Source organism: Soonwooa buanensis (assembly GCF_900167905.1).
In the GTDB taxonomy this organism is placed as follows: Bacteria; Bacteroidota; Bacteroidia; order Flavobacteriales; family Weeksellaceae; genus Soonwooa; species Soonwooa buanensis.
The window spans coordinates 173,015-395,474 of the sequence record NZ_FUYZ01000003.1 but is presented as its reverse complement, the minus strand read 5'-3'; the positions used below and the strand labels follow the sequence as shown (position 1 = coordinate 395,474).

General features: G+C 35.6%; 192 protein-coding genes, 3 tRNA genes and 2 riboswitches (1 of these 197 only partly in view). Of the genes, 86 read left to right on the top strand and 109 right to left on the bottom strand.

What is annotated here, in order from left to right:
• A partial coding sequence (locus B5X62_RS07090) for a transposase (RefSeq protein WP_144038321.1) occupies nucleotides 1-320 on the top strand: 320 nt, incomplete at its 5' end.
• Between the two features lie 27 nt (nucleotides 321-347).
• Here B5X62_RS07090 and B5X62_RS07085 read toward each other — a convergent pair.
• The 13 genes from B5X62_RS07085 to B5X62_RS07025 all read right to left on the bottom strand — a co-directional run bounded on the left by B5X62_RS07085 (nucleotide 348) and on the right by B5X62_RS07025 (nucleotide 17,140).
• A complete protein-coding gene (locus B5X62_RS07085) occupies nucleotides 348-2,432 on the bottom strand; it encodes a M3 family metallopeptidase (protein WP_079666705.1) in 2,085 nt (694 codons plus the stop codon).
• Between the two features lie 394 nt (nucleotides 2,433-2,826).
• A complete protein-coding gene (locus B5X62_RS07080) occupies nucleotides 2,827-3,582 on the bottom strand; it encodes an enoyl-CoA hydratase/isomerase family protein (RefSeq protein WP_079666704.1) in 756 nt (251 codons plus the stop codon).
• 153 nt (nucleotides 3,583-3,735) lie between these two features.
• Nucleotides 3,736-5,784, bottom strand: a complete 2,049-nt coding sequence (gene paaZ, locus B5X62_RS07075) for a phenylacetic acid degradation bifunctional protein PaaZ (RefSeq protein WP_079666703.1) — start codon at nucleotides 5,782-5,784, stop codon at nucleotides 3,736-3,738.
• 79 nt (nucleotides 5,785-5,863) lie between these two features.
• Nucleotides 5,864-7,069, bottom strand: a complete 1,206-nt coding sequence (gene pcaF, locus B5X62_RS07070; RefSeq protein ID WP_079666702.1) for a 3-oxoadipyl-CoA thiolase — start codon at nucleotides 7,067-7,069, stop codon at nucleotides 5,864-5,866.
• Nucleotides 7,070-7,112: 43 nt separating this feature from the next.
• Nucleotides 7,113-8,267 (bottom strand): 3-hydroxyacyl-CoA dehydrogenase NAD-binding domain-containing protein, encoded by a 1,155-nt coding sequence (locus B5X62_RS07065; RefSeq protein WP_079666701.1) that lies wholly within the window; start codon nucleotides 8,265-8,267, stop codon nucleotides 7,113-7,115.
• A gap of 30 nt (nucleotides 8,268-8,297) precedes the next feature.
• Entirely contained in the window at nucleotides 8,298-8,786 is a 489-nt protein-coding gene (gene paaD, locus B5X62_RS07060; RefSeq protein ID WP_079666700.1) for a 1,2-phenylacetyl-CoA epoxidase subunit PaaD, read from the bottom strand.
• Between the two features lie 294 nt (nucleotides 8,787-9,080).
• Entirely contained in the window at nucleotides 9,081-9,845 is a 765-nt protein-coding gene (gene paaC, locus B5X62_RS07055) for a 1,2-phenylacetyl-CoA epoxidase subunit PaaC (RefSeq protein ID WP_079666699.1), read from the bottom strand.
• 495 nt (nucleotides 9,846-10,340) lie between these two features.
• Complete coding sequence (gene paaB, locus B5X62_RS07050; protein ID WP_079666698.1) at nucleotides 10,341-10,628, bottom strand: 1,2-phenylacetyl-CoA epoxidase subunit PaaB; 288 nt, start codon at nucleotides 10,626-10,628, stop codon at nucleotides 10,341-10,343.
• 1 nt (nucleotide 10,629) lies between these two features.
• Nucleotides 10,630-11,586 carry a 1,2-phenylacetyl-CoA epoxidase subunit PaaA gene (gene paaA / locus B5X62_RS07045; RefSeq protein WP_079666697.1) on the bottom strand — a complete coding sequence of 319 codons (957 nt, stop codon included), beginning with the start codon at nucleotides 11,584-11,586 and terminating at the stop codon, nucleotides 10,630-10,632.
• 430 nt (nucleotides 11,587-12,016) lie between these two features.
• Nucleotides 12,017-13,099, bottom strand: coding sequence for a 1,2-phenylacetyl-CoA epoxidase subunit PaaE (gene paaE / locus B5X62_RS07040; RefSeq protein ID WP_079666696.1), 1,083 nt, complete (start codon nucleotides 13,097-13,099; stop codon nucleotides 12,017-12,019).
• Nucleotides 13,100-13,105: 6 nt separating this feature from the next.
• A complete protein-coding gene (locus B5X62_RS07035; protein WP_079666695.1) occupies nucleotides 13,106-13,690 on the bottom strand; it encodes a TetR/AcrR family transcriptional regulator in 585 nt (194 codons plus the stop codon).
• 1 nt (nucleotide 13,691) lies between these two features.
• Nucleotides 13,692-15,773 (bottom strand): alpha-ketoacid dehydrogenase subunit alpha/beta, encoded by a 2,082-nt coding sequence (locus B5X62_RS07030; protein WP_079666694.1) that lies wholly within the window; start codon nucleotides 15,771-15,773, stop codon nucleotides 13,692-13,694.
• Nucleotides 15,774-15,799: 26 nt separating this feature from the next.
• Nucleotides 15,800-17,140 carry a phenylacetate--CoA ligase family protein gene (locus B5X62_RS07025; protein WP_144038320.1) on the bottom strand — a complete coding sequence of 447 codons (1,341 nt, stop codon included), beginning with the start codon at nucleotides 17,138-17,140 and terminating at the stop codon, nucleotides 15,800-15,802.
• A gap of 163 nt (nucleotides 17,141-17,303) precedes the next feature.
• On the opposite strand from B5X62_RS07025, the gene B5X62_RS07020 reads away from it, so the two are divergent.
• The 5 genes from B5X62_RS07020 to B5X62_RS07000 all read left to right on the top strand — a co-directional run bounded on the left by B5X62_RS07020 (nucleotide 17,304) and on the right by B5X62_RS07000 (nucleotide 22,890).
• Entirely contained in the window at nucleotides 17,304-18,698 is a 1,395-nt protein-coding gene (locus B5X62_RS07020) for a hypothetical protein (protein ID WP_079666693.1), read from the top strand.
• Nucleotides 18,699-18,715: 17 nt separating this feature from the next.
• The gene (locus tag B5X62_RS07015; RefSeq protein ID WP_079666692.1) at nucleotides 18,716-19,042 is read left to right on the top strand and encodes a nucleotide pyrophosphohydrolase; all 327 of its coding nucleotides are present in this window, start codon (nucleotides 18,716-18,718) and stop codon (nucleotides 19,040-19,042) included.
• Between the two features lie 7 nt (nucleotides 19,043-19,049).
• A complete protein-coding gene (locus B5X62_RS07010; RefSeq protein WP_079666691.1) occupies nucleotides 19,050-20,270 on the top strand; it encodes a 3-phosphoshikimate 1-carboxyvinyltransferase in 1,221 nt (406 codons plus the stop codon).
• Between the two features lie 187 nt (nucleotides 20,271-20,457).
• Complete coding sequence (locus B5X62_RS07005; RefSeq protein ID WP_079666690.1) at nucleotides 20,458-21,252, top strand: SDR family oxidoreductase; 795 nt, start codon at nucleotides 20,458-20,460, stop codon at nucleotides 21,250-21,252.
• A 30-nt stretch (nucleotides 21,253-21,282) separates the two neighbouring features.
• A complete protein-coding gene (locus tag B5X62_RS07000) occupies nucleotides 21,283-22,890 on the top strand; it encodes a BamA/TamA family outer membrane protein (RefSeq protein WP_079666689.1) in 1,608 nt (535 codons plus the stop codon).
• A gap of 70 nt (nucleotides 22,891-22,960) precedes the next feature.
• On the opposite strand, the gene B5X62_RS06995 is transcribed toward B5X62_RS07000, so the two are convergent.
• Both B5X62_RS06995 and B5X62_RS06990 read right to left on the bottom strand, forming a co-directional pair.
• On the bottom strand, nucleotides 22,961-24,640 hold the full coding sequence (locus tag B5X62_RS06995) for a T9SS type A sorting domain-containing protein (protein WP_079666688.1): 1,680 nt from the start codon (nucleotides 24,638-24,640) through the stop codon (nucleotides 22,961-22,963).
• 13 nt (nucleotides 24,641-24,653) lie between these two features.
• Nucleotides 24,654-25,508 (bottom strand): hypothetical protein, encoded by an 855-nt coding sequence (locus B5X62_RS06990; protein WP_144038319.1) that lies wholly within the window; start codon nucleotides 25,506-25,508, stop codon nucleotides 24,654-24,656.
• Nucleotides 25,509-26,267: 759 nt separating this feature from the next.
• Between B5X62_RS06990 and B5X62_RS06985 the strand changes: the two genes are divergently transcribed.
• The 4 genes from B5X62_RS06985 to B5X62_RS06970 all read left to right on the top strand — a co-directional run bounded on the left by B5X62_RS06985 (nucleotide 26,268) and on the right by B5X62_RS06970 (nucleotide 30,881).
• Nucleotides 26,268-27,452, top strand: coding sequence for a response regulator transcription factor (locus B5X62_RS06985; protein WP_159447635.1), 1,185 nt, complete (start codon nucleotides 26,268-26,270; stop codon nucleotides 27,450-27,452).
• Nucleotides 27,453-27,466: 14 nt separating this feature from the next.
• Nucleotides 27,467-28,675, top strand: coding sequence for a response regulator transcription factor (locus B5X62_RS06980; RefSeq protein ID WP_079666685.1), 1,209 nt, complete (start codon nucleotides 27,467-27,469; stop codon nucleotides 28,673-28,675).
• Nucleotides 28,676-28,791: 116 nt separating this feature from the next.
• Nucleotides 28,792-30,252 (top strand): IMP dehydrogenase, encoded by a 1,461-nt coding sequence (gene guaB, locus B5X62_RS06975; protein ID WP_079666684.1) that lies wholly within the window; start codon nucleotides 28,792-28,794, stop codon nucleotides 30,250-30,252.
• A 179-nt stretch (nucleotides 30,253-30,431) separates the two neighbouring features.
• Nucleotides 30,432-30,881: a DUF6759 domain-containing protein gene (locus B5X62_RS06970; RefSeq protein ID WP_144038318.1), complete on the top strand. Its 450-nt coding sequence runs from the start codon at nucleotides 30,432-30,434 to the stop codon at nucleotides 30,879-30,881.
• A gap of 187 nt (nucleotides 30,882-31,068) precedes the next feature.
• On the opposite strand, the gene B5X62_RS06965 is transcribed toward B5X62_RS06970, so the two are convergent.
• From B5X62_RS06965 to B5X62_RS06935, 7 genes are all read right to left on the bottom strand, one after another.
• Entirely contained in the window at nucleotides 31,069-31,758 is a 690-nt protein-coding gene (locus B5X62_RS06965) for a T9SS type A sorting domain-containing protein (protein WP_079666727.1), read from the bottom strand.
• A 13-nt stretch (nucleotides 31,759-31,771) separates the two neighbouring features.
• Entirely contained in the window at nucleotides 31,772-32,371 is a 600-nt protein-coding gene (locus B5X62_RS06960; RefSeq protein WP_079666682.1) for a phage tail protein, read from the bottom strand.
• Between the two features lie 17 nt (nucleotides 32,372-32,388).
• Complete coding sequence (locus B5X62_RS06955; protein WP_221405219.1) at nucleotides 32,389-32,868, bottom strand: phage tail protein; 480 nt, start codon at nucleotides 32,866-32,868, stop codon at nucleotides 32,389-32,391.
• Nucleotides 32,869-32,969: 101 nt separating this feature from the next.
• Nucleotides 32,970-33,560, bottom strand: coding sequence for a phage tail protein (locus B5X62_RS06950; protein WP_079666681.1), 591 nt, complete (start codon nucleotides 33,558-33,560; stop codon nucleotides 32,970-32,972).
• A gap of 141 nt (nucleotides 33,561-33,701) precedes the next feature.
• On the bottom strand, nucleotides 33,702-34,736 hold the full coding sequence (locus B5X62_RS06945; protein WP_079666680.1) for a DUF4407 domain-containing protein: 1,035 nt from the start codon (nucleotides 34,734-34,736) through the stop codon (nucleotides 33,702-33,704).
• A 192-nt stretch (nucleotides 34,737-34,928) separates the two neighbouring features.
• Complete coding sequence (locus B5X62_RS06940; RefSeq protein WP_079666679.1) at nucleotides 34,929-35,873, bottom strand: YihY/virulence factor BrkB family protein; 945 nt, start codon at nucleotides 35,871-35,873, stop codon at nucleotides 34,929-34,931.
• A gap of 3 nt (nucleotides 35,874-35,876) precedes the next feature.
• Nucleotides 35,877-36,392, bottom strand: a complete 516-nt coding sequence (locus B5X62_RS06935; protein ID WP_079666678.1) for a gamma carbonic anhydrase family protein — start codon at nucleotides 36,390-36,392, stop codon at nucleotides 35,877-35,879.
• A gap of 264 nt (nucleotides 36,393-36,656) precedes the next feature.
• Here B5X62_RS06935 and B5X62_RS06930 point away from each other — a divergent pair, with 264 nt between their 5' ends.
• From B5X62_RS06930 to B5X62_RS06915, 4 genes are all read left to right on the top strand, one after another.
• The gene (locus tag B5X62_RS06930) at nucleotides 36,657-37,535 is read left to right on the top strand and encodes a NifU family protein (RefSeq protein WP_079666677.1); all 879 of its coding nucleotides are present in this window, start codon (nucleotides 36,657-36,659) and stop codon (nucleotides 37,533-37,535) included.
• Nucleotides 37,536-37,573: 38 nt separating this feature from the next.
• Nucleotides 37,574-38,638 (top strand): ferrochelatase, encoded by a 1,065-nt coding sequence (gene hemH / locus B5X62_RS06925; RefSeq protein WP_245797165.1) that lies wholly within the window; start codon nucleotides 37,574-37,576, stop codon nucleotides 38,636-38,638.
• 4 nt (nucleotides 38,639-38,642) lie between these two features.
• Nucleotides 38,643-39,017 (top strand): VOC family protein, encoded by a 375-nt coding sequence (locus B5X62_RS06920; protein ID WP_079666676.1) that lies wholly within the window; start codon nucleotides 38,643-38,645, stop codon nucleotides 39,015-39,017.
• A 91-nt stretch (nucleotides 39,018-39,108) separates the two neighbouring features.
• Nucleotides 39,109-40,032: a hypothetical protein gene (locus tag B5X62_RS06915; protein WP_079666675.1), complete on the top strand. Its 924-nt coding sequence runs from the start codon at nucleotides 39,109-39,111 to the stop codon at nucleotides 40,030-40,032.
• Between the two features lie 111 nt (nucleotides 40,033-40,143).
• Here the strand turns inward: B5X62_RS06915 and B5X62_RS06910 are convergent, their stop codons facing one another.
• Nucleotides 40,144-40,428, bottom strand: a complete 285-nt coding sequence (locus B5X62_RS06910) for a hypothetical protein (protein WP_079666674.1) — start codon at nucleotides 40,426-40,428, stop codon at nucleotides 40,144-40,146.
• A gap of 64 nt (nucleotides 40,429-40,492) precedes the next feature.
• Entirely contained in the window at nucleotides 40,493-43,234 is a 2,742-nt protein-coding gene (locus tag B5X62_RS06905) for a M16 family metallopeptidase (protein ID WP_079666724.1), read from the bottom strand.
• A 102-nt stretch (nucleotides 43,235-43,336) separates the two neighbouring features.
• Here B5X62_RS06905 and ruvC point away from each other — a divergent pair, with 102 nt between their 5' ends.
• From ruvC to B5X62_RS06890, 3 genes are read left to right on the top strand one after another with little or no spacing between them, the layout of a single operon-like run.
• Nucleotides 43,337-43,891: a crossover junction endodeoxyribonuclease RuvC gene (gene ruvC, locus B5X62_RS06900; RefSeq protein ID WP_079666673.1), complete on the top strand. Its 555-nt coding sequence runs from the start codon at nucleotides 43,337-43,339 to the stop codon at nucleotides 43,889-43,891.
• A gap of 12 nt (nucleotides 43,892-43,903) precedes the next feature.
• The gene (locus tag B5X62_RS06895; RefSeq protein ID WP_079666672.1) at nucleotides 43,904-46,036 is read left to right on the top strand and encodes a helix-turn-helix domain-containing protein; all 2,133 of its coding nucleotides are present in this window, start codon (nucleotides 43,904-43,906) and stop codon (nucleotides 46,034-46,036) included.
• An 8-nt stretch (nucleotides 46,037-46,044) separates the two neighbouring features.
• Nucleotides 46,045-46,488, top strand: a complete 444-nt coding sequence (locus B5X62_RS06890; RefSeq protein ID WP_079666671.1) for a hypothetical protein — start codon at nucleotides 46,045-46,047, stop codon at nucleotides 46,486-46,488.
• A gap of 127 nt (nucleotides 46,489-46,615) precedes the next feature.
• On the opposite strand, the gene B5X62_RS06885 is transcribed toward B5X62_RS06890, so the two are convergent.
• The 21 genes from B5X62_RS06885 to B5X62_RS15750 form a co-directional block, all read right to left on the bottom strand.
• On the bottom strand, nucleotides 46,616-47,293 hold the full coding sequence (locus B5X62_RS06885) for a hypothetical protein (protein ID WP_079666670.1): 678 nt from the start codon (nucleotides 47,291-47,293) through the stop codon (nucleotides 46,616-46,618).
• A 30-nt stretch (nucleotides 47,294-47,323) separates the two neighbouring features.
• Nucleotides 47,324-48,190, bottom strand: coding sequence for a dTDP-4-dehydrorhamnose reductase (rfbD, locus tag B5X62_RS06880; protein WP_079666669.1), 867 nt, complete (start codon nucleotides 48,188-48,190; stop codon nucleotides 47,324-47,326).
• Between the two features lie 4 nt (nucleotides 48,191-48,194).
• On the bottom strand, nucleotides 48,195-48,680 hold the full coding sequence (locus B5X62_RS06875; protein ID WP_079666668.1) for an acyl-CoA thioesterase: 486 nt from the start codon (nucleotides 48,678-48,680) through the stop codon (nucleotides 48,195-48,197).
• Between the two features lie 60 nt (nucleotides 48,681-48,740).
• Nucleotides 48,741-49,238 (bottom strand): OmpH/Skp family outer membrane protein, encoded by a 498-nt coding sequence (locus B5X62_RS06870; protein WP_079666667.1) that lies wholly within the window; start codon nucleotides 49,236-49,238, stop codon nucleotides 48,741-48,743.
• A gap of 25 nt (nucleotides 49,239-49,263) precedes the next feature.
• Nucleotides 49,264-49,935: an OmpH/Skp family outer membrane protein gene (locus tag B5X62_RS06865; protein WP_079666666.1), complete on the bottom strand. Its 672-nt coding sequence runs from the start codon at nucleotides 49,933-49,935 to the stop codon at nucleotides 49,264-49,266.
• Nucleotides 49,936-49,953: 18 nt separating this feature from the next.
• Nucleotides 49,954-52,494 carry a BamA/OMP85 family outer membrane protein gene (locus tag B5X62_RS06860; RefSeq protein ID WP_079666665.1) on the bottom strand — a complete coding sequence of 847 codons (2,541 nt, stop codon included), beginning with the start codon at nucleotides 52,492-52,494 and terminating at the stop codon, nucleotides 49,954-49,956.
• Between the two features lie 39 nt (nucleotides 52,495-52,533).
• Nucleotides 52,534-53,277, bottom strand: coding sequence for an isoprenyl transferase (locus tag B5X62_RS06855; protein WP_079666664.1), 744 nt, complete (start codon nucleotides 53,275-53,277; stop codon nucleotides 52,534-52,536).
• Nucleotides 53,278-53,281: 4 nt separating this feature from the next.
• Complete coding sequence (gene porG, locus B5X62_RS06850; RefSeq protein ID WP_079666663.1) at nucleotides 53,282-54,043, bottom strand: type IX secretion system protein PorG; 762 nt, start codon at nucleotides 54,041-54,043, stop codon at nucleotides 53,282-53,284.
• 187 nt (nucleotides 54,044-54,230) lie between these two features.
• Nucleotides 54,231-56,735 carry a polysaccharide biosynthesis tyrosine autokinase gene (locus B5X62_RS06845; protein WP_079666662.1) on the bottom strand — a complete coding sequence of 835 codons (2,505 nt, stop codon included), beginning with the start codon at nucleotides 56,733-56,735 and terminating at the stop codon, nucleotides 54,231-54,233.
• Between the two features lies 1 nt (nucleotide 56,736).
• On the bottom strand, nucleotides 56,737-57,603 hold the full coding sequence (locus tag B5X62_RS06840; protein ID WP_079666723.1) for a polysaccharide biosynthesis/export family protein: 867 nt from the start codon (nucleotides 57,601-57,603) through the stop codon (nucleotides 56,737-56,739).
• Nucleotides 57,604-57,628: 25 nt separating this feature from the next.
• Nucleotides 57,629-58,741 (bottom strand): glycosyltransferase family 4 protein, encoded by a 1,113-nt coding sequence (locus tag B5X62_RS06835; RefSeq protein WP_079666661.1) that lies wholly within the window; start codon nucleotides 58,739-58,741, stop codon nucleotides 57,629-57,631.
• 203 nt (nucleotides 58,742-58,944) lie between these two features.
• Complete coding sequence (locus B5X62_RS06830; RefSeq protein WP_079666660.1) at nucleotides 58,945-59,952, bottom strand: glycosyltransferase family 2 protein; 1,008 nt, start codon at nucleotides 59,950-59,952, stop codon at nucleotides 58,945-58,947.
• A gap of 5 nt (nucleotides 59,953-59,957) precedes the next feature.
• A complete protein-coding gene (locus B5X62_RS06825; RefSeq protein ID WP_079666659.1) occupies nucleotides 59,958-61,028 on the bottom strand; it encodes a formimidoylglutamase in 1,071 nt (356 codons plus the stop codon).
• A gap of 40 nt (nucleotides 61,029-61,068) precedes the next feature.
• Nucleotides 61,069-61,530 carry a heme-binding domain-containing protein gene (locus tag B5X62_RS06820; RefSeq protein WP_185116712.1) on the bottom strand — a complete coding sequence of 154 codons (462 nt, stop codon included), beginning with the start codon at nucleotides 61,528-61,530 and terminating at the stop codon, nucleotides 61,069-61,071.
• Nucleotides 61,527-63,182 (bottom strand): Ig-like domain-containing domain, encoded by a 1,656-nt coding sequence (locus tag B5X62_RS06815; RefSeq protein ID WP_079666658.1) that lies wholly within the window; start codon nucleotides 63,180-63,182, stop codon nucleotides 61,527-61,529. Before B5X62_RS06815 ends, B5X62_RS06820 begins: the two co-directional genes overlap by 4 nt.
• A 262-nt stretch (nucleotides 63,183-63,444) precedes the next feature.
• Nucleotides 63,445-64,722, bottom strand: coding sequence for a serine hydrolase domain-containing protein (locus tag B5X62_RS06810; RefSeq protein ID WP_079666657.1), 1,278 nt, complete (start codon nucleotides 64,720-64,722; stop codon nucleotides 63,445-63,447).
• Between the two features lie 163 nt (nucleotides 64,723-64,885).
• Nucleotides 64,886-65,824: a 2-hydroxyacid dehydrogenase gene (locus B5X62_RS06805; RefSeq protein ID WP_079666656.1), complete on the bottom strand. Its 939-nt coding sequence runs from the start codon at nucleotides 65,822-65,824 to the stop codon at nucleotides 64,886-64,888.
• A 51-nt stretch (nucleotides 65,825-65,875) separates the two neighbouring features.
• Nucleotides 65,876-66,397, bottom strand: coding sequence for an acyl-CoA thioesterase (locus B5X62_RS06800; RefSeq protein ID WP_079666655.1), 522 nt, complete (start codon nucleotides 66,395-66,397; stop codon nucleotides 65,876-65,878).
• A 3-nt stretch (nucleotides 66,398-66,400) separates the two neighbouring features.
• Nucleotides 66,401-67,039, bottom strand: coding sequence for a hypothetical protein (locus tag B5X62_RS06795; RefSeq protein ID WP_079666654.1), 639 nt, complete (start codon nucleotides 67,037-67,039; stop codon nucleotides 66,401-66,403).
• A gap of 114 nt (nucleotides 67,040-67,153) precedes the next feature.
• On the bottom strand, nucleotides 67,154-69,268 hold the full coding sequence (locus tag B5X62_RS06790; protein WP_079666653.1) for a TonB-dependent receptor: 2,115 nt from the start codon (nucleotides 69,266-69,268) through the stop codon (nucleotides 67,154-67,156).
• 208 nt (nucleotides 69,269-69,476) lie between these two features.
• The gene (locus B5X62_RS15750; protein WP_079666652.1) at nucleotides 69,477-69,869 is read right to left on the bottom strand and encodes a DUF2752 domain-containing protein; all 393 of its coding nucleotides are present in this window, start codon (nucleotides 69,867-69,869) and stop codon (nucleotides 69,477-69,479) included.
• A 273-nt stretch (nucleotides 69,870-70,142) separates the two neighbouring features.
• Between B5X62_RS15750 and B5X62_RS06780 the strand changes: the two genes are divergently transcribed.
• Together B5X62_RS06780 and B5X62_RS06775 are read left to right on the top strand one after the other, a co-directional pair.
• Nucleotides 70,143-72,905 (top strand): bifunctional aconitate hydratase 2/2-methylisocitrate dehydratase, encoded by a 2,763-nt coding sequence (locus B5X62_RS06780; protein ID WP_079666651.1) that lies wholly within the window; start codon nucleotides 70,143-70,145, stop codon nucleotides 72,903-72,905.
• 305 nt (nucleotides 72,906-73,210) lie between these two features.
• Nucleotides 73,211-75,481, top strand: coding sequence for an aconitate hydratase (locus B5X62_RS06775; RefSeq protein ID WP_079666650.1), 2,271 nt, complete (start codon nucleotides 73,211-73,213; stop codon nucleotides 75,479-75,481).
• Nucleotides 75,482-75,615: 134 nt separating this feature from the next.
• Here the strand turns inward: B5X62_RS06775 and B5X62_RS06770 are convergent, their stop codons facing one another.
• The 6 genes from B5X62_RS06770 to B5X62_RS06745 all read right to left on the bottom strand — a co-directional run bounded on the left by B5X62_RS06770 (nucleotide 75,616) and on the right by B5X62_RS06745 (nucleotide 79,293).
• Entirely contained in the window at nucleotides 75,616-76,074 is a 459-nt protein-coding gene (locus tag B5X62_RS06770; RefSeq protein WP_079666649.1) for an Hsp20/alpha crystallin family protein, read from the bottom strand.
• A gap of 26 nt (nucleotides 76,075-76,100) precedes the next feature.
• Nucleotides 76,101-76,394, bottom strand: coding sequence for a hypothetical protein (locus B5X62_RS06765; RefSeq protein ID WP_079666648.1), 294 nt, complete (start codon nucleotides 76,392-76,394; stop codon nucleotides 76,101-76,103).
• A 353-nt stretch (nucleotides 76,395-76,747) separates the two neighbouring features.
• Entirely contained in the window at nucleotides 76,748-77,083 is a 336-nt protein-coding gene (locus B5X62_RS06760; protein WP_079666647.1) for a hypothetical protein, read from the bottom strand.
• Between the two features lies 1 nt (nucleotide 77,084).
• A complete protein-coding gene (locus B5X62_RS06755) occupies nucleotides 77,085-77,660 on the bottom strand; it encodes an RNA polymerase sigma factor (protein WP_079666646.1) in 576 nt (191 codons plus the stop codon).
• Between the two features lie 27 nt (nucleotides 77,661-77,687).
• Nucleotides 77,688-78,371, bottom strand: a complete 684-nt coding sequence (locus tag B5X62_RS06750) for a LytR/AlgR family response regulator transcription factor (RefSeq protein WP_079666645.1) — start codon at nucleotides 78,369-78,371, stop codon at nucleotides 77,688-77,690.
• A gap of 190 nt (nucleotides 78,372-78,561) precedes the next feature.
• Nucleotides 78,562-79,293 carry a sensor histidine kinase gene (locus tag B5X62_RS06745; RefSeq protein ID WP_245797164.1) on the bottom strand — a complete coding sequence of 244 codons (732 nt, stop codon included), beginning with the start codon at nucleotides 79,291-79,293 and terminating at the stop codon, nucleotides 78,562-78,564.
• Nucleotides 79,294-79,724: 431 nt separating this feature from the next.
• Between B5X62_RS06745 and B5X62_RS06740 the strand changes: the two genes are divergently transcribed.
• Complete coding sequence (locus tag B5X62_RS06740; protein ID WP_079666643.1) at nucleotides 79,725-81,845, top strand: outer membrane beta-barrel family protein; 2,121 nt, start codon at nucleotides 79,725-79,727, stop codon at nucleotides 81,843-81,845.
• A gap of 2 nt (nucleotides 81,846-81,847) precedes the next feature.
• Here B5X62_RS06740 and B5X62_RS06735 read toward each other — a convergent pair whose 3' ends face one another.
• Nucleotides 81,848-83,350, bottom strand: coding sequence for a helix-turn-helix domain-containing protein (locus tag B5X62_RS06735; protein WP_221405217.1), 1,503 nt, complete (start codon nucleotides 83,348-83,350; stop codon nucleotides 81,848-81,850).
• Nucleotides 83,351-83,794: 444 nt separating this feature from the next.
• Between B5X62_RS06735 and B5X62_RS06730 the strand changes: the two genes are divergently transcribed.
• Complete coding sequence (locus B5X62_RS06730) at nucleotides 83,795-85,990, top strand: outer membrane beta-barrel protein (protein WP_079666641.1); 2,196 nt, start codon at nucleotides 83,795-83,797, stop codon at nucleotides 85,988-85,990.
• A 185-nt stretch (nucleotides 85,991-86,175) separates the two neighbouring features.
• On the opposite strand, the gene B5X62_RS06725 is transcribed toward B5X62_RS06730, so the two are convergent.
• From B5X62_RS06725 to B5X62_RS06705, 5 genes are read right to left on the bottom strand one after another with little or no spacing between them, the layout of a single operon-like run.
• A complete protein-coding gene (locus B5X62_RS06725) occupies nucleotides 86,176-86,703 on the bottom strand; it encodes a hypothetical protein (protein WP_079666640.1) in 528 nt (175 codons plus the stop codon).
• A gap of 42 nt (nucleotides 86,704-86,745) precedes the next feature.
• Nucleotides 86,746-87,444 carry an RluA family pseudouridine synthase gene (locus B5X62_RS06720; RefSeq protein WP_079666639.1) on the bottom strand — a complete coding sequence of 233 codons (699 nt, stop codon included), beginning with the start codon at nucleotides 87,442-87,444 and terminating at the stop codon, nucleotides 86,746-86,748.
• Complete coding sequence (locus B5X62_RS06715; RefSeq protein WP_079666638.1) at nucleotides 87,444-87,770, bottom strand: hypothetical protein; 327 nt, start codon at nucleotides 87,768-87,770, stop codon at nucleotides 87,444-87,446. The genes B5X62_RS06720 and B5X62_RS06715 overlap by 1 nt, the downstream gene beginning before the upstream one ends.
• Nucleotides 87,771-87,779: 9 nt before the next feature.
• Nucleotides 87,780-88,595, bottom strand: a complete 816-nt coding sequence (gene panB / locus B5X62_RS06710; RefSeq protein WP_079666637.1) for a 3-methyl-2-oxobutanoate hydroxymethyltransferase — start codon at nucleotides 88,593-88,595, stop codon at nucleotides 87,780-87,782.
• Between the two features lie 47 nt (nucleotides 88,596-88,642).
• Nucleotides 88,643-89,356 carry a Crp/Fnr family transcriptional regulator gene (locus B5X62_RS06705; protein ID WP_079666636.1) on the bottom strand — a complete coding sequence of 238 codons (714 nt, stop codon included), beginning with the start codon at nucleotides 89,354-89,356 and terminating at the stop codon, nucleotides 88,643-88,645.
• A gap of 92 nt (nucleotides 89,357-89,448) precedes the next feature.
• Between B5X62_RS06705 and B5X62_RS06700 the strand changes: the two genes are divergently transcribed.
• The 8 genes from B5X62_RS06700 (at nucleotide 89,449) to B5X62_RS06665 (ending at nucleotide 98,302) form a co-directional block, all read left to right on the top strand.
• Nucleotides 89,449-91,827: a heavy metal translocating P-type ATPase gene (locus tag B5X62_RS06700; protein ID WP_079666635.1), complete on the top strand. Its 2,379-nt coding sequence runs from the start codon at nucleotides 89,449-89,451 to the stop codon at nucleotides 91,825-91,827.
• A 110-nt stretch (nucleotides 91,828-91,937) separates the two neighbouring features.
• The gene (gene ccoS, locus B5X62_RS06695) at nucleotides 91,938-92,135 is read left to right on the top strand and encodes a cbb3-type cytochrome oxidase assembly protein CcoS (RefSeq protein WP_079666634.1); all 198 of its coding nucleotides are present in this window, start codon (nucleotides 91,938-91,940) and stop codon (nucleotides 92,133-92,135) included.
• Nucleotides 92,136-92,137: 2 nt separating this feature from the next.
• Nucleotides 92,138-94,408: a cytochrome-c oxidase, cbb3-type subunit I gene (gene ccoN / locus B5X62_RS06690; RefSeq protein ID WP_079666633.1), complete on the top strand. Its 2,271-nt coding sequence runs from the start codon at nucleotides 92,138-92,140 to the stop codon at nucleotides 94,406-94,408.
• A gap of 12 nt (nucleotides 94,409-94,420) precedes the next feature.
• Nucleotides 94,421-94,630 carry a CcoQ/FixQ family Cbb3-type cytochrome c oxidase assembly chaperone gene (locus B5X62_RS06685; protein WP_079666632.1) on the top strand — a complete coding sequence of 70 codons (210 nt, stop codon included), beginning with the start codon at nucleotides 94,421-94,423 and terminating at the stop codon, nucleotides 94,628-94,630.
• A gap of 15 nt (nucleotides 94,631-94,645) precedes the next feature.
• Nucleotides 94,646-95,524, top strand: a complete 879-nt coding sequence (locus B5X62_RS06680) for a cbb3-type cytochrome c oxidase N-terminal domain-containing protein (RefSeq protein ID WP_079666631.1) — start codon at nucleotides 94,646-94,648, stop codon at nucleotides 95,522-95,524.
• 130 nt (nucleotides 95,525-95,654) lie between these two features.
• A complete protein-coding gene (ccoG, locus tag B5X62_RS06675) occupies nucleotides 95,655-97,106 on the top strand; it encodes a cytochrome c oxidase accessory protein CcoG (RefSeq protein ID WP_079666721.1) in 1,452 nt (483 codons plus the stop codon).
• Between the two features lie 9 nt (nucleotides 97,107-97,115).
• Nucleotides 97,116-97,571, top strand: coding sequence for a FixH family protein (locus B5X62_RS06670; protein ID WP_079666630.1), 456 nt, complete (start codon nucleotides 97,116-97,118; stop codon nucleotides 97,569-97,571).
• Complete coding sequence (locus B5X62_RS06665; protein WP_079666629.1) at nucleotides 97,562-98,302, top strand: sulfite exporter TauE/SafE family protein; 741 nt, start codon at nucleotides 97,562-97,564, stop codon at nucleotides 98,300-98,302. The genes B5X62_RS06670 and B5X62_RS06665 overlap by 10 nt, the downstream gene beginning before the upstream one ends.
• 54 nt (nucleotides 98,303-98,356) lie before the next feature.
• On the opposite strand, the gene B5X62_RS06660 is transcribed toward B5X62_RS06665, so the two are convergent.
• From B5X62_RS06660 to B5X62_RS06645, 4 genes are read right to left on the bottom strand one after another with little or no spacing between them, the layout of a single operon-like run.
• Nucleotides 98,357-98,827, bottom strand: a complete 471-nt coding sequence (locus B5X62_RS06660; RefSeq protein ID WP_079666628.1) for a DUF6702 family protein — start codon at nucleotides 98,825-98,827, stop codon at nucleotides 98,357-98,359.
• Between the two features lie 49 nt (nucleotides 98,828-98,876).
• Nucleotides 98,877-99,593 carry an LOG family protein gene (locus tag B5X62_RS06655; protein ID WP_079666627.1) on the bottom strand — a complete coding sequence of 239 codons (717 nt, stop codon included), beginning with the start codon at nucleotides 99,591-99,593 and terminating at the stop codon, nucleotides 98,877-98,879.
• On the bottom strand, nucleotides 99,590-100,303 hold the full coding sequence (locus B5X62_RS06650) for a nucleotidyltransferase family protein (RefSeq protein WP_079666626.1): 714 nt from the start codon (nucleotides 100,301-100,303) through the stop codon (nucleotides 99,590-99,592). Before B5X62_RS06650 ends, B5X62_RS06655 begins: the two co-directional genes overlap by 4 nt.
• Nucleotides 100,304-100,311: 8 nt before the next feature.
• Nucleotides 100,312-100,728 carry a RapZ C-terminal domain-containing protein gene (locus B5X62_RS06645; RefSeq protein ID WP_079666625.1) on the bottom strand — a complete coding sequence of 139 codons (417 nt, stop codon included), beginning with the start codon at nucleotides 100,726-100,728 and terminating at the stop codon, nucleotides 100,312-100,314.
• A 159-nt stretch (nucleotides 100,729-100,887) separates the two neighbouring features.
• Here B5X62_RS06645 and B5X62_RS06640 point away from each other — a divergent pair, with 159 nt between their 5' ends.
• The 5 genes from B5X62_RS06640 (at nucleotide 100,888) to ypfJ (ending at nucleotide 104,968) form a co-directional block, all read left to right on the top strand.
• The gene (locus tag B5X62_RS06640; protein WP_079666624.1) at nucleotides 100,888-102,096 is read left to right on the top strand and encodes a hypothetical protein; all 1,209 of its coding nucleotides are present in this window, start codon (nucleotides 100,888-100,890) and stop codon (nucleotides 102,094-102,096) included.
• A 4-nt stretch (nucleotides 102,097-102,100) separates the two neighbouring features.
• On the top strand, nucleotides 102,101-102,637 hold the full coding sequence (locus B5X62_RS06635) for an adenine phosphoribosyltransferase (protein ID WP_079666623.1): 537 nt from the start codon (nucleotides 102,101-102,103) through the stop codon (nucleotides 102,635-102,637).
• A 70-nt stretch (nucleotides 102,638-102,707) separates the two neighbouring features.
• Nucleotides 102,708-103,409 (top strand): YfgM family protein, encoded by a 702-nt coding sequence (locus tag B5X62_RS06630; RefSeq protein WP_079666622.1) that lies wholly within the window; start codon nucleotides 102,708-102,710, stop codon nucleotides 103,407-103,409.
• Between the two features lie 3 nt (nucleotides 103,410-103,412).
• Complete coding sequence (gene ribH, locus B5X62_RS06625) at nucleotides 103,413-103,895, top strand: 6,7-dimethyl-8-ribityllumazine synthase (protein ID WP_079666621.1); 483 nt, start codon at nucleotides 103,413-103,415, stop codon at nucleotides 103,893-103,895.
• Between the two features lie 215 nt (nucleotides 103,896-104,110).
• Nucleotides 104,111-104,968 carry a KPN_02809 family neutral zinc metallopeptidase gene (gene ypfJ / locus B5X62_RS06620; RefSeq protein ID WP_079666620.1) on the top strand — a complete coding sequence of 286 codons (858 nt, stop codon included), beginning with the start codon at nucleotides 104,111-104,113 and terminating at the stop codon, nucleotides 104,966-104,968.
• 86 nt (nucleotides 104,969-105,054) lie between these two features.
• On the opposite strand, the gene B5X62_RS06615 is transcribed toward ypfJ, so the two are convergent.
• The gene (locus B5X62_RS06615; protein ID WP_144038316.1) at nucleotides 105,055-105,927 is read right to left on the bottom strand and encodes a sensor histidine kinase family protein; all 873 of its coding nucleotides are present in this window, start codon (nucleotides 105,925-105,927) and stop codon (nucleotides 105,055-105,057) included.
• Nucleotides 105,928-106,242: 315 nt separating this feature from the next.
• On the opposite strand from B5X62_RS06615, the gene B5X62_RS06610 reads away from it, so the two are divergent.
• Entirely contained in the window at nucleotides 106,243-106,419 is a 177-nt protein-coding gene (locus B5X62_RS06610) for a histone H1 (RefSeq protein WP_079666618.1), read from the top strand.
• A 207-nt stretch (nucleotides 106,420-106,626) separates the two neighbouring features.
• On the opposite strand, the gene B5X62_RS06605 is transcribed toward B5X62_RS06610, so the two are convergent.
• From B5X62_RS06605 to B5X62_RS06595, 3 genes are all read right to left on the bottom strand, one after another.
• A tRNA-Leu gene (locus B5X62_RS06605) sits at nucleotides 106,627-106,710 on the bottom strand.
• Nucleotides 106,711-106,716: 6 nt separating this feature from the next.
• Nucleotides 106,717-106,792, bottom strand: a tRNA-Gly gene (locus tag B5X62_RS06600).
• Nucleotides 106,793-106,796: 4 nt separating this feature from the next.
• Nucleotides 106,797-106,878: transfer RNA gene (locus B5X62_RS06595), tRNA-Leu, on the bottom strand.
• Between the two features lie 178 nt (nucleotides 106,879-107,056).
• On the opposite strand from B5X62_RS06595, the gene B5X62_RS06590 reads away from it, so the two are divergent.
• From B5X62_RS06590 to B5X62_RS06580, 3 genes are read left to right on the top strand one after another with little or no spacing between them, the layout of a single operon-like run.
• The gene (locus B5X62_RS06590) at nucleotides 107,057-107,431 is read left to right on the top strand and encodes a DUF3127 domain-containing protein (RefSeq protein ID WP_079666617.1); all 375 of its coding nucleotides are present in this window, start codon (nucleotides 107,057-107,059) and stop codon (nucleotides 107,429-107,431) included.
• 56 nt (nucleotides 107,432-107,487) lie between these two features.
• Nucleotides 107,488-108,141, top strand: coding sequence for a leucyl/phenylalanyl-tRNA--protein transferase (aat, locus tag B5X62_RS06585; protein WP_079666616.1), 654 nt, complete (start codon nucleotides 107,488-107,490; stop codon nucleotides 108,139-108,141).
• On the top strand, nucleotides 108,131-109,027 hold the full coding sequence (locus B5X62_RS06580) for a DMT family transporter (protein WP_079666615.1): 897 nt from the start codon (nucleotides 108,131-108,133) through the stop codon (nucleotides 109,025-109,027). Before aat ends, B5X62_RS06580 begins: the two co-directional genes overlap by 11 nt.
• A 14-nt stretch (nucleotides 109,028-109,041) precedes the next feature.
• Here the strand turns inward: B5X62_RS06580 and B5X62_RS06575 are convergent, their stop codons facing one another.
• The 7 genes from B5X62_RS06575 to B5X62_RS06550 form a co-directional block, all read right to left on the bottom strand.
• The gene (locus tag B5X62_RS06575) at nucleotides 109,042-110,412 is read right to left on the bottom strand and encodes a tetratricopeptide repeat protein (RefSeq protein ID WP_079666614.1); all 1,371 of its coding nucleotides are present in this window, start codon (nucleotides 110,410-110,412) and stop codon (nucleotides 109,042-109,044) included.
• Nucleotides 110,413-110,526: 114 nt separating this feature from the next.
• Complete coding sequence (glmM, locus tag B5X62_RS06570) at nucleotides 110,527-111,909, bottom strand: phosphoglucosamine mutase (protein ID WP_079666613.1); 1,383 nt, start codon at nucleotides 111,907-111,909, stop codon at nucleotides 110,527-110,529.
• A gap of 62 nt (nucleotides 111,910-111,971) precedes the next feature.
• Entirely contained in the window at nucleotides 111,972-112,112 is a 141-nt protein-coding gene (locus tag B5X62_RS15445) for a FeoB-associated Cys-rich membrane protein (RefSeq protein ID WP_144038315.1), read from the bottom strand.
• A 20-nt stretch (nucleotides 112,113-112,132) separates the two neighbouring features.
• Nucleotides 112,133-114,172 carry a ferrous iron transport protein B gene (feoB, locus tag B5X62_RS06565; RefSeq protein ID WP_079666612.1) on the bottom strand — a complete coding sequence of 680 codons (2,040 nt, stop codon included), beginning with the start codon at nucleotides 114,170-114,172 and terminating at the stop codon, nucleotides 112,133-112,135.
• A 2-nt stretch (nucleotides 114,173-114,174) separates the two neighbouring features.
• On the bottom strand, nucleotides 114,175-114,423 hold the full coding sequence (locus B5X62_RS06560; RefSeq protein WP_079666611.1) for a FeoA family protein: 249 nt from the start codon (nucleotides 114,421-114,423) through the stop codon (nucleotides 114,175-114,177).
• A 114-nt stretch (nucleotides 114,424-114,537) separates the two neighbouring features.
• Nucleotides 114,538-115,434 carry a GLPGLI family protein gene (locus B5X62_RS06555; protein WP_144038314.1) on the bottom strand — a complete coding sequence of 299 codons (897 nt, stop codon included), beginning with the start codon at nucleotides 115,432-115,434 and terminating at the stop codon, nucleotides 114,538-114,540.
• A gap of 64 nt (nucleotides 115,435-115,498) precedes the next feature.
• Complete coding sequence (locus B5X62_RS06550) at nucleotides 115,499-116,269, bottom strand: Rossmann-like and DUF2520 domain-containing protein (RefSeq protein ID WP_394333304.1); 771 nt, start codon at nucleotides 116,267-116,269, stop codon at nucleotides 115,499-115,501.
• Between the two features lie 112 nt (nucleotides 116,270-116,381).
• On the opposite strand from B5X62_RS06550, the gene B5X62_RS06545 reads away from it, so the two are divergent.
• From B5X62_RS06545 to serS, 13 genes are all read left to right on the top strand, one after another.
• Nucleotides 116,382-116,939 carry an RNA polymerase sigma factor gene (locus tag B5X62_RS06545; protein WP_079666609.1) on the top strand — a complete coding sequence of 186 codons (558 nt, stop codon included), beginning with the start codon at nucleotides 116,382-116,384 and terminating at the stop codon, nucleotides 116,937-116,939.
• 12 nt (nucleotides 116,940-116,951) lie between these two features.
• A complete protein-coding gene (locus B5X62_RS06540) occupies nucleotides 116,952-117,530 on the top strand; it encodes a hypothetical protein (RefSeq protein WP_144038313.1) in 579 nt (192 codons plus the stop codon).
• Between the two features lie 16 nt (nucleotides 117,531-117,546).
• Entirely contained in the window at nucleotides 117,547-118,170 is a 624-nt protein-coding gene (locus tag B5X62_RS06535; RefSeq protein WP_079666607.1) for a hypothetical protein, read from the top strand.
• Between the two features lie 155 nt (nucleotides 118,171-118,325).
• Entirely contained in the window at nucleotides 118,326-120,476 is a 2,151-nt protein-coding gene (locus tag B5X62_RS06530) for a peptidylprolyl isomerase (protein WP_079666606.1), read from the top strand.
• A 120-nt stretch (nucleotides 120,477-120,596) separates the two neighbouring features.
• Entirely contained in the window at nucleotides 120,597-121,538 is a 942-nt protein-coding gene (locus tag B5X62_RS06525) for an MlaD family protein (protein ID WP_079666605.1), read from the top strand.
• Between the two features lie 12 nt (nucleotides 121,539-121,550).
• The gene (locus B5X62_RS06520; protein WP_079666604.1) at nucleotides 121,551-122,885 is read left to right on the top strand and encodes a 4Fe-4S dicluster domain-containing protein; all 1,335 of its coding nucleotides are present in this window, start codon (nucleotides 121,551-121,553) and stop codon (nucleotides 122,883-122,885) included.
• 95 nt (nucleotides 122,886-122,980) lie between these two features.
• Nucleotides 122,981-123,766, top strand: a complete 786-nt coding sequence (locus B5X62_RS06515) for a (Fe-S)-binding protein (RefSeq protein WP_079666603.1) — start codon at nucleotides 122,981-122,983, stop codon at nucleotides 123,764-123,766.
• Nucleotides 123,767-123,885: 119 nt separating this feature from the next.
• A complete protein-coding gene (locus B5X62_RS06510) occupies nucleotides 123,886-124,371 on the top strand; it encodes a hypothetical protein (RefSeq protein ID WP_079666602.1) in 486 nt (161 codons plus the stop codon).
• Between the two features lie 6 nt (nucleotides 124,372-124,377).
• Nucleotides 124,378-125,505: a glycosyltransferase gene (locus tag B5X62_RS06505; RefSeq protein WP_079666601.1), complete on the top strand. Its 1,128-nt coding sequence runs from the start codon at nucleotides 124,378-124,380 to the stop codon at nucleotides 125,503-125,505.
• Nucleotides 125,502-126,737, top strand: a complete 1,236-nt coding sequence (locus tag B5X62_RS06500; RefSeq protein WP_079666600.1) for a lipopolysaccharide biosynthesis protein — start codon at nucleotides 125,502-125,504, stop codon at nucleotides 126,735-126,737. The genes B5X62_RS06505 and B5X62_RS06500 overlap by 4 nt, the downstream gene beginning before the upstream one ends.
• Nucleotides 126,737-128,641, top strand: coding sequence for an asparagine synthase (glutamine-hydrolyzing) (gene asnB / locus B5X62_RS06495; RefSeq protein ID WP_079666599.1), 1,905 nt, complete (start codon nucleotides 126,737-126,739; stop codon nucleotides 128,639-128,641). Before B5X62_RS06500 ends, asnB begins: the two co-directional genes overlap by 1 nt.
• Before the next feature lie 33 nt (nucleotides 128,642-128,674).
• Nucleotides 128,675-129,178: a hypothetical protein gene (locus B5X62_RS06490; protein ID WP_079666598.1), complete on the top strand. Its 504-nt coding sequence runs from the start codon at nucleotides 128,675-128,677 to the stop codon at nucleotides 129,176-129,178.
• Between the two features lie 99 nt (nucleotides 129,179-129,277).
• Nucleotides 129,278-130,546, top strand: coding sequence for a serine--tRNA ligase (serS, locus tag B5X62_RS06485; protein WP_079666597.1), 1,269 nt, complete (start codon nucleotides 129,278-129,280; stop codon nucleotides 130,544-130,546).
• Between the two features lie 152 nt (nucleotides 130,547-130,698).
• Here serS and B5X62_RS06480 read toward each other — a convergent pair whose 3' ends face one another.
• The 3 genes from B5X62_RS06480 to B5X62_RS06470 form a co-directional block, all read right to left on the bottom strand.
• On the bottom strand, nucleotides 130,699-131,937 hold the full coding sequence (locus B5X62_RS06480) for an MFS transporter (RefSeq protein ID WP_079666596.1): 1,239 nt from the start codon (nucleotides 131,935-131,937) through the stop codon (nucleotides 130,699-130,701).
• Nucleotides 131,938-131,998: 61 nt separating this feature from the next.
• Nucleotides 131,999-132,370, bottom strand: a complete 372-nt coding sequence (locus B5X62_RS06475) for a hypothetical protein (RefSeq protein WP_079666595.1) — start codon at nucleotides 132,368-132,370, stop codon at nucleotides 131,999-132,001.
• A 4-nt stretch (nucleotides 132,371-132,374) separates the two neighbouring features.
• Entirely contained in the window at nucleotides 132,375-133,868 is a 1,494-nt protein-coding gene (locus B5X62_RS06470; protein ID WP_079666594.1) for a GH3 auxin-responsive promoter family protein, read from the bottom strand.
• 400 nt (nucleotides 133,869-134,268) lie between these two features.
• On the opposite strand from B5X62_RS06470, the gene rplU reads away from it, so the two are divergent.
• From rplU to B5X62_RS06455, 3 genes are all read left to right on the top strand, one after another.
• The gene (gene rplU / locus B5X62_RS06465; protein ID WP_079666593.1) at nucleotides 134,269-134,862 is read left to right on the top strand and encodes a 50S ribosomal protein L21; all 594 of its coding nucleotides are present in this window, start codon (nucleotides 134,269-134,271) and stop codon (nucleotides 134,860-134,862) included.
• 12 nt (nucleotides 134,863-134,874) lie between these two features.
• Nucleotides 134,875-135,132: a 50S ribosomal protein L27 gene (gene rpmA / locus B5X62_RS06460; RefSeq protein ID WP_079666592.1), complete on the top strand. Its 258-nt coding sequence runs from the start codon at nucleotides 134,875-134,877 to the stop codon at nucleotides 135,130-135,132.
• A gap of 148 nt (nucleotides 135,133-135,280) precedes the next feature.
• The gene (locus tag B5X62_RS06455; protein ID WP_079666591.1) at nucleotides 135,281-136,483 is read left to right on the top strand and encodes a T9SS type A sorting domain-containing protein; all 1,203 of its coding nucleotides are present in this window, start codon (nucleotides 135,281-135,283) and stop codon (nucleotides 136,481-136,483) included.
• 34 nt (nucleotides 136,484-136,517) lie between these two features.
• Here B5X62_RS06455 and metF read toward each other — a convergent pair whose 3' ends face one another.
• The 6 genes from metF to B5X62_RS06425 all read right to left on the bottom strand — a co-directional run bounded on the left by metF (nucleotide 136,518) and on the right by B5X62_RS06425 (nucleotide 145,498).
• Nucleotides 136,518-137,474, bottom strand: coding sequence for a methylenetetrahydrofolate reductase [NAD(P)H] (gene metF, locus B5X62_RS06450; RefSeq protein ID WP_079666590.1), 957 nt, complete (start codon nucleotides 137,472-137,474; stop codon nucleotides 136,518-136,520).
• A gap of 271 nt (nucleotides 137,475-137,745) precedes the next feature.
• Nucleotides 137,746-140,412 (bottom strand): methionine synthase, encoded by a 2,667-nt coding sequence (gene metH / locus B5X62_RS06445; RefSeq protein ID WP_079666589.1) that lies wholly within the window; start codon nucleotides 140,410-140,412, stop codon nucleotides 137,746-137,748.
• A gap of 72 nt (nucleotides 140,413-140,484) precedes the next feature.
• Nucleotides 140,485-141,525: a homocysteine S-methyltransferase family protein gene (locus tag B5X62_RS06440; RefSeq protein WP_079666588.1), complete on the bottom strand. Its 1,041-nt coding sequence runs from the start codon at nucleotides 141,523-141,525 to the stop codon at nucleotides 140,485-140,487.
• 178 nt (nucleotides 141,526-141,703) lie between these two features.
• On the bottom strand, nucleotides 141,704-142,903 hold the full coding sequence (locus tag B5X62_RS06435; protein WP_079666587.1) for an O-succinylhomoserine sulfhydrylase: 1,200 nt from the start codon (nucleotides 142,901-142,903) through the stop codon (nucleotides 141,704-141,706).
• A gap of 111 nt (nucleotides 142,904-143,014) precedes the next feature.
• On the bottom strand, nucleotides 143,015-144,553 hold the full coding sequence (locus tag B5X62_RS06430) for an ACT domain-containing protein (protein WP_079666586.1): 1,539 nt from the start codon (nucleotides 144,551-144,553) through the stop codon (nucleotides 143,015-143,017).
• 6 nt (nucleotides 144,554-144,559) lie between these two features.
• Nucleotides 144,560-145,498 carry an alpha/beta fold hydrolase gene (locus B5X62_RS06425; protein ID WP_079666719.1) on the bottom strand — a complete coding sequence of 313 codons (939 nt, stop codon included), beginning with the start codon at nucleotides 145,496-145,498 and terminating at the stop codon, nucleotides 144,560-144,562.
• Between the two features lie 59 nt (nucleotides 145,499-145,557).
• Nucleotides 145,558-145,663: riboswitch (SAM riboswitch) on the bottom strand.
• Nucleotides 145,664-145,936: 273 nt separating this feature from the next.
• On the opposite strand from B5X62_RS06425, the gene B5X62_RS06420 reads away from it, so the two are divergent.
• The 3 genes from B5X62_RS06420 to B5X62_RS06405 all read left to right on the top strand — a co-directional run bounded on the left by B5X62_RS06420 (nucleotide 145,937) and on the right by B5X62_RS06405 (nucleotide 150,627).
• Nucleotides 145,937-146,743, top strand: coding sequence for a glucose 1-dehydrogenase (locus B5X62_RS06420; RefSeq protein ID WP_079666585.1), 807 nt, complete (start codon nucleotides 145,937-145,939; stop codon nucleotides 146,741-146,743).
• 209 nt (nucleotides 146,744-146,952) lie between these two features.
• Nucleotides 146,953-149,556, top strand: a complete 2,604-nt coding sequence (locus tag B5X62_RS06415) for an MGH1-like glycoside hydrolase domain-containing protein (protein ID WP_079666584.1) — start codon at nucleotides 146,953-146,955, stop codon at nucleotides 149,554-149,556.
• Nucleotides 149,557-149,805: 249 nt separating this feature from the next.
• Nucleotides 149,806-150,627, top strand: coding sequence for a flavin reductase family protein (locus B5X62_RS06405; RefSeq protein WP_079666582.1), 822 nt, complete (start codon nucleotides 149,806-149,808; stop codon nucleotides 150,625-150,627).
• 29 nt (nucleotides 150,628-150,656) lie between these two features.
• Here B5X62_RS06405 and B5X62_RS06400 read toward each other — a convergent pair whose 3' ends face one another.
• The 6 genes from B5X62_RS06400 to B5X62_RS06375 all read right to left on the bottom strand — a co-directional run bounded on the left by B5X62_RS06400 (nucleotide 150,657) and on the right by B5X62_RS06375 (nucleotide 156,488).
• Entirely contained in the window at nucleotides 150,657-151,760 is a 1,104-nt protein-coding gene (locus tag B5X62_RS06400) for an RES domain-containing protein (protein WP_079666581.1), read from the bottom strand.
• A 42-nt stretch (nucleotides 151,761-151,802) separates the two neighbouring features.
• Nucleotides 151,803-152,600 (bottom strand): IclR family transcriptional regulator, encoded by a 798-nt coding sequence (locus B5X62_RS06395; RefSeq protein WP_079666580.1) that lies wholly within the window; start codon nucleotides 152,598-152,600, stop codon nucleotides 151,803-151,805.
• Nucleotides 152,601-152,696: 96 nt separating this feature from the next.
• Nucleotides 152,697-153,455: a maleate cis-trans isomerase family protein gene (locus B5X62_RS06390; RefSeq protein WP_079666579.1), complete on the bottom strand. Its 759-nt coding sequence runs from the start codon at nucleotides 153,453-153,455 to the stop codon at nucleotides 152,697-152,699.
• Nucleotides 153,456-153,461: 6 nt separating this feature from the next.
• The gene (locus B5X62_RS06385; RefSeq protein WP_079666578.1) at nucleotides 153,462-154,373 is read right to left on the bottom strand and encodes a fumarylacetoacetate hydrolase family protein; all 912 of its coding nucleotides are present in this window, start codon (nucleotides 154,371-154,373) and stop codon (nucleotides 153,462-153,464) included.
• Between the two features lie 11 nt (nucleotides 154,374-154,384).
• Nucleotides 154,385-155,497, bottom strand: a complete 1,113-nt coding sequence (locus tag B5X62_RS06380; protein ID WP_079666577.1) for a cupin domain-containing protein — start codon at nucleotides 155,495-155,497, stop codon at nucleotides 154,385-154,387.
• On the bottom strand, nucleotides 155,487-156,488 hold the full coding sequence (locus tag B5X62_RS06375) for a carbon-nitrogen hydrolase family protein (protein WP_079666576.1): 1,002 nt from the start codon (nucleotides 156,486-156,488) through the stop codon (nucleotides 155,487-155,489). The genes B5X62_RS06380 and B5X62_RS06375 overlap by 11 nt, the downstream gene beginning before the upstream one ends.
• A 242-nt stretch (nucleotides 156,489-156,730) precedes the next feature.
• Between B5X62_RS06375 and B5X62_RS06370 the strand changes: the two genes are divergently transcribed.
• The 16 genes from B5X62_RS06370 (at nucleotide 156,731) to B5X62_RS06295 (ending at nucleotide 177,967) form a co-directional block, all read left to right on the top strand.
• On the top strand, nucleotides 156,731-157,522 hold the full coding sequence (locus B5X62_RS06370) for an SDR family oxidoreductase (protein WP_079666575.1): 792 nt from the start codon (nucleotides 156,731-156,733) through the stop codon (nucleotides 157,520-157,522).
• A gap of 14 nt (nucleotides 157,523-157,536) precedes the next feature.
• A complete protein-coding gene (locus B5X62_RS06365; RefSeq protein ID WP_079666574.1) occupies nucleotides 157,537-158,766 on the top strand; it encodes a styrene monooxygenase/indole monooxygenase family protein in 1,230 nt (409 codons plus the stop codon).
• A gap of 10 nt (nucleotides 158,767-158,776) precedes the next feature.
• On the top strand, nucleotides 158,777-159,256 hold the full coding sequence (locus tag B5X62_RS06360; protein WP_079666573.1) for a flavin reductase family protein: 480 nt from the start codon (nucleotides 158,777-158,779) through the stop codon (nucleotides 159,254-159,256).
• A gap of 33 nt (nucleotides 159,257-159,289) precedes the next feature.
• Nucleotides 159,290-160,375 (top strand): LLM class flavin-dependent oxidoreductase, encoded by a 1,086-nt coding sequence (locus tag B5X62_RS06355; protein WP_079666572.1) that lies wholly within the window; start codon nucleotides 159,290-159,292, stop codon nucleotides 160,373-160,375.
• Between the two features lie 35 nt (nucleotides 160,376-160,410).
• Nucleotides 160,411-162,723, top strand: a complete 2,313-nt coding sequence (locus B5X62_RS06350) for an oxidoreductase (protein WP_079666571.1) — start codon at nucleotides 160,411-160,413, stop codon at nucleotides 162,721-162,723.
• Nucleotides 162,724-162,733: 10 nt separating this feature from the next.
• Nucleotides 162,734-163,489: a cyclase family protein gene (locus tag B5X62_RS06345; protein WP_079666570.1), complete on the top strand. Its 756-nt coding sequence runs from the start codon at nucleotides 162,734-162,736 to the stop codon at nucleotides 163,487-163,489.
• A gap of 119 nt (nucleotides 163,490-163,608) precedes the next feature.
• Nucleotides 163,609-165,765, top strand: coding sequence for an indolepyruvate ferredoxin oxidoreductase subunit alpha (locus B5X62_RS06340; protein ID WP_079666569.1), 2,157 nt, complete (start codon nucleotides 163,609-163,611; stop codon nucleotides 165,763-165,765).
• Nucleotides 165,762-167,285, top strand: coding sequence for an indolepyruvate oxidoreductase subunit beta family protein (locus B5X62_RS06335; protein ID WP_079666568.1), 1,524 nt, complete (start codon nucleotides 165,762-165,764; stop codon nucleotides 167,283-167,285). The genes B5X62_RS06340 and B5X62_RS06335 overlap by 4 nt, the downstream gene beginning before the upstream one ends.
• A gap of 30 nt (nucleotides 167,286-167,315) precedes the next feature.
• A complete protein-coding gene (locus B5X62_RS06330) occupies nucleotides 167,316-168,890 on the top strand; it encodes a phytoene desaturase family protein (protein WP_079666567.1) in 1,575 nt (524 codons plus the stop codon).
• 9 nt (nucleotides 168,891-168,899) lie between these two features.
• Nucleotides 168,900-169,307 (top strand): acyl-CoA thioesterase, encoded by a 408-nt coding sequence (locus B5X62_RS06325; RefSeq protein WP_079666566.1) that lies wholly within the window; start codon nucleotides 168,900-168,902, stop codon nucleotides 169,305-169,307.
• Nucleotides 169,308-169,606: 299 nt separating this feature from the next.
• Nucleotides 169,607-171,316, top strand: coding sequence for a single-stranded-DNA-specific exonuclease RecJ (gene recJ, locus B5X62_RS06320; protein WP_079666565.1), 1,710 nt, complete (start codon nucleotides 169,607-169,609; stop codon nucleotides 171,314-171,316).
• 9 nt (nucleotides 171,317-171,325) lie between these two features.
• On the top strand, nucleotides 171,326-171,913 hold the full coding sequence (gene nadD, locus B5X62_RS06315; protein WP_079666564.1) for a nicotinate (nicotinamide) nucleotide adenylyltransferase: 588 nt from the start codon (nucleotides 171,326-171,328) through the stop codon (nucleotides 171,911-171,913).
• 29 nt (nucleotides 171,914-171,942) lie between these two features.
• Nucleotides 171,943-172,863 carry an alpha/beta fold hydrolase gene (locus B5X62_RS06310; RefSeq protein ID WP_079666563.1) on the top strand — a complete coding sequence of 307 codons (921 nt, stop codon included), beginning with the start codon at nucleotides 171,943-171,945 and terminating at the stop codon, nucleotides 172,861-172,863.
• Between the two features lie 42 nt (nucleotides 172,864-172,905).
• On the top strand, nucleotides 172,906-173,247 hold the full coding sequence (locus tag B5X62_RS06305; protein ID WP_079666562.1) for a DUF3817 domain-containing protein: 342 nt from the start codon (nucleotides 172,906-172,908) through the stop codon (nucleotides 173,245-173,247).
• Between the two features lie 427 nt (nucleotides 173,248-173,674).
• The gene (locus B5X62_RS06300; protein ID WP_079666561.1) at nucleotides 173,675-175,930 is read left to right on the top strand and encodes an outer membrane beta-barrel family protein; all 2,256 of its coding nucleotides are present in this window, start codon (nucleotides 173,675-173,677) and stop codon (nucleotides 175,928-175,930) included.
• A 273-nt stretch (nucleotides 175,931-176,203) separates the two neighbouring features.
• On the top strand, nucleotides 176,204-177,967 hold the full coding sequence (locus B5X62_RS06295) for an outer membrane beta-barrel family protein (protein ID WP_079666560.1): 1,764 nt from the start codon (nucleotides 176,204-176,206) through the stop codon (nucleotides 177,965-177,967).
• On the opposite strand, the gene B5X62_RS06290 is transcribed toward B5X62_RS06295, so the two are convergent.
• The 5 genes from B5X62_RS06290 to B5X62_RS06270 all read right to left on the bottom strand — a co-directional run bounded on the left by B5X62_RS06290 (nucleotide 177,957) and on the right by B5X62_RS06270 (nucleotide 182,479).
• Complete coding sequence (locus tag B5X62_RS06290) at nucleotides 177,957-178,442, bottom strand: DUF4178 domain-containing protein (RefSeq protein WP_079666559.1); 486 nt, start codon at nucleotides 178,440-178,442, stop codon at nucleotides 177,957-177,959. The genes B5X62_RS06295 and B5X62_RS06290 overlap by 11 nt on opposite strands.
• 3 nt (nucleotides 178,443-178,445) lie before the next feature.
• Entirely contained in the window at nucleotides 178,446-178,796 is a 351-nt protein-coding gene (locus tag B5X62_RS06285; RefSeq protein ID WP_079666558.1) for an S-adenosylmethionine decarboxylase family protein, read from the bottom strand.
• 169 nt (nucleotides 178,797-178,965) lie between these two features.
• Entirely contained in the window at nucleotides 178,966-179,889 is a 924-nt protein-coding gene (gene ctlX, locus B5X62_RS06280) for a citrulline utilization hydrolase CtlX (RefSeq protein ID WP_079666557.1), read from the bottom strand.
• 84 nt (nucleotides 179,890-179,973) lie between these two features.
• Nucleotides 179,974-181,260, bottom strand: coding sequence for an O-acetylhomoserine aminocarboxypropyltransferase/cysteine synthase family protein (locus tag B5X62_RS06275; RefSeq protein ID WP_079666556.1), 1,287 nt, complete (start codon nucleotides 181,258-181,260; stop codon nucleotides 179,974-179,976).
• A gap of 138 nt (nucleotides 181,261-181,398) precedes the next feature.
• A riboswitch (SAM riboswitch) is annotated at nucleotides 181,399-181,499 on the bottom strand.
• A gap of 65 nt (nucleotides 181,500-181,564) precedes the next feature.
• Nucleotides 181,565-182,479, bottom strand: coding sequence for a dimethylarginine dimethylaminohydrolase family protein (locus tag B5X62_RS06270; RefSeq protein WP_079666555.1), 915 nt, complete (start codon nucleotides 182,477-182,479; stop codon nucleotides 181,565-181,567).
• Between the two features lie 259 nt (nucleotides 182,480-182,738).
• Here B5X62_RS06270 and B5X62_RS06265 point away from each other — a divergent pair, with 259 nt between their 5' ends.
• Nucleotides 182,739-183,611 (top strand): DMT family transporter, encoded by an 873-nt coding sequence (locus B5X62_RS06265; RefSeq protein ID WP_079666554.1) that lies wholly within the window; start codon nucleotides 182,739-182,741, stop codon nucleotides 183,609-183,611.
• A gap of 113 nt (nucleotides 183,612-183,724) precedes the next feature.
• Here B5X62_RS06265 and B5X62_RS06260 read toward each other — a convergent pair whose 3' ends face one another.
• A complete protein-coding gene (locus B5X62_RS06260) occupies nucleotides 183,725-185,011 on the bottom strand; it encodes a citrate synthase (RefSeq protein WP_079666553.1) in 1,287 nt (428 codons plus the stop codon).
• Nucleotides 185,012-185,092: 81 nt separating this feature from the next.
• Entirely contained in the window at nucleotides 185,093-186,385 is a 1,293-nt protein-coding gene (gene eno, locus B5X62_RS06255) for a phosphopyruvate hydratase (protein ID WP_079666552.1), read from the bottom strand.
• Nucleotides 186,386-186,675: 290 nt separating this feature from the next.
• On the opposite strand from eno, the gene B5X62_RS06250 reads away from it, so the two are divergent.
• From B5X62_RS06250 to B5X62_RS06235, 4 genes are read left to right on the top strand one after another with little or no spacing between them, the layout of a single operon-like run.
• The gene (locus B5X62_RS06250) at nucleotides 186,676-187,446 is read left to right on the top strand and encodes an enoyl-CoA hydratase/isomerase family protein (protein ID WP_079666551.1); all 771 of its coding nucleotides are present in this window, start codon (nucleotides 186,676-186,678) and stop codon (nucleotides 187,444-187,446) included.
• 1 nt (nucleotide 187,447) lies between these two features.
• Nucleotides 187,448-187,882: a deoxycytidylate deaminase gene (locus tag B5X62_RS06245; protein WP_079666550.1), complete on the top strand. Its 435-nt coding sequence runs from the start codon at nucleotides 187,448-187,450 to the stop codon at nucleotides 187,880-187,882.
• Nucleotides 187,883-187,921: 39 nt separating this feature from the next.
• Nucleotides 187,922-188,827, top strand: coding sequence for a site-specific tyrosine recombinase XerD (gene xerD, locus B5X62_RS06240; protein ID WP_079666549.1), 906 nt, complete (start codon nucleotides 187,922-187,924; stop codon nucleotides 188,825-188,827).
• 6 nt (nucleotides 188,828-188,833) lie between these two features.
• The gene (locus tag B5X62_RS06235) at nucleotides 188,834-189,337 is read left to right on the top strand and encodes an NUDIX hydrolase (RefSeq protein ID WP_079666548.1); all 504 of its coding nucleotides are present in this window, start codon (nucleotides 188,834-188,836) and stop codon (nucleotides 189,335-189,337) included.
• A 62-nt stretch (nucleotides 189,338-189,399) separates the two neighbouring features.
• Here the strand turns inward: B5X62_RS06235 and pckA are convergent, their stop codons facing one another.
• The 15 genes from pckA to rimP form a co-directional block, all read right to left on the bottom strand.
• Nucleotides 189,400-190,995 carry a phosphoenolpyruvate carboxykinase (ATP) gene (gene pckA / locus B5X62_RS06230; RefSeq protein WP_079666547.1) on the bottom strand — a complete coding sequence of 532 codons (1,596 nt, stop codon included), beginning with the start codon at nucleotides 190,993-190,995 and terminating at the stop codon, nucleotides 189,400-189,402.
• Nucleotides 190,996-191,102: 107 nt separating this feature from the next.
• Nucleotides 191,103-192,011 (bottom strand): GYDIA family GHMP kinase, encoded by a 909-nt coding sequence (locus B5X62_RS06225; RefSeq protein ID WP_079666546.1) that lies wholly within the window; start codon nucleotides 192,009-192,011, stop codon nucleotides 191,103-191,105.
• 9 nt (nucleotides 192,012-192,020) lie between these two features.
• On the bottom strand, nucleotides 192,021-192,896 hold the full coding sequence (gene fabD, locus B5X62_RS06220; protein ID WP_079666545.1) for an ACP S-malonyltransferase: 876 nt from the start codon (nucleotides 192,894-192,896) through the stop codon (nucleotides 192,021-192,023).
• Between the two features lie 28 nt (nucleotides 192,897-192,924).
• Nucleotides 192,925-194,877, bottom strand: a complete 1,953-nt coding sequence (locus B5X62_RS06215; RefSeq protein ID WP_079666544.1) for a LysM peptidoglycan-binding domain-containing protein — start codon at nucleotides 194,875-194,877, stop codon at nucleotides 192,925-192,927.
• A gap of 31 nt (nucleotides 194,878-194,908) precedes the next feature.
• Nucleotides 194,909-196,486, bottom strand: coding sequence for a bacillithiol biosynthesis cysteine-adding enzyme BshC (bshC, locus tag B5X62_RS06210; RefSeq protein WP_079666718.1), 1,578 nt, complete (start codon nucleotides 196,484-196,486; stop codon nucleotides 194,909-194,911).
• A 10-nt stretch (nucleotides 196,487-196,496) separates the two neighbouring features.
• Nucleotides 196,497-198,413: a putative porin gene (locus tag B5X62_RS06205; RefSeq protein ID WP_079666543.1), complete on the bottom strand. Its 1,917-nt coding sequence runs from the start codon at nucleotides 198,411-198,413 to the stop codon at nucleotides 196,497-196,499.
• A gap of 40 nt (nucleotides 198,414-198,453) precedes the next feature.
• On the bottom strand, nucleotides 198,454-199,131 hold the full coding sequence (locus B5X62_RS06200; protein ID WP_079666542.1) for a hypothetical protein: 678 nt from the start codon (nucleotides 199,129-199,131) through the stop codon (nucleotides 198,454-198,456).
• A gap of 85 nt (nucleotides 199,132-199,216) precedes the next feature.
• Nucleotides 199,217-200,704 (bottom strand): RagB/SusD family nutrient uptake outer membrane protein, encoded by a 1,488-nt coding sequence (locus B5X62_RS06195; RefSeq protein ID WP_079666541.1) that lies wholly within the window; start codon nucleotides 200,702-200,704, stop codon nucleotides 199,217-199,219.
• Between the two features lie 10 nt (nucleotides 200,705-200,714).
• The gene (locus B5X62_RS06190; RefSeq protein ID WP_079666540.1) at nucleotides 200,715-203,561 is read right to left on the bottom strand and encodes a SusC/RagA family TonB-linked outer membrane protein; all 2,847 of its coding nucleotides are present in this window, start codon (nucleotides 203,559-203,561) and stop codon (nucleotides 200,715-200,717) included.
• A 136-nt stretch (nucleotides 203,562-203,697) separates the two neighbouring features.
• A complete protein-coding gene (locus B5X62_RS06185) occupies nucleotides 203,698-205,035 on the bottom strand; it encodes a T9SS type A sorting domain-containing protein (protein ID WP_144038312.1) in 1,338 nt (445 codons plus the stop codon).
• 118 nt (nucleotides 205,036-205,153) lie between these two features.
• The gene (locus B5X62_RS06180; protein ID WP_159447633.1) at nucleotides 205,154-206,563 is read right to left on the bottom strand and encodes a RagB/SusD family nutrient uptake outer membrane protein; all 1,410 of its coding nucleotides are present in this window, start codon (nucleotides 206,561-206,563) and stop codon (nucleotides 205,154-205,156) included.
• Nucleotides 206,564-206,616: 53 nt separating this feature from the next.
• Nucleotides 206,617-209,475 carry a SusC/RagA family TonB-linked outer membrane protein gene (locus B5X62_RS06175; RefSeq protein WP_079666537.1) on the bottom strand — a complete coding sequence of 953 codons (2,859 nt, stop codon included), beginning with the start codon at nucleotides 209,473-209,475 and terminating at the stop codon, nucleotides 206,617-206,619.
• A gap of 223 nt (nucleotides 209,476-209,698) precedes the next feature.
• Nucleotides 209,699-212,632: a translation initiation factor IF-2 gene (gene infB, locus B5X62_RS06170; RefSeq protein WP_079666536.1), complete on the bottom strand. Its 2,934-nt coding sequence runs from the start codon at nucleotides 212,630-212,632 to the stop codon at nucleotides 209,699-209,701.
• A gap of 77 nt (nucleotides 212,633-212,709) precedes the next feature.
• A complete protein-coding gene (nusA, locus tag B5X62_RS06165; protein ID WP_079666535.1) occupies nucleotides 212,710-213,945 on the bottom strand; it encodes a transcription termination factor NusA in 1,236 nt (411 codons plus the stop codon).
• 17 nt (nucleotides 213,946-213,962) lie between these two features.
• Nucleotides 213,963-214,430 carry a ribosome assembly cofactor RimP gene (rimP, locus tag B5X62_RS06160; protein ID WP_079666534.1) on the bottom strand — a complete coding sequence of 156 codons (468 nt, stop codon included), beginning with the start codon at nucleotides 214,428-214,430 and terminating at the stop codon, nucleotides 213,963-213,965.
• Between the two features lie 274 nt (nucleotides 214,431-214,704).
• On the opposite strand from rimP, the gene B5X62_RS06155 reads away from it, so the two are divergent.
• The 8 genes in view from B5X62_RS06155 to B5X62_RS06120 are tightly spaced (at most 21 nt apart) and all read left to right on the top strand, a layout consistent with a single transcriptional unit that may run on beyond the window.
• Complete coding sequence (locus B5X62_RS06155; RefSeq protein ID WP_079666533.1) at nucleotides 214,705-216,015, top strand: UDP-glucose dehydrogenase family protein; 1,311 nt, start codon at nucleotides 214,705-214,707, stop codon at nucleotides 216,013-216,015.
• A gap of 8 nt (nucleotides 216,016-216,023) precedes the next feature.
• Nucleotides 216,024-217,103: a dTDP-glucose 4,6-dehydratase gene (rfbB, locus tag B5X62_RS06150; protein WP_079666532.1), complete on the top strand. Its 1,080-nt coding sequence runs from the start codon at nucleotides 216,024-216,026 to the stop codon at nucleotides 217,101-217,103.
• Between the two features lie 4 nt (nucleotides 217,104-217,107).
• A complete protein-coding gene (locus B5X62_RS06145; RefSeq protein ID WP_079666531.1) occupies nucleotides 217,108-217,557 on the top strand; it encodes a DUF2059 domain-containing protein in 450 nt (149 codons plus the stop codon).
• Nucleotides 217,554-218,414: a glucose-1-phosphate thymidylyltransferase RfbA gene (gene rfbA, locus B5X62_RS06140; RefSeq protein WP_079666530.1), complete on the top strand. Its 861-nt coding sequence runs from the start codon at nucleotides 217,554-217,556 to the stop codon at nucleotides 218,412-218,414. Before B5X62_RS06145 ends, rfbA begins: the two co-directional genes overlap by 4 nt.
• On the top strand, nucleotides 218,415-219,275 hold the full coding sequence (locus B5X62_RS06135) for an ABC transporter permease (protein WP_079666529.1): 861 nt from the start codon (nucleotides 218,415-218,417) through the stop codon (nucleotides 219,273-219,275). It begins immediately after the preceding gene.
• A gap of 21 nt (nucleotides 219,276-219,296) precedes the next feature.
• Nucleotides 219,297-220,583: an ABC transporter ATP-binding protein gene (locus tag B5X62_RS06130; RefSeq protein WP_079666528.1), complete on the top strand. Its 1,287-nt coding sequence runs from the start codon at nucleotides 219,297-219,299 to the stop codon at nucleotides 220,581-220,583.
• A gap of 17 nt (nucleotides 220,584-220,600) precedes the next feature.
• Nucleotides 220,601-221,842, top strand: coding sequence for a hypothetical protein (locus B5X62_RS06125; protein ID WP_079666527.1), 1,242 nt, complete (start codon nucleotides 220,601-220,603; stop codon nucleotides 221,840-221,842).
• Between the two features lie 2 nt (nucleotides 221,843-221,844).
• Nucleotides 221,845-222,460, top strand: the 5' portion of a protein-coding gene (locus B5X62_RS06120; RefSeq protein ID WP_079666526.1) for a glycosyltransferase family 2 protein. 275 nt of this gene lie beyond the right edge of the window; only the first 616 of its 891 coding nucleotides appear in the window; its start codon is at nucleotides 221,845-221,847; its stop codon lies beyond the right edge, outside the window.

The window sequence follows — 222,460 nt, the reverse complement described above, 5'->3', positions numbered from 1 at the left end:
GATTTTCAGATATACAATCTGCCCGAAAAATGGCTTGTTACGCAGGAGTTGCACCATTTGAATACAGTTCGGGTAGTTCTATTTATCGAAAACCGAGGGTTTCTACAATGGCGGATAAAGAGCTGAAAAAAGTATTGCATTTAGCGGCGCTCAGCTCGATAAGATTAAAAAATGACCTTGCAATTTACTTCCAAAGAAAGGTTGCGGAAGGAAAAAACAAGATGTCTATACTCAACGCAATTAGAAATAAAATTATACACAGAATATATGCTTTAATAAAAAACGAATCTGTGTATAATTTTAATTTGCATATGTCATAGAAATCGAAGTGACGTGAGATTATAAGTTTATCCAAAAGCTCTTTTCAAAAGGCTTTCTACTTTTGGTTCGCTGCCACGGAAGTTTTTGTACAATTCCATTGGGTCTTTCGTTCCGCCAGATGATAGCAAAATTTTATATTTTGCGGCCGTTTCTGGATTGAAAATTCCAGTTTCTTTAAAGTAAGCAAAAGCATCAGCATCCAAAACTTCCGCCCATTTGTATGAATAATATCCAGCCGAATATCCACCTTGGAAAATATGCGAAAAAGTCGGACTCATCGCCGTTTCTGGATTTACTGGATATAATGAGGTTTTCGAAGTTTGAGCGTCTTCAAAAGCTTTTATGTCATTTACATCTTCGGGATGCGTGTGATACGCCATATCTAACAAGCCAAAACCTAATTGACGCAACGTTTGATAACCTTCCATAAAGTTTTTGGATTGCTCTATTTTTTCAATTTTTTCGTTGGGTAAAACTTCACCTGTTTTATAGTGTTTTGCAAATGTTTTTAGGAATTCTGGTTCGTAGCAGAAGTTTTCCAAAAACTGAGATGGTAATTCTACAAAATCCCACTTCACAGAAGTTCCCGAAAGATTTGGATATTGCGTATTCGCTAACATTCCGTGGATTGCGTGTCCAAATTCGTGAAAAAGCGTGGTCACTTCTTGGAAAGTCAACAAACTTGGCGTGTCTTTCGTCGGTTTGCTGAAGTTACAAACAATAGAAATGTGTGGACGAGAATTCTCGCCATCTTTTGTGAATTGATTTTTATAACTCGTCATCCAAGCGCCAGCACGTTTTCCTTTTCGAGGGAAATAATCGGTGTAAAGGATAGCTTTAAGTTGTCGGTTGTTGGTTGTTGATTGTTGGTTGTGAGTGTGAGCGGAGTCGAAGACTTGATTCTCGGCTTTTGGTTCTTGAATCTCATAAACTTCGTAGGTTTGAACATCCGCATGATATTTTTGAATGGTATTAACTTCTTTAAATTCCAATCCGAAAAGTTGATTTGCTAGTCCGAAAACTGCATCTTGAACTTGACTTAAAGGGAAATACGGTTTTAATTCTTCATCGTTGAAATCATATTTTGCTTTGCGTAATTTTTCAGCGTAAAAAGAATGATCATAACCTTGCATATCTTCGATTCCGTCGGCTTTTGCTAAAGCTTTTAGTTCTTCAATTTCTTTTTCGGCGTAAGGTTTTGCTTTCACTAAAAGTTCATTTAAGAAATCTAAAACTTTAGTTGGAGATTTCGCCATTCGCTCTTCTAGAACGTAATCTGCGTAATTTTTATAACCTAAAAGTTCGGCTTTTTGCTGTTTTAATGAAATAATTTCTTTGATAAGATTTTGATTATCAAATTCGCCACGATCAAAAGATTTTTTACCATTTGCTAACGCTAATTCTTTTCTTAATTCGCGATTTTCAGCATAGGTCATAAGCGGAACATAGCTTGGATACTGCAATGTCACAACATAACCATCCAAATAGCGTTCTTTGGCTTCTTCGGCATATTGCTCCAAAATTGCATCAGGAATTCCCGCCAAATCTTCTTTGTTGGTGATATGTTTAAAGTACGCATTGGTTGCCGCAAGCGCATTTTGTCCGAATTGAAGTGATTTCACCGATAAATCCATATTGATTTGCTTCAATTTTTCTTTATCCGAATCGTTGAGTAATGCGCCGCTTCTCACAAAACCTTTATAAGTTTCATCTAAAAGCATTTGTTGCTCTTCGTTGAGATTGTATTTTGACTTTTCATCATACACTTTTTTAATTCTATTGAAAAGTGCTTCGTTTTGTGAAATTTTAGACGAATACTCCGTTAAAAGTGGAGAAACTTCTTGTGCGATTTGTTGAAGTTCGTCGCTGGTTTCTGCAGAATTTAGGTTGAAGAAAATATTAGAAACAATATCCAATTTCTCTCCTGAATAAGCCAAAGCTTCGATTGTATTTTCGAAAGTTGGCTCTTCTGAATTGTTGACAATTTCATCAATTTCTTTCTCCGATTCTGAAATTAATTCTTTGAAAGCAGGAAGATAATCTTCGTTTTTAATGTTTTCAAAAGGTGGCGTATGATAAGCTGTGTTGAAGTTTTGGGTAAGTATGTTCATAATTGTTGTATTTATGTATGATGTACAAAGTACAATGTATTTATTTAAGTTTTGAGTTTAACGTTTCAAGTTTTAAATAAGATATCTTGAATCTCGGTTCTTATATCTCTTTCTCAAAGATAAAGCCAAATCTTGAAATTGTGACAAAATTGCGTCCCTGATGGAACGGTATGTTGGAGCTCTTTTGAAAAAAGTTCGAGAAGATTTGAAATGGTGACTATCAAGCGTGATGTAAAAAAGCAATTGGCTCTTTCTAAAAAACTAAATGCTTGCTAAACCCCATCAAAATTATAAAATTTCGACTCCGTTCAGCAAGCATTGATAATTACGTTATATGTTTAACCCGTTGTTACAAATGCATTCTATTGTCAATAGTGGATTTTCTTCTTTACAACTATTTCGCTTTAAACTTATTAATAGCGTTAACCGTAAACTCCGACAACACCAATTGTCCACTAACTGCAGCACGCTCTGTTAAAAGAGAATCCCAGTTTTCTGTACCTTTCCAAAATATTTCTTTCAGTTGGAACATCGCTTCAGGATTTGATTTCGCAAGTTTCTCGGCAAGAATTTCGATTTCAGCGTCCATTTCTTCTGTTGTCTCGTATACATCTTGGAACATATTTTTCTCACGTGCCCACTCCGCCGAATAAAATTCAGTAGCATTGATAGCCAGCTGTGCAAAAGCTGCTGTTCCGATTTTCTTTTCTACCACTGGACCGATAACAAAAGGACCAATACCAACCGCCAATTCGCTCAACTTAACCGCAGCATTTTCTGTCGCAAAAGTATAATCTGCCGCGCAAGCGATACCAACACCACCACCAACAGCTTTACCATGAATTCTTGCAATAATCAACTTTGGTGATTTGCGCATCGCGTTGATAACATTGGCGAAACCAGAGAAAAATACTTTCCCAGTTTCGAAATCTTTAATCGAGATTAACTCATCGAAAGAAGCGCCAGCACAAAAGGCTTTTTCACCTGCACTTTTTAGGACGATAACTTTTACGTCGTTATTTTTTCCAAGTTCATCGATTTCGTTAGCCAAGTTCTTTAATTGGCTTCCTGGCATCGAGTTACTTTGCGGATGGAAAAACTCAATTGTTCCAATGCCGTTTTCTATATTTGATTTTACGTATGCTTCCATTATTTTTTTAAATTGAATTTTTATTAAATTCGGTTTTTGTCTTGTTCTAATTATCCGCAATCCGCAGCCCGACTTGAACGGAGCTCTTTTTGCCGAAACAAAGTGTAGGCAAAAAAGCGGGAGTGGAAGGCGGAAATAGCTGCCCAAAAAATTTTAGTCCTGATTTAACATTTTCACCATCGTCAAAATCGTCGCAATGGCAACCGTCTCGCCAGTTTCGTCATAGACATCCACCAACCAACGCACGATACCTTTTGCCACATCATCGGCATCTTTCTTCTCCTGCGAAATTTTTTCTTTACAAGTAAAGCGAACGCCCATCGTCGAGCCTGGATAAACTGGCTTCACAAAACGACACTCGTCCAAACCGTAGTTCAGTAAAACTGGACCTTTTTTGGCTTGAACAAAAAGCCCTGCCGCCTTCGACAACAAGTAATAACCGTGCACCACATTGCGTTCGAAAATTGTTCCTTCCAACGATGTCGCATCCACGTGTGCGTAGAAATTATCGCCCGACAAAGCTGCAAACGCGTTGATGTCCGACTGTTGAATGGTATGCTTTGCCGTGATTAGGGTATCACCGACTTTTATCTCTTCAAAATATTTCGCAAATGGATGTTTGTCATCTTCGATATAATCTGCGCCGTATTGATATTGCTGCGTAATCGACGTCAACTTGTTAGGCGAACCTTGCACCGCTGTACGTTGCATGTAATGAAGAACGCCACGTTTTCCGCCCATTTCTTCACCACCACCAGCACGACCTGGACCACCGTGAACCAACAATGGCAACGGCGAACCGTGACCTGTAGATTCTTTGATACAATCGGCATCCAACACAACGATACGACCATGAAGCGAACCTGCATTAAGAACAAATTCGGTTGCGATATCGTTATCAGCAGTCACAATAGAACAAACCAACGAGCCTTTCCCCATACGCACTAACTCGATTGCTTCGGCGGTATTGTTGTAAGGAATAATCGTCGATACAGGTCCAAAAGCTTCGATATTGTGAACATCCGTTTTGTTGAACGGATCATTATTCAAAAACAAAATTGGTGAAATAAATGAGCCTTTATTTTTGTCTGCGCCAGTTACTTCGAAATTGTCTAAATCTCCGAAAACGATTTCTTGAGATTTGGCAAGTTCTTCAACTTTTTCGCGAACTTCTTTAACTTGAGCTGCACCAGCCAAAGCGCCCATTCTGACACCTTCAACATTAGGGTCACCGATTTTTGTCGTTGACAAACGTTGACCTAGAGCAATCTGAACATCTTCAACTAAATTAGCCGGTACAATCGCACGACGAACAGCTGTACACTTCTGTCCAGCTTTGGTTGTCATCTCGCGCGTTACTTCTTTAATGAAAATATCAAATTCTACAGAACCGGGCTTAACATCTTCTCCAAGAACACAAGCGTTAAGCGAATCTGCTTCTAAGTTAAACGGAACACCTTCCGCAGTAATTCTTGGATGCGCTTTCAACATTTGTCCTGTTGATGCCGAACCTGTAAATGTCACAACATCTTCTGACTCTACGAAATCTAAAATTCCGTTAGCTGAACCTGTAATTAATTGCAATGCGCCTTCTGGAAGAATATTAGATTCGATGATGGCACGAACAACTGCTTCTGTTAAAAATGAAGTGATGGTTGCTGGTTTTACAATCGCTGGAACGCCAGCTAAAAGGTTAACAGCAATCTTCTCCAACATTCCCCAAACTGGAAAGTTGAATGCATTGATATGAATTGCAACACCACGTTTTGGTGTCATAATATGCGTCCCAATGAAAGTTCCGTTTTTTGATAATTTGTGCGTATCACCTTCTACATAAAAAGGCTGATCCCCAAACTGACGACGCAATGACGCGTTGGCAAATAAGTTACCGATACCACCTTCTATGTCGACCCAAGAGTCAGCTCTTGTAGCACCCGTCGCCCAAGAAACTGTATAGAATTCTTCTTTGCGTTCCATAAGGTACAAGGCTAATTTCTTTAGCATCAAACCTCTTTCTTGGAAAGTCATTTTGCGAAGTTTTGGACCACCAACTGTACGGGCATAATCCATCATCGCACCAAAGTCTAAACCTGCAGACGATGCCGTTGCAATTTCGGCACCTGTAATTGCGTTATATAACATTTGGCCTTCGGTAGAACCTTTGGTCCATTTTCCTAAAGCGAAATTTTCTAATTGATTCATTTGTAATAGGTATTATGTAAAATGTACAAAGTCTTTAAAATATGTAAAGAACATCTAAAATTTTAGTGCGAACAAATAATTAAACTTTTTCAATAATTACAGCGAAGCCTTGTCCAAGGCCAACACACATTGTTGCTAAAGCGTATCTTTTGTTTTGATTTTGTAGTTCGTACATCGCCGAATTAAGGATTCTTGCGCCGCTCATTCCTAGTGGATGACCTAATGCGATTGCACCTCCGTTTGGATTGATTCTCGAATCGTCATCCGCCAAGCCCCAAGCTCTGATACACGCTAAACTTTGCGCTGCAAAAGCTTCATTTAATTCAATAATATCGATGTCTTTAAAAGTAAGACCCGCTTTTTGCAAAGCTAATTCTGCAGCTTTAACAGGACCGATTCCCATGATTCTTGGCTCTACACCAACAACAGCACTAGAGACGATTCTCGCTTTTGGTGTTAATCCAAATTCTTTAATCGCTTGTTCTGACGCGAGAAGATTAGCTGCCGCACCATCATTTAATCCTGAAGCGTTACCAGCAGTTACAGTTCCATCTTTTTTGAAAGCCGTTCTCAGTTTCCCTAAACCTTCTAAAGTTGTATCGTTTTTAGCAAATTCGTCACGGTCAAAGATAATATCATCGCCTTTTCTTTGCGGAATATTGACCGCTACAATTTCTTGTGCCAATCTGCCGTTTTCTTGTGCCGCTTTTGTTTTCATCTGAGAATTAAAAGCAAATTGATCTTGGTCGTCACGCGAAATATTATCACGCTCAGCAAGATTCTCTGCCGTTTCGCCCATCGCATCAACGCCGTACATTTCTTTCATTTTTGGGTTGATAAAACGCCATCCGAAAGTTGTATCGTAGATTTTTGAATCGCCACCAAAAGGCGTTTCCGATTTTGAAATCACCAATGGACCACGCGTCATATTTTCGACACCTCCAGAAATCATCAAATCGGCATCACCAACCTGAATAGCTCTTGCTGCATTAATCGCCGCAGATAATCCCGAAGCACAAAGTCTGTTAACTGTCTCGCCAGGAACATGATAGTCCAAACCTGAAAGCAAACCCGCCATACGAGCGACATTTCGGTTGTCTTCACCTGCTTGGTTGGCACAACCTAACACGACATCATAAATTCTTTTTTGGTCGATATTTGTGTTACGCTCCAAAAGTTTTTTAATAACAAAAGCTGCCATATCATCTGGACGCATGCCAGATAAGCTTCCTTTTAGTTTTCCGATTGGTGTACGAACACCGTCTACTATATATACTTGGTTCATTTTTTTTGATATTAGATTTTACACTTAATATGTTTTTCTATCGTTAATAAAAAGTTTTGTTTTCTTTGGCTAAACGACGGATAATTGGACTACAACGGTAACGATCTTCATGATAGAAGTTATAAAGTTCATCCAATTCTTTTTCTAAATTTTGAAGTCCAAATTCGTCTGCCCAAGCTAAAAGTCCTTTTGGATAATTAACGCCTTTAGTCATTGCAACATCGATATCTTCAACTGAGCCGATGTTTAAGAAATAAGCATCTGCTGCTTCATTCATCAACATTATTAAAACTCTTTTAAAGATTTTTTCTAAAAGCTCTGGATTTGTATTTGGTTCTGGCTGAATTGCGTTTTCGGAATAGTCATAAAAACCTCTACCCGATTTTCTTCCATAAAATCCAGCTTCGAATAATCGTTTCTGAGTAAACGAGGGTTTAAATTTTGGATCGTAAAAAAACTCTTTAAACACACTTTCAGTAACTCGATAGTTAACGTCATGACCGATAAAATCCATTAATTGGAAAGGTCCCATTCTGAAGCCTCCCAAACTTGTCATCGCATAATCAATCGTCGCACAATCTGCAACGCCTTCTTCTAAAATTCGGATTGCTTCTCCATAGAAAGGTCTGGCTACACGATTCACGATAAATCCGGGCGTATCTTTCGCAATAGCAGGAAGTTTTTTCCAGCTTTCAACTAAAGATTTCGTTTGTGAAACTAAAGCAGGATCAGTTTGTACAGCAGGAATAATTTCAACCAAAGCCATCAAAGGTGCTGGATTAAAAAAGTGAATTCCGATAACACGATTTGGCTTTTGACAAGACGCTGCAATAGAAGCCATTGACAACGAAGATGTATTACTTGCCAGAATACAATCTTCAGAAACCAAATTTTCTAATTTTTGAAACAAATCTTTTTTGATATCTAAATCTTCGATAATTGCTTCTATAATTAATTCCGAATGCGAAAGTTCATCCAATTTGTTAACCAATCGGATTTTATTAAAATAAAGTTCAGAATCTTCCAAAGAAATTTTTCCTTTGTCAGCCAGTTTTTGAAAGGTCGCTTCTAGATTAGCGCCAGCTTTCTCTAACGCAATCGGATTGCTATCGTACAGACAAACATCATTGCCCGCCATTGCGACAACTTGAGCAATTCCGCTTCCCATTGCGCCACTTCCTACAATTCCTATTTTCATTTACTTTTTAATATTAGATTTTCATTTTTATTAATGACATTTAAAATAGTCAAAAGGTTCTCGACAGTCTTCGCATTGATATAATGCTTTGCAAGCCGTTGATCCAAATTGACTTACCAATTTTGTATGACCTGATCCGCAATGTGGACAAGGCACCTCATCGGGTTTTGCAAACAAATCGTCTTGATTGGTTTTAGAATAAACTGGTGGCGCAATGCCATAAGCTTTTAGTTTTTCTTTTGCCCCCGCTGTCATCCAATCAGTCGTCCAAGCTGGACTTAAGCGATTGGTTAATTTTACATTCTTAATGCCTTTTTCGATAAGTTTTAATCGAATCGACATATTGATCATTGATGTTGCTGGACAACCTGAATACGTCGGCGTCACAACAACTTCTACTTCATCATTTTTGATAAGAACTTCTCTGACAATGCCAAGCTCCAAAATATTAAGCACAGGAACTTCAGGATCCTGTACTTCACTTAAAAACTGCCAAATTTGTTCTTCTGTAAACTGCATTTCTTATTGCTGCTGACGGGTTGCACCCGCCGTTATTAATTTTACCCATCGGGTTGAAACCCGATGCTATGATAATTCGCCTCCTCTTTTTCATTGGGTTAAAACCCAACCAAACGTAAAATCTCTCCCTTTTTCATCTGGTTAAAACCCGATGCTAGGCTAATTCATCTCCTCTTTTTCGTTGGGTTAAAACCCAACGCTATGATAATTCGTCCCTTCGGGACTCTACAAGTTGAAGCATATTTTCAAATGTAGAGATTAGTATGAGGAGAACTACGAAGTGGATCAACTAATTTACCATTCCATATTAGGGTAAGTGCGTTGCATATATTGCATTTCTGCAAGAATGTATCCTAAAGCCTCGGTATGTTTACCGTCTTTACCACCAATTAATTTTCTTGATTTTGAAAAATCAACTGTCAACGTCGCTTCTTCTAAAACCTGATTAACACGAGTTGTCCATTTATCTTTCAAAGTTGTGATGTCTGGCATTTCACCTGAAGCGATTAAAGCTTTTTCCCAATTAGTTGGAATAAACATTTCGTCGGTATAATCAACAAAATCAAGAATTGATTTTTGAATTTTATCATGACTTTCTTCGGTACCATCACCTAAACGGATTACCCATTCTGAGCTCCATTTTGCATGGTAAGTTGCTTCTTTTAGAGATTTTTCCGCGATTGCTGCAGTCTCAGAATTTGAAGATTTCTTTAGTTCGTTTAACAACAAAACATGATAGATATCGAAGTAAAACTGTCTTGCAATGGTATCTCCGAAATGTCCGTTTGGACGTTCGGTGATTAAAAGATTTTTAAAATCTCTTTCGTTGCGTAAAAATGCTAAATCGTCCTCAGTTTTGCCTTCGCCTTGTAGGTTAGCCGCCAACTCATAATAATGAGATGCTTCTCCTAAAAGATCTAAAGCGATATTAGACAGTGCAATATCTTGTTCTAGAACAGGTCCTTTCCCACACCATTCTGACAAACGTTGTCCGAGAATCATGCTGGTATCTGCCAAATGAAGAAGATAGTTAAGCTGGTTGTTTTCTGTATTTTCCATTTTTATCAAATAGACTTTCGTCCCATTCTATTTTAAGTTGTCCAAATGGACTGGCTTCTGTTGATTAATAAAGGATTACATCCTATTATTTATTTAATGTTAATAGGACTTCGTCCTATTCTAGATTATGTCATCCCTTCGGGACTTTAATTATTATCTAATGTAAATAGAACATTATTCTGTTCTAGGTTAAATTCTCCCTTTGGGGTTTTTAAATGCTGCTCAATATTAATAGGACTTTGTCCTATTCTAGATTATGTCATCCCTTCGGGACTCTTAAACATTGCTCAATATTAAAAGGATTCTGTCCTATTCTAGTTTAAATCGTCCCTTCGGGACTAACCTAATGTTTTAGCTCATTTTTAGTAAAATACCCCAAAATAACTAATTTTTTTACGCTAGCATGTCGCAGCCCGGCCTGAGTGGAGCTCTTTTTGTGTAGCGTAGCGAAACAAAAAAGCGGGAACGGAGGACGGAAAAGCTGCCCAAATTGTTTTACATATTTTTGATTTCTTCAGGAACGTGGTAGAAGGTCGGATGTCTGTATACCTTGTCCTCTGAAGGCTCGTAAAATGCACCTGCATCGTCGGGACTAGAAGCGGTGATGAATTTGGACTCAACAACCCAAATACTAACGCCCTCCAAACGTCTGGTGTAAACATCTCTGGCATTTTGAATTGCCATTTCTGCATCGGCAGCGTGAAGGCTTCCAACGTGTTTGTGATCTAGTCCTTGGCGGCTTCTGATGAAGACTTCCCAAAGTGGCCATTCGTTATTTTGCATCTTAACTTATTTTTTTCTGTTGTTCTTTTTGTTTTCTTTTTTCGTGGTAAGCTGTTGCAGCGTCTCGTACCCAAGCGCCTTCATCGAAAGCTGTGCGACGTACGTCGATTCTTTCTTTGTTGCACATTCCGTTGCCTTTAACGACATTCCAGAATTCTTCCCAATCGATTTCTCCGAATTCGTAATGTCCAGTTTCTTCGTTGAATTTTAGTTCTGGATCTGGAATTGTCAATCCTAAATATTCGGCTTGTGGCACCGTCATATCTACAAAACGTTGTCTTAACTCATCGTTTGAGAAACGTTTGATTCTCCAATTCATAGAAGCTTCGGTGTTTCCTGATTCTGCATCACGAGGTCCAAACATCATCAAAGTTGGCCACCACCAACGGTTGAATGCGTCTTGTGCCATTTCTTTTTGTTCCGGTGAGCCTTGTGCTAACTTCATCATCAACTCGTAACCTTGACGTTGGTGGAAACTTTCTTCTTTACAAATCCTAACCATCGCTCTTGCATAAGGTCCATAAGATGCTCTACACAACGGCACCTGGTTAAGAATTGCCGCACCGTCTACCAACCAACCAACTGCGCCCATATCTGCCCAAGTTAATGTTGGATAATTGAAGATACTTGAATATTTTGCTTTCCCTGAATGTAGGTCACGAAGTGTTTCGTCGCGGGTTACGCCTAAAGTTTCAGCTGCACAATAAAGGTATAAACCATGTCCGCCTTCATCTTGAACTTTTGCTAAAAGGATTTTTTTACGTTTCAGGCTTGGTGCTCTCGTAATCCAATTGGCTTCTGGCAACATCCCAACAATCTCGGAATGTGCGTGTTGAGAAATCTGACGAATAAGTGTCTTTCTATAAGCTTCCGGCATCCAATCTTTTGGTTCGATGCGGATTTCGTTATCGATTTTGTTTTGGAAGTGTTGTTCCAAGTTGATTTCTGTTGTTTCCATAATTTTTATTTTTTAATGGAATTAAATTTTTTAAAATCATTTATAAAATAGGTTTTGTCCTATTTTATATTGATTAATAATCTTTCTTTAATAGGCTTTCAGCCTATTCTATTTTAAGTCGCCCCGTTGGGGCTTAACATTCTTCCTCTATCTTGATAGGATTGCATCCTATCCTTGGTTAAATCGCTCCGTTGGGGGTTTTTGTTTTCCCTCAATTTTGATAGGATTGCATCCTATCCTTGATTAAATCGCCCCGTTGGGGCTCATTATTTTTATTTTCTTAGTTTGCCCCGAAGGGGCAAAACATTTCTGCGTTATGTTGTCGCAGCCCGACTTGAGCGGAGCTCATTTTTTTTTGCGTCGGATTAAGCCTTGGCAAAAAATAGCGGGAGCGGAAGGCGGAAATGCTGCCCAAATAATTAATCTATAATTACTTAATGTCAAAGTTAACAATAACTTCCTCAGAACGCGGATGCGCCTGACAAGACAGGATAAATCCTGCATCCAACTCATCTTGCTCCAAAGAGTAATTGATGTCCATTTCGACTTCGCCTTTCTCCAATTTACACTTACAAGTCGCACAAACACCGCCTTTACAAGCGTATGGCAAATCTGCGCCATTCTGCAAAGCGGCATCCAAAATGGTCTGCCCATGATAAGCCAAATCCATATTAAGCGCCGATGCGTCCAACTTAACAGTTACTTTACTGTATTTATCGTCTGCTCTGTTAACCGCTTGCGCATGTTCTTTTTTCTTCTCCTCAGCTGTCGCGCTGTAAAACAATTCAAAATGAATCTTTTTTGGCTCTAAACCTGCGTCTTGCAAGGTATCGCGAACGCCAAGAATCATATCTTCTGGACCGCAAAGGAAAACCTCATCAATCGTGTCAACAGGGACAATGTGCTCTAAAAACAACTTGGCTTTTTCTCCTGTGATACGTCCTGCCAACAAATCGGCGTCAGCAATCTCGCGGCTCAAAATATGATAAACACTAAGTCTATCCATAAAGATATTCTTAAGTGCTTCGATGTCTTCTTTAAAGATAATGTGCGCTTTGTTTCGGTTACCGTAGATTAAAATAAAGTTGCTGTTAGGTTCGTTTTTTAAGACAGATTTTACAATCGACATCACTGGCGTAATACCGCTTCCTGCGGCAAATGCAACGTAAGTCTTTTTGTTGTCTGGTTTTAGTTCTGTAAAGAAAGTTCCTTGTGGCGTCATCACTTCTACCACGTCGCCTTCTTTTGCAACATCGTTGATATAGCTCGAAAATACGCCATCCGTGATCTTCTTCACCGCAACTTTTAGTTCATCTTCGCATGGACTTGCACAAATTGAGTACGAACGTCTAATCTCTTCGCCGTCGTTAATTTGTTTGAATGTTAAATATTGTCCTTGCGTAAATTTGAATTGCTCTTTTAAGTCCTCTGGCACGTCAAAACTTACCGAAACACATTCTGGCGTTTCGCGTTTGATTTGTTTTATTTTGAGAGGATGAAAAGTTGTTGACATTATTTATTAAATATTTATTCCGTTAAGTAAAATTGTTGAAAGCTCTTCTTCTAATTCTTCCGCCGAAATATCTCGGCTTGGCTTATACCAAAGTTCGATCCAGCGCAAAGATGACAAGATTGTGAACAAAGCTACTGAGACATTCATGGTTTTGAATTCTCCAGATTTCATACCTTCTTCAAGAACAAAAGCAAAACTTCTTTCGTAAGATTTTCTGATGCTTTTGTATTCTTCCTTCTTCTCGTCACGAAGATACTTCCAATCGTTATTTGCAACCGAAACCGCGGCTGCGTCGTGAATCATCAAGTCGATGTGGACTTTGATAATTTGTTTTAATTTATCTTGAAAACTAGCTTCTGTATTTGCAATTTCTGAAAGTTGTGTTGTGTAAGCGTCCGCAATTTTAAAACATATCAATTCTAAAATTTCGTCTTTAGATTTGATATGATTGTACATCGACGCAGCTTCCATACCGACTTTCTCAGCAATGTCGCGCATGCCTGTTCCTCCAAATCCACGATCTTTAAAAAGCTTCGAAGCTTCGGTAAGGATAAGTTCTCTTTTATTTACTTTAGTTCTTAATGGCACCATTTTAATATTTTAAAAGCTGGTCGATTTGTATTTTTAATTTCTCAGCATTTGGAAGCATCGTTTCTTCTAAAACTGAGTTAAGTGGAATGGCTGGCATATTCTCAGCGCCAACCACTTTAACTGGTGCATCCAAATCACGGAAACATGTATCCGAAATTCTCGCTGCAATGCTTTGCGCAAAGCTATTCTGTACAGGTTCTTCCGTTAAAACGATACAACGATTATGTTTTCTTACACTTTCAAAAATACGGTTTTCGTCAAGTGGTGCCAAAGTTCTTAAATCGATAATTTCTACACGACCTTCAAAATCTTTAGCAGCATTACTCGCCCAATAAACGCCCATTCCGTAAGTGATAATCGTCAATGTTGATTGCTCTTTTTGAGAATCCACCAGCAAAACTTCTCTAGCTTTCCCAAATGGAATGATGTAATCTTCGTCTGGCTCAATTGTTTTTGCTTCTTCAGTTCCTGCAATTTTTGACCAATAAAGTCCTTTATGTTCCAACATCACTACTGGATTTGGATCGTAATAAGCCGACTTCATCAAACCTTTAAGATCTGCTCCTGTCGATGGATAAGCGATTTTAATTCCTTTAATATTCGTTAAAACACTTTCCACAGAACTTGAATGGTAAGGGCCACCACTACCATAAGCGCCAATCGGAACTCTCAAAATCATGGATACTGGCCATTTTCCGTTTGATAAATAACAACTTCTTGCGACTTCGGTAAATAACTGGTTAAGACCCGGCCAAATATAGTCAGCAAACTGAACCTCAACAATTGGTTTTAGCCCAACGGCACTCATACCAACAGTTGATCCAATAATAAATGCTTCTTGGATTGGTGTATTGAAAACTCTCTTGTCTCCAAATTGTCCCGCCAAAGTTATCGCTTCACGGAAAACGCCGCCCAAACGCGCACCAACATCTTGTCCGTACAACAAAGATTCTGGATGTTTGTCCATAATTTCGCGAATGGCGAACAAAGCGCAATCCACCATTACGGTTGGCACTTTGCCTTCTGGCACACGAATTCCTTTTTCTTCGGTAATTGGTGTTGGCACAAAATCGTGGGTGAACAAATCTTCTGGTCGAGGATCTTCCGCTTGCAAAGCTCTTTGATAATCGGCTTTAACAAGGTTTAAAACCTCATTTTCTATTGTTGAAACTTCAGAATCTTCGATTCCGAATTCTGATAATTTTTCTCTAAGTTTTGGAAGCGGATCTCTTGTAGCTGCTTCTTCCAAATCGTCGCGGTACCACTCTTTTCTAACACCAGACGTGTGGTGATTTAACAATGGAACTTTTGCATGAATCATCATAGGACGACGTTCTTCACGAATAATGCGGATGCATTCTTTAACTGTTTCGTAAGATTTAATAAAATCTGTTCCGTCAATTGTTCTCGCCTCTATACCTTCAAAACCTTGAATGTATTTTGACATATCTTGCGCTCGAATTTCTGAAGCATGCGCAGAAATATCCCACTCGTTATCTTGAACCAAATATAAAATCGGAAGTTGCTTCAGAGCTGCCATTTGGAAAGCTTCTGCTACTTCGCCTTCAGTACAACTTGCGTCTCCAAGAGAACAAACTGCAATTGGTTTATCATCGAAATCTTCTGCAAGACCTAATTCTTCTTTATATTTTAAACCCATTGCAACACCAGTTGTCGGGATCGCTTGCATACCTGTCGCACTACTCTGATGCGGAATTTTTGGCATGTCATTGCGTCTCAAACTCGGATGCGAATAATAAGTTCGGCCACCAGAAAAAGGATCATCTCGTTTAGCTAAAAGTTGAAGCATCAACTCGTAAGGCGTAATTCCGATGCCTAAAAGGATGCTGTCATCACGATAATAAGCACTCAAAAAATCTTGTGGTAAAAGTTGTAAGCCTACTGCTAATTGTATCGCTTCGTGACCACGAGACGTCGCATGCACATATTTAGAAGCCACACGTTTTTCTTCCTCATACAATTCGGTAAGACTTTTAGCAGTAAACATCAATCGATAAGCATTCTTCAGAAAATCTTCCAAATTGCTTTCGTTAATATTTTTTTTAGGTTGGGTTAATTCCATTTTTACTTTTTACTAAACTTATTAAATTAGATATTTCGGTTGTCGATAATTCGGTTAAGTTTTCCTCCTTCGCTTCTTGGCAAATCACCAATATTGCAAAGACAAACTTCCATTGACAATCCGATGCAATCTTTAATTTTCTTCTCAAGCGTTTTTCTAACTTGTAAAAGTTGTTCGCTTGAAGATTTATTTTCATCTGAAATTTTAGAAATATCGCAACTTTTCAAAAAAGCATCTTCAATTTCTACAGAGACTTTCACGATATCCATTGCTGATTTTCGCGTTAATTCGATTTGATAATTAGCAGAAGCAAAATCATAAGCTTCCAAAACATCAGCAATCTGAGTATGGAAAAAATTAACACCTCTAATAATCATCATATCATCGGCACGACCAACGATTGGCCCCATTTTCACTAAAGTTCGAGACTTAGAATGTTCATAAGTGAGATTCGTAATGTCGCCCGTCCAATATCTGATAATCGGCATCGCCTCTTTGGTTAAAGTTGTTAAAACCAAAACACCATATTCGCCTTCAGCAACTGGTTCTCCAGTTTTTTCATCAACAATTTCTGGATAGAAAAGATCTTCCCAGATATAACTTCCTGTTCCGCGTTCGTCCACGGATTCTTGCGCCACACCAGGACCAATAATTTCGCTTAAACCGTAAATGTTGGTAGCTTTAACATTAAGACCCGTTTCGATTCTTTTTCTTAAACTTTCCGACCAAGGCTCAGAACCTAGAATAGCATATTTAAGATTAAGCGTGTTGATGTCGATATTTCGTCTTTCGATTTCTTCAATAATACTTAGAAGATAAGACGGCGTTGCAGCAATGGCTTCTGGTTGAAAGTCTTGCAACAACATAATTTGACGTTCGGTTCCGCCACCAGAAATCGGAATAACATTCATTCCTAATTTTTCGGCACCGTAATGAAGACCAAGACCTCCTGTGAAAAGTCCATAACCGTAAGCGTTTTGCAACTTCATACCAGCTTTGCAACCTGCAGCCGCCAAAGATCTTGCGACAACTTCAGAAAACAATTCGATGTCATTTTTGGTATAACCAACAACGGTAGGTTTCCCGGTCGTTCCGCTAGAACAATGCAATCTTGCTACTTTTTCTTGAGGCACGGCAAACAATCCGAATGGATAATTGTCGCGTAAATCGTGTTTTTTGGTGAAAGGAAGTTTTTGTAAATCTTCCAAAGATTTAATCCCCGAAATGTCAATCCCTAATGCGTCATACTTACTTTTATAAAACTCAACATTGCTATAAACATATTGAATAATATTTTGCAAAGATTCCGTCTGAAGTGCTCTCAGCTTATCTTTTGCTAAAGTTTCTGCATTGGGATTAAAAATCATTTTCGAGATTAATATTTTGTGATTGGTCGTTTACAAATATAAAAAAATAATCGACACTAACAAACGTTAGTTAGTGATTTTAATCAATATTTAGGATTAAGTTCAATTTAGATTGATTGAAAAAAAAAATTATTGTAGTTTTGAAACACTTTAAAAAAAATTGATGAAACTACGAGTACTTTTAGGATTAGCTTTTTGGTGTGCTTTATTTTTATTCTCTTGTAAAAATGACGATATCGTTTTTGATACGCCAGCACAATCGTTGAAATTTTCGACAGACACAGTGTTTTGCGACACCGTTTACAACCAAATGCGTTCCGAAACTTATGCTGTAAAAGTCTATAATAACGACAACAAAGATGTGCAAATCCCGAGAATTTCTCTAGAAGGAGGCAATGCTTCCCTTTACCGTATTAATGTTGATGGCAAAGCTGGAACAGACTTTAGAAATGTTCCTTTAAGAAAAAATGACAGCCTTTTTGTTTTTGTAGAAATTGCGCCGACAGCTAATGCTCCAGAAGCGATTGCAGAGGACAAGGTGGTTTTTGAAACTTCTGCTGGACAACAAAAAGTAACGCTTTTCTCGGTGGTACAAGATGCTGAGTATTTTATTCAATCGGATAAAAATCCAAACATCTTAACAGAAGATACAACTTGGAAAAACGATAAAGCGAAAATTATTTTTGGTGATTTAACACTTGCTGAAGGCAAAAGACTTACGGTTGAAAAAGGAACTAAAGTCTATTTCCATAAAAAAAGTGGACTTAACATTTCTAAAAACGCCATGCTTGATGTACAAGGTGAATATCAAAACGAAGTGACCTTCCGTGGTGATAGAAACGATACACGATACGACACGCTGCCTGCTAACTGGAACGGAATACGTATGGAAGCTGCCTCTACACTTAATATGAACTACGCCAAAGTCTACGGCGGAACGGTTGGTCTGCAACTAAAAGATAATATTGCAACAATTAACAATAGCATTATCCACACTTTCCAAAGTTTCGGAATCTATGCGATTGGCGCAAATTTAAAAACCAACAATTTGGTGATGAATAACTGCGGCGAAGCAGATTTAGCAATCTTTAAAGGTGGCTCTTACAATTTGACATACAGCACTTTTGCAAATTATTGGGACTTAAACGGAAGTCTTTCCGGCTTGAGCATCTACGCAACCAATTCTTGGAAAGACGGCGATAACGAGTATAAAGAACCTCTTGTTTTCAACATGACTAACTCGATTGCTTATAACAATTTGTCAAATGCAGTTCTTTTTGCACCAACAACTGGACAAGTCTTTAATTATAACATTAAAAACTCTTTGTTAAAATATGATGATAAAGCAGGTTTCGCTTTTGAAAACAATAACAATATCCAAAATTCTATTAAAAACGTGGAACCAAAATTCGCTAACTATTATATTCACAAAATGAATTTAAGAGTTAAAGAAGGTTCTGGCGCTATCGGAAAAGGCATACGACTTGTGGCTGGTGAAAAAGATATTACCGGCACAGAAAGAAAGAATCCATCAACAATTGGAGCTTACGAATTTTAATAGATTCTTTTTTAAAAATGGAAATCACAAAACTTCAACAAGAAGTCGATGCTTGGATAAAAACGGTTGGCGTTAGATATTTTAACGAGTTGACCAATATGGCGATGTTGACCGAAGAAGTTGGCGAAGTGGCGAGAATTATCGCGCGTCGTTATGGTGAACAAAGTGAAAAAGAATCTGACAAATCCAAAGATTTGGGTGAAGAATTGGCCGATGTTCTTTTCGTAACTTTATGTCTTGCCAACCAAACTGGCGTGGACTTGCAATCTGCTTTCGATAAAAAAATGAAACTAAAAACCGAACGTGACGCAGAAAGGCATGCTCAAAATGAAAAACTAAAATAAAGCTTTTATGCTATTAAAAAAGTCCCAACTGATAGACGGACAACAGATACAAATTACCGGTTCGAAAAGTATTTCGAACCGTCTTTTGATTTTGGCCGGACTGTATAATCATATCGACATTCTCAATTTATCAAATTCGCAGGACACGCAACTTCTAGAGGCTGCGCTTAACCAAACTGGTGATATTATCGACATCCATCATGCGGGAACAGCGATGCGATTTTTAACGTCTTATCTGGCGATACAAGAAGGTAGAACGGTGACTTTGACTGGTTCGGACAGAATGAAGCAACGCCCGATTAAAGATTTGGTTTCGGCTTTAAAATCTTTAGGTGCTGATATTGAATATTTGGAAAATGATGGTTTTCCGCCTTTAAAAATTGTTGGTAAAAAACTTTCTAAAAACGAAGTTGAAATTCCTGCTAATATTTCGAGTCAGTTTATTACCTCTTTAATGTTGATCGGTGCTAAACTAGAAAATGGTCTTAACATCAATCTGGTTGGCGAAATCACCTCTCGTCCTTATCTGGAAATGACTTTACATATTCTGCATAATCTTGGTATCGACGCTAAGCTTGATGGTCAACAAATAAAAATCGAAGCACACACGGGAAGTCTGAGAACGCAATATTACGAAGTGGAAAGCGATTGGTCATCTGCGTCTTATTATTATTCTTTGGCGGCGATTGGTCGCAAAGTTATTAATCTGAAAAGTTTTAAAACTTTGTCTTTGCAAGGCGACAGCGTTATAAAAGAATTGTATTGGAAATTTTTCGGGATTGATACTTTATCGGATTTTGCAGAAAATAGCATTGCATTAATGCCCGATCCGCATCATGAGCTTATCGAATTTATTAGTTTGGATATGAATGATTGTCCTGACATTGCTCAAACTTTGTGTGTGACAGCGACGCTTCTTAAAATTCCGTTTTCGATAACTGGTTTGCAAACTTTGAAGGTTAAAGAAACGGACCGATTGGTTGCACTTCAAAACGAATTAAAAAAACTGGGTGCCACAACCATCATCACCAACGATAGGATTGAGTCTGTCAACTTTGGTGAAGCTGACGAACACATCCAAATTGAAACTTACAACGATCATCGTATGGCAATGGCTTTTGCACCTGTGGCTTTGCTTTACGATCTTGAAATATTGGACGATCAAGTGGTTGAAAAATCCTACCCTGAATTTTGGACAGATTTTGAAAAAGTGACCGAACAATTATAATCAAACAAAAGTAAAATAGTTATCGCTAGCCCCGATGGAAGCGGCATCCTTTTGTGTGGGAGTGAGGCGGCGGAGCGCAGCGGAGCCGACCGAGCGACCAACAAAAGATATAGCGAACAGCGGGACCAAATTGTCATAGAACGACAAAATGTTCTTGCTCCTAAGAACTTGTTTAAAATTTAAAAAAATGTCAAAAGTATACATCATCACGGGAAGTTCGACTGGAATTGGTTTTGCACTTGCTGAATATTTTGGTAAAAAAGGGAATAAAGTCTACGGTCTTAGCCGAAAAATGACCGACAGTCCGCATTTTACGTGTCTGCCGACCGATGTTACCAATAATGATGACGTTAAAAATGCGGTGGCGACAATTCTTGAAAAAGAAAGCAAAATTGATGTTCTTATCAACAATGCCGGAATGGGAATGGTGGGCGCAGTGGAAGATTCTAGCCAAGATGAGATTCTAAAACTTTTTAATCTGAACCTTGTTGGAACGGTGCAAATGATTGGCGCCGTGATGCCAACAATGCGCGCTCAGAAATCGGGTCAAATTATTAATATTTCCAGCATTGGTAGCGAAATGGGCTTGCCTTTCCGAGGATTTTATTCGGCGTCCAAAGCGGCGGTCGACAAAGTTACGGAAGCGATGCGCTACGAAGTGGAACAATGGAACGTGAATGTCTGCTCGCTTCACCTTGGTGACATTAAAACCAATATCGCTGACAACCGCATCAAAACCAATGTTTCGGCACCTTATCAAGGGATTTTTGAAAAAGTCTACACGTTGATGAACGCACATGTCGACAAAGGAAATGAACCATTGGAAGTTGCCACCTACATCGATCAACTTCTACAAAAATCAAGTTGGAAAGCGCATTATTATTTTGGTGCTTTTGGACAAAAAATCGGTGTTCCGTTGAAATGGATTTTGCCACAAAATCTCTACGAACATCTGATGAAGAAATACAATAATCTAAAGTAATTTCTGTTAAACTAATGTTGGTCCTTGTTAATGCCGAAATCTCTACTCTATATCATTGCGATTTTTTGGACTGTGTTTTTGCAAGCACAGCAACGGGATTTTTGGTTAATTGACAAAGACACGCAAACGAAAAACATCGTCAAAGATTCGGCGGCGGCGGTCAAATTTCTGGATAGTCTCGCACAAACGTCTTACTTTTTTGCGAAATTACATTCGGTAGAAAACAAAGACCAACACACCGAAATCTATTACGACAAAGGTCCCAACTTTAACCAAGCGCAAGTTAAATTTTCGGATAGTTTGCAAAAAGAATTCAATTATCCAAAAGAGATTTATGTGAAAAATTTGGATTCTTTAAAGCTAAAAATTAATCAAAAATATAGAGACAAAGGTTTTGCGTTTAATCGTGTTAAGACAAAATTTGTTGAGATTAAAAACGATAAACCAACGATAGAAATTTCGGTGGTACCTGCGCAACAGCGACGCATCAATTCTTTTGTTGTTCGCGGTTACGAGCGCGTCCCAAAACGTTTTGTTAAAAATCTAGAAAAAGCCTATCTCGGGAAAGTCTACGATGACAAAAACCTTGTCGCCATTAACAAAGATCTGCAAGGTCACACTTTTGTAAGTTTGGAAAAGCCACCACAAACTTTGTTCACGAAAGATTCTACGCAAATTTATCTTTTTCTTCAAAAAAAACGTGTCAACAATTTTGACGGAATGTTAGGTTTTGGAAACGATAAAACTGAGAAATTCACTTTTAACGGAACGATTAATATTGCGCTTCGTAATATGTTCAACGGTTTTGAAAGCATTAGTCTTTACTGGCAACGCAATCCTGACAAAGGTCAAACTTTTGATTTGCAAACCGATATTCCGTACACTTTTAAATCGAATGTCGGCGTTAATGTTGGCGTTAATATCTATCGACAAGATTCGACTTTTGCAACGGTGAAATTCCGTCCTGCATTGTATTTACATTTATCACAGAATCAAAAAATTGGACTTCGAGGGACTTTTGAATCGTCAGCCGTTCTAGATTCGTTGTACACACAGGCGCAAGATTTCACGAAAAAAGGTGTTGGTATTTGGTATCAATATCAATCTGGAAGCGAGATTCCGTTGTTTATTTACAATACAAATATCCGAGCAGAAGTTGATTTTATTAAAAGTAATTACGATAAAACCAATCTCTCGGTTAACCAATTGCGTTACTTTGTTTCAGGCGAACATAATTTTCATCTAAAAGGAAATCATTATCTGAATCTTCGCGGTGAATCGGCTTTGTTATCGGCAAAAAACGATTTGTCCGTCAACGAACTTTTTAGATTCGGTGGTTGGAATTCGATGCGAGGTTTTAACGAATTAAGTTTGGTCAGCGACTTCTATGCCTTTGGTGGCGCCGAATATCGTTATCTCGTCAACGATCAAGCTTTCTTTGATGTTTTCGCACAATATGGTACAATGTCCAACAAAAGTCTGAATGCCAGTCCAAGTCTTTACAGTTTGGGATTGGGTTTTAATTTCTTTCTGCCCGTTGGTTTGATGAGTTTCCAAATCTCAAATGGAAATCAATTCGGGAATCCTTTTAAATTTTCTGAAACCAAAATCCATTGGGGAATTGTGAGTCGATTTTAGAATTTAATTATAATAAAAAAGCCAATCCTTACAATGAAGGACTGGCTTAATGGTTATTAGTTTTTGTTTTTTAGTTTTTAATAATCTTACTTTTCTGGATGACTTTTCCGTTGTTATCTAATAACATGATGTAGTAAACTCCACTATTAAGATTGGACACATCTACTGATGACGTGTTTTTCTCAGACTTCACCAACTGTCCAACAGTATTGTAGATAAGAACTGTCGCTGCTTTAGAAATATTTAAAACACTTGAAACAGGATTCGGGTAAAGCATAATTTTTTCTTTATTAACTGCATTGGTAGCCAAAGTTGCAAAACAAGTTGTGCTAAAAAGATCTTCAGGATTATCTATTGATTCAAAATACCAATCTTCTTGCTCTACTTTCTGTTTAGCATCCTCTACGTTATCTACTTGTATACACTTTAATTTAGGATTCGCGGACATCCATAAGTAGGTTGTTTCACCTTTACTTGCAAAATTCCCCAAATTAACATATTCCAAATTAGGATTTGTTTCAATAGCAATTTCAAATAACTTAGTATTCTTGCTAAGATCGATTTGCTCTATTTTATCATTTCTAAAAAGGGAAAAATAACTAATTTCTAGGTTACCCGAGAGGTTGATGTCTTTAATATTGACTTCTCCAAAAGATATGCCCCTAACATTCTTAAAAGCTGGAAGCCAACTTGTCTCGGTCATTATATCTTGTGCAGAAAAATATAAACCATAATCATAAGCTTCTGCTTCGCTTATCTGGATTTCATTGTCTTTATTTAAGTTTATTTCGTCGTTTTGCAAAAAACTTTTCTTAAGCGGTTTATCTATGAAATTAACAACATCTTCTGACGGCGGTATATTTGCACAATCTGTTGTATATACATTCCAATCCTCCTTGTACCAATAGTTCATATTATTGGCTAGATCAACATCGTCAACCAAAATACAAGTCAAAAAGTAATTTTTTACTAGATTAACATAAGGAATCTTGTTATAATCCAAAGCTTTAAGATTAATTGTTTTAATATCTGAGTCAATAATATCAATAAACTGAGCACCATTAGGTAAATTCGACAAATTGAGATGTTCACCGTTCAATTGATTTAGATATAGGCTTTCCAACACATTCAGGTTTGAAAAATCCAAAGCATCTGCAGAAGCTTGCCATAATGCTAAAGATTGTATGACATTATCACTAGTAACCTGGAAGGGCGCATGGATATTAACCGTCGACAGTTTTGTATTGGTCCTAAAATCAAAATTCTCTATGTTCGTCAAATTAACTTCAATTTCTTCTAATTCGGTATTTTTAGAGAGATCGATGCTAGGTAATTTTATATCCTCAACAATTAAATGTTTCAAGTTGGTTAGCGCAGAAATATCAAGATTTTTAAGCTGTAAACTTACTAATCCAAGGAAATTAAGATCTGGATTTGGATTGAATATTATAGATTCTATTGGGCTTTTAGAAATATCGATATGTTTTAACTTTCCAATGTGTTGCCCCGCTGGTCCAAAATCAATATTCTTTAAATTGAAATTACTATAAAATGATAAACTTTCTAATTTTTTTTGCTGGGACAAATCTAAATTTTCAACCAATGTCTGATTAATCGTCAGATTAATAAGCTTGGAGTCTGTCGGTAATATAATCTCTTCAAAACTGTTAGCATCAGCTATAGTAAGACGCTCGCCTATTGTTACTTGCGAAAGGTCTAATACATTTTGGTGTCGTAGTCCTGTTCTCAAATATTTTACTTTTTTAAAAATGATTGATCCAGCTCAAATCATTGTTGGCGACTTTACCAAAGTCATAAAAATCACGCAGATACAATTCTTCATTATTATAGTTTTCGGCTTCGCTCACTTGTATTTCAGCATCGCCATTTGTATTAAGTTGCGTATTGGTTAACATCAAATGTTTTGTACCAAGATTCGGAATATCAAGCACCGCTCCAACATCTGGCATTTGACTGCAGTCCAAAGAAAACTTTGTATAAATTTCTTTTTTTGAAGCCAGAGGATAAGCACTAGCAATATCATCAACTTGGATACAATACAAATTAGGGTTTAACATAAACCACGCACTATATATTTTTGAAATATCTATACCTTTTAGGTTAATTGTTTTTAGACGAGCATTGTTATCTACCATAATTGATCTTAATGATGCAAAACCACTAAGGTCAAGATTCTCAATTTCAGTTTTGTGAAGAGTAATCCTTTCAAAGTAATCATTGTTTGGTAACTTGATAGAGGATAGGTTAGACTCTTGGATCGACACAGACATCAAATAACGAAAATTGCTAAAGTCCAAATGCGGATTTGTCAATTGCAAGCTTCCTGAAACAACCAAGAATGTAAAGTTTTCAAAAGCTTCCAATCCCGTAAGATCTTTTATTACAGGGGCATCATAAATGCTTATACTTCCCTTATAAGCAAGCGCTTCTTCCAATTGAATTTCGGAATCGTTATTGGTATTAATTGAATAATTATTTAGTAAATAATTTTTAAATACTGGATCCGGAATATGGACATTTTGTGCCGAGACAACACTCGACAGCATTAAACATAATAAAAATATCCCTCGGGATAAAAAACATAATCTTTTCTTCATGTAAGTTATTTTTTAATTCAGAATTTCTTTGTCGCCATTATTACAATCGCAACATTTTTGCAAAGATTAAGATTTTAGAAAGTTATCGGAAGTTTTGATAGAGTAGTTCTAGAGTAGTTCTAGAAAAGCAATTAAAAAATAAATAAAGAACTGATAATCAAATATCATAATTTGTAAAACTACCCACTAGCCTACCCATAAGAATAGTCTCGAATAGCAACATTATTGGAATTTTGGGACAGGAACTAAAAAAATAAAAATATCTTTTCTTTATTCAAAACTGTTGTTAATAATAACAAAAATCCTACAAATTAACCCGAACGCTACAAAGGTAATATTCAATTAAAACCATTAATAAAAATAACACAAAGAATCAACCGAATGTTTAAAAATTTAATTACTATCAAAACAAATTGCATCTTTTTCTGAAATCATATAACATCAACAATAATATCATTACACTTTAGTGCCATTTTCTTTCATCAATTCAGTTGATGAGTTTCCAAATCTCGAACGGAAATCAATTCGGGAATCCTTTTAAATTTTCTAAAACCAAAATCCATTGGGGAATTGTGAGTCGATTTTAGAATTCATAATTCATTAATTCGGATTATTACAGTTTTAAAAATATTTTATTATTTTAGCGAATAATTTCATAATTCTGAAATTATCCCTGTGTTCAAAAACTAAACTAATCCGAGAACTTACTAAATGAATAAATTTCTATTCGTTTTAATATTTTTTTGTCTCTATATAAACATGAAAGCGCAACAGATAAATTCTGAAGCGCTTAATACGGAGATTTCACAACTTAACGACGCCTACAAATACGAGGAATCCATCATTAAACTCGAAGAAATCCTTCACAATAAAAAATCTCAAAATTACGATCGTTACAATGCTTACCTTCAAAAAGCTTTAACTTTTAAAAGACTTTACAATTATCCTGAAGTTTTAGAAAACCTAGATTTAGCTTTTGAGGAAGCGAAAGATACAGACTTTGTGGAAGAAGCAGAAGTTCGTGTTTTAACAGAAAAGATGTTTGTTGAGTTCGACTTACGAAATTTCGATAAAGCCGAAAAACTCATCAAAGATTTATCCAAAAAAAATATTGATTTGCTAGATGCCGAGACGCAAGCCTTCTACCTAAGTGCCGTCGCTGTCCTACAAATCATCAATAAAAATTACAATGCCGCACAGTTGACTTTGGAGGATGCAATTGGCATTTTGGAGCGGAAAAGCCCAAAACATCTTCCGCTTATTTACACCAAAATCATTGGACTTTCAGAACATCTTAAAGACAAAAACCTAGCGCAAAACGCCTTTGATAAAGGAATCCATTATGCTGAAAAATACAATATGGATATCTACAAAATATCTTTGTATTACACGATGAGCCATTTTTTTCTGACTTTCGAGGATTATAAAAATGCCTATCTCTACGAGAATCAGGGTGTCGAAATCTCAGCGAGATACAACGCTGCATTTCAAAATGGAAAATTATCTGTTCTCGAAAGAAACCTTTTGAACAAAAGAAAAAATGTAGAACTCGATTACCAGAAAAAAATTAAATACATCCTCGCTTTTGCATCCGCTATTTTGCTAGCTTTTTTAGTGGTTGTTGTTAAGTTATATCAATCTAACAGAGAGAAAAACAAGCTTATCCTTCGCGAAAATAACCGTATGCGCGCCGAGCTCGAAAAACTTACAAGTGAAGTGAATGAGCAAGGAGAAGACAAAATAAATCTTGCCAATTACAACCTTACAGATCGACAAATAGACATTGTGAACCTTGTAAAACTAGGAAAAACCAATAAAGAAATTGGCGAAAAACTTTACATTTCTGAAAATACAGTTAAATATCACCTCAAAATTATATACAGCAATCTCGGTATCGAAAACCGCTGGAATCTACGTGAAAGTTTACAAGAGAGCCTTTCATAATTTTTTTTAATTAAATGAAAACTTTATATATCCTTATTCTATTAGTCTTTAGTTGTTTTATTTCTGCCCAAAATGGGAATCTGAAAAAATTCAATGACGAAATATATGTCCTTAATAGTAAGCATCAGTACGAACAAAGCATTATCAAAATCTATGAAGTTCTTTACAATCCAAAGTCTTCACATTACGAAAAATACAATGCTTATCTGCAAAAATCTTTGACATATAAAAGGATATACAACTTTAACGAAGCTTATGGCAACCTCAACTACGCGTTAGAAGAAGGCTTAAAAACCGATAAAGTAAAAGAAGTAAATTCTAAGATCGCTATTGAAAAATTCTTTATCATTTTCGACTTACAACGATTTGAGAAAATTCGGGAAATGATAAACGATAACAAAAATATCGACTTATCATTAATCGATGAAGAAACAAAAGGTCTTTATCTTTCTGCCTTGGCTATTATTGAAATTATCGATGGTAACTACGATGATGCCAATGACAAAATTAATAATGCAATTAGTATTTACGAAAAAGTAAGTCCTAAAGATTTACCCAATATTTATGGTAAGAAAATGTTTCTGTACCAAAAACTCAATCAACCAGAAAAAGTTGAAGAAGCCTTCCGAAAAGCTATGTATTATGCAGAAAAATATAAAACAGACTTATATATAAAGAATCTAGCTATTAATATGTGGGAATTTTATACCCATCAAAACAACCTCGAAAAAGCAAAATATTATCGCGAAATTGCGGATAATCTCAAAGAAGACGACAATACTTTAATCAATATTAATAGCCTAAAACTTATCGAACTCGAAAAGAAACTAACTTCCGACTACCTAAGAAAAGAATACGAAGCACAACAAAAGAAACAACTATTAATAATTGTTGGATTTGTAATTGTTCTCGGCATTTTAGGCTATTTAGGATTTACTTTATTTAAAAATAGAAAGAAACGTCTTGCAGTTGAATCTGAGAATTTAGAAATCAGAAAAAAACTAGATGAGATTTTATTTAATTCAAAAAATGAAACCGAAGATTCTGACTTTAAAAACACGAATCTCACCGATAGACAACTTGAAATTATCGAACTCGTAAAAGTCGGCAAAACCAATAAAGAAATCGGTGCTGAGCTCTACATTTCGGAAAATACGGTTAAATATCACCTCAAGATAATCTACAATACTTTGGGCATCGAGAACCGTTGGGATTTGCGTTAAAAGAATTAACACATTGATTTTCAAGCAATAGAAAAGACAAAAATTAAATTTAGTTAATATCAATTTCCTGATTTTCAGAATTCATTAAAAAGCTTTAATTTTGCAAGAAAGTAAAAATGTCTATTCATAACAAAATTGTTGAACAAGCCATCACTTTTGATGATGTTCTTCTCATCCCTTCTTACTCAGAAGTTTTACCGAATCAGGTATCTTTAAAATCTAGACTTACAGACAAAATCACGCTTAATGCGCCAATCGTTTCTGCAGCGATGGATACAGTTACAGAAGCAGATTTAGCAATTGCTTTGGCAAGAGTTGGTGGTTTAGGATTTATTCACAAAAACATGACAATTGCTGAACAAGCTGCACAAGTTAATCGTGTAAAACGTTCAGAAAACGGCATGATTTCCGATCCTGTAACTTTGTCAAAAGACCATACTTTGGGACAAGCCAAAGACTTGATGTCTAAATACAAAATCTCTGGACTTCCAGTTGTTGACGCAGACGGAATCTTGGTTGGTATTATCACAAACCGCGATGTTAAATATCAGGAAAACCTTGATATGAAAGTCGCTGAGATTATGACAAGCGAAAATCTTATCACCTCTGACAAAGACACTAACTTAGAAAAAGCGAAAGAGATTCTTCTTAAAAATCGTGTTGAAAAACTACCGATTGTTGACAAGAAAAATAAATTGGTTGGATTGATTACTATTAAAGATATCGACAACCAAATGGAATATCCTAATGCTAACAAAGACGAAAACGGGCGCCTTATTGTTGGTGCTGGCGTTGGCGTTGGCGAAGACACGATGGATCGCGTTAAAGCACTTGTTGCTGCGGGCGTTGACATTGTTGCGATTGACTCTGCACATGGACATTCTAAAGGTGTTCTTGATAAAATATCAGAAATTAAAAAAGCTTATCCTAACCTAGACATCGTTGGTGGAAACATCGTAACTGCCGAAGCTGCAAAAGATTTAATAAAAGCTGGCGCTAACGTTCTTAAAGTTGGTGTTGGTCCAGGATCGATTTGTACAACACGTGTTGTAGCAGGTGTTGGCGTACCTCAACTTTCTGCAATCTACAACGTGTACGAATATGCTAAAAAGAAAAATGTTGCGGTTATCGCTGATGGCGGTATCAAACTTTCTGGTGACATCGTAAAAGCGATTGCTAGTGGTGCAAGCGCTGTAATGTTGGGTTCACTTTTGGCTGGTACCGAAGAAGCACCAGGCGAAGAAATCATCTTCCAAGGTAGAACTTTCAAATCTTATCAAGGTATGGGAAGTCTTTCTGCGATGAAGCGTGGTGGTAAAGAACGTTACTTCCAAAGTGAAGCTAAAAAATTCGTACCAGAAGGCATCGAAGGACGTGTACCTTACAAAGGAAAATTGGAGGATGTTATTTTCCAATTGACTGGTGGTCTACGTGCTGGTATGGGTTATTGCGGTGCTAAAGATATTGAAACACTTCAAAAAGATTCTAAAATGGTGATGATTACAGGAAGCGGTCTTAAAGAATCGCATCCACACGATGTTATCATCACACAAGAAGCACCTAACTATTCTTTGTAAAACTAAAGATTTAGATAAAACAATTAAGCTGTCCTTTGTGGCAGCTTTTTTTTAGGATTAAACTTTTTTAAATGAAATTTGATTTAAAATAAAACTTATTTCTGTAATTTTAAGTTTCATAACATTTTTAGAGAATTTACTTTTAAAAACTCTAGAAATTAATATTATTTTTAAAATTCATGTTTAAAATAAAAAACTATTTTCTTGTAGTATTACTGCTGTCATTAGTCGGATGTGACGTGATTCCGTCAGGTTCTGTCTATCGTCCAAATTCGGGTACAACTTCCTCAACCAACGAAAGTCGCGAGTTTGCTGATCTTATCGCGAAAGATCAAATCAATAAAAATGACGAAACTGCGAAAGTCCTCACCTACCTACTCAACGACGCCGATCCAAAAGAAAAGCAAACTGCCGCTGTCATTACCAACACTTCGAATTGCAATATTATTGTCCGCCTAACTCAATCTGGAGGAAACAAAATTTACAATCTTCCAGTTTCTAAAAACAGTAAAAACCAATTTATCATCGATAAAGGAAATTACACTTTGAGATCAAATGTTTGTTCAGCTAAATATTATTCGCAGAAAAGTGTAACAGACGCACTTATTTTGACTTTAGGCACCAACTAAATTTTTACTTTTTTTGGAATTAAATATTAACTTTCGAGATAAAATATTCAGATATAGGATGTATATTCATAGCGTCAATTTGGGTGAAAATCAGGAAGATTTTGTATCGAGAATTTAGAAAACTTAGGAAAACAAAAATCCGACTCAGCTAACTAAGTCGGATTTACTTTTTTAAAAATAGAAGTTTCTATTCTTTAATAAATTTAATTTCGTGATTTTTAGAATCTTTTGTTTCAATTTTTATGATGTACAAACCTTTTGAAAGTTTTGAAACATTAATGTTTAATTTAGACTTTTCCGAAACGACTAATCTTCCAGCATTATCATAAATCGATATTGAATTTAATTGTTCATCAGCAATAATATTCAAGACGTCTTTAACTGGATTTGGGTAAATCTTAAATTTATTCTTATTAAAATCTGATAAAGCCAATGTTGAAGTATGGACATCTCCGGTCATTGTAGAATTAGCGCCAGACATGCTTCCGCCACATTCACCTTGGGTTATCGCAGTATTCTCTAACCATTCTCCCGTAGTATTGCTTGGTGGATTAACAGCTGAAGAGCTTCCGGTAGCGTTATAAAAAACAACATAAGGATCAACAAAATCACCATCACCTTGGTCAGCCAGAAATTCCCATCTTGTATTGGTATTATTCCATTGGATTTTGAATTCGCAAATCCCAAGTCCTCCACAAGGTTGATCGCCTGTAACAGGCGTTGTAATATAGATGCCTTTACCGTAAGTATCCGTGCCGGTTTTAGTCAAAACAAAATCTTGGTTATTAAATAGATTGTAACAACCTTTATAATTAATTGTTTGTGCCTTAGATAATCCAAATCCCAAGCACAAAGACAGTAGTATTTTAGTTTTCATAATCATAGTGTTTTTAGTTTTGTGATGGATAAATACCTTGTAGTGCGATAATACACTTAAAAGTAATATAGGGCTGGATGTTATCATGTGGTTGACTACCTCCCGCAGTTTTAACAGAAAGATTATTCATTGGTGCTAAGGTCCCGCTTGTCGCATACTTTTTATCCAAAACTTGACTATCAGACGGCAAAGCATTAGTAGGAAGATTTTGACTACCTACACCACTAACAGCAGTAATTTGATGATTATGCATAGGCATTTGATTTATTGTTAAAGTTTCCTTTTCTGTGCCAGCAGATTGTCCTAATACATAATTACCACCACTGGTAGTTGAAGTACCATCACCAACCAACACGCGACTTTGTACATTAGGCAATGCAAAGGTCGTCACACCATCGCCACCATAAGTTGTTCCTATCAAACTATATAAAGCAGAGTTTTCATTTATAGACATTAGTTGACCGTTACAGTCTGCCCAACCTTGCGGTGCAAAAGTAAATGCGACATATAGCATTTGTCCCAGATAAGCATCACCTCCGCCTTGTGCTTTTAGTTTAGTATTACCTGCTATAAAAGCAAGCAAAATACCTAGTATTAAAAATTTATTTTTCATGGTTTAGTTATTTGAAATTAATTACGTGACGGATAAATACCTTGTAGTGCGATAATACATTTTAATGTCGTATAAGGCTGCATATTGTTATGTGGTTGAGAAGCTCCTGAACCTGACAACATATTATTTGACATTGTAGTATCTGCAGCCGCATCCGAGTATTCTGGATCGCCTGCTAAAGTATCTGCCATACGATTTCCTACAGGAGTAGAAGAGTCACCTTTTACTTTGACAGCAGTAAGATTATGGTTATGCGTTGGTAATTCATTGGGAGTTAAGGTCACCCAAGGAACCCCAACTTGTGTACCAACTACATAGTTAGGACCATCTCCCATTATAGTACGTCCTCTCATATCGGGTAAAGCAAAATTTGTCGTACCATTGCCACCAAATTGTGTACCTAGCAAACTAAATAAAGCAGTATTTTGGCTAATGTTCAACAATCTTCCATCACAAGGCGCCCAGTTTTTTGGAACAACATTATATGGCACCCACATGATTTGGCCAATCAGGGGCACGTTTTGCGAAAAGCCTTTGACACCTATCATTAACAACGCAATGATAGTTAGTTTTTTAAATTTATTCATGGTAAAAGTTTTTATGGTCTTGCTGGAAAAACACCTTGCATAGCAATAATGCATTTTAAAGCCAAAGAAGGCATACGATTCTCGTGTGCTTGATTGCCTCCAACGGCACTAACAGCAGTAGATTTCATAATAACCTCATCTGCAGCAAGTGTAGATGTTGAATATTCTTTGTCAAGCGTCTTTGTCTTTGCAGGATAAGCAGCATTTGGTTTATTCTGATTAGCCACTTCTGCCGTACCCATCAGTTGATGTGTATGTGTTGGCATTTCTGCGATGGAAAGTGTGACACTTTCTGTGCCACCTGTTTGTCCTATATAATAATCACTAAGACCTGCGCCTTGTCCATCATCAATAATCACGCGACCTTGTGCATTAGGCAATGCAAAATTAGTCATACCATTTCCTCCATAAGTTGTCCCTAGTAAAGAAAACAATGCGGTATTCTGAGAAATTTGTAAAAGAGAGCCATCGCAATCATGCCAACCTTGAGGTGCAAAATTGTAAGGTACAAACATAATCTGACCGATAAATTGATTTTGCGCAGAAAGCTTCGCACTTAGACTCCCCACAAGAACGAGGAGAGTACTGGTAATAAGTTTCATAGAAATTAGTTTTCGCAAAAATATAGAAATAATCAAATACGAAAAAAGATTTTTCTCATATTTAACATTAAGATAAAACTAAAGCACAAAAAAATAGATTTCTATTAATGAAATCTATTTTAAAACACGTAAAATTTAAGTTTATTCTTCTTTATCTAAATCCTGTTCGAAAACCTTCAGGCGATGTTTAGTACTCATATCGCCTTTTGCAATTTTTTCTTTAGCATAGACTTTAAAAGAATGTTCGGTCTTTTCTAAAAGATAATCATAAGGACCAACATTGGAAATTAGCTTAATCAACACTGGCGAAATCTCCAGACAGATAAACATTCCCATGATAAAACTCGCTGCTAGAGCAATGATTGCAGAGTTTTTGCCCAACTCATCCAAAGCTTGTAATCGCGCAGCAAATCCATTGAATTTATCTTCAAAAGTTTCGGTGCTTTTTCTTTCAGTTTCTAGGTTGGTATAGACTTTTGACACTTCTTTGTCGAGATATTCCAAACGTGGTGCGACTTGTTTTTGATAATTTTCTAAATCTTGTCGACGTTGCTCTTTCAGTTCGGCTTTACGTTTAGCATTTGGTCCATAACCTTCTTTACCGCTGGTAAGTCCAGTTTTAGTACCGAGAATCTCTTTTTCCAATTCTACCGCAGCAGAATCATACGAAATCCTATAAGCTGCAATTTTATCATTAATTTCTTTTTTCTCAGTATCAAAAGGTCCAGATTGTTGAAGAATACGACCATTCATCTCGGCTTGTAATTGTTTTTTATTCCGTTGAATAATCGTGTTAAGTTGCTTGTTGACTTCCTTTTCAAAAATCTTAAGTTCCAAAGGTTTTGCAATGATAATTCCGAGAAAAGTAGCCAAAGCTAAACGCGGCAAAGTCATCAACAACTGATGCCACCAACCGACTGTTTTCTTAATCGACGATACAATATATCGGTCGAGATTAAAAATCATCAAACCCCACAAAAGTCCAAATCCTGCAGCAACCCAATAGTCATCAAAAACTGTAAAAATGGCGTAACCAGCAGACAAAGTTGCAAAGATCGCGGTAAACAAAACGATACCACCAATACCTGCAAATTTATTCCATTCCGAGGGCGTTTTTTTCAAAATATGAACATTCGCACCCGAACAAAGTATTAGAAAATGTTGTAATCCATTCATTATAAAAAGTTGTTATTTAGTTTGACTATTTGTCACATCTAATTCCATTTTGTTACAAATAGTAATAGGCTTAACCAAGTAGCGAAAAATATGCCAAGGTTTTTAATCCTATTTTAAATTTTAAAATGAATTTCAACAAAGATTCGCAAAGCTTATTTAATAAAGAAAAAAATAAATTTGAAAAGAAGAATATTAAGATTTAGATTCTTCTGTTGGAACAATAATGCTGTTTTCCTGGTCTCGCAATCGCTTTTCGGCATTCCATTTTGCGAATTTTGAAGGTTTTATATAATGTCCTTTTTTGTATGCATAGACTTTGGTAAACTCAGCGCCAAAAAAGATAATTTGACAACTATAATTAACCCACATCATAATAAGAATAACCGTACCAGCAGCGCCAAAAACAGAAGTTGGCTTAGACAAATCAAAATACAAACTCAGCAACATTTTCCCGATATTGAATAACAAAGCAGTTACTACAGCGCCCATCCAGACGGACTTCCAAGAGATTTCGACGTCGGGCAAAACTTTAAACATAAAAGCGAATAACAAAGTTACCACCAAAAACCCCAACACAAAATTGGAAATTTGCATCAGAATGTAAGTTTCAATCCCGAAATAACCAGTTATCAGATTATTGGCAAGTCCCAAAAGCGAGGACAAAACCATACTTATCAAAAGCAAAAACGTGATAACGAGAATCATTCCCAGAGAATTGGCGCGATCTAACAAGAATTTTTGCCAAGCACGTTTTGGTGCAGATTCGATGTCCCAAAGTTGATTAAGCGACGTCTGCATTTGGAAAAACAAAGTTGTAGCACCAAAAATTAAAGTACCGACACCTAAAGTTTTCATCCAGATATTTTGTTTATCAATGACAGCGCTGGTAACAATACTTTCGATACTAGAAGCAACATCTTTCCCCATGATTCCTCGGAACTGAGCGGTAATTTCACCACGAATCGCTTCTTCACCATAAAAATTTCCCGCTACCCAAATCACAATAATCAGCAATCCGGGAAGCGAGAAAATCGCGTAATAAGCAATACTCGCACTGTCTTTGCTCGCAGACGACTTCATCCACTCGCTAAAGCTTTCTTTAAGAACACTCCAGAAGTCCGAGATTATTTTCAGCATATTTTATTCTTTATACCAACCTGAATATTTCATATAGTTGTTGGCAATCCTGTTAATTTCGCCTTCTATTAATTGTTGCGAAACATCTTTCACTTTTTTTGCAGGGACGCCAGCCCAGATTTCGCCTTCGCCAATATGTGTATTTGCCGTAACAACTGCACCTGCAGCCACAATCGAATTACTTTCTACCACACAATCGTCCATCACAATTGCGCCCATGCCAATTAGGACATTATCCTTCAAAGTACAACCGTGCACAATCGCGTTATGACCTATGGACACGTTGTTTCCAATTTCAGTCGCACTTTTTTGATACGTGCAATGCACCATTGCATTGTCCTGAATATTAACTTTGTTACCGATTTTTATGGAATTAACATCTCCACGAATCACCGCGTTGTACCAGACGCTACAATCGCTTCCCATTTCTACATCACCTATTACCGTTGCTGTTTCAGCCAACCATGTGTTCTCCCCCATTTTGGGCGTTTTTCCTAGAAGTTCTCTAACTATTGCCATTATTTAAGTTTAATTTTTTAGAAGCTATTCCCGCTTTCCGTTGTATCTTTTGTTGTGGCGACCTCGCTACGCTCGGCCGCCACCACAAAAGGATGCCGCTGCAATCGGGGCTAGAATTTTGTGCTTCGATAAGCCATAAGTCTGATAGAAAATTCAAATAACCTCTAAACTCCTATTCCTCAAGCCAACACAGAATTCTTAAGCATTCTTACATTTTTTTCTTCCACCAAATTACGATATTTTTGCATAAGAAAAATCCAGTCTATGAGACAAATTTTAATAGAACCAACAGAAAATCCTAAAGTCCTAAAGTTTGTAGCAGATTACAACCTCATCCCAGGCTCTTTAGAACTCGATAGAGATTCCGACATTTCGGAAATCCCATTAGCGCAAGAATTGTTCAACTATCCTTTTGTTAACCGTATTTTTATCACGGCTAACTTTATCGCAGTTGCCAAAGAAGACAGCGTAGAATGGGAGCATGTAGCCGAAAATCTTAAAAACGTTATCGAAGACGAACTTCTTGCAAACCCAAGAATTTACCTTCAAAAGAAAAAAGAATTGTACCAGATCTATTCTGAAATGACGCCTAACCCAAATGTTATGAAATTCGTTTCTAACAAAATGCTTATGGATGGCTTTTTAGAATGCAAAAATGTACAGGACGCAGAGTTTGTTCCTTTAGCAAAAGCGCTTTTCGACGAATTTGATTTTGTAAAAGAAGTTTTCATTAGTGACAACTTTGTTGCCGTGACAAAAGATAACCAATACGAGTGGCATCAGATTATGACGCAAGTGCGTTCTAAAGTTGCAGATTATCTACAAGGTGGCGGCGAAATTTCTAATGTAGAACCGCATCCACACGAAAATCCTGTTCAGAAAATTCTTAATAGAGATTACACAGACAATGAGCAAAAAATTAGCGATATTCTTATGGAATATGTGGCACCAGCGGTTGAAAATGATGGTGGAAAAATCTCACTTATGGAATATGATGAAGATAGCAAAACAGCAAAAATGCTTCTACAAGGCGCTTGTAGCGGATGTCCTTCTTCAACAGCAACGCTTAAAAACGGTATCGAAAATATTTTAAAACAATTTGTTCCCGATCTAGTGGAAAAAGTTGAAGCGGTTAACGGCTAAAATTTAAAATAAATTCAAAAACCTTTTAATACAAAAAATTGAATACCAACAATATACCTCCAAAAAACACAAACAAAAAAGGGATTTTACTTGTTAATCTAGGTTCTCCAAAATCAACTTCTGTTGCAGATGTCAAAGACTATCTCGACGAATTCTTGATGGACGAACGTGTTATCGATTATCGCTGGATTGGCCGTGCGCTTTTGGTACAAGGTATTATCCTGAAAACGCGTCCAGCAAAGTCTGCCGAAGCTTACAAAACGGTTTGGACAGACCAAGGTTCTCCACTTATTGTTATTACAGAACAGATAAAAACCAAACTTCAAAAGCTGGTTGATGTTCCTGTAGAAATCGGAATGCGTTACGCAGAACCAAGCATCGAAACTGGCATTCAAAAATTGGTTGATCAAGGCATTTCGGAGATTGTTTTGTTTCCGTTGTATCCGCAATATGCGATGAGCACAACAGAAACGGTTATCGAAAAAGCAGAAAGCGTTCGCAAGAAAAAATTTCCTGATGTTAAGATTAATTACATTCAGCCGTTTTATAATCGTGAAGATTACGTCAATTGTTTAGCGGAAAGTATTCGTGAAAAATTGCCGACACATTTTGATGCGTTGCAGTTTTCTTACCACGGCGTTCCAGAAAGACATCTTTACAAAACCGATCCTTCTAACACTTGCAAAATCGATGATGCCAATTGTATCAACAGCCAAGTGGAAACGCATAATGCCTATTGTTATCGCCACCAATGTTACAAAACGACAGAATTGGTGATTGAGAAATTGGGTATTCCGAAAGAAAAGGTTATCGTGAGTTTCCAATCTCGTTTGGGGAAAGACAAATGGGTTGAACCTTATACAGACGAGACTTTCGAAAGCATTCCTAAAAAGGGAATTAAAAATATTGCTGTGGTTTGTCCAGCTTTTGTGTCCGATTGTTTAGAGACTTTAGAAGAAATTTCGGTGGAAGGTAAAGAAGAATTTTTGCATGCTGGTGGCGAAAGTTTCCATTACATCCCTTGTCTTAACGACGAAGACCAATGGATTAATGTTGTCAAAACTTTGTGCGAAGAAAAACTTAACCAATTTTATTTAGTTTAAAAAAATGATATTTCGCGTCGCTAGACATACATCAAATATTGAAAAACTAAGCCACTTCTACACTAGCATTTTATGTTTTGAAGTTTTGGGAAGTTTTAAAAATCATGATAATTACGATGGTGTATTTTTAGGAAAGCGAAATGAAAACTGGCATCTAGAATTTACGCAAAGCAACGAAGCTTCAAAAGCTGTTTTTGATGACGATGACATTTTGGTTTTTTATCCGAATTCACAATCGGAATATGATCAAATTTTGGAAAATCTAAAAAAACATCAAGTTCCGATTCTTGAGCCAAAAAATCCGTATTGGAAAGCCAACGGGATATGTTTTGAAGATTGTGACCGCCACAAAATCATAGTCTCTCATTTAAAAATATAATAACAAAAACCTCAGAAATTCTGAGGTTTTTTGTATAATTAAATATCATTAACTACAAAAATATTATCTTCGAAAAGCTAAAAACATTTTTATGAGAAAATTTCTGTTACTGATATTATTAAGTGTTTTCACTTTTGGGTTCTCACAAAATCGATATTCCGCTTTTGGTCATAACGGCATTTTCGGGATCGTTGACAAGACAAATCTTGCAGAATTTTTAGAGCCAACTTATCAACGTGTAGATTTCTTTTTCACTGATTATTTAGCAATGAAAAAAGACAATCAAGTTGATTTTTATTCGAAATCTAACACCGAAAAATTTAGTTTAACAGACCAAGAACAGGATGAAATAAAACTTAATAACCGAAATTATTATCATTATCAAGATGCAAATGCTTCTTATTTAATTCCAGATTTAGTTGCTGAAAAAATCAAACTTCCAAAAAAGTACAAAGCGATTGTAGAACATAAAGCTTCTTTATTTGGTAGTTTAGAAAATAGTTTTGATATTATCGATTTTAAAAACCATAAAGTCAGCAAATCCATCAAGTCAATTTATTATCACGCTGGGACTTTCAATAACAAATTAAATTCTAAAACCGAAGACCTTATTGTGTTTTATGGTAATGCGACAATCGAAGTTTATGATGGTCAACAAAAGCTTTTAAAAGTTTATAAATCCAACGAAAAATCTAAGGAAACTGTTTTTAAAATCATCTGTAAAGATTTTGAATATGTACCTACGCCAGAAATGGTTTATAGAGCTGATGTTGCCGATCCTGATTGGGCTTCTGAAAGTTTACAAAATCGCACCAAAATCTGGTTAAGCAAAGACAAACGAAAATATTTTAGCATAGCAGGACGTTGTGAAATCCATTACGCTGACGGAAAAAACTGGATTTCGATACAGTCATATTCACAACAACAGACTTTCCAATTTGAGGTGGATTTTGAAAATAAAAAATTCATTATTCCTCAAAAATATATTGATAAACTGGATTTGAAATTTGATTGAAATTTTTCTAAACACAATTTAAAGGTTAATAATAGAAAAAATTTAAAGCAATAAAAAAGTCCAAGCAATTAACTCGAACTTTCATCTAATAATTAAAATAAATTGATCTTTCTAATCGCCACTCCAAGTTCTTGTTACAAGCTCGTCCTTAGTAGTATAGAAAACCATATACTCTGATATTGGAAAAACTGGATAGTAAACTAATCGTACTTCATCCTTTGAAAAGTCGTAGATTTTATCAGGCTTACCTAAAACACGTGTGACTTCCGACAAATGCATTCCTTTTCTAATTTTATTAAAATTGTCATCCTTCATTTTAAAATCAATATACAAATATGCAGTAGCACATACAATAATCACGAGAAAAGCCATGACAATAAGCGTTGCGTTTTTCATATTTAAAAGAAACAAAGTCCAAGTAAATAACTCGGACTTTGTTTAAATATTATTTGGTTTAAAACTATTTCTTGTTAAAATCTCCAACAAAAATTGACGTCAATTTATCTTCAGAAATATACTTTCTAAGAACAGCATTAACTTGATCTAATTTGAGTGCAGAAACTTGTGCTTCCAACTTGTCATAATCGTCTAATGGCACACCAAATTGCAATTGTGTGTTCACTAAATTCATCAAAGTTCCGTCATTGCCCAAACCTGTTTTACGAGAATTAAGCCAAGATGTTAAATTAGATTTCATCTCTTCTTGCGTGAAACCTCCTTTAAGAGCTGTTGCAATTTCTTCTTTCAAAGCCTTGTTAACCGCATCTTTTTTAGTCGGATTGTAGAAGGCATACCACGACCAAGATGCCACATCGTTGTTAGCTGGGACGTTCATAAAAGAACCCGCACCATAACTGATACCTTCTTTCTCACGAAGACGCATTGGGATACGCGCAGACAAGAAGCCACCACTACCAAGAATCTCGTTAGCCATCACCATCGCTGGATAATCTGGGCTATTACGATCCATTGTAAAGTTGATACGTCCAACTGCTGCACCATTCTCCTTATCAGGTGTAATGATTTCTTTATCTAATTTTTTAGTTGAAAATAATTCAGGTTTTATGTATTCATATTTTGATTTAGAATTCCATTTTCCAAAAGTATTTTCTAGCAATGAACCTGTCGTTTTTGCATCCAAATCTCCAACAACAGAGCCAACGCCATTATTGCTACCAAGCATCGAATTGTAGAAATCTACCAATTGTTGACGTGTTACTTTTTTGTTGTTTTCAATTTGTTCTTTAATAGATGGCGTGTAATAAATACTTTCTTTAGAATATGGCGAAGCAACACGCTCGATCTCGTTAAAAGCAATAGCTTGCGGATCGTTAAGCGAACCTTCTAGATACGTATTATATTCGTTAACCGTTTTTACCAATTCAGCTTCTGGGAAGGTTGATTCAGTTAAAATCTCTTTAACCAAATTCATCACTTTCGGCAAATTTTCTTTGTAAGTGCTGACATTTACAACCAAATTTTGACCTCCAAATCCGAAATAAAGATTGGTCTTCCACTCGTCCAACATATCTTGTATTTGCTCTTTGGTATGCGATTTAGTCCCAGTTTTAAGAACTTCAGCCATTAAAGAAGCCACATCAGATTTTCCTGTTAAATCTTTAGCATTCCCGATTGGAAAACGGAAATTGGCAACCACTTTCCCGCCTTTTATTTCTTTTTTAATCAAAGCATACTTCATCCCATTGCTCAACTTAGACTCTGTAAGATTTGCTTTTAGATTTTTGATAGATGCCTCAAAAGGTGCTGCTTCTTTCTCGATAGCACGACCTTTATAATCTTTAGTCAAAGTTGCAATCTGCGCATCCGAAAACTCTATATTTTTAACACGAACTTCATCTTTAGTTGGAATAAAGGCTCCAACTGTTCTATTGTTACTTTTAAAGTATTTTTCGGCAACACGTTGAATATCCCCTTTCGTTAACTTTTCGATATTGTCACGATAAAGCATTTCAAGTTTGTAGTTACCAGCACCAATAATTTCCGTTAAATTAATAGCATAATTAATCGTGTTGTTTTTGGTATTTTCCAACTGTTTCAGAAGTTTCGCTTTTGCACGCTTAACGTCATCATCTGTAAATTTAATTGTTGAAACTTTATCTAATTCTTTTCTAAAATCTTCCTGCGTTGCTTTAACATCTTTATCATTCGGAACTTCTAACCCGAAATACATATAACTAGCATCGCGAACTGTTGGTTGCCAAGCGTACACAGAAGCCGCTTTGTGCGTATCAATAAAAGCTTTGTACAAATATCCTGATGGATCCGACGTCAAAATTTCGCTTAGCGCATCCAAAGCTGCATAATCTTTATCAGCAAATGGCGCAGTGTGATAAAGCGCACCAATAACTTTGCTATCACCAGAACGCTTCAATTCTATAAAACGCTCACCATCTTGCGCAGGTTCAACTGTGTAAGTCAAGTCAATCACTCGCGAAGGTTTTGGGATGGGCGCAAAATATTGAGAAACATAATCTAATGCTTTTTTCTCATCAAACTTACCAGCAACAATTAAGGTTGCATTGTCTGGCTGATAGAATTTTTCATAAAACTTTCTAAGTGTTGGCGCTTTTACACGTTCGATATCTTCTTTGCTTCCAATTGTCGAATTTCCGTAATTATGCCATAAATATGCAGTTGAGACAATTCTTTCTTGCAGCACCCTTCCAGGATTATTCTCGCCGATTTCGAATTCATTTCTAACAACAGAAAACTCTTTATCAAGATCCGATTGCAAAATCGTCGCATTTATCATTCTGTCTGCTTCCATCTCCAAAGCCCAACGAAGATTATCATCACTCGAAGGAAAAACTTCGTAATAATTGGTTCTGTCGTACCAAGTTGTTCCATTAGCTGTGCCACCTTTATCAGATAATTGCTTTTTGATATCACCTAATTTTTTGGTACTTTTAAAAAGCATGTGTTCTAGCAAATGCGCCATACCTTTTTCACCGTAACCCTCGTGGCGCGAGCCAACATTATAGACGATGTTAACCACCATATTACTTTGTGAAGCATCTGGAACCAAAAGAACTTTGAGTCCATTTTTTAAAGTGTATTCTTTGATTCCTTCGGTATTGCTAACAAAAACTGGAGCTTCTGTCATGTTTTTTTGCGCATAGATAGCGATCGGCGCAACACCAAAACTCAGCGAAAATGCTGAGGCAAGTAAAAGTTTTTTCATAGATATTTTGTTAATTTTTTGTGATTCTAAATGTACTATTTTATTTAATGCAAAATTTTTAATATTCAAATTTTTAAAAAATCTTGACGTAACTTTGTGAGGATGCAAACGGAAAAAATCATTTTAGGAATTGACCCAGGAACAGCCGTGATGGGATTTGGACTTATCACTATTAAAGGTGGCAAAATGTCTCTTCTCGCAATCCATGAATTAATTCTTAAAAAATACGATACCCACGAAATAAAACTAAAACACATCTTTGACCGAACACTTTCGTTAATAGACGAATATCATCCTGACGAAGTCGCTTTGGAAGCGCCTTTCTTTGGTAAAAATGTGCAAAGTATGTTAAAACTTGGTCGCGCACAAGGTGTTGCAATGGCTGCTAGTCTGCATCGCGATGTCCCGATTGTGGAATATTCTCCCAAAAAGGTTAAAATGGCAATTACTGGAAACGGAAACGCCAGCAAAGAACAAGTTGCAGGAATGTTGCAAAAACTTTTAAACTTAAAAGAATTCCCGACCAAATATCTCGATGCTTCGGATGGTTTGGCGGTTGCCGTTTGTCATCATTTTAATTCTGGAAGTATTTCTACCGAAAAATCTTATACTGGTTGGGATAGTTTTCTTAAACAAAATCCTAATCGAATTAAATAATCCTAAAAACTTATGGAACAAAACGAGGCTTTATTTGATTTGATTGAGCATACCAATCGTAGTATTTTTTTGACAGGAAAAGCAGGAACTGGTAAGACCACTTTCCTCAATAATTTTGTTAAAAAAACTCAGAAAAAACACATCATCATCGCGCCAACGGGCATCGCTGCAATTAATGCTGGTGGTGTTACGATACACTCGATGTTTGGGTTACCCTTGAGGACTTTTATCCCAACAACCGAACGTATCGATCAAAATATAGCGAATAATATTGCGGATCTTATGCCGCACTTTAAATACCGAAAAGATAAACTAAAACTTCTTCGTGAGATCGAAGTTATCATTATTGACGAAGTGTCAATGTTGCGGGCTGATGTTTTGGACATGATGGATTTTGCGCTGCGACATATCCGCAGAAATCCTTTGAAATTCGGAGGTGTACAGATGTTATTTATTGGTGATCTTTACCAGTTGCCACCAGTTGTTAGAGACGAATATCTGTTAAATCAATATTACAAATCGCCTTTTTTCTTTCATGCAAAAGCTTTAGAAGATTATCCAATTATTACGATAGAACTTCGAAAAGTCTATCGACAAACGGATGAAAAATTCTTAGAAATATTAAATGCCATCAGAAATGGTGATGTCGAAAACATTGATTTTAATGAATTAAATTCTCGTTACGATCCAGACTTTGAAGCCGATGAAGAAGCTTACGTTTATCTTTGCTCACACAATCGACAAGCGGATGAAATTAATCAACGAAAATTAAAAGAACTCGGCAATTCTTCACATTATTTTGATGCCGAAATTGTTGGCGATTTCAAAGAAAGTCAATATCCGAATGAAGAAACTTTAGAACTAAAAGTTGGTTCGCAAATTATGTTTATCCGAAATGACACATCGCCCGACAAACGTTATTACAACGGAAAACTGGCCGAAATCACCTACATCAACGGTGATGAAATAAGCGTTGTCATGGAAGGCAGCGAAGAAGAATTCGTCATTAAACCTGAAATTTGGGAACAAAAAAGATATGGACTCGACGCCGAAAAAAATATTACAGAAGAAGTTTTGGGAAGCTTCAAACAATATCCGATTCGTTTGGCTTGGGCGGTTACCATCCACAAAAGCCAAGGTTTGACATTTGACCGATTGATTATCGACGCAGGAAAAAGTTTTGCTTCTGGGCAAGTCTATGTTGCTTTGTCTCGTTGTCGAACTTTGGAAGGTATTGTTTTGAAATCTAGAATTACACCTGAAGTTATTTTTAAAGATCATCGCGTTGCCGAATTCCAATCGACGACCAATGCGAATGACAAAATGGAAGCTATTTTGGAAGCTGAAAAATACGATTACAGCATCGAAAAAGTTATCCGAAGATTGGACTGTACATGGTTTGCGCAGACTTTAGAAATCTGGTATAACAGCGGAAAAGATAGTCGTTATCTCGATCGTGAGCAGAAGAAAAATCTATATTTAACTTTAAAACCAGAAATCAATAATCTGCAGCAAATTTTTGTTAAGTTCGAAAAGATTTTAAAACAATTAACTTATAAATTTATCAATCAGGAAAGCGATTGGCAACAAGTTGAAGAAAAAGCAAAAGGCGCTGTTAATTTCTTTTTCACGAATGTTAATGATAAAATTTTTGTCCCATTAAAAGATTTTTATGCAACTACAAAAGGTGTCAAAGGACTTAAAGCTTACAATGAAGATTTTAAAATTTGGATTGATGATTTACAAGACTATTTAAAAGACATCAAAGACGCGAAGCTTCTTAACGTTGAATTATTCGACAAAAAAAATGATGTTGAAATCTCAGCAACGATCAAAAAAATCCCGACGCATATTATAAGTTTCCAAATGTTTCAAGATGGAAAAACCTTGGGCGAAATCGCTAAAGAACGAGGTTTGGTTGTATCGACGGTCTATGGACATTTAGCCAAATTTGCTGAACAAGGCGTTTTGGATAAGAAAGATCTTTTGAGAATTTATCCAAAAGAAAAAATCGAAAGTTTCGAAAAAGCATTTAAAGAAAATCCACAAGAAACGCTTAACGATTGGAAAAGTGTTTTGCCATCAGATTTTGAATTCAATGAAATAAGGTTATTATGGAATTATTTTCTTAATTTGAAGCCATAAATAAAATTATGGAGCAACTCGACATTTTTGATTCTTTTGACAACGAAAACCTTAGACGCCGCGCACTTCTTCCAATTTGGATGAAAGTCTTTACGTGGATTTTTCTAATTGCTGGGATTGTCGCATTATTCATTCCGATTTTTGGGATTTTCAGTTCAAAAATAGATTTGTCGATTTATGGCATTACGACCGACCAAGTTTGGACTTTTGATGGTGTTGCAATTTTAATTATTTTCCTATTTAAAGCTTTAGTCGCTTTTGGACTTTGGTTTGAGAAAGATTGGGCGATTAATTTAGGAATTGTGGATGCCATTTTTGGAATTGCATTTTGTCTTTTCGCCATGTTTATTCAGCATTCGACTTGGGACAATATTGACATTAATGTGCGATTAGAAATTTTGGTTTTAGTCCCGTATTTAATAAAACTTTGGAAACTGAAATCCATTTGGTAACATAAAAAAATTCTCGATACAAAATCTTCCTGATTTTAACTCGAATTGACAATATTAGAAGAAAATATATTTGCGAGGACTTATCAATACTCATAAAAAAAACATCTCGGTTGAGATGTTTTTTGTTTTATTTCTGTTCTGTATAGATCGTGGTTAAAAAATCACCGTAAGAACGTTCTAGTCCAATAATATCGCTGGTTTTAATATTAATTCCACCGTAGATACTTTTATTTTCTTTTACTTTAAAATTCGAGATTTGGAAATATTGTGCCGGATGTTCTTCTTTGCCCGTAACTTTTATTCCACTTCCCAAAAACTGTCGCGTCGACACAGTAATTTCTTCACCAACATTAAAACTTTTTTTGATAAAATGTCTTTCTTTAAGCTCTAATTTATCTTTATTAATACTGATTTTTTGATCCTTATTAGACGACGCCACCAAATAAATTGTATTAAATTCTTTCGGGATATCGTTGGCTGCAACGTAGTACAAACTCAACATATAATGGTTGGGGTTGAAAGCTTCGTCCTCCAAACCATCGGGTTTTCTCCACGAAAAAGTATTGGCTCCGATTTGTTTTGCTTTTTTGTAAATCGCATCAAAAACAGCAACATCGTCATTAGAAAAACCATTCACTAAAATTTCTCCAAGATATTCGCCTTTGGTTATTTCCGGATTTATTTTGTAAAGAAACTTATCGGTGTTCTCATGAGTTTTTGCAACGTTGCTCAGGATTACATTTTGTGCAAAAGCCATCACACCAAACAAAAAAACGCCGAAAGAAATTATTTTTTTAATATTCATTATTGATTTTTAAACTTGAAAAACCAAGTTTTATTTTAAACTTTTTAAAACTTCGATACATTCTTCCAAACTATGTTCCCAACGACGAGGCTCGATACCATAAGTTTTTTCGATTTTGTCAAGATTCATCGTAGAACGCATTGGACGTTTTGCAGGCGTCGGAAATTGCTCTGTCGTAATTGGGTTAAGCTTAACACTAGAACCTGAATATTCTTTAATCTTTTCAGCAAAGTTAAACCAAGTCGTCTCAGGATAATTTGAAAAGTGGAAAATCCCAAAATGCTTCGCATCTTTTTTAATGATTTCCATAATCGCGTCCGCTAAATCGTTTGCATTAGTCGGTTGTCCGTATTGGTCATTTACGATTCCTAGTTCATCTTTTGTTGCAAACAAGTTAAGCATGGTTTTAACAAAGTTCTTGTTAAACTCCGAATATAACCACGACGTTCTCAAAATAATCGTTTTTGGGTTGTTATCTAAAGCTAACTCCTCGCCTTTTCTTTTACTTGCGCCATAAACGCCTTGTGGATTTGTAAAATTGTCTTCAGAATAATCGATGTTGGTATTACCTTCGAAAACGTAATCTGTCGAAACGTGGATTAATGTACACTCGTGGCTTTCGCAAACATCTGCCAAATCTGCAACAGCATAAGTATTAACTGCAAAGGCTTTATCTTCCTCAGTTTCTGCCAAATCTACAGCCGTGTAAGCTGAAGCGTTGATGCAGTAGTCAGGTTGATAATCCTGAAACTCACGAGAAATATCTTCGTGTTTCGTAATGTCTAAAACGCTAGAACTTGTAAAATTAAAATCGAAAACATCATGATAACGATGCGCCAATTTTTGTAAACAATGTCCCAACTGGCCGTTTGCTCCGATTACCAATATTCTTTTCATAGTACTAATTTTTAGCTTTATTAAATTGTCTTAAGACTTTCGCACGCTCACTGAATTCTTTTTCGGGAAGATCAACAATAGTCGGTGTAAACAAATCCAAAGTCTCTTGCGGATGCGGAACGCTAGTTCTGGCTTTCATACTAAAATGAATAACCGTCATCCAAAGAACTGCGTGGATTGTTTTTTCGTCCTCGCTTTTCATTAAGATTTCGACTTTCGAAACGCGATCTTGCAAATCGATTAACTTGCTGGAAATTACAACTTTTTTATTATATCTAACTTCTTTGAAATAGGCTATCTCATTCTGAATACTTACCCATGTAAAACCAGTTTTGGTAGCATATTCTTCATAAGTAAATCCAAAATGTTGTTCAACATGATCTTCTCTCGCATTAAGCATATATACCAAATAGTTGATATTGTTAAGATGCCCGATTGGATCGCAATCTCCGAAACGTATTTTGGCTAAACTCTTGAATTCTTTTTCCATAGCGCAAAAATAAAAAAACCACTCCAGAAAGAGTGGTTAATATTTGTTAATTAAAACGAATTATTTAATACCTAATTGCGTTTTAACATCTTGAGTTGCATCTGGACCTCCTTTGTATACGAAAACTGTATCGTCAACGATGAAATCGTATCCTTTAGCTTTAGCTACTTTAGAGATAGCATCTTTAATTTTAGCTTCGATTGGAGCAAGACCAGCGTCATATTTGTCTCTGATATCTTTCTCACCAGCCATAGCTTCTTGTTGAAGGTTAGATTGAAGTTTTTCCATCTCAGCACTTCTTTGCTCATTGATCTGTTGAGTTTGAGTAGAAGCTTCTTTTTGATATTTTTCAAATGTTTGTTGAGCTGCAGTTCTTTTCTTTTCTAATTCTGCTTTTTTAGTATCAGACAAAGTTTTCATTTGTTGATCTAACTTAATTTTCTCTGGCATAACGCTAAGTACAGAAGCAACATCTAATGAAGCCATTTTTTGAGCCTTTGCAACGCCTACTGCAACAAACATCATAACTGCTGCAAATAATACACTTAGTTTTTTCATAATAGAATTTATATAATTTTAATTGTTACTTAGCAACTTCCATTTGCAAACTCTCAGTCTTTAACTGTTGAGATGCTTTTGGATTGTTGGTTTTAGTTGGGGCGGTTCTACTTCTAGTTCCACGATCGTTATTAAGAACTGGCGCTCCAACTTTGTTATTGTTTTTTGTATCCGTATTAGATTTTGGAAGTGTTTTTACCAATAAATCTAACACAGCATCTGTATAATCATACTTTTTGTCTAAAAACAATACACTTGTGTTATTGCTTTTATCAAAGACTATGCCCAAGCTATTTTTCTTAGACATTGTTTCGATGCTATTCCAGATTTGATCTTGATAAGGTTTAACAAGACTTGCTCGTAATTGATCGATCTCGCCACCTGTACCAAAACGTCCGTTGATAGAATTACGAATATTATTTTCTAAATCTGAGATTTCTTTTTCTCTCAATTTTAATTGATCACCAACTAATAAAACCTTTTCGCTTTCGAAAGCAGCTTTTTTGGTTTCATATTCATTTTGTAATCTTTGTAAATCACCTTGCCATTGCGCAACTTGTGTATTAAGTCTAGTTTCGGCTTCTTTATATTGTGGTAATTTGCTCAATATATAATTAGTGTCTACAACACCCATTTTTTGTGCGAAAGCTGTGCTAGAAAAAACACATACTGCAAAAGCTAAAACTAATTTCTTCATATTACAAATGTATAAAAATTATAATGGTTGGTTCATTAGGAAGTGAGTCTGCCATCCTGAAGGTTCTGATTGTCCAATACCTTTGTCGAATCCATATGCAAAGTCAAATCCGATTAATCCAAATGCAGACATCGATACTCTAATACCAACACCTACGGATCTTTTTAATTGGAATGGGTTATAACTTCCCCAAGAGTTCCAAGCGTTACCACCTTCAGCAAATGTTAATGCGAAGATTTTGGCAGTTTGGTTCATTGAGATTGGATATCTTAACTCCATCGCAAATCTATTGTAAATAGTTGCTCCACCGTAAGGTGTAATATCATAAGGTGTCGAACTTGTAAAACCTGTAGAAGAGGCGTTTTCATAACCTCTTAACGGCACAATCTCTCTACCATCGAATCTACCATTGAAAAGCCCTACACCTCCGACATAGAATCTCTCAAAAGGTGGTGCTCCCAAATCTTTGTTATATCCACTAAGGTAACCCATCTCGGCAGTTGTTCTAAGAACAAGCTTACCAACAACTTCGTTATAGAAATCTGCTTTAAATTTAACTTTAAAGAATTCCATCCACTTATATTTATCCAAGGCAGGCATATTTGCATAGTCCTTCTTTTCAAATAACGAATAAGGTGGCGTGAATTTAACAGACAAATCTAAGTTAGATCCATAAGTTGGGAATACAGGATCTAGACCCGCAGAGTTACGAGAAAGTCCCAAATTCATCGTTAATGACTTCGTAGAACCATTCATCTCTTGTTTGTCACCAAATTGGAAAGGATAATTCTGGAAGTTATAACTCTGGAATTGTAACCCAGTGTAGAATGAGAAATAGTCATCTGGCCATCTCAATCTTTTCGTTAGACCTACGTTAGCAGAGAAAATATTTAATTTCTGGTTCTCACCAGTATAATAATCATAATTAACACGAGAGTAGTTGAAACCAACACTCAAAGCAGTTGGACGTGTACCATATAACCAAGGTTCAACAAAAGAGATTGAGTAGTTTGTAAAGTATTGTCCAGCCTGTGCTTGTAAAGATAAAACCTGACCATCTCCTTGAGGAACTGGTTTAAAATCTTTAAACTTCAAGAAGTTTCTAAGAGAGAAGTTATTAAACGTTAATCCCAAAGTACCGATAAAAGAGTTACCACCGTAACCAGCTTGTAACTGAACTTGCGAAGATCCTTTCTCCACCAACGTCCAATGCATGTTAACCGTGTTATCTTGAGGATTTGGCTTTACATCTGTCCCAATCTGTTGAGGATCGAAAAACTGCATACCTGCCAACTCGAAATAAGTTCTTTTGATATCAGATTTTGCAAACAAAGCACCAGGTCTCGTTTGTAAAGATCTAAGGATAACGTGGTCATGCGTTGTTGTATTACCAGACCAAGTTACACGGTTCCAAGTTGCTTTTTCACCTTCATTGATACGGATTTCTAAATCGATAGAATCACCTTTAACAGCTTTCTCAATTGGTGTTACCGTTGAGAACAAGAAACCATTGTTCATGTAGATTGACTTAAGGTCAGAGTCATCCTCTTTACCACCGTCTTCACCAACTTTTTTGTTAAATCCTACCGCATCGTAAATATCTCCAGTTTTATAACCTAAAATCTTTTGTAAAAACTCTGTAGTAAAAGTTGTGTTACCGATGAAGTTAATATCACCGATATAATATTTTTTCCCTTCGCTAAGGTCAACATTGATGTGGAATCCTTTTTGATCACGTGTTACGCTATCCGAAACAATTGCCGCATCTCTAAAACCTAACGAGTTATAGTAGCTAATAAGATGTTTTTTGTCTTCCTCATATTTTTCTTCAATAAATTTCGAAGGCTTAATAAGTCCGATTAAAAATCGTTTTTGTTTAGTGTCTTTGAAACCTTTTTTTCTTAACTTGCTAGAAGATACATTTTGGTTTCCTTTAAAAACGATTTCATCAATTTTTACCTTTTTACCTTTATCAACCTCAATAGTCCAATCTACCATGTTAGGATCGGTAGCACTTGGCTTATCCGTGATTTTGATATTAGCGTCAGCAAAACCTTTTTTAATATATTCTTGAGGAATCTTGTTTTGTAAACTTGAAACTAAATTGTTATTAATTTTTGTTCCTGGCTTTAGGTTATTATCTTTAATGAATTTTTCATTCTTAGACTTACCGATACCTTTTCCTGTAAATTTAACTTCACCAAGTTCTTTAAGATCTTGTAAAGAAAACTTAAGAACCGCTTGATCGCCCTCAACATTTTCTACAAGAACTTCAACTTTAGAAAAAGATTGTGAGTCCCATAATTTTTTAATTGCAGAGCTAATACGTTGTCCTGGTATTTCGATTTTTTCGCCTTTTACCAAGCCTGCCATTCTAAGGATCTGTGCCGAAGAATATTTTTTAACACCGTCTACAACGATATCTTTAAGATAATATTCGCTAGTGTTTGTATCTTGCTGTACTTCTGCAGTTTGGTTACCAGTTTGTGGGTTAATTTGTGCATTAACCACGCTAAAAGTGGTTGCAAAAAATATTATAGGTAAAATAATTTTTTTCATTTCTCTTCCTGAGTTCTTCAATCGCTAAATCCCAAATTGTTACTTGACTTGCTCACTAGTCATCCCGTAACGTCTTTCTTTATTTTGATAATCCAATATACATTGGAAAAATATGTCTTTACTAAAATCTGGCCACAATACATCCAAGAATTGTAGCTCAGCATAAGCTATTTGCCATAGCATAAAATTACTAATACGAATCTCTCCACTGGTACGAATCATAAGATCTACTGGTGGGAAATCTTTTGTATATAGATGATTTTCAAATAGTTTATCATCTATGTCATTAATGGCTACTTTACCATCTTTAACATCAGAAGCTATTTCTTTAACCGCTTTCAAAATCTCATGTTGCGCTCCGTAATTGAGCGCCAATATAAGATTCCCACCTTTATTGTTTTTTGTAAGATCTACAAGGTTAAGCAACTGCTCTCTCACAAGATCAGGAAGCTTTGCAATGTCTCCAATAAAATGAAGTCTAAGTCCTTTGGTGTAGATTTCTTCAGCTTCGTTAAGCAAAGATTCTGACAACAAAGACATCAATGTATCAACCTCGTCTGTTGGACGCTTCCAATTTTCTGTTGAAAAAGTATATAATGTAAGATAAGGAATCTCGATTTCGTTACACGCATTAATCGCATTACGAACAGCTTCGATAGCATTACGATGACCAAAAGTTCTTTGTTCTCCTCTTGTTTTTGCCCAACGACCATTGCCATCCATAATGATAGCAACATGTTGTGGCAAATTCGCCTTATCTATTTTTTCTTTTAAATCTGACATGTGATTATTTACAATAACAAGGCGGTCGTCCAAATGAATATGATAAAATGATTGTTGCAGAATTAATCCAATCGTTAGAATTTGGATTTCCTATTTGTCGGAAAGTATCTGGTACACCTTCCACATTAGAAACAATCGTGCTATAATCAATTGCATCTGAGAAAGTCTGTCTAAAAGTCGCCTCTGCAGATAATGCCCAGTTATAATTGAATTTATACTTAAGACCTACACCAAAAGGCAAGTCCATAGATATTTTTTTAGCAGATTCGTAAGTTGGTTGTGGTACACCATTTTGCTCTTGCAAATCTGTTAATTTAACAACATTAAACATCATACCTCCTATCCCAGCAAAAACATAAGGACTTACTTTGCTTTTATGCTCATCATTAATATCGAAAAAATAATATTCGAATGTTAAATCGGCATGATAAATAGAGTTATTACCATAAAGCTTTCTCATCCTTCTATAATTTTCGGCAGCGTGCAAATCACTAAACTGCACATTACTATATCCTGCACTAAGTCTAATAGACTGTTGAGGATTAACATTGAGACGGTAAATTGCACCTATGTATAAAGGAACTCCTAGGGTAAGTTTTTTATCAAGAATTGGTTTTTGCAATATAAAACCTGTACGGCCAATATCGCCCACAAGGTTACTCATCCCTGCTTGTACACCAACTTCATGTCTTTGTGCCTTGATAGTATTGGTACTAAAAAGGGCTACAACTGCAAGGAAAAAAGTATAAAAAAATCTTAGTCTCATATTCTTTGGGGATAATTTCTCCCTAAAAATTGGTGCAAATATAACACATTTTTAGGTTAGGAAACTTCTTAAAATTTCGTTAAAAAACAATTGATCTCATTAAAATAAGTTAATTAAATAACGCAATTTTTTAAAAATATTATTAAATCATTTAAAAATACAGTTTGTAATTGCAATCTCGGAGCATTTAGTTCCTCTTAAAAAGCTTACGTATTTTGTTTCTTAACTTAATAATTCCAGGCTCTTTGTAATCTGCATCTTCTTCAAAATAACCATAGCCGTAACCATAGCCGTAGCCATAACCATAGCCGTAACCATAACCGTAGCCATAACCTTGTTTAGCTTCGTAGTCGTTATAGATAAGTCCAATATGAGAGACCTCTTTTTTAGCTAATTTATCTTTAATTAGATTGAGCATATATTTTTCTGTGTATTCATGTCGTACGATATACACAGTTGCATCGACATATTTCATGATTTCGAATGCATCTGCAACTAACCCCACCGGAGGTGAATCTATAATAATATACTCATATTGTTGTCTAAGAGCCTCTAACAATTTTTCATTACGTTCTCCCAATAACAATTCCGAAGGATTTGGTGGAATAGGTCCCGAAGTAATAATATCCAAACTTGGGACTTGTGTTGAGTTAATAATTTGTTCTAAGCCAACCTCGCCAGTCAAATAATTGGATATACCATTTTTATTAGTGAATTTAAAATCTCCAAAAATCTTTGGTTTTCGCAAATCCATCCCCAATAAAACCGTCTTCTTTCCACTGATGGCTAATACTGTTGCCAGATTCATAGAATTATAAGTTTTTCCTTCTCCACTAATAGATGATGTTATCAAAATAACCTTGCTAGTTTTTGACTCATCAACCAAAAATTTGAGATTGGATCTAACACCACGAAAAGCTTCTGCAATAGAAGATTTTGGTCGATCTAATACACTAAGATTACTGTCTTCTGCATTCTTACCAATAACACCTAATAACGGAATTTTAGTAACATTAACAACTTCTTTAATATTACGAATACGATTATCCAAGATTTCGGACAACGCAATTAACAAAAGAGGAATTACTAACAATCCGCCAATAATACCACTTTGAATTGCCTTGACATTAGGCGCAATAGGACCTTGTCCAAGATTTTTTGCCTTATCGATAATTGTCAAATTACTTTTGTTAGAAACAATTCGCATTTGTGCTTTTGCTTGTTCACTTAACAAAGTGTTATAGGTAGCTTCGATAATATTATATCCTCTTTGAGCATCTAAAAATTGTCGCTCCTTCTCTGGCAAAGTATAGAGTTGTTTGTCAATATTCTCAACTTGGCTATTGATATCAGCTAACTGCTCATCAAACTTTAGATAATATTGTCTTAGTCCGCTGGTAGAATTATTTCTGGCCTCGTTAATTAGTCTATTAATTTCGCGCATTGGCTCCGAATCGGGAGTATAAATTGTCGCCATTTCTCTACGCTTAGCATAGAGCGCTTTCAACTCTGATACCGAAGCTGTAAATGCACCATCCTCAATCCCAGCAGAACTGATATTGATTATTTTTTCGATGTTATTAGAGCTTACTACATTTCTAACCTGATCAAGATTTTTCATTTTAGAAATGAGTGCTGCACGATCAGTTTCTAATTTTTTAAGTTCTTCGTAAGTTTTTGCATCAAGATTACTCATATCGTAAAGCTTATTATCAATCTTAATCTGATTAAACTTTGTCGAACTTGAGTCTAATTTTGCACGAACTTCACCTATATTTTTGCTTAGATATTCTAATGTGTTTTTATCTACAGTATTAGCATCCTCTAGTCGTTTTTTAATCAACTCTTCGATAGCAATATTTAGAAAACGTACAGTACCATTAAGATTGTAACCACTTTTGCTAATTATCATAATGGATGGAAGTTCTGGATCAAATTTAACACCCAAAGATGAAATTATCCCATTAACCGCAGCATTTACAGTAACTAATGTAACATTAATATTATCAAATTTTACAGCACTAGGAATAGGATTTCGTTCTAACTTAAATCTAAGATTGGGCGACGTATACCATTCATCAATCCCGATAATCTTATTAGCTGGCCTTTTATATGGAGATACACTTTGATAAGATTCGGTTTGATAATTATACAACGATGTAGATTCTCCTTCCTCTGGCAGGATAACTTCATATTTATCTCCTCCTTTTGCTTTTAATGTAATTTGATAATTAACTTGCTGCGCATGTGCTTTATCAATTTTAAGAATTACTGGCGAATCATCTTGATCCAGATAAGTCTGTTTAATAAGTCCTTTTGTTGTATAGTTGGTATACAAATCCAGTTTATTAACCAAAAACTCGTTAAGGCTTCTTGACATCAAAATCTTTTTGATGTATACTCCATCTTGATTTCCTGTCTGCCCCCAAATAAAGTTAATTGACTGATTGGGAGTAAAATAACTAGCGGTATTATTAGAAATACTTAAAGATAAATTTGACTCATATACTCGTTGTGCATAATACTTACTATAAAAATATGAAATGGCATAACCAAGCATGCCGAGGATAACAAACCAATACCAATTTTTTAATAACCTATGTACAAAATGCATAGGATCAAACAAGCTAAATGATTTTGATTTAACTTCTTCCTCAACCTCTACTTGTTTTTTATTATTATCTGGGATCATATTATAACTTCGTAAAAATCAAATAAATAGACAAAACTGTTGTCAACAAAGTAACACCTGTTGATAAACTCTGCAGAGGTTCTTTTCCAAAACCAGAAATTGCTTTCTTATTTGTACTTAACATAATCATATCACCATTTTGCAACCAAAAGTAAGGCGAATTCATCACATCCTCTCTCGTTAAGTCCAACTTAATACGTTTGATACCTTCTGGATATTTACGAAGAAGAGTAATATTTTTTCTGTCTATAGTTCTGTTAAGACCATTATTAGCAGATATAGCCTCTAATATATTAAGCTGTTGTACGTGCGCTTTTTTTGCACCAGTCAAGTCAGTGCCTTCCATGTCACCAAGAATATAATAGTTAATACCATCGATAGTAACTCGAACTTCAGATTTTCCTTCTAAAAAATTCTCATTAACTTTTGTCTGAATTTCTTGACTTATATCTTCTAAAGTTCTACCCTCTGCTTTTATAAAACCTATACCGAAAACATAAATATCGCCTTTAGAATCAACCTTTATCCCATTAAAATAAAACCTAGAATTACCTACATTAGATCCTACTCCGGAGCCACTTGTAGAACCAGCACCCGTGGCAGGATTCAATCCTCCACCTCCAGACTCGCCAGCTGACACATTATAACTAGAATAAAATTGTGCAGCATCCCCTTTCGGCGTTGTGATAATGTTAAGACCTAAAATATCATTCTTCGTTATACGATATTCTTGAATGTTATAAGGGATAAGACCATCCTCATTTATTGTTAAACTTGCGCTTGGCTGAATATAAGTAATATCCTTTCTAGAAACACAAGAACTCACAAACATTAGCAACAAAACGAGATATAAATATAATTTCCGCATCATAATAAAATATAATCAAATATAATTATTTATCAAAAAGTTTTTTTAATAAAAAAGGTAAAAAGGATAAAAACATCCCAATCGAAAACACAATCAAAAATAACAAATTAACATTCATTTGTCTTAAAAAATATACAATAGCAATTACCAACAGATAAATTACACATATTGCTAAAGTCGCACGACGGTGTGTTAAATGCAAATCTAGCAGCCTATGATGTAGATGATTTTTATCTGGCTTTAACAAAGATTTGCGTTTTATAAGTCTAATAAGGATAACTGAAAATGTATCAGCAATCGGTAGTATTAAAATCGAAAGAGCAATCACAGGAGCTGAAAGCAAATGATAATGCGGTATGGAGAAATCTCCCTTATCTATAAACACATCTATAAAATTAATTGCTGTAAAAGCTAATAAAAAGCCTAAAATCATAGAGCCAGTATCCCCCATAAATATTTTGTGATTACGCACATTTGACAGGTTATACCTTAAAAAGCCCAATACCGAGCCAATAATAATTACACAAAAAACCACTAAAGGAAAATTATATTCTCCCAATCTATAAAAACTAAAGGCAAAAAGACCGCTAGATAAAATACTATATCCTCCTGCAAGTCCATCTATACCGTCAATTAAATTAAAAGCATTTATTAAAATAATAAAAGTTAAAACACTAAAAAAAATACTGAAGTAGTAATTCAACTCAAAAATACCGAAAAGTCCAAAAAAACTTCTTATTCGTACATCAGATCCTACTACAACCAATACCGAAACTATTATCTGCGCAATTAATTTTTTATACGCCCTCATAACAACGATATCGTCAGTTACACCAATAAAAAATAAAATAACTAGTGATGCAAACAAAAACTTGTATTGATCAAACAATTCGTAGGCGAAAATTGGCGCACAAACACCAAGCGCAAAAAAAATCGCAATTCCACCAAGATTCGGAATTTTTCTTTGATGAGAACTTCTCATAGTAGGCTCATCCATCAAATTTTTTCGGCGCGAAATCTTTATAATAGAAGGTATCGTAAAATAGGTTAGTAAAAAAGAAATAATGAACCCTAGCACCATCTTTAATACAAAGACAGATTCAAAATCCATATTTTGTACAAAATCTATCTTGTCCATCGTTTGTAATCGTAAATTTTCATCATGTGTTGTGTGTTAGATTTTTAGCCTAAGCTCTCATCTTCTGGCAAAAATACTAATAAATACCTAATAAGCTGACATTGATTTAAAAAAAACACAAGATAGCTTTACTGAAATTAAAAAAACTGTATTAAAATTTCAAATTACGACTTAATCTAAATAGTAAAAGCAACTTCTAATAGCTATTTAGATAATTTCGAAATAATAATTTTATGCAAACCTACTGGTACAAAAAATTGAATTAAATAATAAATTCGCTTCGTTATTGGTAAGCTAGAAAAGTAGTTTTCTCCAAATCTTTTGTAAGCAAAAACATCATTTCTTGATATTTGACGTTCCTTCATAAAAATTGAAAGTGCATTTCGCATTTGCAGATATGTAGACTTATCTTTAACAAAAGCCAAATAAGCTAAAAAAGTATAAACACCTTCTAGAATCTGGAAATTCTTAAGCTCAATTGTTCGGTTAGAAAAACTAGAATTTTTAAACACAACTTCAACATCTTTAACAGCGTTAAGAATATCAAGGCCTTTCAAAGTATGTGTTTTGGTTATAGAATCGGTGCGTTCTAGATATTGATAATGGAATTTCTGAGTTTGTGCAATTGTTTTGCAATTCAACAAAAGCTGTGGAATTAACTGTATATCCTCGAAATGAATTCCTTTTTTAAACGTTTTTTCCGAAAACAAATCAGCTCTAAAAATTTTATTACAAGCAAAATAGCTCAAATCAGAAAACACAAAAAAATGCTCACTCAAGTCAATTTTCTCTGGCATATTTGGGATTTGCGTCAACTTTTGAGTAACATTTCCGAATTGATCAACTTTCTGCAAATTACAAATAACCATTTCGGCATTGTGTTTTTGTGCCAAATTGTACATTTCTGCAAACATATCTTCCGTGACATAGTCATCACTGTCCACAAAACCAATATAATTGCCGGTACAATGTTTTAATCCAAAATTACGAGCGTCGCTAAGACCGCCATTTTCTTTAGTAAAAGCTTTGATTTTTTCAGGAAAACGATTTGCAAAATCATCAATAATCTGTTGCGAATTATCTTTGCTACCGTCATTAACAACAATAATTTCAATATCAGAAAGTTGTTGATTAATTAACGAATTAAGACATTTTTCAAGGTAAATTTCAACATTATAAACGGGAACAATTACCGAAACTTTTGGTCGCATATTTTTTATTTTCTAGTAAAACGTTCGCCCAAATAACCTCTTTTTGCCTCTTCAAAATCTGAGCGCGAACACGGAATTAAATTATTAGAATCCTCATCTTCCCCAAAATACCAAAGATTCCTAAAAGTATCACGTTGGAAAGCATGACTTTCTTCGCCAACCATCACCCAATAAGTTTCGAATTTTCGTTCTTTAGGATGTGATCGTTGAATATTGATCCCTTCTATCAAATACCAAATCATTTGCGCCAAAAGCTGATGATTCATTCGATCGTCAGAATAAATATTAAAATTAAAAATGCCGACAGATTTTAGATTTTCACTAAGACCGATTTCCTTCATATAAGCACAAATTTCGCGCTTGTTAAGTCCGTTAACTTGAGGATTTATCGAGAAAGGATCCATACCGCTTTCGATGGCATCACAATTAATCGTCACTAAATCTGTTTTTCTAAAATAAGGTTCGGTCCGCTCTGTAGAATTCATCATTTCTGCCAAACGAATGACATCAAACTGAACTTCTTTTATCAATTTAACAGAGTCTAATTCGTTAAGATGTTTTTGATAACCAAGATGGTGATAATTTTGAATCTCGAAGTTTTTGGAACCCAAAATTTTACTTAAAAAATTACGCTCATTAATTTCGTCACCTTGCGCCAAAGACACAACATTGTTGATTTGCGTATAATTTATCTTTTTATAATGAAAATCTAAAGCGGCATAAAGTGAATACGCAAAATCCGTAGAACCGCCAACCACAACTGGAATCGCACGTTTGTAATGACAAGCAGAAAGTACTTCTTGCAAAATATAATGCGTGTCTTCTAGACTTTTACCAGATACCAAATCGCCCAAATCCACCATCGGAATTTCGAAATCCAATTTTGACAATCTGTAAAACTCGCGACGAACATTCATAAAATCCTGAACCTCAGCATCGCCACGCGCACCACGATTATCGGAAACAAACAACAACACAATGCTGTCTTCTAAAATTTCATTTGCGATATGAGCGCCCAATTGCCATTCTTCAGTTTTTATGGGTTTTGGAGCAATGATAAAATCTTCAAAATTCATGTTTAGTTTTATTTACGATTGGTGATTTGATAGTAAAAATTTATTTTTCTTTTAAATCTTTAAGAACTTCACGGAAAAAATTTGCCATCAATTCTCGATCTGCCTTACTAAGATTAGCTTCGGGATGTTTTGAGATATACGCAGGCAACGGCATCGTATAATTTTCCACTGTTGCACTACTTTTCTCCATCATCCCTTCTTTTTGAAAATTATTATAAGTCCCCCATTTGGAAAAATTAAGACGCTCGCGACCTTCCGACACATGATCTTTCACCATCCAAGAAATTGGCGCTACATAAGCATAATCTGGATATTTAACCTCGTTAGAATGACAATCGTAACAAGCCGCAATTATTAAGTTCTTGACACGCGGACTAACTTTATAACTATCTACAAAATTCTCCTCTTTTTTGATAGGTTCATTAACTCTATCAATCGGAATTAATTGTATCAATCCAAATATTACAATTACAACAATTAAAATTCTTAAAATCTTTTTCAATTCCCTTGTGTTTCAGCGTTAAGATCCCACTTTTCGTTAATTTCCCACATCGGTCGAATATTAACTTTGGTCATCGGATTTTGATCTTTTCCTTTTTTAAACAAATAAGCATCCTCCGCATATCGATTCTCAGCAAAGGAGGCCGTTTCCCAATAAGCATCATCATTATTATCCACCAAAATACGAAGAAAATAATCACCAGGTTTTAAGTTTTTAAAATAGACAACATTCTCCTTAGTATATTGTTGATATTGGACATCGCCTTTTTCATTCAGCATTTGTACCCAAAAGTGTGACGTCGGCGCATTGGAAATCTCAAGTTTAAAAGTTCCAAAATCTGTAGGTTTTCCGATTTCGAAATCGAGACGATAAGATTTAGAGATAGATTTATAAAAAGACTTCACGCTTTCTTTTGGAATGGAAAGTTGATAAGATTTCCCAGCTTTAAAATCAGAATTAATAACAATATCGTCGCTATTCGTCTTAGAAATACTTGCCGTAAAACTTTGCGAAATACTATCCGAAGTCAATCTCCATTTGTCCGATTGAATTTCTGACACAGGAAAATTAGCTTTAATTTTAAATAATGTATTTGGCGCTAAAACTTTGTCCGATCCACTTGCTAAAATCATTTCCGCTTTTGGATCATTTTTATAATAAACCGAAACAGAATCTGTTTTAACAACCGTTTTTGAAGCTAATTTTAAGTTATCACTTTTATCAACACCAATGTTTTGCGCAATTGCATCAAACCAAACAAACACCGAATCCGACTTTGGACGATGCGTGACTTTGTAATCTTTGAGATTGGCCGACGCAGAAGTCACCTCAACATTCTCAGGTTTTCCTTCGTACAGCAACATTATGCCGCCATTTGTCTGTTTGTATTCTTTATATTTAATCGGCGGAACACTTGGATAAAGTTTCAGTTTTGTCCCAGAAATATTTTTCTTGTCCTCGATGACAACATCATCTTTAGAAAAGGCAAATTTTTCTTTTCCATTATCAAAAATCGAATTTCCGTTTTGATCTTCAAAAGCTAGAATTTTATATTTTCCTGGCGATAAATAATTAAGTTCAAAATAACCATCTGGATCAACATTCGTAATATAGTAAGGCTTTTGACGATAGTCCATCGAGTCTTTAACCTGATAAAGTCCTACAACATAATTAACATCTTTACCTTCGGATTTTTTCTCACCGAGTGCATCTACCAAAGTTCCGCTCAGATAATTATCTTCAATCTCGGGACCAGTAGAAAATGCGTAATTAAAATATGGTAAAACGTTAGCTTCGTTAAGGTCATTAATTGCATTCCCGAAGTTGAAATTATAAGTCGTATTTTCTTTAAGCGTATCGCTCCATTGGATCATCAAAAATTTCGTCCCAAGATTAGCGGGCAAAATCTTTTTGATATTCTTGATCGGTGGCGAGATAATCAGGTTTTTGTTAATATCTTTTAGCTTGATATATTCATCAAACTCAATGCGCAATTCTTTAGTTGTCACAGGCACATTAACACGCGTTGTATCGATATTGCTAAACAACATTTTTGGCGGAATTGTATCTTTGGCACCGCCGTTGGGAGAACCAACACGTGCGCAAGACAGCATCAACAAACTGATGAGGAAAAGAAAAAAAATCTTCTTCATTATGGTATTTATACTGCAAAAATAAAAAAACTAAAACGGAAAATACGAATAAGAGCTTGTTTAAAAATTTTAACGAAATTACATCATCTCATTTCAAAATAATCTTTGCTAAATTTAATGCTCTTTTAAGCCAATTTTTCACTTCTCATTTTTGATTTAGCCCGCTAAATCTTCAAATATGAAATAAAAAACCCATCTCAAAATAGTTATTAAAATTTTAGCAATAAAATTTCACACAAGCTCTTAGTTCTTTATATGTTTTTTATTCTGAATAATTCGTGTTACTCACATTGACAGAATCCGCATTTTCATTAGTAGGTTTGTCGCCGTTCATAACTTTATTAAGTTTTTCAATCTCAAACGGAAACGGCTCGAACAAGCCCGACAACGCCATTGCCGAATAAACTCGCTGTGAATATTTGTTACCGATAGCGATTATCGTCACCTTAGATTTTAAAAGATGAACAAAAACTGCATTACTACCATGCCACCAACCATTATGATAAGTCAGTTTATTATTTTCGTCAAAGATTTTCATTCGGAAACCTAAACCATAATTATTAACACCAGCTTTTTCATTACTGTAAGGTTCAAAGATTTTAGCTTTTAATTCTGGTTTTAAAAAGTCTTTAGAAAACATTGCAGTTGAGAATTTCAACAAATCTCTGGGCGTTGTGTAGACATTTTTATCACCGTAGATTAGGTCAAAATGATCAAGCGGGTATAATCTATTTTGTCCATTATAAAAGGATTGCGAAGCTGTCGGAATATCTTTTTCCTGAAAAATATAAGTGTGATCCATGTGCAATGGTTTGAACAAAATCTCTTGCATCGCTTCAGGAAATTTGGTCGCTGTCACTTTTTCAACAATTAAAGCCAACATCGCAAAGTTCGTGTTGCAATACATAAAACCCGTATTGCTCGGCCTTGCCAATTCTGGTTTGTCACGTTCCAAAATATTAAGAACATCTTGGTTGGTGATAAATTTCTTTTGAAGTTCTGCTGGCGCTGGTTTTACAGATTGATCAAAATGCTCATATTTCGGAAGTCCGCTACGTTGCGACAACAAGCTAAAAACCGTAATATTAGGATACGGAAATTTTGGAAAAAACTTGGTTAAATCATCTTCGAGACTCAACTTACCAGCTTCGATTAATTTGAGAACCGCCATTGCTGTCATCGTCTTACTAACCGACGCAACATGAAGTGGCGTATCTTTATCAATCGGCATTTGCTCGTTTTCTCTACCGAAACCACGGTATTTTTCAACCAAAATTTCGTCGCCTTTTGCCACTAAAAAACTTCCGCTAAGATTTCCGTTTTCCCAGACTGTTTTATAGTAATTATCGATTTGCGAAACGATTTGATCTTTGTTGTCAAGCTCGCGATCTTCATCAGTGAAAACTTTATCGAGTTTGACGTTAGAATAATTGGGTAATTTGCTTTGATAAGCTTCTTTTTCCGTAGGTGAATTGTCTTTTTTACAACTAAAAAATAACAACAACATCACTAATAAAAACACACCTTTGGATTTCTTCATTGTTCCTTACATTTTTTCAATTAACAGAATCGCTAAATTATGGATTTGTAAAAAGAAATGAGCCACCCGAAAATGTTATTTTATGTTAAATTAATTACAAAAAAAGAAGCCTAAAATAATTTAAGCTTCTTATGATTTTCTTTGAAAGAAATACTTTATTCCGTTAAATATTATAAAGTTTCAAAATTTTATCTACGATAAATTGCGCTAATTTTTCTTTGCTTTGATGCGTCCAACCAGCGATATGTGGCGTTACGATGACATTGTCAGAATTTAATAAATATTTTAAATCATCATTTTCAACATCTAATTTTTCGAAAGAAGATTTTTCGTATTCTAAAACATCAAGTGCGGCAGCTTTTACTTTTTTAGATTTAAGAGCTTCAACCAAAGATGAAGTTTTCAGGTTTTTACCACGCGCTGTGTTCACTAAATAAAAATCTTTTTCCATTTTATTAATGAAATTTTCATCAATCATATAATGCGTCAAATTTGTCAACGGAATATGAAGACTCAAAATATCAGCGCGTTTTTGCAATTCTTCCAAGCTAACTTGTGTTGCAAATTCATCCGATAGATTGGGTAAAATATCATAAAAAATAACTTCAACACCAAAACCCGACAATCGTTTAGCAACCGCTTTACCCATATTTCCGTAGCCGATAATTCCGAAAGTCTTGCCTAAAAGTTCGTCGCCACGATTTTCTTCGCGAAGCCAAATTCCGTTTTTAACTTCATTGGAAGCGATAAACAAACGATTCATTAAAATCAATAACATTCCCAAAACATGTTCCGCAACAGAATCGCGATTGCCTTCGGGAGAATTTATTAATTCAATATTTAAAGCTTTGGCGGTTTCACAATCGATATTTTCCATACCAGCGCCAACGCGCGCTATGAATTTTAAATTTTTAGCTTGATTCAGAAAATTAGCATCAATCGGAATTCTACTTCTAATAATAATGCCGTCGTAATCGTTTATTTTTTTTAAAACCTCATCGTAACTCGAACTAAAATCTTCGTCCAAAACAAATCCTTGCGCCAACAATTGCTGGTCAATTAATGGATGATTTTTATCTAATAATAAAATCTTTGCTTTCATATCTACTTCATTTTTAATGATAAAAAAACGGAAGATAAATCTTCCGTCGTATTATATTTCTCCAGCGAATAGCTTTTTTAACTCGACAGAATCTGTCGCTTTCATTCTTCCAGAAAGGATTAATGACAATTCTTTTCTGCGAAGTGCCGCGTCGAATCTTTTTTTCTCCTCTTCCGTTTCTGGCTCTAATGCAGGAATCGGAACTGGTTTGTTAAACTCATCAACCGCCACGAAAGTGTAAATACCTTCGTTAGTGTGAATTTTTCTTTGGTTAATGGGATCATCCAACCAAACATCAACATAAATCTCCATCGATGTTGAAAAAGCACGCGTCACTTTTGATTCCAAAACAACAATCCCCGCTTCAGGAATCGGATGGTTAAACGAAACGTGATTAACAGAGGCCGTTACCACACGTCTTTCGCAATGACGAGCCGCCGAAATAGAAGCACAACGATCCATTTTGGAAAGCAATTCTCCACCGAAAAGATTACGCAACGAGTTGGTTTCGTTAGGCAAAACGATGTTCGTCATAACCGTAAGCGACTCCGCTGCTTTTTTTGATTTTTGCATATATTATTTGATTGTATTGTTAATTGGTTGCGATAAAGAATCGCTTTTAATCGAGTCGCTCGGCTTTACATTCAACGAGTCGACAACGGCAGGTTTTGTAGGTTGTTTTTCAATTTTTGAAAGTTCAACGCTTTTAAAAGAAGATTTCCCAAAGAGTTTATCTTTTTGGGTAAATGCGACGTACAAAATCCCCGCAATCGGGATAACCACTAAAAATGTCCAAAGAATAGACTTGTTAAATTTGTAATCTTCATCAAGGCTTGGCATCAACTGCGGCGCATCAGCACCAACTCTTGGCACTTCAATTTCTTCGAAACCGTAAAAGTCATTCCCTGCAATTTGAGAATCTGCAACAAAGTTGATTTTCCCTGCAAAGTTTGTCCATTTACCAATACCCGCAAGATCGTAATTTCCATTTTCTAAAAGATCTTTTAAGATTTGTGACGACAAACCATTAAATTGATTATCAGCTTTTTGACCACGATCAAGATTAAAAATTAATTCTTTTTTTGGAGGCAGAATTTTATCATTCTGAACATCCAATTCAGCATGTTTAGTGATAAGAGAAAGCATCCCCAATCCTGCTAGCTCAAGCTGACCTTGAGCATTAAGAACCTGTAAAATTTGCTGTGCAATGTCCATAATATGCAAATTTATAATTTTATAACAGGATGGCAAATTAATTATTAATTTATAAAAACAAAAACACCCCAAAATTTTGAGATGCTTTTGCAGAGATATTTAATTAGTGTTCAATTATTTAAACTTTAAAGAAACGCCAAACATAAAGTTAACACCAGCTTGTGCGTAATAATAAGGCGTATCGCCATACACAAAACCATTGTTAATATATTTTTGATCAAAAACATTATTCACCAAAAGCTTGAATTCTGCTGTTGTTCTTGGCAATTGCAATGTAAATTTTGCATTAAAATCTGTCAAGAAATAATCTTTAATTCGATAGTTTTCGTTTTGAGTATTGTCCAAATATTGCTTCCCAACATATTGATTGGTTAAACCAATTGTAAAAGCGTCACCAAAATCATACTGCAATCCCAAATTCCCGATAACAGAAGGAGAAAAAGAGGTTTCTGCATCTTTAATAATGATAACAGCATCATCTTTTGAAGCATTAACTTCTTTAATTTTGTTTTTGCTTAAACTTAAGTTTGCATTAACTCGGAAGTCTTTCGAAACATTAGCCAAAGCACCCAACTCGATACCAGCGCGGTAACTTTTGTCAACATTTTGACGGATAAAATTCCCGACATCATTAATAACGCCCGACAATACCAATTGATCTTTGTACTGCATATAATAAAGATTCGCTGAAAAAGATAACACTGATCCAAATTGTTTTTCTAAACCAAGTTCCCAATCTTGTAGAAATTCGTTTTTAGTATTTGGGTTTTCTTGTAAGTCGTCACGATTCGGTTCTCGGTTTGCGATAGCGTAAGACAAAAATAACTTGCCGCCGTTTATCCTATAATTAACGCCAGCTTTAGGATTAAAGAACGTCCATTTTTTGTTTAAATCAAAACTTTCTCCGTCACCTTGTTGAATATTTTTTGCATCATAAGTCACATTTCGCATTTGCAAATCTCCGAACAACTCAAAGTCACTAATTCTGTAAAGTCCTTTAACAAAGCCAGAAATTTCATTCTTCACCGTTCTATTTCGGTAATACTCATGTTCATTAATCTCTGGAAAGAAAACACCCGATACATTCCCGAAATGTCTTCCGTAATATTGGTTAGCAACAACGCCAATATTGATGTCTGCATTTTCATATTTACCATATAAAGTTGACACTGCTCCATAGAAATCGTTATCTAGCCATTTCTTTCTAATGAAGTCTGAGCGCTTAATCTCTGAGCCTTCAACTAAAATATTCGGTAAGTTATATTTTGAAAATTTAGCATCTTGTTTGTAATTTTCATAATAACCTTTTCCTTTGGTGTAATGTAAAGTCGTTTCGAGATTCCAATGGTCATTAAAAGTTTGTTCCCAAAGTAATTGATAATGATTTTGTCTGTAATTATCTGTTTCGTTATCGTAGAAACCAACTATACTTTCCCAACTTGCATCATAAATCGCCCCAGAATAATTATAACGTCTATCCTTCTCATACATCGCTTTGTCAATACCATTCCATGCTTGATAAGTTTTCTCTTTTCCGCCAAAAGCCATCAAGCGAATTCTAGTTTTATCTTCTTCAAATAGTGCCGCAAAACTATAGGAATTAAGATCAGAAAATGCACGATCGATATAACCATCCGAGTGGATCTTGGTGTAACGTCCCATCAATGACAATCGGTCTTTCCAGAACTTTCCAGAACCTATTTCGGCAGAATATTTATAAGTATTAAACGAGCCATAACTGTCATCGGTTTTTACATAAAATTCTTTTTCGGGATCTTTAGAAACGATGTTAACACTCGCTCCAAAAGCTGCAGCTCCGTTTGTTGATGTCCCAACACCACGCTGAATAACGATTTGTGATGCCGAACTTGTCAAGTCCGGAACATTGACAAAGAAAGTCCCTTGACTTTCGGAATCGTTGTACGGAATACCATTCATCATTACATTAATACTCGTCCCCGCAACACCACGAATCCTAAAACCTGTGTAGCCAACGCCATTACCAGCATCTGAAGTTGATATAACTGAAGTTTGATTTTTCAATAAAATGGGTAAATCTTGTCCAAGATTTTTGGCATCAAGATCTCTCTGAACATTGATAATTTCTTTAGAAACTGGTAGTTTTTTGAAAACACGAACTTGCTCTATCTCCTTGATTGTATCTTGCTTGGATTGAGCAAAACTGAAAGCTCCGATACTAAGAGCCGATAAAAAAATAAATCCTTTCATTCTAACACAATATTTGTTGGAATAAAAGGATGCACCAAACAGCCAAGCCGTTTATTTTTCCCTTGGCAGCATTACCCGCCCAGGTTCTTAGGGTATAATCTCAGCCTTTCTAGGGCACCCCTTTTTCCGTGTTGCAAACTTATGAAAAATAAATTTGATTTTTTGAAGATCTGTTAATGAAATTTTAAAAATAAGTTGATTTCAAAAACTAAATTGAATTAATAAATACGGTATAAAATCCTGTGTTTCGGACAACAAAAAATATTAAAACAATAATTAAATAAATAAGAATACTTTTAAACCCAAACAACAAATTGTAAAATTTCGAATACTTTGTTTTTAAATCACCAACCTGAAAAACAAGAAAAATCAAAAAAAATGGAACCGCAACCACAAAAAGCGGATTCAAAACAAAAGCACTTCTAAAATGCCCGTGCAACAATTCGTGGAAAGCCCGCTGACTGCCACAACCAGGACAATCGTAGTTAGTTATAGCTTTAAAGGGACATTTAATCGCCCAATCAGAATTTGCTGGATTTATAAAAAAATAAACCAACAAAACACCAATTAACAATACGCTCAAAAACCATTTAATTTTCATTCCCTAAATCATAAATTAGCGAATATTCGCTAAATATTTTTTACAATTTCCAAACTCAAACCAATTACTAAGATATTAAATATCAACTAATTACAAACAGAAACAAGAAAATATAGATAAAAACTAATTGTACTTATTTCAAAACTGAATGAATTAAATTTATAAAAAGTATAAAAAATCGTATTTTTGGCTGCAATTTATAGAATAATTTAATAATCAACTGAATTCACTTTTAGTTTTAAATAAAATTACAAGCAAAAGCTTCTACATATTATGAGCGTTTATACAGATTATATTCAAGAGATTGAAGAAAGAAAAGGTCAAGGTTTGCATCCAAAACCAATTGACGGAGCAGAACTTACAAGCGAAATCATCGCACAAATCAAAGATTCTAACAACCCGAACAGAGCAGATTCTATTCAGTTTTTAATTTACAACACGCTTCCGGGGACGACGCCTGCAGCTGGTGTAAAGGCTAAATTTTTGAAAGAAATCATTCTTGGTGAAACTGCAGTTGCGGAAATTACACCAAGTTTCGCTTTCGAATTGTTGTCGCACATGAAAGGTGGGCCTTCTATTGAAGTTCTTTTGGATTTGGCTTTAGGAAATGATGAAGCGATTGCAAAACAAGCTGCTGAAGTTCTTAAAACTCAGGTTTTCTTGTATGATGCAGATACAGCGCGTTTAGCAGATGCTTACAAATCTGGAAACGCGATTGCAAAAGACATACTTGAAAGCTATGCAAAAGCAGAATTCTTCACAAAACTTCCAGAAGTTGCAGAAGAAATTAAAATCGTAACATTCATCGCTGGTGAAGGGGATATTTCTACAGATTTATTGTCGCCAGGGAACCAAGCGCACTCGCGTTCTGATAGAGAATTGCACGGTAAATGTATGATTACGCCAGAAGCTCAGGAGCAAATTCGTGCGTTACAAGCGCAACATCCTGACGCAAGCGTGATGCTAATCGCAGAAAAAGGAACAATGGGCGTTGGTTCTTCTCGTATGTCGGGGGTTAACAACGTTGCACTTTGGACAGGGAAACAAGCGAGTCCTTACGTACCTTTCGTGAATATTGCACCGATTGTTGGTGGAACGAATGGTATTTCGCCGATTTTCTTAACAACCGTTGATGTAACAGGAGGTATCGGAATTGACCTTAAAAACTGGACTAAAAAAGTAGACGAAAACGGAAATGTTGTTCGTAACGAAAACGATGAACCAATTTTAGAAGAGGTTTATTCTGTTGCGACAGGTACGGTTTTAACAATTAATACGAAAACTCAAAAATTATACAACGGCGACCAAGAATTAATCGACATCGCTCGTTCTTTAACTCCGCAAAAAATGGAATTCATCAAAGCTGGTGGTTCTTATGCGATTGTTTTCGGAAAGAAAATTCAAACTTTCGCAGCTCAAACTTTAGGTGTTGAAGCGCCAACTGTTTTTGCTCCAGCAAAAGAAATTTCAAAAGACGGTCAAGGTTTAACAGCTGTTGAAAAGATTTTCAACAAAAATGCTGTTGGGGTGACTCCAGGAAAAACATTGCACGCAGGTTCTGACGTTCGTGTTAAAGTAAACATCGTTGGTTCTCAAGATACAACTGGTTTGATGACGGCTCAAGAGCTTGAATCTATGGCAGCGACTGTTATTTCGCCAATCGTTGATGGCGCTTACCAATCGGGATGTCACACGGCTTCGGTTTGGGACAAAAAAGCGCAAACCAACATTCCTAAATTGATGAAATTTATGAATGATTTTGGAGTGATTACAGCAAGAGATCCAAAAGGTGAATATCATGCAATGACAGACGTTATTCATAAAGTTTTGAATGACATTACGATTGACGAATGGGCAATTATCATCGGTGGAGATTCGCACACGAGAATGTCTAAAGGCGTTGCTTTTGGAGCGGATTCAGGGACTGTGGCTTTGGCTTTAGCGACTGGTGAAGCGTCTATGCCAATTCCAGAATCTGTGAAAGTAACTTTTAAAGGTGAAATGAAACCTTACATGGATTTCCGTGATGTGGTTCATGCAACTCAAGCGCAAATGTTGAAGCAATTTGATGGCGAAAACGTTTTCCAAGGAAGAATTATCGAGGTTCATATCGGTACTTTGTTGGCAGACCAAGCCTTTACATTTACTGACTGGACGGCGGAAATGAAAGCGAAAGCGTCAATCTGTATTTCACAAGACGATACATTAATTCAATCTTTAGAAATCGCAAAATCTAGAATTCAGATTATGATTGATAAAGGAATGGATAATCATAATAAAGTTCTTCAAGGTCTTATCGATAAAGCAAATCATCGTATTGAAGAAATTAAATCTAGTTCTAAACCAGCGCTTCAACCTGATGCAAATGCAAAATATTATGCTGAAGTTGTGATTGATTTGGATATCATCAACGAACCAATGATTGCCGATCCAGACGTAAACAACGACGATGTTTCTAAACGTTATACGCACGACACAATTCGTGATTTGACGTATTACGGAGGGACAAAAGCGGTAGATTTAGGTTTCGTAGGTTCTTGTATGGTTCATAAAGATGACCTTAAAATCGTTTCTCAAATGTTGAGAAATGTTGAGAAAAAAGAAGGTGAAGTTAAATTCAATGCACCTTTAGTGGTTGCGGCGCCGACTTACAACATTATCGACGAATTAAAAGCAGAAGGCGATTGGGAAATGCTTCAAAAATATTCTGGCTTCGAATTTAATGACGATGCACCGAAAAATGCAGCGCGTACAGAATACGAAAACATCATGTATCTGGAGCGTCCGGGATGTAACCTTTGTATGGGTAACCAAGAAAAAGCGGAAAAAGGAGACACCGTAATGGCGACTTCTACGCGTCTTTTCCAAGGTCGTGTGGTTGAAGACAGAGATGGCAAAAAAGGGGAATCTTTATTGGCTTCTACTCCAGTGGTTGTTCTTTCGGCTATTTTGGGTAGAATTCCGAATATCGAAGAATACCAAGATGCTGTTGAGGGTATCAATTTAACGAAATTCACACCGATTTCTTGTCACTAAGAAATCTTTGAATACATACAAAAGACTGCTCGATTTGGGCAGTCTTTTTTTATCAATGAAAATTTCAAAAATTGCTACGATAGGTATTTTCAACTAAAATTTTGGATTTATGGCATAAAATTCTCATCTTAATTTACACTTTTAAAATCAATTTCAATTCAAAATAAAGAAATCAAATTATCAATTTTGATTCTTATTTAAAATCAATCTTAATAACAAACTGAAACCGAATAAGTTCTAAATTATCACTAATTTTAGAAGTCGATTTTAAAACATTTCAAAGTATAATATTAAAAAATTAAAGTATGATTTTTGACCTTGATATGATCAAAAAAGTGTATGAACGTTACCCAGAAAGAATCGCTGCTGCGAGAAAAGTTGTGGGAAAACCTTTGACACTTGCTGAGAAAATTCTTTATGCACACCTTTGGGAAGGTAACGCAACACAAGCTTATGAAAGAGGAAACTCGTATGTAGATTTCGCACCAGACAGAGTTGCGATGCAGGATGCGACGGCGCAAATGGCGTTATTGCAGTTTATGCAAGCTGGAAAAGCGAAAGTTGCGGTTCCATCTACAGCGCACGCCGATCACTTGATTCAAGCGAGAGTTGGTGCTGAAGCAGATTTACAAGAAGGAATTAATAAGAACTCGGAGGTTTTCAACTTCTTAAGTTCTGTCTGTGATAAATACGGAATCGGTTTCTGGAAGCCAGGAGCGGGGATTATTCACCAAGTGGTTTTAGAAAACTACGCTTTCCCGGGCGGAATGATGATTGGTACCGACTCGCACACTGTTAATGCAGGTGGTTTAGGAATGGTAGCCATCGGAGTTGGTGGTGCTGATGCTGTTGACGTAATGGCTGGAATGGCTTGGGAACTGAAAATGCCAAAACTTATCGGTGTTAAATTAACGGGTAAAATGAGCGGATGGACTTCTGCAAAAGACGTTATCCTAAAAGTTGCTGGTATTTTAACCGTAAAAGGTGGGACTGGTTGTATCGTTGAATATTTCGGTGAAGGTGCAGAATCTCTTTCTGGAACTGGAAAAGGAACGATTTGTAACATGGGAGCGGAAATCGGAGCTACGACTTCTACTTTCGGTTACGATGATTCCATGAGAAGATATTTGGCTGCCACAGGAAGACAAGAAGTTGTTGACGCTGCTGATAAAGTAGCTGAGCACTTAACTGGTGATGCTGAAGTTTATGCAAATCCAGAACAATATTTTGATCAAGTTATTGAAATCAACCTTTCTGAATTGACTCCACACCTTAACGGACCTTTCACGCCAGATTTAGCGACTCCAGTTGCTGAATTCAGAGCCAAAGCGGAAGCTAACGGATGGCCTTTGGAAGTTGAATGGGCATTAATCGGTTCTTGTACCAACTCGTCTTACGAGGATTTATCAAGAGCAGCTTCTATCGTTGAAGACGCGGTTGCTAAAGGTGTGAAGCCAAAAGCGATTTTAGGAATCAACCCAGGTTCTGAACAAGTGAAATTCACGGCGGAAAGAGATGGTTTCTTAGATTCATTTAGAAAATTTGAGAATGCAAGAATCTTCACCAACGCTTGTGGACCTTGTATCGGGCAATGGGACAGAGAAGGCGCTGAAAAAGCGGAGAAAAACTCAATTATCCACTCATTCAACAGAAACTTTGCGAAAAGAGCGGATGGAAACCCGAACACACACGCTTTCGTAGCTTCTCCAGAAATGGTTGCGGCGGTTGCAATTTCGGGTCGATTAGATTTTAACCCAATTACAGATACTTTAACGAACGAAGCTGGTGAGCAAGTGAAATTAGACGAGCCAAAAGGTTCTGAACTTCCTGCAAAAGGTTTCGCAGTGGACGATAACGGTTATCAAGCGCCGTCTGAAGATGGTTCTAATGTACAAGTTGTTGTTAGTCCAACTTCGGATAGACTTCAATTGTTAGAAGAATTCCCAGCTTGGGACGGATTGAATATTACAGGAGCTTTTGTTTTAATTAAAGCTTTCGGAAAATGTACAACCGACCATATTTCTATGGCTGGACCTTGGTTGAAATACAGAGGTCACTTGGATAATATTTCGAACAATATGTTGATTGGAGCAGTAAACGCTTACAACATGGAAACTAATAATGTGAAGAACGAATTAACTGGCGCTTATGGTGAAGTTCCTGCAGTTGCAAGAGCATACAAAGCGGCTCACGTTCCTTCGATTGTTATTGGTGACGAAAATTACGGTGAAGGTTCTTCAAGAGAGCACGCTGCAATGGAGCCGAGACATCTTGGCGTGAAAGCAGTTTTGGTAAAATCTTTCGCTCGTATCCACGAAACCAACCTTAAAAAACAAGGTATGTTGGGTCTTACATTCGCTGACAAAGCCGATTACGACAAAGTAAGAGAAGATGATGTTGTTAACTTCCTTGATTTGGACAAATTTGCGCCAGGAAAACAATTGACTTTAGAATTCGTTCACAACGATGGAACTAAAGATATCGTTATGGCAAATCACACGTACAACGACCAACAAATTGATTGGTTCAAAGCAGGTTCTGCATTGAATTTAATTAAAAGAATGGAAGCGAATTAACTTTGCTTTCAATATAAAATTAAAACCACTCCAAGACGGGGTGGTTTTTTAAATTAGTTCAAAACAAAAAACTCCAACAAAAGCTGGAGTTTAAGATATATAATTTTAAATTTAGTTTTACAGAAATCGACGTCTTAGTGAATGTCAATTTTTTGCGCAGGCAAATTATGTTCTGGATCTTTTGGTAAAATAATCGTTAAGATTCCATCTTCATAAGATGCTGAAACAACTTCGGATTTCACTTTACTTGTTAATTGAAAAGAACGCTCGAAGCTTGTTGGATAATATTCTTGATAAACGATATTTTGAGGTTCCGAAGTTTGCGTTTCGTTGTAAGCGATTTTCAAAACATTGTTTTTAATGGAAACATTAAAAGCTTCTTTTTTCAATCCTGCTGCGAAAAGTTGTAAAGCAAAATAATCTTCGTTCTCCGAAATATTAACAGGTTTATGCGCACTCAATTTTTCAGCTACAGCTTCTTTAAAAGGATGATTCGAGCTAAAAAATTTGTCGCGACATCTGTCGAATTTTTGGTTAAAATTATCTCTGCAATGGTCTTTTTTACTTCTTGTATTTTGATTTGTTGAAAACATATTGTTTAATTTTTAATATTGATAAATTATTGAATTGGGATAATGGCAAGATTTTCAGATCTTGAAGCTTTAAAATTTGGTTGAACCGCGTAGTTTTGCTCAGAATTTCTCTCGAAACTTATTGGCGAATTATCGTAATAATTGATATACTCGCGCTGTCTTCTTTTGGCAAATTTACGAGCGACTAAAGTTCCGATGCCTGCTGCGACAGTTCCTAACAAAAGCAGTTTGAAAATCGTCCCGATTATTAATGTTGCGATACCAGCGATAATCGTAACTCCGACTAATCTTGGTAATAAAAAACGCATTTTATTTTTCATTTTTTTGATTTTAAAGTTTGTAATTCTAAAGGCCTTTTTATGGAAGACGCAGCAAAATTTGTTTTACTTTAAAATTTTTAAAATTTTTCTTTAAACACATCTAAGCGCCTAATTAACAATACATTGCCATTCCAACGAAGGAGGAATCTATATTAAAACACCCTTGATATTCAATCGTCAGTTCGAGTAAAAATATAAGAGATTTTGTATCGAGAACTTTTAGTAAAGAAATATATTGAGTTCTCGATACGATTTTTGTAAAATCTACTCGAACTGACGGACATTTTTACAATTCAAGAACTTACTTTAAAGAAAAAAAACTCCCAAAACCTGTCGATTTTGGGAGTTTATATTTATCTACCAAACTTGCAACGATCGCCGAAGCGCTTACGCCATTCTTCTCGGAAACGTTCTTTATCGTCATCCGTCATTTGAGGCATTTCTCGGTTAAATTTATTTCCAAAATGTCTTTTCCCTCCGCCACAACGAAAACCTCCAAACAAAATTTTGGACAAAATCAATATTCCGAAAGCTTGCCAATAGGATATACTTTTAACACCCAAAATATCGGGCAAAAGCATATTCCAAAGCCATTGCACAAACCAAACCAACAAAAACGCCAAGCCAATACCAATCGGAAAGGCAAGCCAAAATTTTTTTCTGCTTCTATGTCTAAATCTCGGATTCATTTTAATATTTAAGTTCGTTGTACAAATGTCTTAACTTTACGCGAAGATGCTTCACAGCATAACCTTTTCGGCTGATAATTGTCTTGAGGTTTTCATTTTCCTCGTCCGCAATTTCCTGCAAAGTACGGTCTTCTATTTCATTCTGAATAAAAACGCGACGCTGATTTTCGGGAAGTTCTTCCAAAGCTTTCATCAATTCGTCCCAAAAAATATCTTTAAACATCTTTAACTCGGGATTATTGGAGTCATCCGCCAAAAGAATTTCTTTGATGCTAAAACTTCCGTCTTCGTCCTCGTATACGTAATCTTCCAGTGAGTCGCTTTTCTTTTTTCGGTAATTGTCGGTGATTTTGTTACGTGTGACCGAATACAGCCAAGCACTCACATTTTCCAAATCGTCGATGTTGGTCAAACGGCTGGTCTGATACCATACTTCCTGCAAAATATCTTCCGCATCCTCAACTTTGCTCACTTTACCCTTGATAAAGCGCAGCAATTGCGAGCCGTAATTTTTGACGACTTCGGTAAGTGAAGCAGATTGTTTTTCAGCCATTTTATCCAAATATAGCGAGTCCATATTGAAGTAGACGAAGCTGAAACGAATTTACTTTAACTTTTTTAAAAAATTTACTTTAAAACTTTCTCCAACTGGAATTTCGGTGTCTGAAATTAGCAAAACAGACTTGCTATCGACCGATTTTATCTGATTAAGATTGAGAATATAGGATTTATGAACGCGACAAAATACAGAATCTGGAAGTTTTTCTTCCATGGATTTTAAAGTGTCGAGGACGATATATTCGTGATTTTTGGTTTTGACATTGACGTAATCTTTGATGCTTTCGATGTACAAAATATCATCAAATAAAATCTTATATTGTTGTCCGGAAGATTTGATGAAAAAGTAATTTTTCTCAGATTCCTGCACGCTTGCAAAACGTTCTTTTGCTTTTTCAATTCCTTTTTGGAAGCGTGATATCGTAATTGGCTTTAGCAAATAATCAATCACATTATGTTCATAACCCTCCATTGCGAACTCGGAATATGCGGTGGTTAAGATATACTTTACTTTATCACCAACGATTTTCATAAAGTTGATTCCGGATAATTCGGGCATTTGAATGTCCAGAAAAACCAAATCTACATCGTTGTTTTGGATAAACTCGATTGCTTCAATGGGATTCAGAAAAGTTGACAACAACTCAAAGTTTGGCGTTTCGAAAACGTATTTTTCCAACAGTGAAACAGCCAAAGGTTCGTCGTCGATGATGATGGTTTTTATGTTCATTTTCTTGTACAATGTATTACGTAAAATGTACGATGTATTTTAAAGTTCGTCAATTGGAGTAGCGCAGCCCTTCGACAAACTCAGGATAAACCAAGTCGAGAATCTAATTAAGTTCTCGATACGATTTTTGCAAAATCTACTCGAACGGACGGGAATCTTTTAACTTACTTTCTTCTTGGTTCTTGATTCTTTAAAGCTCAATCTTTAACTCAACTACAAAAAAAATTTCTTTATCCGAAATATTTAATTCGTGCTTTTTGGGATAAATCAATTCCAAACGTTTTTTAACATTGGTAATTCCGATTCCTGAGGCGTGGTCTTTGGAACCTTGTCGCTTTTGATTTTCAATTCGGAAATTTAGAATATTATTTTCTTCCTTTAAATCAATTTTCATTTCGTGCTCGTTGAAATCTCCGTGTTTAAAAGCATTTTCTACAAATGGAACCAATAACATTGGCGAGATTTGCAAATTTTCGTTTTGAATATTCTTTTCAAAAATAATCTTTTCCGGATTCCTAATGCGCAATTTTTCTAAAGCAATTAAACTTTCAATATAACCAACTTCCCGTTTTAATGGAATAAAATCTTGTTGTAAATCTTTGGTTGAATAACGCAACAACTCACTAAGTTCTTCAATCGCAGGAAGCGCTTTATCCGACTTTTGATAGACCAAAGAGTAAATATTATTTAGAGAGTTAAAAATAAAATGCGGATTGATTTGAGTTTTTAAAGCTTGAATTTCCGCATGCTTTTTTTCGGAAACAAGTTGTAATCGTTCTTCTTCTACTTTCATAAATTTATTAATTAAACTGAAAACACTAGAAATAAAAATAGTTGTCGAACTGTAATAAATATTGTCAAAAAAGTAAAAACCTAAGCCTGTTCCAGGAGCATAATTACCACTTCCCGTTATCCAAATCAACAATATTTCTTCAATAAAATAACGAATTAGAACAAAGCAAATTACACTTACAAAAAAACCTATCAGACTTTTGTAAAGTTTATGAATATCAAAAAACTTAGGAACAACGAAGAAATAATTAATGTAAAAACAAATAAATGTGGTCACAAAAAAAGTAATATCCAAAAGTACATGATCCGCATTGAATACAAACTTGGGAATGAGGACAGTGCCAATAAAATTAATAATCCAAAATATGCTCTGTAGCAAAAAAAGTTGATTTTTTCTCATGCCCAAATTTAATTCTGTATTCTGATATATTACTATTAAAATCGACAAAAGCCACTTTTTTTCCGACGAAAAATTTTTAACCCGAAATTCTTAGAGTTTGGTCTAAACGCTATTTCCAACGAGCTTCAGCGAGAATACCTTTGTGAAAAATCATAACAACAATGAACGCAAAATATTTTTTAGTATTCAGTTTAGTATCAACAAGCCTTTTTTCACAAACCAAAAAAAATGATTCTATAAAATCTATTGACGAAGTAAAAATAACTTCAACTAAAAAACTAATTGAACGTAAAGCCGACCGCTTGGTTTTCAACGTTGATGCTTCGATGGCATCACAAGGAATGGACGCGATGGAAACTTTGGGAAATGTTCCGATGTTGAAAATTGATGAAGACAAAGCTTCGATATCGATTGTGGGGAAAAGCAATGTTTCGGTGATGGTGAATGGCAGAATGTTGAATATTTCGGGCGATGCTTTGGTGAGTTATCTTAAAACGATTCGCTCTGAAAACATCGCCAAAGTTGAAGTGATTACAACGCCACCCGCAAAATACGAAGCCGCAGGAAATAGCGGAATTTTGAATATCGTATTAAAGAAAAATCCGAATATGGGTTTCAGCGGAAATATCGGAACTGGACTTCAACAAAGAACTTATTTTGGTGGAAATGCGAACGGAACTCTGAATTATCAAACCGAAAAATTAAGTTTAAGTTTTAAAACCAACTATTTAAACTCTGCAAAACGTTCTATCGAAAACTACAGCATTCTTGGAAGTACAGAGAGCTACAGTCAATCTCGTAGAAAAGATATGTGGAAAAGTATTGCGCCAAGTTTGAATATGTCTTATAAACTGAACAAAAACTCAGAAATTGGATTTAATTATTTGTTCACGCACCAAACGCCAGATATGGATATTTTGAACACGACGAATTATTTTCAGAATTCTCAAAACATCGAAAACCTGTTTACCAATACACAACATCGCGAAAAAAACACGATGAATACTTTGGGTGTTTATTATGATTTGAAACTGGATTCCATCGGAAAAAAACTGAGTTTCACAGGAAATTATTATGGAAATAATGCTACGACAAATGTGAATTTTAACACCTTGAAATCTTCGGATGAAAGTTTGGCTTTTGTAAAAACTATTTCGATCGTAAAACCAGAAATCTTCTCTGGTCAAGCCGATTTGGAACTTCCCTACTCTTTCGGAACGATTGAAACGGGTGCAAAATTTAATCAATTCAAAAATTCAACAGATATTGGTTATTATAACCTCCAAAACCAAGATTGGGAAATTGATGCAACACGTTCTAATCTTTTTCAGTACACCGAACAGAATTATGCAGGATATTTTAGTTTCGCAAAAATTTTTAACGAAAAATGGTCAACAAAAGCTGGACTTCGTTACGAGCTTACGAATGTTAATGCCTACACACCGCAAACCGATGAACGCACCAAATACAGCTATGGAGAATGGTTTCCATCGGCTTACATCAATTATAAAAACGAAAAAAACTCCTATACGATTTCGTATTCACGAAGAATTAATCGTCCTGACATGGAGAGTCTAAATCCATTTCGTTGGTACGAAAACACCTATTCTTATTCTACGGGAAACCCTTTATTGAAGCCTTCTTACATGAGTAATTTCGAATTGGGTTATACGCACAACAATAAATTTAATGCGAGTTTGTACTATTTGCATCAAACCAATGGTTTTGGGCAAGTCTCTTTCCAAGATGGTTTGCTTCATTACGGAACCTATCTTAACACCTATGATAGCGATTTTTTTGGAGCAACAGTTTCGTACACGAATAAAATCAAAACTTGGTGGGAAATTTCAACTTATGTGAATGCTTCCTTGACCGATTCCAAAGTTTATAACATTGAAGCAACGACTCGAAAAGGGAAAACTTTTGATTACAGCATCCGAAATACATTTACTTTAAACAAAGCGAAAACAATTAATTTCTTTCTGAATTTTAGTCAGGCTTTGCCTTATCACAACGTGAATTCCTATTTCCACAGTTTTACGAATTTAGATTCTGGAATAAAAATAGCCTTGATGGAAAAGCAGCTTCAAATCAACGCTTCGGTTTCTAATATTTTTGCGCAATATTGGAAAGGCGATATTTATTACTCGGACAACAGCCAACATTTCAACAATTATTGGGATGGACGAGGTTTTAGACTTAGTGTGAATTACACTTTTGGAAATAAAAAAGTAAAAGAAAGTCGTAGCATCGATTTTGAGGAAAAAAGTAGAGCGAAGTAAACCTATACCTTTTCTTCTTGTTTCAATATTGAAATAAATTGCGATGGCGAAATCTGTGTTTTGGCTTTGAAAATACTTGCAAACTGGCTGTGCGAACTGTAACCGCATTTTCCTGCAAGCGCAGAGATTTTATAATTCCGCAACTTTGGATTGTCATGCAATTCTTTGGTGATAAAATTAATTCGAGCTGAATTAATATAGTTATTGAAGTCTGTATTGCGGTATTTTTTTAGAATATAATTAAGATATTTCGTGTTTGTGTTAAGCAGAACAGCCATTTGAGCCAAAGAAATTCCATTCTTGGTAAAAAGATTTTTTTCTTCAAATTTCTCTAAGTATTCTAAAAGACTATGCTCGGTTTCGGTTGTAATTTTAATATCTGAAACAAAATTTTCAACTGGCTTTTCCGTTTGTGGAGTAACCGATTTGTCTTGTAATTCGTCAATAATCTTCTTATAATTAACTTTAATTTTTCTAAGATTTCGGAAATATAAATAAGCGCCAATCCCAATCGATAAAATAACAACACCCGTAATAATCATCAACCACATTTGTTTTTGCTCACGATCTTTAATGATTTCAAAAGCTTTTTTACTCTCTCTCGAAATCAGTGCTTTTGTAACACGTGTCTCAGAGTCGGTTATATCTTTAATTTGATGTGCGTATTTTAGTTGTTGATCGGCGTTATCAATATTAGCTTCCAAACGTTCCGACAAAATAACTTTAAGGACAAGATTATTCTTATTAAGTTCGCTTTCCGCAATGGCCGAATCAAAATATTTCCGCGATAAGTCATCATTTTTTTCATCATGAGCTAGCAAAGCTTTATTCATAAAATAAAAATCTTTGAGCAACAAATTTTCTTTTGGATCAACTTTAGATTTATATTTTTCAGAATTGATGACAGTTTTTTGAGCATCGGCAATTCGGCCACATTTATACTCAGCAAAAGCTAACTGCGATAAAACCCCAAACAAATATTTTGTTTTAAAAGACTCATCAAGAGGATAATTTAACATTAAATCATAAAACTTCTTTCTAACATCTGCGGCTTTGCAATCTTCTCCATCAATCTCAAAAATTTTGGCTTGAGCAATTAAAAGAACATAATCTCGCTCATGAGGCTTTAACTGAGACACCATCTTCTTTAATTCTAACAATTCTTGATCAGAATTTTCAACAAGTCCTGCTCTTCTGTAAGAAATCAACAATTGATTTACAATCCTAAATTTAGCATTAAGACTATCATTTTTACCTACCGATTTTTCGGCTTGTTCTAAAAAGTCAACAGATTTAACATAATCGCCAGCTTTATAATTAGCTTCTCCCAAAATCATGTAGGACAAAGCTTTTTCATAATTGGTCTGCGAAAGTGTCAAAAGCTTCTGCCCGTTATCCAAAGAATAATTAACACTATTTTGCTGCTCTTTAAAAAGTTTAAAAAACTGAGCTCTTTTTTCAACATCATATTTATTTTGACCTTGAAAAAAAACTGAAGTGAACACAAAAACGAAAACTAAAAACTGTAAAAATTTCAAATCAAATAATTAAAGAATTAATAATACAAAAATACCGAATTTAATGCTAAATCTTACAAATTCTCAATCCCAATCTAAGCAAAACATAAAGATAAACGTTTATTAAATTTATATTTATAGAATAAGTATTTTACAAATTTTAACACCTAAAAATCAATCAATTAAACAATAAAAACGCTGTCAAAATTCTTGATTCACGACAGGTAATTGTTAGTGTATATATTTATAAAAATATACATTTGTTAAGGATTTACAAGCACTAAGACAATAAAAGGAGGATAGTTTCTAAAATCACAAATGATGAAAAAGAATCTTTAAAAATTGTCTTGGTGTTTTTTTATTTTAAATGTTAAATAATATTGTTTGTAACAAATGCAAAAATTGTTTGTCTAATTGCGTAGACAAGCATTTATGAACAAAAGAATTATTTTAGCAGCGAGTTTATTTTTGAGCGTTCAAGTTGCGTTTGCGCAAGAATCTAAAAAAGAGAACTCAAAGGAAAAACAAATTGAAGAGGTTACAATAACCAAAACTAAAAAAGCTGTCGAGCAAAAGGCTGACAGAACAATTTTCGATTTTTCCGAACAAGCAAGCCTTAACTCAGGATCATCTTTAGAAGGCATTAAAAAACTTCCAGGAATGGTGGTTACCGACATCGCAGGAATGATGTATCAAGGAAAACCGCTTGATGTCTACATGGACGGACGACCGTTGAATATTTCCACCAACGACTTAACAGCTTTCCTAGAAGGCATGCCCGCTTCAGCGATTGAACGTGTGGAAGTTGTGACGCAACCTGGCGCAGAATTTCCTGCAACTTCTGGTGGCGCAATTTTAAATATCATTACTTCAAAATCTGCGAAAAATTATTTAACAGCAACTTATTCTGGAGGTTATAGATTTTCGGATTATGATAAGTTCAGAAATAGATTTAATAATAGTATTGTTTTAAATTCTAGAAATAAAATTTTTGGATGGCAATTAAGCGCGGGACAAACCTACGGAGAATCTTTTTCTAGCAACCAAATGGACGATTTATCGAGAGGTTTTGGCGACAAATATTCTCGCGGATATTTTGCAAAAGCCGCTTTGACTTTCGATTTAGGAAAAGATAGATTATTGTTAAACTACGATTACTACAATGCAAACAACGATTCTTACAACAATTCGGATGGAACATCTATGATCGAATCACCGATCGGATCAGGAAATAATGTTGTTGCTAATTATCTAAACATCGGAAAAAGCAAAACCAAAAGCGACCGAAACGAAATAACAGCAACTTATCAGAAAAGATTTGATGATAAAAACCAAAAATTAGACATCAAAGCTAATTATTCGAGTTTCAAATCAACTTTTGACCAAACTGGACAAAATTCATTTTTCACACCAAGTGGCACGCAGATTTTTGGAGCTGATATGGACAATGCATCCGATCAAAACTACTACAATCTTCGCGTCGACTATTCGCAACCGATAAAATTATTGGATGAAAGTAAAATTAGTTTTGGAGGTTTGTATGAGAAAACGGATTTCACGACAGATTTCCTTGGCATTAAAAATTTAGATTATCAAAGACAAACAGCTGCAACTTACGCCGAATTGAATACGAAGATTAAAAAATTTAGTTTTATCGCTGGTCTTAGAGCTGAAGATTACGACATTTCTGGTAAATCTTTGAATTTAAGAAAAAACCAATGGGATGATTTAACGCCTTTCAAAAAATTTGAATTGTTCCCAAATGCTAGCATGCAATATGATTTTGCAAAAAGCTTGTATTTTAATTTAAACTACAACCGAAAAATAAGTTTGCCATCAACTGGTCAATTGAACCCGAACAACACGACTTTCCAAAATCCGAACGTTAGTATTTCTGGTAACCCAAATGTGCAACCGACGATTTACAACAACTTCGAAGCTAAAATTAGCGCTTTCGATTATGCCTTTATCAGCTATAACGTGAGCAGCGTGAAAGACCAAGTGATGATGTATGTGGAACGCGATGGCTACAGTATTTCGCAGACCAATGTCAACATCCACAGTTTGACACAACACAGCTTTAATGTGGGACTTCCCGTTCCGTTTATGATTTTCTCGAAACCGTTTAGCGAGATTATGAAGTTTAATTTTAATCCTGATAAAATTAATTTCTTGTACTTGTACGCAGGTTATCAATTCCAAGATATCAAAGAAATTACGGATAAAAAAGGCATGTGGTTCTTCAACGTGGCAGGACAATTTATCCTTCCTTATAACATTAAATTCGCACCAAATTTCTCTTATTCAACAAAAGGAAATTACTATTTCTTCCAATCGACACAACCAATTATGAATCGTGTTGACCTTAATTTCAGCAAGAAATTTAATAAAGATAGAATTACTGTAAGCTTGTTTGCGAATGATATTTTCAACAGCTCGAGAATGAATTTCAAAACGGTTAATACTGCAACGCCGATTTATTTGCAAAACCGTTGGGACAGCCGAAACTTTGGTTTCTCGATCAACTATAAAATACCGACTAAAAATAAGTTAGCTAAAGTTGATCAAAATCTCTTAAATCAAGATACGCCAAAAGAAGATAATGGCGGATTGATGAACCAAAAATAGACACTCAATCACACACATTTATATTACTAAAAAAGGCACCTGAAAATTTCGGATGCCTTTTTGGTTGGGGTATTTTCGTTGAAGAATATTAGTGGAAATATTTAAGTTTCGCTATTGGTTATCTTTTTTTAAACATCATGAAAATAATTTGTAAAGTTTTATGAAAATAATTTTAACTGGAAATATCAATTAATATCATCATATTTTTCTAACACAGAAATAATCTTTTCTTCATCAAGCTTTTCAACACTATCAATGTAAGAGTTTAGTTCAGGGATGTTTTCTGTTATAGTCTTTAAAGCATCCTTACTTTTTTTATATACTTTAATTTTGACAGAATTTCCTTTAAAATTTGTTATTATTTCTTGATTACTCAATGCGCCACTATAAATATTATTTGATGTCATTCTATACCAACTAGTTTTTTTTCCTTTAAAAACAATTCGTCTAAAAATTCCGTCTTCAGATGTATCAAAATTGATTTTTTTACCGTCAAAGATGTACGATAATGAATTTATTAAATTCCTATCTATTACTTCTCTTTTATTTTTATTATTTAGTATAATAAAATGACTATCTCCAGGATTAAATGGGATAATTAATTTAGTGTTTAGTGTATCTTTATTTTTTAAGACGATTTGTGTATCAACCGTTTTTTGCGAAAAAGCTATAATGGAGTAAAGGAATAAAAATATTGACAAATAAAATTTCATAGGAGTCTTTTTTAATATATCAAACAACTTACAAACACTGACTTACAAATTCGCACAAGCCTGCCAAACCTTATCATTTTTCGGCAAAGGCGCGATGATTTCGATGTCTTCTTTTGTTACGGGATGTACAAAATTCAGTTGTCGTGCGTGAAGATTAATGCCGCCGTCGGGATTAGAACGTGGCGAACCATATTTGAGATCTCCTTTTATTGGCGTTCCGTTTTTTGATAGTTGTGCTCGGATTTGGTGATGACGACCAGTTTCTAAATCGATTTCTAACAACAAATAATTGTCCAAAGTTTGAAGCAAATGATAAGTAAGAATCGCTTCTTTTGCACCATCAGTCGGTTTGGAGAAAACAATTGCTTTGTTATTTTTTTCATTCTTTTTAAGATAATTCACCAAACGCTGTGACGTGGGAATCATTTCTTTTGCCACCAAAGCCCAATAAGTTTTTTTTATTTCTCGATTTGCTACCATTTGTGTTAAACGAGAAAGCGCTTTAGAGGTTTTAGCATAAATCACCAAACCCGAAGTTGGTCGATCGATACGATGCACCAAACCTAAAAAAACGTTTCCAGGCTTGTCATCTCTTTTTTTAATAAAATCTTTAATCAATTCTAACAACGACGAATCGCCAGTTTTGTCACCTTGCACAAGCTGACCAACTTTTTTATTAATCACCATCATGTGATTATCCTCGTAGACGATTTGCGATGCAGAAAATACTTGTTCCGACATTATTGTTGTGCGTTTCTATTTCGTCCAAACAATGACATGATAACACCAGCAATTAATCCGATGGTTTTAATACCTGAAAGTCTTGTCTCAACTGGTAAAAACGCACCGACGATACAAAGTCCAGCTGCGATGTACATTGGGATTTTGAATTTTGGATTCGCTAAAGTTGGCGCTTGTAATACAAAACTTGCACCTACCAAAATGTAAAATAATTTATTATAAATAATATTGTTAAGCTCTGGAGAAAATGGCTGAATCCAACCAACTAATAAACAAGCTAAAGCCGCGAAAGATACGCCAGCTTGTATTGCCATAAGGTTTTTCATGTATAAATTTTAATAACTTTCTGACTCATTCGGAAAATCTACAGATTTTACATCTTTTACATATTGCGCCACAGCACCAGTAATTTCGGTATATAAATCTAAATATCTTCTTAAGAACTTAGGCGAAAAACCTTTGTTCATCCCAACCATATCGTGATACACCAAAACTTGTCCGTCGCAATTTGCGCCAGCTCCAATTCCGATTGTTGGAATTGTAATCGCTTCGGTAACTTTTTTAGCCAAATCTGCAGGAATTTTTTCTAAAACCACTGCAAAACATCCTAGTTCTTCCAAAAGTTTAGCATCAGAAATTAATTTTTCTGCTTCTGCATCTTCCTTAGCTCTTACTTTATAAGTTCCGAATTGATAAATCGATTGCGGCGTTAATCCCAAATGTCCCATCACAGGAATTCCTGCATTTACAATTTTACGGATAGATTCTTCGATTTCTTTTCCGCCTTCAATTTTCACTGCGTGTGCGCCACCTTCCTTCATCATCCTTACCGCCGATTCCAAAGCTTTCTCTGGATTACTTTGGTAAGTTCCGAAAGGCAAATCTGCCACCACCAAAGCTCTGTCAATCCCACGAACAACGCATTGCGTGTGGTAAATCATTTGGTCCAAAGTAATCGGAAGCGTCGTTTCGAATCCTGCCATAACATTAGCCGCAGAATCACCAACCAACACCGCATCTATACCGCCAGCATCAACCATCTTTGCAGTTGTGAAATCATAAGCAGTAATCATCGAGATTTTATCATTATCGAACTTCATCTTACGAAGTGTCTCCGTTGTAATCTTTTTTATTTCTGAATGTACCGACATGGGCTTAATTTTTAGGATGTATTAAAGAAACAAATGGTTATCTAAAATTAGATAACCACATGACCAAGTTTTATAAGTTTTTCGTGATTGATGATTTTGATGTTCCGTCCCTCGACAAGGATCAATTCATCTTGTTTGAATTCTGATATTAATCGGATTGCACTTTCTGTTGCAGTCCCAATAAGGTTAGCGATTTCTTCTCTTGTTAAAGAAATATTGATAAATCCTTCTGGATCTGTGCCAAGTTTTTGTTCAAGCAAAATTAAGATCTCAGCCAATCTTTCTCTTACTGTTTTCTGTGCTAAAAAGGTCACTGTGTTAGACGATTCGCCCAATTCGTAAGCAATTTTTTGCAACATTGCGTAAGACAATTTAGCATCAACTTCTAATAAATGAATGAAGAAATCAGCTGGTAAAAAAACGACTTTTAGTGGCGTCATCGCTTCAGCTTTTGCTTGAAAATTTTCTCCACACAATAAAGAGCGATAACCGATAAGATCACCTTCTTTACAAAATCTAAGAATTTGATCTTTACCGTAAACACCAGATTTTGAAAGCTTTGCAGTTCCTTCTTTTATGAAATAAACACCTTGCGGAGATTCTCCATCTTCGAAAACAGTTTCGCCTTTTGCGAACTCCATATCCTGCAGTTCTGCTACTAATTTATCATAATCTTCAGGTGATAAACTTTTCTTAAAAGACTCTCTATTAAAGGCTTGAATAAAATTCTGTTCGATAACTTGCTGTAGTTCAAGTGACATATGTAATGACATTTATCAGCAAAAATAAGACTTTCTACTCCTAAAAGCAAAGTTTTTTGGCGTAATTTTGTAAGCTAAACCCAACAAACCACATGTCAGAAAATTGTTTCCATTGCGGTCAGCCTATTGAAAATGAGCGCATTGAATTTGATGAAAAAGTCTTCTGTTGCAATGGTTGTCAGTCCGTTTACGAAATCCTAAACCTACATAATCTTGGTAACTTTTATGAATTTAATAAGAGTTCAGGGATACGACCAAATAGCGACGACACAACGCAGTTCGACTATTTAGATGCTGAGGATGTCTTCAACAAAGTGGTAGATTTCCATGAAGGTGGGACGACATTGGTTACTTTCAAAATACCTGTAATCCATTGTTCGTCATGCATTTGGCTTTTGGAAAGCTTGAACACAATTAATCCTAAAATAAAATATTCGCAAGTTAACTTCACGAGAAAAACGGTACAAATCGCTTATAAGAGCGACGAACTGAAACTCAGCGAACTAGCTAAATTTTTAACAAATTTTGGTTACAAACCTGTTATTAACCTCGAAACTGCGGACAAAAAGAAAGAAACACTTGACAAAAGCCTTTTAATAAAATTGGCTATTGCAGGCTTTGCATTCGGAAATAGTATGTTTTTAAGTTTCCCTGAATATGTTGGTGGCAATGACGTTTGGATGGAAAATTACAAGCATCTTTTCAGAATCACCTTGTTGATTTTGGCAACGCCAGTTGTTTTCTATTCTGCTTTAGATTATTACAAATCGGCTTGGTACGGCCTTAAAAATAAAATCATCAACATCGACGTTCCCATTGTTATCGGGATTATCATGTTGTACGGACGTTCGATTTACGAAATTGCGACAGACTACGGCGGCGGATATTTCGACACACTTTGTGGACTTTTGTTCTTCATGCTTTTAGGAAAAACCTTCCAGAAAAGAACCTACAACAGCTTATCTTACGACCGCGATTACAAATCATTCTACCCGATTGCAGTTACCAAAATTGATTTTAATGGTAAGCAAGACAACATTCTACTTTCTGACCTAAAAGTCGGCGACAGAATCATGGTTAGAAATCAAGAAATTATTCCTGTTGATTCGATTTTAATAAAAGGTGAAGCCAATATTGACAATAGTTTCATCACTGGAGAAGCGGCATTGGTACCGAAAAAAGCTGGTGACAAAATCTTTGCAGGCGGTAAACAAAGTGGACCAATCTTGGAGTTGGAAGTTATTAAAAACGTGGATCAAAGTTATTTGACACAACTTTGGAACAAGGAAGCTTTCAAAAAAACTGAAACTGGACTCGACACGATTACCAATAAAATCAGTAAATATTTCACGATTGTTATTTTGACGATTACTGCGATTGCTGCAATATATTGGTCACAAGAGAATTTTGAAAAAATGTTCCAAGTGGTTGCTGCGATTTTAATTATTGCATGTCCTTGTGCCTTAGCACTTTCGGCGCCGTTTACATTTGGGCACATTATGCGAATTTTAGGCAGAAACAAATTCTATGTTAAAGATACTTTGACGATCGAAAGACTTTCAAAAATTGACAGTTTAGTTTTTGATAAAACAGGAACTATCACCGAAAGTAAAAAATCAAATATCAATTACTTAGGTCAAAATATTTCGGAATTTGATTTAAAAAACATTAAATCTTTACTTAAAAACTCCAATCATCCGCTTTCGAAATCTTTGTATGATTATATCGATGCTGAAGACGAATATCTGCCCATCGAAAATTTTGTAGAAATCTCAGGGAAAGGTTATTCAGCGAGCGTTAGAGGGAAACTTTACAAAATTGGTTCAGCTAGTTTTACTGGTCAAAAATCCGAGAACTTAGAAACCGCTGTTTTTGTACAAGTTGGTGACGAATTTTTAGGAAAATATATTTTCAAAAACGAGTACAGAAAAGATTTAATAACACTTTTCAAACATCTTAAATCTTACCAAGTCAACATCTTAAGTGGCGACAACGCATCGGAAGAGCAACAACTTAAAACGATGATTCCGAATGTTTCGCAGATGCGTTTTAATCAAAGCCCAGAAGACAAACTAGAATTTATCCAAGAGCTTCAAAACCAAAACCATAAAGTAGCGATGCTTGGCGACGGTCTTAACGATGCTGGTGCTCTAAAGCAAAGTGATGTTGGGATTGCAATTGCAGACGACACGAATGCCTTTACGCCATCATCCGACGTTATTATGGATGGTAGCAAAATCCCAGAATTGGATAAATATCTAAAATTCTCAAAAGATGCGATTAGCATAGTAAAATTAACATTTGCAATCAGTTTATTTTACAATGTTATTGGGGTTACGTTTGCGGTTATGGGCAAGGTTTCGCCATTGTTTGCGGCTATAATAATGCCGATAAGCTCGATAAGTGTTGTTGCTTTTACGACTTTATCAACGTGGTACCGTAGTACAAAGTATTTCAAGCTGTTAAAATAGAATCACCTATTTAGATAAATTATAAATTAATTAATTTAAATTCATTCTGACTAAAGTCATTAATTTTAACTAAATTTGGGAACTTTAATTAGTGTAAATTTGTCTCAGTTATGGAGATTCTCTATTTAATGATCATATGCAGCGTGTCTTTAGCTGTGGTTTTCTTAATAATTTTTATTATTGGAGCTAAAAAAGGACACTTCGAGGACGACGAAAGTCCAGCTGTACGTATCCTAATGGATGATGAAATAAGGGAAGAGAAACCCGACGATAACAAACAAGAAGAAAAAGATAATAGTGATTTGTAGATATGGAAACACAGAAATTTAGTTATGATAATGGCATAGTTAAAGCCTTTTTGATTGCTACAGTAATCTTCGGATTGCTTGGCTTCTTGGCGGGTTTGACTGCTGCGTTATTACTTTTTTATCCTGAATTACCAGAATTATTTTTAGGAACTGATGATACAACTATCATGAGTCTTAAGAGTGGTGATATGCAGGGACTAATCAACTCGCATGGTGCTTTCGGTTTTGGTAGAATCAGGATGATTCATACCAACACGGTAATTTTTGCGTTTGTTGGTAATAGTTTCTTTGCTGGAGCGTATTACTCTATGCAGAGATTATTGAAAACAAGAATGTGGAGCGACACTTTGTCTTGGGTTCATTTCTGGGGATGGCAATTGATGATTGTTACGTCAATTATCACATTCTTCATGGGTCTTAACTCATCAAAAGAATATGCTGAGCATGAGTGGCCAATAGACATTTTAACAACAGTAATCTGGGTGATTTTCGGGATTAATATGTTCGGAACAATCGCTAAGAGAAGAGTTAGACACTTGTATGTTGCAATTTGGTTCTATCTAGGAACGTGGGTTGCAGTAGCAATGTTACATATCTTCAATAACTTAGAAGTTCCATTAACAATGTGGAAATCTTACTCTATCTATGCTGGGGTTAAAGATGCATTAGTACAATGGTGGTATGGTCACAACGCCGTAGCATTCTTCTTAACAACGCCAGTATTAGGTTTGATGTATTACTTCTTACCAAAAGCTGCTGACAGACCAGTATTCTCATACAAACTTTCGATTATCCACTTCTGGTCATTAATCTTCGTATATATCTGGGCTGGTCCACACCACTTACAATATACTGCACTACCAGCTTGGGCTCAGGCTGTAGGTACTGGTTTCTCAATTATGCTAATTGCGCCATCTTGGGGTGGTATGCTTAATGGTCTATTGACATTAAGAGGATCTTGGGATAAAGTAAGAGAGAATCCTGTTCTTAAATTCTTCGTTGTAGCTGTAACTTGTTATGGTATGGCAACTTTTGAAGGTCCACTTTTGGCAACAAAAACTTTAAATAAAATTGGTCACTTTACAGACTGGGTTATTGGTCACGTACACTTAGGAGCTCTTGGATGGAATGGTTTCATGGCATTCGGGGTTATCTATTACTTGGTACCAGTTATGTGGAGAACAAAATTATGGTCTACTAAAATGGCTAACTGGCATTTCTGGTTAGGTACATTTGGTATCATTTTCTACGCTGTGCCATTATACATTTCAGGATTCACACAAGGTTTGATGTGGAAACAATTCAACCCAGATGGTACGCTAGTTTATAAAAACTGGTTAGATACTGTTACAGCAATTCTTCCTTATTATAAGATGAGATTTGTAGGAGGTCTATTCTATATCGCTGGTGCAATCTTGATGGTTATTAACTTAGTTAAAACTGCAAAACAAGGTTCATTCCTTAAAGAAGTACCTGCTGAAGCACCTGCATTAGCAAAAACTATTAAAGGAAGAAAACAAGGTGAATCTTTCCACTTATGGTTAGAAAGAACACCATTATATTTAACAGTTGGTGCATTTATCGCTGTTGCAATTGGTGGTGCTATTGAGATTCTACCTACAATATTTGTTAAGAATAACGTACCTACAATTTCAGCGGTTAAGCCTTATAGCCCGTTAGAATTAGAAGGTAGAGATATCTATATTAGAGAAGGATGTAATGCATGTCACTCTCAAATGATTAGACCTTTCCGTGATGAAGTTGTAAGATTCAACGGTAAAAATGGTCAATACTCAAAAGCTGGAGAATTTGTATATGATCACCCATTCTTATGGGGATCTAAGAGAACAGGTCCAGACTTACAGAGAGAAGGTGGTGTAAGACCAGATTCTTGGCACTTTAAGCACATGTACAACCCGAGATCGACGTCTGCAGGATCTATCATGCCTCGTTACCCTTGGTTAATTACAAGTACGCTAGACAGATCATTAACTAAAGCTAAATTAGAATTGATGAAAAATGCTCTAGATGTACCTTACACTAAAGCACAAATCGATTCAGCAGATTCTTGGATGAACAACCAAGCAGCAGCTATCGTTAAGAATATCTATTCTGAAGCAGCTGACGTTAAAGATCAATTTGCGAAGCAACAACAAGCACAAGGCGCAAACTTTGTACCGCTTGAGAAGAGAGAGATTACAGCACTTATTTCTTACCTACAAAGATTAGGTACAGACATTAAGACAACTGAAGTTAAAACCGCGAGCAACTAATAATAATTACGAATGATTCCGCAAAGTTTTAAAGATATTATTTCTAATGTACAGTATGCAGGATTACTGAATACCCTTTCGCTAATCCTGTTCATCATAGTTTTTGTAGGTATAACATTGTATGTGTTTAATAGACCTAAAAAATATTACGAGGAAGAAGAAAATGCTCCTCTTAATGATGACCTAGACATGGATGATGATGACAATAAAACTTCGCACTAAAACATTTTTAAAATCATGAAAAGAAGAACACCCGTATATATTAATATCCTTATTGTTTTAGGATTATTGCTTGTCGTATTTTACATGTTTGCACAATCTTCAGATTTCTTTAAAACAAAGTATTTCTGGGCTGCAGCATTAGTAAGTATCATCGTTGTATTTATCCAAGCAGCGATTGGTGACTTAATTGAAAATGAAAAATTCAAAAAGTTAACAGACGAAGAGAAAAAGCTATACTTAGCAGAAACGAAAGTTCCTTATTTCCAATATTTATGGAACTCAGCTTCTAAAAAGCAAACAGCTAAAGAAGAAGAAGACATCCTTATTGACCACGGTTTCGACGGTATTATGGAGCTAGACAATCAACTTCCAAAGTGGTGGTTAGGTCTTTTCTACTTTGGTGTTGCATATTGTATCCTTTACATTGCTTCATATAGCTTTACAGACTTTGCACATCCATATGTTGAATATGAAAATGAGCATAAAGCGCAAATTGCTGCTATCGACGAGTACAACAAGAGTGTACCTCCAGTAACTATCGAGACGGCAGTATTCTCAGAAGATAATGTAGCAGAAGGACAACAGATCTTTAATACTAACTGTACAGCTTGTCACATGGACGCTGGTAAAGGTGGTATTGGTCCTAACTTAACTGACAATTTCTGGATCAATCAACCAGAAAAAACATTGTTCAAAAATATATTCCACGTGGTTTACAACGGTAGTCCACACAACCCAACGATGCAGGCTTGGGGTAAAAATGGTGTATTAACAGGGAAAGATATCGAAAAAGTTGCGGCTTACGTATATCACATTAACCAAGAACAAGCACCTATTACACCAGCACAAGGCGGAGCAGCACCTCAAGGTACTGAAGCGCATTGGGAGAAATAGATTTTTAACAAAACATACTAAAAGAGATTGTCAAGATGTATCGGTTCAATTATTGCAAATGAGCTGATATGCGAAAAGAAACTTCGTTTTTTTTCAGGGCAATCTCTTTTTCTATTTATAAATGAATGATATGAGCAACTCTAACAAACCTGACATTGGAGGCCAAGGCCAAATAATAGAGGCAGAAACATTTAGAGATTCTGTCGGGACAATGGACAATACAGGGAAGCGTAAATGGGTCTTCCCGCGCAAACCAAAAGGAAAATACACCAACTATAGAAATATTGTTAGCGTTATCCTTTTAATTATTCTTTTTGCTATTCCTTTTATTAAAATTAATGGCAACCCATTTTTGATGATTAATATTATAGATCGTCAATTCTTTATCATTGGGCAACCTTTTTATCCACAAGATTTTTTCATACTTGCATTAGGAGCCATCGCTTCTTTAGTATTCATTATTCTTTTTACAGTTGTTTTTGGTAGAATATTTTGTGGATGGATTTGTCCCCAAACTATTTTTCTTGAAATGATTTTTAGAAAAATTGAATACGCTATCGAAGGCGATAGAAACAAGCAAATACGACTAGACCAGCAACCTTGGAATTCCGAAAAAATATGGAAAAGAGGTCTTAAATGGAGCATTTTCCTTTTAATATCGCTTATCATAACACACTTTATGTTCATGTATATTGTAGGTTATGAAGAGGTTTTCAGAATCATGAAAGAGGGTCCATTTGCACGACCAACCAACTTCTTAGTAATGATAATGTTCACGGCGGCATTCTACTTTGTATTTGCGTGGTTTAGAGAACAAGTTTGTACGCTAGTATGTCCTTACGGTCGTCTACAAGGCGTACTTATCGACAAAGAAACCATTAATGTTTTCTACGATTATCAACGTGGTGAAAACCGATCTAAATGGAGAAAAGGAGAAGATCGATCTGCAGCTGGCAAAGGAGATTGTATCGATTGTCATCAATGTGTTGTTGTGTGTCCAACAGGTATCGACATCCGTAATGGTCAACAATTAGAATGTATTAACTGTACCGCATGTATCGACGCTTGTGACGAAGTAATGGAGAAAGTTGGTTTACCAAAAGGCCTTATCCGTTATGCGTCTATCAACCAAATCGAGAAGAAGGAAAGTTTCAAATTTACCAACAGAATGAAAGCTTCGACTGTAATTTTAGCTTTATTAATGGTATTTTTAGGCTTTTTATTAAATAATCGAGGAACAATGGAAGCTAAATTCCTAAAACCTCCAGGATCAACTTTCTTTGTTAGAGATGGTCAAATTACAAACACTTACAATTACACCTTCCTTAATAAGTCCAACAAGACAATGACAGTTACTATTAAGGTGCTAGAACCTAAAAATGGTGCGGTTAGTATAAGTGGTGGTAACAAAATTGTTCTTAAGAGAGATGCAATGCAGAAAGGGACAATTAATGTTAGCTTCCCAGAAAAGCAAATTACACACTCGAAAGAAAATGTTACAATTGGCGTTTATGATATGAATGGAGAGCTTCTAGATTCTTTCCAAACCTATTTTGAAGGGCCGTTTAAGTTTCAATTTTAAAAATTAAATATGTTCAAGAAATTATCGTGGGGACATGCAGTGGTTATAGCTTTAGGTAGTTTTATTGCATTTATTTTATACTTAATTCTCATCTTCCCAATGGGAAAACAAAATGCAGAAATGATATCTAGTAACTATTACGAAGAAGAATTAGTCTATCAAGATGTTATCGATGCTAAAAAGAGAGCGATGGAACTCGAAGTGCATCCAGTCTATTCTCAAGACAAAAACGGGATCAAACTTCATTTCCCAACGGACAGAAAAGTTGACAAAAAAGAGATTGACTTTGTACTTTTCCGTACAGATGATTCGACTTTGGATTTAAAAAAAGTAGAATTTTTGGATGGAACTAACTCGATGCTAATTCCTGCTAGAGTTTTGGTTCCTGGTTCTTATACATTAAAAACTAAATGGAAAGAAAATAATCAATTGTACCAAATTGATTATGATGTATTATGGAAATAGCCTTGCTTTTTTCAGCATTATTTCTAGGATTTGCGTCGGGCTTTCACTGCATTGGTATGTGTGGCCCGATTGCCCTTTCCATGGGATTAACGCGCGAACAAAAGATTAATTTCTATCTTCAGAATTTAACCTACAATTTTGGCCGAATTATCACCTACTCTATCCTTGGCGCTATTATCGGTATTGTTGGCGAAAGTTTTCAATTTGCAGGATTACAAACAACTTTAAGTATTGTTGTTGGGATTTTATTAATCTTAATGGCGTTATTTTCATTTGGAGGAAAAGACTTCGCAACCAAAATCCCATTCATTAATAAAGCTTTATTACAAGTTAAATTAAAACTGTCAAAACTCCTTACCAAAGCTGATCTCAGCTCACGTTTTACGACTGGATTACTGAATGGTCTTTTACCATGCGGAATGGTCTATATGGCGTTAACAGCATCCATCGCTGCTGGCGGAATCTGGCAAAGTGCGCTGTATATGCTATTTTTCGGATTGGGGACTTTTCCTTTTATGTTCGCTATCGTACTAATTGGTAATTTTCTTAATCAAAATATGCGTCTTAAAATTGTAAAAATCGTCCCAATTGTTATGATACTCCTTGGTGGACTTTTTATACTTAGAGGTTTAGAATTGGGCATTCCTTATTTATCACCGAAAAAAGAAGCTTTACAGATTAAACATCACAATCATAGTGCTGATCCTAACGATCATACAATGTGTCATTAAATAAAAAAACCTTCCGAAAAAATCGAGAGGTTTTATTTTTATTATTCAATTTAATTAAAAATCGACATCTGCAGTTTCTTTTCCTTTTTGGAAGTTAACTGTTTTTAGATTTCCTTTATAAGAAACATTTACAATATTAACTTGTTTAGGATAAACATTGGTCAAAATTGAATTCTTAATTCTAAGACTTGATACATCACTAACGCCAGTTGCTTCATAATACACGAAAACCGACTCTCCATTAACCTGACTCCCTGTAAAAGTTAAAGTCTTGTTAGCTCCATTAACAGCTACCGCAACGTTGGCATTAACATACTTTTTAACCTCAGCATCAAAACCTGCTGTATTTGGGTCAATACCTACTGCTTTAGAAATATGAGATGTGTTAAGTTTGGTTGTAAATTTTAAGGTTTTACTACCTTCCACAAACTCAACCTTCGTCATCGAAGAAAACATCTCCAATCCAGTAAAACTCATTGCAATAAGCAAGAATAAAACCCCAAAAATGTTGAAATACTTTTTCATAACAATTGATTTTTATATTTAGCTCAAATAACATGCCATGCGGCAGTATTTAAAAATTCACGTTTACAGAATATTTATCATAGAAGGCTTTAATGTGAGCAACCGCTTCATCTGCCGTATCTACAACTCGGAACAATAATAGATCTTCTTCATTTATTAATTTATTCTCAAGAAGTGTATTTTTGAACCAATCCAAAAGTCCACTCCAAAAATCTGATCCTACCAAAACAATCGGAAAACGTCCAATTTTTTTAGTCTGAATTAAAGTTAATGCTTCCATCAACTCGTCCAAAGTCCCAAAACCGCCAGGCATCACAATAAAACCTTGAGAATACTTTACAAACATCACTTTTCGAACAAAGAAATAATCGAAGTCCAAATTGTAACCTTTGTCAATATACGGATTAAAATGTTGTTCAAAAGGCAATTCGATATTTAAACCAATCGAACTACCGTGTCCGAAAGCGCCTCTGTTACCAGCTTCCATAATACCAGGACCACCGCCAGTTATCACACCAAATCCTATTTCGGTGATTTTCTTAGCAATCTCGCTAGCCATTTTGTAAAAATAGTCATCTTCCTTTAGACGAGCAGATCCAAAAATAGACACACAAGGTCCTATTCTGCCCATTTTTTCGTAACCATCTACGAATTCTGACATGACTTTAAAAACCATCCAGCTGTCTTTGGTAATGGTTTCGTCCCAAGTTTTTCTACGAAAACTGTCGTGTAACTTTTTATCTAAGTCTTGATTATCGTCAATCATAAAAATATTTTTTCTGCTTCTGTAATAGATTCTGGTCTTCCAACATCAATAAGATTCGCGTGATGCTCGTAACCAACAATCCGTTCTATCATCATCATATCGAGATATTCCTCCATGATGGAGAATTTGCCAGTTCTTTTAATTTTATTAAAAATCGCTGAATTAATGCAATGGATTCCGCTAAAAGCCAATTCTTTAAAACCTACATTTGTGCTTGCCATTCTGGTTTCGCCAGTCCCAACATTCTTCCATCCTTTCAAAATCATTTGATCGTCGAAAAATAATTTTCGAGAACTTTTTCTATCCGAAACCGCTAAAGTAACAAAATTTTGAGATTCGAGATGTGACTTAACAAAATCCGAAATATTAAGATCGGTAAGGATGTCCGCATTCATAATGAGGAAATCTTCTTCTGATGATAAAAATTCTTTTGCAAAAATCAAACCACCACCAGTTTCCAAGAGTTCATTTCGCTCGTCAGAAATTTCAATATTGGCTCCGAAATTATTTTTAAGTTTTAAAAAATCAACAATTTGTTCTCCAAAATGATGAATATTAATAACAAAATCGTTGATACCGTAAGATTGTAAATACTTGATGTTACGTTCTAACAACGGGATTCCGTTAACTTCGGCTAAAGCTTTCGGATGCGAATTGGTGAAAGGTTGCAAACGTGTCCCCTTTCCTGCCGCAAAAATTAGAGCTTTCATTAATCAATTTATTTATTAAGTTGTGGTTGCTCATCATGATTAATCACCACTTCGACTTCAGGATATTTTTCTTTAATAAATTCTGCAATTTTTATCGCCGAATATACCGAACGATGTTGTCCACCTGTACAACCAAAATTGATTTGTAAATTCTCGAAACCTCGTGCTAAATAATCTTCAATGTTAATGGAAACAATAGATTTAATCGCCTTTAAAAAATCTGGCATTTGCGTTTTCTCTTCCAAATAATCTTGTACTGCAACATCATTACCTGTTTGGATTTTGTATTCTTCTATACGTCCCGGATTAAGAATTCCACGACAATCAAAGACAAATCCGCCACCATTCCCAGAATTATCTTTTGGGATTCCTCCTTTTTTATAAGAGAAACTATGTATTTCAACTTTCAAAGTATTGGACATCATTTTTTAATTTTTGTAAAAATAGTTTTTTTAATATGCTTAACGCAAAAAGAAATGATGTAATTTTGCAGCATCAAAGCTTCTATACTATGCAAAACATTGCAATATAGTAGATTAACAACAATTTTTGTATATTAGATTTCTAACTAAAAAAACATAGATATGAAATTCTTCCGTTACCTTTTATTTGCAAGTTTAGTCCTTGTGATGTCTTGTAAAAAAACAAGTGTAGATGGTGCCAACAGAAAGGCTTTCCAAGAAAGTATCAACGATATGACCTCATCGTTACCAACGCTTAAGCAAATAAAATTCAATGAAGCTTTATATATTCTCAAAACTTTTGGTGTAGAAGCCGATGGCGACATTGCAGAAATTGAAGCTTTAGGAAAACTTCTTAACGGAAAAAAAGTTCCTGACATTTTGAAAATGGCGGACGAAGTGGCTCAAAAAAATAATATTACTTGGTCTAGTACTGCTCCACCCTCATTAGGAACCATGAATATCTTTGGTGATGAAAAAGCATCAGAAGTTGACCCGAACGACGTAACAGCTAGCGGACTTAACATTGTTGTTCGTCCTGCGATGTCAGATAGCATCACTGGCCCAAAAGCGATTGTTGTTATTCCACAATTGGTTGATCAGAACGGTGAAAAAATAAGTTTTACAGGCGCTGGTCTAGAAACGACACTTGAAGTTTTCAGTAACGGAAACAAATTGCAAACTGCTAAAAACATGATGCAGGACAACAACTTCAAAGGTTTTACTATTAAATTTTCTTCTCTTCCTGTTGCAAGTATTGTTGACAATAAATTAGAAGTTAAGGTCAGTGTAAAAACTGCTAAGAAAGTCTATCAAATGATTAAATCTGGAATTGAATTTAATCCTCGTGCAATTGTACAAGCAGCGCCTTCTACAAATATCCCTGAACCAACAGATCCAACTTTAGCAGATCCAAACAATCCAGAAAACCCAACAACTGGAACAGAAAACCCAACAACAGGAACAACACCAACCTCGCCTACAACGCCAACTAAACCAGCGGGAGATCCAAAGACAACGGTTTCAAAATTCTTGAGTAGTCTTAATTCTCAAAACTATAAAGCCGCTTTTGACAACGCAGACAACCCAGCTTGGGGAAGTTATGATAAGTTTTCAAATCCAAATTCTGGCTTTGGTTCTGTTAAAAGTGTGAAGGTTAATTCGGTTTCTGCGCCAGTTACAAAAGATAATACATCAACCATCAACGCAAATTACGATGTGACCGACAAAGATGGTAACGTGACTTCGCTTAATGTAACTTATGGTCTTAAGTCAACTTCTAACGGTTGGAAAATCACAAGCTACAAAATCAATTCATCTAAAAAACAATAATTAAATGGCATCTTCGGAGCTTATCCACGATTTAGAAAAAACAATAACCAATATCCCTGACTTTCCTATTGAAGGGATTCAGTTTAAGGATATTTCACCAATATTTTTACAACCAAAACTTTACGAAGCGGTTATTAAAGACTTTGTAGAATTTAGCAAAGGAAAAATCGATGTCGTTTGTGGTATCGAAAGTCGCGGTTATCTTTTTGGGATTGCGATTGCGGTTGCGTTAGAAGTTCCATTTATTTTAATTCGTAAAAAAGGAAAACTTCCACCACCATTTATTGGGCAAGTTTATGACCTAGAATATGGCACCTCGGAAATTGAGATGAAAACCGACCAACTACAAAAAGGACAACGCGTATTAATTCACGATGATCTTTTAGCAACTGGAGGCACAACAGAAGCCGCAGCCAAATTGGTAGAAAAACAAGGTGGCGTCCCAGCACAATTCAGTTTTTTAATTTCTTTGGAAGAGCTTAACGGCTCCAAAAAACTTGAAAAATTCAACGCAGATATATATTCAATTTTAAAATATTAATCTATAAAACGCAGTTTTTTTGCATATCACACAGAAAGCATTAAATTTGCATTTCGATTATATAAAAAATATGGCAGACTTAAATAAAAAACAAATCGAGGAAGGTAAAGAAACCGTAGAGTTTTTTAAAGACTTAGACCAAAAAGCTTTCAATGTAGAACAAGGCTTAGAGAAGCATTCTAAAACAATTGGTATTGTTTTCGGAGTTCTTATCCTTGCAGTTTTAGGATTCTTTGGTTACAAACAATTTATCGTTGGACCTCAAAACGAAGAAGCGACTAAATCATTCTTAACAGCACAAGCTAACCTTTCCAAAGGTGATAACGACTTAGCCTTAGGAGGAAAAAGCGCTGCTAATCCTGGTTTTGTTGGGACTTACAACGAGTATTCTGCTACCGATGCTGGTAAGTTAGCGGCTTATAACGCAGGACTTATCGAATTCAAAAAAGGAAATTTCCAAAAAGCTTATGACATGTTGGACAAATTCAGCAGTGACAATAAGACTTTAATGGCGATGAAGTACGGCGCAATGGCAGATTGCTCTGCCAACCTTAACCGTAGCGACGATGCATTGGCTAATATGGACAAAGCAGCAACGGCGTCAAAGGATGCTTATACAACTTATTATTTTACTAAAAAAGCAGGTATGTTAGCATTGTCTCTTAACAAAAAGGCAGAAGCTAAAAAATACTTTGCAACAATCGATGAGAAGTATCAAGACTACGACAATGGTCAGTCAGATGCTTATATTGAAATGACTAAATATTACTAAAACATGGCAACGGTTAATCTTTCCGATTACAAGCCACTCAGCCTATCAAATGCCGATGAATATTCTATCGGCATTGTTGTTTCTGAGTGGAATGATTTTGTAACATTCAACATGCGCGATGGCGCGATAGAAGTACTTCACAAAGAAGGCATTCGTAAAGAAAACATCAAAATATTCTACGTTCCTGGCGCTTTCGAACTTAGTTTTGCTGCAATGCAAATGTGCAAATCCAACCGTTTTGCAGCCGTTATCGCTATTGGATGCGTTATTCGTGGCGAGACACCACATTTTGACTTCGTTTGTTCGGCGGTGGCGCACGGCATCAAAGACTGTAACGTCCTTACCAAAACGCCGACTATTTTCTGCGTTTTAACAGACGACACCAAAGAGCAATCTATTGCAAGAAGCGGTGGCGAATTGGGCAACAAAGGTATCGAAGCAGCCGTTACAGCTATCAAAATGATACAGTTTAACAACAAAGTATAATTTTAGGAGCTGGACGATTAGCCTTGCTTTTGACTATTGATCCCGCTGTCCGCACTCGCTGTTGTAGCCAAAGCAAATCCAAGCTTTACAACGAGCTCAAACAATCGCTCCCATCGGGGCTATTTTAGACGATTTTCCACATTCTTAGAATAAAATTAAATGTAGGTTTCTCACCTACATTTTTTTTGTATTTTTATCACATAAATTTTCAAACTATGAAATGGACTAACGATAGAAGTGACAACGTTGACGACAGACGCGGCTCTGGCGGAGGTGGCGGAATGCTTGTTGGCGGTGGATTGGGTACTTTAATTATTGCTGCCATTGTTTTCTTTTTAGGAGGCGATCCATCAGCAATTTTAGGAACTGCAGTTAATTCTGGCGGACAACAGACCGAACAACGACAACTTAACCAACAAGAACTTCAAGTTCGTGAGTTTGTACAGATGGTAACTGCCGAGACCGAAAAAACGTGGACACAGATCTTCCAACAAAACGGAATGACTTATAGAAAACCGCATGTTGTACTTTTCGAAGACGTAACGCGCTCTGGTTGCGGTACAGCGCAAGCAGCGATGGGACCTTTCTATTGTCCAGCTGACGAAACCGTCTATATGGACATGAGCTTCTTCAACGAGTTACAACAACGCTTTGGCGCAAAAGTAACCGAATTTTCTATCGCTTATGTTATGGCACATGAAGTTGGTCACCACGTACAGACTTTGCTAGGGACGACACAAAAAGTAGATCAACTTAGACAAAGTGGACGTTACTCCGAAGCTGAAATGAATCGTGTATCGGTTGCAACCGAACTACAAGCGGATTTCTATGCTGGTGTCTGGGCAAGACAAACCGACAATCGTGAAAAGATATTAGAACCTGGCGACATTGAGTCTGCAATTAGTGCAGCAGAAGCTGTTGGTGATGACAATATCCAGAAAAGATCAAGCGGCTATGTTAATCAAGAAGCTTTTACACATGGTTCTTCCGCTCAACGTAAAGAATGGTTTATGAAAGGTTATAACACAGGCGACATTCGGCAAGGTGATACTTTTAACGCTCTTTTGAAATAGAAAAGTCTACAAAAAATAATGTAACAAAAACAAGCCGCGCGGAACTTCGTTCCGCGCGGCTTTCTTTACTAATATGAAAAAATAAACTAATTTGGGATTTGCAATTGATAATGAGTCCCTATTTTTGAATGCACGTAGTAGACGGAAGCCTCTATCTGTTTACTAAGCTCCATCGCCAATTTCAATCCCAAAGAAGGAGAATTTTTAAAATCAATCTCCGAAAAATTTTTAAGTCCATTATCTTTAACATCAATAGCTAACTTACCTGCCTCTTGCTTTACATTAACATTAACTTTTAAGCGCTCCTCTCCGACTGGCTGATGCGCAAAAGCACTTGACATCAACTCATGAACAATAAGCCCAATAAAGGCAAGTTTTTCAACCTCCAGTTTTGGATTATGATTGATACTAAATCTTAGATCAGCATGATTTGACTTCTCATTAATAAAACCTTCGAATATCGACATATAATCTCTCATGTGAAGTTGACTTTGGTTAGATCGTCTTGTTAACTCATTATGAATCTTTCCTAAACTTGAAACCCTATTTTTAATAGCTAGTAAGGCAGTATTAACCTCTGGAGAACAACCAACGCCTTCTGCGTCAAATAGTGATTGTATTAGCGAATGTTGATAACTAAATCGTAAATCTACATTCTTATTTAAAAATTCATTTTCAGTTTTTAATTTAATAATCTCAGCAGTTGCACTTTTTCTATGACGTCTGTGTTTTTTAAAAAAGAATAAAAACATAAAAGCACCTAGCAGAAAAATACCAAAAAACACATCAATATGCTGATTTCTATACGAAATATCACGAAAAAAAACAGCAATCGAATTTGTGATGCTTGTATTTTGTGGTAGCGCCACTAAGAATTTGACACTCGACAAAAAAGAAAAGTCTTTATAGAAAAGCTGAGGCGATGAAAACACATACTCAGCAAAAGCGAAGCATCTCATGTTAGTTATAGTTTATTAGTATCTCATCTAATATCGTAATAAATATTTAACAATACATCAGTTTTATTAAATATTTTACAAACTTTTAACAACATCTACATCAAATATAATATAAGCACACTATTCATGAAGATTTCAAAAAACAATAAATAAAACGTATGAAATATGAAATCAAAAGTTAAAACACAAAATAAAAAGAGGTTTTTTATTAGAAAATCCCATAAATAAAGCGTTAAAGCATCATTTTTATTGAAAAAAAATTGGGTGCAATCAAACAAAATTCTATATTTGACGCTCAAATTAAAATAATTTACAATGAAAGAACTTATTGAAAAGATCAATGCTGAAATCGAAGCTTTCAAAACTGATGCTAGCTTACAAGAAGAAAAAGGAAACAAAGCTGCTGGAGCAAGAGCTAGAAAATCAGCTTTAGAATTAACAAAATTATTCAAAGAATTCAGAAAAGTTTCTGTAGAAGAATCTAAAAAGTAATTTTTGAATCGTTCAAGTTATAAAAGTCCTCTTTTGAGGGCTTTTTTTTGTTTTAAAATATAAGGTAATAGCTAGTTAATCATTCCTCAAAATCGTGAATTTTAATAACTGAAAGAGCCAATAGGTTTACAAAATATAAGCTTTAAAAAAAACATCTTATCCTAAAACAAAAAAGACCGATAATCAATGATTATCAGTCTTCTTATGTACCCCAGACGGGACTTGAACCCGTACGCCAAAAGAGGCACAGGATTTTAAGTCCTGCGTGTCTACCAGTTCCACCACCAGGGCATGGTGTGGAGCGAAAAACGGGATTCGAACCCGCGACCCCAACCTTGGCAAGGTTGTGCTCTACCAGCTGAGCTATTTTCGCATAGTGCGGATGAAGGGACTCGAACCCCCACGCCGTGAAGCACCAGATCCTAAGTCTGGCGTGGCTACCAATTACACCACATCCGCTTTATTTAAAGAACTTCTTACCTGTTGTTTTGTGGTTGCAAATATAGAGACTTTTTATTTTACCAACCAAATATTTTTTAAAACTTTTTAATATTTTTTTTCTTCACCTTTTTTAGACCCAAAAATTTTTAATCTATTTTCGTTTTTATTACCTTTACCCACATAAATTTATTTTAACATGGAGTTACAAGGCACTATTAAAAAACTTTCTGATTTACAGACATTTGCAAGTGGTTTTCAAAAAAAAGAAATGGTATTATTAACTGAGGAACAGTATCCACAGCCGATTAACATCGAATTTCTTTCAGAAAAAGTTGACTTACTTAATGCCTACAACGAAGGAGATAAAGTGAAAGTTTCTATCAACATAAGAGGACGCGAATGGACTTCGCCACAAGGAGAAGTTAAATATTTCAACTCTATTAACGGTTGGAGAATCGAAAAACTAGACGGTGGTAGCTCTAATGAGCCTACATCTGCGGCTGGCGCTCCTGCAAGCTCTAGCCAAAACACAAATGTTTTCGCAGACGAAGAAGACGACCTTCCTTTCTAAACAAAAGAAAACAACTAAAATAAAATCCTGCTAACAAGTAGGATTTTTTTATCCCAATGATTAGACTAGACGCCGACGATATTTCGTTTCCTGATCCGATGTTGTATAATCCTGACCAAGGCGTTATTGCTATTGGCGGAGATCTACGTCCAGAACGGCTGTATTTTGCATATCAACTAGGGATTTTTCCTTGGTACAACGACGATTCGGAAATATTGTGGTGGTGCCCAGATCCGAGATTTATTTTAGTTCCGAATGAGTTAAAAATCTCAAAGTCGATGTCAAAAATCCTAAATCGAAATGTTTTTAGTTTTACTGAAAACAAAAACTTCGAAGCAGTGATAAAGGCTTGTCAAACAACTTATCGACCAGACCAGGACGGAACTTGGCTTAATGATGATTTAATAAAATCTTTTATTGAGCTCCATAAACATGGTATTGCCCACAGCATTGAGGTTTGGCAAAACGAAGAGTTGGTTGGCGGATTTTACGGTATTAAAATCGGGCGTGTTTTTTGTGGCGAAAGTATGTTTTCTAAAGTTAGCAATGCGTCCAAAGCTGGTTTTATTAATTTTTGTAAAACACATGTTGACGAATTTGATTTAATCGATTGTCAAGTCCATAGCGAGCATTTGGAAAGTTTGGGTGCCAAAATGATTTCGAAAAAAGAGTATTTAACAATTCTATACCAATCATCAAATGTCGAATGATAAACTAAAATGGATTCTACTCATCGTACTTTCCTTAATCTGGGGTTCTTCATTTATTTTAATAAAAAAATCTCTTATCTACTTTAATCCTTATCAAGTTGGAGGTTTAAGAGTTCTGATTTCGGGTTTGGTTTTGTTACCTTTTGCAATTAAAGAGATCAAAAAATTCCCGAAAGACAGAGTAAAATGGTTAATTATCGCTGCATTGTGTGGTAACTTTTTCCCGATGTTCTTATTCCCGATGGCCGAAGAACATATTAGCAGCAGTATTGCGGGGATTATCAACTCTATGATGCCGATTTTTGTGATTATTGTTGGAAGTTTGGCTTGGGGAATTGCGACCACGAAATCGCAGCTTTACGGGATTCTTATAAGTTTTACAGGCGCTTGTATTTTAGCATTCGGAAATTTAAACTTTGGAGAATTCAAACTCTATCCAATTTTACTGCTTCTTTTAGCAACTTTAATGTACGCAGTCAGCACAACAACAGTCAAAGCAAAATTACATAATGTCGAACCCAAAATATTATCAGCGTTTGTATTTTCGATTGTGCTGCTAATTCCGTCATTTTTGTCCTTAATTTTCTCTGGATTTTTTACTAAATTAAATTCTGGCGTAGAAATTCCGTGGCACGGCTTTATGTACGTTGGGACATTATCGATTGTTGGAACTGGACTTGCAATGATGCTCAACTACAAATTATTACATATTTCGACACCGTTATTCGCCTCTACAACAACACTGGTTATGCCGATAGTTGCAGTTATTTGGGGATTATTAGATGGCGAACATTTAACATGGATACAATATTTCGGGGCAGCTTTAATATTAGGCGGATTAATATTTTTGAGAAGTGCACCGACAAAAAAAATCATCTCAGATTGAGATGATTTTTAATTCTATTTCTTTTTAGTTTTAACTTTTTTGACTGCTTCTTTTATAAACGGATACTTTTGTCCCATATCTTCGGAGATTTCGGGATCCATTTCTAAAGCTTGTTTCAAGGCTTCATTTCCTTCTTTATTTAAATTAAGATGGAAATAACAGTTACTCTTTTGATAATGCAATTCTGCGCGGTTATGCAACTGAATTGCCTTTGCTAAAAGCGCTAAAGCATCTTCGTATTCGCCAATCAGCATCAAAACTTCCGAATAAGCGTACCAATTATAAAATCTTGAAGGCTCAACAGCAATCAATTTTTTAAAACAAGCTAAACTTTCTTCAAACTTACCAGATTCGATATAAAGAAATGCTAAACGTTTTTGATATTCAATATTGTTTTCGTTTAACAAAACACTTTCTTTAGCAAAATGCAGTGCTTCTTTTAATTTGCCCATATCTTCGTAGATATAAGATTGCTCCATCATCGACAAATAAAACTGAGGATCTTCTATTAACGACTTTTGAAAATAAGCCAACGCCTGAATCGGCATTTTGTTTTCTTTATAACAAAGTCCTATTTTGTAATAAGTGAAAGCCTTGGTGTATTCCAAATCCAACATCTCTTCATAGACTTCGATAGCGCGTGCCCAATCTCCCAAAGCCTCATAACAAGCTGCTTTGTTAGCGTAAACTCCCACCGAATTTGGATTAATCGCCAAAAGATAATCGAAACCTTTGATAGCTTCTAGATAATTCTTTTTGTTAAAATGCAATTGTCCATACTCAAACCAAGCCATTTCCGAGAACGGATACTTATCCAAATATTGGTTAATAAAGCCTAAAGCCTCTTGGAAACGATTAAGCTTCGTATAACAAGCCATCGCATTTTCCAAAGAATATTCGTCTTGCGGATCAAATTGCAAAGCTTTAGAATAATGTTTCAAAGCATTGAATGGATCGTCAAGATTCACATATTCATCCGCGATAAAATTGTGTAAGAAGTTCTCTTCTTCTTCCAACTCCAAAGCCTTTTCGCAATATTCAATAGAGCGTTTTGGATTCCCAAGGTTAGAATAATATTTAGCACAACACACTAAAAAGTCTGTCATTTCCATACAAGATGGCTTTAACTCATCGATAAGTTCTTTAGCCTTTGTATAGCGCTCTAACTCAAGGAAAACCTCTAGTTGTTTTGTTTTTAATTCGATTGAAGTTGGATGGAGTTTCAGCGCATATTTTGTTGCCAATTCTGCGTAAGAAATGTCGCCAAGTTCCAAATAATAAATAATGATATCCTCGTATTCTTCGGTATCGAAGTAGAGTTCTTCATTATTTTCAATCATGTCTTCGAACTTTTTAGCAAGTTCGTTTTCAAAAAATTCTTCCAATATATTTATAAACGTACTATCGAACTGAGAAAAAGTTTTACAAACTTCGATAGACTTTAATTAATAAAACACATAGTCTGTCTAAAACCGACTATTAAATTTAATAAAAAAAAATTAAATCAAACTTTTAATTTTAGCGATGATATCATCACCCAATTTATCAGCTTCCTCCTGAGATTTAGCTTCTGTATAAATTCTGATAATCGGCTCTGTATTTGACTTTCTAAGGTGAACCCAATTTTCAGCAAAATCTATTTTAACACCGTCAACAGTAGAAACCTCTTCGTTTTGATATTCTTTTTCCATTTTAGTTAAAAGAGCATCAACATTAATTTCTGGCGTTAATTCGATTTTCTTTTTCCCCATGAAGTAAGCTGGATAAGTGGCTCTAAGTTCAGAAACTGTTTTGTTTTCCTTCGCTAAATGTGTTAAAAACAACGCAACACCAACTAAAGAATCTCTTCCGTAATGCAAATCTGGATAGATAATTCCGCCATTACCTTCACCACCAATTACAGCATCTTTTTCCTTCATCAAGTTAACCACATTAACCTCTCCTACTGCACTTGCAAAATAGTCTGAACCGTGACTTTGCGCCACATCACGAAGCGCTCTACTCGATGACAAGTTAGAAATCGCTGCACCTTTTTTATGTTTCAAAAGATAATCTGCAACCGCAACCAAAGTATATTCTTCACCAAACATTTCGCCTTTCTCATCAATTAAAGCTAATCTGTCAACATCCGGATCTACCACGACGCCAACATCGGCTTTTTCTTTAATCATCAATTCGCAAATATCACCAAGATGCTCCTTCAAAGGTTCTGGATTGTGCGGAAAATGGCCGTTTGGCTCACAATAAAGTTTAACAACGTCACAACCCAGTTTTTCTAATAACATCGGAATTGCTAAACCTCCAGTCGAATTAACAGCGTCCAAAACAACTTTGAATTTTTTAGCTTTAATAGCTTCTGCGTCAACCATTGGCAAAGCCAAAATCTTTTGAATATGAATATCGAAAGCATCTGTGTTAACTTCGTAATTTCCTAAATCATCAACTTCAGCATAGTTAAAATCCTCTTTCTCCGCCAATTCTAAAACTTTAGCACCTTCCTCAGCATTGATGAATTCGCCTTTGTCATTAAGAAGTTTTAGCGCATTCCATTGTTTAGGATTGTGAGAAGCCGTTAAGATAATTCCGCCATCAGCATTTAATTCTGGCACCATCACCTCAACCGTTGGCGTTGTTGACAAGCCTAAATCGACAACATCGATACCCAAACCTTGCAAAGTTGCCGTCACCAAAGACGAACACATTTGCCCAGAAATACGAGCATCGCGACCGATTACGAGTTTTAGATTTTTTTTGTTTTTAGTATTTTGAAGCCAAGTTCCGAATGCGGAAGCGAATTTTACGATGTCTAAAGGTGTTAAATTATCATTGACTTGTCCACCTATCGTTCCGCGAATACCAGAGATACTTTTTATTAATGACATTAAATAAATTTTTATGCAAAATTACATAAAAAATAACTGCCAAATGTTAATCAAAAATGATATTACGAACAACCACAGTTGGTATCGCAGCCACCGCCTTTTTTTGATTTTCTAAAAGCGTTTCGTAAATTTCTGAAAAGTGCATAACCAATAGCAAAAATCAAAACACCAATCAATACATATTGAAATACAAGAGAATCCATTTTGTTTAAATTTTTAGAAGTTATTTTAAAATCTGATATGTAAGTAACGACACAAAGTATGCCAATACACACATGACAACAGTTTGTGTTACTGTTAACTTCCAACTTCCTGTCTCACGATATACAACCGCAATAGTTGTGAAACATTGCATCGCAAATGCGTAAAACATAAGTAGTGAAATACCTGTTGCTAAGGTGAAAACCTTCTCACCATTAGGATAAGTATCGTGATGCATTTTGTCGAGCAACTTCCCTTCTGGCGCTTCGTCATCTAGACTATATAAAGTTGACATCGTACCAACAAAAACCTCCCTTGCTGCAAAACTTGATAACAAGCCGATTCCCATTTTCCAATCGTAACCCAAAGGTCGAATAGCTGGCTCTATAAAATGTCCAACTTTACCAAGATATGAATCCTGAAGACTCACTTCACTTGCTACAAATTGATTTGGTTGCTGTTTTGGTCCAAAATAACTCAGAACCCACAAGATAACACTAACTGCAAAAATAACTTTACCAGCACCAGTCACAAATCCCCAAACTTTCTCCAACATCAACTTAACATTGTAACCCCAAAGCGGCATTTTGTATGTTGGCAAATCCATAACCAAAAAACTTTTAGTTTTAGATTTAATAAAAAATTTCGAAACTAAAGCCGCTAAAAGCGCCAAAACAAAACCTAATAAATACATAGCCATCAAAGCCAATGCGTGATATCCGAAACCTAAAAATGTCTTATCTGGAATAACCAAGGTTATCAAAATGCTATATACAGGTATTCTAGCAGCACAAGTCATAAAAGGTGTCGCCAAAATAGTAATTAATCTTTCTTTTGTATTTTCGATGTTTCTTGTAGACATAATTGCGGGAATCGCACAAGCAACTCCAGAAACCAAAGGCACAATACTTTTTCCGTTCAAGCCAAAAGGTCGCAAAAATTTATCCATTAAAAATACAACGCGCGCCATATAACCCGAATCCTCTAACAAATAAAGGAAATATAGCATAATACCAATTTGAGGTGCGAAAACCAAAATCCCGCCAACACCAGGAATAATTCCCGTGGTTATAAGACTATTAATTGGTCCAGGAGGAATAGTTGTCGCAGCCCAATCTGTCAACCACGTAAATCCATCTTCGATCCACGCCATTGGGAATTCTGCTAGGAAAAATACGCTTTCGAAAACCAACATCAAAATCAAGAAAAAGAAAATATAACCCCAAACTTTATGCACTAAAACTTTATCTAATTTCTCTGTTAAAAGCTCTTTAAACGCAGGTTTTTTCTGTACAATTTGAGATAACACTTCATCAATAACTTGATAGCGTCTAATGGTCTCTTGGACTTGCAAACGCTTCGGAACATGGCAACTTACATCTTCTTTTTTAAGAATCTCGTTGATGTTATTAAGTTTCCCGATATAATTGTTAGCCGCCAAAAGCGTCCATACTCGATATTGATTTGCCTCATGCGTTTGGTCAGAAATTCGAGTTACAATCTCTTTTTGCTCGATTGGGATTTCAAAACTAATTTTTTCGGTGGTTGTAAACGCAGAATTTTTAACCGCTTTTTTAATTTCTTCGAGACCAATATTTTTTTTAGCATTCGATTTAAAAACAGGAACATTGAGAAGTTCTGACAGTTTTTTTACATCGATATTTATTTCTCTTTTTTCGGCTTCGTCAATTTGGTTAACCACCATAATTGCAGGAATACCGTAATCGCGAATCTGTTGAAAAAGCAGCAAACTTCGTCGCAAATTAATCGCATCAGCAACGTATATAACACCTTCGTAAGTATCGCGCTCTTCTACCAAATATTTTGAAAAAATAGCTTCATCCTCAGAAGTTGGATAAATACTGTAAGAACCAGGAAGATCGACAATCTCGACGTTTTCGCCTTCGTATTCGTATTGTCCAGAGTGACTAGCAACTGTTACACCAGCGTAATTACCCGTTTTTTGCTTTTTCTTAGAAAGACCATTAAAAATAGTTGATTTTCCAACATTTGGATTTCCGACTAAAAGGACTTTTTTGCTCGGATTTTTTTGATTTTCCATAACTACATCATCTCTACCTCAATAAATCTTGCTTCTTCAATTCTTAACGCAAGTCTAGATCGCTCCTCTCCATATTCGATGTACAAAGGCCCATCAAAAGGCGCTTGATACAAAATCTTAAAACTCGTTTTTGGCAACAATCCCATTTCCAAAATTTTGGTTGGCATTTTCAATTCATCATTAAACCCACGAATTTTCCCTAATGTATTTTTAGGGAAACAACATAATGTTCCAGATATTTTTTTTATCAAAACGAGTAATTTAGAATTGCAAAGATAGCTTATTTTAATTAAATCTAAATAACAAACTAAAACAGAAAAGCCGAGCTACCACCCGACTTTTATCATGTTATCAATAATATAAGACTATTTTTTCTTCTCCGCTGCGGTTTCTGTAATCTCTATAGGATTGTCGTTAGCAGCTAAAAAATCCTTGATTAGTTTTTCTTGATTTTTAATAAACTCTCCCATCGTCATTTGCGTCCCTGGCATTGTCATTTTCATAGCCTCTGGCGTCATATATTGACGAAATTCGCCAAAAGGATCTTGTCTAAATACTTTTGCAGTAGCATCAAATTTATCTTTAGAAATAATTGTCACTTTAGGATTATATCCCATTGTACGACGCATTTCTTCACCATAAGACAACTCTTTCCAATCCTTGATTTGCTTATTCCCTTTTAATTCCCAAGAATAATTTTTAGCATCATCTTCTATTTTAACAATTAAACCAGGAAGTCCGTAAAATTTATATGGTCCATCTTGGAAAGGCAAATCTGTACTAAACCAAGCCGTCCACTTTCTTCCTCCGAATTCTGTGGTTGCTTTTTGAGTATTGTATTTCCCAATCATTTGCTTGTCATTAGAAATTTTCCAATCGAATTTCACAGGTTCTTCGTAACCAAAAGCATTTCTGTTACTAATCATATCCGACACTGTAATTTTCATATCAGGATAAGCTTTTTGGATTTTATAAGAAAACTTTGGCATCTTCATACTTTTAGAAATATCTTCAAAAATTCCAGATTTTTGCATGCCTTCGACTTTCACTTTTAAAATTGAATCTTGTGCAGGACCAGTAAAATCTTCGTATTGAGACTTTGTACTTGTAATATCCAAAATCGTCATGACTTTGTCAATTTTTGCAGAATCTTTTTTAGGTTTAAAACTTAATTCGTAGAAAAAACGATTCGCATTTTCTTGCGCCGAAAGTAATCCTACAAACAAGATAAAACTAAGACTGATTAATTTTTTAATATTCATTTTGCATTGTTTTTAAATGTAATATCTAATTAGTATCGAGTCTCGAATTTTGTTACAAAATATTTTAATCCAAATTGTACATTTTTTGGATCGAGGCATTCATAACTTTATAAATCGCCAATTGCTCGGGGTTTTTGATAAGTTCTTTATGTGCTTCCAAAATCCTTTTATCATTTCTAACCGCAGGTCCAGTTTGCGCGCCTTTTGGATTTACAGATTTAATTTTATCAAAAGTTTCTTCTATTAAAGGCATAAAATAATCAAACGAAATCTGTTGCGAATCAGAAATTTCTTTAGCTCGAGCAAAAAGATGATTCACAAAATTACATGCAAAAACCGCCGTTAGATGGATGTATTTTCTCTTTTCAAAATTTGCAATTTCAACATGTTTGGAAATTTTTGAAGCAACATCAATTAAAACATTTTCCACTTCTTTCTCTTCCGCCTCAATAAAAAACGGAATATCTGCATAATCTAAATCTTTTGACTTCGAAAAAGTTTGCAGTGGATAAAAACTTGCTTTTTTATAATCACCTTTTAATATTTTTTTTGGTAAAGAACCCGACGTGTGAGCAACAATTGCATTAGGATTTTTAATGATTTTTGAAACGTCCTCAACCGAAGAATCGCTCACCGAAATAATGTACAAATCTGCCTCCGCCAACTCGTTAATCGACACAGGAATATCTAATTCTTTAGAAATAGAATTTAAAACTTCTTGGTTTCTTCCGAAAATTTGGACTAAATTTTGTTCAGTTTGTTTTAAGGCTTTTGCGAGATGATAAGCCACATTTCCGGAGCCGATGATAGCGATTTTCACGATATTGGATTTAATATTTGTTGCAATTTAGTAGAATTTAAAGACAATTTCGAGACACAGAATCAAAAATTTGAAAAACAATTTTAACTTTGGCTTATTAAAATTATCCAACTAACGAAACATCTCAATGAAGCTCAACGACGACGACATTATCAAGCTAATGTTACAGCCAAAAACTGTAGAAAAGGGGCTTCGCGCATTGATGGATGCACACCAAAGTCGATTGTATTGGCATATCCGACGACTTATTGTGGATCATGATCTAGCGCAAGATGTATTGCAGGAAACGTTTATTAAAGCTTACCAGAATTTTCATCAATTCAAACAAGATAGTAAGTTGTACACTTGGCTTTATAGGATTGCAACCAACGAAGCGCTTCAACAACTTAATAAAATGAAAAAGATGAAAAAAGCGGATGAAGATGCAGATTACTACATGCAGAATTTGGTAGCTGATAACGCAGAAAAAGACGCAGACGAGATTCAACTTTTGTTACAGAAAGCCATACAAAGTCTTCCTGAGAAACAAAAATTGGTTTTCACGATGCGATATTATGATGATTTGCCATACGAAGAGATTTCAAAAATTGTTGATATGTCTGTTGGCACGCTAAAAACTAACTATCACTACGCGAAAGAAAAAATTGAAACTTTTATTAAAGACAACTATTCTAGCGAATTTTAGTAAAATAAATAGATGATGAAAAATTTTGATATAGAAAATCTTGAACGTAAGAACAGTTTTGCAACACCGCCAGATTTCTTTGCGGAAATGCAGAATAATGTTTTGAACAAGACCATTCCTCAAAAGAAAGAAGCTAAAATAATTCCACTTAATTTTAAATGGGCAGCCGCAGCGGCAATAGCAGCTATCGGAGGTCTTGGCATCTGGAGCATTAGCAATCAAAACACTGATCAACAGACAACTATTGCAAAAAACAAAGACATTGTTGACAGCAGTTATACAATAAAAAATGATGAAGCTTTGGCTGTATATAATGTGCCACAAGCTAAATCTGCTCCACAAGAAAACCTTAAAACAGAAAGCAAACATCCTACTGCAACTGAACACAACAATAGGATTACAAATAAACCAATTGAACGTCAAGATCTAGCTTACACTAAAGTTAATGCGACAACGCCAAAAGCTACTTTTGCAAAAGCTAATAAATCGGATGCGAAAATTACACAAGTTCTTGCGGTTATGACGCCTGACCAAGTCAGCGACCTTGATAAAACTGTTGATCAAGATGTTTATCTTGACCTTTACAATTAGTTGAAAAAAGAGAGTTATGAAAAAATTATTTTTTAGTTTAATATTAATTTCTTCGATGGCGCAAATTAATGCGCAAACCGAGCGCCGTGGAGGAAGTACAGATAGAAATCGTACGTCATCAGAAAACCTTGGCAACACCTCGCAAAGAGGAAGTCTTGGCACAACAAGCCTTTCGCCAATACAAAATGACAGAGTCCGAAGTGCACCAAACCAAACGCAAAATATGTCCAACTGGCAAGGGATGAATAAAGAAGAACGTCACGAAATGATGAAAAACATGACTCCTCGTGAGCGGTCACAATTTATGCAAACGGTAAAACAAGATATTTTCCTTGACGAATTAGATGTTCCGAAAGAATCTCAAGCCGAGTTTAAAGAAATTTTTGAACAATACACTAATAGTCAAAAACAGATTAAAGATAAATTTAAAGGATCGGTCAACATCGAAAAACTTAGCAATGATGAGGCTAAGCAAAAACTTGATGAAAGTTTTGAAGTTGGAAAACAACTTTTAGATAACAGAAAATTATATGCCGATAAGTTTTTAAAAATATTGACACCACAACAAGTCCTTAAACTCTTCCAAACAGAAGGAAAAGTGCGCGACAAGATTATGGACAAAAAATATGGCGGTCAATAAGCATTAAAATTGAAAATATATCAGCCATCGAAAATTATTTTTTCGGTGGCTTTTTCATAAAAGACTTTTAAGAATGATAAAAGTTTAAAACAAATTTTTCATTTTAGTTCAAAAATATGTATTTTCGCGGATTGATTATAAACACATAACAAAAAATGGCAGTTTTAGGAGAGATTAGAAAACGACCTTGGTTATTGATGGGTGTTATTGCCTTAGCTTTATTAGCTTTCTTGGTAAATCCAGATTCTATCGATAAAATTTTTGGTAAAAACCCTAGTATTCTAGGAAAAGTTAATGGTGAAGAAATTAGCCGTGACGAGTTCAACGACCAATTATTTGTACTTCAGCAGCAAGCGCAACAACAAGGACAACCTCAAAATGGACTTGAAGAGCAAGCTTGGCAAGTTTTGGTACAGTCAAAATTGATTAAACAAGAATTTGAAAAATTAGGTCTTGAGTTAACGGACGATATGTTCTGGAGTCAACTTCAGTACGATCCAATGTTTGCACAAAACCCGTCTAACTTTGACGAAAAAGGAAACTTCAAACTTCAAGACATCAAGAAACAAATCGAAGGTCTACAAGAAGCTGGTCAAGCAGAAATGTACAACGCTTGGATTAGAAACAAAAAATCTATCGAGTACAGAATGATGGCAAGAATCCTTTTCGGAAACTTAGGAAACGGTATTACTGCTAGCAAAAAAGAAGCTGACCTTGTTATCAAACAACGTGACGAAATCGCAAACGTTGACTATGTAAAAGTAGATTATACAAGTTTTGAAAAAACAAATCCTACAAAAGTAACAACACAAGATCTTACAGATTACATCAAGTTGCACCCAACGAGATTCAAAGTTGATGCTAACCGTAACATTGGTTATGTATACTTCCCAGCGACACCAAGCGCACAGGATGATGCAGCGTCTCTTAACGAGCTTAACAAGTTATTCTTAAAAGGATCTGATGCTTCTAACGGAACTGAGAACTTCCAAAATACAAAGAACGACTCAATGTTTGTGGAATTGAACTCTGACGTTCCTTACATGCCTCAATATCTAAAGCCTGAGCAATTACCTACAGCTTTAAAAGACAAAATTGCTGGCGCTACAGTTGGACAAACTTTTGGACCATACAAAGAGCAAAATTATTATATCGTTTCAAAATTACTAGACAAGAAGCCGACGGATTCTACAATGTCTAGCCATATCTTAATCGGCTATAAAGGCGCCGAAAGATCAACTGCGACAAGAACTAAAGAGCAAGCAAAAAAATTAGCTGATAGCATCTTAGCTGATGTTAAATCTAATGCTGCTAATTTTGATAAAGATCTTAAATTCTCTGACGAGCCGAACGCTGTAGAAAGAAAAGGTAGTGTGGGTTGGACGACACCAGAATCGCAATTTGCACCAGGATATCTTAATTTCTTAGCCAACAACAGCAAAGGATCAATCGGTCTTGCTGAGACGCAATTCGGTTACCACATCATCAAAGTTGATGATAAAAAATCTGGTGCTATGGCTTACAAAGTAGCGCATTTAGCAAAAGCGATCAAAGCTTCTGACAAAACTGAAAGCGACGTACATAACAAAGCAACTAGATTCATCCAACAAGTACAAGGTAAGAGCTTTAACGAGTTTAGTAACATTGCTAAAAAAGGAGGTTTCAACATGCAAAATCCTAAAGCAGTTACAAGATTCCAAGGACAATTACCAGGTTTAGGAACTGATAAAGATGGCGAAATCTTAACTTGGGCATTTGACAAGAAAAGAGAAATTGGCGATAGCGACATCTTCACGGTTGATGGCACAGGTGATCGTATTGTTGCTTACCTAGTTGGCAAACAAGATGCTGGTCTTGCTAATCCAGAAAGCGTAAGAGAGCAAATCGAACCGATTGTTAAAAATAAATTACTAGCTAAAAAGATCATTGATAAAATAAATGCTGCTAAAGCAGGAAGCCTAGATCAAATTGCGAAATTGTTTAACACAACAAAAGCAAATTCTGACATTAACTTCTTCAATGCCAATATTGGTGGATCTATGGAAGCTAAAGTTGCAGGTGCTGCATTCGGTGTTGCAAACAACAAAATCTCTCAACCTATCGAAGGTATGGCAGGTGTATTTGTTGTACAACGCAAGTCGATCAAGAGCAACAAAATGCCTGGCGATGCTAAGCAAGTTGTAGATGCAATCCAACAACAAAACAGTAACATGTTCGGACAAGGTTATCTTAAATCTCTCCAAGATAACGCCGACATCAAAGATTACAGAATTGAAGTTTGGGATAAAACAGGACATCAACAGTAAGAAATTACTTAAAATTATAACGAAAGCGGCTTGCAATTTGCAGGTCGCTTTCTTGTTTTTATTTAGAAAGAATATTAACTGCAATATTCTTATATTTGTAACCTAAAAAATATTATTTACGTGAAGTTTAGTAAAGAATTAAAAGCTGGTCTTATTGCAATTTTTGCAATTATTTCCTTTACGATATTATTTCAATTCATGAAAGGGAAAAATATCTTTTCTACAGACAATCAATATTACATCAAATATGACAATGTAGAAGGATTAGCAAAGTCAAACCCAGTTTCTATAAATGGTTTACGTGTTGGACAAGTTTCTGAGATTAAGCCAGTACCAACCGCCAGTGGCGATATACATTTTGTCGTTCAGATTACTGTTGATGACAAATTCGAATTTACAAAAAATTCTAATGTTGAAATTTTTGAACCAGGCCTTATGTCTGGAAAAGAGCTTAGAATAAATCTTGCAAAAGGAAATGTTTTAGCAAAAGATGGCGATACGCTTAAAGGCAACTTCCAATTGTCAATGCTTAACTCTTTGGCATCACAAGTTGGTCCTGTTAAAGATCAAGTATCAAGTGTTTTGTCAAAATTAGATTCGACAATGGTAAGTGCTAATAAATTGGTAGATGAGCAAAATCGTCAACAAATAAAAGTGCTTTTAGCAAACCTTAACCAGACTGTTTCTGCCTTCAAAGTTACCGCTGACCAAACCAATAGAATGCTAGCAAATAACGAAGCTGGAGTGAAGTCTGTGGTTGATAATGCCAACAAAACTTTGGTTTCAACAAAAGCTACAGTTGATAAATTCGGAAATGTTGCAGACAATGTAGACGTTAAAAAACTTAACTCTGCGATCGAAAACCTTAGTACGACTGCTGACAAACTGAATTCTGTTATTGCAGGCATACAAAATGGCGAAGGTTCTCTTGGAAAACTTACCAAAGATGAAGACCTTTACAACAACCTCAACAAAACATCTAGTAACCTTAATGCTTTAATAGAAGACCTTAAAGCAAATCCTAAGCGTTATATCAACATTTCCGTATTTGGTAAAAAATAATTTTTGATTGATATGCAGTATATTGACAACATCATTTTTGTAATTCTTCTTATCGTTGGCTTTGGCATGTTTGCGAAAAGCTTACAAAAGATTTACAGAAATATCAACCTTGGTAGAGACATTAACAGATCCGACAGAAGATCCGAACGTTGGGCAACCATGACACGTGTTGCACTTGGACAAAGCAAAATGGGACAACGTCCTGTTGCTGGGATTCTTCACCTATTTGTCTATGTTGGTTTTGTCATCATTAATATCGAACTTTTAGAAATTATCGTTGATGGTATTTTCGGAACACACCGTTTTTTACATTCAATTTTAGGAGACACGATTTATGATTTCTTCACGGCGACATTAGAAGTTTTGGCGTTATTGGTAGTTATTGGCGTGGTTGTTTTCTTTATTAGAAGAAATTTTTACGGTGTTAAACGTCTTAACATGAAAGAACTTTTCGGTTGGCCAAAAGATGACGCTAACTGGATTTTGATTATCGAATTTGCGCTAATGATGGCTTTCTTCAAGTTGAATGCATCAGAATCTATTCTACAAGCTAGAGGTGTTTATCATACGGTGGGATCTTTCCCAATTAGTAACGCATTCATTGTTCCAGTTTTGGAATGGTTTAGTTTTGATGACGGTTTCTTAATCTTTGTTGAAAAATTTGCTTGGTGGTTCCATTTTGTGGGGATTTTATTCTTCATGAACTATCTTTATTATTCTAAGCATTTACATATTATTTTAGCATTCCCAAGTACTTGGTATGCTAATTTAAACCCGAAAGGAGAATTCAATAATTTGGAATCTGTAACTAAAGAAATCAAATTGATGATGGATCCAAATGCCGATCCTTACGCAGCGCCAGCTGAAGGTGCAGAAGAAGCGCCTGCTAAATTCGGTGCAGAAGATATTTTTGATTTAAATAAAGTTCAGCTTCTTAATGCCTATTCGTGTACCGAATGTGGTCGTTGTACAGCGAGCTGCCCTGCAAATATTACAGGTAAAGAACTTTCGCCACGTCTTATCATGATGAAAACGCGTGACCGTCTAGAAGAAGTGAGCAAAAACATGGATGCAAACGGTGGCAAATTTGTAGATGATGGCAAAAAGTTGTTAAACGATTATATTACTAAAGAAGAACTTTGGGCGTGTACAACTTGTAACGCTTGTACAGAAGCATGTCCTATCCTACTCGATCCGTTATCTATCATTTTTGAAATGAGAAGATTCTTGGTGATGGAGCAATCTGCTGCGCCGACAGAACTTAACTTAATGATGACCAATATCGAAAACAATGCTGCACCATGGCAATACAACCAAGGCGACAGATTGAATTGGGCAACAGAATAATGTAATAATTAAATAATTTAACGATCTACCAATCATGATTTTGGTTTTTAAGATTTTGGTAAATTGTTACTCTGATACATTGATAAATTAAAAAAATGGATTTCACTATAAAAACAATGGCAGAATATGCTGCCGAAGGAAAATCTCCAGAAGTTTTGTTTTGGGTTGGTTGCGCAGGAAGTTTTGACGATCGTGCAAAAAAAATCACCAAAGCTTTTTGTAAAATCTTACATAAAATAGGTGTAGAATTTGCTGTTCTAGGCCAAGAAGAATCTTGTACTGGTGATCCTGCAAAACGTGCTGGTAACGAGTTTATCTTCCAAATGATGGCATTAACCAACATCGAAATTCTTAACGCTTACGATGTTAAGAAAATTGTGACGGCTTGTCCGCATTGTTTCAATACTTTAAAAAACGAATATCCAAGTTTAGGTGGAAAATTCGAAGTGCTTCACCATACGCAATTCCTTAAGCAATTGATGGAAGAAGGACGTCTAAAAATTGAAGGAGGACAATTCAAAGGGAAAAGAATTACCTTCCACGATCCATGTTATCTAGGTCGCGGAAATGATGAATACGAAGCACCAAGAATGCTTTTGGAAAAACTTGATGCCGAATTGGTTGAGATGAAGCGTTGCAAAACCAACGGACTTTGTTGTGGTGCTGGTGGTGCACAGATGTTCAAAGAGCCAGAAAAAGGTAATAAAGACATCAATGTCGAAAGAACGGAAGAAGCGCTTAAAGAAGAACCAAAAGTGATTGCAACAGGTTGTCCTTTCTGCAACACGATGATGACCGATGGTGTTAAACATTTTAATAAAAATGAAGAAGTACAAGTTAAAGACATTGTCGAACTTCTTGCCGAAGCTGACGATTTGTAGACTTTAATAAGTTTCAAAATATTATTAAAACTCAAGCTTTGCTTGGGTTTTATTTTTGTAAATATTAAAACTAAATAATAATTCGTAATTTTATACTTTAATTTTAAAACCATTCTGATATGAAAATTGAAGAATCTAGCATTGTAGAAACCAACGACTACAGAGTCATTATATATCCTGCATCTCGTCCTTTCTCACCAAAAGAAGCAAAAGACATTGCAGAACGTTTGTACGAATTTTTATCAACTTGGGCTGCGCATGGCAAACCGCTGGAAGCGTCTTTCAAGATTGAAAAAAATCAATTTATTGTTGTATGTGTTGATGAAGAAAAAGAAATGGCTTCTGGCTGCAGTATTGATGCACTTGGAGGACTTATGCGAGAATTTGATAAAGAATATGAGCTTGGATTTTTCGACAGAATGAAAGCTAGCTATGTTGAAAACGGCGAAGTAAAAACTTTGAAACTTCTTGATTTTAAAAACAAAATAAGATCTGGTGAGCTTTCTCGTGACATCGAAGTTTTTGATTTTTCTAAAAATACCTATTTAGATTTTCTAAGTCATTTTTTACAACCACTTAGCAGAAGTTGGGCGCATAATATTTAGTAGCATTTGAAAGTTCTTTTTATTTCTTCTTGGTATCCTAATAAATTGGAACCGACCAACGGAAATTTCGTACAACGCCACGCAGAAGCCGTGGCTTTGCAACATCATGTAGAAGTGCTTCATGCGATTGGTGATCCTAACCAAAAGGAAAAATTTCTATTCGACGAAAAAGTAATTAACGGTCTTAAAACTTTGATCGTTTATTATCGAAATACGAAGAATCCGCTTATCAATTTTAGCAGAAGAATGAAAGCTTACAAATTAGGCTTTCAAAATATGCAAAAACCCGACATTGTCCACGCGAATGTTTTGCATAACAATTTGTTCTTCCCTGTTTATCTAAAGAAAAAACACAAAATCCCCTTTGTTATTACAGAACATTGGACGGCTTATCAAGAAAATGCCTCTGATGCACATGGTTCTGTTTGGAGATTTTTCGCCAAATACATTGGAAATCAATCTTCCACAATGATGCCAGTAAGTAAAAATCTAAAAAGAGGCCTTGAGGTTTTAGGGATTAAAGTTCCTATCCACGTGATTTCTAATGTCGTTAACACAGATATTTTTAAAATTAATGAACAAAAAAAGAAGCACGATGTTTTCAGCTTTGTTCATATTTCCAATTTGGTGGAACGAAAAAATCCAGATAAAATAATTGAGGTTGCACATCGACTACATCAACAACATCAAAATTTCCAATTATTAATCGGAGGTGACGGAGATTTACGACCGATCCAAGATTTAATAAAAAAACTAAAAGCAGAATCTTACATCAAGACTTTTGGAAAATTAAAGCTAGATGAAGTTGCCGAAAAAATGCAAGAGTCACATGCTTTTATTTTGTTTAGTGAAAACGAAACCCAAGGTTGTGTCATTGTTGAGGCCAATGCTTGCGGTATTCCAGTTATATCTTCTGCGGTTGGAGGTACGCCAGAATTTGTATCGCCACAAACTGGCATTTTGGTAGAACGTGATAATCTCGAGCAATTATATGATGCCATGAAGGCGATGCTGTTGCACGAAAAAACCTTCGCAAATCCGCAAGATTTACATATAGGCATTGAAGAAAAATATAGTCCAAAAAATATTGCTAAGCAGTACAGCAATGTTTATGAATCTGTTTTAAAATCATGAAAAGCTTCATCCAAAATTTCGTCGCAAAAAAAGGAATTTGGGTTGGCGCATCCTTATTTGTGTCAAGAATTTCGTCGTTTCTTATAAGTCTTTTTGGAGCGCGAATGTTGACAATGGACGAGTTTGGGATGGCCACTTTTGCATTAAATTTTTTAGGAATATTTTTAGCAATCTCAGGATTTGGAGCAGCACAAGGCGTTTTAAAATACGGTCCAACCATACATGATCAAAAAGAAAAAGAGCGTTTTTTTTCTTATGCTTTTTCCTATGGGTTGATTTACAATTTCGTACTTACCGCAATTATGTTTCTCGTTGCAGGATTTCTCTATTGGAACGAACATTCAAAAATATATCTTATTGCTTTATTTCTCATTCGCTTTCTTGGCTTCTATTTATCTGAACAGAAAAAAGCAGAATATCGCGCCAATCTCGATAACGAATCTTATGCTAAACTAGATATTTTTATTTCTGTTTTAAGTTTGATTTTAAGTTTGGTGCTTACTTATTTTTGGCATTTCGAAGGCTTTATTATTAGTTTGGTTATTGCACCTTTCTCGTATCTTTTGTTTGATCGAAAGTTTAATTTAAGTTTTAAAAGCAATCACTTACAGAATTTTAATAAAAAAGAATTTTGGAATTTTTCGTCGACAACGGCATTAACAACGCAAGTTGGCGAATTGGTTTTTATCCTTGATATTTTTTTTATTGGCTGGCTGATGACAGATGCCGATGTTGCGCATTATAAAGTTAGCGCGATGATCCCAATGAATATTTTAGTTTTAGGTTTTATCTTTATGCAAACTGAATATCCAAAACTTTGTCAACATCACAGAGACAAAAAGTACCAATATCACTTTGTATTTAATTACCTGAAATTATTTACCATTGTTGGTGTTGCTATATATTTAGTCGGCTATTTTTTCAGTAAACAAGTTCTAGGAATTTTCGGAAAGCAATATGCAGATACAACAATTTACAACATTTTACTATTGGCAGCAGTTATGTCCTTAATTTTCCGAGTTTTGTTTGTGTACATGCTAGCTTCTATCGGAAAATCGATGTGGAACTTAAAAATCTCCGTATTAATGCTCCTTTTGACTTCAGTTTCATTATACTTAATAATTCCAAAATTTGGGTTAATTGGTGTCGCATATATTACATTTGGCTGTCTTACATTATCCGGAATTCTACCAGCAATTGCTTATTTTTACGAATCAAAAAAACTTTCCTAATGTGCGGTATCACTGGTTATTTTTCAATTAACAAAAAGCTTTCTTCCAAAAATATTTTGGAAATGAATAAAGCTATTACGCACCGTGGTCCCGATGACGAAGGTTTTTGGCTTGGCGATCTCAACAATGGAAATTTCTTTTCGGGAACTGATAGCATTTCAGAAATTAAATCAAAACAACCTCTTCTTACTGCAGTCGAAAACTCCAATATCGCGGTTGGATTCCGAAGACTTTCAATTTTGGATTTATCCGAAAAAGGACATCAACCAATGTCAACATCGGATGGTAAATGTATTATTAACTTTAATGGCGAGATTTATAATTTTAAAAAAATCCGTGTCGAACTAGAAAATTTAGGTTATCAATTTTTAAGTCAAACCGACACCGAAGTTATCCTCAACGGCTATCTACATTGGAAAGAAGCTATTTTTGAAAAATTAGATGGTATGTTCGCCATCAGCATCATTGATTTAGAAAGTAAAAAATTATTACTTGCAAGGGATAGAATGGGATTAAAACCACTTTTCTATTCACTAAAAAAAGATGAAAATATTATTTGGGCTTCCGAGATAAAAGCAATATTAAAAGCTGATTGGATAAAACCAGAAATCAACTGGCGTGGGATTTATACTAATTTTCTTTTCCAAACAACCTTGGCGCCGGACACTTGTTTTGAAGGAATTTATTCTTTAAAACCAGCGCATTGGCTATCGATAAACTTAGAGAATTTTGAAACAAAAATCCAATCTTTTTGGAAACTTCCAAATATAAAAAGCACAAATATTAGCTTAGAAGAAGCGCAAAAACAAGTTGACCAATTATTAGCAGAAAGCGTTGACGAACAGCTTTTTGCAGATGTTCCTGTAGCAAGTATGATGAGCGGTGGCATCGATTCTACTTTAATAACTGCGAAGTCGAAAGCATTTCACAATGATATTACGGCGTTCACTATTTCGTATAAATTCTCCGATCAAGAAGTTGAAAATGCAAGTTTGGTTGCAAAAACTTTAGACATACCTCATCTTATAAAAAAAGTTGATGACGAGGAAGTTCTCAACAATTTGAAAGAAAATATTCAACATTTTGAAGAGCCTTATTGCAGCCTCGAAGTATTAATAAATGCTACTCAATTTGCAAATAAAAAAGGCTACAAAGTGGTATTAAGTGGCAATGGCGCGGACGAACTTTTTGGCGGTTACGAGCATTCTTTAAAACTAGGAAAATGGCAAAAGCTTAAAAAATTCAACTTTGTTAAGAATTTTATTTTTACAAATGATAAATTTTCGCGAAAAGTAAAAAACTATTTTTCTCAAGATTCAATGTTTGATTTCTTCCGTCAAAGTCAATCCGGAATGCGTCCAGCTGAAGCGATGTCTCTATTTTCAAACGAGATTAAATCCAAAAATAATTTTAATTTAAACGAATTTCATTTAACCGATAAAGAAAATTACGAAGGTCTATTCGAATACGATATCGCCTATTCTTTATCGTCACATCACGTTTTTAGAGACGATCTTAGCGCCATGAAATACGGCATCGAATTTCGCTATCCATATCTAAGTAACAAACTGATAGATTATGTTTCGCAATTGCCTACCAATATTCGTTATAACGGCATTATCAATAAACCTTTATTAAGAAAAGTAGCACAAAATTTTCTTCCAAAAGAAGTTTTAGAAATGCCAAAAAAAGGTTTTAGTTTTCCACTTGCCTATTTTATTCAATCCAATGATAAAGCTAAAAATTTTGTTTCGGACAATTTAAAAAACCTAAAAAAACGTGGTTTCTTTAAATCTGAAATTATTGATAAATGGCAACAAGAAGCGCAAGAACCAATGGATTATGTAAGACTTTGGCAACTTGTCACTTTCGAATTATGGTATCAAAAATATTTTGAAAACTAAGTTATTCGTTGATATCTTTTTATCTTTGTCGTGATGAAACAAAAAATTTCAATTTTTCTTATCGCCGTTTTTAGTCTTTTGGCTTGTCGTCAAGATGAAGAATCTATCCAACAGATTGACCAAGTCCTTAATATCTATGTTAAGAATGCAGACGGTAAAGACTTGTTAAAACCAAAAATTGCAGGCAACTACACGAGTGTTGCTTTACTAGATTTATTGGCTGATACGGATCAAAAACCTGTCACTTCTTCGATTTTAATAAACAGCGATTCCATCCGCTATGTCGAATATGTGGCTGGTGCAACGCGCTTGATAAAAGATTCGATCAATCCAGATTCCAAAAGTTATTATTCGAGTATGATTATGCGTTTCACAAAAAAAATAACTGAAACACAAAATTCTGTCGATGACGACACCATCAGAATCGAATACAATTGGACGCCACAAAAATTTGAAGTTTCCAAAATGTGGCATTCTAACAAATTAGTCTTCACAAAAACTGACACTCAACCGAATATTGTCAACATCGTGAAATAAAAATCACTAATTTTGCAATCTTAACTGATGTTTTAGGTTTTTTAAAATCATTTTTAAAACAGAAAACATCAACAACATCAATATACTAACAACAAAATTATGTTACAAGTTAATTTTTTACGCGATGAAAAGGAGCGCGTTATTGAAGGTTTAAAGAAACGTCATTTCAAAAATCTAGAATTGGTAGATGCTGCCATTTCCGCAGACGACAACAGAAAAAAACTTCAGTTCGACCTTGACTCCCAACTTGCTGAAATGAACAAAATTTCGAAAGAAATTGGTATCATGATGAAAGAAGGACGAAAAGACGACGCCGAAGCTGCTAAATCTCAAACAGCGCAATACAAAGAATCGAGTAAAGAATTACAACAACAACTTAACGATGCCGAAAAGGCTTTGTTAGATATTCTGTATCAAATCCCGAACATCCCTTACGAAAAGGTTGTTGCTGGTATTTCTGCTGACGACAACGAAAATATCTTCCAATCAACGCCAGTTGAAGGGCTTGGAGAAGGTGCGATTCCACATTGGGAATTGGCGAAGAAATATAATCTTATCGACTTTGAATTAGGTGTTAAAATCGCTGGCGCTGGCTTCCCTGTTTATCTTGGAAAAGGTGCGAGACTACAACGTGCTTTGGTACAATATTTCTTGGACAAAAACACTGATGCTGGTTATCTAGAAGTTAATCCGCCACATGTTGTTAACGAAGCTTCTGGTTACGGAACGGGACAATTGCCAGATAAAGAAGGTCAAATGTATTATATCGGTGCGGACGATTTGTACCTTATCCCAACAGCTGAAGTTCCTGTGACAAATATCTACCGTGATGTTATCTTGGATGAAAAAGAGCTTCCTATTAAAAATACGGCTTTCTCACAATGTTACAGAAGAGAAGCTGGAAGTTATGGCGCGCACGTGAGAGGTCTTAACCGTCTTCACCAATTTGAAAAAGTTGAAATCGTTAGAATTGAAAAGCCAGAAAACTCTTATGCTGTTCTTGAAGAAATGGTAGAACACATCAAATCAATTCTTGAAGATCTTGAATTGCCTTACAGAATTTTGAGACTTTGTGGTGGCGATACAGGTTTTGCTGCAGCAATGACTTATGATTTTGAAGTTTGGAGTGCAGCTCAAGAAAAATGGTTAGAAGTATCTTCTGTTTCGAATTTTGAAACTTTCCAAGCGAACAGACTTAAATGTCGTTATAAAGCGGATGGAAAAACACAATTGGTACATACGCTAAACGGTTCTGCAATGGCTCTTCCAAGAATTATGGCAGCGCTTTTGGAAAACAACCAAACTGTGGAAGGCATCAAACTTCCAAAGAAAATTGCTGAATATGCAAGATTTGAATTGATTAACTAATTTTCAAATTTTTCTAAATAAAACAAAAGCGGACATTTCTACGAAATGTCCGCCTTTGTTTTATGTTTTAATTTAAATCATTACCTCGTTTTCATAGGACTTCATCCTATGCTAAATTAAATCGTTCCTTCGGAACTTTCTCGGAGGAAAAACTAATATTCCATTTTTCGAAGTTTTGGCGATGTAGAACCAATGAATATTGCGGTACCAAGCGTCAACGCACCACCGATAACTACCGATCTGGCAACACCAAAAATCTTAGCCATAACGCCACTTTCGAATTGTCCCAACTCATTGCTCGACATAATAAAAATTGAATTAACGCTCATCACACGACCGCGCAATTCGTCAGGCGTTTTGAGTTGTACAATGGTTCCGCGGATGACAACGCTGATACCATCAAGCATTCCGCTCAGCATTAAGAATCCGAAACTTAACCAATAGAGTTTTGATAAACCAAATCCGATGATACAAAGTCCAAATCCTGCGGCAACGCATAACAATATTTTGCCTTGATTTTTCTTTAATGGAACTAAAGACAAAAAGATAATAATGCACATCGAACCGATATCAGAAGCTGCGTTTAACAATCCAAAACCTTCGGAACCGACTTTGAGAATGTCACTTGCAAAAACGGGAATCATTGCAACTGCGCCACCAAACAGCACTGCAAACATATCGAGCATTTGTGCGCCAAGAATCTCTTTAGTTCGGACAATAAAAGAAAGTCCTTCTTTGATACTCTTCCAAACTTCTGGTTTTTCGTCGTGCTTAACAACAGGAAATTGTTTGTTCAAACTCCAAAAGAAAAACGACGCGATAATCATACTACAGATTATAACAACCAAAGTATATTTGATGGTGATTAAAGCAATTAAAAATCCTCCAATAGCATGTCCCGAGACCGAAGCCGTTAAAAACGTTGCCTGATTCATGGTGACTGCATAAGGAAGATTTTCCATTTTCACGATTTTGGGAATCATCGATGGAACAAGTGGTCCTAAAAACGCGCGACAAATCCCTGTGAAAAATATAATTCCGTAAATAAAATAGGTGATTTCATGTCCTGAAAAATGTAGTCGATGTCCTAAAAATGCTGGAATTAAAAGAAAGCTTATCAGAAAAACATATGCATAATTACACATCAAAAGCATTTTCTTTTTTTCATTATTGTCGATAACATGTCCCGCGTATAATGCGCTGCCGACCGCCGGAATAACTTCCGAAAGCCCGATAAGTCCAATAGACAAAGGATCTTTCGTCAATTGATAAACCCACCAACCTAGCAAAGTTGCCAACATACGAAAGGCTATAATCAAAAAGAATCTTCCCGAAAGAAGATTTCTGTATTCTTGGTTTTTTAAAACCTTTAATGGTTCAAATGAAATCATTTAACAAAGAAAAATATTTAAGTTAAATCTCGAATTGATTTAGATTAAGAAATTGAAAAAATTAATCTTCATATTCGTGTCCAAAACCATGTCCAAAATTAGTTGTTGCTTTTGCTAACAAATAGATTAGTGTTCCCGATCCAGCAATACCTACCAGCAAAGCGGCTGTACCAACAGGACTATCTTTTTTGATAATTCTAATATCCTTTTTTGCAATTCCAACATTTTCTTTGTGGCGAATCCCGAAAATACTGTCTTTCTCAACACTTGTCACAGCCATTTTAAACTCGCCATTCGAAAAAGTTTTAAAATGATATTTGGATCCAGCTTTGACTTCCAAAAAATTATTCCCCCACTCCTGCTTATACTTCGTCGTTCTACAAGCGCTTAACAACAAACAAACCATAACTAAAATCGGAAATATTTTTTTCATAAGCTTAGAGTTTTTCTAGAAAGTCAGCAATTTTTCTATCATTCGCTAATCTAGGAATTTTATTCTGACCGCCAAGCTTACCTTCGGATTTTGCATAATCTTGGAACGCATTCTTTTTTAAACTTTTAATTTTTAAAACTTGAAGAATATTTCCAGAAATTAAATCATCATAATACGTATTTCGTTGTCGTAATTGTTGATCCAACTCTACTCGAAATTTCTCTAAATCATTTGGTTCTTTAGCAAACTCGATAAACCATTCGTGGTAAGGCAAGCCTTCTTCAGGATTAACTTGTGGCGCCAAATGAAATTCTGTAATCTGACAAGGAAATTTCTCAACCGTTGCTTTCATCGCTTCTTCAACTTCGAAAGCGATAACGTGTTCACCAAATGCAGACGTAAAATGTTTGGTCCTTCCACTCACCAAAACACGATGCGGATTTTTGTCAATAAATCTCACAACATCGCCAATCGAATATGCCCAAAGTCCTGAATTGGTCGTCAAAATCATGGCATAATCTTTATTGAGTTCGATATCTTTTATGGTTAAACGATGTGCATCCGGTTTTCCAAATTCTTCCAAAGGAACAAATTCGTAGAAAATACCGTGATTGGTCAATAGCAAAAGACCTTCCTTTTGATAATCATCTTGAAATGCAAAAAAACCTTCGGAAGCTGGAAAAGTTTGCACAATGTCAACTGGCTTTCCTAACAAATCATTCATCTTTTCGCGATAAGGCTCGTAGTTAACGCCGCCAGTAATAATCAATTGAAGGTTTGGGAAAATTTGGGTAATTTTCTTATTATGCTTTTCTGTTAGTTTTTCAAAATACATAATCAACCAAGGCGGAATCCCAGAAATTAAGGTCATGTTTTGAGATTCGGTTTCTTCTACAATTTTATCAACTTTGGTTTCCCAATCTTCGATGCAATTGGTTTCCCAACTTGGCAAACGATTTTTTTGTAAATAATTAGGAATATGATGTGCAACAATCCCTGAAAGACGTCCGGTTTTAACGCCATTAACTTCTTCTAACTCGGGTGAACCTTGTAGGAAAATCATTTTTCCGTTGACGAAATCGGCATTTCCCTTTTGGGCGATGTAATGAAATATTGCACTTTGCGCCGCAGCAACTTGATAAGGCATTCCTTCTTTGGAAATCGGAATATATTTGGCGCCAGACGTTGTGCCAGAAGTTTTTGCAAAATATTCAGGAAGATCTGGCCAAAGAATTTTGGCTTGACCACGCTTTACTTTTTCGATGTAAGGTTTCAGATCTTCGTAATCTGCGATGGGAACAAGTTTTTGAAAATCATCGATGGACTTAATATTTTCGAACTGATGCTCGCGTCCGAATAATGTTTTTTCGGCTGTTTTGACCAAATCTAAAAGTAGCGCTTCTTGATCTTTTGCAGCGTTATTTTTAAAACCTTGGGTTGTGGCAACATGTTTTTTTGCCCAAACTTTGGCAATATTTTTCTTGATGAAATTTAGCATTGATAAAATTTTCAATGCTCAAATTTATTGAGATTAATTAAGATTATCAGATTAAATATAAAATTGTTTTGTGAAAGAGATTTTGCAACTATTTGAAATTCGAAATTCGAAATTTGAAATTTGAAATTCTAATTGGTGATAAGGCTTCGAGAGTTTTGAAACTCTGAAAGCCTTGTATTTTTTCCACGAGACTGTCGCAGCCCGACCTGAGTGGAGCTCATTTTTTTGGTTTGGCTAAGGCTTGGAAAAAAATAGCGGGAACGGAGGGCGGAAATGCTGCCCCTAATAAAAATAAAAAGTACTGAGCGTCAAATATTTGAAAAAAGTGAAATAAATATTGTGCTTGTTAAATAAATTGTCTACTTTTGCACCTCGAATAATTATATAAAAATCATAAACAATGTTTGCAATTGTAGAAATAGCAGGGCTTCAATATAAAGTTGAGCAAGACCAAAAGTTGTTTGTAAACCGTCTAGCAGGAGATAAAGGATCAAAAGTATCTTTTGATAAAGTTCTTATGACTGTTAACGGAGCAGTAACTGTTGGCGCCCCAGCTGTAAGCGGTATCGCTGTAGAAGTAGAAATCCTTGACCACGTTCAGGCTGACAAAGTAATCGTTTTCAAAAAGAAAAGAAGAAAAGGTTATGCTAAGAAAAACGGTCATAGACAACAATTAACTCAAATCCAAGTTGTTTCTATTACAGGTTTTGATGCTAGCGCTAAGCCAGCTAAAAAAGAAGTTGTAAAGAAAGAAGCTAAAACTGAAACTTCAGGAGCGCTTTCTGACAACAAAACTGTAAACTTTGGTGAAGATCACGAGTTGAACTATCACTTAAAGAAAAACAATCTTTCTCAGTCTAAAGAAAATAGAGAAACTCTTATCACTTTAGGTAAAGCTTTGAAAGTTGAGTTGGAGAAAAAAATCTTAACTCACGAGGAAGTTGATGCGTTAATCGAAAAGCACATCGCAGATTTTAAAGAACTTAAAAAATAACAGCACAAAGAAATGGCACACAAGAAAGGGGTTGGTAGCTCCAAAAACGGTAGAGAATCTCACTCTAAGAGATTAGGTGTTAAAATCTTCGGTGGTCAAGAAGCTATCGCTGGTAACATCATTGTAAGACAAAGAGGTACGCAACACCACCCAGGTGAAAACGTAGGTATCGGTAAAGATCACACTTTGTTCGCACTAGTTGACGGTAAAGTTGTTTTTAGAAAAAAAGCAAATAATAGATCTTTCGTATCTATCGAAGTTAATGCTTAATTTTTAGCATTTGAACAATATAAAAACCCAATCTGAAGATTGGGTTTTTTGTTTTTTAGCATTCATGAAATATTAATTAAATTTTAAGCTATTTCTCAATAAAGCGGTCATTAAACTTTCTACTTTTACAGCCCTTAATTTCGAAATAATGAAAACTAAATTCAGTCTTTTAATAGTTTGTGGAATTTTCCTTAATCTACAAGCACAAAAGAAAGTATTGTTTGATGCTACAAAAGCAGAAATGGCAGGCAATGCCGATTGGGTTATTGACGCAGATCTACACAACTTAAAGACAGGAACCACAGTAACAACTGGTGGCACGCAGTCTAACCCGCAACGCGTCCCAACACCAGCTCAATCCAATATTACAGCAACCACCTCCGAAACCTACTGGAATGGTGCACTTAGCTATTGGGCAATTGACTTGGCACGACAAGGCATGACCATTGAAAGTCTACCATACAATGCGAAAATTACCTACCAAGATGCTAGCAATCCTCAAGATCTTTCTAACTATGACGTATACATTGTCGATGAGCCCAATATGCCATTTAGTATGACTGAAAAACAAGCCATTATAAACTTTGTAAAAAACGGTGGCGGATTATACATTATCGCAGATCATGACATTAGTGATAGAAACAACGACGGTTGGGACTCCCCAATGGTCTGGAACGATCTTTTCACCAACAACGGTGTTGTAAGTAATCCTTTTGGATTCAGTTTTAGTAAAACCAACGTTAGCCAAACAAGTACAAATTTTGTTGCGACTAGCACCAATCCACTTATCCTAAATGGGCCAATGGGAAAACCAACGGCAATGCAATTTTCCAATGGTTCGACGATGCAAATTAATAAAACCGCAAATCCATCGGTGCAACCACTTATCTTCACAAATAATACATCACAGACTAGCACAACAAATGTTATGCTTCTTACTTCTACTTATGGTACTGGGAAAATCGTCGCTTTAGGAGATAGTTCGGTGCCTGATGATGGCACAGGTGATTCCGGCGATTCTTTATACAATGGTTACACAGACGATGCCAATGGCAACCATCGTCCTTTATTAGTAAATTCAGTATTGTGGTTAGCACAAAAAGGTGATTTGGGAACACTGGACAACAATATTAATAGTGTTAAAATCTATCCTAACCCAACTAAAGATTACATTACTATTTCTAAAAAAGACTACAATCGATTTGAAGTCATTGACCAAACAGGAGGATTAGTTTCTAATGGCGACATCATCGAATTTAGAATTGATGTTCAAAAACTTAATTCTGGTATTTATTATCTTGTTCTAAAATCAGATACAAAATCTGAAACGATACGCTTTATCAAAAACTAAAAAAAAAACCTCATAGCAGAGGTCTTTTATCTTTTTAAAAAACAGACGATGCGATTCTCTTCGTAATCTCGCTTTTCCCCATCGTGTAATAGTGCAAAACAGGAGCACCCCTTTCCAGAAGTTCCTTACTTTGTTGGATGCACCATTCGATGCCGATTTCTTTTACAGCTTTATTGTCTTTACTTTTCGCGACTTCAATCACTAAATCATTCGGAATATCCACCTTAAAACGGTGCGGAATCATACTCAACTGGCTTTTCGTTACCAAAGGTTTTAATCCTGGAATTATCGGAACATTTATCCCTTCCTCACGACATTTATCAACGAATTCAAAATACTTTTCGTTATCAAAAAACATTTGCGTCACAATGTAATCCGCACCAGCTTCCACTTTCTTTTTCAAATATTGCAAATCCTGCGAAAGACTCGCCGCTTCCATGTGTTTTTCGGGATAGCCAGCGACGCCGATGCAAAAAGTGGTCGGACAAGAATTCTCCAAAGATTCATCCAGATAATCCCCAGAATTCAAACCTTGAATCTGCTTCACCAAGTCGCTCGCATTGGCATGACCATTTTTCTCAGGCTTAAAATAAATCTCTGATTTCACGGCATCGCCACGAAGTGCCACTACATTTTCGATACCCAAAAAATCCAAGTCAATTAAGAAATTTTCGGTGTCTTCACGACTAAAACCACCACATAAAATATGTGGCACAGCATCCACTTTGTATTTATTTTGAATTGCCGCACAAATCCCCACCGTTCCGGGGCGTTTTCTTACCACACGCTTTTCCAAAAGTCCGTCTTGGCGCTCGATGTACTCATATTCTTCACGGTGATAAGTCACGTCGATAAATGAAGGATTAAACTCCATCAACGGATCAATTCCATCAAAAATCGACTTTATGTTTTGCCCTTTCAAAGGCGGCAATATCTCAAAGGAAAACAATGTTTTTCCGTTTGCTTTTTCAATATGTTCTGTTACTTTCATTTTGTTTTTTTTTTATTTGGGCGTATCCCTCGCCAAGCTTTTCCAGCCGCTCGGGTCGCTACGTTCGCTACTATCTTTTTTTGGTGACTTCGGCTTCGCTCAGTCACCAAAAAAAGGATATCCGCTACCATCGCTTACGCGGTTTGAGGTGTGAGATGCGCGTTTTCAAGTTTCGAGTTTTAAGTTTCTTGCTATAAGTTAAATCTTCGTTCTTCCCAAGATCAACCAGAAAACTTTCAACATTAAACTTCAAACCTAAATTTTAAACTCATTACACCTCCGAAAGATTCGGAGCTAACCATTTTCTCGCAAATTCTATATCTACATTTTTTCGTCCAGCGTAATCTTTTAATTGGTCTTCCGAAATTTTCCCAACCCCGAAATATTTTGATTTTGGATTTCCAAAATAATATCCCGAAACAGCTGCTGTTGGCCACATTGCCAAACTTTCGGTCAAGCTAACGCCGATATTTTCTTCTACTTTTAATAAATCCCAAATCGTCAATTTTTCCAAATGGTCTGGACAAGCTGGATAACCAGGAGCTGGACGAATTCCTAAATATTTTTCTTTAATCAAATCTTCATTGTCCAAAGTTTCGTCTTCCGAATAACCCCAATATTCTGTTCTCACTTTTTTGTGCAGATATTCGGCAAAAGCTTCTGCAAAACGGTCTGCCAACGCTTTTACCATAATTGCGTTGTAATCGTCATTTTGGTCTTCGTATTCTTTCGCTAATTCATCTGCACCAAAACCAGTGCAAACACAGAAAACCCCGAAATAATCTTGCTTACCGATGCTTTCTGGTGCCACAAAATCCGATAATGCGAAGTATTCTTTACCAGCCGATTTTTTATGCTGTTGTCTCAATGTTCGGAATGTTGAAATCACATTTTGATTCTCGTCATACACCAAAATATCGTCTTGTTCATTAGCGTTTGCGGGGAAAATTCCGAAAATACCTTTTGCTTTAAAACTCTTTTCTTCAAGAATTTTTTTGAGCATTAATTTCGCTTCATCAAAAAGAATTGTTGCTTGTTCACCAACTATTTCGTCCGTCAAAATATCTGGAAATTTCCCAAACAGCTGCCAACTTCTGAAAAATGGTGACCAGTCGATAAAGTCAATCAAATCATCCAATTTTTGGTCTTCAATAATCGTAATTCCCAACTTTTTTGGAACCGAAATACTTTCGTTTTCCCAATCAATTTTAAACTTCTGTTCCCGCGCTTCCTCAATCGAAACATATTCTTTATCGACTTGACGATTCAAGAATTTTTCACGGAAATCTTCGTATTCTTTTTTCAAATCCAAACCATAAACATTGGATTTTTCCTTGTTTAATAAAGAACTCACCACGTTAACCGCTCTAGAAGCATCATTAACATGGATAACGGTGTTTTTATATTTTGGGTCAATTTTTACCGCAGTGTGCGCTTTAGAAGTCGTTGCACCACCAATCATCAAAGGGAAATCAAGATTTTGTCTTTCCAATTCTGCGGCGATATGCACCATTTCGTCCAAGCTTGGCGTAATCAAACCACTCAAACCAATAACATCAACATTCTCATCAATCGCAGTCTGAATAATCTTTTCGGCAGGAACCATCACACCCAAATCCACGATTTCGTAATTGTTACAACCCAAAACCACACTCACAATATTTTTTCCAATATCGTGAACATCACCTTTTACGGTTGCCATCAAAACTTTTCCGTTAGTTGGTTTGCTACCATCTTTTGCAGCTTCGATAAATGGTTGCAAATACGCAACTGCACGCTTCATTACACGAGCAGATTTTACCACTTGTGGCAAAAACATTTTTCCACTTCCGAAAAGGTCACCAACAACGCCCATTCCTGTCATCAAATTGACTTCGATAACGTGAAGTGGTTTTTCTGCTTGTTGACGGGCAATTTCTACATCTTCCTCGATAAATCGGTCGATTCCTTTGACCAAAGCATGTGTAATTCGGTCTTGCAAAGGAAGTTCTCGCCAAGATAAATCTTCGACTTTTTCTTTCTTTGTAGATTTATGCGTTTCGGAATAATCGAGAAGTCTTTCAGTGGCATCATCGCGACGGTCGAGCATTACGTCTTCTACCAATTCCAAGAGTTCTTTCGGAATTTCGTCGTAAACTTCCAACATTGTTGGATTTACAATTCCCATATTCATCCCATTTTTGATCGCGTGATACAAGAAAACCGAGTGCATCGCCTCTCTCACACCATCATTCCCACGAAACGAAAACGAAACATTGGAAACGCCGCCACTCACCGAAACATGTGGAAGATTTTCGCGAACCCATTTTGTTGCTTCAATGAAATCAATCGCATTGCGACGATGTTCTTCCATTCCAGTTGCTACAGGGAAAATATTCAAATCGAAAATAATATCCTCGGCAGGAAAACCAACTTTATTCACCAAAATATCATAAGAACGCTTCGAAATTTCTATTCTTCGTTCATAATTATCAGCTTGTCCAACTTCGTCAAACGCCATGATAATCGCTGCGGCGCCATAACGTTTTATCGCTTTCGCATGCTTGATGAATTCTTCTTCGCCTTCTTTCAACGAAATAGAATTCACGACAGGTTTCCCTTGAACCACTTGAAGTCCAGCCTCCAAAATTTCCCATTTTGAAGAGTCTATCATAATTGGAATTCTCGCAATATCCGGTTCGGAAGCAATCAAATTAAGGAATTTTACCATCGAGGCTTTTCCGTCCAATAATCCATCATCGAAATTGACATCCAAAATCTGGGCGCCACCTTCAACTTGATTTCTAGCAATATCCAAAGCTTCCGCAAATTTTTCTTCCTTTATTAAACGAAGAAACTTCTTGGAACCCGCAACATTGGTTCTTTCACCAACGTTGATAAAGTTGCTTTCTGGTGTTATGATGAGAGGCTCTAAGCCGCTGAGTTTTAAATATTTCATATTTTAAATTGAGATAATAAGGTAATTTGAAAATTAGATAATGTTGTGAAAAATTATCGCATTAACTCATTATCAAATTATCACATTGATTTTTCTCGGTTTATAATCTTTTACCAAATCGGCGATGGCTTTTATGTGCGGTGGCGTTGTTCCACAGCAACCTCCAATAATATTGATGAGATTTTTATCTACATATTCTTTAACCTGAGCCGCCATTTGTTCGGGTGTTTCGTCATATTGACCAAAAGCGTTGGGCAAACCAGCATTCGGATATGCCGAAATAAAGAATTCTGAGTTGCTGGAAATGGTTTCTAAATAAGGCGTCAACTGTTTCGCGCCTAAGGCGCAGTTAAATCCTACACTCAACAAATCTAAATGCGACACCGAAATTAGAAATGCTTCCGCTGTTTGTCCACTCAATGTTCGACCTGATGCATCTGTAATTGTCCCTGAAACCATGATTGGAATTCGGATGTTACGTTCTTCTGCAATTTCATCTAATGCGAAAAGTGCAGCTTTTGCATTTAGCGTGTCAAAGATGGTTTCCACTAAAAGAATATCTGAACCGCCGTCCAACAAAGCTTCTGCTTGTTGTTTGTAAGCTATTCTTAATTCATCAAATGTAATCGCACGAAATCCAGGGTCATTAACATCTGGACTTAAACTTGCTGTTTTATTTGTTGGACCTATTGAACCCGCTACAAATCTTGGTTTGTCGGGATTTTGTTCTGTAAATTCGTCGCAAACTTTGCGTGCAATTTTTGCTGATTCGTAGTTTAATTCGTAAACCAGTTCTTCCATGTGGTAATCCGCCATCGCAATGGTTGTCCCTGAAAAAGTATTGGTTTCTAAAATGTCCGCACCAGCTTCTAAATATTGTCTGTGAACCTCTTCAATAGCTTGTGGTTGCGTTAAGGACAGTAAATCGTTGTTTCCTTTTACAGGAGATTTCCAATCTTTGAAACGTTCGCCGCGATAGTCTTCTTCCTCGAAACCATAGCGCTGAAGCATAGTTCCCATCGCGCCATCTAAAACGAGAATTCGTTCGGAAAGGGCTTTGTACAAAGCTTGGTTTCTTGTTTCTTGAAGTTGGTTTTTATCTTGAGTATCCATTTTTTTGTTTTGTTATTATGAGGGAAACTTCCTATTTAGCCCCGATTGAAGCGGCATTCTTTTTTGCTTTTTATTACTCTTTCTTTTTATGTTTTCGTTTTCTAAAGCAAAAAAGATACAGCGGAAAGCGGGTGGGATTTTTCTTTCGAAGCTGAAAATTTTGTTGCTCCTAAAAATACTAATCTAATGCCTGTTTTAAATCCGCAATGATGTCATCCACATTTTCTAAACCAACCGAGCAGCGCACCAAACCTGCTGTAATTCCGACCTCGTTGCGCTCGTCGTCTGAAAGTTTGGAATGCGTTGTGGAAGCGGGATGCGTGACAATCGTTCTCGTATCACCAAGGTTCGCGGAAAGCGAGCACATCTTGATTTTGTTGAGGAAATTGCGACCACCTTCGATGCCTCCTTTGATTTCGAAAGCGACGATATTTCCGCCTAATTTCATTTGTTTTTTTGCGATTTCGTAGCTTGGATGGGATTTTAAAAACGGATATTTCACCAAATCTACATTTGGATGCGACTCTAAAAACTCGGCAACTTTGAGGGCATTTTCGCAGTGTTTTTCAACGCGAATTGCCAAAGTTTCCAAACTTTTGCTCAAAACCCAAGCGTTGAATGGCGACATCGCAGGTCCCGTGTTTCTCGCGAAAAGATAAATTTCACGAATCAAGTCCGCCTTACCAACTGCTACGCCGCCTAAAACTCGACCTTGACCGTCGATTAACTTCGTCGCCGAATGCACCACGATGTCTGCTCCAAACTTAATTGGCTGCTGCAAATAGGGCGTCGCAAAACAGTTATCAACAATGAAAATGAGGTTATGCTTCTTCGCAATTTGACCGAAAAATTCTAAATCTAAAACTTCAATCGCAGGATTGGTAGGCGTTTCTAAATATAAAATTTTGGTGTTGGGTTGGATATATTTTTCGACATTTTCTGCGCCTTCGGCTTTGAAATAGGTCGTTTCGATATTCCATTTTGGGAAATATTTTGTGAACAAAGTATGCGTGGAACCAAACACCGACTGACAGCTTACAATATGGTCGCCAGCGCTCAACAAAGCTGCGAAAGTGGAATAAATAGCGGCTATTCCCGTTGCAAAAGCATAACCTGATTCCGCGCCTTCCATTAATGCAATTTTGTCGATGAACTCGGTAACATTTGGGTTTGAAAATCGGCTGTATAAGTTTTTATCTTTTTCCTCAGCGAAGCTTGCGCGCATATCTTCGGCATCTTCAAAAACGAAGCTCGAAGTTAAATATAACGGCGTTGAATGCTCATCGAACTGCGTTCTTTCGGTTTGAGTTCTGATGGCGAGGGTTTCAAAGTTGGTTGTTGGCTTCTGGTTGTCGGTTGTTGGTATCTTTTCTGACATTTTTCGTTTTTTGATTTAACCACAGGGTTGCACCCTGTGCTATGAATATTAGGCCCCTTTGGGGCTTTTCAAAGTTAAAATCTAGAATCTAGGCTCTAGAATCTATTAATCTTATTTAGTTTCACTTACTCTTAAAATATCACCGAAAACGCCTCGAGCAGTTACTTTTGCTCCAGCTCCGGCTCCCATAATGACGATTGGATTTTCGCCGTAACTTTCGGTGTAGATTTCAAAAATAGAATCGGACCCTTTTAATTGTCCTAATGCGGAATTGGCAGGAACGGAAATTAATTTTACATCCAATTCGCCTTTGTCTTGACTTAAATCCCCATGCAAATCACCAACATAACGCAAAACATGATCTGGTTCTTGTTCGTCTTTAATCTTTTGGAAAGTTTCGTCTAACTCATCAATTCTTGTAAGGAACTCGTCTTTTGAAATTGGAAGAAGCGGTTCTGTCACTAAGTTCTTGATGTTGATGTCTTCGAATTCGTTGATTAAATCTAATTCGCGAGCGAGAATTAAAAGTTTTCTTGCAACATCGTTTCCAGAAAGGTCTTCTCGAGGATCTGGCTCCGTAAAACCTTTGTCCATTGCTTCTTTTACAATGGTTGAAAATTTCTCATTACGAACAGAAAACTGGTTAAAAACATAACTTAATGTTCCTGAGAAAACGCCTTTAATTCTTGTAATATCTTCGCCTGATAAATGCAATAATTTAAGCGTGTCAATTAATGGTAAACCTGCACCAACATTGGTTTCGTATAAATATTTTTTATTGTTTTTTGCAAGTTGCGTTCTGAAATTTCGATAATCCGAAATTGGCAACGTGTTAAAAATTTTATTTGAGGAAACCACGTCAAAACCGTTTTCGACAAATTCGGTATAGTTTTTTACAAAAGCTGGACTTGCGGTATTGTCCACAACAATAAGATTTTCTAAGTTGTGCTCTTTCGTGTAATTGATGAGGTCTGAAATATTACTTTCAGTGTTCGAATAATTTATTTTTTGTCTCCAATCGCTTCCAAAACCAGATTTGTTTAAAGCCATTTTTTTGGAATTGGAAATCGCAACGACTTTAAGGTCAATTCTTTTTCGGTTCAAAATATCATAAGCCGAATCTAAAATCTGTTCGATAAGTGTTGAACCAACGTTTCCGTGACCAATTAAAGCTAAGTGAACAACTTTAGGCTTTCCAAAAAGTTCGGTTTCAATAATATTTTGGGTTATTTCGGTTTGATTGTCAGTTACAACAATGTTAACTCTTCCAGTAGATGATACTTGGTTAAGCAGCAAAGGATAAATCTTGTTGCGTTGAAGTTCTGAAAGAATTTTTGCATTTTGTTCCGAAACAAATCCAAGAACGCAAAGATTGTCAATACTGTAAATATTACTTACAATACCAGATGCTTTTTCATTTTGAAATTCTTTCTTCAATAATGCCACGGCGTCCTCGGCATCTTTCTCATCAACCAAAACTGAAACTCCATTTTCGATGGCTTGTTGAGAGATAACCCCAACACTGATGCCGCCTTTGTTAAGTGTTGTAAAGATTCGAGAGTCGATGCCGATTTGTCCAAGAAAGTCTTTGCCTTCAAAGTTGACTAAAGCTTTCTTTCTATATATACTGATTGGATTTTGGTCTGTCATTTTGTTCTAATAAATAGGTTTTAATAATTCTTGTAATTGTTCATACTCCATTAAAAATGCGTCGTGTCCGTGGATAGAAACAATTTCGTCGTAGAAAATATCTTTCTTATGTGTTTTAATTTTTTCGTAACATTTTTTGATTTCCGAAGCTGGAAAAAATAAATCTGTGTTAATGGCGATAAGGTTAATGTTTGCTTTTATTTTTGATAAAGCTTTTTCGTTAGTGTCAACTGTCATCAGAAGATGGTTCATCAGTTGGTAAGCTTTTAAACTAAATCTTTCGTTGAGACTTTCTCCGTGGTAGATTAACCAATCTTCGGACTCGCGCCTAGTATTCTCTTTTGTTAATTTACCATCAAATCTTTCATTAAGCGATTCTGGCGTTCTGTAGCAAAGCATGGCGTGTGCTCTTGCTTTTTCTAGTGGTTTTTCGGGGGAGTCTAAAAGATATTTTTGAACCAAACATTGCGCGTGTAACCAATCGTGGGTTTTGTAATCCGAAGCAATTGGGATAAAGTTTTCGCTGATTTTAGGGTTGATGGCTAGCATTTCCCAACCGATAGATCCTCCTAACGAGCCACCAATAATGCTGTGTAAAGTTTTTATTTCTAAATTTTCTAAACCTTGCAAAAAAATCGCCGCAATATCTTTGGTTGTGAGATCTTCATAATTATCGATAAAGAAATCATTATAACCGTTACCAGGGATGTTAAAACTAATAATACTATACTTTTTGGTAGAAATTATTTTTTGTGGACCAATAATGTTTTTCCACCAACCTTTGCTGCCAGACACTGTAGAGTTGCCAGTCAAAGCGTGGTTAACCAATACGATAGGTGCGGTGCCAAGGGCTTTTCCGAATACTTCGTAGCTTAAAGGGATGTCAAAATTCTGTCCTGAAAAGGATTTGTACTTAATGTCTGTAGTTAAAAGTTCTTTTTTCAATGCTTTAATATTTTTTTCATTGAAAATGCCTCTAAGAATGGCTGAGTAAAGAACTTCAGTTGTTATCTGTCCAAATATCTTGGTAGAACGTAGCACCTTCTTGGCTTTTGCAAAGGGTTGCTAAGGTTTCATAGGGTCTAATCCCTCAACCTTTCTGGATAACATTTTCAATATGTGAATGAACGGTAGTGCAAATATATGAAAATTTTGATAATTCAATAAAATAATCTAAAATATTTCCATTTTTAGAAAAAATTATTGTTATTAAATGATATTTCACAATAATAATTTAAAATAATCAGCTAACAATTGTTAGTATTTATCGGGGTTTTGAGATTTTTCCTTTTAAAATTAAATTATTTTAATCTTGCTTAATTTTTTTTGAAATTTATTTTTCTCGTATGATTTTTGATAAAAAAGAATTCTAAAAAACATAAAATGGAAATAAAATTAAATGGACAAGTTGCAATCGTTACTGGTTCTAGCAGTGGAATAGGAGAAGGAATTGTAAAATCTTTAGCGGCTTCTGGCGCCATTGTCATTGTTAATCATTCTTCGGAGCACTCGAAAGAAGCTGCACAAATCATTCTTGATGATATTATTGCTAAAGGCGGACAAGGCATGCTAGTTCAATGTGACGTTAGTAAAGAAGATGAAGTCCAAGCGATGTTTCAAAAGACGATCGATACATACGGAACAGTTGATATTCTTGTAAACAATGCTGGACTACAACAAGACGCAAAATTTATTGATATGACTTTAGCACAATGGCAAAAGGTAATTGATGTTAATCTTACTGGTCAGTTTCTTTGTGCGCGTGAAGCGATTCGAGAGTTTTTGAAAAGAGGGATGAATGATAAATCTATTTCGTTAGGGAAAATCATAAACATCAGTAGCGTCCACGAAAGTATCCCTTGGGCGGGACATGCTAATTACGCTTCTAGTAAAGGTGCTTTGAGAATGTTGATGCAAACTTTGGCTCAGGAATATGGAAAAGATAAAATCCGAATTAACAATATCTGTCCAGGTGCCATCCAAACGCCAATTAACAAATCGGCTTGGGATAACGAAGCTTCTTTTAATGCATTAATGACTTTGATACCTTATAATAGAATCGGAAAAGCAGAAGATATTGGAAATTTAGCAGTATTTTTAGCAAGCGACTTTTCAGATTATATTACAGGAGCAAGTATCTACATCGATGGCGGAATGTCGAGTTTAGAAAGTTTTGCTGATAACGGTTAAGAGAAAACAGTATTTTGGATTGGTTCTTTTGGATAGTCAAAAGAATGAAAAATCTTCAAATATAGCCCCGATGGAACGGCATGTTTGAGCTCATTATATTTTTTTTAAAAATATAATAGCGAGTAGTGACAGCGGGATTTGATGTCTAAGAATTCAACAATCTCGATGCTCCTAAAAATGAATCTGAAAAGCTTCAGAAATAAAATTATATGACAGAACAAGATAAACTCAATAATCCGAATTGGAAAAAATGGGGACCGTATGTGAGCCACCGCCAATGGGGAAATGTGCGAGAAGATTATAGTAGCAATGGCGATGCATGGGGTTATACAACGCATGATCGCGCCGAAAGTTGGACTTATCGTTGGGCGGAAGAAGGAATTGCAGGGGTTTCTGACGATAAGCAAATGTTGTGTTTTGCGCTTTCGTTTTGGAATAAAAATGACAAAATGATTAAGGAGCGCTTCTTTGGGCTAAGCAATTACCAAGGTAACCACGGCGAAGATATTAAAGAGATTTTCTACTATATTGATAATACGCCATCGCACAGCTATATGAAAATGGTGTATAAATATCCGATAAATGCCTTTCCGTACGATGATTTGGTGGCGACCAATGCCCAACGATCTAACAAGGAAATGGAGTATGAGATTTTTGATACTGGCGTTTTTGACAACGATGCGTATTTTGATATTTTTATTGAATATGCGAAAGTTGGAGAAGATGATTTTTTGGTCAGAGTTGATGTCCATAACCGAAGCGACAAGGATGCGCCTTTGGTGGTGTTGCCAACGCTTTGGTATCGTAATAATTGGTCTTGGGGTTATAATACTTACAAACCAAATCTAGGTTTTTCGAAAGATGCTGAAATCGATGTGCATCACGATAGTCTATCAATAAAGAAACTGTACTCTCGAAATCGCAATGTAGAACCTCTTTTTTGTGACAATGAAACCAATAGACCTAAACTTTTCGGTGAAGCAACTTCTGGTAAGTTTTACAAAGACGGTATTAACGATTATGTTTTACGTGGCGGAACTTCTGTTAATCCAAATCGAGTTGGGACAAAAGCGGCTTTCCGATGTGAGGAGATGATTCCTGCGAAAGGCAATAAAACTTTTGAATTCCGATTGTCGCCACATATTATGGATGATGCGTTTTGGGATTTTGAAGATCAGTTCAACCATCGAATTCAAGAAGCGAATGATTTCTACGCTGGCATTCAGCAAGACATAAAAGACGAGGACGAAAAAAATGTGCAACGACAGGCATTTGCAGGACTTCTTTGGAATAAACAATTCTATCATTACAATGTTGGAAAATGGCTAAAAGGCGATCCTAACCATCCTGTAGAACGACAAGGTTTTGTAAGAAATGTTGATTGGCAGCATCTTCATAATAAAGATATTATTTCGATGCCAGATAAGTGGGAGTACCCGTGGTATGCGACTTGGGATTTGGCATTCCATTGTGTAAGTTTTAGTGTTATTGATGCGGCTTTTGCGAAAAATCAATTGATGTTGTTGACTAAAGAATGGTATCTACATCCGAACGGACAACAGCCAGCCTACGAATGGAATTTTAGCGATGTTAATCCGCCCGTGCATGCTTGGGCGACTTTCAGAGTTTTTAAAATTGATGAAAAACATAATGGTAAAGCGGATTTGTTTTTCTTAGAAAATGTGTTCCAGAAGTTGCTACTCAATTTTACTTGGTGGGTTAACCGAAAAGACGTCAATGGCAATAATATTTTTGGTGGCGGTTTCTTAGGTCTTGATAATATTGGAGCTTTTGACCGCAATATGGAATTGGACGCTGGCCAAACTTTGGAGCAAGCCGACGGAACGAGTTGGATGGCGATGTATGCGCTTAACATGATGCGCATCGCGATGGAGTTGGCGACTTATAATCCTGTCTACGAAGATATGGCGATTAAGTTTTTTGAACACTTCTTATACATTGCGGAAGCGATGGAGAATTTGGGAGAAAATAATATTGGACTTTGGAATGAGGAAGATGGTTTCTTCTATGATTTGCTAAAGTTGTCAGACGGAAATAGCGTTAACCTAAAATTAAGAAGTATCATAGGGCTTATCCCAATGTTCGCGGTTGAGGTTATCGAACATAGTCTTTTGGAGAAGCTACCGAGTTTTAAAAAACGTATGGATTGGGTGTTGCGCAACAAAACTGATTTGACGAAACTTGTTTCGCAATGGTATGTTGAAGGTGAAGGTAACAAACATCTGATGAGCATTATGCGTAAAACTCGTTTGACAAAAGTCTTAAACAGAATGGTCGATGAAGCTGAGTTTTTGAGTGATTATGGCATTCGTGCTTTGTCGAAGGTTTATGAGAATACACCATTTAGTTTCAATGTGGATGGACAGGATTATGTCGTGTATTATACGCCTGCCGAAAGCGATAGCCGAATGTTTGGAGGAAATAGCAACTGGCGAGGACCGATTTGGTTTCCGATTAATTTTTTGATTGTGGAAAGCTTGCAACGTTTTCACTTTTTCTATGGTGATAGTTTGAAAATCGAATATCCGAAAGGAAGCGGAATCGAACGTAATCTCGATGAAATCTCTAAAGATCTGTCGCGCCGACTTTGCAGTATTTTCTTAAAAGACGAAAACGGAAATCGTGCTTTTAACGGTGGAAACGAAAAGATGAATCAGGATCCTAATTTTAAAGATTATATTTTGTTTTATGAATATTTCCACGGAGATAATGGTCGTGGCGTCGGTGCCTCGCATCAAACTGGATGGACAGCAACTGTCGCAAAACTTATTCAGCCAAGATTAACAACGTAATGAAATAAAAATGTTCTAGGTTTTAAAATAAATTCATCAATTCGTATGATTTTTCGAAATGAACTAAAGAAAAATTGTATCGAGAATAAAACTTAATTAAATGTTTAAAAGCTATCATTTTTGATGGCTTTTTTTTACGCTTTCGATATAGATTTAAATGAATTTTTGCAGTTAAAATCTTGCTTCGCTTTTTGTGTATTAAAGCTTTTATTGCGAACTTAGGCATTCAAACTAAATTGAAAAAATAGCATGAAAAATTTTGCGGCAACAGAGATTTCGACTTACGAAATGCAAGATATTATGAAGTACGTGATTGCGCCTCGTCCAATTGCGTTGGCGTCGACGATTGATGCGGAAGGAAATATCAACTTGTCACCGTTTAGCTTTTTTAATATGTTTAGCGCAAAACCACCGATTCTTGTTTTTTCGCCTTTGCGTCAAGGAAAAGACAATCCGAATAAAGATACACTTCACAACATTTTGGAAACGCAGGAAGTGGTCGTTGGTGTTGTAAATTTTGACATCGTTCAGCAGATTTCGTTGGCGTCGGCGCCTTTTGGTCGTCACGTTAATGAGTTTGAAAAAGTAAATTTAACGACTTTGGAAGCAGATTTAGTGAAGCCGAAATTGATTGCAGAATGTCCTGTTAATTTTGAATGTGAAGTTTTGGAGGTTAAACCTCTTGGTGAAAATGGCGGTGCAGGTAATCTTGTTATTTGTGAGGTTCTGAAAGTTCATGTTAAAGATGAATGCTTTGGCGAGAATGGAAAAATTGACCAACTAAAATTAGATTTGGTGGCGCGTCTTGGCGGCGATTGGTATTCTCGAAGTAACGAACAAAGTCTTTTTAAAGTTCCGCGACCGAATAATCAAAACATCGGAATTGACTTACTTCCCATCGAAATAAGAAGTAGTAAAGTCTTTACAGGAAATGATTTAGGAATGTTAGCAAATATTGACGTTCTTCCAGAAGCTGAATTTTCCTGCGATTCCGAAATCCATAAAAAAGCCCAATCTTATTTGCTTCAAAATAATATCGAAGAAGCTTGGGAGGTTTTGAAGGGGAAGTAATATTGCTAATGGGTTTACACAATTCCTTATTAGTAAACTTGTATCTTGTTAGTCTTCATTCCATTAAGTTTAGCTTCCATTTTTCCAAGAATAGAGAAGTTGTATGGATTAGACTGTCCCTTGATGATTTCTAACGATGGTAATTTTTCATTAATTAATTGATCCGCTTGTGGGTTGAATATTATGCCAATTCCTCCAGAGGAAAGATCCATTAATTGTTTTGATATTGTTTCTGTAGATTCAAATAGTGAGGTTAAGTGGGAGCAAAAACCTTTATCTTTGTTTTCCTTAACTGGGAGAACTAAATTAAATATTTTATTTTCTTGAATAATTTTTTTATTATCTAAATGCGTTGAACTGTATAAAATGCCATCTAATGATTTCGAATTCCTAATCCACTGTAATAAAATTTGAGGCATTATATATTCAGGCTTAAAAATATTTGAATAATCAGCAACTCGTAGCGAGCATGCAATTATTAACGGCCAAGTCATTAAGTATTTATAAAAAAAATTATCAATCTTCCCTTCTTGTACATTACTCGAGGTTAAATCTAATACTTTAAATTTTTTCTTATTTTGTAAACGTATTGCTTGAAAGTTTTCAAGGTTTGGTCTATTTAGTTCTTCCCATGCAAGATAAAGATTGTTTGCTAAATAAAGAGATGGGAATCCTGGTATGCTATATCTTTGGGTTGTTACCTTGCCTCTGTATTCAAATGGGATGTGAAACATTTCAAAAGGTTTTAATGGATAGTTTTCAGATTTTATTCTTATCCTATAATAGTTTTCTTCAGCATTTATTTCCTGTTCATTTAGAAATTTTCCATACTTTTTAATTCTTTCAGAAAGAATTTCATCAAATTTTTGGTATGAATTGGCGGGTTGTCCATCAAAATATAAATCTATTGTTTCTTTAATACCATTAACAAATTGTTTTTGAATTGAATATATTGTCCTAAAATTAATTTTGTTTTTCATCCCTACAATAGCTACTTCGTGAGGATGTATATCTTTTATCAAATTTAAATACTCTTCAAGTTGATTGTTTAGGAACTCTCTGAAATTTTGATTATTTGGGATTGTTTTTGGTAGTATCAAAAAATTATGATTAGATACTTCTTCTAAAGTCATTTATGTTTATTGATTTTATGGATAATAGATAGGGAATTGAAATCAATTATTCTGCTCCAAAACCTTGTAGCCTCTTTTTTGCGAAATTTCGAAAGCGGCTTGTTTTAGCATTTTGGCGGCGCTTCCGTTGATGCGATCATCCAATCCACCAATTTTTCCCATAATCGTTAAACCTGCAATCATATTATTAGAAAAATCAAAAATAGGAACCGAAATCGCCGTCAGATCAGACAACATTTCTGCACGCCCTTGGCTGATGCCATCTTTTTTGATGGTTGCTAACATTTCTTCAACATTGCGTAGGTTTTCATCAAGATTTAGTTCGCCTTTGTTGCTTTTTAATTCTTCGATTAGTGATGGCATAACGCGGTTTTCGGGAAGATGCGCCGCAAAGTTTTTACCAACCGCCGAAGTCAAAATTGGTAAAACGCTTCCGATTCTTAAATCGAATAAAGTTTCGCTATAAGTTCCATCCAATCTGTAAATGATTGTTGGACCGCGATTTCCCCAAACGCCTAAGAAAATAGTGTGTCCAAGGTCGTTGGCTAATTGGCGCATGTGAGGTTTGCACAATTCGGTAAGATCGAATTGATCAAGATAAGCGAGTCCTAATTTAAGACAAGATGTTCCCAAACTATAAAAGCCAGTTTCGGGGTTTTGCTGCACCATTTCTTCTTCCTGAAAACTTACAAGATACGAGTGGATTTTACTTGGTGACAAACCAATTTGTTCCGAAATTTCTTTTAATGGTAATGGATATTGAGATTGCATTAATGCTTTTAGGATAGAGAATCCTACATTAATAGACTGTATACCGCGTTTCTTTTTGCCTTCCTCCATGTGTGTTTCTAAATTCCTACAAAAGTAAGAAATTCGTTTTCAATAATGTTATGATTAAAATAAGGCTCTACATTTTGAGTAAAGCCTTATTTTATTTTAATATTTCCCTGAAAGTAAAGTTCCTGCATTTGGTACTTTCGCTTCGAGTCCGAGTTCTTTAAGCATTCTGTAAGTGGTACAGATTGCGGCTGTCACAACCGGTATTCCTGCTTCGTCTTCAACAAACTGAACTGCAGGTAACGATGGCATTTGTACACATGCTGAAAGTACAATCGCTTCAACGCCTTCTAAGTTTAACTTTTTATAAATTGTTTTAAGATTTTCTGGATCTAAAGCAGCAACTTCCAAATTGTCCGAAACTTCCAAAGCAATCCAATCTTTAACCGTAAAACCTTGATCTTCGATATACTCGACAACCATTTGCGTAAGCGGTTTCATATAAGGTGCCACAACTGCAATGTTTTTAACACCTAAAGTTTGCAAACCTTCTATTAATGCGCCAGCACTTGTTACAATTGGCGTTGGATAATCATTTTCAACTGTTTTTTTGTAAAGACGTTCTTGCGAAACACAATGATAGCCTTTCCCCATCGACATAATCGCAACAAGACAAGCATAACCCATCACATCAACATGAGCATCCGATAATTCTAATGCACATTGGTCAGAATTGCCATCCATCTTCGCAAGTTCTTCTTTAGTAACATGCTTCATACGCATTCTAGCAGAATGAAATGTAAAGCGTTCTGGAAAAATGCTTTCGCGTCCACGGAACATTGCGGGGATTTCGGTTTCCATGGTTACATTGGAGCTTGGCACAATCTGTCCAATGCGGTAATTCAATTTTTTAGACATAATTAATTAAGCTTTTACAATGTAATTTTTAAGAGTTCCAAGTTTGTCAATTGTAATTTCTACAACATCGCCAGGCCACATGAATTCTTGAGGTTCACGACCTGCGCCAACGCCTGCTGGAGTTCCTGTTGCGATAATGTCACCAGCTTCCAAACTGATTACTTCGCTGATGTCTTCGATAATATCATTAACATTAAAAAGCATGAATTTTGTGTTACCGTTTTGTTTTTCAACGCCGTTAACTTTGGTGATAATTTGTAAATTATGTGGATCTGTTAATTCGTCAGTCGTGATAACATAAGGTCCCATCGGTGCAAAAGTATCTTGACCTTTGGAAACGATCCATTGTCCCGAACGACGGCAATCTCTTGCACTGATGTCGTTAATAATGGTGTAACCGAACACATAATCCAAAGCATTTTCTTTAGAAACATGCGTTGCTTTTTTTCCCATAATAACGGCAAGTTCCCCTTCCCAATCCATTTGTTTGGTAACTTGGTCATTATGTTTTATAGAATCGCCAGGTCCAATTACGGTAGTTGGAGGTTTTGAGAAAATAACACATTGTTGTGGAAGTTCTTTCGAAGTGTCCAATGTTCTTGCAGACTCAGCAACGTGTTCGGTATAATTAAGTCCAATTCCGAAAATATTTTTACGAGGAGCTGGGATTGGTGCAGTAATAATCGCTGATGACAAAGGAATACTCGTTGCAACAAGGCTTCTTGCATCGATATTTTTTAAAGTTTCGGAAACTGCTTTGACAGCGGCTGGTCCTAAATCGATAAATTCTAACATGGTCGATGGTAAATCTAAGTCGTGCTCGATACCCCAAGATTCCATGTCGATAATGACGTCGTCAACGATGATTCCTAATCTTATTTCTGATTCTATACTACTTCTAAAACTTGCTAACTTCATAATTTAATATTTTATTTTAATTGCTGGTGTCCTTCTGGATGTGCTTTTTCTTGATAAAAACCTAATTTTTCCACAGTTGGAAAATCGTTAAATGAGAATAAATACAATTCTTCCGTTTCGGAAGTATTCGCGAATTCGTGGTACAACCAAGATGGAATACAGAATGTATCTTTTTCTTTAAAATCATATTTAACACCGTCGATAATCACGTAACCTTCGCCTTGTGCCACTTGGAAAACTGAAGATCCAGTGTGTTTGTGCGCTTTGGTTTTTTGTCCAGGTTTTAACATTTGCATTGTTGCGCCCATCGTTAACATTGGATGTCCGCCCGTTAATGGATTGGCATAACGCATAATGTAACCGTCGTAAGGCGTTCCGTCGCTCACTTTTGCTAAATTCTGAATCGCATTTCTCGTATTCTCCCAAGAATATTTAAACAACGGTGAATATGGTTTGTTCCATTCTCTATCAATCGGGATAACGCCAGCGCCAGAATAACTCATTGGTGAATAATTCTCTGCAACGACTAAATCTTGACCGCCTTTTTCTTCTTCTAAAACCGCATAATCATTAGCTTCAAAAGCGTTGATCATTGGGATATCAAGACCATCTAACCAAATACAAGTTTGACCATCTTTTTCAACACCGTGCTCGTGCCAAGCGCTATTTGGCGTAATCACAAAATCACGAACGCCAAGTTCTATCTTGTTACCATCAACAATCGTGTAGCCTTTTGCGCCTTCCATAATAAAGCGAAGCGCAGAAGCTGCATGTCGATGTGCTGGCGTGAACTCACCTGGCTGTGTAATTTGGATGCCTGCGTATAGTAGGCCTACCGCGGCTTTTTCTTTAATTCTGTTTTTGTTTTGAAGATAGACAACGCGTCTTCCTGCTTCGCCTGGTGTTACCAAACGAGCGGCTTCTAAAACGAATGGTCTTAGCTTTTCGTAACTCCAAAACATCGGTGCCGAAATAGTGTGCGGCTCCCAAGGTTCAATGTCGTTGGCAACGGTCCAAAGTGCGCCCGTGTCCATGTCTTTTAGCTCGTCGTAATATTTTTCGAGTTCTTCGGAGCCTTTTACTTTCGCTCTTCCGTAGATGTCGTCGCTGTAATTAGTTTCCATAAGTTTGATTTTTAATATTGTCTTGTTCTTCGGTTGTTTCGTAAAAATGGGCAGGCATCTGTGGTGTCGTATTCACCTTAAAATCAAAGATATCAAATCTATTGTAGTGCCCCAAGATGTCGTGCATCTGTTTTGGTTGAATACATGCAGAAAGGTCGATTTCAGCATAAGCTATACCTTCTTTATCAATTAGTGGTTCGCCAATAACCTGACCGTTAGGATCGATAAAACCGGAAAATGCTGAATTTTCTCTTTTAAATAAATTTCTGCATTCTGGATTTTCTTCCTCAAAAAGTTTGATAATATCTTCGTTAATCGTGCTGCAAGAAATAATCGTGTAAAGTTTACCTTCGAACGAATGCGCAGCCGCACGGATTTTGATAGCTTCCGCCATATTGTAATCCACTGGCGCAACAGGAAGACTGATGTAATTTGCAATGTGTATTAATTCACCTTGAGAAATTAAAGCAAAACGCGCCAAAGTATTGGTGTTTTCGCCACAAGCTAATGTCCCCAAAGGACCAACAGACGTGTCGTAAACCTTTAATGATGAGCCATCGCCACCTGTCCAAGTTAGCTTTTCTGCCCAAGTCGGAACCAGTTTTCTGTGTCTACCCAAAAGTTGACCTTCATTCGAAATAATCAAATTGGTATTGTAGATGGTTCCGGTTTTACGCTTGTCTTTTTCGTTGATACCAATAACAACATTAATGTTATGAAGTCTTGCTGCATCAAAAAGCTTTTGCAAACGTGGATCATCAACAGAAATTGAATTTTCATATAGTTTTTTGAACCATTTACTGCCTTGCACGGGATTCATAATCCAGTTCCAATAAGGATAGGCACAAATGAAAACTTCGGGAAACGCTACTAGTTCGGCGCCATTGCTTGCGGCTTCTGCAATCAGTTTGCAAGCTTTATCAATGGTTGCTTCGATGTCAAAATATACTGCGCTAGTTTGGACTGTTGCAGCCTTAAATTTTCCTAACATGATTTGGTGGTGATTTTTACTTTGATTCAAAAATATAAAATTGATTTCAATAATGATGAATAAAAATCTAAAAAAGTGAAAATAAATTTTGTTTTAAATATTATTTACTTGTAAATCAGTCAATTGATAAAATTTGATAAAAAAAATATTGAATTGTTGAATTTATTTTACCAATGTTGAATTTTTTTTATACTTTAGCAAAACACAAACATTACAAAATATTAATTTGAAAATTCATTATTATGATTCAATTAAAAGATAAAGTGTTTATAGTAACTGGTGGTGTTGCTTCCATCGGTTTTGAAATCGCAAAAAAAATGGTTGACCTCGGTGCGAAAGTTGTCATCGCAGATATTGCTGACGATTTAGGAAAGAAAGCACAAGATAGCCTTGGCGAAAACTCACTTTTTGTTCATACTGATATTACTAAAGATGAAGATTGCGAAAACCTCATCAAAATAACTATAGATAAATTCGGGAAGTTAGATGTCCTTGTTAACAATGCGGCATCTTACGGCGACGAAGGTGCAAAAACTTCTCGCGAAACTTGGCTGCACACACTTAATGTAAATGCCGTTGCAGCTGCGATTCTTGGAGAAATGGCGCGTCCATATCTTAAGGCTTCTAAAGGTTGTATCGTGAACACAGGTTCTATTTCGGGTGTTTTCCCACACATCGAGCGTTGGGCTTATCCAGTGTCAAAAGCGACTTTGCTTCATCTTAACAAAACCCAAGCAGTGGAATATGCGCCAGACGGAATCCGTGTTAACATGGTGCGTCTTGGGCATGTTTGGTCTGCACCTTTCGAAGGTTTAACTCAAAATGATCGTGCGCATGCCGATAAGGTGACAGAAGGTTATAATCTTCTCGGTCGTGTAGCAAATGGCGAAGAAGTGGCTAACGCTGTTGCCTTTGTAGCTTCGGATGATGCAAGTTATATGACTGGATCAGAGATTGTTGTGGACGGTGGTTATAGCGCTATGGGACCAGAACAGCACTATCCTTTGATGTCAAAATTAATGAAAAACCAATAAGCAAAATATTATATATGTCAAGAAAAGTTTCTATTGTAGGTGCAGGTCAATCCGGACTACAATTAGGTTTGGGATTGGTAAAAAAAGGTTACGACGTAACAATCTATAGTAACCGCACGCCAGAGCAAATCAAATATGGTAAAGTAATGTCAAGCCAATGTATGTTTGATATGGCTTTAGAAAACGAAAGAGAATTAGACATTAATTACTGGGAAGATACTTGTCCGCCAGTTGAAGGTCTTGGTGTAACAGTTCCTCATCCTGAAAAACCAGGTGAAAAATTGTTTACGTTTGCGGGTAAGCTAGAAAAAAATGCTTACGCGGTTGACCAACGTATCAAGATGCCTTTCTGGATGGAAAAATTTGAAGAATTAGGTGGCAAAATCATCATTAAAGATGTTGATGAAAACGACCTTGAAGATATTACAGCACAAAGTGATTTAACAATTCTTGCGGCAGGAAAAGGAAGTATTGTGCAAATGTTCGAAAGAGATGCGGACAAAAGTATGTATGACAAACCGATGCGTGCTTTGGCTTTGACTTATGTTAAAGGAATGACGCCTAACAAGCCTTTCTCCAAAGTTGCGTTTAACTTAATTCCAGGTGTTGGCGAATATTTCGTTTTCCCAAGTGAAACGATTAACGGACCTTGTGAGATTATGGTATTGGAAGGTATTGTTGGTGGTCCAATGGATTGCTGGCAAGATGTTAAAACGCCAGAAGAACATTTAGCAAAGAGTTTAGAAATTTTAAAAACATATTTACCTTGGGAATATGAGCGTTGTCAAAATGTAGAGTTGACAGACGATAACGGAATTTTGTCAGGTCGTTTTGCACCAACCGTTAGAAAGCCTGTTGCGACTTTGCCGTCTGGTAGAAAGGTTTTCGGGATTGCGGATGTTGTGGTTGTTAACGATCCTATTACAGGACAAGGTTCTAATAACGCTTCCAAGTGTACAAAAATTTATTATGATTCAATTTTAGAAAGAGGTGATCAGCCTTTTGATGAAGCTTGGATGAATGATACTTTCAATGAATATTGGGAAAATGTAAAAGATGTTGCGCTTTGGACAAATACATTGCTTGGTCCACCGCCGCCACACATTCTTAAATTCTTGGGTGCTGCTGCAGGTTCGCAGAAGTTGGCGGATTTGTTTGCTAACAATTTTAACGATCCAAGACAATTCTTCCCTTGGTGGTTAGATCCTGCAAAAACAGATGAATTAATCGCTGAAAACGCATAAAACAACTATTATGGAAATTAAAGAGTTTGACAGCAGAGCTTTCCGTAATGCCTGTGGAACCTTTACAACGGGTGTTACGGTTATCACAAGTAAAAATGAAGACGGAACAGTACACGGCATGACCGCGAATGGATTTATTTCTGTGTCTTTGGATCCTCCTTTGATCGCAGTTTCTATCGGGAATAATCAAAAAATGTTCGAGACGATTAAAAACTCTGGGATCTATGGTGTTAGCATCTTGAAAGATGACCATCATGACCATTGCAATCATTTTGCAGGAAAGCATAATCCAGAACTAAATGTCGACTTTATAGAATATGACGGCGTTCCGGTGCTTAAAAATGCTTTGGCACATTTCGTTACTAAAGTTCATTCTTCGCATTTAGCAGGAGATCATACACTTTATATTGGCGAAGTGTTAGACTTTTCGGCAGAAGAAGATGGTAATCCGATTCTTTTCCATAGAGGTCAATTTAGAGAATTAAAATAAATTAATTCTAAACCAAATTTCAATTTATTAAAAATGAGTTCACATCCTTTTACAGAAAAAAATAAATTCATACTCGGGACTTTCTCCACTAACTGCAGTGGAGGAATGACCGTTTCTAAACTTGAAGATCGTTGGAAAGCCAATTGGGAAAACAATGAAAAATTGGCGCATTTGTTAGATGAAGCAGGTATAGATTTTATGTTGCCAATCGCACGTTGGGTTGGCTATGGCGGCGAAACAGATTTCCATGGTGAGGTTTTAGAAACTGTTACTTGGGCATCAGCTTTATTAGCGAAAACTAAAAATATTCAAATCTTTGCAACCGTTCATACGGTGGCGAATCATCCTCTTGTTATAGCAAAGCAAATTGCGACAATGGCACAAATGAGCGGTGACAGAATTGGATTAAATATCGTTGCTGGTTGGAACAAGCCAGAATATGATGCTTTAGGATTAGACCTACCAAACGATCACGAGACGCGTTACGCTTACGCACAAGAATGGATTGATTTTGTAAAAAAACTGTGGACAACGAAAGAAAGATTCGATTGGAACGGAACTTATTTTAAAACTAAAGGAAGCTACGGAATTCCTACTTTGGATAAAATGCCACCAATTCTTAATGCAGCAGGTTCTCCACAAGGACGCGCGTTTGCAATTAATAATGTGAACTATCTTTTCACACCGGCTATCGATCTAGAACGTTCTAAAACAGAAATTGCAGATCTTAAAAAACAAGCAGAATCTGAAGGAAAAAACATTGGCGTGCTAACTTTTTCACACGTTATCTGTCGACCAACCGAAGAAGAAGCTTTAGCTGAAAAGAAAAGAGTTCTCGATAATATTGATGAAGCTGCGGTAGATAATTTGGTTAATTTACAATTTGCGCACGCACACAGCTTTCCTCATGATTTGTTAGCTCAGATTAGAGAAAGTATGGCGCTTGGTCATGGTGGTTTCCAATTGATTGGTACGCCACAACAGGTTGCAGATAAAATTTGTGCATTGCACGATGCAGGTTTTGGAGGGACGACTTTATCATTTTTTGATTATGTAAAAGAGTTCCCATATTTTAGAGATAATGTTTTGCCTATCTTAGCTGAAAGAGGCATTAGATAGTAATTTCTAGCTATCTAGATTTAAAATTATTTTTCATGAAAATAACGGTAATTGGAGGAGGTCCAGGAGGAATGTACTTTTCGATTTTAACAAAGAAAAGAATTCCAAATGCACAAATTGATATATACGAACAAAATAAAGCTGATGATGCTTTCGGATTTGGTGTGGTCTTTTCGGACGAAACCCTTAGTGAGTTTTTGTCTTACGATCCACGTTCTTACGAATTGATCCGAAACAGTTTCGCTTATTGGGATAACTTGGATGTTGCTCGTGATGGCGAAATTGTAAGAATAGAAGGTAATGGTTTCTGCGGTTGTTCTCGCAAAACTTTGTTAGAACTTTTACAACAGCGTTGTCGCGAAGAAGGTGTTAATCTTCATTTCGAAGCTAAAGTTGATGATGTATCGCAATTCGAGGATAGCGATTTGGTATTATTTGCGGACGGCATTGGTTCGCAGATGCGTGGTCAATTCGAGAAAGAATTTGGCACCGAAACCGAAATGCGCAAAAATCGTTTTATCTGGTGCGGTTCGACAAGACCTTTGGATTCCTTTACTTACTTTTTTAGAAATACACCTTATGGTGCTTTTTGTGCGCACTCTTATCAATATGAAGAAGGCAAAAGTACTTTTATTTTCGAGTGCTCTCAGGAGACTTATGATAAAGCAGGTTTTGATGAAAGAGACGAAGCGGGCTCTTTGGCAAAATTAGAAGAACTTTTCAAAGAAGAATTACAAGGCCACAAGCTGATTGGTAATCGTTCTTGGTGGCGAACTTTCCCAAGAATTTACAATGCCAATTGGTATTTTAATAACAAAGCTTTAATTGGTGATGCCAAAACTTCTGCTCACTTTTCTATCGGTTCCGGAACCAAATTGGCGATGGATTGCGCGATAGGATTGTCCGACGCAGTTGTTGCGAACCAAGATAACATGGAAAAAGCTTTGGCAGATTATACAGAACGTCGTCGCACGCCAGTTGATATGATTCAGCATGCTGCTGACGTTTCCTTACAATGGTTTGAAGATATTGACCGTCACATGAAGTTGGATTTTGACACATTCAGTTTTGCTGTAATGTCTCGAAGTAAAAAAATTACCATCGAAAATCAAGCACGTCGTGACAAAAAATATGCACAGCGCATTATTCAGAATTTTAATAAAAGAAATCATTCCGAAGACCTCAATACGCCACCAGCATTTACAACCTATCAATTAGGAAATTTAAAACTAAATAACCGAATTGCGATGAGTGCGATGGGACAATACAAATCGGTAGACGGTGTTCCTGGAGAATGGGATTTTGTACATCTTAGTTCTCGTGCAGTTGGCGGAACAGGGCTTATAACAACTGGTTTGGCAGCAATTTCTCCGACAGGTCGAATCACGCCAGGTTGTTATGGTTTATACAACGATGATCAGGTAAAAGCTTGGAAACGAATCACGGATTTCATTCATGAAAATACAGATTCCAAAATTGCTGTACAATTAGGACATTCTGGTAGAAAAGGTTCTTGTCAATCGACAAATCTTGGAAAGCAACTTACAGAAGGTGCTTGGCCATTAATTTCTGCTGATGCAATTGCTTTTAGACCAGAGTTTCCAACGCCGAAAGCAATGGATACTGAGGATTTAAATGTCGTAAAGCAACAATTTGTAGATGCTACCAAACGTGCGATAGAAGCCGGTTTTGATGCGGTTGAATTGCAGATGCACAACGGATTTTTGTTAGCAAGTTTCCTTTCGCCTTTAACCAACAAAAGGCAAGATGAGTTTGGAGGAAGTATCGAAAACCGTGCAAAATATCCTCTAGAAATTGTAAACGCAATGAAGCAAGTCCTTGGCGACAAGCCTTTAATTGTTAAATTAAATGTAACCGACTGGCATCCAGAAGGCATTACAAAAGACGAGGTTGAATACGTTGCTAAACAATTAAAAAACCTTGGCGTTGACATGATCAACGTAAGCACAGGAAATACTGTGATTGATCAAAAGCCATTTATGGGAAGAATGTGGCAAACGCCATTTTCGGAATGGATCAGAAACACCATCGAAATCCCAACAATGACTTCTGGACGTATTGAAACCATTGACCAAGTCAACACTTTGTTACTAAATGCTAGAGCAGATCTTGTGGCTTTGGGTAGACCTTTGTTGACAGATCCTTATTTTGTTCAAACGGCAAAAGCTTACGAGCAGTATAAAGCCGACGATCCAATGTCAATCGGTATTCCACAACCTTATTTGGGCGGCGCAGCTGTACAGTATATGAAGGCTAAAAAGGATCGCGAAGAATTCGAGCAAATGAAAAAAGAATTAAAACCCGTAAGTCACCAACTTAAAAAATAAAATCACACCAATGAGCAATTTATTAGATATTTTAAAAACTAAAAAAGTCGTAGATCTTACGCATACGCTTAACGAAAGTTTTCCAGGACTGGTACTTCCTCCAGAAATGGGGCAAGTCGCAACTTTTAAGAAAGAGCAAATTTGTCGTTATGACGAGAAAGGACCAGGCTGGTATTGGAATAACTTTACCGTGGGCGAGCATTTCGGAACACACTTCGATGCGCCATCGCATTGGGTTACGGGTAAAGATCAACTAAATAATACGGTAGACCAAATTCCAGTTGAGAATATGATAGCAGGAGCTTGTGTTATCGATGCAAGTGCAGAAGTTGCAAAGAATCCTGATTTTGTTTTAACCCCGGAATTTATTCAAGAATGGGAAAAACAACATGGCGATTTGGAGAAAGGTTCTTGGGTGCTGTTCCGTACAGATTGGAGCAAAAAAACTTTGGATGCGGCGTTCACCAATACTGACGAAAATGGACTAAACCACACACCTGGACCAAACAAAGAAGCAGTAGAATATATGATTTCTAAAGATGTTTTAGGTTTCGGCGTTGAGACGGTTAATACCGATGCAGGAATGTCTTTCACATGGGAATTCCAATTGCCGTGTCATACGTTAATGCATGGCGCAGGTAAATACGGTTTGCAGTGTTTGAAAAATTTAGACCAATTGCCACCAAAAGGCGCTGTCATTGTCGCGGCACCATTAAAAATCGAAGATGGCTCTGGAAGCCCTTTACGAGTTTTAGCAATTGTGTAAAATAATACTTTCCTTAGGTTTAGAAAAGAAAATCGACGTCAGTTCGAGTAGATTTTGTAAAAATCGTATCGAGAACTTAGTGAATTCTAAATCTAATTTTAATCTTAAATATTGGAGTTATGGCTGAACGTTCGTTCAAACACGAAGTTGAAAAATTACGATTAGGAGAAGGCGAAATTTTCCATGGCGAAGGAATTTTAGCCGTGACCAAAGCTTTGCTACAATGTGGCGTTGGCTATGTTGGTGGTTACCAAGGTTCGCCGATTTCGCATTTGATGGATGTATTTGCAGATGCAGATCCATTGTTAAAGGAGCTTGGCGTTTATTTTGAAAATTCAGCATCAGAAGCTGGAGCGGCGGCAATGTTGTCGGCATCGGTAATGTATCCCGTTCGTGGTGCAGTTACATGGAAGTCCACAGTTGGTACCAATGTCGCTTCGGATGCGCTTTCTAATTTGGCGTCGTCTGGCGTTACAGGCGGAACGGTCGTTATCATCGGTGAAGATTATGGTGAAGGTTCGAGTATTATGCAAGAGCGTACACATGCTTTCGCGATGAAATCTCAAATGTGGCTAATTGATCCGCGACCAAACTTACCGAGTATTGTTCATTTTACTGAAAAGGCTTTTCAGCTTTCGGAAGCGAGCAACACGCCAGTTTTCTTGGAACTGAGAGTTAGATCTTGCCATTTGTATGGACAATTTGTAGCTAAAGAAAATCAAAAACCAAAATATACTTTAGGCGAAGCGCTTAACAATCCTGTTCGCGATGTTAACAGAATTGTACTTCCGCCAGCTTCATTTCTTCAAGAAGAAGATAAGATAAAACGTCGACTTCCAGCAGCTATTCAGTTTATCAAAGACAATAAGATGAACGAATTTTTGTCTGGCGAGCGCGACGATATCGGAATCATCGTTCAGGGTGCGTTATTTAATAATTTGAATAGAGCGCTTGTTCAGTTTGATTTGTCGGATCATTTGGGTAATGTCAAAATTCCAGTTTATGTGATGAATGTTACTTATCCTGTGATTGACGATGAGGTTTTAGAATTTTGCAAAGGCAAAAGAGCTGTACTTCTTGTTGAGGAAGGTCAGCCTAATTATATAGAGCAAAGTATAGGTTTAACAATGTTTCATAACGAGGTTAAAACTAAACTTCACGGTAAAGATTTGTTACCAATGGGCGGCGATTATACCATTGGTAGATTAGAAACGGCTCTTGGCGAATTTTTTAATCTTTATCAAAAAGAAATCGAAATTACCGAAAAAGAAGGTGCTATTACTATCTTGCCCGAAGATGCCAAAACTTTGTCGGAAGCGGTTCCTGCAAGACCTGCAGGTTTTTGTACAGGCTGTCCCGAGCGTCCAATTTTTGCTGCTTTAAAGTTGGTGCAACAGAATATGGGCGATTATCACGTTTCGGCGGATATTGGCTGTCACCTGTTTTCGATTTTGCCACCGTTTAATATTGGTGCAACAACCATGGGTTATGGTTTAGGTGGCGCTTCGGCTTCTGCTTTTAACATGGATTTTGTTCGAAAAGATAATGGTCAAAAACGTGTCATTTCCATCATGGGAGATGGCGGTTTTTGGCACAATGGTTTGACAACAGGGATTACCAACGCTGTTTTTAACAATAATGATGGATTGACGATTATTATTGACAACAATTATGCGGCAGCGACGGGCGGTCAAGATGTGCCATCGTCCAGATTTAACAACAAAATTAGGACGATTAATAACCCAATCGAAAAAGCGGTTCATGGTGTTGGGGTTAAACATGTTGATTTTATTGACAATACTTATGATGTTGATAAAATGGTTAAAGTGATTACGAAAGCTTTAACCTCCAACGAGAAAGGTCCAAAGGTAATTATCGCACAATCCGAATGTATGCTGAATAAGCAACGACGTGATAATAAAGTAAAAAAGAAAAAACTCGAAGAAAAGAAACGCGTTGTCAACGAAAAATTCGGGGTCGATTCCAAGGTTTGTACTGGCGACCACGAGTGTATGCGACTTTCGGGATGTCCATCTTTAACATTGACGTATAGCGACAATCCACTTCGTGAAGATCCCATTGCAACAATAGATTCGTCTTGTGTGGCTTGCGGAAATTGTGGCGAAGTTGCAGAAGCTGCGGTATTGTGTCCGTCGTTCTACAAAGCACAAGTTGTGAAAAATCCGACATCTTGGGAGAAATTCAAGCACAATGTGAAGCAAAATATTTTTAGTTATTTACAAAAAAGAAGAGAGAAAAAAAGACAGTTGGCATGAGAACTTTAGAACCTATTAAAATAGCATTATTAGCAGTTGGCGGTGATGGTGGCGGCGTTCTGACAGGTTGGATTGCACAACTTGCCGAGAACAATGGCTATTTTGTTCAGTACACTTATATCGCTGGTGTGGCTCAGAGAACGGGCGCAACAGTTTATTATATCGAATTATTTCCTACTAAAAATCTGCAAGATAATGTTGCCGAAAAAACACCTGTGCTTTCACAAATGCCAGGTCCGCACGATGTGGATATTTTGATGGCGACGGAGTTGATGGAAGCTGGACGCTCTATTCAACGTGGTTTTGTGTCAAAGAAAACGACGATGATTTTTTCTACCAATCGTAATTTGGCGATTCGTGAAAAAGAAAGTGCTGGTGACGGCATTGCCGATGGCGCGCGTATTTTTGAAATGACGGAAAAATATTCTAAAAAATCTCTGTTTGGAAATCTTAAATTAATTGCTACCAAAAACGGAAGTATTATTTCGTCGAGTATGTTTGGAGCTTTGGCAGCGAGCGGAACGCTTCCTTTTTCTAAAGAAGAGTTTATCAAAGTTATCGAAACTTCAGGTGGAAAAGGAATTAAGCAAAGTGTGAACTCTTTTAATGAAGCTTTTCAATACATTAAAGATTTTACGTCGCAACCTAAACCTTATCTTCCAGATATGCGTCCTGCGGTTTTCCAAGCGCTTCCAACGTCGGTTTCATCTAAAAAATTAAGTGAAGTTTTAGAAGAGATAAAATCAAAATTTCCAAAAGAAACGCATGATGTCATTTGGCACGGACTCAATCATGTTGTTGAGTTTCAGGATTTAAAATACGGGAAAGTTTATTTAGATAAAGTTGCGCAAATTCTGCAATTGGATTCTGCTGAGAAAGCTTATCAATTAACAAGACAAACGGCGAAAAATTTAGCTGTCGGAATGGCTTATGACGATTTGATTTTTGTATCTGATGAAAAGACCAAAAAGTACCGTCAAAAGGAAGTTTATCAACAAGTCGGTGCCAAAGAAAACGAAATTGTCAACACACTCGATTATCTGCATCCAGGTTACGAAGAAGTTATAGGATTTTTGCCAGCTAAAATGGGTTTAAAATATATTGACAATGCTAAAATGCGCGATTTCTACAAACGTAAATTTGACAAAGATAGAAGAATGCATTCCACAGGATTGTTTAACTTTTTGATGTTGTACGTGATGGGTGGAATGCGCGGTTGGAGAATGAAAACCTTCCGTCATTTTGAGGAAATGGAAAATGTCGATCAGTGGCTGAAAAGGATTAAAACAATCGCTAAAGTTAACTACAATTTGGCGGTTGAAGTTGCCAATTCATACCGATTGAAAAAAGGTTATGGCGATACTTATAAGAAAGGACATTCCAAATTTGCGATGCTCAACAAATATGCGGCTGACAATATGAATGTCCCCGAAATTGAAGAAAAAGTTCGACACATTTTATCGGTGGCGATTCAGAATCATGATAAAAAAGAAACCGAAAAACTTATTGCGAGTTTGTAGGTTTTTAGTAATTTAATAAAAAGCAATTTTATGCCGAATTATCATACTATTCTTGTAGGTGGCGGAATTAATAACTTGGTCTGTGCAAGTCTTTTGGCGAAAGCAGGCAAGTCGGTTTTACTTTTAGAAAGAACCGAATTTTTGGGTGGCTGCATTCGTAGTGAAGAGTTGGCGGGATGTATTATCGATACACTTTCCACGGCTTATCCATTATTTGTGACCTCGCCAGGTTACGCTGCTCTAAAAGATGATTTAGCAAAAGAAGGTGTTGAATTTGTTTCTACGGCAACACCGACTGGGACGGTGATGTCCGACAAATCTTATGCTTTGATAACAACCGATAAAACAAAAAATGACCAAACCTACAATCAACTTTATGAAGGTGATGGAACGCGTTATCGTGATCAAATTGGTTTTATCGAACAGAATGCCGATTTGTTATTTTCTTTTTTAGGAAAGGAATTGATGACAACATCGATGGCGACTTATTTGGCTAAATATGTTTGGAAAAATAAAGTTAAAAATACAACGGAGAAAGTCGGTTCATTTGTAGCGAATGTCCGAAATGATTTCCCAAGATATTACAAAGGCAAGCAATTGCAGGCGAGTTTGGCGCCATGGATTTTACACACAGGATTAGCGCCAGAAAGTCCTTTCTCATCTACGATGGCGAAGATTATTGCTTTTACCGTTGAGTTGGTGAGTTTACCATTAGTGAAAGGTGGAAGTTATAAAATCGTTGAAGCTTTCAAAAATATTATTGAAAAGAATGGCGGAACGATTATGCTAAATCAAGAGGTTGACGAAATCCTTGTTGATCCAAATGCTGTTGTTAAAGGCGTTAGAACAAAAGATGGGACAACTTACGAAGCTAAAAATGTTGTTGCAAGTGTGACGCCAAAACAGCTTTATGGCAATCTTCTAAAATCATCTTCTAAAATTCCGAATGATGTTAAAAACGATGCCGAAAATTATCGTTTCGGAATGGGAAATATGCAAATCCATGTTGTGATGGACGAAGAACCAAAATGGTACGACGAGGCACTTTCCAAAGTTACTTATTGTCATTTGTCGGATGGTATTAATGATATTTCGAAAGCCTGTATTCAAGCGAAATGTCAGGAGTTGCCCGAGATGCCAACTGTTGCCATTGGACAACCAACTGCGACTGATCCAACGCGCGGAAAAGATGGGAAACATGTTCTGTGGATTCAGCTTCCAGAATGTCCAAATTTTCCAATTAAAGATGCTGCAGGAACCTTGTCGCATCTTTGTAACGGCGAATGGACTGATGAGTTGAAGGAAGCTTATGCTGACAGAATTATCGACAGAATTAGCCAATATATTAGCAATGTGAAATCTGCTTGTGTTGCAAGAAAAGTTATTTCACCGAAAGATTTAAGTGAACTAAACGTCAACCTCGTTGGTGGTGATCCTTATGCTGGCCTTTGTGAGATTGAACAGTATTTAGTTTTCCGACCTTTGAAATCGACCAAGAATCATACAACACCTATTAAGAATCTTTATCAAAGTGGTGCTTCAACACATCCTGGACCTGGCCTTGGTGGTGGTTCTGGCTTTTTGATCGCGCAAGCTTTAAAATAGTTTTAAAAGATGAAATTTATAAAAGAACAACGCATCCGCTTCGAGCATTGCGATCCTGCGGGAATCGTTTTTTACCCAAGATATTTTGAAATGTTAAATGGCTTGATGGAAGATTTTTTCCGTGAAGTTCTAGATTATCCTTTCGAGAATATGCATCAAGATTCTGGGATTCCAACGGTTGATATTAAGACACAATTTAAGTCACCTGCAAAATTAGGTGATACCATCAGCAAGTCTATGTACATCAGCAAACTTGGCAAAACCTCATGCACTTATCAATACGTTTTTAGCCTTGGTGACAAAACGGTTTTAGAAGGCGAAGGGACTATCGTTTTCGTCAGTTTCGAAAATGGCGGCATCCAACCAAAAGATTGGGACAAACTCCGCAGTAAAATGGAAGATTATCTAGCTGGATAAATTTTTATATTGAATTAAGCAAAAAGACCTCACAAATTGTGAGGTCTTTTCAATTATTTAAGAAGTTTACAATTTTCATCAAATCTTGTTCGTCGTCAATTTTAAACTTATTGTCTTTAGTATACATTTCTAGCAAACTAGTCTTCTCAAAATATACTGGATAGAAATCTTTGTCTTTCCAAAACGGGGAACAACTAATTCGATTACAAAAATTAAAACTTATTCCAACAATACTTTTAAGTAACTGCTTCAATTTTCAACATAATGATTATCTATTTTTTTTGACTAAATTTGTAACTATGAGTCAAAAATGGATTTATAAACCAGAACCCGATGAAGACATAGTAGATGGTCTCATTTCCTCAATTGGATTTGGAACTTTAGAATCCAAACTTCTCGTTTTGCGTGGCATCGACAATTATCAAAGTGCCCGCGAATTCTTTAAACCAAACGGAAACGATTTCCACAGTCCTTTTTTGATGGCGGACATGCAAAAAGCGGTTGAACGCATTGCAACAGCTATCGAAAATGGCGAAAAAATATTAGTATACGGCGACTACGACGTGGACGGAACGACGTCTGTGGCGCTAATGTACCTCTACCTCAGCAAAATCGTTGACAAAAAATATCTTGATTTTTATATTCCAGATCGTAATGTGGAAGGCTACGGTATTTCGACGGAAGGCATTGACTTTGCGAAAGAAAATGGGTTTAGCTTGATTATTGCGCTTGACTGTGGGATAAAATCTATCGATAAAATTGAATATGCTAACAAGCTAAAAGTCGATTTTATCATTTGTGATCACCACTTGCCAGGCGACGAAATCCCAAAGGCGGTGGCTGTTCTTGATCCAAAACGTAAAGATTGTCGCTACCCTTACAAAGAACTAAGTGGTTGTGGTGTCGGTTTCAAACTTTGTCAAGGACTTAATACAATATATAAAATTCCTGAAAACGAACTTTTCGAATTAACGGATTTATTAGCAATAAGTATCGCTTCGGACATTGTTGCGATGACTGGAGAAAATCGAGTTTTGGCTAAACAAGGGCTTAAATTCTTGCGTAAAACTAGAAAATTCGGTTTGCGATTGTTGATTCCGGAAGAGAAATTAGCGCATTTCGAAATCTCTAATATTGTCTTTGACATTGCTCCAAAAATAAACGCTGCAGGAAGAATTTCGCACGCGAAAGCTTCTGTTGAGTTGATGATCTCTGACAATCTAAAACAAGCACAACAGATTGTAGATGAGATAATTAACCTAAATGATGAACGTCGAGAAATGGATCACACGATTACACAATCGGCGATGAATCAGGTTGAATCTTCAACTGAAAGCTCCTACTCTACTATTGTCTACGATCCGTCTTGGAACAAAGGCGTTATCGGCATCGTGGCTTCGCGATTAATCGAAAGTCACTTTAAGCCAACTTTAGTTTTCACGGACGGCAACAATGGCGAAATGGTTGCTTCGGCAAGATCGGTTTCAGATTTTGATATTCATGAAGCTTTGGATTATTGTTCGGATCTTTTCCAAAAATTTGGAGGACATCAAGCAGCAGCAGGATTGTCGATGGATAAAGAGAATTTTGAAGTTTTCAAAATTATGTTCGAAGGTTACGTTCGCGACAACATCCAAGAACATCAGAAAGAACCATCTATCTACATCGACAGCGTTATCAACATCGATGATCTCAACCGCGAGTTTTATAATTTCCATAGAAAGTTGGCGCCATTTGGACCAAAAAATATGAAACCTGTTTTGGTTTTAAAAGATATAAAAGTCGCAGGCTACGTCCGACTCATGGGTAAAGATGGCAATCATCTCAAATTTTTTGTACATCAACCAAGTACCAATCGCAACATCGAATGTATTGGTTTTAAACTGGGAGTTTATGCAGAAGATTTCCGTACAAAGTCTTTTGATTTGGCGTTTACGGTTGAAGAAAACCATTGGAAAGGCAACGTTTCTTATTTTTTAAACATTAGAGATGTTAAGTTTCATTCTTAAAATTTAAAAATGAAAAAAATCGGTTTGTTTTTCGGTTCGTTTAATCCCATTCATATTGGACATTTGATTTTGGCCAACTATATTTTGGAAAAATCAGACATGGAAGAATTGTGGTTTGTGGTAAGTCCGCAAAATCCTTTTAAAGATAAAAAATCTCTTCTCGCTGATCATAATCGATTGGATATGGTGAATTTATCTATTAAACATTATCCAAAAATGCGCGCTTCGGATGTTGAATTTTCGCTTCCAAAGCCAAGTTACACCATTGACACGCTAACTTATCTCCACGAAAAATATCCGAATACTCAATTTAGTTTGATCATGGGCGAAGATAATTTGGCTGGACTTCACAAGTGGAAAAACGCCGATGTTTTAATAAAAAACCATCAAATAATTGTCTATCCAAGGCTGTTTGAAGGCGAAAAGAAAAATAACGACTACACTTCCGAAAGCGAAAATATTATTCTGATTAACGCACCTATTATCGAATTGTCTGCAACCGACATTAGAAACATGATTAAAGAAGGCAAAAACGTCCGTCCAATGCTTCCTCCCGAAGTTTTTGAATATCTTGACGGAAGTAATTTTTATAAATAAGTTTTCGATTATTTGATAATTTGCATTAAATGAAACTTATTTTCAGCATCCTATTTTCTTTTGTTTGCTTTGGTATTTCGGAGGCACAAAATCTTTATTCTAAAGCTTACGGCGAAAAGAAAAACCCAGCGATTATTTTTATCCATGGTGGACCAAGCGGAAATTCGAATTTGTTCGAAGCTACAACTGCGCAAAAGTTAGCAGACAAAGGTTTTTATGTTATTGTCTATGACAGACGCGGCGAAGGTCGTTCCAAAGATGAGAATGCGACGATGACTTTCCAAGAAAGTTTTGACGACCTCAACCAAATCTACAAGTTGTATCATCTTGAGATAGCCAACATTTTGGCGCATAGTTTTGGCGGAATTGTTGGGACACTTTACACGAATCAATATCCTGAAAAAGTAAAATCTCTAATACTTGCAGGCGCTTTGGTCTCGCAACAAGAGACTTATAATCATATTTTGGAGACTGCGAAATTAGCTTTTAAAAATGATAAAAATAAACTTCGAGAAATCTCTACGATTGAAAGTCTGAACAAAAACACAGCGGAGTACAGAAAGAAAACTTATGATATCGCTAGTGATTTGGGGTATTTTTCGATGCCAAATCCGACAACAGAAAGTCAAAATTTGAGACAAGAATTTGAAAATTCGGAGTTTTATAAAACTAATTTTAGAAACCATAATTCGCCTTTGTTATTTTATAAAAATGAAACTCAAAATAATATTGATAACAAAGCTGTTCTTTTAGAAATCAAGAAAAAGAAAATCCCTCTTTTTGCCATTTATGGACAAAATGACGGCATCTTTTCAGTGAAACAGTTAACGGATTTGCGTAATATTGTAGGAGCAAACAATTTTAGAATTCTTGATAATTGTTCGCATTATTTGTTTGTAGATCAGCAAAATAAATTTTTAGATTTTATTAAACTTAAAGTAAAAAAATAGTTTCAAAACTTGAGTTATGTATGCTCAAAATTAAACTGAATTATGAATTTCATCGAAAAATACTTTTCAAAATATCCAGAAGAAAAAGTCCTAAAATGGTTTAAGCAAGTTTGCGTTGCAGAAGCGATTTCATGTTTGTTACTGTATGGCTTCGCGATGATTTGGAAACGTTATGATCAAGAAGGACTTTTGCCAACCATTTTCATTATCATTGTTGGAAATATCCACGGTTTATTTTTTACACTTTATCTTCTATTATGTGTGCCAGCACGCAAAATTTACAATTGGGATGATGAAGATTCTGTCATTGCGCTAATGGCAGCTTTCTTCCCTTTCGCAACGATTTGGGTGGAAAAAAAGTTAGCTCGAAAAGATCGCGAGTAGTATTTAATTTTAACATTGAAATTCAAAATAAGCAACACCGAATTTTTTTTTCGGTGTTTTTTTGTGCATTAATTTTTTAACCTGAATTCGAATTAAAAAATCTCTTTTAAATGCGTTGTCATTTTAATAAAAATCTGTAAAGTTTTGTATCAAGAATTTTTAATGATAAGAAGATCATCATGTTTTCGATACTATTTTTTTCAAAATTCACGCAAAATAATGTTCGTTTTATTTTCTATAATTCAAGTTATTTATAAAACACAAATTACTCCTTCATAATTAATTCAAATTTTCATACCTGAAAGTCAACATATTACAGTTCAATCAAAAACATTTTTAGTACTTTGTATTGCATAATACTAATTTTAATATATATCTTTGCTTTGTTCAATATTAAGACATACACACTTCTAAAAAAATTACTATTATGAAAACGCCTATATTAATCGCCGCATTATTCTTCAGTGGATTTGCAACTGCTCAACAAAAAACAAATGACACGATCAAATCTCAAAATACAAAAGAGATTGAAGCTGTTACGATTACAAAACAAGTTTTCAAAAAACAAAGTGATCGTTTCGTTTACGACGTTGCTGCTTCGCCTGTAGCCAAAGGAAATACAACTTTTGACTTGTTGAAGCAAACGCCACTTCTTTCTACAACCGACGATAAAACATTGAAAATCGCTGGGAAAAATAACGCGATTGTGTACATCAATGGAAGAAAATCCAATATGGATGCGGAGTCTTTGACTTCGTTTCTAAAAAATACACCTGCAGAAAACATTCAGAAAATTGAAGTTATTACACTTCCTGGAAGCGAATATCAAGTGGAGGCTTCGGATGGCATCATCAATATTGTTTTGAAGAAAAAAATGACGGACGGACTTAACGGAAATTTCAGAATGTCGAACACGCAAAACAAATATAATTCTACATCGAGTAGTGCATCGCTTAACTATAGAAAAGGAAAATTCGGTCTTAACGCCAATATCACGGGAAGTCAAGAAATCGAACCTCAAGAATACATCATCAGAAACGGAAATAAAAATACAATAACAGAATCGGTTGGTCCAATCGATAGTCCAGAGAAAAACTTGGGAGGTTATATTAACATGGATTATCAGTTAACCGACAAAAGTAATCTTGCGTTGTCATGGAACACTTGGGCGAGTAATAGTAAAGGCGCGACAATTTTACTTAACAACACGTACAGCAATTACGACGATAACGGAAATCTGACGAATCGTTTTTATAATTTGAGCCGAAATGTGCTCAACAACAGATCTTATAACAACAACTTCAATTTAAATTATGAATTAAAAACAGATGAAGAAGGAAGTAAATTAAATTTGAATGCGGCTTATCTTACCTACAAACGAATTCAAGATTCGGATAACAGAACTTATGCTTCAGACGCCAATTGGAATCAAGGTGCTTTAGCAAATCAAATTATTCAAGATACACCACAAAACATCAACAATATTTCTGCAATGGCAGACTACATCAAGAAGTTTAAAAATGATTTTACGGTTTCGATTGGTGGAAACTACAATAAAACAAAAACAGAAAACGACACGAAATACGAAAGCACGAATTTCGCTGCAAACGAAGCAACTAAATACAAACCAAACTTATTTGAATATGATGAAAATATCTATGGTTTTTATTTAACATTGGAAAAGAAATTTTCTGATAAATTTTCTGGAAAAATTGGAACACGTTACGAAATCACCAACAGCATCGGAACTTCGGATAATCCACCAGCAGAACGACCAGACATGGCACGTGTTGAAAAAAACTACAACAATATTTTACCTTATTTAAGTTTGAACTATGCGATTAATGATAAGAATAATATTTCGTATGCGTTCTCTAGTCGAATGAGAAGACCAAGTTTTTGGGAATTGAATCCGGTACGAAACATCATTACACAAGACAATTACACGCAAAATAATCCATTTGTAAAATCCTCTTCAATATACAATCAGGAGTTGACGTATATGTTTAAAAATTCATATTTCTTGATCCTTAATCACTCGTATTTTAAAGATGTAATTACAATGGTTCCGTTACAAAGAGATGTCGTTCGCGATGGAAATACCTACAGACAATTGGCTTACATCCGCAGTAATTATGGCGACAAACAAGAAATGTCGGCGATGTTGGGAATGCAGAAAAGCTTCTTTAACCAATATTTAACAACCAATTTTAATATCGGTTTGCAACATAATATCAATAACGGAACTTTGAACTCGGATCCAACAACAGGCGAAATTTTTGACACGTACACGAATACAAAAAAGTCGACAAGTTTAATAATTCAAACCAACAATACGATTCGTTTAGACAAAGCAAAAACTTGGTTTGCAGGCGTTAATTTCTTTTATGTAGATAAACAACAAATCGATTTTGGACAGTTGCAAAGCCTTGCAGGATTGGATTTAAGCATCAAAAAACTTTGGAATAATTGGACATTCGCGGTTAATGTCAACGATGTTTTAAGAACCAATATTGTAAAAATCAAAGACGAACAAGCTGACGGAAATTTCAATTATCTGTCTAATGACACCTTCCGAAGAGGCCTAACAGCGAGTGTTACCTACAATTTCGGAAATCAAAAAGTACAAAAAGCGAGAAAAGTTGATGGCGCAGCCGATGATATCAAATCAAGAACTCGTTAATCTGTATTAAATTTTCAACCAAAACGAAAGGCTTTTGTCATTGGATCAAGCCTTTCGTTTAGTCGAACTTCATTTAAAAAAAGATAAAAATTAATGTAACAAAATCAAAGTTTGATTTGTTTACAAAATAGAACTTCAGAGATATTTTTTACAAGTGATTGTCAAAGACTTAAATCTAAATTAAAAATATCTTGTAACTAGTTGGCATAACCAACAACATATCAATCAAAATTACACAACATCTCATACGGAGAAAAACTAAAATTTAAAATTATGAAAACGCCCATCCTAATCGCCGCATTATTCTTCAGTGGATTTGCACTTGCCCAACAAAAACCAAGTGACACTATCAAATCTCAAAAAGCGAAAGAGATAGATGGCGTTACGATTACAAAACAAGTTTTCAAAAAGCAAAGTGACCGTTTTGTTTACGATGTAGCAGCATCTCCAGTTGCGAAAGGTAACACGACTTTTGACCTTTTAAAACAAACGCCATTGGTGTCGACAACCGATGATAAGACGTTAACGATTGCAGGAAAAAGCAACGCCATCATATATCTTAATGGTCGCAAAACCAATATGGATGCAGAATCTTTAACACAGTTTCTGAAAAATACACCTGCGGAAAATATTCAGAAAATTGAAGTCATCACAATGCCTGGAAGCGAATATCAAGTTGAAGCTTCGGACGGAATCATCAATATTGTTTTAAAGAAAAAAACATCGGACGGTCTTAATGGTAATTTCAGAATGTCTAACGCGCAAGCGAAATATAACGAGACGTCTTCCAGTGTTACACTTAACTACAGAAAAGACAAATTGGGTGTTAGCGCCAATCTTTCTGGCGGTGAAAATATCCAAGGTCAAGATTATGTTTTAAAAAACGGAAACGACACCAGCGAAACGACAACTGTTGGAGGCATCGCAGATCCTAACAAAAATCTTGGTGGTTATTTAAATATTGATTATCAACTGACTGACAAAAGCAATCTTGCCTTAACATGGAATACTTGGGCCAACAAAAGTTATGGATCAACTGTTGACTTTTTTAATACTTCAAAAATTAAAGGAGAAGATCCTGTCTACACAAGATCTTATAACATAGAAGATACGCGCTCTTACAACAATTCATTAAACCTTAACTACGAATTAAAAACCGATTCGTTGGGTAGTAAACTGAATCTTAATGCCGCTTATCTTACCTACAAACGTATCCAAAGTACCACAAATAATACGTTGATGTCTGACGTTAATGGAAGTTATGGCGATAATATGAAATATGTGCTCCAAAGTATTCCACAGAAGATTAATAACTTTTCGGGAATGGTGGATTACATTAAGAAATTTAAAAATGATTTTACAGTATCCATCGGTGGTAATTACAATAAAACAAAAACCGATAACGACACACAATACGAAACTTTTTTCTTAATTCCTCAAAAGCCGAATAAATCTGAGCCGAACTACTTTATCTACGACGAAAATATCTACGGCGTTTATTTAACTTTAGAAAAGAAATTCTCTGATAAATTTTCGGGTAAAATTGGTTCGCGCTATGAGATCACTAATAGCGTTGGTACATCTGACCATGCACCAGAAAGTCGTCCTGACATGGCGAGAGTGGAACAGAATTATAAAAACTTCTTGCCTTATCTAAGTGCTAACTACGCGATTAATGATAAGAACAACATCTCATATGCCTTTTCGAGCAGAATGCGTCGACCAAGTTTTTGGGAACTAAATCCTGTGAAAAATCTTTTAACTGAAACTAATTATACGCAAAATAACCCTTTTGTAAAAGCAGCTTCATCTTATAACAATGAGCTAACCTACATGTACAAAAGTTCATACTTTTTAATTTTGAGTCACTCTTATTACAAAGATGTTATTACCCAAGTGCCATTGCAAGGGATTCCGTTACATCCAGATGGAAGCGTCGGCCTTAACAATGAATTGCGCTACATAAGAACCAACTTCGGAGACAAACAAGAAATGTCGGCGATGATTGGGATGCAGAAATCTTTTTTCAAACAATGACATATTCTTTATAAGTTGCTGGTTTGAAGCTTACTTTTTCATCAAAAAAACCTTCCATGTACGAAATTCCACTTGGTGTCGTTTCATAATGACGATAAACTCGACCTTTAAAATTGCAGTAACCGCGATGCTCAGAGAATTCTTCATCTTGCGGCAACATAAACACCCAATGTCCATCACTCTCACTTAAGAATGCATCGTTCCCCTCCTTATCACGAAGGTAGTACTCTCGCCAATCCGCAACATTGGCGTAATTGCGTACTACGACGGCAACAACAAAATATTCTACACCGTCTATGACACCTTTTTTCGAAGTATCTAAAGTAATATTTGAGGCTAGTCTAGGAAGTTGTTTTCTAGATTTATTAGATCGGACATCTATTAAGTTATAGCAAGATCTACAAACATATTCCTCGATCTTAAAATCGAGTTGATGTTCATTTTTAGCTTGACAAAGTGGACAAACAAATTCCATAACTTAACGATAGATTTTATCTTGTTGCAAAATTTCACCTTCAAAATATTTACAAATTTCCGATGCAATCGCTTCCACTTTTTGCGTATTATCCTGCAAATAATTGCAAAGAAACAAATCGAATTGTAACTGCTGATATTCTGGCCAAGTATGAATACAAAGATGAGATTCCTTCAAAATAATCGACGCTGTAAAACTCTCATTTTCAAAAATATGAAAACTTTCTCCGACGACTTCGGTCTCGTATTTTTTTAGAATTTCTTTAGCAAAACTCACAAAAGAAGAACAATCCACAAGCAGATTTTTCCTTTGTGTTTTCAAACTAATTAAAATATGTAAACCTTTATCATTCATTTATTTGTGTTTATTAGGAGCTAATCCTGCTGGGAGTTTATGTTGAGCGAAGTCGAAATGCTATATCTTTCACATTGTCGCTCGGACGGCTCCGCTACGCTCCGCCGCCTCACTCCAACGCCAAAGGATGCCGCTTCCATCAGGGCTAGGAGTTTGTCATCCAAAGAAATTAAGCCTTTGGTAAGAAAACCTCAGCCAACATACAACGAGCACTTCCACCGCCATTGGTTTCAATGGTTTCAAGGTCTGAATAAATAATTTCAGAATACTTTTCAATTTGATTTATTTGACTATTATTCAAAGACTTATAAGCCGATTGACTCATCACAAGATAGGTTTTTCCTTCATCATTTCTAACTTGTAGCATATTACCAGCAAACTGCTGCATTTGCGCTTCGGTAATTTCAACAATTTCTTTTCCAGAATCTGCAAGGCTGCTGACAACATTTTGTCTTTCGTCCTCATCATCAATACATTCTAGACAAATCACAGCAAAACGGTCCGCAACGCACATCATCACGTTGGTATGATAGATAGGAAGTCGCTCATTCTCATAACTTTGGAACGAATGAAAAACAACTGGCGTATAATTATATTTAGCACAAAATTCACGGAACAACTTTTCATCCAATCTTAGAGAAACAGAACCATAAGCTATTTTGTTATCATGATCGAAAATCATACTTCCCGTGCCTTCCAAGAATTTTTCATCTTGTTCGCTTCCGCTAAGATCATCTATTTCACTGATATTAAAACCCTTAGCTTTAACTTGATCTAAAATATCTTGGCGACGTTCCACACGTCTATTAGGTGCAAACATTGGATAAAGTACAACTGTTCCGTCTTCTGCAAAACTCACCCAATTATTCGGAAAAATAGAATCTGGCGTGTGGGGCTCCAAAGTATCTTTTATCGTAATAACATTAATGCCTTTACTTCTAAGTTTTTCAACAAAAACATTAAACTCCGCCAAAGCTTTTTCCTGAACTTCAGCGCCTTTTTGCTCTACCTGAAAATAATTATTCTCCGCCGTTTGGGCATTATAGCCGAAAGCTATTGGCTCAATCATCAAAACAGTATTCGTTGTCTGCATAATTTTTAGTTAAGCCACAAAAATAGCAAAGTTCCGCAGAATAACTACGGAACTTTTAAAATTATCATTGTGTTTTCAGAATCGTTAAAATGCTTGTTCAAAATCCGCAATAATATCATCGATATGTTCGATACCAACACTTACTCGGATTTGTCCTGGAGTGATCCCAGCAGCTTTTTGTTCCGCATCACTCAACTGCTCATGCGTTGTCGATGACGGATTGATAACCAATGTTTTAGCATCACCAACATTTGCAAGATGACTCGCCAGTTTTAATGAATTAATAAATTGAACTGCAGCGTCTTTTCCGCCTTTTATTTCAAAATTAAGAACACCTCCAAAACCGCGTTTCAGATACTTTTTCGCGTTTTCCTTATCTGTGAAACTTTCTAAACCTGGATAAATAACCTTTTCGACATTAGGGTGATTTTCTAAAAACTCCGCTAATTTTTGCGCGTTAGAAACTGTTCTTTCCAAACGAAGCGACAAAGTTTCTAAACCTAACAACAATTGATGAGAATTAAAAGGTGAAATCGCAGGGCCAAAATCACGCAGCCCTTCTACTCGAGCTTTAATGATAAATGCAATATTTCCGAAATCTGAATTAACACCGAAAACATCTGTAAACACCAAATCGTGATAACCAGCCGATGGCTGAGACAACAACGGGAATTTCCCATTTGCCCAGTCAAACTTTCCTGAATCTACAATAACGCCGCCAACACTTGTCCCATGACCACCGATCCATTTGGTCGCCGATTCAACAATAATGCTTGCTCCATGCTCAAATGGGTTAAACAAATATCCACCAGCTCCAAAAGTATTATCAACAATCAACGGAATTTTATGTTTTCCAGCGACAGCAGCAATGGCTTCGAAATCGGCAACATTCAACGTCGGATTTCCGATGGTTTCGACATACAAAGCTTTGGTATTTTCATCAATTAAAGCTTCAAAATCGTCAGGATTGTCGTCTTTAGCAAAACGTGCTTCAATCCCAAATTTTGCAAAACTCACTTTAAATTGATTATGACTCCCTCCATACAAATATGGTGACGTCACAAAATTATCGCCATTTTGCAAAATATTAGTAATCGCGATAAACTGTGCTGCGTGTCCAGAAGACACAGCCAAAGCGCCAACGCCTCCATACAAAGCAGCAATTCTCTTTTCGAAAACGTCGGTTGTAGGATTCATTAATCGTGTGTAGATATTTCCGAAAGCTTTGAGACCGAAAAGATCCGCAGCATGTTGTGCATCGTTAAAAGTATAAGAAGTTGTTTGGTAAAGTGGAACTGCGCGGCTGTTAGTATCTCTGTCAACGGTCTGTCCTGCGTGTACTTGTAAAGTTTCGAATTTTAAATTGCTCATTTTGTATAAATTTTAAATTGTTAATCAACTAAATACTTATCCAAGATGTCGAGCAATTGCCGGAAAAAGAAAAACTCTTCCGACAAGTCGAAAGAGTTTTTTGAATATTTTTAATAATACTTTTCAAAAAGTGTCTCTGACTTATCTTTCCTCAAATCTTGAGGTTGAATGCGGCACCTTACATTTGCAGGTTGCCAAGATTTCATCGGGTCAATTCCCTCCATCTTTCTGGATAAGCGTAATTCTTATTTCAGAATTACAAAACAAAAGTATTAACTAATTTTTTAATATGCAAAAAAAATTTTTACTCTCTCACCAAAGGCATAGTAGAACAACGCAACAAACCGCCCATTTTAGAGATTTCTCTGTACGGGATTTCTTCCACCGTAATTCCCCAAACATCGCGAAGATGATTATTCATTCTAGTAAAAGTTTTATCCGAAACAACCACTTCTGGCGAAATTGAAAATACATTCGGAACCATCTCAAACATCTCCTGATCATCAACATGGAAGCAGTTTTCTTCCCCAAAAATATCAACAATTAATTGATAATCGCTTTCGTCTACAAAACCATCTTTGTAAATAATACATTTATCCTTCCCAATCGGATTAAAGGTACAATCCAAATGTAAAATCCCTTTGTAAGGTTCGGTATCATTTTTCTTTAATTCAAAATCGAGGATACGTTTTTTTGGAAAATATTCTTTTAGGATTTCGATGGCGTATTCATTAGTTCTAGCGGTTTTAAAACTTCTATAATCTTGACTATAACAAGTCCCGATAAAAATAAAATCGTCCCAAACAATTACGTCTCCGCCTTCGATATGAGCGGTTTCTGGTAAATTAATGATATTGCGCCAAGCCACTTTTTCGAAAATTTTGCGATAAGCTTCCTGCTCGTCAGCACGATCTTCGATAATGTTAGAAATAATCATTTTATCATCGATAACAAAAGCTACGTCACGTGCAAAAACTTGATTGTAATCTTCAATAACTTCTGGACGATAAACTTTGACATTGTGTTTTAGAAGCACCTCTTCGAAAGCCGTCATCTCCGAAACAATATCAACTTCTTTAGGGTAAATATTCTTCTGAATAGAATTGTAGGACTTTGCATCATAACTTTCCTCCAATCTTGGGATGCCACCAATAGAATTTGGTTGTCCCAAAACAACAGATTTTAGCCTTCCTGTTTCATTTTTAATATTAAGCTTCATAAAATTACTCGTCTGACACAAATATAATGATTGCATAACATTTTCATAGTCGTCTACATGAGCAATATCATCTATATAAAGCTTAAATAAAAAGAAAATATTTCAGTAATAAACAATTTATAGAAAATTTTATCCAAAACCCCCGCAATCACTGGTGAAAACAAATCGTTTAACAAAAATATTTAATAACCATAAAAAGCTGTGCAATAGACTAAATGTAGACAGTTAGTCGTAGCTTTGCAGCGTTTTAACAACAAAAATGAAGACTCAAGGATATATTTTAGCTGCAATTTCTGCGATTTCGTACGGATTAATTCCCATTTTTATACTTCCGATGAAGCAAATCAACTTTTCGATGGACGTGACATTGTTTTATCGATTTTTGTTTTCAGCAATTATGGTTGGCGTCTATTTAATTTTTAAAAAAGTGAATTTGAAAATTAATAAATGGGAGTTCTTAGTTTTATTAATTCTAGGATTGTTTTACGCCTTATCTTCGGAGTTTTTATTCCTCGGTTACGATTATTTATCAGCTGGCATTGCATCAACCGTTTTGTTTGTATATCCAGTTTTGGTAGCCTTGGTGATGTTTCTATTCTATGGTGAAAAACTTTCCAAAATGGGAATAGTTTCACTATTGTTGACATTTGTTGGTGTAATTGTACTTTGTCTAAAAGGCAACAGTCTCGAAATTAATTTTGTTGGATTAGGCATCGTATTGTTAAGTGCCTTATTTTATGGACTGTATATCATCATCGTTAATAAAGCCAAAATTAATGTATCAGGAATTAAATTATCTTTTTATTCAATGCTGTTTACATCAATATATTTCTTGATGAAATCTTTAGTTTTAAAAGAGAGTTTAGCAATTCCGAGTTATTCTATATTTTTCAATTTTGTGACATTTGCATTTGTAACAACTTTAATATCGAGCGTTGCTTTGGTTTTAGCGATTCAAAAAATTGGCTCGACACCAACCGCAATTATGGGTGCTTTAGAACCAGTTATCGCTGTAGCAGTCAGTGTTTTATTCTTTAATGAAGACTTTACAAGAAATCTATTAATCGGAATTATTTTAATATTGACAGGTGTTTCTCTCAACATGTTATCTTCTCGAAAAACCGTTGAATAAAAATGAAAAAGCTTTCTCGATTTAAACCTGAAAGTCTTACTTAAATGAAAAACTTAATCATAAAAAAAACTCCCAAATTACTTTGGGAGTTTTATATTGAAGTTTAAAACTTCTTATCTGTTAGTCATTGCAACGTAATCTCTTACACCTGCACCTTGATATACTTGTCTTGGACGACCGATTGGGTCACCGTGAAGTCTCATTTCTTTCCATTGAGAAATCCATCCTGGAAGTCTTCCTAATGCAAACATTACTGTAAACATTTCTGTAGGAATTCCTAATGCTCTGTAGATAATTCCTGAATAGAAATCTACGTTTGGATATAATTTTTTAGATACGAAGTAATCGTCTTCTAACGCTACTTTCTCTAATTGCATCGCAATATCTAAAGCTTTATCTTGGATTCCTAATGCGTTAAGGATATCATCAGCCGCTTTTTTGATGATTTTTGCTCTTGGATCGAAGTTTTTGTAAACTCTGTGTCCGAAGCCCATCAAACGGAAATTATCTTCTTTGTTTTTCGCTTTTTCTACCCATTTGTTAACATCTCCACCATCAGCTTCGATCATTTCTAGCATTTCGATTACTGCTTGGTTTGCACCACCGTGAAGTGGACCCCAAAGTGCAGAAACACCTGCAGAAATAGAAGCGAATAATCCTGTGTGTGCAGAACCTACCATTCTTACAGTAGATGTAGAACAGTTTTGCTCGTGGTCAGCGTGAAGAATTAACAATTTATCTAAAGCGTTAACAACAACTGGATCCATTACAAACTCTTCATTTGGTAATCTGAAAGCCATTCTGTAGAAATTCTCTACATAGCTTAAGCTGTTATCGCCGTGGTTGATTGGCAAACCTTGTGTTTTTCTATAAGTCCAAGCACAAAGGTGAGAGAATTTAGCAAGCATTAATTCTGCTGCGTGATCCATTTCTTCTTTAGAGTTTACATTTACAGCTTTCGGGTTGAATGCCGTTAACGCTGAAGTAAGAGAAGAAAGAACTCCCATCGGGTGAGCAGAACGAGGGAAAACGTCTAGAATTTTCTTCATTTCGTCTGCTACGAAGTTGTATTTTTTGATATTATTATCGAAAGAAGTGAACTGATTTTCAGTTGGCAATTCACCGTGAAGTAATAAATACATTACTTCTGTAAAGTTCGATTTTTCTGCGATTTGCTCAATAGGATAACCTCTATAGTACAATTCACCTTTATCACCGTCTAGGTAAGTGATGTCACTAAGCGTAGCTCCTGTATTTTTGTATCCTAAATCTAAAGTGATAAGACCTGTTTGATCTCTTAGTTTTGAAATATCAATCCCTCTATCACCTAAAGTGCTGTCAACGATTGGATATTCATAAGAATTACCATCGTAATTCAGTATAACTTTATTATCTGACATTATTATATAATTTTGGTTTAAATATACATAAAATAGAGCGAACAGCGAAAGTTCGCTCATTTAAAATTTTGTTAAAATTTATTATCTTTTTACTTTGAAAGCGTCCATTCCTGGGAAAATAGCTGTTTCGCCCAAAGCTTCTTCAATTCTAATTAATTGATTGTATTTCGCCATTCTATCTGAACGAGAAGCAGAACCTGTTTTAATTTGACCGCAATTCATAGCAACTGCAAGATCAGCAATTGTTGCATCTTCAGTTTCACCAGATCTGTGAGACATTACTGAAGTATATTTGTTGTTCTGAGCCATTTGTACCGCCGCCATAGTTTCAGAAAGAGAACCAATTTGGTTAACTTTTACTAAGATTGAATTAGCTGTATCTTCTTTAATACCTCTTGCTAAACGCTCAACATTAGTTACGAATAAATCATCACCCACTAATTGAACTCTATCACCGATTTTGTCAGTTAACATTTTCCAACCAGTCCAGTCATCCTCATGCATACCATCTTCAATAGAAATAATTGGATATTTCGCACAAAGCTCAGCCAAATAAGAAACTTGCTCTTCTCTGCTTCTGTGAGCTCCTTTATCCCCTTCAAATTTTCTGTAATCGTAAGTTCCATCTACATAAAACTCAGAAGAAGCACAATCTAAAGCCAACATCACATCGTCTCCTGGCTTGTAACCAGCTTTTTCAATTGCTTGTAATAAAGTATCTAAAGCATCTTCTGTTCCGTTGAACGTTGGCGCAAAACCACCTTCGTCACCAACAGCTGTAGAAAGATTTCTTCCTTTTAAAATTGATTTTAATGAATGGAAAATTTCTGTTCCTTTTCTTAATGAATCAGAGAAAGACTCAGCTTTCACTGGCATAATCATAAACTCTTGGAATGCAATAGGCGCATCTGAGTGAGAACCTCCATTAATTACATTCATCATAGGAACTGGAAGTGTGTTAGCATTTACACCGCCAATATATTTGTAAAGTGGCATTTTTAATTCGTTGGCTGCTGCTTTAGCTGCTGCCAAAGACACACCAAGAATCGCGTTAGCGCCTAGATTTCCTTTATTGTTAGTACCATCAAGATCAATCATTATTTGATCCAATAGATTTTGCTCAAAAACTGGAAGACCAATTAATTCTGGAGCAATAATTTCTTTTACATTTTCTACGGCTTTAAGAACACCTTTTCCTAAATATAGGCTACCACCGTCTCTTAACTCAACAGCTTCGTGCTCACCAGTCGAAGCACCAGAAGGTACTGCAGCACGTCCCATAGCACCGTTTTCTGTAAATACATCAACCTCCACTGTCGGATTACCTCTAGAGTCTAAAATTTGTCTAGCATCGATAAAAGAAATGTAACTCATTTTTAAATTTTAATTTGATTTAATATTCATTCTTAAATGTTTACAAAAATAATCAATTGAATTGATATTTAATAGAAACCTGTTTAATATTTGATAGAATTATTAAAAGCTTTTAATAGTAAAAATAAAAAACCTTAAACACATGATTAAGAAAAAGAAAAAAAACTCAAAATAAAATGTATAATGCCTAAAAATATCCATATATTTATTCATATTTTTGTCCAAATAAGAAAGATACTTATTTAATAAGTAAGTTTAATTTAGTATTTTGCATTCAAAAGAGAATGAAGATGAATTTTGAAAATATCATTTTAGAGAAAAAAGAAAAAATTGCGGTTATCACAATTAACAGACCACAAAGTCTAAACGCCCTAAACAAACCTGTATTTACAGAGCTTTCAACGGCTTTGGATAGTATTGCAAATGACAAAGAAGTTAGAGCTGTCATCTTAACAGGTTCTGGAGAAAAGGCTTTTGTTGCTGGCGCTGACATTAAGGAATTTATGGATTTTGATGTTGTACAAGCAGAGGCTTTGGCAAGAGATAACCAAGAAATGATTTTTAACAAAATTGAAAACTTTAACAAACCTGTTATTGCAGCTGTTAACGGTTTTGCCTTGGGTGGTGGTCTAGAGTTAGCAATGGCGTGTCATATTCGTTATGCATCCGACAATGCAAAACTTGGGCTACCAGAAGTAACTTTAGGATTAATCCCTGGTTATGGAGGAACACAACGCCTTCCAAAATTGGTAGGAAAAGGAATAGCTAATGAAATGATTTTCACAGCGAAAATGGTATCTGCGCAACGCGCGAAAGAAATTGGTTTGGTTAACGAGGTCTATTCTCAAGAAGAACTTTTAGCCAAAACAACTGAGCTTGCAGAGACTATTGCTAAAAACTCGCCAATGGCTATTGAGAAAGCGATACAAGCTGTTAATAAGTCAGATGATGCACAAGTAGGCTTTGAGCAAGAAATAAAAAGCTTTGGAGAATTGTTTGGTTTAGAAGATAAAAAAGAAGGTGTTGATGCATTTTTAGAAAAGAGAAAACCAAATTTCTAAAATGACGGACTTTAATAAATTCGATGTTGCTTATCTGAAAATGGCTCTTGAATGGAGTAGCCTTTCTTACTGCAAAAGAAAACAGGTCGGTGCGTTGATAGTAAAAGATAGAATGATTATATCCGATGGTTACAATGGAACGCCATCGGGTTTTGAAAATAATTGCGAAGACGAATCAGGAAAAACGCATTGGTATGTGCTACATGCAGAAGCCAACGCCATCCTAAAATTATCGTCTAGCACACAGTCTGCAAAAGGAGCAACATTATATTTAACAATGTCGCCTTGTAAAGAATGCAGCAAATTGATATTACAATCTGGTATTACCAAAGTGGTGTATACTAGTGATTATTCAGATAACTCTGGATTAGATTTTTTAATTAGCGCTGGAATAGAAACTTTAAAAATAAGTGAACAAAAACTCTATGAGAATTAACAAAAACAATAACTAAAACACAACACAAAAACACAAACGATGAACTGGTCCGAAAAAATAAGTGACTTTTCAAATTATTTAAAATTTGAAAAGAACTTTTCCGATAATACACTTGATGCTTATGTACGAGATATTAAAAAGCTTCAAGAGTACGCTATGACAGAATTAGAAGGCATTTCTCCATTAGAAATAAGCTTCGAAAATCTACAAGAATTCATTTATCAACTTTCTAAAAAGAAAATTAGCGAGCGATCGCAAGCGCGTTGGATATCTTCTATAAAAGCATTTTTTAAATATTTGGTTGAAGACGAAATCCGTGAGGACAATCCAGCCACATTGCTAGAAGGTCCAAAGTTGGGATTATGTCTTCCTGATACTTTAAGTATTGAAGATATCGAGCGTATCATAAAGTGTATTGACCTAAGTAACGATCTTGGTCAACGCAACCGTTGTATTCTCGAGGTTCTTTACGCTTGCGGATTACGAGTTTCGGAATTGATTGATCTTAAAATATCAAACATCAATTTTAAAGAACATTATCTAAAAGTAGAAGGTAAAGGTGGAAAAGTGAGATTAGTTCCTTTAGCAGAATACACCTCGGAGATTATTTTATCCTACATTAGCGACACGCGTGCTAAAGGTAAAATAAACAAAAAATATGAAGATATATTATTTTTAAATTCTCGAGGTGCAAATATGTCTCGCGTGATTGTATTCTTAATAATTAAAGAATTAACAGATCGTGCAGGTGTCAACAAGAACATTTCGCCGCACACTTTTAGACATTCTTTTGCGACACATTTGTTACAGAATGGTGCAGATCTCCGCTACATCCAAGAAATGCTTGGGCACAGCAGTATTACAACTACCGAAATCTACACGCATCTAAAAACCGAAGAATTGCGAGATGTTATTCTCAATTATCACCCAAGAAATCAAGCTTAAAAAAATATGAATCAACTACAATATTGTCCAAAATGTGGAAATAAATCTCTTAATTGGGATGGCGAAAAAAAATGGAGTTGTGGACAATGCGACTATACAATGTATCATAATTGTGCTGGTGCAGTCGCAGTTGTTATCCGTTGCGGAGAAGAAATCTTTTTAACCAAGAGAAATCAAAATCCTGCAATTGGAAAAATGGATCTTAGCGGTGGTTTTGTTGATCCAAAAGAATCTGCTGAAGAAACTTGTCGTCGAGAATTAAAAGAAGAATTAAATATTGACATCGATATTTCTAAACTTAAATATCTTACAAGTGCACCAAATGTCTATCATTACAAAGACATTGATTACAACACTTTGGATCTATTTTATGAATATGAAGTTTCGGAAAAATTTGTTCCAGAATTGGAAGAGCATGAAGTTTCGGATTTCGTTTGGATTAAAAAAGAAGACATCAACTTGGACGACATCGCATTTGATTCCCAAAGAAATTTCTTCAAAACATATTAACTACAAAAAACAAGAAAGCCTCGCAAATTGCAAGGCTTTCTTTATTTAAAATAACATCAATATTAGATTTGAGGGCCGCTAGCAACTAATGCTTTAGCTTCGTCGTTATCTGTATATTGTTCAAAATTCTTAATGTATTTAGCAGCCAATTCTTTAGCTTTTGCTTCCCATTCTGCTGCATCAGCATAAGTGTCACGTGGATCAAGGATTCCTTCTGATACGTTTGGTAACGCCGTTGGGAATTCAAGATTCATTACAGGAACAGTGTTAGTTTCTGCTTTATCTATAGAACCATCGATGATTGCATCGATAATTGCTCTCGTATCTTTAAGAGAAATTCTCTTACCAGTACCATTCCATCCAGTGTTAACTAAGTAAGCTTTAGCACCGTGCTCTTTCATTTTACCAATTAATGTATGAGAATACATTGTTGGGTGTAATGATAAGAACGCCTCACCAAATGCTGGAGAGAAAGATGGCGTAGGCTCTGTAATACCTCTTTCTGTACCTGCAAGTTTTGATGTATAACCGCAAAGGAAGTGGTATTGTGCTTGATCATCTGTTAAGATAGATACTGGAGGCAACACACCGAAAGCATCAGCAGAAAGATAAATGATCTTTTTAGCATGACCAGCTTTTGAAGGTAAAACGATTTTGTTGATATGATAGATTGGGTAAGAAACTCTCGTATTCTCAGTAACAGATCCGTCAGCAAAGTCAACTTCTCCATTATCTTTAACCACAACGTTTTCTAACAAAGCATCTCTTCTGATAGCACCATAGATGTCTGGTTCTTTCTCAGCAGAAAGGTCGATAACTTTCGCATAACAACCACCTTCGTAGTTGAATACACCATTGTTATCCCATCCGTGCTCGTCATCACCAATTAGGTAACGCTTAGGATCTGCAGAAAGTGTAGTTTTACCAGTACCTGATAATCCGAAGAATACAGCAACATCACCAGCTTCGCCAACGTTAGCAGAACAGTGCATAGAAGCCATACCTTTTAGAGGTAAATAGTAGTTCATCATTGCGAACATACCTTTCTTCATTTCACCACCATACCAAGTACCACCGATGATTTGCATTTTCTTAGTTAAATCGAACATTACGAAAACCTCAGAGTTAAGTCCGTGGTCTTTCCAGTTCGGGTTAACAGTCTCAGCTGAATTGATAACTAAGAAATCTGGCTCTCCGTATTGATCTAGCTCATAATGAGAAGGACGGATAAACATATTAGTTACAAAATGCGCTTGCCACGCTACTTTAGTTACGAATCTAACTTTAAGACGAGTGTCTGGGTTAGTACCGCAGAATGTATCAACAACATACAATTTGCTCCCCGACATATCTTTTTGTACAAGACCTAGTAATTCGTCAAAAATTGCCGTCGTTGTTGGTCTGTTGATGTTACCATCCCACCAGATTGTATTTTCTGAAGCAGCATCTTTTACAATGTAACGATCTTTTGGCGATCTTCCCGTAAAAATACCTGTTTGCACAGATACTGCACCAGTTGTAGTTAAAGTTCCTTTAGCAAATCCTTCGTTATTAGGATTCATTTCTTCTTGAAAAATTGTTTCGTAAGAAGGATTGTAAAGTATCTCTGCGTCAGTTGTGATACCATTACGCTCTAGGTAGCGTTTGATGTGTTCCATAATTTTTACTATATTATTTTGACCTTTTGCAAATTTAAAACGTTAAAGTAAGATTTTTAAAATAAATAAAATGACAATAGTCAGTTTTCAAAAAAATTAATTAAAAATTACGAATATACCATTTCATTCCATGGTATTATTGTTTCAAAACCTTTTTTGGAAAAGTATTTTTCGTAATCCTCAAATCGTGAAGTTAACACAAAATCGCCTCCCCAAGCCCCCAAAGACTTAATAAAACTAGGACAATCATCAAAAAAACGCTTTTTCGTAGTTTCTAATTCTAAAAACTCCGAAAGCAGATTTTCGTGCTCAATCATCAAATCAGAAAACTCTGAAAGTAGATTTGAGTTTAAAACTTGTTGTGTAATGTTATTAAACTTCGCGATTAAATGTACGGATTTTTCTTTAGAACGATAAAGTCTAATGCCTTCCCTACTATCTTGTTTTTTGTTAAGATGAACAAATATTAAATCCTCCAAAAAATTGGGTTTGAAATCGACTTCTTCATAAGTAGGCAAATTATTTTCAATTTTAAATAAAATCGAATGATTGGCTTTTGCAACGGCAACATCGTAACCACTTCCGCCCAAAGATTTTTCATTTAAAACAAAAGCATCAACGCCAGCCCATTTCGCCAAAGAAGCCATCAAAGTAGAGCTACTTCCCAAACCATAATTGCTAGGAAATTGCAAATCGGATGTGATTTCAATATTTTGATTAGTATCAAATTTTGTCGAGCCAAGCAACTGACAGTTTTTTAAAGTTTTTAAAACAAATTCTGCAGCTTCAGGATTATTAGACTCGAGAACTTGCCAAGATTTGTAATCAATCTTAGTCGTTAACCAAATTTGTCCTTGATGTTTTCCTGTCCAAATAACTAGATGATTGGACTCTTGTTGCTCTCTAAAAAAAAACTCTTGCCCCCAATTGGTTGGTACAGCAAGAGCTTTGGCGCCGTCTAACACGACGTATTCTGAAGTGAGCAATAATTTCCCGCGAGAAAAAATTTGACTCATATTTTTAAATTATAATGCAGAAGAAACAAAAACTTCTGGGTTAATTTTTTTGATAAGACCTTGTAAAGTCTTTCCTGGTCCAACTTCGATAAACATCTCAGCTCCATCTTTAATCATATTTTGTACACTTTGTGTCCATTTAACTGGACCTGTCAATTGTGCAATAAGATTTTTTTGAATTTCCAACGGATCTGAAACTGCAGTCGTCGTAATGTTTTGATAAACCGGAATCGTCGCTTTTCTAAACTTTGTGTTTTCAATAGCTGCCGCCAATCTTTCTTGTGCTGGTTGCATCAAAGGAGAATGGAACGCACCATTAACTGGCAACAACAAAGCTCTTTTAGCTCCAGCTTCTTTCAGTGCAACACAAGCTGCCTCAACCGCCGAAGTTTCACCAGAAATTACCAATTGTCCAGGACAGTTATAATTTGCGGGAACAACGATACCATCAATCGATTGACAAATATCTTCTACAACTTTATCTTCTAAACCTAGAATAGCCGCCATAGAACTTGGATTGATGTCGCAAGCTTCTTGCATAGCTTCTGCTCTTGCAGCCACCAATTTTAGTCCATCCTCAAAAGATAGAACGCCGTTTGCTACCAAAGCCGAAAACTCACCAAGCGAATGTCCTGCCACCATCTGCGCACCAAGAGCATCTGCAGCTTTAACACCAGCAACAGAATGAATAAAAATTGCAGGTTGTGTTACTTTAGTTTTTTTAAGATCTTCATCCGTTCCTGCGAACATGATGTTAAGAATATCGAAACCAAGAATCTCATTTGCAGAATCCATCAAATCTTTGATGTCTCTACGGGCGTCATACAGCTCCTTACCCATCCCAACATATTGAGACCCTTGTCCAGGGAATACAAGTGCTTTCATATATATTAACTCTTTCCTATATTAATTATTAAGGCACCAATCTTACCACTCTGTAACCTGTGTTAATGTAAGCACCGTTTGGTTTTGCTCGAGTAAATTCGAACTTTGTTGCTAATTGCGTTTGCGATTTATTAATTTGTTTAAAAATCTCGCCTTTTTTATTTTCACGAGACAACATATCATTAACCACGTCAAATCCTACAACAGCGTAGCGACTTGGCGTTTTGCAATATTTAGTTTTATAATCTTTAAGAACTTCCTTCTCGAAAGAACCTTCTGTATTAATTTTTTTATCCATCAAATACACCAAACTCGATTGTGATAAGTCATCCATCTTTTTCTCAAAGATTGAATTATAAAACATGCTAAATGCTTTGTTGCCTGTAACTTCTTTTGACAAGGCAATCAATCGATTTGCGAAAGCCGTCCCAACATTATCGTCATCATTTGCCAATACCGCAATAACTGGCGCAGATTGGCCTGTCATCATATTTTGGTCTGCTTTTATATCGTTAGCAGAATTTACAATAATAACTTCTGGCTTCTTTAGAGATTTTTCTAAACCTACTTTCAATGCATTGGCATTTGCTTTAGAATCATCAGCTACAATGTATATTTTTTGATCGGAGTAAACTTGCCCAACTTCTTTTACAATCTTTTCAATGTAAGCATCTTGGTTAGTTTCTGCAATTATTAAATTACTGTAATCATATAAGTCTTCCGAATTAGCAAAAGGCGCTACAACAGGGATTTTTTTATTTTTTACAAATTCTAAAACCTCTAAAACACTGGTTTTAAAAAAAGGACCAATTATCAAATCTGTATTATCTTGATTAATCTGTGAAACGCTATTTTTAAACGTATTCTCATTACCAGCATCGATAACTTTGATGTCAAGATTCATCCCACTAGCAACGTTACGCTCGATCGCCAACTTAGCACCAGTCATAAAGTCTAACGCCATCGATCTGTACTTACTATCATTAGCATCAAAACCAAATGGCAACATCATAACAACGTTAAGAGCATCACCATTTTTCTTGCTGTACATAGGATCTAGTTTTTTAATTTTTAAAACCATTCCTGCACGAAGACCATTAATTAAATCTGGATTAAGCGCCAACAATTCGCTTAGATCAACATTAAAACGATTCGTAATTCCGAAAACCGTATCACCACTTTTTACTGTGTAAGTAATAAAATCATCCGAATTGCTCGTTGAATAATTTGTAGAATTAACAGTTGTATTATTGTTGTTTGATGTTGATGTAGTTGTCGTTGTTTTAGTTGGCTTTACATCTTCAATTTCTGTGGTGGTTGTTACGGCATCACCAGCAATTAGAATTTGCTCACCCACTTTCAGACCTTTATCTTCAAGACCAGGATTTAAAGCAAACAATTGTTTTTGAGTGATGTTAAATTCTCTCGAAATTTTATAGTAATTGTCTTTTTCTTTTACAGTATATAAATTTTTTGACTCAACAGTTGCTATCTTAGTAGGCTGTGTTGTAGTAGTGGTTGTCGTTGTTGTACTTGCCACAACTTCTGTACTTTCAGCATATTTTTTTATACTTTCCAAAGGAAGAATAACCTGATCACCTATTTTCATGTGAGAATCTAAATCAGGATTTAGCTTTCTAAGATCAGCCTCCGAGATATGATATTGTTTTGTAATACCATAAATCGTTTGTTTCGGTTGCAGAATAATCGCTCCCGTTTTCGCAGTCGAAGTCGTTGTTGTAACTTTTGGTGTCGTCGTAGTTGTCACAACTTTTCCAGATTTTGAAACCTTTAACACATCACCAATACCAAGTGCACCATCTTTAACTTGAGGGTTAAGTTGGTACAATTCGGCTACAGTTAGCCCGTACTTTTTGGCAATACCATAAGGCGTTTCTTTAGGTTCAACCTTGTGAGTTGCCTGTGCACTTGCTGTTAAAACTGTTGCTAACGCTGATAAAACAAAGAATTTCTTAATCATCTGGAAATTTATATTTACAAAAATAAGGCTTTCAAATTAAATGTGAAATGATCAATTCTGATTTTTCGACATTCATCATATCGTAACAAGATTTTAGCCAATCTCGGCCAGCATCGGCATAAAAAACAGAAAAATTAAACTGTCGTTCTTGCCAAATTCCGCCAGGATGGACTTTTAAAAACAAATCTTCATATTGTTTTAGCTTTTCGCCTTGTTTGATCCGCTCTGCACGCAACAATCTTTTTTGCATTCTTTTAAAGGATTTTAGTTGTCGCGTTTCTTCGGCGTCAACAAGGTTTTTAAAACTAATATCTGTCAAACCAGCTTCGTCTTTTAACACAGAAAAACGTTTCTTTAAATTTTCTTCTTGTTGAATTAAAAGTTCATGAAGCGGATGATTTTCCACCAAATGTTTTTTAATAATAACCGAAAAGTCATCAAAAAATTCTGCAATTGTCAAATTTAATTTTTCAATTTTCTTAAATGTTTTTTCATTTAAAAATAAAAGAGAATTTCGAGGAATTAAAATAGGAAACGGCAGTTCTACAGAATTAAAAAAATCTGGAAGCTCCAACCAATACATGATTTCGGCGTTACCACCAACATAAGCCAAATTCGGCAAAATGCTTTCCTGATAAGCTGGGCGAAGCACCGCATTTGGACTAAATTTTTCGGGGAAATTATTTAATTCTTCTAAAATCTCTTCTTCAGAAAAACTAATGTCTGTGTCCAAAACCTTGTAAATACCATCGATTTTTTCAATACGATTACGTGTTTCCGACAAATAGAAAAGATTTATTTCGCGTGGATTAACTTGGACTTTATGGTATTTTTGTTCGAGAAGTTGACGTTTTTCTGCTGTGGTTTTAAAAAGTTGTTCGTTTAATAATTCCTTTTTAAAAGTAGGAATCATCAACGTTTTAAGATCTTTATCATCACCATCCAACATTAATAAGCCATAATCTGCAAAAAGATTTTGCCCAATAATTCGGATTGCTTCGGCAAAAGTATTTCCGACTTTATAAGCTTCTTTCATCATCAGAATAAGCTCTGTCCCGAAAACATAATCTTTAAACTCCTTCTCAAACTCAGAAATAAAAAATTGATCTTCAACTTTTATACGACCAACTGCACCACCTTGTTTGGCTTTAGTTTGATAAAAATGATTTTCGGTCTTGAAATGGTCAATCTCATCAAAATCATGATCTTCAGTAGCCATCCAAAAAATCGGAACGAAATTTTTAGTTGGAAATTTTTCTTTTAAAAAATTCGCAGTTTTTATCGTTTGCAAAATTTTATAAATGAAAAAAACAGGTCCCGTAAAAAGGTTAAGTTGATGTCCTGTCGTTATCGTAAATGTCTCTTCATCCTTCAAAAGATCCAGATTCTGTTTTTGCAAATCTGTCAATTTAGAAGATTGCAACTGCTTCGATAGACTTGTATATAAAACCTCGCGATTAGCTTTTGGAAAAGACTTTTGCTTTAATTCTATTTGTTTTGAAATATTATCAAGACTAAAAATCTTGTCACCAGCAAAGCCCAAATCATCATTAAGAAAATCCTTGATGAGTTGAGGTATATTTTTGATATGATTAAAAGCTATATTCATCACACCAAAATTAACTAAATAAGTACCAAACAATCCCTAAGTTAAGACGAAAATCATAAATCGGAAAATATGGCGCTGTATAAGATTTGTTCTGTAAAAATGTCGTGTTAAAATGTTGCGCTTCGATGTAGAAGAACATTCTTTTAACTTTTAGATTGAAGTAAGCATCAGCAATTGGTTGTCCTCCGATAGAATAAGCTTTGTCATTCGGCAACATAAATTCGTTAAGAATCGGCGAGTAATCTCGCGATGCAAACTTTGTAAAATAATACATTTTGATACCCGCTTGGATTTCCGCTGCATCTTTGAAAGCTTTGGTTTGATAAAACAAATTTGCTCGTCCAATAAAGCTTGGCATCGGATAATAATCTTTTCCCGAAATGGCATTTTGAAAATGTAGACGACCATTAAGGTTAAACTTCCCATAACGCAAAGTCGCTTCACCGCCAACTTGTGTGATGTTGAGTGCATCGCTGGCTTGTAAAGACTGTCCTTGATTATTAAAATAAGCGTAATTATCAACACGTACCAAATTGAGATAAACATTAGCATCAAACCACTTTAGTCGTAGTTTTGCACCAAGCTCTGTCACACTTTGATTTTTTGGATCACTCAGATAATAGTTGTAGCTCGCGTAGTTGGAACTATTAAGGATGTTATTAAAACTCGGTGTCGCGCTTTGAAAATTAAAATGCGCATCGACAAAGTAATCTTTAAAAGGTTCGAACTCAACTAAATTTGTCGTTTTAAGAAAGGTTCCGAATGTATTACCATTAGAAAATTCAAGATAAGATTTGAGTTGAAAGCGATTCCAAAGTTTAATTTGAAGATTCCCTAAAGCTCCGAATCTATTTTCTTTTAATTTACCAGGAATTCCTAAAGAATCTGATGGGTAAAGGTTTCCGAAAGTTATATTCTGATGACGAACGCCTGCATCTAGCTTAAAATTCTCTTTGTCCCAAACCAAACTAAATGTATTACTAAGATTATCCGAATATTTTTTAGAATTTAAACTGTATCCTTTAATGACATTTTTACTAAAAAAATCATCTGCAACCGTTTGATTAAAATAATACTTGTTGCCTTGATGCGAAATGGTGTGACGCAATTTGAATGGATACTTTTCTGAATCCAAAGGCGCAAACTCATGGCTAAAATAATAGCGACGATAGTAAAGTCTCGATGTAACACCCTCTAAATTTGTTTCTAAATTTTGTCGGTTTTTAAAACGAGAATCACCACTCAAAAAGACACTTAGATCAGCAATACCGCCATTCTCTTCGTTGTTTACATTTTGATGGATGTAATGTGCAAAAGCTTCGTACTTTTTATTTTTAGAAATATAATGTCCCGAAAAAATTGTATTGTTAGAAGCCGCCAAACTGTTTCTGTACAAGCCTTGCGAACGAAGTCCCATGTACTCTATCGCAAAATTGAAATTCTTACCAACATTTTGCGTGTAAGTAGATTGCAAAGCCGCACCGTTCTTCATCGAATTATGATAAATAAACGTCGCAGTAGGCGTTTTGACATCATAATACTTGATATCGTCCGCACCGAGAATAAAAAAGGATTTATTGGTTGGTAAAACGGACAAATTTTGCTCTTTATTGGTTTCAAAAATTAAAGGTTGAAATCCTGAGCCAATATTGGAAAACTGAATTTTACCAAAATTATCACGGTTGTTAAATTGCGTGAATTCGTAAGAACGCGAAATAGAAAAACTTGTATCAAACAGCTTCTTTTGCGAGAATTGGGTTTGATACAAGTAATCGTTAATTGTAGGTTTAAAAATTTCGAGAGAATCGGACTTCCCCGAAACCACAACCAAAGTATCTTCACTTTTTCTAGTTTCGTCCTTTGTCGTAACAATCTGCGCTGACAAAAGCTGAACGCCGAAAAGTAATATTAAAAGAATGTATTTCATTCGTAAATTTTGAAATACAAAAATAAAGGTTTTTTATGAATTAGTTTTGATTAATAAACTCAACTAATTTTATTAAGTCAGCTTCCTTTGAAAGATTGATCTTATTAGACTTGACGAAGTCAGAGATTTTCTCTTTATTGTCTAAAGGAAGACTGACAAAGTCTTTCATATTTTTAGGAATTTTATAATAAGAATTATTTGAATAGATTAAATAAACATCTTTCTCTTTTGCGTAATAGTCATTAGCATCTTTACCATAAGCATTTGGACTTTTTTCTCCTTTTAGCAACTCAACTTTTTCACGTTTATATAATTTAGTTTTTGTGCCATCTTGTAAAAGTACTAAGTATCCCAACTTACTTTTATCGTCAATACGATAATTAAGACAGACATAAGTCTTTTTGAGATCAGGAAAATTAATTTTCAATCCTTCCTCTTTATTTGCGAAAAACGTCTCGTTATTTTGAGAGAACTCCATTTCATCTTCATATGCATTATAACGCAAGGGTTGAACATCTTTACTATAATTAGCAATTATAACTTTAGCAAAATCTTTACTTGATGTGTAAGGAGATCCGTCAATGACATAGTCTTTTGATGATGGTCGGTTAGCTCTAGTAAAAAAATTACCTGTCGAAAATGAAACATTCTCGTTACCCGCTTGTGCAAATGTCATTTGTGAAGCAATCATTACAACTGCAAAAAAAATCTTTTTCATAAAAGTAATTTGATTTACAAATATAATCTAAAAAAAATAGCCACCTCAATTGAGATGGCTAAAGTATTTAATATTTCAAAAAAAATTATTTTGAATTATCGTATCCTGGGTTAGGTAATACAGGTGTATTAGCTATATCCGTTTCAGTTCTTGGAATTGGGAACGCAGCATGGTTCGGATCTTTTCCAATAGCAGCTCCTTCCGGTCTTGGAACAGCATCTCCCCATCTTCTTAAGTCCCACTGACGAAGACCTTCCCCTAGAAGTTCTTTCATTCTTTCTTTCTTAAGCATAGATATATCAACAGAAGTAATAGCGTTTGCTTGTTCTTCTCCACTTACCATTACAGGATTTCCAGCAGCATCTAAAACAGGATTTCCATCAGCATCCTTTTTTGCAATAGGTAAAAGTCGATTAGCAATTAGGTTTTTGTAATATTCTAAAGCTTTTGTTGCATCACCACCTTTTAATTCAGCTTCTACAGCATTTAACAAAATCTCTTCATAACGAATCATTTTGATATTATCTGCACCTTGAGGTTGTGTATACTTACCGAAACTACCAGCTGCAGTATTACCAAAAGATAAATATCTTTGACCACCATTAGCTGTAATTAATGTTTTTCTTGCATCATTATCAGCATACAAGTTTGCAGTACTAGCATTAACTACAATATTACCATATCCGTAAGGATTAAGTCTATGTCTATAAGATGATGTAGACAATGATGCATTAAGTCCTACTGCTAATTCGAAGATCGAGTTAGGAGCAGCACCATTCATTACGAATCTGAAAGATGTTTGTAAAGTATTTGATGCAACAACTGTATATTTTCCAAGTAAATCATTTGATAATGATCTAACTTTCGCATAATCTCCTTTATATAGATAAAATCTAGACATCATAGCTTTAAGCGCATTAGTAGACAATTCTGTAACACCAGTTTGTCCACCATCCATCAACTCGATTGCTTTAGCAAAATCAGCTTCAATTTGAGCTTCAGTTTGAGCAATTGTTGCTCTTGGTTGTAAAGCTTTAGGATCATATTTAAGAGGTAATACAACTCCTAATCCTGTTCCGTCTGGAATATATTTTTGTCCATAAAGTCTTAATGCATCAAAAAATGCAATTGCTCTTAGACCATAAGCTTGTCCTTGGTAGAATAATGCATCCTCTCTATCCAAATCTGAACCAGATAAAGTCTTTACATCTGTGTTAATAACGATATTTGCCTTAGCAACTAACTCATAAATTTTGTTATATGTATTTGTAGCATAAGGATCGTTTGACAACATCGTATAGTTAAATACATTAGTATAGTAACCACCAGCTAGGTTACTAATCATTTCGTCAGATCTAACTTCACCATAAGCTAGGAAGTCAGCACCATAGTAATATGGACTACGCATTGAAGCATATCCTCCCATTACGAAAGCTTGCATTTCGTTAACAGTTTTAAGAGGTCCTTGCTCTACTTGTTGATGGAATTCTCTTTCTACAAAGTCGTCAGAACAAGATACTGCTCCTAAACCTACAATTAGAGATAAAATTCCTATTTTTATTGTTTTATTCATTTTTTTAATTTTAGAAACTTAGGTTAACACCAAATAAGAAAGATTTTAATACCGGTAAACTTAGGTTAGTATAACCTGATACGTTTACCTCTGGGTCGAACTTCAATCTGTCGTCAAATCTATGTGTCCACGCATTGTTTGCCATAACATAAACTTGAACAGAGTTTAACCCTGATCCATTCAAGAAATCATTATTGAATGTATATGCAAATCTTGCATTTGACAATCTGATAAAATCTGAATCATACAAGAATCTTGTTGATGCAGCATTTGATCTCTTATTACCTCCAATCATTGGTTTTGGATTAGAAGCAGTGGTGTTAGTAGGTGTCCAATAATCTCCGATTACATCACCATAACCTGGGTAGTTTAAGCTATATTGACCATCACTCCATGTATAGGAAGCCCAATCATCATAAATTTTCCCTCCAAATCCGTAAGTAAACTGTAGGTCTAATGAGAAACCTTTGTATGCAATACTTGTATTAGCTCCACCAAATACATTGCTCAAGAAAGAACCTTGTACAGCTTGCTGTGCCTTTGTATAGTCATTTGTTGTTGCTCCATCTACACCATTAACAAACCATAATGGATCGCCATTAGCAGCGTCTACACCAGCCCATTTTCTTAAATAGAATGTACGCACACCTTCTCCTACTCTTAATGTTGTTGTACCTGTATTTACAGTTGCACCGTAAAGTTCTGTAACTTCATTTTTAAGTGTAGAAAGGTTTGCACCGATTGACCAGTTGAATTGATCTCTTGCTCCTCTGAAAATATCAGCATTAACTGAGAATTCAAAACCTTTATTAACCAAGGTACCAACATTGTCAACCATAAAACCTGGTCTTAAAGTTCCGTTATCATTAAGGATAGCACCTTGTGATGGTGATAATGGTACATTATAGATTAAGTCATTTGTTTTCTTGTTATAATATTCAGCTGAGATTTTAATTCTATCTCTTAGTAATCCAATATCTAAACCAACGTTAAATGGGTTAACAGTTTCCCATGATAGGTTTGGATTCAATACATTATAATACTGAGCAGCTGCATAATCATCATAATTGATATCGTAAGCATAAAGCGCATATGGATTTGCTGTAACTTGGTTACCTAATTTACCATAAGAAGCTCTAAACTTAAACATAGAAATTGCTTCCAAATCTTTTACAAAATTGATTCTAGCTAAATCAACTCCTAAACCTGCAGACCAGAAATTACCAGCTTTTTTTCCAGGTAAGAATTGAGAAAGAATATCTCTTCTATACGACGCATCAATTAAAACCATTTTATCATAGTCATAATGCCCCGTTACAGCATAACCATTTCTAGAAGATACAGTTTTAGAACCATCATAACCGTAAGGTACTACAAAGTTATGTAGTGTCTCTAATGTTGGAGTACCTACTGTAATACCTGTAGCAGTTAAGAATTTTCTATCAGACTTATATGCTTCTTGAATCAATGAAGCCCCAACATTATGCACACCAAATTTCTTAGAGAAGTCTAAGATATTTTGCACGTTAAAGTTAAAGAATCTATTAACCGATGTTCTTTGATAACCTCCATAGTTGTATCCATCACCATGTAGTGGATTCCAATATGTATCCTCTTCAACGTTAACATATTCTGGAGAGAAAACCAATCTGTATGTTAAGTAAGGTAATATTTTATATTCTAGATTAACGTTTGCGAATGCTCTAAGAGCACCAGCCTGATTGTAGTTTTTCTCAAGTAGATAACCTGGATTAAATTGGTTATTACTTAATCTTCCTGTTGAAGGATTCCAATACCAAGAACCATCAGCATTTCTAGAAGGATCTGTTGGTCTGTTAAAATATTGTGCTAAAATTGGGTTAGCGAAACCTCCTCCATCAGGTAAAGTTCTCGTTTTTGAATGAGAAATTTGGAAATCAGTACTAATTTTGAATTTATCTGTCGCTTGGTACGTTAACTTTGTAGTATAAGATAATCTTTTGAAGAAAGAGTTCTTAATAATACTGTTTTGATCAAACATGTTAGCAGATGCATAGTAAGTAAACTTATCATTACCACCACTCATGCTAAAATCAGCATTAGACTGAAAACCATCTTTTTTAACGATACTTTCCCAATCTGTACTATAAGGCGATCTAAAAACAGAAGTATATGTAGCATTAATAGCACCATTAGCAATATCCTCAATAGAAAGGTTTTTACCACTAGCATTATTATAGGCATCTCTCACATACTCCTTGTATTCTTGACCTGTCATACCTCTATGACCACTAACAGCTTGTTGATTAAAACCAGTGTTAAATCCTAAATTAAATCTAGGTTTTCCTTTCTTACCAGACTTAGTAGTAATAACAATTACCCCAGCACCAGCATCAGCACCATATACCGCAGTAGAAACAGCATCTTTCAACACTGTAATTGACTCAACATCATCTGGGTTAAGGTTAGCTAAGATGTTAGCTGTAGTATTTGAAGTTGTTAAATCACCATTAGCAACTCTCACACCATCTACGATGTAAATAGGAGACGTCACACCGTTAATAGATGATACACCTCTTACACGTACATTTGCCATACCTCCTGGCTGCCCAGAAGAACTACCAGCTTGTACCCCAGTTACACGACCTTGTAACATTTTATCAACAGAAGCTACTGGCACATCTTCTATAGATTTAGCAGACATTACACTAGCAGAACCTGTCAATTCTTGAACGGTCTTCTTTTGACCAAAACCAACAATTACAACTTCTTCAATCTCTTTTGTAGAAGCTGTATCTTTAGCTTTTTGTTGCGCAAAAACTGCCTGCCCTGTAAAAAACAACACACCAGCAGTTAATACTTTTAATTTTACATTCATATTAACACTATTTAATATTTACCACGGCAAATATGTTAATAATATTTAACATGACCAAATTTTTAACAACTCACACATAAAATGAAAAGCCACCAAATGTGCTATTTGGTGGCTTATTCTATTATTAAAATACTAATTATTTCTTAATCATTTTAGTATTTTCGAAACTTCCATCTGTATATTTAACTTGGATAATATAAGTACCTTTTGTTAAGTTAGACACATTGAAAGTTGCAGCATTTTCTCTCTTAATAGCCTTACCAGCCATGTCAATAACTGTAGCAGTTGCAATTTCTTTAGTAGATTTTAATTCAACTTTATCCCCAACTGGGTTGTTAGCAATAGTCAACTTAGCCTTAGAAGCGTTAACATCATTAACAGCTAAGAACTGTCCCTTGAATTTGTAAATTGCACTTACTGGTCCTGCTGTAAGTTGTGCTTGACTCATCCCCCCCATGTAACCCACAGTCGAGTTGATAAATTGAATTGTACCACCATAAGGAGCTTCTCCTGCCGGGAACTCCATATCTACCCATGTTTGACCTCCATCAACAGAATATGATGCCCCTTCTTGACTAGAACTTACATATACTCCAGTACCTGGAACTGCTCCTACATTTTCACCGTAAAAATTACCAGTAGGGAATATTTCCGTCCAATTAGCTCCACTATCTGTCGTTTTCCACAAGCCCACAACTTCATTATCATTCGTCTGAAGCAATCCGTGAGTTGCATCTGTGAAAGCTAAATTTGCAAAACTACCAGCTGTTGTAACACCTCCAAAGTCAATTGCAGGACTTTGAAATGCTTGCCAAGTTTGACCTTTGTTAGGCGAATACAAAATACGACCAGTGTCTGTACCCATCCAAATATTATTTCCACTTAGGAATCTAATGTGCGTGTAACCAAAGTCACCAGCTGCAGCAGGTGCTGTCGCTACTTTTGCCCAGTTCGTACCTCCATTTGTGGTTTTGTACATTTCGAAAACGCCATTAACAGGGTCACCTACAGCAATACCTTCGTTTGCATCCCAAAAATAAACGATATTGGCAAAAGACTGACCAGTTGTGTTATTAGTATTAAAAGCAGCAGTCGTCTGCTTAGTCCAATTTGCACCACCATTTGTCGTCTTCCACACACCATTTTGCGCCACAGTACCTGATGAAATTAACCATGCTGTATTAGCATCTACAGCAGTAAAATCACCAACAGTACCTGTTCCGATACCTGCTATTTGAATACTTGACCATGTAGCTCCTCCATCAGTAGTTTTAGTAACATAATTTTTCGAATCTGTAGCAGAAGTCAATGCATGATCCGCAAACAACACAGTATTTGCATCAACAACAGACATTGCATAAGGGTAATGTAAAGCTGGTGCTTGTGTTTGCATACCAATCCAACCTGGATTATTTTGAGCAAAAGACATACTAGCCATTGCTAAAGCGCCTAAAGAAAGTAATAATTTTTTCATAATATTAAAATTTATAATTTGTTCTAAAATCAAATATATTGATTATTTGTTAATAATTATTTTAAAAAAAAGTTAAAATATGGGGATTGCTAATTACTAATCCCCTCGAGTTCTATAACTAATATCCTGGATATTGCTTCATATTAGGATTAACATTCATTTCGCGAAGTGGCATCGGAATAACAAACAGCCTACTATCAGGTGTAACACTACAAACAATACTATAGCAATTTGTAGCATTAGAAAAACCAAGGTTGTTTCTCTTCAAATCGAAGTACCTTTGACCTTCTCCAAAAAACTCTTTTCTTCGTTCAGTCAATACATTCTCTAAGTTTGCTGTCGTATATGCTACCGCACCTCTAGAAGTTGCAAAATCATTAAGAACAATTAACGCCTCTGGGTTTCTTCCCAATTTCACAAGTGCCTCCATTTTATTGAGATATGCTTCAGACATACGTAAAACTTTCACATTTTGTGTAAAATTTCCTTTTGACGTTTTAACGATGTACTTTTTTGTCCAAACTCCCTTTGGATTAGTACCTTCGCTTGGTGCTCCTGCTGGCTGAAATAATTTACTTCGGATATCACTAGCAGCAAACGTTTTATAGAAAGTATCTCTAAACAAAAATCTTCGCTTTCCTCCATTATTTGCATAGAAAACAGCTAAAGCAGAATTAACACCTGGATTCTCACTAGGCATCGCATTCATGTTAATTTCCCATACTGTTTCTGGTTGATTCTCACTAATAGCAACATCTTGATTAGTAAAATAATCAACATAATTCTCCTTCTGTACAAAATCAAAACTAGATGAACCGGCGGAGTTAATAACTTCATTAGAATATTGTAATGCTTTTTCGTAATCGCCTGCTTTCCCTCGCGTTAAGTAAACTCTTGACAAAAGCATTCTAGCTGCTGTTGGACTAAGATAGCCTTTGTCTTTAGGCATCTCATTGGTCATTAAGCTAATACCATTTGTTAGATCTTTTATAATTTGATCATAAACTTCCGAAACTGAAGCACGAGGTATCTTCAAATCCGGATTATACCCTCCCAAATTGAGAGGAACTCCCAAATCCTGATTAAGATTTGAAGTTGGATTTGCAGAATAAAAGCTAACTGCATAATAGTAGCCTAAGCCTCTTGCAATCATAGCTTCTCCTTTTAGATTATCTACGTTATCACTAGCTTCTACTGATGTATTGTTGATAACCGCATTCGCTAATGTAATTCCACTATAAAGGACACTTAACATATTAAAATCACCTGAGTCAGCGGACCAGTTCAAAAAGCCTACATTTCTATATGATGCATCATTATTAGTACTAGAAATAAAAACATTATCGGAAATTAAATCGCCAAAAGCTAAAATATCAGCTCCAAATCCACTAACTCCTGAATATTCATCATAAACCCCATTAAGTACTTGTCTCATATCCTGCTCATCTGAAATAGCATTTTCAATAGGAAATTGATCCAAAGGTTTTTCATTAAGGCGATCCTCTGAACATGAGACTGCCAAAAACATCGCTACGGATGCGCTAATTATAAATTTATTAATTTTCATTGTACTTTAATTTTTTAGAAATCAACTGATATTCCGAATGACATACTTTTCATTAATGGTGATGTATAATCATACAAACCTTTACCAACCCAACCGCTACCTCCGGCATTAGAGTTAGATTCTGGATCAAATGTTAGATTTTTATCGAATGTATAAAGCCATAAATTAACTCCTCTTACATAAACGGTAAGATTGTCAATGCCAACAGCTTCTTTAAACATCTTTCCGAAACTATAACTTAATCTTGCCTCTTTTAATCTAATGTGATCTCCATCTCGCATCCATCTAGATGATGGTCCCGAAGCATTTGCGGGGTTATTAAGAAGTTGCTTTGGATTAGATGCATTAGGATTATCAGGAGTCCAGCTATCATATAATGCATCAGTAGTCTGGTTGTTAACAGCAGAACCATCACTTAATACATAACCTTGCCATCTATTATGAACAGAATATTCGAATTGACCAGTAAAGAATGCGCTCAATGACCAATTTTTGTATCTAAACTCCGACTTAATACCACCAGTGTATTTAGGAAATGGTGATTTGCCTTGCCACACTCTTTTTGCTTCTAATCTATTAGTGGTAGTTGCAGTTCTTGTTTCATCTGTATAAAACAAACCTGCACCTGTCGTTTTGTCAACACCAGCCCAAACATATGTGTAATATTCACCTAATAAATGTCCTTGTGCTACAGCTCTCATATTATTACCTGTACCACCATCTAGTCCAATATATGTAGGATCGATCAAATCTTCTACAGTATTCCTATTATATGCAAAATTTGCATCAATTATCCACTTAAATTCTTTATTAAATGGCTTAAATGTCATAGTTGCTTCAACCCCTTTATTCAATATTGTTCCAATATTTTTGAAATATGACCCTGGACCACCAGAAGTAGCTGCCGTTACCATTGAATAAATAGCATCTGTAGTTTTACGTTGATATACATCAACCGATCCACTGATATTATTATTTAAAAGTCCAAAATCCAATCCGACATTATATTGCTTTGATACTTCCCATTTTAATAACTCATTACCTGGCGTTGCGATTGTGGTAGCTGCATCATTAGCATATAATCCTGTTGGTGAAACCAAAGCATATGCGTTATATTGCGGGCCCCATTGGTCAGCATATGGTATATTCCCTAGCTCTCCATAGTTGGCTCTCAAGGTTAATTCATTAATAGACTCTGGAATAAATGACTCTTTTGCAACACTCCATGAACCCGCTACAGACCAGAAATTACCAAATTTTGTATTACCTAAAGTCGAGTTACCATCTCTTCTAATCTGCCCCGCCAAATTATACTTCCCATCGAAAGTATAGTTTAATCTTGAATAGTATGAAATTTGAGTCCACTTTAGCCGTTCCTCCCACGGCTGTAGGTAATTGGTTGCAAATGCAACATAAGGAATTGGCTTTGACAAATGATCTACTTGTGTACCCATAGCATAATATTTATGCTCTTGATACTCAGTTCCTACATAAACTTGAAAATCATGCTTGTCACCGAAAATTTTTCTATAGCTGATTGAACTATTCCAGTTCCAGTCAAAAGTACTTGTTCTACTCTGTAAGATATATCCCCCATAATTCAACCCATCACCAATTCTAGGATCCCAATATTTCTTCTCATCTAGAGCTTGATATTGAACTCCGTATAAAGAATTTAAATACAAGCCTTTAGCCATTTGCCATTCTGCACCCAAAGAGGAAACAAAGGTCTTAATTGACCCAGTCATAAAGTCCATATTCTGAATCGCAACTGGATTGAAGTTTGCGTTTTCATTACCCTTACCTAGGTTGGACTGATTATAATTACCATTCTTATCATAAACAGGGTAAATTGGTGCAATGTACCAGTTTGTCAACCATGGATTTCGATAAGCTCCACCATCATCATAAGTATTTCTTTCAACATTAGTAAAGTTTCCAATATAATTAATATTCAATTTATCTGTAATTCTATGATCGATCGCAGTACTAACACTAACACGATTAAATTTCGAATTAAGAACTAAAGGTTCATTCTCATAATACGATCCTCCTATTCTAAAAGAAGTATTCTCCCCTCCTCCAGTTGCAGAGAAGTTGTAAGTATTTACCGTCGAATTATTTCGTTGTACAGCTTTTTGCCAATTTTCATTAGTATGCCCATCGTAATCCTGATTGTATGAAAACTGTGCAATACCATCTTGTAAATCTGTTGCTACACCAGAATTGACATACATCATACCTCCCCATTGTAGATATTCGGAAGCATTCATATACTTTTGCTTATCATAAGCAATATTCTGTACTGACAAATCACTAGAGAAGTTAAAACGAGTTTTTTGATTAAACTTTCCCCTTTTAGTTGTAATTACAATCACACCATTTGCACCTCTAGCACCGTATAATGCCGTAGCAGAAGCATCTTTTAAAACAGCAACCTTTTCAATAGTATTAGGATCAATACTTGCTAACGGATTCCAAGATTCCATAACCTGGGAGCTATCTGAACCTTTACCAACAATAACACCATCTATTACATAAAGTGGATTAGGAGTACCAATTAAAGACCCAACTCCTCTGATGGTAATCATTGATGTTGATCCAGGATCTCCTCCATTAGTAGAAAAGGTCAGACCAGCAACGCGACCATTCAAAACCTCATCTACAGAAGCCACTGGTGTCGATTCAAAATTGGCTTTAGATACCACACTATAAGATCCTAACTTTACAGCTGGATCTAACTTAACCCCACCCACCAAAACAACTTCTTGTATCTTTGTTTCAGTTGTATCAGATTTCTTTTTTTGTGCAAACATTGAGGCTCCCATAAAGAAAATTGCCCCAGCGCTTAAAACTCGTAGTTTTACGTTCATATTAACACTAATTTGATATTATAGTTTACAAATATGTTAATTTTTTCCTAATACACCAAATTAAATTTAAAAATCCCTTAAAACTTTAACATTTAAGTATAAAAATAATAGATTATAAGTTAAAGTTTTGATACATTACTCTTAAATCAAACAGTTGTTTATTAAAATAAGAAAAATGCCACTGAGAGTCCTCAGTGGCATATTATCCAATACATAATATTAATTATTTCAGTTTCTTCTTAACTGCTACTTCTTCGTAGACTTCTAAGATGTCACCAACTTCAATATCATTATAACCTTTTAAGTTAAGACCACATTCGTAGCCTTTAGTTACTTCTTTAACATCGTCTTTGAAACGTTTTAAGCTTTCTAGCTCTCCGTCAAATTTCACGATACCATCACGAAGTAATCTAATTTTCGAATTTCTAGTTACTTTACCAGTTAATACCATACAACCTGCAATAGTACCAACTTTAGAAATTTTGAACACCTCACGGATTTCTACATTACCGATAACTTGTTCTTTAATTTCTGGTGAAAGCATACCTTCCATCGCTTCTTTAACCTCATCAATAGCAGCATAGATAATCGAATAAGTTCTGATTTCAACTTCTTCTTTATCCGCAATATCTTTAGCATTAACACTTGCTCTAACGTTGAATCCGATAACAATAGCATCAGATGCCGCCGCTAGTAGAATATCACTTTCTGTGATTTGACCAACACCAGAGTGTAAGATATTAACCTGAATTTCCTCAGTTGATAATTGTTGTAACTGATCAGATAATGCCTCTACCGAACCATCCACGTCACCTTTAAGGATAATGTTAAGTTCTTTAAATTCACCAAGTGCAATACGTCTTCCGATTTCATCCAAAGTAAGATGTTTTTTCGTACGTAAAGTTTGCTCTCTTTGCAACTGCTCTCTCTTCGTAGCAATAGTTTTCGCTTCTTTTTCGTCAGCGTAAATTCTAAATTTATCACCTGCAGTTGGCGCACCATCTAAACCTAAAATAGTTACAGGAATTGACGGACCAGCAGCTTGCATAGGTTTTCCTCTTTCATCAAGCATCGCTTTAACCTTACCGTGATTTTTACCAGCAAGAATATAGTCACCAACTTTAAGAGTACCATTCTGAACTAATATCGTAGAAACATAACCTCTACCTTTATCTAATGCTGCTTCGATAACAACACCATTAGCTGCACGATCTGGATTAGCTTTTAATTCAAGCATTTCTGCCTGCAATAACACTTTCTCCAATAACGCATCTACGTTGTTACCAAACTTAGCCGAAATCTCTTGAGACTGGATGTTACCACCCCATTCTTCCACCAAGATATTCATACCTGATAATTGTTGACGAATGTTATCTGGGTTAGCATTTGGTTTATCAACTTTGTTAAGTGCGATAATCATTGGTACTCCAGCCGCTTGTGCGTGCGCAATAGCTTCTTTAGTTTGTGGCATCACATCGTCGTCTGCTGCAATTACGATAATTACAATATCGGTAACCTGCGCACCACGTGCTCTCATCGCTGTAAAGGCCTCGTGACCTGGTGTATCTAAGAATGTGATACGTTGTCCACCTTCTAGCTTAACATTGTAAGCACCGATATGCTGTGTAATACCTCCAGATTCTCCTGCAATAACATTGGCTTTACGGATGTAATCCAATAATGACGTTTTACCGTGGTCAACGTGTCCCATTACAGTTACAATTGGTGCTCTAGCAATAAGATCTTCTTCTGCATCTGGCGTTTCCTCATCTAAGTTTTCTTCCAAGTCAGCATCAGAGAATTCAATTTTATAACCGAATTCATCAGCAACTAATGTTAAAGTATCCGCTTCTAGACGTTGGTTCATCGTTACCATAACACCTAGTGAGAAACAAGCAGAGATAACCTCAGTCGGGCTAACATTCATTAAACTTGCTAACTCATTAACAGTAATAAATTCTGTTACTTTAAGTGTTGTATCTTGAGCATCACGTTCTTGTTGAAGTTCGTCTTGCTCTCTTCTCCAGTTACGTTTATCTTTTCTGTGTTTAGCGCCTTTATTTTTACCACCTTTATTGGTCAGCTTTTCTAAAGTCTCTTTAATTTGATTTTTAACTTGCTCATCCGTTAACTCAACTGGCATAACTCTTTGCCCGCCGCCTCGGTTGTTACCTCCACGATTGTTACCTCCACGATTACCACCTTGGTTATTACCGCCAGGACGATTTCCGCCTTGGTTGTTACCACCTTGACCACCGCGATTGTTGTTATTACCGAAACGGTTACCACCTTGACCTTGGTTATTATTACCTCCGCCTTGGTTGTTATTATTGTTACCGCCTTGTTGGTTATTGCTAGCTCCTGGTTGTCCAGGTTTTTCTATACGTTTTCTTTTCTTCTTAGCAGCATTAGGACCACCAGCATTTGAAGATTTTGGTTTTGGAGCAAATTGAGATAAGTCAACCGTTTGCTTAAGGATTTTAGGTCCATCAAGTTTTTGATAAACTGTTTCAATTTTTTGAGGCTCGCTATCTTCTGTTGTTTCAGTTGGTTTGTTATCTACAACCTCTTCTTTAGGAGCAACCGGTTTTTCTTCAACTTTAGGCGTTTCGGCAACTACTTTTGGTGTTTCCACTTTTTTAGGTGCTTCTGGCTTTTCAGTTTTAGGTTCTGGTTTTTCCTTTTTTGCAGGTCGATTTCTGTTTTCTAACTGAGACAGATCAATCTTATCTAAGACTTTGAATTCTTGTTTAGAATCTTCCTTCTTAACTTCTTCAGCTTTTGGTTGTTCTACCACAGGCTCAGCTTTAACCTCGCTAGCAGGCTCTTCCACAACTGGTTTGTTAGAATCAAGATCAATCTTACCTAAAATTTTAGTTTCAGGTTTTAGGTTTGCTTTGGCTCTTATAACCTCAGGCGCTTTTTCTTCGATTTCCAGTTTTTCTTCTGGAACTTTAGAAATCACAACCTCATGAGAAGCTTTACGTTGTTCTCCATCTTTTTTGAACTCAGCTTCTAATGCAGAATATGCCGCTTCTTCTAGTTGAGCGTTAGGGTTACTCTCTACTTCGAAGCCTTTAGATTGTAGAAATTCTACCATCCTTCCCATCGAAATATTAAATTCCTTAACTGCTTTATTTAATCTAATTTTTGGCATTTATAAATGTTCTGTTTTTAATTTTTAAAATTAAAGTATTTTCTTTTTACTGTTTATTAGAGATTGTCACAACTCGATTAGTCTTCTAATTCTTCTCTAAGAATATTTTTAACTTCTTCGATTGTTTCTTCTTCTAAGTCAACCAAGTTAAGCAATGCTTCTGTATCTTTATCTAATACACTTCTAGCAGTTTCTAGGCCAACTTTTTTGAACTCTTCAATAATCCAAGATTCGATTTCGTCGCTAAATTCTTTTAGTTCAACATCGTCGTCTTCTTGTTTCTCTCTATAAACATCAATTTCGTATTCTGTTAACCAAGATGCCAACTTAATATTTTGACCTTGTTTACCAATAACTTTCGAAATCTCCTCAATAGGCGTGTAGACCATTGCATAGTTATGCTCTTCGTCTACTTCCACCTTATTAATAATGATATTACCTAATGCTCTTTTCACCAAAATTTCCGGATTCTTAGACCATTGGATAACGTCAATATTTTCATTTCTCAACTCTCTTACAACACCGTGAATTCTTGATCCTTTAACACCCACACACGCACCAACTGGATCAATTCTGTCATCGTAAGCATCTACAGCGATTTTCGCTTTCTCCCCTGGTATTCTTACAACCTTTTTAAGGATAATAGTACCATCTTGAATTTCAGGAATCTCCAACTCTAGCAATTGCTCTAAAAACTTCGGTGAAGTTCTCGAAATCATAATCTGAGGCTTAGATCCACGGAAGTCAACACTTTCTACAATCGCTCTTACATTATCTCCTTTTTTGAAGAAATCTGAAGGAATCTGATTTTCTTTAGGCAAGATAAATTCGTTACCCTCATCATCTAACATAATAACATGCTTATGACGAATATGGTGAACTTCTCCTACAACCAACTGTCCAATTCTATCACGGAATTGCTCATACAAAGCCGCATTAAAGTGCTCTTGTATTTTAGTTGCAAGAATTTGCTTAAGTGTAAGAATGTTTCTACGTCCCAATTTAGCAACTGGAATTTCTTGTGTATATTCTTCACCAACTTCAAACGTAGAGTCGATTTTTCTAACTTCAGAGATTTCGATTTCTAAATCATCATCTTCCGACATTTCGTCTTCAACAATAACCTTGTTTAAGAAAATCTGAAAATCCCCTTTGTCAGGGTTAACAATAACATCAAAATGATCATCAGAATCATATCTTTTTCTCAAAAGCGTCTTAAGAGAATCTTCAATGATCGCCATTAGGTCAATTTTGCTTATATTCTTTACTTCTTTAAAATCGCCAAAAGCTTCAATTAAAGCTAAATTATCCATTGATTATATTTTTCTTATTAAAATTTAATTACCACCAACGCCTTTTTGATTTCATCAAGACGTATTACTTTTTCTTCTTCGACATCTTCCTTACCTTTTCCGATAAGTTTTGGACGACGATATCTCAACAAAAGAGTGATCGACTCTTCATCCACAGACACCAACTCGCCTTCAATCTTTTCACCAGAAGTCAAAACAACATCTAGTTCTCTGCCAATATTTTTTTGATATTGACGATTAAGAGCTAAAGGCTCTGACAAACCATAAGACATAACCTGCAACGCAAAATCATGTTCTTCTCGATCCATATTAAACTCTATAGCACGACTTGCATCTAGACAATCTTGTAAAGTTACGCCATTATCCCCATCCAAAGTCACTGTAATCTGGTCATCTGCAGAAATCTTAAGATCAACCAAAAACAAATCTTTTCTTTCTTCTAAAAAAGAAGCCAACAAAGCTTCAACTTGCTCTTTAAAACTCATACTTTTCCCTGAATTACGTTTACGAAAAAAGGCATTCTCTCGAAGGCCTTTTCATTCTGTTCCGTAAATCTTTTGCAAATATAGCTACTTTTTTCAAAAAATCCAAATTATATTGAATTTTAAGACTTTACGCTCTCCATTTTGGAAATTTAAATTTAATATTATTTATAAAAAAAAGCATCATTTCTTCCAACATTAATAAAAAGCAAAATCTACATTATACTATAATATGTTAAAATAATTTATCTTTGTATAAAATTTAAAAACTCAAATCTTGAATATTACTATTGTAGGAACTGGTTATGTAGGTCTCGTAACTGGTACAACACTAGCAGAATTAGGCAATTCTGTATATTGTGTGGACATAGATGAAAAAAAAGTTGAAGGCATGAAGAAAGGCATCGTACCAATCTACGAGCCTAATCTTGAAGAAATGTTCCTTCGAAACATCCATGCTAACAGATTACATTTTACAACCAATTTAAAAGAAGCTTTAGACAAAAGCGAAGTTATTTATCTTGCATTACCAACGCCTCCAGGTGAAGATGGTTCTGCAGATTTATCTTACGTACTGAAAGTTGCGAATGACATTGGCGAAATGATGACTGAATATAAAGTTGTTGTTAATAAATCGACTGTTCCGGTTGGCACTGCTGACAAAGTAACTGCTGTTATTACTTCTAAAACTGATTTACCTTTTGATGTTGTATCGAATCCCGAATTCTTGAGAGAAGGTTTTGCTGTAGAAGATTCTATGAATCCGGCAAGAGTTGTTGTTGGTTGTAGCTCTGACAAAGCAAAAAACATTATGGCTCAAATCTATCAGCCATTCACCAATACGGGCGTCCCAATTATTTTCATGGACGAAAAATCTTCGGAATTAACAAAATATGCTGCCAACTCCTTCCTTGCTGTTAAAATCACCTTCATGAACGAAATCGCAAACTATTGCGAATTGGTTGGTGCTGATGTTGACAAAGTAAGATTGGGTATGGGAAGTGATGATCGTATTGGACATAGATTTTTATTCCCTGGTATCGGATATGGTGGATCTTGCTTTCCGAAAGATGTTAAAGCTTTGATTAAATCTGGACAAGATGAAAATTTCAAATTCCAAATTTTGGAATCAACAGAAGCAGTTAACAATGCGCAAAAAGTAATCTTAACAAAAGATATTGAAAAGTATTTCAATGATTTAAAAGGTAAAAAAATTGCACTTTGGGGCTTAGCTTTTAAAGCGAATACGGATGATATTCGTGAAGCTTCATCGCTTGACAACATTAAATTATTGTTAGAAAAAGGAGCAAAAGTAACAGCTTACGACAAAATTGCTGAAGCTAATGTTCGCAATGTTATTGGTGACCAAATCGAATATGCAGAAGATATGTATGCTGCGCTAGAAGAGGCGGACTGCTTATTAATCGCAACCGAATGGCCGGAGTTTAAAAACCCTAATTTTGACTTAATGGCATCAAAAATGAAAAATAAAATTATTTTTGATGGACGTAATATGTTCCCGTTAGAAGTTCCTGAACAGCATGGCTTCTTCTATAAGTCTATAGGTCGTAAAACAATTAATAACTAATTTTTAGAATGAAAAACATCATCATTACTGGTGGCGCTGGTTTTATCGGTTCTCACGTTGTTAGAGAGTTTGTTAAAAACTTACCAAATACCAACATTATAAATCTAGACGCCTTGACTTATGCAGGCAATCTAGAAAACCTAAAAGATATCGAAAATGAACCAAATTACATTTTCGAAAAAGCGGACATTACAAAGCCAGAGGAATTAAGAAAAGTTTTTGAAAAACATAATCCTGATGCTGTTATACATCTAGCTGCAGAATCTCATGTTGATAGAAGTATTACAGATCCTAATGCATTTATCAATACTAATGTTAATGGTACAGCTAACTTATTGAATTTAGCTAAAGAGTTTTGGACACTTAATCCTGATCATCAACATGGCAACTTTCCTGATGGACCAAGAACTAATTTGTTTTATCATGTTTCAACAGACGAAGTGTATGGTGCATTAGGAGAAACAGGCTTCTTCACAGAAGAAACTTCTTATGATCCAAAATCACCTTACTCAGCGAGCAAAGCTGCGTCTGACCATTTGGTAAGAGCTTACGGAAACACTTACGGGATGCCATTTATAGTTTCTAATTGTTCTAATAATTATGGTCCAAACCACTTTCCTGAAAAATTGATTCCGCTTTGTCTTTTCAATATTTTAAATGAAAAACCGCTTCCAATCTATGGCGACGGAAAATATACAAGAGACTGGTTGTATGTAATTGACCATGCAAAAGCTATTTTCCAAATTTTCCACGAAGCTAAAACTGGAGAAACTTACAATATTGGTGGTTGGAACGAATGGCAAAACATCGATTTGGTTAAGGAATTAATTAAACAAGTTGATGAAAAAACGGGAAAAGAAGCAGGTTACTCAGAGAAGTTAATTACTTTCGTTAAAGATAGACCTGGTCATGACAAGCGTTATGCAATTGATGCAACAAAGCTTAACAAAGATCTTGGATGGAAACCTTCTGTAACTTTTGAAGAAGGACTTTCTAAAACAATCGATTGGTTTTTATCCAACAAAGAATGGTTAGAGAATGTAACTTCAGGAAATTATCAAAAATATTACGACAAGCAATATAATTAATATCATGAAAAAATCTGCTCTTTTTTGTTGCTTTATAGTTAGCGCATTTTGTTTTTCACAAGCTACTCCGAAAACCTTAGCTAATACAACTAAGAAAAAAATAATAGATGAGTACATCGTTGTTTCTAACTACGAAAACGCTTTAAAGTTATACATTGCCAACTATTTAGAGTCAATAAGAACAGATTATAATGTTACACCTCCAAAAGAAATACTTAGCCAAACACAGGTTGATAAGATTATAAAAGAATTTGATTTTAACAATTATAAATTTTCAATCTATAATTCTTTTTCCTTCATTTCTGAAGAAAATTTAAAAAAGTTAGTTACTTTTTATAAAAGCTTAAATGGTGATCTTGCACAACATAATACAATGTTTTTAATAGACTCACTCATTGATCTAAACTTGAAAAACAAAATCAATTACGAAATTGAAACTCTAAAAACAAAATGAAAGGAATTATTTTAGCTGGAGGTTCCGGCACAAGATTATATCCGTTAACAATTGCCGTAAGCAAGCAGTTGATGCCCGTTTATGATAAGCCGATGATCTATTTTCCCATTTCGACATTATTGCTTGCTGGGATTAAAGAAATTTTAATTATCACAACACCACATGATCAAGAGGCTTTCCAACGACTTTTAGGTGATGGATCTCAAATTGGTTGTCGTTTTGAATATAAAGTTCAGCCATCGCCAGATGGGCTAGCGCAAGCATTTATCCTTGGCGAGGAGTTTATTGGAGACGATTCTGTTGCTTTAGTTTTAGGTGACAACATTTTTTATGGCACTGGCTTACCTCAACTCCTAGAAAGTAAAACTAGCGTTAAAGGAGGTTGTGTTTTCGCCTATCAAGTTTCTGATCCAGAGCGTTATGGTGTGGTAGAATTTGATGAAAATTACAATGCTCTTTCTATTGAAGAAAAACCAACTGAACCAAAATCAAACTTTGCAGTTCCTGGATTGTATTTTTATGATAACTCGGTTGTCGAATATGCAAAAAATTTGAAACCATCTCCTCGTGGCGAATTAGAGATTACAGATATCAATAAAATTTATCTTGAAAATGGCGAATTAGAAGTTGGTGTGATGAGTCGTGGAACAGCATGGCTAGACACTGGGACTTTTGACTCACTTCACGAAGCTTCAGAATTTGTTCGAGTTCTTGAAAAAAGACAAGGTTTTAAAATTTCTTGTATTGAAGAAATCGCTTACCGCAAAGGTTTTATCAATGAAGAGCAACTTCTAAAATCAGCAGAAAAATATGGTAAAAGCGGATACGGAACTTATCTAAAAAAACTAATTAAATAAATGAACAACACATCTGATGAAAATAAAAAATGGACTCAAGTCATTGAGTCTGGGCATTCTCTTTTTTCATTAAACTTGAAAGAAGTTTGGAATTATCGTGACTTAGTCTATATGCTCGTAAAGCGTGACTTTGTTACATCTTTTAAACAAACTATTTTAGGCCCTTTATGGTTTTTTATTAATCCAATTTTCACAACAGTAATGTATGTTATTGTTTTCGGAAATATTGCAAATCTATCTACTGATGGAGCGCCGAAACTAGCCTTTTATCTTGCGGGGGTAACGTTATGGAATTATTTTTCATCTTGTCTTAACAACACTTCTAATGTTTTCCGTGGAAACGCATCAATATTTGGAAAAGTATATTTTCCTAGGCTTGTTATGCCATTAGCAATTGTAAGCTCTAACCTTATGCAATTTGGCGTACAGTTTTTGTTATTTATATGTGTGACAGCATACTATTATTTTTTTGAAGGCAACATACATCCTAATATTTGGATATTGGCAACACCTTTTCTAATCGTCCTAATGGCAGCATTTGCAATGGGGATGGGGATGATATTTTCCTCAATGACAACCAAGTATAAAGATTTATCAATGTTGCTTAGCTTTGGGGTCTCTTTATATATGTATGTAACACCAGTAGTATATCCTGTTTCTTCAATGCCCGAAAAATATAGATGGATTGCTGACATTAACCCTTTAACGGGAATTTTCGAATGTTTCAAATATGCATTTTTAGGAGTTGGGGATTTCAACTTAAATATGTTGCTATATTCTACTATTGTAATTTTTATAATTCTTCTTGTAGGGACAATTATTTTTAACAAAGTAGAAAAATCCTTTATGGATACAGTTTAATCCAAACAAAATGATGATTAAATGAATAAAAATATAATTCTTGACATTGAAAATGTTTCAAAACAATATCGTCTTGGAGAGGTTGGTACAGGAACATTACAACATGATGTAAAACGTTGGTGGGCCAATCTACTAGGAAAAGAAGATCCTTATCTTAAAATCGGAGAAACAAACGACAGAACATCAAAAGGGGACTCCGATTACGTCTGGGCGCTTAAAGATATCAATTTCCAAGTAGAGCAAGGACAAGCAGTAGGGATAATTGGACGAAATGGAGCTGGTAAGTCAACATTATTAAAACTCCTTTCTCGTGTTACAAAACCAACAACCGGGTCAATAAAATACAAAGGACGTATCGCGTCACTGCTTGAAGTCGGTACTGGCTTCCATCCAGAGATGACAGGTCGTGAAAACATCTATCTAAATGGTGCGATTCTTGGGATGACGAGAAAAGAAATTGCAAGAAAATTTGATGAAATAGTAGCTTTCGCAGGCGTTGAACGTTATATTGACACCCCTGTCAAACGTTATTCATCAGGGATGTATGTACGTTTAGCCTTTGCCGTTGCAGCACATCTAGAATCTGAAATTTTAATTGTAGATGAAGTACTTGCCGTTGGTGATGCAGAATTTCAAAAGAAATGTCTTGGAAAAATGGGCGATGTCACAAAAGGTGAAGGTCGCACAATCCTTTTTGTGAGTCATAATATGCTAGCTGTCCGAAAATTATGCGACAGAGGCATATTGCTGAAGAATGGAGGTCTTATAATGGATGATAAAACTGATAAAGTTTTGGACAGATATGATCTAGAATTTAATGCTGCTGATAAAAATTTCAGAATTGATTATCCGATTAATAACTCACCAATGCAAATATTAAGTGTCGAGTTAAAGAAACCTTACACTGATTCGACTATAATTTTTATTGAAGATCAACTATTATTTACTTTTGAAATTGATGTAAGAGAAAATATACCTAATGCCTATATAACCATTGATATAAAAGATAGTAATGAAGAACTAATCTATTGGACATCTGACTATACAAGTCCTAGGTATAATAGTGATCTGAAAGGGAAAATGAAAATAACTTGCTCTTGTCCAATTAAATTATTAACAGCGGGAAATTATATGGCTCAATTTGCAATTTTCTCTTTAACAGAAGGAGTTGTAGATTATAATCCGAAGTACATGATTAACTTTGAAATTGAAGAAAATGAAAATACTTTTTTACAAAAATTCAATGTTAAACATCCTGGAAAGGTTGCCCTGGATAGTAATTGGCTGGTTGTGGATAGTAACAGGTAAGTATATTGTAATTGAAAATGATTAAGAATTTAAAAGATATTAAAGTATCTAACTATTTCACATTTTTATTAGTTGTTATCTTATTTGGTCAGTTAATAAGAAATTTATTATTCGGTTACGAAAAAAAAACTTGGAATATTTCAGAGTTTTTAATTAATTACGAAGGAGGGTATGTTAGAAGAGGATTACTAGGGCAATTATTATTATGGTTATTTAATTATTTAGGTGTAGTCCCTTATTATTTAATAATTTGTATTTGTTTTTTATCATTGTTTTTTTTAATTATTTATTTTTTTCTAAACTTCCAAAAGAATAATTTTCCAATTATATATTTAGCTTCAATTTTATTTTTTTCTAATGTCATTGTCAATGATTTTTGGGTAAGAAAAGATATTATTATACTTAATGTCTTTATTTTAATAGTATTCTTAGATAAAAAAAGAAATGTAATACTTCAACTATTTAAATATTTATTAATAATTATAGGAGCATTGATACATGAGTCAATAATTTTTTTATTAATTCCTTACTTGTTTGTGAAAACAACTTCATTAATCAAATTAAAAAATAGGGCACTATTATTTGATTCTGGAATAAATCTATCGTTAGCTATATTTTTACTTCTCTTTAATACCCTTAATAAAGGAAACGAATTAATTGTAAGTAAAATTAAGAACTCTTGGAATGGAGTGTATTTTCCATATGATACGAGAGTAGATGAAAGCATTGATGCTGTAGATGCTATAGGATGGGATTTGATGACAGGATTAAGATATACTTTTAAGACTTTATTGAATTTTGACAATGGAATATATGCACCTTTAGTGATATTAATAACCATTTTGGTAGTATTTTTATTGTTGTATAGTATTCCGTTAAGGAATAATAAATCAGAAAGAAAGAGACAGGCTATTATGGTTTATTCTATCGTTCAGTTTTTAGCTGTTTTGCCTTTGTTTCTATTGGGCTGGGATTATGCACGTTGGTTTTTTTTATGGACAGCTTCTACTATGATATTAGTTTTTAATAGCGACATTCAAATAGTTGAGTACATTGTAGATAAACATAAAATAAGTATGGGAAAGATTAAGTTTATTTGTGACAAATTTATTTTTTCTAATAATAATTATTTGTTATTATTTATTTTAGGAATTCCAGCATATTCTTGGAATTTATTGCAATACGTAAAAACAACAAGTGCTTTTTTAATAATCAATAAGATATCTTTAGTAATATTAATGATTAGAAATTCTTTTTAGATATGATTTCCATAGTAACAGCCTATTATAATCGGCGAGAATTATTTTTAAGAACTCTTGAAAGTATCGCAAAAACAAAATACGATGGTGACTTTGAGGTTATAGCTGTAGATGATGGTAGTAGAAATGAGGAGAGATTAGAAGACTTAAAAAAAGACTTTCCCTTCCTAAAAATAATCTATCTGGATCCTACTAAAAAATGGTATAATAATTCTTGTATTCCATTTAACATTGGTATTAGAGCCGCCAAAGGAGATAAAATAATTTTACAAAATCCAGAATGTTACCATTATGGAGATATTCTTCTAAAAACAGAAGAAGAATTAACAGATAAAGACTATTTAAGTTTCGCTTGTTTTTCGTTAGATAAATACACAACCGATAATTTTGGAGAAGTATTTAATTCTGAATATTTTAAAAATCTAATTATTCAACATAACAATGCTCCTACCACAGATGGAGATGCTGGATGGTATAACCATTCAAAACTCCGTCCTCATGCTTATCACTTTTGCACAGCAATCACAAAGAAAAACATAAATAAATTAGGAGGTTTTGACGAGAGATTTGCACTAGGAATAGCCTATGACGATGACGAGCTAATCCAACGAGTGAAAA

Excerpts from the sequence above, each read along its gene's own strand:
- B5X62_RS07085 (WP_079666705.1), bottom strand. The coding sequence starts at position 2,432 with ATGAACATACTTACCCAAAACTTCAACACAGCTTATCATACGCCACCT.
- B5X62_RS07080 (WP_079666704.1), bottom strand. The coding sequence starts at position 3,582 with ATGGAAGCATACGTAAAATCAAATATAGAAAACGGCATTGGAACAATT.
- paaZ (WP_079666703.1), bottom strand. The coding sequence starts at position 5,784 with ATGAATCAATTAGAAAATTTCGCTTTAGGAAAATGGACCAAAGGTTCT.
- pcaF (WP_079666702.1), bottom strand. The coding sequence starts at position 7,069 with ATGAACCAAGTATATATAGTAGACGGTGTTCGTACACCAATCGGAAAA.
- B5X62_RS07065 (WP_079666701.1), bottom strand. The coding sequence starts at position 8,267 with ATGAAAATAGGAATTGTAGGAAGTGGCGCAATGGGAAGCGGAATTGCT.
- paaD (WP_079666700.1), bottom strand. The coding sequence starts at position 8,786 with ATGCAGTTTACAGAAGAACAAATTTGGCAGTTTTTAAGTGAAGTACAG.
- paaC (WP_079666699.1), bottom strand. The coding sequence starts at position 9,845 with ATGGAAAATACAGAAAACAACCAGCTTAACTATCTTCTTCATTTGGCA.
- paaB (WP_079666698.1), bottom strand. The coding sequence starts at position 10,628 with ATGCAAAATAACGAATGGCCACTTTGGGAAGTCTTCATCAGAAGCCGC.
- paaA (WP_079666697.1), bottom strand. The coding sequence starts at position 11,586 with ATGGAAACAACAGAAATCAACTTGGAACAACACTTCCAAAACAAAATC.
- paaE (WP_079666696.1), bottom strand. The coding sequence starts at position 13,099 with ATGTCAACAACTTTTCATCCTCTCAAAATAAAACAAATCAAACGCGAA.
- B5X62_RS07035 (WP_079666695.1), bottom strand. The coding sequence starts at position 13,690 with ATGGTGCCATTAAGAACTAAAGTAAATAAAAGAGAACTTATCCTTACC.
- B5X62_RS07030 (WP_079666694.1), bottom strand. The coding sequence starts at position 15,773 with ATGGAATTAACCCAACCTAAAAAAAATATTAACGAAAGCAATTTGGAA.
- B5X62_RS07025 (WP_144038320.1), bottom strand. The coding sequence starts at position 17,140 with ATGATTTTTAATCCCAATGCAGAAACTTTAGCAAAAGATAAGCTGAGA.
- B5X62_RS07020 (WP_079666693.1), top strand. The coding sequence starts at position 17,304 with ATGAAACTACGAGTACTTTTAGGATTAGCTTTTTGGTGTGCTTTATTT.
- B5X62_RS07015 (WP_079666692.1), top strand. The coding sequence starts at position 18,716 with ATGGAAATCACAAAACTTCAACAAGAAGTCGATGCTTGGATAAAAACG.
- B5X62_RS07010 (WP_079666691.1), top strand. The coding sequence starts at position 19,050 with ATGCTATTAAAAAAGTCCCAACTGATAGACGGACAACAGATACAAATT.
- B5X62_RS07005 (WP_079666690.1), top strand. The coding sequence starts at position 20,458 with ATGTCAAAAGTATACATCATCACGGGAAGTTCGACTGGAATTGGTTTT.
- B5X62_RS07000 (WP_079666689.1), top strand. The coding sequence starts at position 21,283 with ATGCCGAAATCTCTACTCTATATCATTGCGATTTTTTGGACTGTGTTT.
- B5X62_RS06990 (WP_144038319.1), bottom strand. The coding sequence starts at position 25,508 with ATGAAGAAAAGATTATGTTTTTTATCCCGAGGGATATTTTTATTATGT.
- B5X62_RS06985 (WP_159447635.1), top strand. The coding sequence starts at position 26,268 with ATGAAAGCGCAACAGATAAATTCTGAAGCGCTTAATACGGAGATTTCA.
- B5X62_RS06980 (WP_079666685.1), top strand. The coding sequence starts at position 27,467 with ATGAAAACTTTATATATCCTTATTCTATTAGTCTTTAGTTGTTTTATT.
- guaB (WP_079666684.1), top strand. The coding sequence starts at position 28,792 with ATGTCTATTCATAACAAAATTGTTGAACAAGCCATCACTTTTGATGAT.
- B5X62_RS06970 (WP_144038318.1), top strand. The coding sequence starts at position 30,432 with ATGTTTAAAATAAAAAACTATTTTCTTGTAGTATTACTGCTGTCATTA.
- B5X62_RS06965 (WP_079666727.1), bottom strand. The coding sequence starts at position 31,758 with ATGAAAACTAAAATACTACTGTCTTTGTGCTTGGGATTTGGATTATCT.
- B5X62_RS06960 (WP_079666682.1), bottom strand. The coding sequence starts at position 32,371 with ATGAAAAATAAATTTTTAATACTAGGTATTTTGCTTGCTTTTATAGCA.
- B5X62_RS06955 (WP_221405219.1), bottom strand. The coding sequence starts at position 32,868 with ATGTGGGTGCCATATAATGTTGTTCCAAAAAACTGGGCGCCTTGTGAT.
- B5X62_RS06950 (WP_079666681.1), bottom strand. The coding sequence starts at position 33,560 with ATGAAACTTATTACCAGTACTCTCCTCGTTCTTGTGGGGAGTCTAAGT.
- B5X62_RS06945 (WP_079666680.1), bottom strand. The coding sequence starts at position 34,736 with ATGAATGGATTACAACATTTTCTAATACTTTGTTCGGGTGCGAATGTT.
- B5X62_RS06940 (WP_079666679.1), bottom strand. The coding sequence starts at position 35,873 with ATGCTGAAAATAATCTCGGACTTCTGGAGTGTTCTTAAAGAAAGCTTT.
- B5X62_RS06935 (WP_079666678.1), bottom strand. The coding sequence starts at position 36,392 with ATGGCAATAGTTAGAGAACTTCTAGGAAAAACGCCCAAAATGGGGGAG.
- B5X62_RS06930 (WP_079666677.1), top strand. The coding sequence starts at position 36,657 with ATGAGACAAATTTTAATAGAACCAACAGAAAATCCTAAAGTCCTAAAG.
- B5X62_RS06920 (WP_079666676.1), top strand. The coding sequence starts at position 38,643 with ATGATATTTCGCGTCGCTAGACATACATCAAATATTGAAAAACTAAGC.
- B5X62_RS06915 (WP_079666675.1), top strand. The coding sequence starts at position 39,109 with ATGAGAAAATTTCTGTTACTGATATTATTAAGTGTTTTCACTTTTGGG.
- B5X62_RS06910 (WP_079666674.1), bottom strand. The coding sequence starts at position 40,428 with ATGAAAAACGCAACGCTTATTGTCATGGCTTTTCTCGTGATTATTGTA.
- B5X62_RS06905 (WP_079666724.1), bottom strand. The coding sequence starts at position 43,234 with ATGAAAAAACTTTTACTTGCCTCAGCATTTTCGCTGAGTTTTGGTGTT.
- ruvC (WP_079666673.1), top strand. The coding sequence starts at position 43,337 with ATGCAAACGGAAAAAATCATTTTAGGAATTGACCCAGGAACAGCCGTG.
- B5X62_RS06895 (WP_079666672.1), top strand. The coding sequence starts at position 43,904 with ATGGAACAAAACGAGGCTTTATTTGATTTGATTGAGCATACCAATCGT.
- B5X62_RS06890 (WP_079666671.1), top strand. The coding sequence starts at position 46,045 with ATGGAGCAACTCGACATTTTTGATTCTTTTGACAACGAAAACCTTAGA.
- B5X62_RS06885 (WP_079666670.1), bottom strand. The coding sequence starts at position 47,293 with ATGAATATTAAAAAAATAATTTCTTTCGGCGTTTTTTTGTTTGGTGTG.
- rfbD (WP_079666669.1), bottom strand. The coding sequence starts at position 48,190 with ATGAAAAGAATATTGGTAATCGGAGCAAACGGCCAGTTGGGACATTGT.
- B5X62_RS06875 (WP_079666668.1), bottom strand. The coding sequence starts at position 48,680 with ATGGAAAAAGAATTCAAGAGTTTAGCCAAAATACGTTTCGGAGATTGC.
- B5X62_RS06870 (WP_079666667.1), bottom strand. The coding sequence starts at position 49,238 with ATGAAAAAACTAAGTGTATTATTTGCAGCAGTTATGATGTTTGTTGCA.
- B5X62_RS06865 (WP_079666666.1), bottom strand. The coding sequence starts at position 49,935 with ATGAAGAAATTAGTTTTAGCTTTTGCAGTATGTGTTTTTTCTAGCACA.
- B5X62_RS06860 (WP_079666665.1), bottom strand. The coding sequence starts at position 52,494 with ATGAAAAAAATTATTTTACCTATAATATTTTTTGCAACCACTTTTAGC.
- B5X62_RS06855 (WP_079666664.1), bottom strand. The coding sequence starts at position 53,277 with ATGTCAGATTTAAAAGAAAAAATAGATAAGGCGAATTTGCCACAACAT.
- porG (WP_079666663.1), bottom strand. The coding sequence starts at position 54,043 with ATGAGACTAAGATTTTTTTATACTTTTTTCCTTGCAGTTGTAGCCCTT.
- B5X62_RS06845 (WP_079666662.1), bottom strand. The coding sequence starts at position 56,735 with ATGATCCCAGATAATAATAAAAAACAAGTAGAGGTTGAGGAAGAAGTT.
- B5X62_RS06840 (WP_079666723.1), bottom strand. The coding sequence starts at position 57,603 with ATGCGGAAATTATATTTATATCTCGTTTTGTTGCTAATGTTTGTGAGT.
- B5X62_RS06835 (WP_079666661.1), bottom strand. The coding sequence starts at position 58,741 with ATGGACAAGATAGATTTTGTACAAAATATGGATTTTGAATCTGTCTTT.
- B5X62_RS06830 (WP_079666660.1), bottom strand. The coding sequence starts at position 59,952 with ATGCGACCAAAAGTTTCGGTAATTGTTCCCGTTTATAATGTTGAAATT.
- B5X62_RS06825 (WP_079666659.1), bottom strand. The coding sequence starts at position 61,028 with ATGAATTTTGAAGATTTTATCATTGCTCCAAAACCCATAAAAACTGAA.
- B5X62_RS06815 (WP_079666658.1), bottom strand. The coding sequence starts at position 63,182 with ATGAAGAAGATTTTTTTTCTTTTCCTCATCAGTTTGTTGATGCTGTCT.
- B5X62_RS06810 (WP_079666657.1), bottom strand. The coding sequence starts at position 64,722 with ATGAAGAAATCCAAAGGTGTGTTTTTATTAGTGATGTTGTTGTTATTT.
- B5X62_RS06805 (WP_079666656.1), bottom strand. The coding sequence starts at position 65,824 with ATGAAAGCAAAGATTTTATTATTAGATAAAAATCATCCATTAATTGAC.
- B5X62_RS06800 (WP_079666655.1), bottom strand. The coding sequence starts at position 66,397 with ATGCAAAAATCAAAAAAAGCAGCGGAGTCGCTTACGGTTATGACGAAC.
- B5X62_RS06795 (WP_079666654.1), bottom strand. The coding sequence starts at position 67,039 with ATGGACATTGCACAGCAAATTTTACAGGTTCTTAATGCTCAAGGTCAG.
- B5X62_RS06790 (WP_079666653.1), bottom strand. The coding sequence starts at position 69,268 with ATGAAAGGATTTATTTTTTTATCGGCTCTTAGTATCGGAGCTTTCAGT.
- B5X62_RS15750 (WP_079666652.1), bottom strand. The coding sequence starts at position 69,869 with ATGAAAATTAAATGGTTTTTGAGCGTATTGTTAATTGGTGTTTTGTTG.
- B5X62_RS06780 (WP_079666651.1), top strand. The coding sequence starts at position 70,143 with ATGAGCGTTTATACAGATTATATTCAAGAGATTGAAGAAAGAAAAGGT.
- B5X62_RS06775 (WP_079666650.1), top strand. The coding sequence starts at position 73,211 with ATGATTTTTGACCTTGATATGATCAAAAAAGTGTATGAACGTTACCCA.
- B5X62_RS06770 (WP_079666649.1), bottom strand. The coding sequence starts at position 76,074 with ATGTTTTCAACAAATCAAAATACAAGAAGTAAAAAAGACCATTGCAGA.
- B5X62_RS06765 (WP_079666648.1), bottom strand. The coding sequence starts at position 76,394 with ATGAAAAATAAAATGCGTTTTTTATTACCAAGATTAGTCGGAGTTACG.
- B5X62_RS06760 (WP_079666647.1), bottom strand. The coding sequence starts at position 77,083 with ATGAATCCGAGATTTAGACATAGAAGCAGAAAAAAATTTTGGCTTGCC.
- B5X62_RS06755 (WP_079666646.1), bottom strand. The coding sequence starts at position 77,660 with ATGGACTCGCTATATTTGGATAAAATGGCTGAAAAACAATCTGCTTCA.
- B5X62_RS06750 (WP_079666645.1), bottom strand. The coding sequence starts at position 78,371 with ATGAACATAAAAACCATCATCATCGACGACGAACCTTTGGCTGTTTCA.
- B5X62_RS06740 (WP_079666643.1), top strand. The coding sequence starts at position 79,725 with ATGAACGCAAAATATTTTTTAGTATTCAGTTTAGTATCAACAAGCCTT.
- B5X62_RS06730 (WP_079666641.1), top strand. The coding sequence starts at position 83,795 with ATGAACAAAAGAATTATTTTAGCAGCGAGTTTATTTTTGAGCGTTCAA.
- B5X62_RS06725 (WP_079666640.1), bottom strand. The coding sequence starts at position 86,703 with ATGAAATTTTATTTGTCAATATTTTTATTCCTTTACTCCATTATAGCT.
- B5X62_RS06720 (WP_079666639.1), bottom strand. The coding sequence starts at position 87,444 with ATGTCGGAACAAGTATTTTCTGCATCGCAAATCGTCTACGAGGATAAT.
- B5X62_RS06715 (WP_079666638.1), bottom strand. The coding sequence starts at position 87,770 with ATGAAAAACCTTATGGCAATACAAGCTGGCGTATCTTTCGCGGCTTTA.
- panB (WP_079666637.1), bottom strand. The coding sequence starts at position 88,595 with ATGTCGGTACATTCAGAAATAAAAAAGATTACAACGGAGACACTTCGT.
- B5X62_RS06705 (WP_079666636.1), bottom strand. The coding sequence starts at position 89,356 with ATGTCACTTGAACTACAGCAAGTTATCGAACAGAATTTTATTCAAGCC.
- B5X62_RS06700 (WP_079666635.1), top strand. The coding sequence starts at position 89,449 with ATGTCAGAAAATTGTTTCCATTGCGGTCAGCCTATTGAAAATGAGCGC.
- ccoS (WP_079666634.1), top strand. The coding sequence starts at position 91,938 with ATGGAGATTCTCTATTTAATGATCATATGCAGCGTGTCTTTAGCTGTG.
- ccoN (WP_079666633.1), top strand. The coding sequence starts at position 92,138 with ATGGAAACACAGAAATTTAGTTATGATAATGGCATAGTTAAAGCCTTT.
- B5X62_RS06685 (WP_079666632.1), top strand. The coding sequence starts at position 94,421 with ATGATTCCGCAAAGTTTTAAAGATATTATTTCTAATGTACAGTATGCA.
- B5X62_RS06680 (WP_079666631.1), top strand. The coding sequence starts at position 94,646 with ATGAAAAGAAGAACACCCGTATATATTAATATCCTTATTGTTTTAGGA.
- ccoG (WP_079666721.1), top strand. The coding sequence starts at position 95,655 with ATGAGCAACTCTAACAAACCTGACATTGGAGGCCAAGGCCAAATAATA.
- B5X62_RS06670 (WP_079666630.1), top strand. The coding sequence starts at position 97,116 with ATGTTCAAGAAATTATCGTGGGGACATGCAGTGGTTATAGCTTTAGGT.
- B5X62_RS06665 (WP_079666629.1), top strand. The coding sequence starts at position 97,562 with ATGGAAATAGCCTTGCTTTTTTCAGCATTATTTCTAGGATTTGCGTCG.
- B5X62_RS06660 (WP_079666628.1), bottom strand. The coding sequence starts at position 98,827 with ATGAAAAAGTATTTCAACATTTTTGGGGTTTTATTCTTGCTTATTGCA.
- B5X62_RS06655 (WP_079666627.1), bottom strand. The coding sequence starts at position 99,593 with ATGATTGACGATAATCAAGACTTAGATAAAAAGTTACACGACAGTTTT.
- B5X62_RS06650 (WP_079666626.1), bottom strand. The coding sequence starts at position 100,303 with ATGAAAGCTCTAATTTTTGCGGCAGGAAAGGGGACACGTTTGCAACCT.
- B5X62_RS06645 (WP_079666625.1), bottom strand. The coding sequence starts at position 100,728 with ATGATGTCCAATACTTTGAAAGTTGAAATACATAGTTTCTCTTATAAA.
- B5X62_RS06640 (WP_079666624.1), top strand. The coding sequence starts at position 100,888 with ATGAAATTCTTCCGTTACCTTTTATTTGCAAGTTTAGTCCTTGTGATG.
- B5X62_RS06635 (WP_079666623.1), top strand. The coding sequence starts at position 102,101 with ATGGCATCTTCGGAGCTTATCCACGATTTAGAAAAAACAATAACCAAT.
- B5X62_RS06630 (WP_079666622.1), top strand. The coding sequence starts at position 102,708 with ATGGCAGACTTAAATAAAAAACAAATCGAGGAAGGTAAAGAAACCGTA.
- ribH (WP_079666621.1), top strand. The coding sequence starts at position 103,413 with ATGGCAACGGTTAATCTTTCCGATTACAAGCCACTCAGCCTATCAAAT.
- ypfJ (WP_079666620.1), top strand. The coding sequence starts at position 104,111 with ATGAAATGGACTAACGATAGAAGTGACAACGTTGACGACAGACGCGGC.
- B5X62_RS06615 (WP_144038316.1), bottom strand. The coding sequence starts at position 105,927 with ATGAGATGCTTCGCTTTTGCTGAGTATGTGTTTTCATCGCCTCAGCTT.
- B5X62_RS06610 (WP_079666618.1), top strand. The coding sequence starts at position 106,243 with ATGAAAGAACTTATTGAAAAGATCAATGCTGAAATCGAAGCTTTCAAA.
- B5X62_RS06590 (WP_079666617.1), top strand. The coding sequence starts at position 107,057 with ATGGAGTTACAAGGCACTATTAAAAAACTTTCTGATTTACAGACATTT.
- aat (WP_079666616.1), top strand. The coding sequence starts at position 107,488 with ATGATTAGACTAGACGCCGACGATATTTCGTTTCCTGATCCGATGTTG.
- B5X62_RS06580 (WP_079666615.1), top strand. The coding sequence starts at position 108,131 with ATGTCGAATGATAAACTAAAATGGATTCTACTCATCGTACTTTCCTTA.
- glmM (WP_079666613.1), bottom strand. The coding sequence starts at position 111,909 with ATGTCATTAATAAAAAGTATCTCTGGTATTCGCGGAACGATAGGTGGA.
- B5X62_RS15445 (WP_144038315.1), bottom strand. The coding sequence starts at position 112,112 with ATGGATTCTCTTGTATTTCAATATGTATTGATTGGTGTTTTGATTTTT.
- feoB (WP_079666612.1), bottom strand. The coding sequence starts at position 114,172 with ATGGAAAATCAAAAAAATCCGAGCAAAAAAGTCCTTTTAGTCGGAAAT.
- B5X62_RS06555 (WP_144038314.1), bottom strand. The coding sequence starts at position 115,434 with ATGAATATTAAAAAATTAATCAGTCTTAGTTTTATCTTGTTTGTAGGA.
- B5X62_RS06545 (WP_079666609.1), top strand. The coding sequence starts at position 116,382 with ATGAAGCTCAACGACGACGACATTATCAAGCTAATGTTACAGCCAAAA.
- B5X62_RS06540 (WP_144038313.1), top strand. The coding sequence starts at position 116,952 with ATGATGAAAAATTTTGATATAGAAAATCTTGAACGTAAGAACAGTTTT.
- B5X62_RS06535 (WP_079666607.1), top strand. The coding sequence starts at position 117,547 with ATGAAAAAATTATTTTTTAGTTTAATATTAATTTCTTCGATGGCGCAA.
- B5X62_RS06530 (WP_079666606.1), top strand. The coding sequence starts at position 118,326 with ATGGCAGTTTTAGGAGAGATTAGAAAACGACCTTGGTTATTGATGGGT.
- B5X62_RS06520 (WP_079666604.1), top strand. The coding sequence starts at position 121,551 with ATGCAGTATATTGACAACATCATTTTTGTAATTCTTCTTATCGTTGGC.
- B5X62_RS06515 (WP_079666603.1), top strand. The coding sequence starts at position 122,981 with ATGGATTTCACTATAAAAACAATGGCAGAATATGCTGCCGAAGGAAAA.
- B5X62_RS06510 (WP_079666602.1), top strand. The coding sequence starts at position 123,886 with ATGAAAATTGAAGAATCTAGCATTGTAGAAACCAACGACTACAGAGTC.
- B5X62_RS06500 (WP_079666600.1), top strand. The coding sequence starts at position 125,502 with ATGAAAAGCTTCATCCAAAATTTCGTCGCAAAAAAAGGAATTTGGGTT.
- asnB (WP_079666599.1), top strand. The coding sequence starts at position 126,737 with ATGTGCGGTATCACTGGTTATTTTTCAATTAACAAAAAGCTTTCTTCC.
- B5X62_RS06490 (WP_079666598.1), top strand. The coding sequence starts at position 128,675 with ATGAAACAAAAAATTTCAATTTTTCTTATCGCCGTTTTTAGTCTTTTG.
- serS (WP_079666597.1), top strand. The coding sequence starts at position 129,278 with ATGTTACAAGTTAATTTTTTACGCGATGAAAAGGAGCGCGTTATTGAA.
- B5X62_RS06480 (WP_079666596.1), bottom strand. The coding sequence starts at position 131,937 with ATGATTTCATTTGAACCATTAAAGGTTTTAAAAAACCAAGAATACAGA.
- B5X62_RS06475 (WP_079666595.1), bottom strand. The coding sequence starts at position 132,370 with ATGAAAAAAATATTTCCGATTTTAGTTATGGTTTGTTTGTTGTTAAGC.
- B5X62_RS06470 (WP_079666594.1), bottom strand. The coding sequence starts at position 133,868 with ATGCTAAATTTCATCAAGAAAAATATTGCCAAAGTTTGGGCAAAAAAA.
- rplU (WP_079666593.1), top strand. The coding sequence starts at position 134,269 with ATGTTTGCAATTGTAGAAATAGCAGGGCTTCAATATAAAGTTGAGCAA.
- rpmA (WP_079666592.1), top strand. The coding sequence starts at position 134,875 with ATGGCACACAAGAAAGGGGTTGGTAGCTCCAAAAACGGTAGAGAATCT.
- B5X62_RS06455 (WP_079666591.1), top strand. The coding sequence starts at position 135,281 with ATGAAAACTAAATTCAGTCTTTTAATAGTTTGTGGAATTTTCCTTAAT.
- metF (WP_079666590.1), bottom strand. The coding sequence starts at position 137,474 with ATGAAAGTAACAGAACATATTGAAAAAGCAAACGGAAAAACATTGTTT.
- metH (WP_079666589.1), bottom strand. The coding sequence starts at position 140,412 with ATGAAATATTTAAAACTCAGCGGCTTAGAGCCTCTCATCATAACACCA.
- B5X62_RS06440 (WP_079666588.1), bottom strand. The coding sequence starts at position 141,525 with ATGGATACTCAAGATAAAAACCAACTTCAAGAAACAAGAAACCAAGCT.
- B5X62_RS06435 (WP_079666587.1), bottom strand. The coding sequence starts at position 142,903 with ATGTCAGAAAAGATACCAACAACCGACAACCAGAAGCCAACAACCAAC.
- B5X62_RS06430 (WP_079666586.1), bottom strand. The coding sequence starts at position 144,553 with ATGACAGACCAAAATCCAATCAGTATATATAGAAAGAAAGCTTTAGTC.
- B5X62_RS06420 (WP_079666585.1), top strand. The coding sequence starts at position 145,937 with ATGGAAATAAAATTAAATGGACAAGTTGCAATCGTTACTGGTTCTAGC.
- B5X62_RS06415 (WP_079666584.1), top strand. The coding sequence starts at position 146,953 with ATGACAGAACAAGATAAACTCAATAATCCGAATTGGAAAAAATGGGGA.
- B5X62_RS06405 (WP_079666582.1), top strand. The coding sequence starts at position 149,806 with ATGAAAAATTTTGCGGCAACAGAGATTTCGACTTACGAAATGCAAGAT.
- B5X62_RS06400 (WP_079666581.1), bottom strand. The coding sequence starts at position 151,760 with ATGACTTTAGAAGAAGTATCTAATCATAATTTTTTGATACTACCAAAA.
- B5X62_RS06395 (WP_079666580.1), bottom strand. The coding sequence starts at position 152,600 with ATGGAGGAAGGCAAAAAGAAACGCGGTATACAGTCTATTAATGTAGGA.
- B5X62_RS06390 (WP_079666579.1), bottom strand. The coding sequence starts at position 153,455 with ATGTCTAAAAAATTGAATTACCGCATTGGACAGATTGTGCCAAGCTCC.
- B5X62_RS06385 (WP_079666578.1), bottom strand. The coding sequence starts at position 154,373 with ATGAAGTTAGCAAGTTTTAGAAGTAGTATAGAATCAGAAATAAGATTA.
- B5X62_RS06380 (WP_079666577.1), bottom strand. The coding sequence starts at position 155,497 with ATGGAAACTAATTACAGCGACGACATCTACGGAAGAGCGAAAGTAAAA.
- B5X62_RS06375 (WP_079666576.1), bottom strand. The coding sequence starts at position 156,488 with ATGTTAGGAAAATTTAAGGCTGCAACAGTCCAAACTAGCGCAGTATAT.
- B5X62_RS06370 (WP_079666575.1), top strand. The coding sequence starts at position 156,731 with ATGATTCAATTAAAAGATAAAGTGTTTATAGTAACTGGTGGTGTTGCT.
- B5X62_RS06365 (WP_079666574.1), top strand. The coding sequence starts at position 157,537 with ATGTCAAGAAAAGTTTCTATTGTAGGTGCAGGTCAATCCGGACTACAA.
- B5X62_RS06360 (WP_079666573.1), top strand. The coding sequence starts at position 158,777 with ATGGAAATTAAAGAGTTTGACAGCAGAGCTTTCCGTAATGCCTGTGGA.
- B5X62_RS06355 (WP_079666572.1), top strand. The coding sequence starts at position 159,290 with ATGAGTTCACATCCTTTTACAGAAAAAAATAAATTCATACTCGGGACT.
- B5X62_RS06350 (WP_079666571.1), top strand. The coding sequence starts at position 160,411 with ATGAAAATAACGGTAATTGGAGGAGGTCCAGGAGGAATGTACTTTTCG.
- B5X62_RS06345 (WP_079666570.1), top strand. The coding sequence starts at position 162,734 with ATGAGCAATTTATTAGATATTTTAAAAACTAAAAAAGTCGTAGATCTT.
- B5X62_RS06340 (WP_079666569.1), top strand. The coding sequence starts at position 163,609 with ATGGCTGAACGTTCGTTCAAACACGAAGTTGAAAAATTACGATTAGGA.
- B5X62_RS06335 (WP_079666568.1), top strand. The coding sequence starts at position 165,762 with ATGAGAACTTTAGAACCTATTAAAATAGCATTATTAGCAGTTGGCGGT.
- B5X62_RS06330 (WP_079666567.1), top strand. The coding sequence starts at position 167,316 with ATGCCGAATTATCATACTATTCTTGTAGGTGGCGGAATTAATAACTTG.
- B5X62_RS06325 (WP_079666566.1), top strand. The coding sequence starts at position 168,900 with ATGAAATTTATAAAAGAACAACGCATCCGCTTCGAGCATTGCGATCCT.
- recJ (WP_079666565.1), top strand. The coding sequence starts at position 169,607 with ATGAGTCAAAAATGGATTTATAAACCAGAACCCGATGAAGACATAGTA.
- nadD (WP_079666564.1), top strand. The coding sequence starts at position 171,326 with ATGAAAAAAATCGGTTTGTTTTTCGGTTCGTTTAATCCCATTCATATT.
- B5X62_RS06310 (WP_079666563.1), top strand. The coding sequence starts at position 171,943 with ATGAAACTTATTTTCAGCATCCTATTTTCTTTTGTTTGCTTTGGTATT.
- B5X62_RS06305 (WP_079666562.1), top strand. The coding sequence starts at position 172,906 with ATGAATTTCATCGAAAAATACTTTTCAAAATATCCAGAAGAAAAAGTC.
- B5X62_RS06300 (WP_079666561.1), top strand. The coding sequence starts at position 173,675 with ATGAAAACGCCTATATTAATCGCCGCATTATTCTTCAGTGGATTTGCA.
- B5X62_RS06295 (WP_079666560.1), top strand. The coding sequence starts at position 176,204 with ATGAAAACGCCCATCCTAATCGCCGCATTATTCTTCAGTGGATTTGCA.
- B5X62_RS06290 (WP_079666559.1), bottom strand. The coding sequence starts at position 178,442 with ATGGAATTTGTTTGTCCACTTTGTCAAGCTAAAAATGAACATCAACTC.
- B5X62_RS06285 (WP_079666558.1), bottom strand. The coding sequence starts at position 178,796 with ATGAATGATAAAGGTTTACATATTTTAATTAGTTTGAAAACACAAAGG.
- ctlX (WP_079666557.1), bottom strand. The coding sequence starts at position 179,889 with ATGCAGACAACGAATACTGTTTTGATGATTGAGCCAATAGCTTTCGGC.
- B5X62_RS06275 (WP_079666556.1), bottom strand. The coding sequence starts at position 181,260 with ATGAGCAATTTAAAATTCGAAACTTTACAAGTACACGCAGGACAGACC.
- B5X62_RS06270 (WP_079666555.1), bottom strand. The coding sequence starts at position 182,479 with ATGAAGCTTAATATTAAAAATGAAACAGGAAGGCTAAAATCTGTTGTT.
- B5X62_RS06265 (WP_079666554.1), top strand. The coding sequence starts at position 182,739 with ATGAAGACTCAAGGATATATTTTAGCTGCAATTTCTGCGATTTCGTAC.
- B5X62_RS06260 (WP_079666553.1), bottom strand. The coding sequence starts at position 185,011 with ATGTCAGATAATAAAGTTATACTGAATTACGATGGTAATTCTTATGAA.
- eno (WP_079666552.1), bottom strand. The coding sequence starts at position 186,385 with ATGAGTTACATTTCTTTTATCGATGCTAGACAAATTTTAGACTCTAGA.
- B5X62_RS06250 (WP_079666551.1), top strand. The coding sequence starts at position 186,676 with ATGAATTTTGAAAATATCATTTTAGAGAAAAAAGAAAAAATTGCGGTT.
- B5X62_RS06245 (WP_079666550.1), top strand. The coding sequence starts at position 187,448 with ATGACGGACTTTAATAAATTCGATGTTGCTTATCTGAAAATGGCTCTT.
- xerD (WP_079666549.1), top strand. The coding sequence starts at position 187,922 with ATGAACTGGTCCGAAAAAATAAGTGACTTTTCAAATTATTTAAAATTT.
- B5X62_RS06235 (WP_079666548.1), top strand. The coding sequence starts at position 188,834 with ATGAATCAACTACAATATTGTCCAAAATGTGGAAATAAATCTCTTAAT.
- pckA (WP_079666547.1), bottom strand. The coding sequence starts at position 190,995 with ATGGAACACATCAAACGCTACCTAGAGCGTAATGGTATCACAACTGAC.
- B5X62_RS06225 (WP_079666546.1), bottom strand. The coding sequence starts at position 192,011 with ATGAGTCAAATTTTTTCTCGCGGGAAATTATTGCTCACTTCAGAATAC.
- fabD (WP_079666545.1), bottom strand. The coding sequence starts at position 192,896 with ATGAAAGCACTTGTATTCCCTGGACAAGGGTCTCAATATGTTGGGATG.
- B5X62_RS06215 (WP_079666544.1), bottom strand. The coding sequence starts at position 194,877 with ATGATTAAGAAATTCTTTGTTTTATCAGCGTTAGCAACAGTTTTAACA.
- bshC (WP_079666718.1), bottom strand. The coding sequence starts at position 196,486 with ATGAATATAGCTTTTAATCATATCAAAAATATACCTCAACTCATCAAG.
- B5X62_RS06205 (WP_079666543.1), bottom strand. The coding sequence starts at position 198,413 with ATGAAATACATTCTTTTAATATTACTTTTCGGCGTTCAGCTTTTGTCA.
- B5X62_RS06200 (WP_079666542.1), bottom strand. The coding sequence starts at position 199,131 with ATGAAAAAGATTTTTTTTGCAGTTGTAATGATTGCTTCACAAATGACA.
- B5X62_RS06195 (WP_079666541.1), bottom strand. The coding sequence starts at position 200,704 with ATGAATAAAACAATAAAAATAGGAATTTTATCTCTAATTGTAGGTTTA.
- B5X62_RS06190 (WP_079666540.1), bottom strand. The coding sequence starts at position 203,561 with ATGAATGTAAAATTAAAAGTATTAACTGCTGGTGTGTTGTTTTTTACA.
- B5X62_RS06185 (WP_144038312.1), bottom strand. The coding sequence starts at position 205,035 with ATGAAAAAATTATTACTTTCTTTAGGCGCTTTAGCAATGGCTAGTATG.
- B5X62_RS06180 (WP_159447633.1), bottom strand. The coding sequence starts at position 206,563 with ATGTTTTTGGCAGTCTCATGTTCAGAGGATCGCCTTAATGAAAAACCT.
- B5X62_RS06175 (WP_079666537.1), bottom strand. The coding sequence starts at position 209,475 with ATGAACGTAAAACTACGAGTTTTAAGCGCTGGGGCAATTTTCTTTATG.
- infB (WP_079666536.1), bottom strand. The coding sequence starts at position 212,632 with ATGCCAAAAATTAGATTAAATAAAGCAGTTAAGGAATTTAATATTTCG.
- nusA (WP_079666535.1), bottom strand. The coding sequence starts at position 213,945 with ATGGATAATTTAGCTTTAATTGAAGCTTTTGGCGATTTTAAAGAAGTA.
- rimP (WP_079666534.1), bottom strand. The coding sequence starts at position 214,430 with ATGAGTTTTAAAGAGCAAGTTGAAGCTTTGTTGGCTTCTTTTTTAGAA.
- rfbB (WP_079666532.1), top strand. The coding sequence starts at position 216,024 with ATGAAAAACATCATCATTACTGGTGGCGCTGGTTTTATCGGTTCTCAC.
- B5X62_RS06145 (WP_079666531.1), top strand. The coding sequence starts at position 217,108 with ATGAAAAAATCTGCTCTTTTTTGTTGCTTTATAGTTAGCGCATTTTGT.
- rfbA (WP_079666530.1), top strand. The coding sequence starts at position 217,554 with ATGAAAGGAATTATTTTAGCTGGAGGTTCCGGCACAAGATTATATCCG.
- B5X62_RS06135 (WP_079666529.1), top strand. The coding sequence starts at position 218,415 with ATGAACAACACATCTGATGAAAATAAAAAATGGACTCAAGTCATTGAG.
- B5X62_RS06130 (WP_079666528.1), top strand. The coding sequence starts at position 219,297 with ATGAATAAAAATATAATTCTTGACATTGAAAATGTTTCAAAACAATAT.
- B5X62_RS06125 (WP_079666527.1), top strand. The coding sequence starts at position 220,601 with ATGATTAAGAATTTAAAAGATATTAAAGTATCTAACTATTTCACATTT.